At 63.1% G+C, this 226335-nt stretch carries 229 protein-coding genes, 1 tRNA gene, 1 pseudogene and 1 riboswitch (2 of these 232 only partly in view); of the genes and pseudogenes, 90 read left to right on the forward strand and 141 right to left on the reverse strand.

All coding sequences use genetic code 11. The annotated features are described in order from the left end of the window. The 3 genes in view from LB519_RS13580 to LB519_RS13590 are tightly spaced (at most 55 nt apart) and all read right to left on the reverse strand, a layout consistent with a single transcriptional unit that may run on beyond the window. Positions 1-287, reverse strand: the beginning of a protein-coding gene (locus LB519_RS13580; protein ID WP_013532239.1) for an ABC transporter ATP-binding protein. It extends 652 nt beyond the left edge of the window; the window shows 287 of its 939 coding nt (coding positions 1-287); the start codon lies at positions 285-287; its stop codon lies beyond the left edge, outside the window. Next, positions 284-1447, reverse strand: a complete 1164-nt coding sequence (locus LB519_RS13585; protein ID WP_224620243.1) for an ABC transporter permease — start codon at positions 1445-1447, stop codon at positions 284-286. The genes LB519_RS13580 and LB519_RS13585 overlap by 4 nt, the downstream gene beginning before the upstream one ends. 55 nt (positions 1448-1502) lie before the next feature. Next, positions 1503-2414, reverse strand: a complete 912-nt coding sequence (locus tag LB519_RS13590; protein WP_013532241.1) for an ABC transporter substrate-binding protein — start codon at positions 2412-2414, stop codon at positions 1503-1505. Positions 2415-2619: 205 nt separating this feature from the next. Between LB519_RS13590 and LB519_RS13595 the strand changes: the two genes are divergently transcribed. Then, positions 2620-3192 carry an NADPH-dependent FMN reductase gene (locus LB519_RS13595; RefSeq protein WP_224620244.1) on the forward strand — a complete coding sequence of 191 codons (573 nt, stop codon included), beginning with the start codon at positions 2620-2622 and terminating at the stop codon, positions 3190-3192. 8 nt (positions 3193-3200) lie between these two features. Here LB519_RS13595 and LB519_RS13600 read toward each other — a convergent pair whose 3' ends face one another. The 15 genes from LB519_RS13600 to LB519_RS13670 all read right to left on the reverse strand — a co-directional run bounded on the left by LB519_RS13600 (position 3201) and on the right by LB519_RS13670 (position 16374). Continuing rightward, the gene (locus tag LB519_RS13600) at positions 3201-4412 is read right to left on the reverse strand and encodes an MFS transporter (RefSeq protein WP_064995445.1); all 1212 of its coding nucleotides are present in this window, start codon (positions 4410-4412) and stop codon (positions 3201-3203) included. Next, positions 4409-4909, reverse strand: a complete 501-nt coding sequence (gene nusB / locus LB519_RS13605; protein ID WP_013532244.1) for a transcription antitermination factor NusB — start codon at positions 4907-4909, stop codon at positions 4409-4411. The genes LB519_RS13600 and nusB overlap by 4 nt, the downstream gene beginning before the upstream one ends. After that, positions 4906-5400 carry a 6,7-dimethyl-8-ribityllumazine synthase gene (gene ribH, locus LB519_RS13610; RefSeq protein ID WP_013532245.1) on the reverse strand — a complete coding sequence of 165 codons (495 nt, stop codon included), beginning with the start codon at positions 5398-5400 and terminating at the stop codon, positions 4906-4908. Before ribH ends, nusB begins: the two co-directional genes overlap by 4 nt. An 81-nt stretch (positions 5401-5481) precedes the next feature. Continuing rightward, on the reverse strand, positions 5482-5757 hold the full coding sequence (locus LB519_RS13615; protein WP_013532246.1) for a type II toxin-antitoxin system RelE/ParE family toxin: 276 nt from the start codon (positions 5755-5757) through the stop codon (positions 5482-5484). Further along, entirely contained in the window at positions 5757-6017 is a 261-nt protein-coding gene (locus tag LB519_RS13620; RefSeq protein ID WP_013532247.1) for a CopG family ribbon-helix-helix protein, read from the reverse strand. The genes LB519_RS13615 and LB519_RS13620 overlap by 1 nt, the downstream gene beginning before the upstream one ends. A 63-nt stretch (positions 6018-6080) precedes the next feature. Continuing rightward, positions 6081-6698, reverse strand: a complete 618-nt coding sequence (locus LB519_RS13625; RefSeq protein WP_224620245.1) for a riboflavin synthase — start codon at positions 6696-6698, stop codon at positions 6081-6083. A 12-nt stretch (positions 6699-6710) separates the two neighbouring features. Next, on the reverse strand, positions 6711-7826 hold the full coding sequence (gene ribD / locus LB519_RS13630) for a bifunctional diaminohydroxyphosphoribosylaminopyrimidine deaminase/5-amino-6-(5-phosphoribosylamino)uracil reductase RibD (protein WP_224620246.1): 1116 nt from the start codon (positions 7824-7826) through the stop codon (positions 6711-6713). Positions 7827-7828: 2 nt separating this feature from the next. Next, a complete protein-coding gene (nrdR, locus tag LB519_RS13635; RefSeq protein ID WP_013532250.1) occupies positions 7829-8308 on the reverse strand; it encodes a transcriptional regulator NrdR in 480 nt (159 codons plus the stop codon). A 157-nt stretch (positions 8309-8465) separates the two neighbouring features. Then, positions 8466-9131 carry a hypothetical protein gene (locus LB519_RS13640; RefSeq protein WP_224620247.1) on the reverse strand — a complete coding sequence of 222 codons (666 nt, stop codon included), beginning with the start codon at positions 9129-9131 and terminating at the stop codon, positions 8466-8468. 76 nt (positions 9132-9207) lie between these two features. Continuing rightward, positions 9208-10521, reverse strand: coding sequence for a serine hydroxymethyltransferase (gene glyA, locus LB519_RS13645; protein ID WP_013532252.1), 1314 nt, complete (start codon positions 10519-10521; stop codon positions 9208-9210). 173 nt (positions 10522-10694) lie between these two features. Continuing rightward, positions 10695-12341 (reverse strand): Na+/H+ antiporter, encoded by a 1647-nt coding sequence (locus LB519_RS13650; RefSeq protein ID WP_013532253.1) that lies wholly within the window; start codon positions 12339-12341, stop codon positions 10695-10697. Positions 12342-12481: 140 nt separating this feature from the next. Next, complete coding sequence (locus LB519_RS13655; protein ID WP_127366821.1) at positions 12482-13735, reverse strand: murein L,D-transpeptidase; 1254 nt, start codon at positions 13733-13735, stop codon at positions 12482-12484. 422 nt (positions 13736-14157) lie between these two features. Beyond that, entirely contained in the window at positions 14158-14673 is a 516-nt protein-coding gene (gene ldtR / locus LB519_RS13660) for a transcriptional regulator LdtR (RefSeq protein ID WP_008875359.1), read from the reverse strand. 238 nt (positions 14674-14911) lie between these two features. After that, complete coding sequence (locus tag LB519_RS13665; RefSeq protein ID WP_013532255.1) at positions 14912-15334, reverse strand: DUF6163 family protein; 423 nt, start codon at positions 15332-15334, stop codon at positions 14912-14914. Further along, a complete protein-coding gene (locus LB519_RS13670; RefSeq protein WP_013532256.1) occupies positions 15331-16374 on the reverse strand; it encodes an enoyl-CoA hydratase/isomerase family protein in 1044 nt (347 codons plus the stop codon). Before LB519_RS13670 ends, LB519_RS13665 begins: the two co-directional genes overlap by 4 nt. A 194-nt stretch (positions 16375-16568) precedes the next feature. On the opposite strand from LB519_RS13670, the gene LB519_RS13675 reads away from it, so the two are divergent. The 3 genes from LB519_RS13675 (at position 16569) to LB519_RS13685 (ending at position 19382) form a co-directional block, all read left to right on the forward strand. Beyond that, positions 16569-17396, forward strand: a complete 828-nt coding sequence (locus LB519_RS13675) for a DUF2066 domain-containing protein (RefSeq protein ID WP_224620248.1) — start codon at positions 16569-16571, stop codon at positions 17394-17396. A gap of 88 nt (positions 17397-17484) precedes the next feature. Further along, positions 17485-18516 (forward strand): porphobilinogen synthase, encoded by a 1032-nt coding sequence (gene hemB / locus LB519_RS13680; protein ID WP_013532258.1) that lies wholly within the window; start codon positions 17485-17487, stop codon positions 18514-18516. A gap of 218 nt (positions 18517-18734) precedes the next feature. Further along, positions 18735-19382, forward strand: a complete 648-nt coding sequence (locus LB519_RS13685) for a dihydrofolate reductase family protein (protein ID WP_224620249.1) — start codon at positions 18735-18737, stop codon at positions 19380-19382. Between the two features lie 51 nt (positions 19383-19433). Here the strand turns inward: LB519_RS13685 and ppk2 are convergent, their stop codons facing one another. Beyond that, positions 19434-20354 carry a polyphosphate kinase 2 gene (gene ppk2 / locus LB519_RS13690; protein ID WP_013532260.1) on the reverse strand — a complete coding sequence of 307 codons (921 nt, stop codon included), beginning with the start codon at positions 20352-20354 and terminating at the stop codon, positions 19434-19436. A gap of 278 nt (positions 20355-20632) precedes the next feature. On the opposite strand from ppk2, the gene LB519_RS13695 reads away from it, so the two are divergent. Then, on the forward strand, positions 20633-21676 hold the full coding sequence (locus LB519_RS13695) for an aldo/keto reductase (RefSeq protein ID WP_127368483.1): 1044 nt from the start codon (positions 20633-20635) through the stop codon (positions 21674-21676). A 176-nt stretch (positions 21677-21852) separates the two neighbouring features. Continuing rightward, a complete protein-coding gene (locus tag LB519_RS13700; protein WP_013532262.1) occupies positions 21853-22005 on the forward strand; it encodes a hypothetical protein in 153 nt (50 codons plus the stop codon). Between the two features lie 66 nt (positions 22006-22071). On the opposite strand, the gene LB519_RS13705 is transcribed toward LB519_RS13700, so the two are convergent. Together LB519_RS13705 and LB519_RS13710 are read right to left on the reverse strand one after the other, a co-directional pair. Continuing rightward, a complete protein-coding gene (locus LB519_RS13705; protein WP_244506945.1) occupies positions 22072-22305 on the reverse strand; it encodes a DUF982 domain-containing protein in 234 nt (77 codons plus the stop codon). Positions 22306-22418: 113 nt separating this feature from the next. After that, entirely contained in the window at positions 22419-23084 is a 666-nt protein-coding gene (locus LB519_RS13710; RefSeq protein WP_024504688.1) for a GntR family transcriptional regulator, read from the reverse strand. A 165-nt stretch (positions 23085-23249) separates the two neighbouring features. Between LB519_RS13710 and LB519_RS13715 the strand changes: the two genes are divergently transcribed. Both LB519_RS13715 and LB519_RS13720 read left to right on the forward strand, forming a co-directional pair. Further along, positions 23250-24509: a multidrug efflux MFS transporter gene (locus tag LB519_RS13715; RefSeq protein WP_013532265.1), complete on the forward strand. Its 1260-nt coding sequence runs from the start codon at positions 23250-23252 to the stop codon at positions 24507-24509. A gap of 28 nt (positions 24510-24537) precedes the next feature. Continuing rightward, positions 24538-24912 (forward strand): DUF423 domain-containing protein, encoded by a 375-nt coding sequence (locus LB519_RS13720; protein ID WP_224620250.1) that lies wholly within the window; start codon positions 24538-24540, stop codon positions 24910-24912. A gap of 53 nt (positions 24913-24965) precedes the next feature. On the opposite strand, the gene LB519_RS13725 is transcribed toward LB519_RS13720, so the two are convergent. Beyond that, positions 24966-25394: a hypothetical protein gene (locus LB519_RS13725; RefSeq protein ID WP_224620382.1), complete on the reverse strand. Its 429-nt coding sequence runs from the start codon at positions 25392-25394 to the stop codon at positions 24966-24968. An 82-nt stretch (positions 25395-25476) separates the two neighbouring features. Here LB519_RS13725 and LB519_RS13730 point away from each other — a divergent pair, with 82 nt between their 5' ends. Beyond that, positions 25477-26556, forward strand: a complete 1080-nt coding sequence (locus LB519_RS13730; protein ID WP_224620251.1) for a substrate-binding domain-containing protein — start codon at positions 25477-25479, stop codon at positions 26554-26556. Positions 26557-26558: 2 nt separating this feature from the next. On the opposite strand, the gene LB519_RS13735 is transcribed toward LB519_RS13730, so the two are convergent. Further along, positions 26559-27794 (reverse strand): OpgC family protein, encoded by a 1236-nt coding sequence (locus tag LB519_RS13735; protein ID WP_224620252.1) that lies wholly within the window; start codon positions 27792-27794, stop codon positions 26559-26561. 200 nt (positions 27795-27994) lie between these two features. Here LB519_RS13735 and LB519_RS13740 point away from each other — a divergent pair, with 200 nt between their 5' ends. After that, positions 27995-28663, forward strand: coding sequence for an alpha/beta hydrolase (locus LB519_RS13740; protein WP_224620253.1), 669 nt, complete (start codon positions 27995-27997; stop codon positions 28661-28663). A 26-nt stretch (positions 28664-28689) separates the two neighbouring features. On the opposite strand, the gene sthA is transcribed toward LB519_RS13740, so the two are convergent. Beyond that, positions 28690-30078: a Si-specific NAD(P)(+) transhydrogenase gene (sthA, locus tag LB519_RS13745; RefSeq protein ID WP_027162436.1), complete on the reverse strand. Its 1389-nt coding sequence runs from the start codon at positions 30076-30078 to the stop codon at positions 28690-28692. A gap of 202 nt (positions 30079-30280) precedes the next feature. On the opposite strand from sthA, the gene LB519_RS13750 reads away from it, so the two are divergent. The 3 genes from LB519_RS13750 (at position 30281) to LB519_RS13760 (ending at position 32681) form a co-directional block, all read left to right on the forward strand. Further along, positions 30281-30751, forward strand: coding sequence for an RDD family protein (locus tag LB519_RS13750; protein ID WP_224620254.1), 471 nt, complete (start codon positions 30281-30283; stop codon positions 30749-30751). 140 nt (positions 30752-30891) lie between these two features. After that, positions 30892-31656, forward strand: coding sequence for an arginyltransferase (locus LB519_RS13755; protein WP_024504696.1), 765 nt, complete (start codon positions 30892-30894; stop codon positions 31654-31656). A gap of 128 nt (positions 31657-31784) precedes the next feature. Further along, a complete protein-coding gene (locus LB519_RS13760; protein ID WP_063167756.1) occupies positions 31785-32681 on the forward strand; it encodes a DMT family transporter in 897 nt (298 codons plus the stop codon). Positions 32682-32716: 35 nt separating this feature from the next. Here LB519_RS13760 and LB519_RS13765 read toward each other — a convergent pair whose 3' ends face one another. Beyond that, a complete protein-coding gene (locus LB519_RS13765; RefSeq protein ID WP_224620255.1) occupies positions 32717-33931 on the reverse strand; it encodes an AI-2E family transporter in 1215 nt (404 codons plus the stop codon). A gap of 274 nt (positions 33932-34205) precedes the next feature. Next, a complete protein-coding gene (gene parC, locus LB519_RS13770) occupies positions 34206-36458 on the reverse strand; it encodes a DNA topoisomerase IV subunit A (protein ID WP_024504699.1) in 2253 nt (750 codons plus the stop codon). Between parC and LB519_RS13775 the strand changes: the two genes are divergently transcribed. After that, positions 36414-36683, forward strand: a complete 270-nt coding sequence (locus tag LB519_RS13775) for a hypothetical protein (RefSeq protein WP_127423385.1) — start codon at positions 36414-36416, stop codon at positions 36681-36683. The two genes, parC and LB519_RS13775, sit on opposite strands and share 45 nt — an antisense overlap. A 103-nt stretch (positions 36684-36786) precedes the next feature. Beyond that, positions 36787-37977 (forward strand): hypothetical protein, encoded by a 1191-nt coding sequence (locus LB519_RS13780; protein ID WP_224620256.1) that lies wholly within the window; start codon positions 36787-36789, stop codon positions 37975-37977. A 112-nt stretch (positions 37978-38089) separates the two neighbouring features. Here LB519_RS13780 and aspS read toward each other — a convergent pair whose 3' ends face one another. Continuing rightward, positions 38090-39880 carry an aspartate--tRNA ligase gene (gene aspS, locus LB519_RS13785; protein ID WP_064995496.1) on the reverse strand — a complete coding sequence of 597 codons (1791 nt, stop codon included), beginning with the start codon at positions 39878-39880 and terminating at the stop codon, positions 38090-38092. 194 nt (positions 39881-40074) lie between these two features. Here aspS and LB519_RS13790 point away from each other — a divergent pair, with 194 nt between their 5' ends. The 3 genes from LB519_RS13790 to rnd all read left to right on the forward strand — a co-directional run bounded on the left by LB519_RS13790 (position 40075) and on the right by rnd (position 42990). After that, positions 40075-40443, forward strand: coding sequence for a hypothetical protein (locus LB519_RS13790; RefSeq protein WP_024504702.1), 369 nt, complete (start codon positions 40075-40077; stop codon positions 40441-40443). Between the two features lie 75 nt (positions 40444-40518). Continuing rightward, positions 40519-41763 carry an MFS transporter gene (locus LB519_RS13795; protein WP_127366198.1) on the forward strand — a complete coding sequence of 415 codons (1245 nt, stop codon included), beginning with the start codon at positions 40519-40521 and terminating at the stop codon, positions 41761-41763. 75 nt (positions 41764-41838) lie between these two features. Further along, entirely contained in the window at positions 41839-42990 is a 1152-nt protein-coding gene (gene rnd, locus LB519_RS13800; RefSeq protein WP_127366197.1) for a ribonuclease D, read from the forward strand. A 53-nt stretch (positions 42991-43043) separates the two neighbouring features. Here the strand turns inward: rnd and LB519_RS13805 are convergent, their stop codons facing one another. The 3 genes from LB519_RS13805 to guaB are packed head-to-tail and all read right to left on the reverse strand — an operon-like array spanning position 43044 to position 45577. Further along, complete coding sequence (locus LB519_RS13805; protein WP_064995461.1) at positions 43044-43463, reverse strand: MAPEG family protein; 420 nt, start codon at positions 43461-43463, stop codon at positions 43044-43046. A 37-nt stretch (positions 43464-43500) separates the two neighbouring features. Next, the gene (locus LB519_RS13810) at positions 43501-44124 is read right to left on the reverse strand and encodes a hypothetical protein (protein ID WP_084016252.1); all 624 of its coding nucleotides are present in this window, start codon (positions 44122-44124) and stop codon (positions 43501-43503) included. Next, a complete protein-coding gene (guaB, locus tag LB519_RS13815) occupies positions 44075-45577 on the reverse strand; it encodes an IMP dehydrogenase (protein WP_013532286.1) in 1503 nt (500 codons plus the stop codon). The genes LB519_RS13810 and guaB overlap by 50 nt, the downstream gene beginning before the upstream one ends. A 308-nt stretch (positions 45578-45885) precedes the next feature. On the opposite strand from guaB, the gene LB519_RS13820 reads away from it, so the two are divergent. Further along, positions 45886-47304 (forward strand): MFS transporter, encoded by a 1419-nt coding sequence (locus LB519_RS13820; RefSeq protein ID WP_224620257.1) that lies wholly within the window; start codon positions 45886-45888, stop codon positions 47302-47304. 104 nt (positions 47305-47408) lie between these two features. Here LB519_RS13820 and LB519_RS13825 read toward each other — a convergent pair whose 3' ends face one another. Together LB519_RS13825 and LB519_RS13830 are read right to left on the reverse strand one after the other, a co-directional pair. Further along, positions 47409-48152 carry an RlmE family RNA methyltransferase gene (locus LB519_RS13825; protein ID WP_013532288.1) on the reverse strand — a complete coding sequence of 248 codons (744 nt, stop codon included), beginning with the start codon at positions 48150-48152 and terminating at the stop codon, positions 47409-47411. A gap of 228 nt (positions 48153-48380) precedes the next feature. Then, positions 48381-49739, reverse strand: a complete 1359-nt coding sequence (locus tag LB519_RS13830) for a Ppx/GppA phosphatase family protein (RefSeq protein ID WP_027162445.1) — start codon at positions 49737-49739, stop codon at positions 48381-48383. A gap of 375 nt (positions 49740-50114) precedes the next feature. Between LB519_RS13830 and LB519_RS13835 the strand changes: the two genes are divergently transcribed. The 5 genes from LB519_RS13835 (at position 50115) to LB519_RS13855 (ending at position 54526) form a co-directional block, all read left to right on the forward strand. After that, positions 50115-51047: a lysylphosphatidylglycerol synthase domain-containing protein gene (locus LB519_RS13835; RefSeq protein WP_127366986.1), complete on the forward strand. Its 933-nt coding sequence runs from the start codon at positions 50115-50117 to the stop codon at positions 51045-51047. 187 nt (positions 51048-51234) lie between these two features. Continuing rightward, positions 51235-51308, forward strand: a tRNA-Gln gene (locus LB519_RS13840). 151 nt (positions 51309-51459) lie between these two features. Next, on the forward strand, positions 51460-51816 hold the full coding sequence (locus LB519_RS13845; RefSeq protein ID WP_027162447.1) for a hypothetical protein: 357 nt from the start codon (positions 51460-51462) through the stop codon (positions 51814-51816). Between the two features lie 264 nt (positions 51817-52080). Beyond that, entirely contained in the window at positions 52081-52713 is a 633-nt protein-coding gene (locus LB519_RS13850; RefSeq protein ID WP_027162448.1) for a hypothetical protein, read from the forward strand. Positions 52714-52846: 133 nt separating this feature from the next. Then, positions 52847-54526 (forward strand): hypothetical protein, encoded by a 1680-nt coding sequence (locus LB519_RS13855; protein ID WP_224620258.1) that lies wholly within the window; start codon positions 52847-52849, stop codon positions 54524-54526. A 202-nt stretch (positions 54527-54728) separates the two neighbouring features. Here the strand turns inward: LB519_RS13855 and LB519_RS13860 are convergent, their stop codons facing one another. After that, positions 54729-54947 (reverse strand): hypothetical protein, encoded by a 219-nt coding sequence (locus LB519_RS13860; RefSeq protein WP_013532292.1) that lies wholly within the window; start codon positions 54945-54947, stop codon positions 54729-54731. Between the two features lie 290 nt (positions 54948-55237). On the opposite strand from LB519_RS13860, the gene LB519_RS13865 reads away from it, so the two are divergent. Next, positions 55238-56242 (forward strand): L,D-transpeptidase, encoded by a 1005-nt coding sequence (locus tag LB519_RS13865; RefSeq protein ID WP_224620376.1) that lies wholly within the window; start codon positions 55238-55240, stop codon positions 56240-56242. 85 nt (positions 56243-56327) lie between these two features. On the opposite strand, the gene LB519_RS13870 is transcribed toward LB519_RS13865, so the two are convergent. After that, positions 56328-57014 (reverse strand): D-lyxose/D-mannose family sugar isomerase, encoded by a 687-nt coding sequence (locus LB519_RS13870; RefSeq protein WP_224620259.1) that lies wholly within the window; start codon positions 57012-57014, stop codon positions 56328-56330. A 190-nt stretch (positions 57015-57204) separates the two neighbouring features. On the opposite strand from LB519_RS13870, the gene LB519_RS13875 reads away from it, so the two are divergent. Beyond that, a complete protein-coding gene (locus tag LB519_RS13875; protein WP_224620377.1) occupies positions 57205-58263 on the forward strand; it encodes a D-TA family PLP-dependent enzyme in 1059 nt (352 codons plus the stop codon). 21 nt (positions 58264-58284) lie between these two features. Here the strand turns inward: LB519_RS13875 and LB519_RS13880 are convergent, their stop codons facing one another. The 8 genes from LB519_RS13880 to hutI form a co-directional block, all read right to left on the reverse strand. After that, complete coding sequence (locus LB519_RS13880; protein WP_027162453.1) at positions 58285-59061, reverse strand: heme ABC transporter permease; 777 nt, start codon at positions 59059-59061, stop codon at positions 58285-58287. Positions 59062-59168: 107 nt separating this feature from the next. After that, positions 59169-60950 carry a glucan ABC transporter ATP-binding protein/ permease gene (locus LB519_RS13885; protein ID WP_013532297.1) on the reverse strand — a complete coding sequence of 594 codons (1782 nt, stop codon included), beginning with the start codon at positions 60948-60950 and terminating at the stop codon, positions 59169-59171. Between the two features lie 510 nt (positions 60951-61460). Next, positions 61461-70043 (reverse strand): GH36-type glycosyl hydrolase domain-containing protein, encoded by an 8583-nt coding sequence (locus LB519_RS13890; protein WP_224620260.1) that lies wholly within the window; start codon positions 70041-70043, stop codon positions 61461-61463. Between the two features lie 266 nt (positions 70044-70309). Next, complete coding sequence (locus tag LB519_RS13895; protein WP_224620261.1) at positions 70310-70897, reverse strand: HutD family protein; 588 nt, start codon at positions 70895-70897, stop codon at positions 70310-70312. A gap of 85 nt (positions 70898-70982) precedes the next feature. Then, entirely contained in the window at positions 70983-72653 is a 1671-nt protein-coding gene (gene hutU, locus LB519_RS13900) for a urocanate hydratase (protein WP_013532300.1), read from the reverse strand. 26 nt (positions 72654-72679) lie between these two features. Next, the gene (hutG, locus tag LB519_RS13905) at positions 72680-73498 is read right to left on the reverse strand and encodes an N-formylglutamate deformylase (protein ID WP_224620262.1); all 819 of its coding nucleotides are present in this window, start codon (positions 73496-73498) and stop codon (positions 72680-72682) included. Beyond that, positions 73498-75039: a histidine ammonia-lyase gene (gene hutH / locus LB519_RS13910; RefSeq protein ID WP_063171878.1), complete on the reverse strand. Its 1542-nt coding sequence runs from the start codon at positions 75037-75039 to the stop codon at positions 73498-73500. The genes hutG and hutH overlap by 1 nt, the downstream gene beginning before the upstream one ends. Further along, positions 75036-76271, reverse strand: coding sequence for an imidazolonepropionase (gene hutI, locus LB519_RS13915; protein ID WP_224620263.1), 1236 nt, complete (start codon positions 76269-76271; stop codon positions 75036-75038). The genes hutH and hutI overlap by 4 nt, the downstream gene beginning before the upstream one ends. Before the next feature lie 98 nt (positions 76272-76369). Here hutI and LB519_RS13920 point away from each other — a divergent pair, with 98 nt between their 5' ends. Both LB519_RS13920 and hutC read left to right on the forward strand, forming a co-directional pair. Beyond that, positions 76370-77722, forward strand: coding sequence for a formimidoylglutamate deiminase (locus LB519_RS13920; RefSeq protein ID WP_224620264.1), 1353 nt, complete (start codon positions 76370-76372; stop codon positions 77720-77722). Then, positions 77719-78456, forward strand: coding sequence for a histidine utilization repressor (gene hutC, locus LB519_RS13925; RefSeq protein WP_224620265.1), 738 nt, complete (start codon positions 77719-77721; stop codon positions 78454-78456). Before LB519_RS13920 ends, hutC begins: the two co-directional genes overlap by 4 nt. Positions 78457-78501: 45 nt before the next feature. On the opposite strand, the gene LB519_RS13930 is transcribed toward hutC, so the two are convergent. Beyond that, the gene (locus tag LB519_RS13930) at positions 78502-78846 is read right to left on the reverse strand and encodes a RidA family protein (RefSeq protein WP_013532306.1); all 345 of its coding nucleotides are present in this window, start codon (positions 78844-78846) and stop codon (positions 78502-78504) included. A gap of 226 nt (positions 78847-79072) precedes the next feature. On the opposite strand from LB519_RS13930, the gene aztA reads away from it, so the two are divergent. The 4 genes from aztA to LB519_RS13950 all read left to right on the forward strand — a co-directional run bounded on the left by aztA (position 79073) and on the right by LB519_RS13950 (position 82220). After that, positions 79073-79888, forward strand: a complete 816-nt coding sequence (aztA, locus tag LB519_RS13935) for a zinc ABC transporter ATP-binding protein AztA (RefSeq protein ID WP_224620266.1) — start codon at positions 79073-79075, stop codon at positions 79886-79888. Then, complete coding sequence (aztB, locus tag LB519_RS13940) at positions 79888-80763, forward strand: zinc ABC transporter permease AztB (protein WP_224620267.1); 876 nt, start codon at positions 79888-79890, stop codon at positions 80761-80763. Before aztA ends, aztB begins: the two co-directional genes overlap by 1 nt. Before the next feature lie 27 nt (positions 80764-80790). Next, complete coding sequence (aztC, locus tag LB519_RS13945) at positions 80791-81732, forward strand: zinc ABC transporter substrate-binding protein AztC (protein WP_013532309.1); 942 nt, start codon at positions 80791-80793, stop codon at positions 81730-81732. A 149-nt stretch (positions 81733-81881) separates the two neighbouring features. Next, on the forward strand, positions 81882-82220 hold the full coding sequence (locus tag LB519_RS13950) for a TIGR01244 family sulfur transferase (protein ID WP_224620268.1): 339 nt from the start codon (positions 81882-81884) through the stop codon (positions 82218-82220). Positions 82221-82297: 77 nt separating this feature from the next. Here LB519_RS13950 and LB519_RS13955 read toward each other — a convergent pair whose 3' ends face one another. Then, positions 82298-82765, reverse strand: a complete 468-nt coding sequence (locus LB519_RS13955; RefSeq protein WP_013532311.1) for an Lrp/AsnC family transcriptional regulator — start codon at positions 82763-82765, stop codon at positions 82298-82300. A gap of 138 nt (positions 82766-82903) precedes the next feature. Between LB519_RS13955 and hppD the strand changes: the two genes are divergently transcribed. The 3 genes from hppD to LB519_RS13970 all read left to right on the forward strand — a co-directional run bounded on the left by hppD (position 82904) and on the right by LB519_RS13970 (position 84677). Beyond that, positions 82904-84016, forward strand: a complete 1113-nt coding sequence (hppD, locus tag LB519_RS13960) for a 4-hydroxyphenylpyruvate dioxygenase (protein WP_224620269.1) — start codon at positions 82904-82906, stop codon at positions 84014-84016. 74 nt (positions 84017-84090) lie between these two features. After that, complete coding sequence (locus LB519_RS13965) at positions 84091-84306, forward strand: type II toxin-antitoxin system Phd/YefM family antitoxin (RefSeq protein ID WP_395316750.1); 216 nt, start codon at positions 84091-84093, stop codon at positions 84304-84306. Beyond that, positions 84303-84677 carry a type II toxin-antitoxin system VapC family toxin gene (locus LB519_RS13970; protein WP_013532314.1) on the forward strand — a complete coding sequence of 125 codons (375 nt, stop codon included), beginning with the start codon at positions 84303-84305 and terminating at the stop codon, positions 84675-84677. Before LB519_RS13965 ends, LB519_RS13970 begins: the two co-directional genes overlap by 4 nt. Before the next feature lie 27 nt (positions 84678-84704). Here LB519_RS13970 and LB519_RS13975 read toward each other — a convergent pair. The 5 genes and pseudogenes from LB519_RS13975 to hmgA form a co-directional block, all read right to left on the reverse strand. After that, positions 84705-84800, reverse strand: a pseudogene (locus LB519_RS13975) (damage-inducible protein DinB); the annotation flags it as partial. A gap of 4 nt (positions 84801-84804) precedes the next feature. Next, positions 84805-85092 (reverse strand): hypothetical protein, encoded by a 288-nt coding sequence (locus tag LB519_RS13980; RefSeq protein ID WP_224620270.1) that lies wholly within the window; start codon positions 85090-85092, stop codon positions 84805-84807. A 4-nt stretch (positions 85093-85096) separates the two neighbouring features. Next, positions 85097-86110 carry a fumarylacetoacetate hydrolase family protein gene (locus LB519_RS13985; protein ID WP_013532316.1) on the reverse strand — a complete coding sequence of 338 codons (1014 nt, stop codon included), beginning with the start codon at positions 86108-86110 and terminating at the stop codon, positions 85097-85099. Next, positions 86107-86994, reverse strand: a complete 888-nt coding sequence (locus LB519_RS13990) for an MBL fold metallo-hydrolase (RefSeq protein WP_224620378.1) — start codon at positions 86992-86994, stop codon at positions 86107-86109. The genes LB519_RS13985 and LB519_RS13990 overlap by 4 nt, the downstream gene beginning before the upstream one ends. Positions 86995-87005: 11 nt before the next feature. After that, the gene (gene hmgA / locus LB519_RS13995; protein ID WP_224620271.1) at positions 87006-88319 is read right to left on the reverse strand and encodes a homogentisate 1,2-dioxygenase; all 1314 of its coding nucleotides are present in this window, start codon (positions 88317-88319) and stop codon (positions 87006-87008) included. Between the two features lie 87 nt (positions 88320-88406). On the opposite strand from hmgA, the gene LB519_RS14000 reads away from it, so the two are divergent. Next, on the forward strand, positions 88407-88880 hold the full coding sequence (locus tag LB519_RS14000; RefSeq protein ID WP_013532319.1) for a MarR family winged helix-turn-helix transcriptional regulator: 474 nt from the start codon (positions 88407-88409) through the stop codon (positions 88878-88880). 144 nt (positions 88881-89024) lie between these two features. Beyond that, positions 89025-89531, forward strand: coding sequence for a DUF2380 domain-containing protein (locus LB519_RS14005; RefSeq protein WP_013532320.1), 507 nt, complete (start codon positions 89025-89027; stop codon positions 89529-89531). 8 nt (positions 89532-89539) lie between these two features. Here the strand turns inward: LB519_RS14005 and tdh are convergent, their stop codons facing one another. Together tdh and LB519_RS14015 are read right to left on the reverse strand one after the other, a co-directional pair. Next, positions 89540-90574, reverse strand: a complete 1035-nt coding sequence (gene tdh, locus LB519_RS14010) for an L-threonine 3-dehydrogenase (RefSeq protein ID WP_013532321.1) — start codon at positions 90572-90574, stop codon at positions 89540-89542. Positions 90575-90626: 52 nt separating this feature from the next. After that, positions 90627-91814, reverse strand: coding sequence for a glycine C-acetyltransferase (locus tag LB519_RS14015; protein ID WP_063167735.1), 1188 nt, complete (start codon positions 91812-91814; stop codon positions 90627-90629). 331 nt (positions 91815-92145) lie between these two features. Between LB519_RS14015 and LB519_RS14020 the strand changes: the two genes are divergently transcribed. After that, positions 92146-94212 (forward strand): putative bifunctional diguanylate cyclase/phosphodiesterase, encoded by a 2067-nt coding sequence (locus LB519_RS14020; RefSeq protein WP_063167734.1) that lies wholly within the window; start codon positions 92146-92148, stop codon positions 94210-94212. A gap of 76 nt (positions 94213-94288) precedes the next feature. After that, the gene (locus LB519_RS14025; RefSeq protein ID WP_081714379.1) at positions 94289-95029 is read left to right on the forward strand and encodes a polysaccharide deacetylase family protein; all 741 of its coding nucleotides are present in this window, start codon (positions 94289-94291) and stop codon (positions 95027-95029) included. A gap of 71 nt (positions 95030-95100) precedes the next feature. On the opposite strand, the gene LB519_RS14030 is transcribed toward LB519_RS14025, so the two are convergent. Next, positions 95101-95913: a DUF6817 domain-containing protein gene (locus tag LB519_RS14030; RefSeq protein ID WP_224620272.1), complete on the reverse strand. Its 813-nt coding sequence runs from the start codon at positions 95911-95913 to the stop codon at positions 95101-95103. 115 nt (positions 95914-96028) lie between these two features. Beyond that, a complete protein-coding gene (locus LB519_RS14035; RefSeq protein WP_013532326.1) occupies positions 96029-96457 on the reverse strand; it encodes a MarR family winged helix-turn-helix transcriptional regulator in 429 nt (142 codons plus the stop codon). A gap of 115 nt (positions 96458-96572) precedes the next feature. Here LB519_RS14035 and LB519_RS14040 point away from each other — a divergent pair, with 115 nt between their 5' ends. Next, on the forward strand, positions 96573-96980 hold the full coding sequence (locus tag LB519_RS14040) for a hypothetical protein (protein ID WP_063167732.1): 408 nt from the start codon (positions 96573-96575) through the stop codon (positions 96978-96980). 143 nt (positions 96981-97123) lie between these two features. Here the strand turns inward: LB519_RS14040 and LB519_RS14045 are convergent, their stop codons facing one another. Continuing rightward, positions 97124-99169, reverse strand: a complete 2046-nt coding sequence (locus tag LB519_RS14045) for an NADH:flavin oxidoreductase (protein ID WP_063167731.1) — start codon at positions 99167-99169, stop codon at positions 97124-97126. 101 nt (positions 99170-99270) lie between these two features. Here LB519_RS14045 and queF point away from each other — a divergent pair, with 101 nt between their 5' ends. After that, positions 99271-99732 carry a preQ(1) synthase gene (gene queF, locus LB519_RS14050; RefSeq protein WP_010915503.1) on the forward strand — a complete coding sequence of 154 codons (462 nt, stop codon included), beginning with the start codon at positions 99271-99273 and terminating at the stop codon, positions 99730-99732. Positions 99733-99741: 9 nt separating this feature from the next. Here the strand turns inward: queF and LB519_RS14055 are convergent, their stop codons facing one another. The 4 genes from LB519_RS14055 to LB519_RS14070 all read right to left on the reverse strand — a co-directional run bounded on the left by LB519_RS14055 (position 99742) and on the right by LB519_RS14070 (position 104176). Further along, positions 99742-100353 (reverse strand): hypothetical protein, encoded by a 612-nt coding sequence (locus LB519_RS14055; RefSeq protein ID WP_013532329.1) that lies wholly within the window; start codon positions 100351-100353, stop codon positions 99742-99744. A gap of 4 nt (positions 100354-100357) precedes the next feature. Next, the gene (locus LB519_RS14060; RefSeq protein ID WP_027163240.1) at positions 100358-100837 is read right to left on the reverse strand and encodes a DUF3828 domain-containing protein; all 480 of its coding nucleotides are present in this window, start codon (positions 100835-100837) and stop codon (positions 100358-100360) included. A 96-nt stretch (positions 100838-100933) separates the two neighbouring features. After that, a complete protein-coding gene (locus LB519_RS14065) occupies positions 100934-102583 on the reverse strand; it encodes an ABC transporter substrate-binding protein (RefSeq protein WP_027163239.1) in 1650 nt (549 codons plus the stop codon). Between the two features lie 42 nt (positions 102584-102625). Continuing rightward, positions 102626-104176 (reverse strand): trimethylamine methyltransferase family protein, encoded by a 1551-nt coding sequence (locus LB519_RS14070; RefSeq protein ID WP_224620273.1) that lies wholly within the window; start codon positions 104174-104176, stop codon positions 102626-102628. 90 nt (positions 104177-104266) lie between these two features. Between LB519_RS14070 and LB519_RS14075 the strand changes: the two genes are divergently transcribed. Together LB519_RS14075 and mutL are read left to right on the forward strand one after the other, a co-directional pair. Beyond that, positions 104267-105169: a LysR substrate-binding domain-containing protein gene (locus LB519_RS14075; RefSeq protein WP_013532333.1), complete on the forward strand. Its 903-nt coding sequence runs from the start codon at positions 104267-104269 to the stop codon at positions 105167-105169. Positions 105170-105243: 74 nt separating this feature from the next. Next, a complete protein-coding gene (mutL, locus tag LB519_RS14080; protein ID WP_127370726.1) occupies positions 105244-107118 on the forward strand; it encodes a DNA mismatch repair endonuclease MutL in 1875 nt (624 codons plus the stop codon). A gap of 72 nt (positions 107119-107190) precedes the next feature. Here mutL and LB519_RS14085 read toward each other — a convergent pair whose 3' ends face one another. The 4 genes from LB519_RS14085 to LB519_RS14100 all read right to left on the reverse strand — a co-directional run bounded on the left by LB519_RS14085 (position 107191) and on the right by LB519_RS14100 (position 109690). Further along, on the reverse strand, positions 107191-107442 hold the full coding sequence (locus LB519_RS14085; protein ID WP_224620274.1) for a hypothetical protein: 252 nt from the start codon (positions 107440-107442) through the stop codon (positions 107191-107193). 10 nt (positions 107443-107452) lie between these two features. Beyond that, a complete protein-coding gene (locus tag LB519_RS14090) occupies positions 107453-107779 on the reverse strand; it encodes an antibiotic biosynthesis monooxygenase family protein (RefSeq protein WP_027163236.1) in 327 nt (108 codons plus the stop codon). A gap of 57 nt (positions 107780-107836) precedes the next feature. After that, complete coding sequence (locus tag LB519_RS14095; protein WP_224620275.1) at positions 107837-108712, reverse strand: alpha/beta fold hydrolase; 876 nt, start codon at positions 108710-108712, stop codon at positions 107837-107839. 84 nt (positions 108713-108796) lie between these two features. Next, positions 108797-109690 carry a DMT family transporter gene (locus tag LB519_RS14100; protein WP_024504827.1) on the reverse strand — a complete coding sequence of 298 codons (894 nt, stop codon included), beginning with the start codon at positions 109688-109690 and terminating at the stop codon, positions 108797-108799. A gap of 92 nt (positions 109691-109782) precedes the next feature. Here LB519_RS14100 and LB519_RS14105 point away from each other — a divergent pair, with 92 nt between their 5' ends. After that, entirely contained in the window at positions 109783-110709 is a 927-nt protein-coding gene (locus LB519_RS14105) for a LysR family transcriptional regulator (RefSeq protein ID WP_013532339.1), read from the forward strand. Positions 110710-110748: 39 nt separating this feature from the next. On the opposite strand, the gene LB519_RS14110 is transcribed toward LB519_RS14105, so the two are convergent. Next, on the reverse strand, positions 110749-111384 hold the full coding sequence (locus LB519_RS14110) for a hypothetical protein (protein WP_224620276.1): 636 nt from the start codon (positions 111382-111384) through the stop codon (positions 110749-110751). Positions 111385-111461: 77 nt separating this feature from the next. Here LB519_RS14110 and LB519_RS14115 point away from each other — a divergent pair, with 77 nt between their 5' ends. Next, positions 111462-111695: a DUF2093 domain-containing protein gene (locus LB519_RS14115; RefSeq protein ID WP_013532341.1), complete on the forward strand. Its 234-nt coding sequence runs from the start codon at positions 111462-111464 to the stop codon at positions 111693-111695. Here the strand turns inward: LB519_RS14115 and lpxK are convergent. The 6 genes from lpxK to LB519_RS14145 form a co-directional block, all read right to left on the reverse strand. Beyond that, the gene (gene lpxK, locus LB519_RS14120; RefSeq protein ID WP_024504830.1) at positions 111692-112717 is read right to left on the reverse strand and encodes a tetraacyldisaccharide 4'-kinase; all 1026 of its coding nucleotides are present in this window, start codon (positions 112715-112717) and stop codon (positions 111692-111694) included. The two genes, LB519_RS14115 and lpxK, sit on opposite strands and share 4 nt — an antisense overlap. A gap of 1 nt (position 112718) precedes the next feature. Continuing rightward, positions 112719-114035, reverse strand: coding sequence for a lipid IV(A) 3-deoxy-D-manno-octulosonic acid transferase (gene waaA / locus LB519_RS14125; protein WP_064994149.1), 1317 nt, complete (start codon positions 114033-114035; stop codon positions 112719-112721). After that, on the reverse strand, positions 114032-114823 hold the full coding sequence (locus tag LB519_RS14130) for a lysophospholipid acyltransferase family protein (RefSeq protein WP_013532344.1): 792 nt from the start codon (positions 114821-114823) through the stop codon (positions 114032-114034). Before LB519_RS14130 ends, waaA begins: the two co-directional genes overlap by 4 nt. Positions 114824-114828: 5 nt before the next feature. Next, positions 114829-115074: a DUF4170 domain-containing protein gene (locus LB519_RS14135; protein WP_013532345.1), complete on the reverse strand. Its 246-nt coding sequence runs from the start codon at positions 115072-115074 to the stop codon at positions 114829-114831. Positions 115075-115177: 103 nt separating this feature from the next. Beyond that, positions 115178-115981, reverse strand: a complete 804-nt coding sequence (locus LB519_RS14140; protein WP_224620277.1) for a 3'(2'),5'-bisphosphate nucleotidase CysQ — start codon at positions 115979-115981, stop codon at positions 115178-115180. After that, positions 115968-117311 (reverse strand): TldD/PmbA family protein, encoded by a 1344-nt coding sequence (locus tag LB519_RS14145; protein WP_013532347.1) that lies wholly within the window; start codon positions 117309-117311, stop codon positions 115968-115970. The genes LB519_RS14140 and LB519_RS14145 overlap by 14 nt, the downstream gene beginning before the upstream one ends. A 166-nt stretch (positions 117312-117477) precedes the next feature. Between LB519_RS14145 and LB519_RS14150 the strand changes: the two genes are divergently transcribed. Continuing rightward, positions 117478-117894: a VOC family protein gene (locus LB519_RS14150; RefSeq protein ID WP_224620278.1), complete on the forward strand. Its 417-nt coding sequence runs from the start codon at positions 117478-117480 to the stop codon at positions 117892-117894. 23 nt (positions 117895-117917) lie between these two features. Here LB519_RS14150 and LB519_RS14155 read toward each other — a convergent pair whose 3' ends face one another. Next, the gene (locus LB519_RS14155; protein WP_224620279.1) at positions 117918-119168 is read right to left on the reverse strand and encodes an NAD(P)/FAD-dependent oxidoreductase; all 1251 of its coding nucleotides are present in this window, start codon (positions 119166-119168) and stop codon (positions 117918-117920) included. A gap of 112 nt (positions 119169-119280) precedes the next feature. Further along, on the reverse strand, positions 119281-120321 hold the full coding sequence (gene epmA / locus LB519_RS14160; RefSeq protein WP_224620280.1) for an EF-P lysine aminoacylase EpmA: 1041 nt from the start codon (positions 120319-120321) through the stop codon (positions 119281-119283). Positions 120322-120438: 117 nt separating this feature from the next. Here epmA and efp point away from each other — a divergent pair, with 117 nt between their 5' ends. Continuing rightward, positions 120439-121008: an elongation factor P gene (gene efp, locus LB519_RS14165; RefSeq protein WP_013532351.1), complete on the forward strand. Its 570-nt coding sequence runs from the start codon at positions 120439-120441 to the stop codon at positions 121006-121008. Positions 121009-121081: 73 nt separating this feature from the next. Here efp and LB519_RS14170 read toward each other — a convergent pair whose 3' ends face one another. Next, a complete protein-coding gene (locus LB519_RS14170; protein WP_224620281.1) occupies positions 121082-121981 on the reverse strand; it encodes an HNH endonuclease in 900 nt (299 codons plus the stop codon). Positions 121982-122203: 222 nt separating this feature from the next. Here LB519_RS14170 and LB519_RS14175 point away from each other — a divergent pair, with 222 nt between their 5' ends. Then, complete coding sequence (locus LB519_RS14175) at positions 122204-122746, forward strand: dihydrofolate reductase family protein (protein WP_224620282.1); 543 nt, start codon at positions 122204-122206, stop codon at positions 122744-122746. Between the two features lie 40 nt (positions 122747-122786). On the opposite strand, the gene LB519_RS14180 is transcribed toward LB519_RS14175, so the two are convergent. From LB519_RS14180 to LB519_RS14200, 5 genes are all read right to left on the reverse strand, one after another. Next, complete coding sequence (locus LB519_RS14180; protein WP_013532353.1) at positions 122787-123656, reverse strand: patatin-like phospholipase family protein; 870 nt, start codon at positions 123654-123656, stop codon at positions 122787-122789. After that, positions 123653-125023 carry a M16 family metallopeptidase gene (locus tag LB519_RS14185; RefSeq protein WP_411909246.1) on the reverse strand — a complete coding sequence of 457 codons (1371 nt, stop codon included), beginning with the start codon at positions 125021-125023 and terminating at the stop codon, positions 123653-123655. Before LB519_RS14185 ends, LB519_RS14180 begins: the two co-directional genes overlap by 4 nt. 146 nt (positions 125024-125169) lie before the next feature. Continuing rightward, positions 125170-126558: a M16 family metallopeptidase gene (locus LB519_RS14190; RefSeq protein WP_224620284.1), complete on the reverse strand. Its 1389-nt coding sequence runs from the start codon at positions 126556-126558 to the stop codon at positions 125170-125172. 135 nt (positions 126559-126693) lie between these two features. After that, positions 126694-127248, reverse strand: coding sequence for a 16S rRNA (guanine(966)-N(2))-methyltransferase RsmD (gene rsmD / locus LB519_RS14195; protein ID WP_013532356.1), 555 nt, complete (start codon positions 127246-127248; stop codon positions 126694-126696). Then, entirely contained in the window at positions 127245-129362 is a 2118-nt protein-coding gene (locus LB519_RS14200) for a pseudouridine synthase (RefSeq protein WP_224620285.1), read from the reverse strand. Before LB519_RS14200 ends, rsmD begins: the two co-directional genes overlap by 4 nt. Before the next feature lie 182 nt (positions 129363-129544). Between LB519_RS14200 and LB519_RS14205 the strand changes: the two genes are divergently transcribed. Beyond that, positions 129545-129994: a nucleoside deaminase gene (locus LB519_RS14205; protein WP_013532358.1), complete on the forward strand. Its 450-nt coding sequence runs from the start codon at positions 129545-129547 to the stop codon at positions 129992-129994. A 36-nt stretch (positions 129995-130030) separates the two neighbouring features. Here the strand turns inward: LB519_RS14205 and LB519_RS14210 are convergent, their stop codons facing one another. The 3 genes from LB519_RS14210 to LB519_RS14220 form a co-directional block, all read right to left on the reverse strand. After that, entirely contained in the window at positions 130031-130702 is a 672-nt protein-coding gene (locus LB519_RS14210; RefSeq protein ID WP_224620286.1) for a hypothetical protein, read from the reverse strand. Between the two features lie 207 nt (positions 130703-130909). Next, positions 130910-133873, reverse strand: coding sequence for an isoleucine--tRNA ligase (gene ileS / locus LB519_RS14215; protein ID WP_224620287.1), 2964 nt, complete (start codon positions 133871-133873; stop codon positions 130910-130912). 234 nt (positions 133874-134107) lie between these two features. Beyond that, positions 134108-134914, reverse strand: coding sequence for a MipA/OmpV family protein (locus LB519_RS14220; RefSeq protein WP_224620288.1), 807 nt, complete (start codon positions 134912-134914; stop codon positions 134108-134110). A gap of 194 nt (positions 134915-135108) precedes the next feature. On the opposite strand from LB519_RS14220, the gene LB519_RS14225 reads away from it, so the two are divergent. Further along, on the forward strand, positions 135109-135663 hold the full coding sequence (locus LB519_RS14225) for an HdeD family acid-resistance protein (RefSeq protein WP_013532362.1): 555 nt from the start codon (positions 135109-135111) through the stop codon (positions 135661-135663). 1 nt (position 135664) lies between these two features. Here LB519_RS14225 and LB519_RS14230 read toward each other — a convergent pair whose 3' ends face one another. Then, complete coding sequence (locus LB519_RS14230; protein ID WP_063170200.1) at positions 135665-136645, reverse strand: bifunctional riboflavin kinase/FAD synthetase; 981 nt, start codon at positions 136643-136645, stop codon at positions 135665-135667. Between the two features lie 6 nt (positions 136646-136651). Continuing rightward, a complete protein-coding gene (locus LB519_RS14235; protein ID WP_224620289.1) occupies positions 136652-137512 on the reverse strand; it encodes a TIGR01459 family HAD-type hydrolase in 861 nt (286 codons plus the stop codon). A gap of 230 nt (positions 137513-137742) precedes the next feature. On the opposite strand from LB519_RS14235, the gene LB519_RS14240 reads away from it, so the two are divergent. After that, positions 137743-139728: a TadE/TadG family type IV pilus assembly protein gene (locus tag LB519_RS14240; RefSeq protein ID WP_027163218.1), complete on the forward strand. Its 1986-nt coding sequence runs from the start codon at positions 137743-137745 to the stop codon at positions 139726-139728. A 131-nt stretch (positions 139729-139859) separates the two neighbouring features. Beyond that, positions 139860-140492, forward strand: a complete 633-nt coding sequence (locus LB519_RS14245; RefSeq protein ID WP_024504845.1) for a LysE family translocator — start codon at positions 139860-139862, stop codon at positions 140490-140492. Between the two features lie 25 nt (positions 140493-140517). Here LB519_RS14245 and LB519_RS14250 read toward each other — a convergent pair whose 3' ends face one another. Both LB519_RS14250 and LB519_RS14255 read right to left on the reverse strand, forming a co-directional pair. After that, positions 140518-141369, reverse strand: a complete 852-nt coding sequence (locus tag LB519_RS14250) for a dienelactone hydrolase family protein (RefSeq protein ID WP_224620290.1) — start codon at positions 141367-141369, stop codon at positions 140518-140520. 14 nt (positions 141370-141383) lie between these two features. Next, on the reverse strand, positions 141384-142208 hold the full coding sequence (locus LB519_RS14255) for a DUF2189 domain-containing protein (protein ID WP_063173641.1): 825 nt from the start codon (positions 142206-142208) through the stop codon (positions 141384-141386). Positions 142209-142508: 300 nt separating this feature from the next. Here LB519_RS14255 and LB519_RS14260 point away from each other — a divergent pair, with 300 nt between their 5' ends. Both LB519_RS14260 and LB519_RS14265 read left to right on the forward strand, forming a co-directional pair. Then, positions 142509-143732 carry a TadE/TadG family type IV pilus assembly protein gene (locus tag LB519_RS14260; protein ID WP_027163217.1) on the forward strand — a complete coding sequence of 408 codons (1224 nt, stop codon included), beginning with the start codon at positions 142509-142511 and terminating at the stop codon, positions 143730-143732. 251 nt (positions 143733-143983) lie between these two features. Further along, positions 143984-144493, forward strand: a complete 510-nt coding sequence (locus LB519_RS14265) for a CAP domain-containing protein (protein WP_224620291.1) — start codon at positions 143984-143986, stop codon at positions 144491-144493. Between the two features lie 49 nt (positions 144494-144542). Here the strand turns inward: LB519_RS14265 and LB519_RS14270 are convergent, their stop codons facing one another. The 3 genes from LB519_RS14270 to LB519_RS14280 all read right to left on the reverse strand — a co-directional run bounded on the left by LB519_RS14270 (position 144543) and on the right by LB519_RS14280 (position 148038). Continuing rightward, positions 144543-146075: a DHA2 family efflux MFS transporter permease subunit gene (locus LB519_RS14270; protein WP_013532370.1), complete on the reverse strand. Its 1533-nt coding sequence runs from the start codon at positions 146073-146075 to the stop codon at positions 144543-144545. A gap of 305 nt (positions 146076-146380) precedes the next feature. After that, positions 146381-147562, reverse strand: a complete 1182-nt coding sequence (locus LB519_RS14275) for an HlyD family secretion protein (RefSeq protein WP_013532371.1) — start codon at positions 147560-147562, stop codon at positions 146381-146383. Then, positions 147559-148038, reverse strand: a complete 480-nt coding sequence (locus LB519_RS14280) for a MarR family winged helix-turn-helix transcriptional regulator (protein ID WP_013532372.1) — start codon at positions 148036-148038, stop codon at positions 147559-147561. The genes LB519_RS14275 and LB519_RS14280 overlap by 4 nt, the downstream gene beginning before the upstream one ends. Before the next feature lie 195 nt (positions 148039-148233). Here LB519_RS14280 and LB519_RS14285 point away from each other — a divergent pair, with 195 nt between their 5' ends. From LB519_RS14285 to LB519_RS14310, 6 genes are read left to right on the forward strand one after another with little or no spacing between them, the layout of a single operon-like run. After that, the gene (locus tag LB519_RS14285) at positions 148234-148842 is read left to right on the forward strand and encodes a CDP-alcohol phosphatidyltransferase family protein (protein WP_063167716.1); all 609 of its coding nucleotides are present in this window, start codon (positions 148234-148236) and stop codon (positions 148840-148842) included. 51 nt (positions 148843-148893) lie between these two features. Continuing rightward, positions 148894-150678, forward strand: coding sequence for a bifunctional alpha/beta hydrolase/class I SAM-dependent methyltransferase (locus tag LB519_RS14290; RefSeq protein ID WP_411909249.1), 1785 nt, complete (start codon positions 148894-148896; stop codon positions 150676-150678). 5 nt (positions 150679-150683) lie between these two features. Then, positions 150684-152009 (forward strand): phosphatase PAP2/dual specificity phosphatase family protein, encoded by a 1326-nt coding sequence (locus LB519_RS14295; protein WP_224620293.1) that lies wholly within the window; start codon positions 150684-150686, stop codon positions 152007-152009. Then, the gene (locus tag LB519_RS14300; protein ID WP_013532376.1) at positions 152006-152449 is read left to right on the forward strand and encodes a hypothetical protein; all 444 of its coding nucleotides are present in this window, start codon (positions 152006-152008) and stop codon (positions 152447-152449) included. The genes LB519_RS14295 and LB519_RS14300 overlap by 4 nt, the downstream gene beginning before the upstream one ends. After that, positions 152446-153108, forward strand: a complete 663-nt coding sequence (locus LB519_RS14305; protein ID WP_013532377.1) for a lysophospholipid acyltransferase family protein — start codon at positions 152446-152448, stop codon at positions 153106-153108. The genes LB519_RS14300 and LB519_RS14305 overlap by 4 nt, the downstream gene beginning before the upstream one ends. After that, entirely contained in the window at positions 153108-154043 is a 936-nt protein-coding gene (locus LB519_RS14310; protein ID WP_027163212.1) for a phosphatidate cytidylyltransferase, read from the forward strand. Before LB519_RS14305 ends, LB519_RS14310 begins: the two co-directional genes overlap by 1 nt. A 25-nt stretch (positions 154044-154068) precedes the next feature. Here the strand turns inward: LB519_RS14310 and LB519_RS14315 are convergent, their stop codons facing one another. From LB519_RS14315 to LB519_RS14325, 3 genes are read right to left on the reverse strand one after another with little or no spacing between them, the layout of a single operon-like run. Continuing rightward, positions 154069-155055 (reverse strand): FecCD family ABC transporter permease, encoded by a 987-nt coding sequence (locus LB519_RS14315; RefSeq protein WP_081714386.1) that lies wholly within the window; start codon positions 155053-155055, stop codon positions 154069-154071. A 29-nt stretch (positions 155056-155084) separates the two neighbouring features. Next, entirely contained in the window at positions 155085-156032 is a 948-nt protein-coding gene (locus tag LB519_RS14320; RefSeq protein ID WP_224620294.1) for an ABC transporter substrate-binding protein, read from the reverse strand. Positions 156033-156081: 49 nt separating this feature from the next. Next, on the reverse strand, positions 156082-156870 hold the full coding sequence (locus LB519_RS14325) for an ABC transporter ATP-binding protein (protein ID WP_013532381.1): 789 nt from the start codon (positions 156868-156870) through the stop codon (positions 156082-156084). A 164-nt stretch (positions 156871-157034) separates the two neighbouring features. Continuing rightward, positions 157035-157242, reverse strand: a riboswitch (cobalamin riboswitch). A 235-nt stretch (positions 157243-157477) separates the two neighbouring features. On the opposite strand from LB519_RS14325, the gene LB519_RS14330 reads away from it, so the two are divergent. After that, positions 157478-158311 carry an AraC family transcriptional regulator gene (locus LB519_RS14330; protein WP_224620295.1) on the forward strand — a complete coding sequence of 278 codons (834 nt, stop codon included), beginning with the start codon at positions 157478-157480 and terminating at the stop codon, positions 158309-158311. Between the two features lie 5 nt (positions 158312-158316). Here LB519_RS14330 and LB519_RS14335 read toward each other — a convergent pair whose 3' ends face one another. The 3 genes from LB519_RS14335 to LB519_RS14345 are packed head-to-tail and all read right to left on the reverse strand — an operon-like array spanning position 158317 to position 161934. Beyond that, positions 158317-159456: an alanine racemase gene (locus LB519_RS14335; protein WP_224620296.1), complete on the reverse strand. Its 1140-nt coding sequence runs from the start codon at positions 159454-159456 to the stop codon at positions 158317-158319. Further along, a complete protein-coding gene (locus tag LB519_RS14340; RefSeq protein WP_224620297.1) occupies positions 159456-160733 on the reverse strand; it encodes a D-arabinono-1,4-lactone oxidase in 1278 nt (425 codons plus the stop codon). Before LB519_RS14340 ends, LB519_RS14335 begins: the two co-directional genes overlap by 1 nt. A gap of 13 nt (positions 160734-160746) precedes the next feature. Further along, entirely contained in the window at positions 160747-161934 is a 1188-nt protein-coding gene (locus LB519_RS14345) for an MFS transporter (RefSeq protein WP_063170196.1), read from the reverse strand. A gap of 123 nt (positions 161935-162057) precedes the next feature. On the opposite strand from LB519_RS14345, the gene LB519_RS14350 reads away from it, so the two are divergent. Beyond that, a complete protein-coding gene (locus LB519_RS14350; protein WP_224620298.1) occupies positions 162058-162684 on the forward strand; it encodes a TetR/AcrR family transcriptional regulator in 627 nt (208 codons plus the stop codon). A gap of 8 nt (positions 162685-162692) precedes the next feature. On the opposite strand, the gene LB519_RS14355 is transcribed toward LB519_RS14350, so the two are convergent. Continuing rightward, on the reverse strand, positions 162693-163661 hold the full coding sequence (locus LB519_RS14355; RefSeq protein WP_224620299.1) for a hypothetical protein: 969 nt from the start codon (positions 163659-163661) through the stop codon (positions 162693-162695). On the opposite strand from LB519_RS14355, the gene LB519_RS14360 reads away from it, so the two are divergent. The 3 genes from LB519_RS14360 (at position 163660) to groL (ending at position 166636) form a co-directional block, all read left to right on the forward strand. After that, a complete protein-coding gene (locus LB519_RS14360) occupies positions 163660-164457 on the forward strand; it encodes a class I SAM-dependent methyltransferase (protein WP_224620300.1) in 798 nt (265 codons plus the stop codon). The two genes, LB519_RS14355 and LB519_RS14360, sit on opposite strands and share 2 nt — an antisense overlap. Before the next feature lie 164 nt (positions 164458-164621). Next, a complete protein-coding gene (gene groES, locus LB519_RS14365) occupies positions 164622-164918 on the forward strand; it encodes a co-chaperone GroES (RefSeq protein ID WP_006203049.1) in 297 nt (98 codons plus the stop codon). Between the two features lie 62 nt (positions 164919-164980). Further along, positions 164981-166636, forward strand: coding sequence for a chaperonin GroEL (gene groL, locus LB519_RS14370; RefSeq protein ID WP_224620301.1), 1656 nt, complete (start codon positions 164981-164983; stop codon positions 166634-166636). 93 nt (positions 166637-166729) lie between these two features. Here the strand turns inward: groL and LB519_RS14375 are convergent, their stop codons facing one another. Further along, positions 166730-167338 carry a TetR/AcrR family transcriptional regulator gene (locus tag LB519_RS14375; RefSeq protein ID WP_127366269.1) on the reverse strand — a complete coding sequence of 203 codons (609 nt, stop codon included), beginning with the start codon at positions 167336-167338 and terminating at the stop codon, positions 166730-166732. A 97-nt stretch (positions 167339-167435) separates the two neighbouring features. Between LB519_RS14375 and LB519_RS14380 the strand changes: the two genes are divergently transcribed. The 3 genes from LB519_RS14380 to LB519_RS14390 are packed head-to-tail and all read left to right on the forward strand — an operon-like array spanning position 167436 to position 169330. Then, positions 167436-168446: a zinc-dependent alcohol dehydrogenase family protein gene (locus LB519_RS14380; protein WP_224620302.1), complete on the forward strand. Its 1011-nt coding sequence runs from the start codon at positions 167436-167438 to the stop codon at positions 168444-168446. A gap of 34 nt (positions 168447-168480) precedes the next feature. Continuing rightward, positions 168481-168927, forward strand: coding sequence for an OsmC family protein (locus LB519_RS14385; protein WP_224620303.1), 447 nt, complete (start codon positions 168481-168483; stop codon positions 168925-168927). Between the two features lie 16 nt (positions 168928-168943). Next, a complete protein-coding gene (locus LB519_RS14390; protein ID WP_224620304.1) occupies positions 168944-169330 on the forward strand; it encodes a nuclear transport factor 2 family protein in 387 nt (128 codons plus the stop codon). 95 nt (positions 169331-169425) lie between these two features. Here LB519_RS14390 and LB519_RS14395 read toward each other — a convergent pair whose 3' ends face one another. The 7 genes from LB519_RS14395 to LB519_RS14425 form a co-directional block, all read right to left on the reverse strand. Further along, a complete protein-coding gene (locus LB519_RS14395) occupies positions 169426-170037 on the reverse strand; it encodes a LysE family translocator (protein WP_013532395.1) in 612 nt (203 codons plus the stop codon). Between the two features lie 81 nt (positions 170038-170118). Then, positions 170119-170439 carry a YkgJ family cysteine cluster protein gene (locus tag LB519_RS14400; protein WP_032809400.1) on the reverse strand — a complete coding sequence of 107 codons (321 nt, stop codon included), beginning with the start codon at positions 170437-170439 and terminating at the stop codon, positions 170119-170121. Positions 170440-170494: 55 nt separating this feature from the next. After that, complete coding sequence (locus LB519_RS14405; protein WP_013532397.1) at positions 170495-170662, reverse strand: hypothetical protein; 168 nt, start codon at positions 170660-170662, stop codon at positions 170495-170497. Between the two features lies 1 nt (position 170663). Further along, entirely contained in the window at positions 170664-171071 is a 408-nt protein-coding gene (locus LB519_RS14410; RefSeq protein ID WP_013532398.1) for a hypothetical protein, read from the reverse strand. Beyond that, the gene (locus LB519_RS14415) at positions 171071-171298 is read right to left on the reverse strand and encodes a hypothetical protein (RefSeq protein WP_224620305.1); all 228 of its coding nucleotides are present in this window, start codon (positions 171296-171298) and stop codon (positions 171071-171073) included. The genes LB519_RS14410 and LB519_RS14415 overlap by 1 nt, the downstream gene beginning before the upstream one ends. A 359-nt stretch (positions 171299-171657) precedes the next feature. Beyond that, positions 171658-171867 (reverse strand): cold-shock protein, encoded by a 210-nt coding sequence (locus tag LB519_RS14420; RefSeq protein WP_010915421.1) that lies wholly within the window; start codon positions 171865-171867, stop codon positions 171658-171660. A 426-nt stretch (positions 171868-172293) separates the two neighbouring features. Beyond that, complete coding sequence (locus LB519_RS14425) at positions 172294-172947, reverse strand: glutathione S-transferase family protein (protein ID WP_064994375.1); 654 nt, start codon at positions 172945-172947, stop codon at positions 172294-172296. A 199-nt stretch (positions 172948-173146) separates the two neighbouring features. On the opposite strand from LB519_RS14425, the gene LB519_RS14430 reads away from it, so the two are divergent. Beyond that, positions 173147-173326: a CsbD family protein gene (locus LB519_RS14430; protein ID WP_224620306.1), complete on the forward strand. Its 180-nt coding sequence runs from the start codon at positions 173147-173149 to the stop codon at positions 173324-173326. Between the two features lie 57 nt (positions 173327-173383). Here the strand turns inward: LB519_RS14430 and LB519_RS14435 are convergent, their stop codons facing one another. Beyond that, positions 173384-174514 (reverse strand): metallophosphoesterase, encoded by a 1131-nt coding sequence (locus tag LB519_RS14435; protein WP_224620379.1) that lies wholly within the window; start codon positions 174512-174514, stop codon positions 173384-173386. 110 nt (positions 174515-174624) lie between these two features. Between LB519_RS14435 and LB519_RS14440 the strand changes: the two genes are divergently transcribed. Next, positions 174625-175218 (forward strand): hypothetical protein, encoded by a 594-nt coding sequence (locus LB519_RS14440; protein ID WP_024505719.1) that lies wholly within the window; start codon positions 174625-174627, stop codon positions 175216-175218. Between the two features lie 20 nt (positions 175219-175238). On the opposite strand, the gene LB519_RS14445 is transcribed toward LB519_RS14440, so the two are convergent. After that, positions 175239-175925: a TetR/AcrR family transcriptional regulator gene (locus LB519_RS14445; RefSeq protein WP_224620307.1), complete on the reverse strand. Its 687-nt coding sequence runs from the start codon at positions 175923-175925 to the stop codon at positions 175239-175241. Positions 175926-176020: 95 nt separating this feature from the next. Here LB519_RS14445 and LB519_RS14450 point away from each other — a divergent pair, with 95 nt between their 5' ends. Then, positions 176021-176806 carry an NIPSNAP family protein gene (locus LB519_RS14450; protein WP_224620308.1) on the forward strand — a complete coding sequence of 262 codons (786 nt, stop codon included), beginning with the start codon at positions 176021-176023 and terminating at the stop codon, positions 176804-176806. 83 nt (positions 176807-176889) lie between these two features. Here the strand turns inward: LB519_RS14450 and LB519_RS14455 are convergent, their stop codons facing one another. Then, the gene (locus LB519_RS14455) at positions 176890-177702 is read right to left on the reverse strand and encodes an alpha/beta fold hydrolase (RefSeq protein ID WP_063173635.1); all 813 of its coding nucleotides are present in this window, start codon (positions 177700-177702) and stop codon (positions 176890-176892) included. Between the two features lie 8 nt (positions 177703-177710). Beyond that, positions 177711-178649, reverse strand: a complete 939-nt coding sequence (choX, locus tag LB519_RS14460) for a choline ABC transporter substrate-binding protein (RefSeq protein ID WP_224620309.1) — start codon at positions 178647-178649, stop codon at positions 177711-177713. A gap of 81 nt (positions 178650-178730) precedes the next feature. Between choX and betI the strand changes: the two genes are divergently transcribed. Next, on the forward strand, positions 178731-179369 hold the full coding sequence (gene betI / locus LB519_RS14465) for a choline-responsive transcriptional repressor BetI (RefSeq protein ID WP_024505714.1): 639 nt from the start codon (positions 178731-178733) through the stop codon (positions 179367-179369). A gap of 123 nt (positions 179370-179492) precedes the next feature. Then, entirely contained in the window at positions 179493-180251 is a 759-nt protein-coding gene (locus LB519_RS14470) for an SDR family NAD(P)-dependent oxidoreductase (RefSeq protein ID WP_127366606.1), read from the forward strand. Here the strand turns inward: LB519_RS14470 and LB519_RS14475 are convergent. After that, positions 180236-181252 (reverse strand): LysR family transcriptional regulator, encoded by a 1017-nt coding sequence (locus tag LB519_RS14475; protein WP_224620310.1) that lies wholly within the window; start codon positions 181250-181252, stop codon positions 180236-180238. The two genes, LB519_RS14470 and LB519_RS14475, sit on opposite strands and share 16 nt — an antisense overlap. 88 nt (positions 181253-181340) lie before the next feature. Here LB519_RS14475 and LB519_RS14480 point away from each other — a divergent pair, with 88 nt between their 5' ends. The 4 genes from LB519_RS14480 (at position 181341) to LB519_RS14495 (ending at position 184594) form a co-directional block, all read left to right on the forward strand. Next, positions 181341-181820, forward strand: a complete 480-nt coding sequence (locus tag LB519_RS14480) for a cupin domain-containing protein (protein ID WP_127366607.1) — start codon at positions 181341-181343, stop codon at positions 181818-181820. 158 nt (positions 181821-181978) lie between these two features. Beyond that, positions 181979-183376: a class II fumarate hydratase gene (gene fumC, locus LB519_RS14485; RefSeq protein WP_127368335.1), complete on the forward strand. Its 1398-nt coding sequence runs from the start codon at positions 181979-181981 to the stop codon at positions 183374-183376. Between the two features lie 235 nt (positions 183377-183611). Continuing rightward, positions 183612-184031: a DoxX family protein gene (locus tag LB519_RS14490; RefSeq protein ID WP_013532413.1), complete on the forward strand. Its 420-nt coding sequence runs from the start codon at positions 183612-183614 to the stop codon at positions 184029-184031. Between the two features lie 158 nt (positions 184032-184189). Beyond that, positions 184190-184594 (forward strand): DoxX family protein, encoded by a 405-nt coding sequence (locus tag LB519_RS14495; RefSeq protein ID WP_224620311.1) that lies wholly within the window; start codon positions 184190-184192, stop codon positions 184592-184594. Between the two features lie 585 nt (positions 184595-185179). On the opposite strand, the gene ppx is transcribed toward LB519_RS14495, so the two are convergent. Beyond that, a complete protein-coding gene (gene ppx / locus LB519_RS14500; RefSeq protein WP_024505005.1) occupies positions 185180-186715 on the reverse strand; it encodes an exopolyphosphatase in 1536 nt (511 codons plus the stop codon). Then, the gene (locus LB519_RS14505) at positions 186715-188916 is read right to left on the reverse strand and encodes an RNA degradosome polyphosphate kinase (RefSeq protein ID WP_013532416.1); all 2202 of its coding nucleotides are present in this window, start codon (positions 188914-188916) and stop codon (positions 186715-186717) included. Before LB519_RS14505 ends, ppx begins: the two co-directional genes overlap by 1 nt. Positions 188917-189127: 211 nt before the next feature. Here LB519_RS14505 and LB519_RS14510 point away from each other — a divergent pair, with 211 nt between their 5' ends. Further along, positions 189128-189373, forward strand: coding sequence for a zinc-finger domain-containing protein (locus LB519_RS14510; protein WP_013532417.1), 246 nt, complete (start codon positions 189128-189130; stop codon positions 189371-189373). A 19-nt stretch (positions 189374-189392) separates the two neighbouring features. Beyond that, positions 189393-190634 (forward strand): FAD-dependent monooxygenase, encoded by a 1242-nt coding sequence (locus LB519_RS14515; RefSeq protein ID WP_127370762.1) that lies wholly within the window; start codon positions 189393-189395, stop codon positions 190632-190634. Positions 190635-190708: 74 nt separating this feature from the next. Here the strand turns inward: LB519_RS14515 and LB519_RS14520 are convergent, their stop codons facing one another. From LB519_RS14520 to LB519_RS14550, 7 genes are all read right to left on the reverse strand, one after another. Then, positions 190709-191377, reverse strand: coding sequence for a TIGR02117 family protein (locus LB519_RS14520; protein ID WP_224620312.1), 669 nt, complete (start codon positions 191375-191377; stop codon positions 190709-190711). A 112-nt stretch (positions 191378-191489) separates the two neighbouring features. Further along, positions 191490-192239 (reverse strand): amino acid ABC transporter ATP-binding protein, encoded by a 750-nt coding sequence (locus tag LB519_RS14525; protein ID WP_031213892.1) that lies wholly within the window; start codon positions 192237-192239, stop codon positions 191490-191492. A 139-nt stretch (positions 192240-192378) separates the two neighbouring features. Then, entirely contained in the window at positions 192379-193536 is a 1158-nt protein-coding gene (locus LB519_RS14530) for an amino acid ABC transporter permease (RefSeq protein ID WP_013532421.1), read from the reverse strand. A 9-nt stretch (positions 193537-193545) separates the two neighbouring features. Then, the gene (locus tag LB519_RS14535; protein WP_224620313.1) at positions 193546-194733 is read right to left on the reverse strand and encodes an amino acid ABC transporter permease; all 1188 of its coding nucleotides are present in this window, start codon (positions 194731-194733) and stop codon (positions 193546-193548) included. A 63-nt stretch (positions 194734-194796) separates the two neighbouring features. Next, positions 194797-195825, reverse strand: coding sequence for an amino acid ABC transporter substrate-binding protein (locus tag LB519_RS14540; protein WP_024505009.1), 1029 nt, complete (start codon positions 195823-195825; stop codon positions 194797-194799). A 443-nt stretch (positions 195826-196268) separates the two neighbouring features. Further along, positions 196269-197144, reverse strand: coding sequence for a DUF2182 domain-containing protein (locus tag LB519_RS14545; RefSeq protein ID WP_024505010.1), 876 nt, complete (start codon positions 197142-197144; stop codon positions 196269-196271). Positions 197145-197153: 9 nt separating this feature from the next. After that, on the reverse strand, positions 197154-197789 hold the full coding sequence (locus LB519_RS14550) for a DUF1326 domain-containing protein (RefSeq protein ID WP_013532425.1): 636 nt from the start codon (positions 197787-197789) through the stop codon (positions 197154-197156). A gap of 454 nt (positions 197790-198243) precedes the next feature. Here LB519_RS14550 and LB519_RS14555 point away from each other — a divergent pair, with 454 nt between their 5' ends. From LB519_RS14555 to LB519_RS14575, 5 genes are all read left to right on the forward strand, one after another. Next, complete coding sequence (locus LB519_RS14555) at positions 198244-199425, forward strand: cystathionine beta-lyase (RefSeq protein WP_064994363.1); 1182 nt, start codon at positions 198244-198246, stop codon at positions 199423-199425. 130 nt (positions 199426-199555) lie between these two features. Next, entirely contained in the window at positions 199556-200617 is a 1062-nt protein-coding gene (locus LB519_RS14560; protein ID WP_127366701.1) for an HPP family protein, read from the forward strand. A gap of 115 nt (positions 200618-200732) precedes the next feature. Beyond that, on the forward strand, positions 200733-201407 hold the full coding sequence (locus LB519_RS14565; protein WP_013532428.1) for an RNA polymerase sigma factor: 675 nt from the start codon (positions 200733-200735) through the stop codon (positions 201405-201407). 117 nt (positions 201408-201524) lie between these two features. Beyond that, positions 201525-202049 (forward strand): DUF4142 domain-containing protein, encoded by a 525-nt coding sequence (locus tag LB519_RS14570; RefSeq protein ID WP_224620314.1) that lies wholly within the window; start codon positions 201525-201527, stop codon positions 202047-202049. Positions 202050-202060: 11 nt separating this feature from the next. Continuing rightward, positions 202061-202369: a cupredoxin family copper-binding protein gene (locus LB519_RS14575; RefSeq protein WP_224620315.1), complete on the forward strand. Its 309-nt coding sequence runs from the start codon at positions 202061-202063 to the stop codon at positions 202367-202369. 111 nt (positions 202370-202480) lie between these two features. On the opposite strand, the gene LB519_RS14580 is transcribed toward LB519_RS14575, so the two are convergent. After that, entirely contained in the window at positions 202481-203314 is an 834-nt protein-coding gene (locus tag LB519_RS14580; protein WP_224620316.1) for a crotonase/enoyl-CoA hydratase family protein, read from the reverse strand. Between the two features lie 88 nt (positions 203315-203402). Between LB519_RS14580 and LB519_RS14585 the strand changes: the two genes are divergently transcribed. After that, positions 203403-203990: a TetR/AcrR family transcriptional regulator gene (locus LB519_RS14585; RefSeq protein ID WP_224620317.1), complete on the forward strand. Its 588-nt coding sequence runs from the start codon at positions 203403-203405 to the stop codon at positions 203988-203990. 75 nt (positions 203991-204065) lie between these two features. Here the strand turns inward: LB519_RS14585 and LB519_RS14590 are convergent, their stop codons facing one another. From LB519_RS14590 to LB519_RS14605, 4 genes are all read right to left on the reverse strand, one after another. Then, positions 204066-205292, reverse strand: a complete 1227-nt coding sequence (locus LB519_RS14590) for an anion transporter (RefSeq protein ID WP_027163335.1) — start codon at positions 205290-205292, stop codon at positions 204066-204068. Positions 205293-205444: 152 nt separating this feature from the next. Further along, positions 205445-206407 (reverse strand): glycosyltransferase family 4 protein, encoded by a 963-nt coding sequence (locus tag LB519_RS14595; protein WP_127366827.1) that lies wholly within the window; start codon positions 206405-206407, stop codon positions 205445-205447. A gap of 287 nt (positions 206408-206694) precedes the next feature. Continuing rightward, entirely contained in the window at positions 206695-207483 is a 789-nt protein-coding gene (locus tag LB519_RS14600) for a GGDEF domain-containing protein (RefSeq protein WP_027163337.1), read from the reverse strand. 257 nt (positions 207484-207740) lie between these two features. Continuing rightward, positions 207741-207962: a hypothetical protein gene (locus LB519_RS14605; RefSeq protein ID WP_013532436.1), complete on the reverse strand. Its 222-nt coding sequence runs from the start codon at positions 207960-207962 to the stop codon at positions 207741-207743. A gap of 245 nt (positions 207963-208207) precedes the next feature. Here LB519_RS14605 and LB519_RS14610 point away from each other — a divergent pair, with 245 nt between their 5' ends. Genes LB519_RS14610 through LB519_RS14620 form a run of 3 tightly spaced genes read left to right on the forward strand, consistent with a single transcriptional unit; the run spans position 208208 to position 209055 of the window. Next, the gene (locus LB519_RS14610; protein WP_127366828.1) at positions 208208-208456 is read left to right on the forward strand and encodes a hypothetical protein; all 249 of its coding nucleotides are present in this window, start codon (positions 208208-208210) and stop codon (positions 208454-208456) included. Further along, positions 208453-208734, forward strand: coding sequence for a multiprotein-bridging factor 1 family protein (locus tag LB519_RS14615; RefSeq protein WP_081714406.1), 282 nt, complete (start codon positions 208453-208455; stop codon positions 208732-208734). The genes LB519_RS14610 and LB519_RS14615 overlap by 4 nt, the downstream gene beginning before the upstream one ends. Positions 208735-208773: 39 nt before the next feature. Further along, positions 208774-209055, forward strand: coding sequence for a hypothetical protein (locus LB519_RS14620; RefSeq protein WP_127366829.1), 282 nt, complete (start codon positions 208774-208776; stop codon positions 209053-209055). A gap of 216 nt (positions 209056-209271) precedes the next feature. Here the strand turns inward: LB519_RS14620 and LB519_RS14625 are convergent, their stop codons facing one another. Together LB519_RS14625 and LB519_RS14630 are read right to left on the reverse strand one after the other, a co-directional pair. Beyond that, on the reverse strand, positions 209272-209562 hold the full coding sequence (locus LB519_RS14625; protein WP_224620318.1) for a hypothetical protein: 291 nt from the start codon (positions 209560-209562) through the stop codon (positions 209272-209274). A 7-nt stretch (positions 209563-209569) separates the two neighbouring features. Continuing rightward, entirely contained in the window at positions 209570-210430 is an 861-nt protein-coding gene (locus LB519_RS14630; protein WP_224620319.1) for an ATP-dependent DNA ligase, read from the reverse strand. Positions 210431-210514: 84 nt separating this feature from the next. On the opposite strand from LB519_RS14630, the gene LB519_RS14635 reads away from it, so the two are divergent. Next, positions 210515-210739, forward strand: a complete 225-nt coding sequence (locus LB519_RS14635) for a hypothetical protein (protein WP_224620320.1) — start codon at positions 210515-210517, stop codon at positions 210737-210739. Positions 210740-210806: 67 nt separating this feature from the next. Here LB519_RS14635 and LB519_RS14640 read toward each other — a convergent pair whose 3' ends face one another. Genes LB519_RS14640 through LB519_RS14665 form a run of 6 tightly spaced genes read right to left on the reverse strand, consistent with a single transcriptional unit; the run spans position 210807 to position 213351 of the window. Beyond that, entirely contained in the window at positions 210807-211016 is a 210-nt protein-coding gene (locus LB519_RS14640) for a hypothetical protein (RefSeq protein ID WP_224620321.1), read from the reverse strand. 42 nt (positions 211017-211058) lie between these two features. After that, complete coding sequence (locus tag LB519_RS14645) at positions 211059-211409, reverse strand: hypothetical protein (protein ID WP_224620322.1); 351 nt, start codon at positions 211407-211409, stop codon at positions 211059-211061. After that, the gene (locus tag LB519_RS14650; protein WP_224620323.1) at positions 211409-211861 is read right to left on the reverse strand and encodes a hypothetical protein; all 453 of its coding nucleotides are present in this window, start codon (positions 211859-211861) and stop codon (positions 211409-211411) included. Before LB519_RS14650 ends, LB519_RS14645 begins: the two co-directional genes overlap by 1 nt. Next, the gene (locus LB519_RS14655) at positions 211858-212004 is read right to left on the reverse strand and encodes a hypothetical protein (RefSeq protein ID WP_224620324.1); all 147 of its coding nucleotides are present in this window, start codon (positions 212002-212004) and stop codon (positions 211858-211860) included. The genes LB519_RS14650 and LB519_RS14655 overlap by 4 nt, the downstream gene beginning before the upstream one ends. Positions 212005-212011: 7 nt before the next feature. Continuing rightward, positions 212012-212305, reverse strand: a complete 294-nt coding sequence (locus LB519_RS14660; protein ID WP_224620325.1) for a hypothetical protein — start codon at positions 212303-212305, stop codon at positions 212012-212014. Further along, positions 212305-213351, reverse strand: coding sequence for a glycoside hydrolase family 19 protein (locus LB519_RS14665; protein WP_224620326.1), 1047 nt, complete (start codon positions 213349-213351; stop codon positions 212305-212307). Before LB519_RS14665 ends, LB519_RS14660 begins: the two co-directional genes overlap by 1 nt. Before the next feature lie 81 nt (positions 213352-213432). Here LB519_RS14665 and LB519_RS14670 point away from each other — a divergent pair, with 81 nt between their 5' ends. After that, positions 213433-213633 carry a hypothetical protein gene (locus LB519_RS14670; protein WP_224620327.1) on the forward strand — a complete coding sequence of 67 codons (201 nt, stop codon included), beginning with the start codon at positions 213433-213435 and terminating at the stop codon, positions 213631-213633. 192 nt (positions 213634-213825) lie between these two features. On the opposite strand, the gene LB519_RS14675 is transcribed toward LB519_RS14670, so the two are convergent. From LB519_RS14675 to LB519_RS14730, 12 genes are all read right to left on the reverse strand, one after another. After that, positions 213826-216096, reverse strand: a complete 2271-nt coding sequence (locus LB519_RS14675) for a sialate O-acetylesterase (RefSeq protein ID WP_224620328.1) — start codon at positions 216094-216096, stop codon at positions 213826-213828. Positions 216097-216163: 67 nt separating this feature from the next. Beyond that, positions 216164-218443 (reverse strand): hypothetical protein, encoded by a 2280-nt coding sequence (locus LB519_RS14680; RefSeq protein ID WP_224620329.1) that lies wholly within the window; start codon positions 218441-218443, stop codon positions 216164-216166. Beyond that, positions 218428-218835: a DUF6950 family protein gene (locus LB519_RS14685; RefSeq protein WP_224620330.1), complete on the reverse strand. Its 408-nt coding sequence runs from the start codon at positions 218833-218835 to the stop codon at positions 218428-218430. The genes LB519_RS14680 and LB519_RS14685 overlap by 16 nt, the downstream gene beginning before the upstream one ends. 7 nt (positions 218836-218842) lie before the next feature. Further along, positions 218843-219454 (reverse strand): hypothetical protein, encoded by a 612-nt coding sequence (locus tag LB519_RS14690; RefSeq protein ID WP_224620331.1) that lies wholly within the window; start codon positions 219452-219454, stop codon positions 218843-218845. Beyond that, positions 219454-220212: a hypothetical protein gene (locus tag LB519_RS14695; protein ID WP_224620332.1), complete on the reverse strand. Its 759-nt coding sequence runs from the start codon at positions 220210-220212 to the stop codon at positions 219454-219456. Before LB519_RS14695 ends, LB519_RS14690 begins: the two co-directional genes overlap by 1 nt. Before the next feature lie 4 nt (positions 220213-220216). Then, positions 220217-223255 carry a phage tail tip lysozyme gene (locus LB519_RS14700; RefSeq protein WP_224620333.1) on the reverse strand — a complete coding sequence of 1013 codons (3039 nt, stop codon included), beginning with the start codon at positions 223253-223255 and terminating at the stop codon, positions 220217-220219. Positions 223256-223268: 13 nt separating this feature from the next. Further along, positions 223269-223427 carry a hypothetical protein gene (locus LB519_RS14705; RefSeq protein ID WP_224620334.1) on the reverse strand — a complete coding sequence of 53 codons (159 nt, stop codon included), beginning with the start codon at positions 223425-223427 and terminating at the stop codon, positions 223269-223271. Between the two features lie 197 nt (positions 223428-223624). Further along, the gene (locus LB519_RS14710) at positions 223625-224059 is read right to left on the reverse strand and encodes a hypothetical protein (protein ID WP_224620335.1); all 435 of its coding nucleotides are present in this window, start codon (positions 224057-224059) and stop codon (positions 223625-223627) included. A 65-nt stretch (positions 224060-224124) separates the two neighbouring features. Then, positions 224125-224394, reverse strand: coding sequence for a hypothetical protein (locus LB519_RS14715; RefSeq protein WP_224620336.1), 270 nt, complete (start codon positions 224392-224394; stop codon positions 224125-224127). Beyond that, complete coding sequence (locus LB519_RS14720; protein ID WP_224620337.1) at positions 224394-225335, reverse strand: phage tail tube protein; 942 nt, start codon at positions 225333-225335, stop codon at positions 224394-224396. The genes LB519_RS14715 and LB519_RS14720 overlap by 1 nt, the downstream gene beginning before the upstream one ends. A gap of 42 nt (positions 225336-225377) precedes the next feature. Then, complete coding sequence (locus LB519_RS14725) at positions 225378-225818, reverse strand: phage tail terminator-like protein (protein ID WP_224620338.1); 441 nt, start codon at positions 225816-225818, stop codon at positions 225378-225380. Continuing rightward, positions 225818-226335: the 3' portion of a hypothetical protein gene (locus LB519_RS14730; RefSeq protein ID WP_224620339.1), read on the reverse strand. Its footprint extends 124 nt past the window's final position; 518 of the gene's 642 nt are visible here — the last part of the coding sequence; its start codon lies off the right edge, out of view; the stop codon is at positions 225818-225820. Before LB519_RS14730 ends, LB519_RS14725 begins: the two co-directional genes overlap by 1 nt.

Consider the following 226335-nt stretch of genomic DNA (forward strand, 5'->3'; position numbering starts at 1 on the left):
ATGTTCTGCGCCACCGTGCGATGCGGGAACAGGCCGTGGCCCTGGATGGCGTAGCCGATGCTGCGGCGCAGCTCATAGCCGGGCAGCGAACGATTGTCGGCGCCGTCGAGCTTGATGATGCCCGAGGTCGGTTCGACCAGCCGGTTGATCATGCGCAGCAACGTCGTCTTGCCGGAACCGGACGTGCCGACAATGACGGCTATGGTGCGCGGCTCGATGACCATCGACACGTCATCGACCACGGTCGTCGCGTCATAGCGCTTGGTAATGCCTTCGATCTCGATCATGCCGTTTCAACCCTGCGCCTGGTGGCGGTCATTTCGATCACCGCATCGAGGATGATGGCGGCGGCAAAGGCGAGCGCGACCGTTGGCACCGCGCCGAGCAGCACAAGGTCCATCGCCGTCTGGCCCACACCCTGGAAGACGAATACGCCGAAACCGCCGCCGCCGATCAGCGCGGCAATGGTGGCGAGGCCGATGTTCTGCACCAAGACGATGCGGATGCCGGTCAGGATCACTGGAAAGGCCAGTGGAAACTCGACGCCGAACAGGCGCTGGCGTTCGGTCATGCCCATGCCGCGTGCCGCGTCGTTGGCGGCGCCCCCCACGCCAGCGAGACCGACCACGGTGTTGGCCACCACCGGCAGCAGGGAATAAAGGAACAGCGCGACGAAGGCGGGGGCTGTGCCGATGCCGCGAATGCCGAGCGCGGCAGCCCCCGGCACATGCGTGGCCACCCAGCCGAGCGGCGCGATCAGCAGGCCGAACAGCGCGATCGAGGGAATGGTCTGGATGATGTTGAGCACGTTGAGAACCCCGGCGCGCAGACTTTCGACACGATGGCAGAGAATACCGAGCGGCAGGCCGACGACCACTGCCGCAAGCAGCGACCCTAGCGCCAGCGTTACATGCTTGGAGCCCTCCGCCCAGAAACTGTCGGCGCGGTTGAAATATTCCTTCAGGATCGACAGATTGTCCCAGCTTCCCGAAATCAACAGCAGCCCGATCGCCAAAGCCGAGACCGCAAGCACGCCAACCCGTGCCAATGGCGACAGGTTCAGCCGTGTCAGCACATCGGCGAGCAAAAGCGTGAAGGCAAAGATCAGAATCCAGAAACCGGAGGCTGGCGAAACTCTCGCAAAGGTGTTGCCCTCCGGCGTGAGAAATGTTCCGGCGACGCCGATCAGCAGCGCGAGCGCGGCAAGCGCCACCACGCTGGCGGCAAGGCGCAGCGCAAGCGGTGTCTTGAACAGCGCGATGAGTGCTGCGGCGACGATCATGACGAGCAGCAGCGTCCCGGTGGTTGCCGGCAGCGCCTCGAGAATTGAGCGCGCCTGGCCGGGGACGATGCGGTTGGCACGGAACGTGGCAAAGGGCGCGGCAAAAGCCGCGTAGGCTGATATAGCGGCGATGACCACGCCGAGCTTGTCGAAGCGGATGTTCACGCCCTCCCCCGTCAGTCGATCCGGCGCGCCACGAAAGCGGCGCGCCGGAATCGTCCTACTTCAGGAAGCCGTTCTTCTTCAAAAAGTCCTCGGCGACGCCCTTGACCGGCTCGCCGCCGACCTGCACGCGACCATTCAGCTCCTGCAGCGTGACGAGGTCGAGCTTGGCGAAGACCGGCTTCAGCAGCGTCTCGATCTCGGGATGTTGCTTCAGCACCGCTTCGCGGATGATCGGCGCCGGCTGGTAGACCGGCTGCACGCCCTTGTCGTCGTCGAGCACGACGAGCCCGGACGGTGCGATGCCGCCATCGGTGCCGTAGACCATGGCCGCATTGGCGCCGTTGGTCTGGTTGGCGGCCGCGGCGATGGTTGCCGCGGTGTCGCCGCCTGAGAGAGTGATCAGTTGGTCCGGCTTCAGCGTGAAGCCATAGGTGGTCTGGAAGGCCGGCAGTGCAGCCGCCGAATTGACGAACTCGGCGGAAGCCGCCAGCACCACCTGACCGCCGCCCGCGACATATTTGCCGAAGTCGGTGAGCGTGGCGAGCTTGTTGGTCTCGGCGACTTCCTTGCGCAGCGCGATCGCCCAGGTGTTGTTTGCGGGCGACGGCGACAGCCAGACGATCTTGTTGGCGTCGTAGTCGAGCTTCTTGGCCGTTTCATAGGCCTTGGCGGCATCCTTCCAGACCGGGTCGTCGGCCTTCTCGAAGAAGAAGGCGGCGTTGCCGGTGTATTCGGGATAGATGTCGATCTCGCCGGCGGTGATCGCCTTGCGCACCACCGGCGTGCCGCCGAGCTGGATGCGGTCCGATGTCTTGATGTTGTTGGCGTTGAGGACGAGCTGGATGATGTTGCCGAGCACGCCGCCCTCGGTGTCGATTTTCGAAGAGACAACCACCTGGGCATTGGCGGAAGCCACCGTGATGCCGAGCGCCAATGCCGCGCCGGCCAGAAACTTGACTGAAAACATTGTGAAAACCCCTAGCTATGAACCGAAACGCGATGACCGCATATGAGCATGGCTTCAACGGCCAGTCGGGGCACACGGTTTCATAACAAGGGAGATCAGCGCAATATTTTTGTTCGGAAGGCCGATTTTGAGGCGACGCTGGCGATCTGCTGCCATCTGGCGGATAATGCCATAGAGTGCGGGTGGCAAACACGGAGAGCGTGTCATGGCCATACACAAAGTCGGCTACCTCATCGGAAGTCTTGCCCGGGAATCCATCAACCGCAAGCTCGCGAAGGCGCTCGTTCAACTGGCTCCTCCGGAACTTGAAATGACGGAAATCGCCTTCAGGGATCTGCCTCTTTACAGCTACGATTATGATGCGAATTTCCCGCCGGTCGCCCGGGATTTCAAAAAGGCGATCGCGTCCGTTCAGGCCGTCCTGTTCGTTACCCCGGAGTACAACCGCTCGATCCCTGGCGGATTAAAGAACGCGATCGACTGGGCGAGCCGCCCCTATGGAAAGAATTCATTCGCGCGCAAACCGTCCGCCGTCATCGGAACATCGCCGGGCGCCATCGCAACCGCTGTCGCCCAACAAAGCCTGCGCAGCGTTCTGAGCTTCTGCAACTCACCCCAGATGAATGCGCCGGAAGCCTATATCCAGTTCACGCCGGGACTGATAACGGACGACGGCGAAGTGACGGTCGAATCCACCGAGGACTTCCTGCGCAACTACATGGCTGAGTTCCATATGTTCATAGCGCGGGTGCTTCAGGTGTTGCCGCCGGACGCATAGGTTTGGCGTCAAGCCGGGCGCGCGCTCGTCAGCTTCAGCGCGCCCAGCGCCACGAAGCACAGGACGGTGACCGGAAAGACTATCCAGTTCAGCATCTCCCAGCCCCAGGCGTTGTAGACCATGCCCGACATCAGTGAGGCGCAGGCGACGGAGCCGAACAGGACGAAGTCGTGGAAGCCTTGCACCTTGCCCTTTTCCGACGGCCGGTAGGTGGAGGCCACCATTGCGGTCGCGCCAATGAAGCCGAAGTTCCAACCAAGGCCCAGCAGGATCAGCGACGTCCAGAACTGCCACAGCGCCAGGCCCGACAGAGCGACAATGGCGCAGCCGATGAGCAGGATCAGGCCGGTGGTCACAATGCGTTCGGCGCCGAAGCGATGGATCAGCGAGCCGGTGAAGAAGCTTGGCGCAAACATCGCCATGACGTGCCAGGAGATGCCCAGCGTCGCGTCGGTCTCCGACAGTCCGCAGCCGACCATGGCCAGCGGTGCGCCCGTCATGACGAAGCTCATCAGCGCGTAGCTGCCGACCGCACAGAAAAGCGCGGCGACGAAACGCGGCTGCGTGACGATTTCAGCCAGTGGTCTGGCGTCGCTGTCGGCGATCTCCACCTTGCCGGATGCTTTCGCCGGCAGCCGCAGGAAGGACAGGATGATGGCGCCGACGGCGGCCAGCGGCAGGATGGACACGAACGAACCGGCAAACATGACCGGCGCCAGCGATTCGCGGGTGAAGATGACAATCTGCGGCCCGAGGATAGCGGTGACGATGCCGCCGGCCAGCACGAAGGAGATGGCGCGCGCCTTGAATTCCGGCGGTGCGTTGTCAGCGGCGGCGAAGCGGAACTGCTGGACGAAGGCGCCGCCGACACCGATCGTGAGCAAGCCAAAGGCAAACAGCCAGAAGCTCCCTTGAAAAAGCGCAAGCGTGGCGATCAGGCCGCCAAGCGCCGTGACGATCGTTCCGGTCATGAAGCCGCCGCGCTGGCCCATTCTGCGGATGATGGCCGCTGCGGGCAGCGCGCCGAGCGCCACGCCGATGTTGAAGCCGGTGATCGGCGCTGTCGCCAATGATTTGTCGGGGCCAAGCAGATATTGCCCGGCCAGCGCGCCCACGGAGATGGCGATGGGGGCCGCCGAGCCGATGATCGCCTGCGATGCGGCCAGGATCAGCGCCGTGCGGCGCGCCTCGCTGCCTGCCTCGACGGCGATTGCCGTCATGATGCGTCCTTGCCGCGCCCCTCGCCACGCACCCGGCGTGACACACGGTCGAGCACGGCATTGACCAGCTTCGGCTCGTCTTCCTCGTAGAAGGCCTTGGCGATGTCGACATATTCGGAGACTATGACGGCGACCGGGACATCCTCGCGCTTCATCAGTTCGTAGACGCCGGCGCGCAGGATGGCGCGCAGCGTCGAATCGAGCCGCGACAGCGGCCAGTCCTCGGTCAGCGCCTGGCGGATGATCGGATCGATGGTCTTCTGGTTCTCGACGACACCCGCCAGGATAGCGCGAAACCATTGCGCATCGGCCTCGCGATAGAGCGCGCCGTCGACTTCCTTGCCAAGGCGAAACGCCTCGTACTCGGCGGTGATCTCGAAGACACCGCTGCCGGCGACATCCATCTGATAGAGCGCCTGCACGGCGGCCAGACGGGCAGCGCCGCGCTTGTTGGCGTGGCGCATCGCGGGCTGCCCGGGCGAAGCGGGTTCGCTCACGATCGCGCTCCCAATTGTTCCTTGAGGGCAATCATGGTCAGCGCCGCACGCGCGGCAAAGCCGCCCTTGTCGCCTTCCGAGCGCTTGGCGCGAGTCCAGGCCTGGGCGTCATTCTCGGTGGTGAGGATGCCGTTGCCGATGCAGACCGAGTCCTGCACGCTCAAATCCATGAGCGCGCGGCTGGATTCATTGGCGACAATGTCGAAATGGTAGGTGTCGCCGCGGACGACGGTGCCGAGCGCGACAAAGCCATCATAATGTGTGCCGCCTTCCGTCGCGCCGTCCAGTGCAAAGGTGATCACCGCGGGGATCTCCAGCGAACCTGGAACGGTGACGACGTCATAAGTCGCGCCCGCCTCATCGAGCGCGCTTGTCGCGCCATCGAGCAGCGCGTCGGCAAGGTCGTCGTGAAAGCGCGCTTCGACAATGAGCAGATGCGCCTTCGCCTTCGGACGAATGAAGGCTTTGCCGTGTTGGGATGTACCAGCCATAAAAGTCTCCGGGGAGTTGCCGGTGACTTAGGCCGAAGCCGGGTTCATCGCAAGCGGAAGATTGCTGGATGGACTCCTGTCCTATCGATCCTCTCGCGTATGCCACAGGCGCAACACAGAAATTGTCGTGTTCTGTATCTCGTAACGAATTTCGTAGCTGCCCACCAAAATGCGACGCACTTCTCGTGGTTCGAACTCTTCCAGTCTCTCACCGATGCGCGGATATTCGACCAACCGTGCCGGCGCGGCAGTAAGCGACTGCACGGCACGTGCGGCCGCCGGGCCATTTGCTAGCACGAGAAAATCATGTAGCCGGACCAAGTCGGACAAAGCCTTGTTGGTCCATTTCAACTCCATCAACGAGGCACCGGCAGTGGCTTGTCGGTACCAAGACTCTCAGCCCACGCCTGCACGGCCTGGTGATCGATGACCCGTCCTGCGTCGACATCGGCCATTGCTTCAAGCGTGAGCCGTCGGCGCTCCTCCTCCAAATCCACCCACGCGGAAAGAGCTTGTTTGACGATCCAGCCGCGTGGGCGCTCAAGGCGGGCAGCCAGTTGATCTACCTTTTCAGCCAGCGGCAGCGGAACGTGAGCGGTGATTACTTTTGTATCCATCAGAGCCTCACAATCAGATTTAATCATAGCGATTAAAACTGATTAAGTCGAGGCCAGCAGCACTTAAAGCCCCTCTTTCGTCGCCTCGACCAGCCGCGCCGCATAACGCGCCATGGTGTCGATCTCGAGATTGACGCGGTCGCCGACCTTGCGCTCGCCCCAGGTGGTCACGGTCAGCGAGTGGTGGATCAAAAGCACGTCGAAGCGCGCGCCTTCGACCTTGTTGACGGTGAGCGAGGTGCCGTCGAGCGCGACCGATCCCTTGGGCGCAATGAACTTCGCCAGGTCGCGCGGCGCCTCCAGCGTGAAGCGCACCGCGTCGCCCTCGTCCTTGCGCTCGACGATTTCGGCCATGCCGTCGACATGGCCCGAAACGATGTGGCCGCCGAGTTCGTCACCGATCTTCAGCGCCCGCTCCAGATTGACTTTGGTGCCGGATTTCCAGCCCGAGGCCGTGGTCAGCCGCAAGGCTTCCTCCCATGCTTCAACCTCGAACCAGCGCGCATTCGAAACGCTGTCGGGCAAGGCCGTGACTGTCAAGCAGACGCCGCCGCAGGAGATCGAGGCGCCGATGGCGATGGTCTGCGGGTCATAGGCTGTGTCGATGCGCAGCCCCACCCCTTCCCTGAGCGGCTTGACGGACGCGACAGTGCCGACATCGGTGACAATTCCGGTAAACATCGGTGTTGATCCCTAAAGGTCTCTTATCCACTCGGCGTAGCTGTCTTCGCCAAAGCGCATCTCGCGCAATTTGCGAAATCCTGCCGGGATATGGTCGGCGTCGATCGGCGATGCAATGCCGTCGTCGCCGATTGCATCCGGTCCCTGGAACAGCACGATGCGGTCGACCAGCCCGTCGGCCAAGAAAGCGCTCGCCACCCTGGCGCCGCCCTCGACCAGCACGCTGGCCATGCCGAGCGCGGCCAGATCCTCAAGTAATTCCGGCAAGGCTACGCCGCCCTCGTGCGTCTCGGTGCCGATAAAGCGCACGCCGGCGCGTTCGAGTGCTGCGCGCCGCAGCGGATCGGCCTCCAGGCAAGCGGCGATATAGAGCGGCACGCGGTCGACGCCTGAAACCAGCTTCGAGGCCTCCGGCAACCTGATCTGGCGGTCGAGCACGATGCGGGCAGGCGAACGGTTCTCAAGCCCCGGCAAACGCACCGTCAGGGCCGGATCATCCTCAAGGGCGGTGCCGATACCAACCAGTATGGCGTCCGCCTCAGCCCGCATCAGATACACTTCTCGGCGCGCGATATCGCCGGTGATCGACACCTGCCCGTCACCTTCCCTGCCGATCTTGCCGTCGCTGGAAAGCGCAAGCTTGAGAATCACTTCCGGGCGTTTTCTCAACGATCGAATCAAATAGCCGGCCATCTGCTCGGCAGCTTCCGCCGCCAGCACCTTCTCGACCACCTCGACACCGGCCGCGCGCAGGATCGCATAACCCTTGCCGGACACGCGCGAATCGGGATCGCTGGCGGCACCGACGACCCGCGCAACGCCCGCATTGACCAGCGCATTGGCGCAAGGCGGCGTGCGGCCGTGGTGGGCGCAAGGCTCCAGCGTGACGTAGGCGGTGGCGCCGCGCGCGAGGTCGCCGGCCTCGGCCAGGGCCTCGGTCTCGGCATGCGGACGGCCGCCGACAGCGGTGACGCCGGTGCCGACGATCATCGGACCATTGCCGTCATCGCGCACGATCAGCGTCCCGACGGACGGGTTGGTCGCGGTGCGCCCGGCATTTTTTCGCGACAGTCTGAGTGCCGCTGCCATGAAGCGGCGATCAAGGGCGGCCTGTTCGCTTGCAGTCATGCTCAGCTGGCTTCCTCTTCACCCTTGACTTCGTCGCCCTTGAGCTCGCCCAGCAATTCGTGGAAATCCTTGGCCTCGCGAAAATTGCGGTAGACCGAGGCGAAACGGACATAGGCGACATCGTCGAGCGACTTCAGCGCTTCCATGACCAGGCGGCCGACTTCTCCCGAAGCAACTTCTGTCTCGCCGGAACTTTCGAGCTGGCGCACGATGCCTGTCACCGCGCGGTCGATGCGTTCGGGATCGACATTGCGCTTGCGCACAGCGATCTCCACCGAGCGCAACAGCTTGTCGCGGTCGAAGGGCACTTTGCGGCCCGATTTCTTGACCACGACGAGGTCGCGCAACTGCACGCGCTCGAAGGTGGTGAAACGGCCGCCGCAATCGGGGCAGACGCGCCGCCTGCGGATCGCCGCGCCATCCTCGGCGGGGCGCGAATCCTTCACCTGCGTATCTTCCGACTGGCAATAGGGACAGCGCATGGAGAAGCCTTTGGTTGGCGAATCTGGTGAAGCGAAAGGCTTAGAGGTTTTTGCAGCGATGGCAAAGTGTCGCCAACAGCTCCCTCGCCCTTCAGAGATAGCGAGGCGCAAGCAGGATTGCCAGCCTCGCCAGCAGCCGCACAGCGTACCGATGTCTTCAGGGAGCAACGTCGGCGGTCGGAAACCCGCACGATGCGCCGAGACTACGATAGGCCTTGGTGAAGCCGTCCATGGATATGCTTCCAACCGGCGCATCGCCGAACGAGACGTCAAGCACCGATGCCCGGCGCATGGCGCGCAGGAGCGCCAGGCTGGTCTTGGACTGGTTGTCGACGGTCCAGCTGAGCCGGCCGTTGACGGCGCCATCGGAATGGAGCTTGGCAGTGACGCGGCCCTTGTCGTCGCCGAAAGTGGCGGCAACCGACTTGCCGGCCGGCAAGGCCTTGTTGTCGACGGCGATCGTTACGGACGGGTAGGCATCCGGCGGCAGTGCATCGCCGTTCGTGATGATGAGCGTCAGAACGCCGCTCTCGCCGCCAGCGCCGATAAAGGCGGTCGAGGCCGCGCAGGTCTTGCGTAGATCCTCACCGGTGTCGACCTCGTCGATCAGGGTCGACCATCTGCCAAAGGTTTCGAGCTTGGGTGCCGTCTGGGCGGGCGCCGCGGGCTCGGACTGAGATGCGGGTTGCGCAGGAGCGGGTTGCGCGGGCGCGGCTTGAGCAGGGGCGGTTTGCGCCAAGGCGTTGCCGGGGAAAGGCACGGCGATCAAAGCAGCCAGAGCGCCAACGGCGCCAAGGTCGGCGAAACGAAATGGTCGCATCATCAAGGCTCCTGCCGGTCGCCCCGGCCTGCTGAAACGACGCTCGTCGTTGCAGCAGGCGGCAAAACTTCCTATCGCGTCAGCCGAGATAGGGATAGAGCGGGAAGCGATCGGTCAGCGCCACGACCTTGGCCTTGACCGCTGCTTCGACGGCGGCATTGCCCTCGTCGGAATTGGCGACCTTGAGACCATCCAGCACTTCGGCGATCAGCTTGCCGATCTCCCGGAATTCGGCCTGGCCGAAGCCGCGCGTGGTGCCGGCCGGGGTGCCGAGACGCACGCCCGAGGTGACAAAAGGCTTTTCCGGGTCGAACGGAATACCGTTCTTGTTGCACGTGATGTTGGCGCGGCCCAGCGCCGCCTCGGCGCGCTTGCCGGTGGCGTTCTTCGGACGCAAATCGACCAGCATCAGATGGTTGTCTGTGCCGCCGGAGACGATGTCGAGACCGGTTTCCTTGAGGCTGGAGGCGAGCGCCTTGGCGTTGGCGGCAACGCTCTCGGCATAGACCTTGAAGCTTGGCTTCAGCGCTTCGCCGAAGGCAACCGCCTTGGCGGCGATGACATGCATAAGCGGGCCGCCCTGTAGGCCGGGGAACACCGCCGAATTCATCTTCTTGGCGATGTCCTCGTCATTGCACAGGATCATGCCGCCGCGCGGGCCGCGCAGCGACTTGTGCGTCGTGGTCGTCACGACATGGGCATGCGGCAGCGGCGACGGATGCACGCCGCCGGCGACCAGCCCGGCGATGTGCGCCATGTCGACCATCAGATAAGCGCCGACCGCGTCGGCGATCTCGCGAAAACGCTTCCAGTCCCAGACGCGGGAATAGGCGGTGCCGCCGGCCAGGATCAGCTTCGGCTTGGTTTCATGCGCAGTCTTCTCGATGGCATCCATGTCGAGCAGATGGTCGTCCTGGCGCACGCCATAGGAGACGACCTTGAACCATTTACCGCTCATGTTGACCGGCGAACCGTGGGTCAGATGGCCGCCGGAATTGAGGTCGAGGCCCATGAACGTGTCGCCCGGCTGCAAGAGCGCCAGGAAGACGGCCTGGTTCATCTGGCTGCCGGAATTCGGCTGGACATTGGCGAAGTTGCAGCCGAACAGCTTCTTGGCGCGCTCGATGGCCAGTTCCTCGGCCACGTCGACAAACTGGCAGCCGCCGTAGTAGCGCTTGCCCGGATAGCCCTCGGCATATTTGTTGGTCATGATCGAGCCCTGCGCCTCAAGCACCGCGCGGGAAACAATGTTTTCCGAGGCGATCAGCTCGATCTCGTGGCGCTGGCGGCCGAGTTCGTTGCGGATGGCGCCGAAAATCTCCGGATCGGCGTCGGCCAGCGTGGTTTCGAAGAAGGATTCGAATTTGTTCGACACTGCCGCTGCTGTTGCCATGGCCTGAAATCCTCGGGGTTCGGGGGCAATTTTGTTTATGCATGTCGTTGCTCAAACCGCTGTACACTTTTGGGCAACCTGCACGCGGCGCCATTAACACAGTTGTTTTCGCCCCGCCACGTTTGCCACGCGAAATTTGCTGGCCGGATTGCGCCAGCCAGGCCCGCGCGTCGTTATTTCCTCGCCTTCCGGCCCCTCAGCAATGCCTCGGTGAGCGTGATCTCGGTAAACAGCGCCTGCGACGTATGGTCGTTGATCTCGCCGCTGCGAAACATGGCGCGCACGGCTTCGCGCTCGGCTTCGATGCCCGCAAATCTCAATTCGAGCTCCAGCCTTCCGGCTTCACGCGCCTCGGCGCGGGCCTCATCGGCTTCGTCCGAGGCGGCGATGCGGCGCCGGTACCCGGCGACGATGCTGTCGGCGGCGGCAAGCCTGGCGCCGGGCACCTCGCCTCCCTCATCATCTGCGGCTCCGGCGATGCTCTCGATGCGCGCGATTGCCGCCTTGGCGGCGCCGACACGCGCCAGCCGCTCCTCGGCGGCGCCGGCATCCTCACCCGGCTCGACCAGCCCCCTGGCGATCGTCGGCAGAGCGAGACTGGCGAAGACCAGCGAACAGATAATGACGCCGGCGGCCAGGAAAATGACCAGATCGCGCGCCGGGAACGGCGAACCGTCCGGCATGGCGAGCGGCAGCGACAATATGCCGGCCAGCGTGATGGCGCCGCGCACGCCGGCCACCGAACCGGCGAGCCGCACGCGCAACCCGAACGGTTCCACCTTGCGCTTGCCCAGACGTGCGGCGATGCCGGCTGCGAGATCGCCGACCCATATCCACAGGAAGCGCAACGCGATCAGGCACAGCGTCAGTGCCACGACGGTCGCGATCGGCTGGATGATCGGGTGCAGGCTCATGAGTTCCGGCGGCACATGGCGGATGATGTCGGGAAGCTGCAGGCCGAGCACGATGAAGAGAGCACCGTTGAAAACGAAGGAAAGCGTCGTCCACAGCGACATCGTCTGCATGCGGGCCGAGACGCCGAGGAAGCGAAACACGCCGGAGCCGCCGGTGAGCAGGCCGGCGGTAACAGCCGCCAGAATACCGGACGCTCCGACATGCTCGGCGCCGAGATAGGCGATGAAGGGCAGCAGAACCATCACCAGCACCTGCGCTTCGGCCGGCACGCCGCCGATCCGGTTGAGCAATTGCAGCAGCTTGGCGGCAACGAACAGCGCCGCGACGCCGATCAGGATGCCGATCGCCACGGCATAGAGAAAACTGAACGAAGCCGCGGCAAGGGAAAAGCTGCCGGTCAGCACTGCTGCGACGGCGAAGCGGAACATGACGAGGCCTGAAGCGTCGTTGAGCAGCGACTCGCCTTCGAGAATGTGCATCAGCCGCGCCGGGACGACATTCCTGTCGACGATCGAGGACACGGCCACCGCGTCGGTCGGCGACAGCACCGCGGCAAGCGCAAAAGCGACCACCAGAGGGATGCTCGGCACCAGCCAATGCAAGGCGTAGCCGAAGCCGACGATGGTGAAGAAGACCAGCCCTATGGCCAGATCCAGGATCGGTCCGCGCAGCGCCATCAGTTCACGCTTCGGTGCGCCATAGGCATCGCCGAACAGCAGCGGCGGAATGAACACCAGCAGGAACAGTTCCGGATTGATCTCGACATGGATGCCGCGCACCGGCCAGGCGAGCGCGGCACCGATCGCAATCTGCAGCACCGGCAACGGCACCCGCACCAGACGAACCAGCGCGCCGGAAAGCGCCACGAAGACGAGCACGACCAGAATGAAGACAGCGACTTCCATGGTCCGGTTCCAGGCTTCCCGCCGACCATGCGCAAAGCCGGCCGATCCGTCCAGCCGCCCTCCCGTGAAAAACGACGCGGCACCCAATCAATGAAAAAGGCCGCCCTGAGAGGCGGCCTTTTTAGATAGAATTCAAACGCTTACAGCGCGGACGTGATCTGCAGCTCGTTGTTGCCATCAAGCGCGTAGACGTCGTCGCGGAACTGCACCACGCCCGGACCGGTCGACCAGGCCGAGAGATAGAGGAAGTGGACCGGCACCGGATTGGTGACCTGGATCGGCGTGTTTTCACCGGTCTTGATCGCCGCCTCGAAATGCTGGCGGTCCCAGCCGGGCGTGTCGCGCAGGATCCAGGTGACGAGGTCGCGCACATTCTGCACGCGCACGCAGCCCGAGGAATCGAAACGCAACATCTTGCCGAACAGGCTCTGCTGCGGCGTGTCGTGCATGTAGACGCCGTCAGGACTCGGGAAATTGATCTTCACCGAGGCCATGGCGTTTTCCGAGCCGGGATCCTGGCGGAACCGGTACTTGGCGGCGTCGTCGGTCGACCAGTCCACATTCATCGGATCGACTTCGCTGCCATCGGGCGCGAACAGGCGGATATGGCTGTTCTTGAGATAATCGGGATTTTTCCGCATCAGCGGAATGATGTCCTTGCGCACGATCGAGACCGGCGCGTTCCAGTATGGATTGACGATGATCTCAGTGATCTTGGAATTGACGATCGGCGTCTGGCGATCGATCTTGCCGACGATCGCGGTGTGGCGAAGCACGACGCGGTCGTTCTCGACCGCTTCGACCTGGGCTGCCGGAATGTCGACCAGCACGTAGCGGCTGCCCAGCGTGCCGGCCTTCTCGCGCAGCCGCTGCAGATTGGTCTGCAACTGGCCAAGCCGGATCTGCGCCGAAACGTTCATCGCCGCATAGGTGTATTTGCCCATCGAGCCATCAGCCGGCAGGCCGTGACGCAGTTGGAAGCGCTTGACTGCCGAGTCGACATAGGAATCGAAAGCCGTCGAAATGCCGGCGCTCTGCGACAGGTCGCCCGCGACCATCAGGCGCTTGCGCAATGGCACCACATCGGGATCATCGACGCCGAGCTGCAGTTTCTTGGTCGCGGGAACCTCGACCCAGCCACCCTGCCCGACAATGTTCTGGTATTGCCCGACCGCCTGTTCCGTGAAGGCGACGGTCTGCGGGCTGAAGATCGGCAGCGTCGAGGCCACCTTGCCACCCTCGCTGGCGCGGGCGTCGAACTGGTCGTCCCAATTGCCGCGCGCCGAGGATTTCAGGATATCACCGATCACATCCTGCGCATTGGCGCCGCCGGCGACCACCGCGGCAGCGAGCGCGGAGGCTCCGGACAGGAAAAAACGACGGCTGGTTTTCATGGACGTTCCAGACATTGGTAGCAGTTCGATCACTTGCTGCGTTGATCACCGGGCGATCTCGCCCGCACTGTAAAATTGGCAATCTTAACAATTAGCCAACCATGGTCCGTATCAGCTTGGTGTGACAATGCACAGGCGCGATACGGGCTGCGGGTGAACGCATGGTCTTCACCACAGCATCACCGCCACTCTCGGTTCCATTGGAATATGGCGGCAACGTGGCCTAGCGGCCAAATCCGACCGGCCAGCATTCCGAAAAGAACGGACCGTGCTTTTTGGGTATCGATCGGCGATCGACCACGCAGTGCAATGACCAGCCAAATCAAAGAAAAGGCCGATGCCTCTCGGCACCGGCCCTGACTGAAGGTCGATATTTCGGCCGCGCTTCTGTGACGCGGGCCGAATCCGATGCGGCGGATGTCTTACATCCGGTAAGCGATGGTGTCGTTCCAGAAGCGGTCGAGCCGCTGCAAAGCGCGGTTCATCTGCTTGAACTCGTCGGTGTTGATGCCGCCGACCTGTTCGATCGAGCCGACATGACGCTCATAGAGGCCGGCGACGACCTCGGCCACCTCATTGCCCTTGGGCGTCAGCGAGACACGGACCGAACGGCGGTCGATGCGCGAGCGCTGATGGTTGATGAAGCCGAGATCGACCAGCTTCTTCAGATTGTAGGAGACGTTCGAGCCGAGATAGTAGCCACGCGAGCGCAGCTCGCCCGCGGTCAGTTCGGAATTGCCGATGTTGAACAGCAGCAGTGCCTGGATGGCATTGATGTCGGAACGGCCGTTGCGGTCGAATTCGTCCTTGATCACATCAAGCAGGCGGCGGTGCAGCCGCTCAACAAGCTGCAGCGATTCCATGTACAGGGAACGGATAGCCTCACGGCGATCGTCGGATACGTTGGCGGTCTTCGCCGCCGGACGCGAATTGATCATTGTCTTTGCCTCTCGTTTGTCGCCCTGGTGATTTTTTGTTTTTCACCTTGATCGCGACACTATCGAATACTCATAAAATTCGACTTAAACGCTAGGGCTAACAAGAGCTTACCGGTAAGAGGTTTCGGAAGAGGCTTAACGAACGGTCACCCGAGCAAGGATAATTAACCTAAAGATTTCGGCAACGATTGCAGGGCTCATTCGAGGCGACAGCCGGGCCGCCAATGGGTTCAACGGCTTAGTGGCGGACCGGGCGCTTCTGCAGGTAGATGACGACGCGAAAGACGATATAGAGCACCGCCACCGCCGCATGCGAGACGACAATCAGCAAGCGGTGGCCGAACAACTCGGGAAAGCCGGCGTACATGACCGTCTCGGTCACCGCGCAAATGAACCATATCACCGGGCCCCAGGACGCCAGCATCCACAGGCCGGCAGCGGCAAAGGGAAAGAACACGGCGAGCACCACCGCCGCGACCTGCCAGTGCACGGGCATCAGGTCGAAACGCCACAGTGTGCCCGGATAAAAGCCGATCAGCTTGATCCAGTAGAGAATGCCGAACAGCAGGCAGTAGCCCGATATGACGCGCTGGAACCAGGCGAAGATCACCTCCACCCCGGAGGGCTGCAGAACGATGCGCCTTGAGGTCACCTCGCTCATATCAGGAGTTCCCGTTCGCCGAGCGGAGCGAAATAGGCGTCGACATCCGCTTCGCTGACCGCTGCGAGGCTTGCCGGCCGCCATTGCGGCTTCGAGCCCTTGTCGATGATGGCAGCGCGGATGCCTTCGTAGAAATCATGGCCGGCGAGCATCCGGTTGAGGATGCGGAACTCCATCTTCATGCAGGCTTCCATGGACAGCGTCAGTCCGGCGCTGATCTGCCGCCAGGCGACGCGCAGGCTGGTCGGCGAGCGGGTGCGGATCGTCGCCAGCGTCTTTGCCGCGAACTCATCGGCGGCGGCCGCACGCTCGAGGCTGTCGATGACGCGGTTCAGGGACGGTTGCGAAAAATGACGGACAATCGCCTCCAGCGTCGGCCTGTCGGTTTCTCGCCTTGCCTGCACGAAGAAGCCGCGCAGCACCGATTCCGGATCGCCGGTCAACGCCAGCCGGTCGAGGAAGCCAGCCTGGTCCTCGGCCTTGATGGTATGGGTGGCCAGCCCAGACCACAGCGCATCGCCATATCGAATGCGATTGCCGGTCAGCGCCAGATACATGCCGAAGGAGCCGCCGAGATCGGGCAGCAGGTGGCTGGCGCCAACATCCGGAAAGAAGCCGATGCCGACTTCCGGCATGGCAAACTGGGCATTCTCGGTCATCACCCGGTGCGAGCCGTGGAAGGAGATGCCGACGCCGCCACCCATGACGATACCGTCGATCAGGGCGACATAGGGCTTCTTGTAGCTGTTGATGCGGGCGTTGAGCCGGTATTCGTCGGCGAAGAACTCGACCGGCGGTTTTCCCGCCCGACCTGTCTCATAGACATGCAGGATATCGCCGCCGGCCGAAAAGGCCCTGCCCTCTGCCTTGACGACGATGACGTCGATGCCCTGGTCGGCCTCCCAGGCGGAAAGAGCGGCGTCGAGCGCCCCGATCATGCGGTGCGTCAGGGCATTGAGCGCCTGCGGCCGCGTCAAGGTGACGACGCCGGCCCGGCCCAGATGTTCGAAGCGGATCTCGTCGCCTCCGCCAAAATCCATCGTGAAAGAATCCCTCTCCCGGCCGCCGGGACTGAAGTGCTAAAGCGTGGCGCATGGGTGCGTCAATGGCGAGGACACCGGTGCAAGCTCTGGCCCGGACCAGGAGCCAGTGCTAAAAATAGAGCTGCAATACGGAAAACTGGGTAGAGTTCATTGCAGCGTACCTGCTGGGTCTTCGAACGGGACGATTGTTTATGACTCGATTTTCGCACCTTGCGCCGGTGGCAATCGGGCTGAGCCTCTGCTTGGCTGTTCACCCGGTCATGGCGGGGACTTTGGAAGACCTCTACAGCTCGCAGACCATCGTCAACGGCAAGTACGAGAAGAACCGCCAGTCCGGCTTCAAGCGCTGCCTCGACGCGGTTCTGGTGCGGGTTTCCGGCGATCAGCGCCTGCCGGCGAAACCTGAAATGACGGCATTGCGCGACAAAGCCGGCACCTTCGTCGCCAGTTTCCACTATCGCGACCGCATGGAAGGCATTCCCAACCATGACGACCAGGGCACGTACGATCGGCCTCATAATCTCTACTGCCAGTACAAGCCTGCTGACGTCGACCCGGTGCTGGCTTCGCTCGGCAGCAGGCCGTGGCTGACCGAGCGGCCACGGCTGGTGGTGTTTTTGGCGACCGAGCGCGGAACAACGCATTACGCGCTCGATGCCGAGGACGACCGTGGCATGCTGATGCGCGAATCGTTCGGCAATGCCGCCGTACCGCTGGCCATGCAGGTGACTTTTCCCACGGTGGCGCAGCTGTCGCAGGCCGGATTGGACGATCAGGCGCTTCGCAATGCCGAGATGACGAAGCTCGACACCCTTGCGGAGAAGGCCGGCGCCGACCAGGCGCTTTACGGCAGTCTCGTCTGGAGCGACAAGGAACTGGGCTGGATCGCCGACTGGCGGCTGGCCATGGCCGGCAAGACCTACGTCTGGCAGGTGCGCGGTGTCGGCTTCGACGAGGCTTTCCGTGTCGCCATCAGGGGCGCGGCACAGATTCTGTCAGGCAATGGGCAACCCGAATAGGCCTCGACCCGGTCGCTGGCACAATCGTGCCGCATTGGTCAGCGGCGGGAGCTCGTGGTAAAAGCCTGCCCGAACGAGAGTACTGGCGATGAACAAATTCACCCCCGCAAAGCCCGCCGGCGCGCGCGGCGTCGACGAAATCACCGGCAGCCGCCGTCTGCGCCGCATGCGCAAGGCCGACTGGTCGCGCCGTCTGGTGCAAGAGAACCGGCTCACGGTCGACGATTTGATCTGGCCGATCTTCGTCGTCGAGGGCAAGGGTATCCGCGAGCCTATCGCCGCCATGCCCGGCGTCTTCCGCCTGTCGATCGATCTCGCCGTCAAGGAGGCAGAGCGCGCGGCAAAACTCGGCATTCCGGCCCTCGCCACCTTCCCCAATGTGGACATCTCGCTGCGCGACCAGACCGGCTCGCACATCCTCGATCCCGACAATGTCATCAACCGCGCCACCCGTGCGATCAAGGATGCGGTACCGCAGATCGGCATCATCACCGACGCAGCGCTCGACCCATTCACCAGCCACGGCCATGACGGCATCCTGCGCGACGGCATCATCGTCAACGACGAGACAGTGGAACAGGTGACCGCCGCCGCAGTCATCCAGGCGGCCGCCGGCGCCGACATCATCGCACCGTCCGACATGATGGACGGCCGCATCGGCGCCATCCGCGACGCGCTCGATGCCAATGGTTTTCAGGACGTGGCGATCATGTCCTATGCGACCAAATTCGCCTCGGCCTTCTACGGACCCTATCGCGAGGCGGTGGGCACCGCCGGTCTGCTCAAGGGCGACAAGAAGACCTATTACATCGACCATGCCAATTCGGACGAGGCGGTGAGAGAGGCCGAACAGGACATCGCCGAGGGCGCCGACATGCTGATGGTCAAGCCCGGCCTGCCCTATCTCGACATCATCCGGCGGCTGAAGGACGAGTTCCAGATGCCGACCTTCGCCTACCAGGTGTCGGGCGAATATTCGATGATCAAGGCGGCAGGCGCCAATGGCTGGATCGACGGCGAGAAGGCAATGCTGGAATCGCTGCTCGCCTTCAAGCGCGCCGGCTGCGACGGCATCCTGACCTATTTCGCACCCGAAGTGGCGGAGATGCTGAAGGGGTAATTTCTCTTCGCGACGACGGCCGGTCGCGGCGAGCAATGTCGGCCAATCCGCTTCGACATCCATACCAATTTCCGGCTCTTGGCCGGGGAATCCATAGCGAGGGCCACTTGACCGTTGCGTGGGCTTCGTTTGAGCTTGAAAATACCGCTTGCAATTCACAATCGGTTTGTTACAAAAAAACTGCTTGCAAAACACAATCGGTTATCGAGGAGGCTCGCATGTCCAAACTTCGCGTCAACGCTTTCACCCTATCGCTCGACGGCTATGGCGCCGGTCCCGATCAGGATCTGCAAAATCCGCTCGGCGTCGGTGGGGAATCCTTGCACAAGTGGTTTGTCGACACCCGCACCTTCCGCGAGATGGTGCTCGGACAAGATGGCGGCACCACCGACGTCAACGAGGCGTTCGCGGCGCGCAGCTTCGAAAATGTCGGCGCCTGGATCCTCGGCCGCAACATGTTCGGACCGATCCGCGGCGAATGGCCTGACGACAGCTGGAAAGGCTGGTGGGGCGACAACCCGCCCTATCATGTGCCGGTTTTCGTGCTGACCCATCACAAGCGGGAACCGATCACGATGGAGGGCGGCACCACTTTCCACTTCGTCGTCGACGGCATCCATTCAGCTCTTGAACAGGCAAAGGCTGCCGCTGGCGGCAAGGATGTGCGGGTCGGCGGCGGCGTCGCCACCATACGGCAATATCTGCAGGAAAAACTGATCGACGAGATGCATCTGGCGATCGCGCCGCTGCTGCTGGGCACGGGCGAGAACCTTTTTGCCGGCCTGGACATGCTCAAGCTCGGCTATATCTGCAGCGAGCAGGTGGCGACCCCGCTCGCGACGCATGTGGTGATCAAGCGGGCGTAAGGTGGAGAGCCAATCTCCCCCCGCGTGGGGGAGATCGCAGCTTCGTCTGCCTCAATACTTCTCCGGTACGTAGAGCTCGCGCGGCAGCACCTGGCGTTCGTATTCGGGGTTGAAGACGCGCTCCGGCAAAGTGATCTCCTCGTGCGGCACTTCCTCGTAAGGCAGCTGCTTGAGCAGATGGTCGATGCAGTTCAGCCGCGCGCGTTTCTTGTCGTTGCCCTCGACGATGAACCAGGGCGCTTCCGGGATGTTGGTGCGGGCGAAGGTCTCTTCCTTGGCCTTGGTGTACTGCTCCCAGCGCACGCGCGACTGCAGGTCCATCGGCGACAGTTTCCACTGTTTCATCGGATCGTGGATGCGCATCAGGAAGCGCATCTGCTGTTCCTCGTCGGTGATCGAGAACCAGTATTTGACCACGGTGATGCCCGAGCGGACCAGCATGCGCTCGAATTCCGGCACGTCGTGGAAGAATTCTTCGACCTGATCGGGCTGGGCAAAGCCCATCACCCGCTCGACGCCCGAGCGGTTGTACCATGAGCGGTCGAACAGCACGATCTCGCCGCCGGCCGGCAGATGCGGGACATAGCGCTGGAAATACCATTGCGACTTTTCGCGCTCCGTCGGCGCCGGCAGTGCGACGACACGGCAGATGCGCGGGTTGAGGCGCTGGGTGATGCGTTTGATGACACCGCCCTTGCCGGCCGAATCGCGTCCCTCGAAGATTACCACCAGCTTCTTCTTGTGGTGGGCGACCCAGGACTGCAGCTTGATCAATTCGGACTGCAGGGTGATCAGGTCGCGAAAATACTGCATGCGATCGATCGAAGGCGGATGCGAGTTCTTGTAGATCTTGGCGATCTCCATCGACAGCGCCGGCTCCGACATTTCGAGCTCATAGTCTTCGTCAAGTGTGTCGGCGAGCTCGGCTTCAAGCCAATCCCTGGCCGGAGAATTCTGTTTTAGCTCGGTCATTATCGGCTGCTCCACTTGCAAGCTCTGTCGATCCACGTCCGGCGCCCCAAACTCCCGGCTTACAGCCCGGGAACGGCAACACCTGAGCCGACTTCCATATAGGCCTGCAATGACGGTTTTATTGCAGCGCGAGCATGGTCACCACCGCTGTCGATCCAGCCAGGCATGATCGATCCGCCGCGCTGGCATGGAGACACGTCGCCCAAATTGTCCTACAAATAGCGGCCTCATTCAGGCACCCTCCCCAGCCCTTTCCCAATGCAATCGCGAGGACCGACATGGAATACCGCACCCTCGGCCGTTCCGGCCTGAAAGTTTCGACACTGACCATGGGGACCATGACGTTCGGCGGCGCCGGAGCTTTTTCGGCGGTCGGCAAGACCGATCTCGACGAAGCGCGCCGGATGATCGATCTCTGTATCGACGCCGGCATCAATGTCATCGACACCGCCAATGTCTATTCGAACGGCATTTCCGAAGAAATCATCGGCGAAGCGCTCGGCGGCAAGCGCAAGGGCGACGTGCTGATCGCCTCCAAGGCACGGATGCGGATCGGCAAAGGTCCAAACGACGAAGGCCTGTCGCGCCATCACCTGATCCGGGAATGCGAGAAGAGCCTGAAGCGGCTCAAGACCGACGTCATCGACATCTATTTCCTGCACGAATGGGATGGCGTGACGCCGCTGGAGGAAACCATCGGCGCGCTCGACACGCTGGTTGCCCAGGGCAAGATCCGCTATGTCGGCTGCTCCAACTATTCCGGCTGGCAGGTGATGAAGGCGCTCGGCATCAGCGACAGCCGTCATCAGCCGCGCTTCATCACGCAGCAGATCCACTACACGCTGGAAGCGCGCGAAGCGGAGTACGAACTGCTGCCGATTTCCGTCGACCAGGGGCTGGGCGTTCTGGTCTGGAGCCCGCTTGCCGGCGGATTGCTGTCCGGCAAATACCGCCGTGACAGCCCCACCGCCCGCCAACTCGCGGGCTGGTCGGAACCACCGATCCGCGACGAGGACCGGCTGTGGCGGATCGTCGATGTGCTTGTGGAGATCGGCGCGCAGCGCGGCGTGTCGGCAGCGCAGGTGGCGCTGGCCTGGCTGCTTGGCCGGCCGTCCATCAGTTCCCTGGTGATCGGCGGCAGGACGGAAACGCAGTTCCTGGACAACATCGCGGCGGCAAGCCTGGTGCTTTCGGGCGAGGAGCGCGAGCGCCTCGACGCGGTCAGCCGGCCGCCCTTGCTCTATCCCTACTGGCACCAGCAGCTGACGGCAAAGGACCGCTTTGGTGCCGCCGATCTGGTGATTGACCGAAGCGGCATCTGATCGGCAAATCGACGGCGATAGGTATCGCCGCCGCAATGATGGGCGTGGCCCCATCATTGCGGCGCGCATCTTGCAAGCCTGGCCATCATCGACGCACTATCGCTTCAGCTGTTGTGTTTGACGGCTAATGCTCCTAGGCAGGACCAGAGCCGCGAGGCAGTGAAAAAGGAGCCGATATGGCGCGACCACCAAACTACGATCAGGAACGCAAGGAACGCGACCGCCAGAAGGCGGCCAAGAAGGCCGAGAAGCTGGCAGCCAAGGTTGCAGCGAGGGAACGTTCGAAGCCCGAAGACGAGACTGAAGCCGAAACCGAAACGGCAAAGTGACGGCAAAAGGCCCGCAGATGCGGGCCGTGCCTCAATCCGGATTGCCGCCTCGGATGTCGCCTTGTGTCAGGCCGGCGCCTTGTCGCTGACAAAGACGTCCACTTCGCGCGCCGCCGCAATGAAGGCGCGCCTGGCGTTCATCGCCGGCTTGTCGCCGGCGAGTGCGTCATGGCAGGCCTGCAGGGCCGCGCGATGCTTGGGGCTGCGCTTGCCGGGCCAGCTGTTGAGGAGGTAGTCGGAAGCCTCACGCGCCGTGCGCAAGAGCTGAGTGCTTCCCGCCGCGACTGACTTCACAGTCACAGGTGTTTCAAATCGGTTGTTTTCCATCGCCGCTCCTTACGCCATCGGCGTCTGCGAAGCGAGGGCGAAAGTGCGCACACGTCCAGACGCCGCTTTGCGCCCCTTCATCCGCCTTAAGCAGCAACGACGGCAAAGCCTCTGGCGCGAAGACCGCGCCGATCGTTGGCGAGCGACGTCACCAGCCGGTCGCGGCTGCCGACGATGTGGACCGAGAGCAGGCGCGCGGCTTCATCGGCGTCGCCACGGCGTGCCGCCGCCAGTATGGCGCGATGTTCGGCCCAGGCGCGGCTGAGGGCCGCTTCGTCGCGAACCTCCAGCCAGCGCGCCCGTGACAGGCGTGTCATGGCATCACGGACCGCCCGGAACAGGAATTCATTGCCCGACAGACGCGCCAGTTCGATGTGAAAATCCATGCCGACGCGATGCCATTCCTCGCGCGGCGTGTCGTTGTCGCAGGATTCGAGCATCGCCTGGATGACATCGATGGCGCTCCGGTCCGCCAGGCTGCATGTCAGGCGAACTGCCGCAACCTCGACCGCCTCCCTGTAGACGGCGATCTGCTCGAGTTCAGCCAGATTGATCGGCGACACCGTCCAGCCGCGCCCGTCCCTGCCGACCAGCCCCTCGGTCTCGAGCCGCAGAAGTGCTGCCCTGACCGGGGTTCGCGATGCACCGAAACGGCTCTCGATCCAGCGCTCGGTCAGCTTTTCGCCGGGACCGATCTCGAGGCCCAGGATCATCTGCCGAAGCTGTTTTTCGACGCTGTGCATCTGCGACATTGTCGTTTCCATCTTTTGGCCGTTTGCGATCGTCTTGCCGATCACGTTCGACAGGCTGCATTGACAGCGGCCAAGCTTGCGTCCATGACGTGTACCATCTTGGTATCCCAAATTGGTATCCGCAGCAAGCATCGATAAAAGAGTTGCTGGGACAGGACATACGACATGCAGCAGAGCACGCCCCCGGCGACCGACAGCACCTACAACATCCACTGGCGGCGCAATCTGTTCGTGTGCTTCGCCGGTTCGTTTTCGACGCTTGTCGCCATGACGCTGCTTCTGCCGTTCCTGCCGCTCTATATCGAGCAGCTGGGTGCCGAGGGTCACGCGGCGATCGTGCAATGGTCGGGGATTGCCTATGGCGCGACGTTCTTCGCGGCGGCGCTGGTGGCGCCGCTCTGGGGACGTCTCGGCGACCGCTATGGCCGCAAGGTGATGCTGGTTCGCGCCAGCTTCGGCATGGCCATATGCATGTCGCTGACCGGCATGGTGCAGACGGTCTGGCAGCTGGTGCTGCTGCGGCTGCTCATCGGCTTTGCCGGCGGCTACTCCTCGGGATCGACCATCCTCGTCGCCATGCAGACACCCAAGGAGCGTTCCGGCTGGGCGTTGGGCCTGCTGTCGGCCGGCATCACGGGCGGGGCTCTGGTCGGCCCTCTGGTTGGCGGCGCCCTGCCGCCGCTGATCGGCATCCGCGCCACCTTTCTCCTCTCCGGCGGTGTCATCTTCCTGGCATTCCTGGCGACCACGTTTCTGATCAAGGAGAATCCCCGGCCGAAAACAGCAGACGCCGCAGCGACGCAGAAGCGGAAAGGCGGCTGGTCACAAATCCCCGACAAACGGCCTGTTGTCGCCATGCTGGCGACCGGCATGCTGTTGAGCTTCGCCACCATGTCGATCGAGCCGATCATCACCGTCTATGTGCAGCAGCTCATCGAGGACCAGAGCCGCGTCACGCTGATATCAGGCGTCGTCATGTCGGCGGCGGCCCTTGGCGCCATCCTGTCGGCCTCGCGCCTGGGCAAGCTCGCCGACCGCGTCGGCCACTGGAACGTCATCATCGGCGCGCTTGCCGTCTCGGCGCTGCTGCTGATCCCGCAGGCCTTCGTCACGCAGAGCTGGCAACTCATCGGCCTGCGCTTCCTGATGGGTCTGGCGCTGGGCGGGCTGTTGCCCTGCATCACCAGCGTGATCCGCCACAATGTTCCCGATGGGGTCGGCGGCAATGTGCTCGGGCTGTCGATCTCCGCCCAATATGTCGGGCAAGTCGCCGGCCCCTTGCTGGGCGGCTTTGCCGGTGGTCATTTCGGCATGCGTTCGGTGTTTCTGGGCACATCCGTCTTGATGGCCGGCGGCGCGGTGTATAACTGGCTGGCACAGTCACGCCGCGAGCAGGACATGCTTGCCCACCCCGGCAAGCCCTGACGGGGTTGGGCGTCACGGAGCCCCAAACATGAGCACAGCCGAACGACCTTCCGACGACAGCAGCCGTATCCTCGTCCTGGCCGGAGGCCTCTGCGGTGCTGCCGGCGTGGCGCTGTCGGCCGCGGCGGCGCATCTCGGCGGCGCCTTCGTTGGCACCGCCGCATCGTTCCTGCTGATGCATGCGCCGGTCTTCCTTGCCGCCGGATTGCTTGGCGCGAACCGGATCCTGCGCATCGGCAGCCTGATCCTGCTGGTTGGGCTTCTGCTGTTCTGCGGCGATCTGCTGGCCCGCGATTTTCTGGGCTCGCGGCTATTCCCGCTGTCGGCGCCGATCGGCGGCACGCTGCTCATTGCCGGCTGGCTGGCGATCGCTGCCTCGGCGCTGGTGCGCGCACGCTCCTGAACGCCTCTGGGCGCCTTGCCCGATAAACAGACCCCCGCCCATTTGCCGGGCCGTTAGTCCTGCCTGGACTCGGGCTGGATGAGCAATTCGCGATTGCGCCGCCGCAGCCTTGCCAACCGACGCCGCTCCGGCCGTTCGGAAGCCGGCGCGATGCCCCAATAGTTGCGATAGATGTCTTCAAATAGATAGCTCACGGGATGCATGATGTGCGCTCCTTTCAGCGCTTGAATCGATCCAATCGAGAGGTACGAAAAACCGACCCCGATCAGCTCCGCTTGCACTCCACAAGGAACCGCAACTCGCGGACCCATGGACTGGTTTTGCCGCGGCGCTTCTGCGTCGCGGTGTTCGACGAGATGCTCCAGTCGTTGCGGTAAATGTCTTCGAACAGAAAATTGACGGGATGCATGACACAACTCCCTACTTGATGTTGAATCGATCCAATTCTGCCAGCAGGCGTTTCCTTGGATCGATTCAAACATAGGCCCTATCGAAGCCTCGATCAAGCCAAAATTTGAACCGATCCAACGAAAGTGTTAAATGGGAAGAATTCAGGAGACGAAGATGGCGCCACTTATCTCTGCAAAGACAAGACCGGTCCGGCTGGCGGACATTGCCAAGGCAGCCGGCGTGTCGCACGGCACCGCGTCCAACGTCTTCGCCCGTCCGGAGATCGTGCGCGAGGAGGTCCGTGAACGGGTCAAGGCGGCAGCTGAGGCCATGGGATATGGCGGACCGGATCCCAAGGGCCGGCTGCTGCGCGCCGGCAAGGTCAATGCCATCGGTGTCGCGACCGCGGAACCCCTCTCCTATTTCTTCGACGATCCCTTTGCCCGGGTGATGATGGCCAGCATCTCGCAGGCTTGTGACGCGACCGGTGCGGGGATTTCGCTGGTCTCCGCCGTCAATGGCGAGCAGCTGGCGTGGAACATCCAGAGTGCGCTGGTCGATGGCTTCATCGTTTTCTGTGTCGATGGCGGCTCAAAGCTGGTCCAACTGGCACGTGAACGCAAGCTTCCCTTTGTGGCGCTGGACCTCGATTCGGACGACGATGAGGCCGTCGCGGCGATCGGCGTCGACAACATCGCCGGTGCCGGTCTGGCGGCCCGCCACCTGACCGAGCTCGGACACCGCCGCTTTGCCGTGCTTACCCTGCCCTGTGCCGACGCAGGCTTCGGCCCTACCACAAGGGAGCAGGTGGAAATGGCCCTCTATTCCGCTACGCGGGACCGCTTGCGTGGCTATTTCGCGGAACTCTCCCGCGTCGACATCGACGTCGAGCGTGTGCCGATCTACGAGACCGTCAATGACGAGAAGAGCGTGTGGGCCGGCCTCGAACATATTTTCGCCGGTGCCGAGGCGCCGACAGCCATCCTGGCGATGTCGGACAGGATGGCGCTCCATGCGCTGGACTGGCTGCGGCAGCACGACATTGCGGTACCGGGCGATGTTTCTGTCGTCGGCTTCGACGGTGTTCCGGAAGGGGCGGTTTCCAAGCCGCCGCTGACCACGATCGTCCAGCCGATCGCCGAGATGGGCCGCCTTGCCGTCAAGGCGATCCTTGAAAATGATGGTTCGTTCAGCCGGCAATCGCTGCCGGTCGAACTCGTGGTGCGGGCCTCATCCGGCCCCTCGCCCGCCTGAGCTCAACGGCCCATTCTTGTCGCCATGCCCGGCATCGCGAAGGATGCAGCATGGACGGGCGGTGCGGCGCTGTGAGCCGGCCTGCTTTTGGCGGACCAGCCAAGGCCCGATAGCCATTCGAGATAATAGGCGAGCGCGAACTGCATCACGATGCCGGCCGATATCAACAGGCTGTCATAGGCAAATCCGCCCGGATTGATCAGCTTCAGTACCTGCGCCGCCATTGCAAGCACCGTGCCGGCAATGAAAACCGGCAGCGATCGTTTGCCCAATATGGCAAGCGGATGATCGCGCCCGGTGCGAAACAGATTCGAGATCGCCGGGAATGCCACGATCAGGTAGCTCACTGCGAGTATATGCAGGAGCCTCGGCAGCGACAGGAACGTCTTGTCGAAACCGGTCAGCACCGGAGGCAGGCCAAACCAGGAGATATGCCCCCAAAGCGGGCTGTGCACCCAGACCAGGGCCACAACGGTGTAGGCCAAGGCCGCCCCAACCAGCCAGCGATTGACCGGGATGGTGCCGCCGCGACGCACATGCAGCGTGCCCGCCAGGCCGATGTTGAAAAGGAACTGCCACGACAGCGGGTTGAGAAACCAGAAGCCGGGCTCGGGGTAGTTGGGCGGAGCAATCTGATAAATCCCCGCGACCAGCCACAGGGCGCCGGATGCCACCAGTGCCAGGACCGGCCGATAGCTGACAATGAGCAGGAACAGCGGCGCCAGCAAGAGCAGCACCGCATAGACGGGCAGGATGTTGTTGTAGCCGAGTTGGTGGCCGAGCGTCACGATGCCGATCAGCACCTGCGGCGTATTCTTGATCAACGGCTCGATGTTGATCATCGTCAAAAGCTCCGGCCGCCTGGCAAACACCGCCGCAGCGCAGAAAATGGCCATCACCACCATGGTGGTGACGATGTGGGTGGCATAAAGCACACCGGCGCGGCGCAACATCTTCAAAGTTGCCAGCAGCCGGTTTCCAGGCTGGAATTTCTTGCCGTAGGCGAGCGCGACCGAGATTCCCGAGATCAGCACGAAGACCTCCGCCGCATCCGAAAAGCCGAAATTCTTGTATGTCAGATACTCGAAGGCGGTACCCGGCACATGGTCGACATAGATGGTCAACAAGGCGAGAGCACGGATCACATCGATGCGCGTGTCGCGCTCAGTGCGGTCCGGGACACGCGCCTCGCGGTCTGGGACACGCGCATCGCGGTCCGGGGAAATCTGGGTGGTCATCGACAAAAAGGCCTCAAAGCTGGTTGTTCATACCGGCAATGCGACCCCCGGCGCACCGCTTCGATTCCTCCCGAAGGATGTTATCGGCGGAGAAACGGACTGTAATGCGCCCGGTTCAATCAACTTTCGCGGAGCTTGAAAATATTGCGTTTTGAAGCCGGCAAATTGAGCGAAACGTCATATAATCAAGAGGATGGTCGATGATCGACGAGACCTCACAAGATGGTGCGTTGCGGCGTGATCTCGCCTTCCACTACCGGCTTTACGGCGCGGCGGATTCAACGGGCGACTGCTTCTTCCTGCTGCATGGGTCGGGTGTCGACGAGACGACATTGGTGCCGCTGGCGCGAGAGATCGCACCGCGTGCCACGCTCATCGCGGTGCGTGGCCGCGTTGTCCAGGAGGATGGTTTCCGCTGGTTCGCGCGGATCACGCCGACGCGCTTCGAACAGGCGAGCATCCGCACCGAAACCGAGGCCTTTGCGGGCTTCGTCGCTGACGCGGCCACACGCCATCATCTCGACCTCTCGCGCACAATTTTCCTCGGCTATTCGAACGGCGCCAATCTGGTTTCGAGCCTGATGCTGCTGCATCCGGGCCTTGTCGAACGCGCCGCGCTGCTGCGACCGATGCCGGTGCTCGATGATGTGCCGGCGACGGATCTGTCAAAGGTGCGGGTGCTGATGATCGCCGGCGCCGCCGACCTCACCTATGCGCCTTTCGCCCCTGCTCTGGTGACATTGCTCAGTCGGCATGGCGCCGAGATCGACGCCAGGATTGTCTCATCAGGTCATGAATTCGGCAGCGCCGACGCGGCTGTCGTCAGGCAATGGCTGGCGGGACCGGCGGCGGTGGCGCAGGCAGGCTGACAGGCTCGCCGCCACGACCAGCCGGCCTACCCTCTTCCCATCCGGTTCCAGGCATCCAGCCCGGCGATCTTGTAGGCTTCGGCGAGCGTTGGATAGTTGAAGGTGTTGTTGACGAAGAAGTCGACGGTGCCGCCGAGATTGATCACCGCCTGGCCGATGTGGATGAGCTCGGTGGCGCCCTCGCCGATGATGTGCGCGCCGAGCAGACGGCGCGTTTCGATCGAAAACAGCAGCTTCAGGAAGCCGGTGTTGACACCCATGATGTGGCCGCGCGAGGTCTCGCGAAAACGCGCCACGCCGACCTCGTAGGCCGCACCGCTCTCACGCACCTGTTCTTCGGACTGGCCGACCGTCGAGATTTCCGGCACCGCATAGATGCCATAGGGGAAGGTTTCCGGCGGCGGCGGCAAAGGCACTCCAAAGGCATGGCAGGCGGCCACCCTGCCCTGCTCCATCGAAGTCGAGGCCAGGCTCGGAAAGCCGATGACGTCGCCGGCGGCATAGATGTTGGGCACGCTGGTCTGGAAGGATTGCGGATCGACCTTGATGCGCCCTCTGGAGTCGGCGTCGATGCCGACGACATCCAGGCCCAGGCTGCCGACATTGCCGGTGCGGCCGGCGGCGTAGAGCACAACCTCGGAACGGATGGTGCGGCCATCGGCCAGTTCCACTTCGGCGGCGTCCGGCTTGGAGCGGATCTCCTTCACCGCGCTGCCCAGCCGGATGGTCATGCCGCGATCGCGCATCTGGTGGATGAAATCGTCGACGATCTCGCGGTCGACGAAATCGAGGATGGAGTTGCGCGGCTCGACCAAGGTTACCGGCACGTCGAGCGCGGAAAAGATCGTCGCATATTCGACGCCGATGACGCCGGCGCCGATCACGGTCAGCGTGCGCGGCAAGCGATCAAGCTCCAGCATCTCGTCGCTGTCGAAGACGCGGGTTTTGTCGAAAGGCACGTCGCGCGGGCGGTGCGGCCTGGTGCCGACCGCTATCAGCGCATTGGCAAAACCGACCTCGCTGTAATCGCCGGTGTCTGATGTCAGGCTGACCTTGTTGGGGCCAAGGAATTTCACCGCGGCGCGAGCGCTCTTGACCGTGTTGCGCATGAACTGGTGCTGCAGCACCTCGACCTCATGGTCGAGCGTCTTGTGCAGGCGCTCGACCAGATCGCCGACCGAAATATCCTGCTTGACGCGGTAGCCGCGCCCGTAGAAGCCGCGCTCGCGCCAGCCCGAGAGATTGAGCACCGTTTCGCGCAGCGTTTTCGATGGGATGGTCCCGGTATGCACCGAGACACCGCCCAGACGCCGGCCGCGGTCGACCACCAGCACGGACTTGCCGAGCTTGGCCGACTGCACCGCGGCACGGCGGCCGGAAGGGCCGCTGCCGATGACCAGCATGTCGTAGTCCATATTGCCCCGTCCCCTGTGCGCTCTGCTGCGCCGCAACAAGCTAATGCTATCCGCGCCGCAAATTCAACCAGTTCGCATCGGGCCCGACGCCATCGAAGCTGGAGCACCGCTGGAAGCGCGATCTTGATTCCGCCACAGGCCTTCACCATTTCATGGCTGAACAGTCCGCACCCTATGTCGGACCTTGTTACGAGGAAATGACATGAACGCGCGCGTTCTCGACGGCGAAATCATCACCAGCAGGCTCGACGATGTCGGGGCCTATGACGGCGTACGCAAGAGGCGCATCCTGGCTTTTGTGATCGACTATATCATCGTCGCGCTGCTCACCATTCCGTTTGCCATTCTGGTGTTCTTTCTCGGGCTTTTGACCCTCGGCCTTGGCTGGATGCTGTTCGGCGTCCTGGTGCCGGCCGTCGCCATCCTCTACATCTGGAACACGTTGGGCAGCGCTGACCAGGCCACCACGGGCATGAAGATGATGGGCATCCGTCTCGACCGGCTCGACGGCCGGCCGATCGACGGCCTCACCGCGGTCGTCCATTCGGTGCTATTTTGGGCCGGCAATGTCATCCTGTCGCCGCTTGTGCTGCTGGTGACGCTGTTTTCCGACCGCAAACGCACCTTGCACGATCTTTTGCTTGGCACGGTCGTCAGCCGCACCGACCGCTGAAACGGCCCTCTGAAGAGCAGTCGCAACCGATTGAGCACAAATGTGAAGGCGTCGAGTCGACCGCGCCCACATAATCCTGTTGAATTTTTCGCCATCCGCGCCAAAGGTAGAGCGATTCGAAGGAGTGTTTCCAAGGCTCGATGACGCAGCATCCGACCCAGTCGCCGCAGTTCTTCCTGACCGCGCCGTCGCCGTGCCCCTACCTCGACGGCCAGTTCGAGCGCAAGGTGTTCACGCATCTGGTCGGCGACAAGGCGGCGGAGATGAACGACCTCTTGACGCAAGGCGGCTTCCGGCGCTCGCAGAACATCGCCTACAGGCCGGCCTGCGAGACCTGCCGCGCCTGCGTTTCGGTACGCATCCTCGCCCAGGAATTCGTCGCCAGCCGCAACATGAAGCGCGTGCTGCAGCACAATTCCGATCTCGTCGGCTACATGCACAATGCCGAGCCCTCGACCGAACAATATTCCCTGTTCCGCAGCTACCTCGATGCCCGCCACCGCCGTGGCGGCATGTCCGACATGACGGTGCTCGACTATGCGATGATGGTCGAGGACACCCATGTCGACACCAAGGTGATCGAATATCGGCGGCGTGGACCCGACACCTTCATCACCGGCAAGGGACAGGGCGAGCTGATCGCGGTGGCGCTCACCGACAAGATGGCTGACGGCCTGTCGATGGTCTACTCCTACTTCAATCCCGATTTCGAGGAGCGGTCGCTCGGCACGTTCATGATCCTCGACCACATCGCCCGCGCCAGGGCGATGGGTCTGCCCCATGTCTATCTCGGCTACTGGGTCAACGGCTCGCGCAAGATGAATTATAAGATGCGCTTCATGCCGCAGGAGCATCTCGGCCCCAAGGGCTGGGAACGCTACATCAACGAAGCGGTTTCACGCTGAGCTTTTCCAAGGTCCGCCTTTAAACTGTTTCAAGGCAGGGGATGCTGGTCTTTCAGCCGGTTGGCTGGAGAGAGTGCGCCATTGCACCGGCCGGCCGCCAGCCTGCATTTCATTGCGAAAGTTCCTGCATGTCCTCTCATCACGATCACCAGAAAGGTCTTTTGATAACCGCCATCGGCGGGCTCACGCTGACTGTCGACATACCGTTGATCCGCCTCGCCGACGGTGGCGCATGGACGATCATGCTGCTGCGCACCGGCACAACTTTCGTCGCGGCCATGGTCATCTGGTCGGTCTGGCGGGCACTCAGCCGAAACGCCCCGCCGCTGATCCCCGGCTGGTCCGGCCTGATCGTGGCGATATGCTACGGGCTGACCGGGATCACCTTCGTCACCGCCGTCTACCACACCTCGACCGCCGACCTGGTGTTCATCCTGGCCTTCAACACCGTCTTTGCGGGGTTGCTGTCCTGGATATTCCTGCGCGAGAGGCCGCGGCTGGTGACCATCGCGGCGATGGCGATCATGATCCTCGGCGTGCTGGTCATCGTCGGCGGCTCGGTCGGCACCGGCAAGCTGTTCGGCGATTTCATGGCGCTGTGCTCGGCCTTCTTCATCGCGGTGGCCATCACCATCTCGCGCGCCAGCGGCAAGGACATGGGATTCACCTCGCTCGTCGGCGTCCTTCTGCCGCTCGCGCTGGCGGTCTTCATGGTGTCAGGCGAAGGCTTTCATGTGAACGCGCCATGGTGGATCGTCTTCAACGGCGCCATCATCATGCCGATCTCGTTCTTCTGCCTTGCCGCCGGGCCGAAATACATTTCAGGACCGGAAGTGGCGATGTTCTACCTGCTCGAAACGGTGCTGGCGCCGGTCTGGGTGTGGATGATCTTTGCCGAGGCACCGACCCGCAACAGCCTGATCGGCGGCGGGATCCTGATCGTCACGCTCGTCGCACACTCGCTCTGGCAGCTGCATGAAGGGCGCAAGCGCCGGGTCGACTTCGCGGTGCATCACCCGGTCTAGCGACAATTCGGCTTACGGCGCAAAGCCGGTCGTTATCAGGCGCTGGCTTTCTTCGCCGCATGGGATTCCGGCAGGACCTCGATCTGCGGACCGGACTCGATTTCGGCCGCCGAATCGGCGGCCGTCTCGTCGGCCAGCTCCACTTCGCGCAGCCATTCGCGCCAGATGGCCACGAGCAGCGCCATAAGCACCGGGCCGATGAACAGGCCGAGGAAACCCATAGTCTTGACGCCGCCGATCAGGCCGAAAAAGGTCGGCAGGAAGGGCAGTTTTATCGGCCCGCCGACGAGCTTCGGACGCAGCGTCTTGTCGACGATGAACAGCTCGACCGCACCCCAGAGGAACAGTGCCAGCCCGGCCATCGGCGAGCCGCTGGCGGCGAGGTAGATCGAGACCAGCGTGAAGGACAGCGGTGCGCCGCCGGGGATCAGCGCCATGACGCCGGTCAGGGCGCCAAGCGTGACCGGCGACGGCACGCCGGCCAGCCAGTAGGCGATGCCCAGCACCAGCCCTTCGCCGATGGCGATAACGGTCATGCCGGTCACGGTCGAGGAGATCGTCGCCGGCACGACGCGCGAAATCCGCTCCCATCTGGTCGGCAGGATGCGCTCGCCGAGACGGTCGACCTGGCCGGCAAAATGCTCGCCGTCGCGATAGGCGAAGAACAGCGCGATCATCATGAACAGCAGCGTCAACAGCAGGCCGAAAGCGCTGCCGCCTGCGGCCAGCAAGCCGCGATAGATGCTGCCGATGTTGGCGCCGCTGACCAGCTGGATCAGCTCACCAATGCCGCCGGGATGGCCGAAATTGGTGGTCCACTGTTCGTTCAGCCACTCGCCCACGACAGGCATGGTGGCGATCCAGTGTGGCGTCACCGCGCCGTGGCGGTTGGTCTCGATCGCCCAGGCGACCCATTCGCGGACCTCGTTGATCGCATAGGTGCCGGCGAGCGCGATCGGGATCACCAGGAAGGCGAGGATGAACAGGATGGCGAAGGTCGCGGCGATGGTGCGGTTGCCGCCGACCGCGACAAGCAGGCGGCGGTAGAGCGGCCAGCTGGCGAAAGCGATGACGAGCGCCGCCAGCACCGGAAACAGGAAGCCGTGGAAGAAATAGACGCCGGCGGCAACGATCAGCACCAGCAGCCAGCGTGCCGCCGACAGCGGCGGGATGACGGCTGCCCTGAGCGGCGTCGACAGGCCGAAGAGGCGCTGCTGCCGTTCCGGTTTCTGGATTCTTGCTTCCTTCAAACGCCTGGCTCTCCCAAACACCCCTCCTGTCTATGCACTGATATAGTGCAGCAATCGTGACGATAGTCCAAATGAGATGGTGAAGCTGCCAATCTCCCCCCTCGTGGGGGAGATGCCCTGCAGGACAGAGGGGGCGTGAAGGATCGCGGCCTTGGATTTGGACCGTGAGCCGCAAACCAATCGAGTATCTGTGAACTCGACCGTCGGCGGGACAGCGCCCCCCTCTCCCTGCCGGGCATCTCCCCACGAGGGGGGAGATCGGCAGCTTCACTCGCTACCCAAATTTCCCCGTCCTCGGGAATCCCTTCGGCACCATGCGTCCGGCCGAGGCACGGGCGCCGATCCATTCAGCCAGTTCCTCGCGCGACCTTGTGAAGGTGCGGTCGGCTGAATCCTGCCAGGAGAGGCCGCTCTCAAGCGTGAACGGCTTGAGGTCGAGAAGGCCGCCATCCTTGTATTTCTGCAGGCGCACGCCCTTGCCGCGGCCCATCTCCGGAATCTCTGCGAGCGCGAACACCAGCATTTTGCGATTCTCGCCGACGATGGCGAGATGGTCGCCGGTGACCGGGATGCAGCGCTTGGCTTCGTCCGGCGCCTTGACGTTCATCACCTGCTTGCCCTTGCGGGTGTTGGCAACGACTTCCTCCTCCGGCACGATAAAACCGTTGGCGTCATGCGAGGCCAGCAGCAGCTTGCGCTTCGGATCGTGAACGAAGGCGGTGACGATGTCCTGGTCATTGTCCATGTCGACGATGATGCGGATCGGCTCGCCATGGCCGCGCCCGCCAGGCAGCCGATCGGCGCCGATGGTGTAGAATTTGCCGCCGGTGGTGAAGACCAGCACCTTGTCGGTGGTCTGCGCATGGAAGGCGAGCTTGAGGCTGTCGCCCTCCTTGAAGGTCAGCGTCGAGAGATCGGCCAGATGCCCCTTCATCGCCCGCAGCCAGCCCTTTTCCGAGACGACGACGGTGACAGGCTCGCGCTCGATCATGGCGTGTGCGATGTCGGTCAGATCATGCTCGGGCGCGTCGGCGAACTGGGTGCGGCGCTTGCCGAGCTCGGTCTCCGGACCGAACTTGTCGCGGATGTTGGTGACTTCCCACTTGATCGTCGCCCACTGCTTCTCGTTTGAAGCAAGCAGTGCCTCGATCTGCTTTTTCTCCGCGCTCAGGCCGTCGAATTCCTTGCGGATTTCGAATTCTTCAAGCTTGCGCAGAGCGCGCAGCCGCATGTTGAGGATGGCTTCGGCCTGGGTGTCGGTGAGCGACCAGCGGGCCATCATGACCTGCTTTGGCTCATCCTCCTCGCGGATGATCCTGATCACCTCGTCGATGTTGAGGTAGGCGATCAGGTAGCCGGCAAGTATCTCCAACCGTCTTTCGATTTCGCCGAGGCGATGTTTCGAGCGGCGGACCAAAACCTCGCGGCGGTGCTCGAGCCACTCCTGCAGCACGCCCTTCAGCGACAGCACGTTGGGCACCTTGCCGCGCGACAGCACATTCATGTTGAGCGGGAAGCGGCTTTCGAGCTCGGTCAGCTTGAACAGCGATTCCATCAGGATGCCGGGGTCGACCGAACGGCTCTTCGGCACCAGCACGACGCGGACGTCCTCGGCGCTTTCGTCCCTGATGTCCTCGAGCAGCGGCAGCTTGCGCGCCATCAGCAGCTCGGCGATCTTCTCGATCAGCCGCGCCTTCTGCACGCCGTACGGGATTTCGGTGACAACGATGCTCCAGGTGCCCCTGCCCTGGTCCTCCTGGAACCACTTCGAGCGCACGCGAAAGCCACCGCGACCGGTTTCGTAGGCTTCGAGGATCGAGGCGCGGCTGTCGACGATGATGCCGCCGGTCGGGAAATCCGGCCCCTGGACAAAGTCCATCAGCTTCGCCACCGGCGCGTCCCGGTTTTCGATCAGGTGAAGTGCGGCATCGCAAAGCTCGGCGGCGTTGTGGGGCGGGATCGATGTCGCCATGCCCACCGCGATGCCGGACGAGCCGTTGGCCAAAAGGTTGGGAAAGGCGCCGGGCAAAACCACCGGCTCCTCGTCTTCTTCATTGTAGGTCGGCCGATAGTCGACGGCATCCTCGGTGATGCCGGACAGCAATTCGGTCGCCACGTCGGTCATGCGCGCTTCGGTGTAGCGCATGGCGGCGGCGTTATCACCGTCGATGTTGCCGAAATTGCCCTGCCCGTCGACCAGGGGATAACGCATCGAGAAATCCTGCGCCAACCGCACCAGCGCGTCATAGATCGACTGGTCGCCATGCGGGTGGAACTTGCCCATCACCTCGCCGACGATGCGGGCGCATTTGGCAAAGCCCTGATCGGGGTTGAGCCGCAGCAGGCGCATGGCGTGCATGATGCGGCGATGGACCGGCTTCAGTCCGTCGCGCACATCGGGCAGCGCCCGGTGCATGATGGTCGACAGCGCATAGGCCAGATAGCGCTCTTCCAGCGCCTTCTTCAGATCGACCGGCTCGATGTGATCGCCACCGCCATTTTCAGGCGGCAAAAGCCTTTTTCCCATGGGCTCGGACTAGCCGAGCGGGTGATTCGCGGCAAGAGCCCGACGGAGATACCGGCCTTTCTGCAACATGAAACCATACCCCAGCGGATGTCGGCCAACATCAGCCTGTTACATGCGGGCTCTATCGCCAAGCGCGACGATATCCGGCTATCGGCTCTTCATGACAAATTCACCGGTTTGCGCAAAGACGGTGGGATCGGGTTTGCCTTTCACCGCGATTTTTGACCAATGTGCCGGGACACGCCTTTTTCCGGTCCAGTTCGTCACGGAATGGTGATGGCGCAAATAATTGAAAAAACAATTTCAGGACACTCTCAGGGACCTTGCGATGACAATCAAACGCTCAATTCTCAAGAAACTGGCTTTTTCGACCTTCTTGCTCACGCTGCCGCTGAATGCGGCCCTCGCACAGGATACGGCAGTGGCCGACCGGCTGAAGGCAGCGCTTGTCGCACAAGGTGTCGACATCACCTGGACCGGGGTGACCGGCGACAACACCAGCATGGTGCTGCAGGGCGTTGCCATCAAACCGGCGGCGGAGAAGGAAGCGCTTCCCATCGGCGACGTCAAACTCGAAGGCGTGACCGAGGCAAATGGCGGCTATGACATCGCCACCGTATCAACGGCTGCCTTCACACACAGCAAGGACGGCGTCACCCTCGACCTCAGCCCCTTCGTCATCCACGACATGACAGTTCCGGCCGACGGCGCCACCGGCCCGCTGGGCTCGTTGATGATGTACAAGTCCGCCGAACTCTCGAACATGACCGTCAAGGTCGCCGACAAGACCGCCTTCTCGATGGACGGACTTGCCATCGAGATCACGCCGCCGGCGGACGGCAAGGCGATGGAATTCACCGCAACCACCGAAAAATTCAATGCCGACCTAACGCTGGTGGACGATCCCAAGTCCAAGGAAGTCATCAACGCGCTCGGCTACCAGAACATCGCGGGCAATCTCGAAATGGCCGGCACCTGGCAGCCCACGGACGGCAAGATGGAACTGTCGAAATACGACATCTCGGTCGAGAATGCCGGCACGCTCGGCATGACCTTCAATCTCGGCGGCTACACGCTGGACTTCATCAAGTCGCTGCAGGAAATGCAGAAGAAGATGGCGGCACAGCCGGAAGGCGCCGACAATTCGGCGCAAGGCATGGCCATGCTCGGCCTGTTGCAGCAGCTTTCGTTCAACAGCGCCTCGATCCGCTTCGACGACGATTCGCTGACCAACAAGGTTCTGGATTATGTCGGCAAGCAGCAAGGCATGTCCGGCAAGGACATCGCCAACCAGGCCAAGGCGATCGTGCCGTTCGGCATGGCGCAGCTCAACAATCCGCAACTGACTGCGCAGGTTACGGCCGCGGTCAGCAAATTCCTCGACGATCCGAAGAGCCTCGAAATCTCGGCCGAGCCGCCGGCATCCGTGCCGTTCGCACTGATCATGGCGGGCGCCATGTCCAACCCGCTCGATCTGCCCAAGACGCTCGGCGTCACCGTCAAGGCCAACGAAGACTGATCGAAGCGATCTCAGTATGCGAAAAGCCCGGCAGCGATGCCGGGCTTTTTTGTGAGATTAGCGAATCGAAAGAATGGTTCGGGCGGTCTTTAAAGCATCGCCCGAAGCGCGATCAGGCGTCCTTCTTGGGCACGGCAACGCGCAGCGCCAGGTCGCGAAGCTGCTGCGGGCTCGCTTCCGACGGTGCGTTCATCAACAGATCATAGGCCTGCTGGTTCATCGGGAACATGGTGATCTCACGCAGGTTCTTGGCGCCGAGCAGCAGCATGACGACGCGGTCGACACCGGCGGCCATGCCGCCATGCGGCGGTGCGCCATACTGGAAGGCACGATAGAGGCCGCCGAAGCGCTCCTCGACCGTGGCGCGGTCCAACCCGACCGTCTCGAACGCCTTGACCATGGTTTCGGGCAGATGGTTGCGGATACCGCCTGAGGCGATCTCGAACCCGTTGCAGACCATGTCGTACTGGAACGCCTTGATGCCGAGCAGGTCCTCGCCATTCAGCGCATCGATGCCACCTTGCGGCATCGAGAACGGGTTGTGGGCGAAGTCGATCTTCTTCTCTTCCTCGTTCCACTCGAAGAACGGGAAGTCGACGATCCAGCACAGCTCGAAACGCTCGCGGTCGACAAGGTTCAGCTCCTCGCCGGCACGGGTGCGCGCAGCCCCCGCGAAGGAGACGAACTTCTTCGGGTCGCCGGCAACGAAGAAGGCGGCGTCGCCATCGGCAAGGCCGAGCTGAAGGCGGATCGCCTCGGTGCGCTCCTCGCCGATGTTCTTGGCGAGCGGACCGGCGCCTTCGAGCTTGTCGCCCTCCTTGCGCCAGAAGATATAGCCCAGCCCCGGCTGGCCCTCGCCCTGCGCCCAGGAATTCATACGGTCGCAAAAGGCGCGGCTGCCGCCGGTCTTGGCGGGAATGCCCCACACTTCGGCCTTCGGGTCGTTGGCCAGGATGTTGGCGAACACCTTGAAGCCGGAATCGCGAAAATGATCGGAGACGGCCTGCATCTCGATCGGGTTGCGCAGGTCCGGCTTGTCGGAGCCGTATTTGCGCATGGCCACATCATAGGGAATGCGCTGGAAGTTCTGCGTCACCGGTTTGCCGTTGGCGAAGGTCTCGAAGACCCCGCGCATGACAGGTTCCATGGTCGACAGCACGTCGTCCTGCTCGACGAAGCTCATTTCAAGGTCGAGCTGGTAGAATTCGCCGGGCAGGCGATCGGCACGCGGGTCCTCGTCGCGGAAGCAGGGCGCGATCTGGAAATAGCGGTCGAAGCCCGACACCATGATCAGCTGCTTGTACTGCTGCGGCGCCTGCGGCAGCGCATAGAAGGTGCCGGGATGGATGCGCGACGGCACCAGGAAGTCGCGCGCGCCTTCCGGCGAAGACGCGGTGAGGATCGGCGTCGAGAATTCGGTGAAGCCGACCTCGCCCATGCGCTTGCGCATTTCGGCGATGATTTTTGTCCGCGCAATGATGTTCTTGTGCAGCGTCTCGCGGCGCAGATCGAGGAAGCGGTACTTCAGCCTTATATCCTCGGGATAGTCGGGCTCGCCGAACACCGGCAGCGGCAGTTCCTTGGCCGCCGACAGCACCTCGATCTCGCGGGCGAAAATCTCGATCTCGCCGGTCGGCAAATTGGCGTTGGTGGTCTCGGGCAAGCGCGCCTTGACCTCGCCGTCGACGCGGATGACCCACTCGCCGCGCACGGTCTCGGCGACCTTGAAGGCAGGCGAATCCGGATCGGCAACGATCTGGGTCAGGCCATAATTGTCGCGCAGGTCGATGAAGAGCAGGCCGCCATGATCGCGCACGCGATGCACCCAGCCGGACAGACGAACGGTCGAGCCAACGTCGCTCTTCCTCAACTGGGCACAGGTATGGCTGCGGTAACGGTGCATTGTCATTGATAAAGTCCGGGGTGCTGGGTTGCGGGCCGAGCATCAAGCCCGGCCTCAAAATTTGCGCGAAAAGCGCATGGGAGGCCGGATTTGTCAAGGCAAGCGGCTTCGACAGGACATCCGTTGTAAACTTGGGCGGCACAATGGATAGCGATATCCTCTACCGCTACGTTTACGGCAAATGAGATCAGGATATGCAAAACCAGAAGCTCTTTCTGACACCTCAAGAGCGCAGCCGCATCGTCAACCTGCTTGACGCGGCTCGCATAGACGATTGGGCGCGGTTCAAAGCCCTCTCCGACGGTGACTTTCCGAACGACGAATCGATGCGGGAGCAGTTCGACGGATCGCGGCTCATAATCGACTACGATCGTATCGACCCGGAACAGCAATTCGCTGTTGGCGTAGATCCCGACGGTTTCCGGCTCATCACCGGTCAGTTGCCTCCGCGCGACGATCAACGGCAACAGGTGATCATGACGATCTATAGCAAGAACCTAAACGACGGCCCGTTCATAAGCGTTTGGACCTTCCACGAAGAGTTGGACATATCCTCGCTGTAGTTTGCCGGGAATTGCCGCTGGCATTGACCAAGGCGATGGTCCAAGAAGGGATCACCGACACGTGATCGCCTCTTCATGTCCTCCATCCGCCCGATGATCCCGCTTCTTCTCGCCGCAGGCATCCTGCTCGGCGGCAATGGGCTGCAGAGCACGCTGATCGCGCTGCGCGGCGCGCAGGAAGGGTTTTCGGCTTCCGACATCGGCCTGATGGGCACCTTCTACTTCGCCGGCTTCCTGCTCGGCTGCCTGGCCATCACCCGCATCATGAAGGCGGTCGGCCATATCAGGGCATTTTCGGCGCTGGCGGCAATCGCCTCAGTCGGCACCTTGCTCCTGGTGCTGGTCATCGATCCGGTGATGTGGTGCGCGGTGCGTCTTGCCGGCGGCTTCTGCTTCGCCGGGCTGTTCACCATCGTCGAAAGCTGGCTGAATTCCGGCGTCAGCAATCACGATCGGGCACGCGTGCTGGCGATCTACCGGATGGTCGACATCGGTTCGGTGACATCAGCCCAGTTCCTGATCCCGATCTTCGGCGCTGGCGGTTTCGCAATTTTCGCTATCATGTCGATGATGATCACGCTGTCGCTGGTGCCGGTTTCGCTCGGCGACCGCTCCAACCCGACGCCGCCGGAGGAGGTCAAGCTCGACTTGGCGCGCGTCTGGCGGATTTCGCCGCTGGGCTGCTTCGGCTGCATCGCCGTCGGCGTCACCAACAGCGCCTTTCGCACCTTGTCGCCTGTCTATGCCGAGCAGATCGGCATGTCGGTCGCCGATGTCGTCACCTTCGTCAGCGTCGGCATTTTCGGCGGCGCCATCATCCAGTATCCGCTGGGTTACCTTTCCGACCGCTGGGACCGGCGCCGGGTGCTGCTGATGACGACGTGCTGCGCGATGTTTTCGGCGCTGGCGCTGGTGTTCATCGCCGGCAGCAATCCGGCGCTCAACTTCATCTTCATCTTCATCTTCGGCTGTTTCGCCATGCCGCTCTATTCGCTGTCGGCGGCGCATTCCAACGACCGCGCCGACACGGGCGAGTTCGTGCTGATCAACGCGGCGCTGATGCTGTTCTATTCCTTCGGCGCCATTGGTGGCCCGTTCGCCGCCTCGACGGCGATGCAATATTTCGGACCGGGCGCCCTGTTTGTATTCAGCGCGGTGGTCTATGCGATCTTCATCGCCGTCATCCTCTACCGCATGCAGGCCCGGTCCGGGGTGCCGGCGGGCAGGCGCGGCCGCTTCATTGCGCTCCTGCGCACTTCGACGGTTTTCGCGCGGCTGGCCAGGAGAAACGGCGATTCCGACGGTCCGGGAACCTCATGATGGCGGTGCCAAAGCTTGACGAAAGCCCCGGCGGCTGAAATCTAGGAAGACCTTACTCCTGCCAAAAGCGATTTGATGCACGTCATCACCACCCAGAAAGAACTCGAGACCGTTCTCGCCGCTTTCGAAAAGTCGGATTTCGTCACTGTCGACACCGAATTCATTCGAGAAACGACGTTTTGGCCGATCCTGTGCCTGATCCAGATGGCCGCTCCCGGCGTGACGGCACTGATCGATCCGCTGGCTCCCGATATCGACCTGAAGCCGTTCTTCAGGCTGATGGCCAACGAGGCGGTGGTCAAAGTCTTCCACGCCGCGCGGCAGGACATCGAAATCATCGTCCATCTCGGCGATCTGGTTCCGCATCCAGTGTTCGACACGCAAGTGGCGGCGATGGTCTGCGGCTTCGGCGACAGCGTTTCCTACGATCAGCTCGTGCAGCGCATCACCGGCGCGCGGCTCGACAAGTCGTCGCGCTTCACCGACTGGCGCCACCGGCCGCTTTCCGACAAGCAGCTCGACTATGCGCTGGCCGACGTCACCCATCTGATCGAGGTCTATCAGCACCTCAGCGCCGAACTGGCGCGCGAAAACCGCGCCCATTGGCTCAACGAGGAAATGGAGGTGCTGACCTCGCGCGAAACCTATGATCCGCACCCCGAGGACGCCTGGAAACGGCTGAAGATGCGGCTGCGCAAGCCGCAGGAACTGGCGATCGTGCAGGGCGTTGCGGCGTGGCGCGAGCGCGAGGCGCGCGAACGCGACGTGCCGCGCGGCCGCGTGCTCAAGGACGACGCGATCTACGAGGTGGCGCAGCAGGCGCCGCGCGACGCGGCAGCCCTGGGCAAGCTGCGCACGACGCCGAAGGGCTGGGAACGCTCCTCGACGGCGACGGCGCTGCTCGGCGCGGTCAACACCGCCCTTGCCTTGCCCAAGGAGCAGATGCCGAAACTGCCGAAGAGTTTCCAGCCGCCCGAGGGCTCGAGCGCCGCGGCGGAACTGTTGAAGGTGCTGCTGCGGATCGTCGCCGAAAAGGAAGGCGTCGCCTCCAAGGTGCTGGCCTCCAGCGACGACATCGACCGTATCGCCGCCGAGGGCGAGGAAGCCGACGTACCGGCCCTGCAGGGCTGGCGGCGCGCGGTGTTCGGCGAGGCCGCGCTCAAGCTGGTACGCGGCGAGATCGGCATCAAGTTCGACAAGCGCAAGATTGCGGTGTTCGACCTGTAGAGGAGCGTTCTTTCCTTCTCCCGCAAGCAAATGGAGAAGGCAGAACTGTCTGCTCAAATCACGCCGAGCAGGTGCAGCGCGAACCAGATCCATCCCAGCAGGAGAATCACCGCACTGACGAAGAATGACCGGCTGCGCAGCAGCAGATTGTTGCTGGTCAGGTGAACCCAGGCGTGGAAATAGCGCGATGCGACGAAAATCCACATCAGCGCCAGGGTCAGATAGTTGACGCCGTTGGTCAGGTGCAGCGCCAGGCACAGCACATAGAACAGCACCGGCAGCTCGAACTGGTTGGTGAGATTGGCGGCAACGGTAACGCTGGAGGCCGGCTCGGTCGAACGCACCTTGAAATGACCGGGCTTCGCCTCGCCTGACCTGATTGCGCCGTATCTGCGGCGACCCAGGATGCAGTAGACGATGTAGATCAGCAGCACATGCGCCAGAACAGGCCAGAAGATCGTGGTCTGGTTCACGAAGTTTCCCCTACCCGGCTGAGCTTTGCGCGCGGCATCAGGCCAGGCGTTTCTGGCCTGCCAGCCAGAAGGCGGCAATGACGATCACCGGGACGGCGAAAAGCGCGAATTTGGTGACGGTGAGCGCCGAAGCCAAAGACAGCGAGTCCGGATTCGCCGACAGGAAATCGGACAGAAGCCGCGCTACCGCGATGTTCTGGGCGTAGTCGGCAAGCGTGTAGGGCAGCACCAGGACCAGCGCGAAGATCGACTGCAGCTGCACCGGCTGCACGCGGAAAGCCTTCAATCGCCGGCCGGTGGCCAGGATCAGGCTGACCAGCGTCACAGACAGCAGCGCCGGGAACAACAGATCGAAGGTCAGATAGTGCCAGACGAGAATGATCTCGCCGCCGCGCCGGCCGAGTGCCGTCAGCCAGGCCATGCCTTCGTCCGGAGTGAAACCGAAAATACGCATGTCGAGTGATGGCAAGCCGCCGCTCAACTGGCGGAAGTAGAGGAATTCCATACCCGTCATGGCGATGAAAACCACCGCCGACAGGAAACAGAGTGCGCCTGCGTGGCGCGGCAGCCGCAGGATCGTTGCCGTCAGGCTCCGCCCGAGCCCGTACTGGTCAGGCTCCGCCGGGATAGTTCGGGCTTTCGCGGGTAATCGTGACGTCATGGGCGTGGCTTTCACGAAGTCCGGCATTGGATATGCGCACAAAGGTGGCGCGCTCGCGGAAATCGGCAAGATCGCGGCCACCAACATAACCCATAGCGGCTTTCAAGCCGCCCGCAAGCTGGTGCAGCACGCCAGACACAGGTCCTTTGTAGGGAACCTGCCCTTCGATGCCTTCCGGGACCAGTTTCAGCGTGTCGCGCACCTCGGCCTGGAAGTAGCGATCGGCGGAGCCGCGGGCCATGGCGCCGACCGAGCCCATGCCGCGATAGGCCTTGAAGGAGCGGCCCTGGTGCAGATAGACCTCGCCCGGGCTTTCGTCGGTTCCGGCCAGCAGCGAGCCGATCATGGCCGCACTGGCGCCTGCGGCGAGCGCCTTGGCCAGATCGCCGGAATATTTGATGCCGCCATCGGCGATCACCGAGACGCCGGATTTGTGCGCCGTCTCGACCGCCGACATGATGGCTGAGAGCTGCGGCACGCCGACGCCGGCAACGATGCGGGTGGTGCAGATGGAACCCGGGCCGATGCCGACCTTGACGGCGTCGGCGCCGGCGTCGATCAGCGCCTGCGTGCCCGCGGCGGTGGCGACATTGCCAGCCAGGATGCGGACGGAGTTGGATAGTTTTTTCGCCCGCGTGACGGCGTCGAGCACGCGCTGCGAGTGGCCATGCGCGGTGTCGATCACCAGAAGGTCGACGCCGGCATCGATGAGGCGTTCGGCGCGCTCGAAACCGTCATCGCCGACGCTGGTGGCGGCGGCGGCGCGCAGGCGGCCCTGCGCGTCCTTGGTGGCGTGCGGGTTGAGCTGCGACTTCTCGATGTCCTTGACGGTGATCAGTCCGACGCAATTGCCCTGCCTGTCGACGACCACCAGCTTTTCGATCCTGTGCTGGTGAAGGAGGCGCTTGGCCTCGTCCTGGTCGACGTTCTCCTTGACCGTGATCAGGTTGTCACGGGTCATCAGTTCATGGACCTTCTGCGCCGGATCGGACGCAAAGCGCACGTCGCGATTGGTCAGGATGCCGATCAGCCGGCCGATCTTGTGGCCGCCGCTGCCGCCGTTCTCGACCACCGGAATGCCCGAGATCGAATAGCTGCGCATCAGGCCCAGCGCGTCGGCGAGCGTCGCGTCGGGGCCGATGGTGACGGGATTGACCACCATGCCGGATTCGAATTTCTTGACCTGCCGCACCTGCTCGGCCTGTTCGGCCGGCGAGAAATTGCGGTGGATGACGCCAATGCCGCCGGCCTGGGCCATGGCGATGGCAAGCCGCGCCTCGGTGACGGTGTCCATCGCCGCCGACAGGATCGGCACATTCAGGTCGATATCGCCGGCGATGCGGGTGCGGACATCGGTTTCGCCGGGCATGACCTCGGAATGACCCGGCTGCAGCAGCACGTCGTCAAAGGTCAGCGCCAATGCGCCGGTGGACGTTTCGATGATTTTTGCCATGGCCAGTCCCTTGAACATAAAAAGCGGTGGGGGAATACAAAAAAGCGCTGGACCGGAATGGACAGCGCCGACTCGTTTCTTCCCTTTCAGGATTGGCGCTGGCTGGTACCACGTCCAAGCACCGATGAAAAGCGGATGATTTCACGCTCCCGGAAAGGTGACTTTCCGGCGAAGGGATGCCACCTGTGGTTGCCGGTCGCACAAAAGTGACAGCAAATTAATGCGACATCCCGGCGAAGGCATGGTAACCGCCCGCCTCAGGGCCGACATGCAACCGGCAACGCAACATTCAAGTCTGGACGCGTTCCTTGAACCGCACCATCCCGCTTATATTGGCGGTCGCCCTTTTCATGGAAAACATGGATTCGACTGTTATCGCGACATCGCTGCCGGCGATCGCCGTCGACATCCACACCAGCCCGATCGCGCTCAAGCTGGCCCTGACCGCCTATCTCGTCTCGCTGGCGATCTTCATTCCGATCAGCGGCTGGATGGCCGACCGTTTCGGCGCCAAGAATATCTTTCGCGCCGCGATCGCCGTCTTCATCGTCGGCTCGATCGCCTGCGCGCTCTCCGGTTCGCTGCCGGCTTTTGTGGTCTCGCGCTTCCTGCAAGGCATTGGCGGCGCCATGATGACACCGGTCGGGCGGCTGGTGCTGGTGCGCGCGACACCAAAAAGCGAACTCGTCGCGGCGATGTCCTGGCTGACCGTTCCGGCGTTGGTCGGACCGTTGGTCGGGCCGCCGGTCGGCGGCTTCATCACCACCTACTTCACCTGGCACTGGATCTTCCTGATCAATGTGCCGATCGGCCTGATCGGCATCTGGCTGGCGACGCGTTTCCTGCCGGAGACCGAATCGATGGAGACGCCGCCGCTCGACTTCCTCGGCTTCGTGCTAAGCGGGCTGGCGGCATCCGGCGTGGTTTTCGGCCTGTCGGTGGTGAGCCTGCCCTATTTGCCGCCGGCCACCGGCCTTATCACCGTAGCGGTCGGCCTGCTGTCGGGCGCGCTCTATCTGCTGCACGCGCGGCGCGCCAAAAATCCCTTGCTGGCGCTCGAATTGTTCCGCAACCAGGTGTTCCGCTCCTCGGTGCTTGGCGGCGGACTGTTCCGCATCGGCATTGGTGCCGTGCCGTTCCTGCTGCCGCTGATGTTCCAGATCGGTTTTGGGCTGACGCCGTTCCAGTCCGGCATGATCACCTTCGTCTCGGCGATCGGCGCCATCGGGATGAAGTTTGTCACCGCGCTGATCTTCCGGGTCGCCGGCTTCCGCCGCGTCCTGGTTGTCGGTTCTCTGGTCGCCGCCGCCTCGATCGCCATCAACGGCCTGTTCACACCCGACACACCCTATCTCTTGATGCTGGCCATGCTGCTCGTCGGCGGCTTCATCCGCTCGATGTTCTTCACCGGCGTCAATGCGCTCGCCTATGCCGAGGTTTCGGCTGAAGACACCAGCAAGGCGACACCGATCACGGCGGTGTTCCAGCAGTTGTCGGTCGCGCTCGGCGTGGCGCTGGCCGGCGGAATCCTGGAAGTGTCCACGAGCCTGAACGACAGGTCACTGACGCTGGCGGATTTCCACACCGCGTTTTTCGTCGTCGCGGCGATTTCGGCCGCCGCGTCGCTGTCGTTCATGCGGCTGGCGCCCGATGCCGGCAACGCCATCTCCGGCCACGGCCGCCTGACCACACCCAAGACGCTGGAAACGAGCACGGCGGGGAAGTAGTTTCCTCTTGCCTTCTCCCCTGTGGGAGAAGGTGGATCGGCGCGAAAGCGCCGAGACGGATGAGGGGTGTTCCAGCGGAGTGAAACGTTGGCGCTCCCTGGAGCTCATCCGTCGCCTTCGGCGACACCTTCTCCCAGGGGAGAAGGAAGATCTCGCCCTTTGAAATCCTTGGCCAAGAGATAAAGCTCGACCGATTCATCCCGCGACGCCGGCGGCTTGACGTGATGGACTGAGCGGAAGTTCTTCTTGAGCATGGAGAGCAGTTCGTTTTCGGCGCCGCCCTGGAAGGTCTTGGCGAGGAAATGCCCGCCCGGTTTCAGGACGGAGAGCGCGAAATCGGCCGCCACTTCGCACAGATGCATGGTGCGGATATGGTCGGTCCGCTTGTGGCCGGTGGTCGGTGCCGCCATGTCGGACAGCACGATATCGGGATCCCCACCCAGCGCCTCGGCCAGCTTTTGCGGCGCCTGCGGATCGAGGAAATCCATCAGCAGCACCGGTGCGCCGGGCACGGCGTCCATTTCGAGATAATCGATGCCGATGACATGCGGCTTGTCGGCCGTCGATTTCGTCCGCGCGGCGGCGACCTGGCACCAGCCGCCGGGGGCGGCACCGAGGTCGATCACCTTCATGCCGGGTTTCAACAGATGATGCTTGTCGTCGATCTCGATCAGCTTATAGGCCGCGCGTGAGCGATAGCCGTCGGCCTTGGAGCGCTGGACATAGGGATCGTTGATGTGGCGCTGCAGCCAACGGCGCGACGATTCCTTCAGCCCGCTCTTCTTCTTGATCCGCGTCTTCAGCACGCGAATGCTGGCGGATCCTGGTTTTTCCGGTTTCTTGGTCATTGCCTGATTTCTGGTCCGGGTTTTCTCGCTCGTCGAGTTGTGTTCATTTTTCGACGTCTGCGCGTTTCGTGAACGGCTTCCCCCACTCCGTCTCGGCTTCGCCGAGCCACCTCTCCCCCCTCCGGAGGGAGAGGAAGGGAGCCAGCCTGCATAAGTTCACGCCTTTCCTCTCCCCGTCGATCGGGGGAGAGGTGTCGAGCGTAGCTCGACGGAGTGGGGGTCGACTGTTCACGCTCTGCCACGCCCATCGTTGCGCCAGACGCCATCATCGGCCATCAGTTCGCTCAAAATACCTTCGCGCAGGCCACGATCGGCGACGCGCAGCCGCTCGGACGGCCATACGGCGCGGATCGCTTCGAGGATAGCACAGCCGGCAAGCACCAGATCGGCGCGATCGGCACCGATGCAAGGGTTGGCGCAGCGCTGCTGGAAATCCCAGCCAACCAGTCTTTCGACCATGCGATCGACGCTGTCGCGGTCCATCCACAGCCCGTCGACACGGCGGCGATCGTAGCGCTCGAGTTCAAGGTGGACACCGGCCAGCGTCGTCACCGTTCCGGACGTGCCCAGCAGATGGAAATTCGGGCTGGCCTTGAGATGGCTCAGCCGATCGCGACCGTCGAAGCTGGCCAGCCGGCCGGCAACGTCATCGACCATGGCGGCGAAGATCTCGCGCGTCACCGTGCGGCCGCCAAAGCGCTCGGCCAGCGAGACGACGCCGACCGGCAGCGACGTCCACGACACGATATGATTGGCCAACCTCGGCGAACGGCGGCCGGCGAGATCGATGAGCGCGATTTCCGACGAGCCACCGCCAATATCGAACAGCACGACGCCTTGGGTGTCGCGCTCGACCAGCGAGCCGCAGCCGGACACCGCCAGCCGCGCCTCGGTCTGGCGGTCGATGATCTCGAGCTTCAAGCCGGCCTCGCGTTCGACGCGGTCGATGAACTCGACGCCGTTTTCGGCCGTGCGGCAGGCCTCGGTGGCGATCAGCCGGGCTTTTCTGATCTTGCGGTTGCGCAATTTGTCGCCGCAGATTTTCAGCGCCTCGACCGCGCGGTCCATCGCCGGCTGGCCGAGCCGGCCATTGGCGGTGAGCCCCTCGCCCAGCCGGACGATGCGCGAAAAGGCGTCGATGACGCGGAATTGGCCATGCCGCGTCGGCACGGCGACCAACAGCCGGCAATTGTTGGTGCCGAGGTCAAGCGCCGCAAACACCGGAAGCTCATGGACCGGCGGCCGACGGGCGCCTTGTTCCGGCCGCGGCACAACAGCGGCGGGCGAGATCACCGCTTCCGCCGGTCTGTGGGCCTCCGCCGCCGGGGCACCGGTTTTGCCTGGCGCCGGCGATCGATTCTCCGCGGGGCGCGCTTCCTCGCGCGCAAAAACCTTGCGCCCGCGCCTTCGCTTGCGCCGCTTCTTGGGCTTGCCTTTGTGGGGTGCGTCGCCCGCCTGCCCGTCTGCGGAGCGGAGCTCCGTCGGGCGGCGTTGCTGCCAGCTTGCGTTCCCCGGGTCAGCCGACCGCTGGGAAGCGCTGGACACGCCCACCTCCGGCGCGCCGGCGCCGGTATCGTGGTCTTCCACTGTCGTTCCTTCCGGCGCCGCGCGAACCTATGATGGACGCAGCAGGCGCTTCAGTGTTTTAAGTTGTCGCCAGACTAACAGCGCCGTGCCCGATCACCAAGAGCCGCATGCCGAATTTTACCGGCAGGCCGCTGACCGCCGTTCCGGCGCGGCCGCGTGATGAATCCGCACGCCGCAGTTGCCGGCGCAACGCCTGCCGGCATCTCTTTCGGGCGCCCCACGGACAAATCTTGCCGGCCGCCGCTGCGACAAGGGTTCGCGGTTGAATAGCCGGCTTCGATGAGGCATTTCTGAAATGAGCGGAAGAATCCGGCAAAGCCGGCCTCCCACCAGCCACGAAAGGAAGCGGACCCCGCAACGCATGGCAGTCAGGCAATGAACTGGAGACGCTATTTCTGGCCGGTCGTCGGCATCGCGGCGGTGATCTTCTCGCTGCTGCTGCTCTGGCACGAACTGCGCGGCATTTCGCTCGACGATGTCTGGGACGGCATCGCTGCCATTCCGACCCGCGGCTGGGTTCTTGCCGCGCTGAGTTCGATCATCGCCTATGCTTCGCTCGCCGGCTACGACCACATCGCGCTTCTGCATATCGGCAAGCGCGTGTCGTGGCTGTTCGTCACGCTGTGCTCCTTCACCACCTATGCGCTGTCGCACAACATTGGCGGTTCGGTGTTCTCGGGCGCCGTCATCCGCTACCGCGCCTACGGTACCAGGGGCCTGACCGGACAGGATGTCGGCGTGCTGGTGGCGGTCTGCTGGATCACCTTCGTGCTGTCGACGATTTTGGCCTCGGGCCTCGTTCTGGTGTTCGAGCCTGAGATACTCGACCGATTTTCCGGCATCGCCCATCATGGGCTGTCCGAAGCGGCCGGTATCGCGATGCTGCTGCTCGTCGCCGCCTATGTCTTCGGCAGCTGGCTGCATCTGCGCCCGCTGAAGATCGCCAGCTTTCAGCTGCATTATCCGGCGCTGCCGATCGTCGCCCGGCAGTTGCTGATCGGCCCGATCGAACTGCTGGCCGCCGCCGCGATCATCTTCTTCGCCCTGCCCGCAGCCCACAATCCCGGCTACTTCGTCATACTGGGCGTCTTCCTCGTCTCCTTCTCGATCGCGCAGATCTCGCATGCGCCGGGCGGACTCGGCGTGTTCGAGGTGGTGTTCCTCGCCGGCCTGTCGGACATGGATCCGGTCGGCGTGCTGGCGGCGCTGCTGGTGTTCCGGCTGTTCTACCTGATCGTCCCGCTGATTCTGGGCCTGGGCGTGGTGTTGTTCTTCGAACGCTCGCAGTTCAGCCGGACGGAGCCTTGAAGGCTGGAATTGGACTAGGCGCGGCGCGCCGGCATCTGAAGTGTGGCGTCCTGTCGAAACGTGCCATTGAAGCACAGAGCAGGCTTGACTATTTTCCGCTGGCGGCTACAAGGCAGCGCTCACAGCGGCTTGCCCGCTCGGCCCGCACGGTTTTCACGTTTATCGTGATATTCAAGATCGTGCCTGCTGGGGAATAGGTTAACGGTAGACCCACGGACTCTGACTCCGTTAGTCCTGGTTCGAATCCAGGTTCCCCAGCCACTCCTCTTCTCTCGATCAAAACAATCACCAACGCTCATCATCGTGAAATGCTCCCTGGCGACCACCTGACGGGATCCCAGCTATGGTGGGTTGCGGCGGGGTGACATTTATAGGATCGTCAAAGGATCGAAATTATCGAAGGAAGAACGGAATGCGCGCGTTGGTCTTCATCGGATTTCTGATGTTCGTTACTTTCTTGGTTGGCTGCACGACAGACAAGGGGAATGCCAGTCAAACCCAGACTGCGGAAGACAAGGCGCAGTGTACCGGCTTTGGTTTTAAACAAGGCACGGATGCTTTTGCCAATTGCATGATGAAGCTTTCGTCGCAGCGACAAGGCCAACAGCCCCAAGATCACGATGCACTCCTTCGCCGGTATAAGTCCTTAAGTATGGCTCGGCGCGGTGATGATCGGTATCCTGTATGCAGCGCCTCCGACATGGACAATGAACTCGATACTTCGGCAAATAAATGGATTGGCCCCAATTGCCAGCTGGCACCAGATTAAGCGAGTGGAGCGCTGTACCAGCGACCCCGTCGAACGCGCTAAGCGTGAAATTCAAGACACCGCCAGCAACACCAGTCGATCCGACGAGCCGGCATATTTATTCCGGCGTTCGCCGCATCGCGCGCCGTGTCGTCACTTACCCTGCCTTCCTGTAGGCCGCCTCGGCTGCGTGATTTCCTTCGATGAAGCCGAGGCCGATTCCGGTCGCGCTCCACTCCCGGCACCCGGCCTCTGCTACATCGAGGAGCATGGGGCAAACGCGTAATGGTCAGTGACAGCCGATTCATTCTCGAACGCATCAGCCAAGGCTGCGTGACGCTCTCCTACGACGAATTCGTCATCGACAGGCTGGTCAAGTATTTCGGCAATGGCAGGATCCGCTGGCACGTCGAATTCCGCGGGCATCGCATCGAGCTGACGACAGGCCAGCTCAAGAAGCAGCCGACCTTCCGCAGGAAGATACTCGAACAGGCTGGGGTGCTGCCGCCCCAGCGTGCCGGGACCGACTACAGGCGATGGGCACTCGATCTCAGGAAGAATGCGGTCGAGCTTCCTTGGCGGGATAGGCCGGTGGATATCGGCTTCGCCATCGACAGGCTCGCCAGCCACGGCGACGGGCGCTGGACGGTCGAATACCAGGGCAAGGCCATCAAATTCACGACGACGAAACTCCGCAGGCAGGTGAGTTTCCGCAAACGCATGCTGGCCAAGGCCAAGGTGCTGCCGCCCGAGTTGACCCCGGCTGCCTATCGGAAGTGGATGGACTGGCTCATTCAAAACGCCACCGAGGCTGCTCCGCAGGCCGGCGATGCCTTGATGACCGAGAAAAGCTGGCTTGACGACCTGCCTGAGCTAGCCGGCTGGCAAAATGAAACGGTGCCCGAAGAGACCGGCTAAGGGCGGTAGTATCCAAATGCAAGCAGCGATGGCACTCGTTGCGTTTGCCATGTCTGCCAGTTTCGGCACACATTGATGGCGAAGGAGTCTGACCAGAGCTGGCTCGCTGGCAATCAGAATTGAATGAGACCACATGGACCGCTTCGACCTCGGCACCTACCGCCGCCCCATCTCCACTCGCTCGACAGAAACCCAGCGTTGGTTCGATATTGGCCTTAACTGGTGCTACGGCTTCAACCATGAGGAAGGCATCAAGTGTTTTGAGAAGGCGCTGGAGACGGATCCTCACTGCGCGATGGTTCACTGGGGCATCGCCTATGCCGCTGGACCTTTCTACAATCTGACCTGGAAGGAACATGGCGAGGCCGAGGCCGACAGCGCGACCAAGCGCTGCTTCGAGCATGTCCAACTGGCCAGGGCCAATGCGGCTGCCGCCAGTGAGATCGAGAAGCGGCTGATCGAGGCGCTGGCCGCCCGCTTCCAGAAGCCACACCGGGTGAGCCTGGAGGAATTCGAACGTTGGGATGACGCCTATGCCGCCGCGATGCGGCTTGTGTATCGGGACTTTCCCGACGACCATGATGTGATGGCACTGCTGGTCGAAGCGCTGATGATGCGCACGGTGCGGCGGCTGTGGAACCTCAAGACCGGCGCGCCGGCGCCGAATTCCGATGTCGTCGAGGCGCTCGACGTCTGCGAGCGGTCGATCCGGCTTGCCGATGAGGCCGGCGCAGCACAACATCCGGCGATCGTCCACCTGCACATCCATCTCCTGGAAATGTCCACCATGCCGGAGCGCGGCACGCGGTCAGCGGATCTGCTCGGCGAGATGTGCCCCGATGCCGGGCATATGAACCACATGCCGGGGCACATCTATGTGCTGTGCGGCGAGTATGAGAAAGCAAAACGCGCCAGCGAAAAGGCGGTGCGCGCCAATGACCTCTATCTCGCCTATGCCGATGAGCCGACCTACTATTTGCTCGGCTGCTGCCACGATCTGCATCTGATGATGTTCACCTGCATGTTGTCGGGCCAGCACCAGCCTGCACTGTGGGCCGCCGACAGGGTGCGCAGCCTGGTCGCGCGCGACGTGGTCGCCATCCAGGGCCGGCCAAAGCTCACGCAGACGGTGGAAGGCTACCATGCGATGAAATCGCATGTGCAGGTGCGCTTCGGCCGCTGGCAGGAGATCATCGACGAACCGGTCACCGAGGAGCCGGGCCTCTATGTGCTGACGGCGGCCATGCAGCGCTACGCCAAAGGTGTGGCGCATGCGACGCTCAAGCATTTCGCTGAGGCTGAACGTGAGCGCGAAGAGTTCCATCGGCATCTGAAAGGCATTGCGCCCGAGCGGCGCTTCCTCAGCAACCCGGCGCAAGCTTCGCTGGCTGTCGGTGCCGCCCTGCTCGACGGCGAGCTCGCGTACCACCAGGGCCGGCATGAGGAGGCGTATGGCCATTTGCGGCAGGCGGTCGAGCTTGACGACAATCTGTCCTACACCGAGCCGTGGGCCTGGATGCACCCGCCGCGCCATGCGCTGGCGGCGCTGCTTCTCGACCAGGGTCACGCGCAGGAAGCAGAACAGGTCTATCGCGACGATCTGGGCCTGAGCGGCACGGTGCAGCGCTGTGCCCAGCATCCGAACAATGTCTGGGCATTGCACGGGCTTGTGGAATGCCTGAAACGGCGCGGCGAGACCGATGAATTGCCGACATTGCAGACAAGCCTTGCAGCGGCGCTGGCCAAGGCGGACATACCGATCACCTCGTCCTGCCTGTGCAGGACGAGCGCGCAGCAAGGCTGCTGTCACTGACGCGAAGTCTGCCTGTCGCCACTGTTGCGGCCGATCGGCTAGAGCAATTCCAGGAAAAGTGTGAAACGGTTTTCCGTCCGGAATTGCGTCAAAACAAGGAGTTAGAGCGGGTCGCCGTTTCCGTGAAACGGTGAACTGCTTTAGCCAAACAAATTGTCGACCAGATCGTCGTTGGCGGTGGAAACCTCGCCGCCCGGATATGTCACCTGCCGATCAGCCAAGGCTCCATGCTGCGTCGTCCCACGCCTTCGATCAGCACGGAGCAGTCTATCTCATCGTGAAGTTGCGCGTTTGGGTCAGACGAAAGCCAGGAAGCATAGGAGCGAAGCTGCTTGAGCCTGGCTGTTTTCTCAAGCCGTGCCTGGCGCTCATCCTCGGCTGGTTGAGCCGGTCCTTTGTTCTTCTGGGCAGGAAATTGCATCCTGGCTCTCCTCGGTCACCGAGCCTGTGGAGACGGACTCAATCGGGCGTTGGCCCGTTGTCGCTCCGGTCTCTGCGGTTCTGAAGCCAACACATGCGCTGACGGGAGTCGCCATTCATCTTGATGATGGCGGACCCTTATCAACAATGCACCCGCGCCACCGCCGGGTGCTCCTGGTCCGGGTTCACTGCGCGCACGGCACTCGGCAGTCGGACGCAACTGCAGGAAATGGAACCAGATCGGCCGTGCGACGTCATAGAAGCAGGTGCCCATACGGGAGTGTGACCTCCATGATCAGGCTCGTTCTTGTCGCGGTCGCCATGCTCGTCATCGCATGCGATGCAACGGCGGCGGCAAAACTGGACGCGGCCGCCGTCAACAACGCCCAATTTGACGGCAGCGAAGCGAAAGGCGTCAGTGCGACCGTGCTGAAGGCGCAAATCCTCCTGGATCGTGCACGCTTCTCGCCAGGCCTGATCGATGGCCGCCAGGCGGAGAACTTCACCCGGGCAGTCAGTGCGTTCCAAGCGGCCAACGGATTGCCTGCCGACGGCAAGCTCACCCGCGAGACATGGGACAAGCTGGTCGCGACCTCCTCGCGCCCCGCGATTGAGACCTACGATTTGACACGCAAGGATGTGCATGGGCCGTTCACCAGGCGAATTCCGGCACGCATGGAGAGGATGGCCCGCCTGCCCAGGCTGGCCTACCACAATGCCTTGGAAAAGATGGCGGAGCGCTTCCACATCAGCGAGCAACTGCTTGAACGGCTCAATCCCGGCATCGGCTTCAGGAGGGCGGGGCAAAAGCTGCTCGTGCCAGCTGTCACCCGAGGTGATCCGCCGCAAGACATCGCGAGCGTCGAGGTCGACAAGAGCGCTCGCCAGGTTCGGGTGCTTGACCCTTCCGGCAAAGTGCTTGCGACGTACCCCGCCTCGATCGGAAGTCAGGAGAAGCCCGCGCCGAGTGGCCAGGCGGAGGTCAAACGCGTGGTGCACCACCCAACCTATCATTACGATCCCGAGTTTGCCTTCAAGGGGGTGAAGACCAAGCGCCCCTTCACGATCGCTGCCGGGCCAAACAATCCGGTGGGATCGGTCTGGATCGACTTGTCCATCGATAGCTACGGCATTCACGGGACTCCGGACCCAGGCAAGATCGGAAAGACCTTCTCGCATGGTTGCATCAGGCTGACCAACTGGGATGCCGAAGACCTCGCCTCTGAAGTGCAAAAAGGCACAAAGGTCGTCTTCAAGGACGAAGCGGCAGGATCGGTCGAACAGGGATCGCAGTAGGTAGGCGCTACGGCCTACCCACTTTCGACCGTGTGACTAGTCACACGGTCGTGTGACTGGCGTCGCCGAGGGCGTGGAGCGGCCCTTACCCCAGCCACTTCTCGTAGTCGGACACCAGCAGATGGATCGGGGCAACGTCTTCGTCGATGTTGGAAAAACGCCCGATCGGTTCGCGAAACACATTGTCGGTGAGATCGTCATTGACGGTGGAGACCTCACCGATCAGCACGTCCTTGCTCTCGGCCCAGAAGGCATGCCAGACGCCGGGCAGCAGCGTGACGCTCTGGCCCGGGTCGAGCTTCAGGAGCCCGCCCGCAGGCAGCCTATGGATGGTTCCGTCGACCGGCACCGAAACCTCAGCCTTGGGATCGATGCCGCCGTCGCGGTCGTGCATGAACAGTTCCAGCACCAGCTTGCCGCCGCCACGGTTGATGATGTCCTCGGCCTTGATGTTGTGGCGATGCATCGGCGATAGCTGATCCTTGCGCGAGATCATGATCTTCTCGGCATAGAGCATGCCCATGCCCTTCTTCATGTCCTCGTAGCGGCCATTGCGAACGGTGAACAGGAACAGGCCGAGTTCCCTGAATTTCTCTTGCCCGTAATCGGTGATGTCCCAGCCGAGCCGCGAGGTGAACACCGCCGACGAGTCGACCTGGCGCGCCTTCGCCTCCTGCGGCGACCAATAGGCGAAGGGCGGCATGATGTAGCCGAACGAGCGGATGAAAGCGTCGGCTTCGCGGATGATGTCGTTGATGGCGGAGCGCTTCATGATCATGATCCCTTCGTATCGATTTGTCTGGCAAATCGCATAGCCGAACGTCGATGCGGTGTCGATCCATCTCGCCGCCTGCCCGGCCTTGCGCTTAGGCGCATGGACCACAGATCCGCTTCGCTGGCCGCGTGACATCGCGGATTTTCAGGGCCATAAAACCCGCGGATTCCTCATGGGGTGAAAGATGATGCCGACCGTCCACGACCTCGATACGCCGTCGATTCTCATCGACGCCGCGCGCGCCGAAGCCAATATTGCCCGCGCCCAGGCGCATGCCGACAGGAACGGGCTGAAGCTCAGGCCGCATATCAAGACGCACAAATTGCCCTATTGGGCGAAGAAGCAGGTGGCGGCCGGCGCCGTCGGCATCACCTGCCAGAAGATCGGCGAGGCCGAGGTGATGGCCGATGCCGGGCTGGCCGATATTTTTCTCCCCTACAACATCCTTGGGCGCGCCAAGCTGGAGCGGCTTCTGGCGCTGCACGGGCGCGTCACCCTGTCGGTGACAGCGGACAGCATGGAGACGCTCGAAGGGCTGGCAACCACCTTCACCGATGCCGGTCATCGTCTACCGGTGCTGGTCGAATGCGACACCGGCATGGGACGCTGCGGCGTGCAGTCGGCCGATGAAGCGGTTGCGCTGGCAAGACAGATCGACAGAGCCGGTGGCCTCGCCTTCGGAGGACTGATGACCTACCCGGCCGCCGGGAGGGCAGCGGAGGCCGAAGCCTGGCTCGCCGACGCCAAGCAGGCGCTGGCCGCATCGGGCCTCGCCTGCGAACGCATCTCCAGCGGCGGCACGCCGGATATGTGGCGCTCCAGCGATACATCTGTTGTCACGGAGTATCGTCCAGGCACCTACATCTATCTCGACCGCTATCAGGTCGCCAAAGGCGTCGGCACGCTCGACGATTGCGCGCTGACGGTGCTGTCGACGGTGGTCAGCCATCCCACCGCGACGCGCGCTATCCTCGATGCTGGCAGCAAGGCGCTGTCCAGCGACACGCTGGGTCTCGCCGATTTCGGCGAGTTGCCCGGCGTGCCGGGAGCGCGGGTGACGGGCCTGAGCGAGGAGCACGGCACCGTCACGCTTTCGGGTGACGGCAAATTGCGCATCGGCGAGCGCGTGCGTGTCGTGCCCGACCATTGCTGCGTCGTCACAAACTTGTTCAACGAGGTCAACCTGGTCGACGGCGACAAAGTGCTGGAAACGCTGCCTGTGGCGGCGCGCGGAAGGATGGGGTGAACTAAGAAGCGTCTTGCCTTCTCACACAAGGGGAGAAGGGGGAGAGCGCTCCGCCTGCCGTGCCGCGACCCTGCGCATGGCAATCACCCGGCGACGGCGGATTTCGGTGCGCATCGCCATCAGGTGCAGCGCGAAGAACAGCACGGTGAAGCCGAGCGCCATGACCAGCAGCGGCCACAGCAGGCTGGGGTCGATGGTGGAGCCGCCCATGCGGAACACCGAGGCCGGCTGATGCAGCGTGTTCCACCAGTCGACCGAGAACTTGATGATCGGGATGTTGATGAAGCCGACCAGCGTGATGATGGCGGCGGCCCAGGCGGCGCGGCTGGCATCGTCGAGCGCACGGGTCAGCGCGATGATGCCGAGATACATCAGGAACAGCACGAAGACCGAGGTCAGCCGCGCATCCCAGACCCACCAGGTGCCCCACATCGGCTTACCCCAGATCGAACCGGTGATCAGCGCCAGCGCGGTGAAGACCGCACCGATGGGGGCGGCTGATTTCAGCGCGACATCGGCCAGCGGATGCCGCCAGACGAGCGTGCCGAGTGCGGAAACCGCCATCAGCGTGTAGCACATCATGGCCAGCCAGGCGAAAGGCACGTGGATGTACATGATGCGAACGGTGATGCCTTGCTGGAAATCCTCAGGCGCGGCGAAGCTCATATAGAGCCCGACGGCGAGGATCAGTGCGGCGATCGTGGCCAGCCACGGCACGACCTTGTCCGCCAACCCGACGAAGCGCGTCGGGTTGGCGAGATCCATCCAGCTTGTCAGGCGTGAAGTCGTGTCGCTCATGCGGTTCTACATAAACCGCCGCGGCGTTCGGGGCAATCGAGCGGTGGTGTCGCAGGGCTGCAGCGCTTTGCCTTCTCCCCTGTGGGAGAAGGCAAAGACGTGCCTGATCAGGCGGCCGCTTCCTGCTGTTGCAGCACGGTGCGGCTGAGGCGGCGGACCTCCTCGTCGTTGAGCAGGCCGCCAGCGCGCAGCAGGCTGGCAAAGCGGCCATTGCGCAGCGACAGCTCGGTGAAGCCGCCCATCTCGACCACCCTGCCCTTGTCCATGAACACGACCAGATCGGCGTCGCGAACGGTGGTCAGGCGGTGGGCGATGATGAAGGTGGTGCGGTCGCGGCGCAGTTCGTCGATCGCTTCCTTGACGCGGTCCTCGGTCTCGACGTCGAGCGCGCTGGTCGCCTCGTCGAGCACCAGGATCGGTGCGTCCTTCAGCACGGCACGGGCAATGGCGATGCGCTGACGTTCGCCGCCCGACAGCTGGCCGCCACGTTCGCCAACCACCGTGTCGTAGCCATTGCTCTTGGACAGGATAAAGTCCTGTGCGGCAGCCGCATTGGCGGCGGCATGGATCTCGTCATTGCTTGCATCGGCGCGGCCAACACGGATGTTGTCCTCGATCGAGCGGTTGAGCAGGCCGGCATCCTGGAACACCGTGGCGATCGAATGGCGCACCGACTTGCGGGTCACGGTGCGGGTGTCGATGCCGTCGATCAGGATACGGCCATGGGACGGCGAGAAGACACGCTGCAGCAGGTTGATGAGCGTGGTCTTGCCGGCACCCGTCGGGCCCACGATGGCGACGGTCTGGCCCGCCTGCACCTCGAAGGACACGTCGTCGATGCCTTGGCCGGAATTGGCGAATTCAAAGCCGACATTCTCGAAGCGGACATGGCCGGTGACGTTGGAAAGATCGCGCAAGCCGTCCGGCTCGGCGGAATCAGCCGCGGAGTCCTCGAGATGGTAGAAATCCTCGAGCTTGGCACGGGCCTCGGAAATCTGGTTGGCGAAAGCCGACATCTGGTCGAGGCGAGCGATCAGCATCGTGGCAAAACCGGTGAAGGCAATGACGTCGCCGACACCCAACTGACCATGAGTCACGAGATAGGAGCCGATCGACAACACGATCAGCATCGAGATTGCCGATGACAGACGGTGCAAGGCATTGGCCAGCGCCCACCAGTCGAGCACAGGGTTCTGCGCGTCGAGCAGGTTCTTGACGTAGCGGCGCAGCGTATCGGCCTCGTGGCCGAGCCGATTGTAGCTCTGCAGCACCGCAACGTTGCTGACCGAGTCGGTCACATGCGCGAACACCTTGTGGTAGTGGCGCTCGACCGCAGCCTGGCCCGCCTTGGTGCGGCGCATGACCATCCGGCCGATGCCGACATAGAGCAGCCCGAGGCCAAGCAGCACCAGCGACATGCGCAGGTCCATGCTGATCGCGGTCGGAACCAGCAGCACGAGGGCGACAGCCGTGGACAGATGCTGGCGCATGAATTCGAGCCAAAGGCTGAACAGGGTTTCGACGGCACGCAGCATCGTGTGCAGCGCATTGGAGGTGCCGTGCTGATGGTGCCAAGCGAGCGGCATGGTGATCACGCGCTCGAACGACTCGCAAAGCACTTCGCTGCGCCGCGCGTGGGCAAAGCGGTCAGCGCCGCGCGCCACCATGACGAAGGCAACGATGTTGAAGGCGCCGAGACCGGCCCACATGACCAGCGTGGTGAAGACAGAGCCACGCTCGGAGATGGCGCCGATGACGCGACCGAACATAATCGGCTCGAGAAGCGCTACGATGGCGAGAGCCACGTTGGCCGAACAGATCAACGCAACGCGTTTCCTGTCCGCGGCCAGATAACCGAGAGCTCGCCAGTAGATTTGCAGAAGGGTCACCCCAGTTACTCCGCCACGCTGTTTATTGTGCACTGCATCATTTTATTCGTACCGGTTGATACGTCGCAAAACAATGGCCGTGTACCCCTTCAGTTCCCTTAGAGCGAACAAAAGATGGCGACGTTCCGAAATCTGCCGTGATCACCTAACGGTTTGAGAAGACAGGTAAAATGTCAGGCATGCGGCGAAATCATGGCAGTTGGCACGTGCTGCCATAATTTTAATCAGCAACAATGTCGGGCGGATGACTGAGGCCGAAATCGCCTTTCGCGAAGTATAAAGCAAAACAAAGCTGCAGGATGCCCTTCCAGGCGAAGGGTGGCCAAACCCTCACCGCTCGCGGCTACTCCTATGGGACGCCTCAAGCCTTTGATTTCATAGACTTCTCGGCGAGATGCCCGTCAACGGCAGACGGCAACGCCAGGCGGGATGGGGCCTCTCATCCGCCGTGGTGACAAAAGTCGCGGCCCGGACCCCCGCTCCGAGCGCATGCTTTTTGGGCAACAGGCCTCAGGCCGGGATCCTGATGACCACCTCGGCAACTTCGCCGTCCTTCAGCTCGACTGCCGAAGCCTTGGTCTTTGCCCCATTCACCTCCAGCGACACGGCCTTGGCCTTATTGTCGCGGATGACGCGAACCTTGAGTTCCGCCCCCAGCATTTTGAGATTTGCCGAGTACCCATCCCAGTGGCTTGGCAGCTTCGGCTTGAACTGGACACGCTTGCCGCGCCGTTCGATGCCCAGAATGCCTTCGACCGCAGCCCTGTAGAGCCAGCCGGCAGAGCCGGTGTACCAGGTCCAGCCGCCACGGCCGCCCTTGCCGTTGCCGGCATTGTCGTCCCCGGCATAGATGTCGGCCGCCACGACATAGGGCTCCACTCGATAGTGCTCGGCCGTGGCCTCGTCGGTCGCGTGGTTGACGGGATTCAGCATCGAGAAACAACGATAGGCCTCGTCGACCTGCCCCATCTCGGCAAGCGCAATGACGAACCATGTGGCGGCGTGGGTGTACTGGCCGCCATTCTCGCGCACGCCAGGCGGATAGCTCTTGATGTAACCGGGGTCCTTTTCCGTCTTCGAGAATGGCGGCGTGAACAGCTTGACGATCTTCAGCTTGTCGTCGACGAGCAGCTTCGTTGCTTGCTCCATCGCGGTCGTCGAGCGTGCCGGATCGCCCTCTCCCGAAAGCACGCTCCAAGACTGGGCGATCGAGTCGATCTTGCACTCCTGCGAGTTGCGAGACCCCAAAGGCGTGCCGTCGTCGAAACTGCCGCGCCGGTACCATTCGCCGTCCCATGCGGTGCTCTCCAGCGCCCGCTTCAGAACATCGCCATGCTTTGCCCAGGCCTGTGCTCGCTTGGCATCACCCTCGGTCTTGGCGACGGGGGCGAAATCGCCCAGCGTCTTCAACAGGAACCAGCCGAGCCAGACGCTCTCGCCCTTGCCGTGCTCGCCGACGCGGTTCATGCCGTCGTTCCAGTCGCCGCCGAGGATCAGCGGCAGGCCCGCGGGGCTGCTGCGCTTGATGGCGAGATCGAGCGCACGCGCGCAGTGGTCGTAGAGCGTCGCTGTCTTCTTCGAAATTTCCGGGGTGAAGAAGGCATCGTGCTCGCCCTCGCCCAGCGGCTGTCCATCGATGAAGGCCAATTGCTCCTTGAGGATGGAGGCATCGCCAGTGACCAGCAAATAGCGCGCCGTAGCGTGGGCAAGCCAGACTACGTCGTCGGAGATCAACGTGCGTACGCCAGCACCCGTGCGCGGCAGCCACCAATGCTGCACGTCGCCTTCGGGGAACTGCCGCCGCGCCGCGTTGAGGATCTGGTCGCGCGCCAGCTGCGGGTCATGCGCCAGCAGCGCCAGCGTATCCTGCAACTGGTCGCGGAAGCCGAAGGCACCGCTGGCCTGATAGAAGGCCGAGCGGGCGCGGATGCGGCAGGCCAGGCTTTGATAGGGAAGCCAGTGGTTGACCATGGCGTCGAGCGCCTTGTCGGGCGTCTCGACCTGGATGGTGTCGAGAAAGCCGCGCCATTCGCGCTCATTGTCGGCCAATCGCTGGTCGAAGTCCTTGGCCCGATGCTCCTGCACCAGCGCGCTCGCCTCCTCGACCGACTCGGCGTCGCCGAGCAGCCAGAGCAGCGTCACGTCGCCGCCTGCCGGAATCTCGACGTCGCGGGCAAGCGCCGCGCACGGATCGTCGCCGGCCTCGACACGGCCAGACAGCGCCGCACCGCTCAGCACCGCCTGCGGTAGCTCGCTGGAACCATGCCGGCCCAGGAACTCCGATCGGTCTGTGGTCACCGAATGGACGCCGCCGTCGGCCGCCAGGAAGGCCACACGCTCGCCGAAATCCAGCCCATAGGGGTTTTGTGCCAGCAGCGCACCGGTTGCCGCGTCCCGCGACGGGACGATGGTTGCCGCAGTGCGCGACCGATGCCCGCCGAGCACCCATTCGGCATAGGCATAGACACGCAGCCGCGCCGGCACCGAGCCGGAATTCTGGATGCGCAGCCGCGAGATCTTCAGGGAATCGACCGGATCGACGACATGGGTAAGGTCCATCGACAACGGTCCGCGCTTCGAGCGGAAGGTCGAGAAACCCTGGCCGTGCCAGGCCTCGTAGGTCATCGAGGGATCGCGCACCATGGCGGCGAGCGGCGAGAATGCCTTGCCGCTGGCCTGATCGTAGATATAGAGGCCCTCGCCCGGGCGGTTCGAGACCGGATCATTCGACCATGGCGTCAACTGGTAGTCGCGGCTGTTTCGGCTCCAGGTGAAGGCTGCGCCCTCGGCGGAGGTGTGGAACCCGAACGAGGCGTTGGAGACGACGTTGATCCACGGCTGCGGCGTCGTGCGCCGCCCGGCCAGGCGCACGACATAGTGCCGTCCGTCGCCGTCGAAACCGCCAAAGCCGTTCCATTGGCTGAGTCCGCTGCCATCGGCGCTGACATTGGCCACCGCCTGCGAGGCAGGAGTATGCGTCGTGGGTGTCGGCGACGGCAATTCACGCGGAATCGGCAACGTTGCCAGAGCATCCCGCGCCTGCAGGGCCGCCGCCTCGGCGCGCTCGATCTGGTCGAAGATGGTGCCGTTGCGCGTGTGCAGGACGACGCGGGCGACGGCGAGCAGCGTCTTGTAGGTGGTCTCGTCCATAAGATCGCGGCGCACCGCGAAAATGTGCTGGCGCGGCCCGAGCTCCTTGCCGCGCAGACGGCTGTTTTCGCACAGCGTCTCGACCGCCCGCTGCAGGTCCTGGACATAGGAGGACGCCTGCTCGTTGACGACGACGAAGTCGATCATCATGCCGCGGGTGCGCATATATTCCTGGAACCGCAGCGCCTGGGCGACGATTTCGAGATCGGCGACATCGCCGATCCTGACCAGGAAGATCGGGAAATCGCCGGAAATGCTTGTCGGCCACAGGCTCGACTGCTTGCCCAGCCCCGAGGCGATGGATTCGGCGGGAAGACGCAGGAACGGATCCGGATAGATCAGATAGCGCGCCAGCTTCTGCACATTGGCGGCATCGGTCAGGCTGAGGCCCATGTGGCGGGTCTGCACCTGGCTCCGCGTCCAGGCAAGCATGGCCTGGCGGGCAAAGCTCTCCGGATGGTCGAGGCGGGCGATGGCTTCGTCCAGTTCGGCACGGCCGGCGCCGGCAACCGTCCAGAAGGTCAGCGATATCTTCTTGTTGGCCGGCACGCGCACCTGGCGGCGCAGCGAGGCGACGGGATCGAGCGTAAAGCCTGAGTGGCCGCCCAGCCTGGCGCCCGGGTCGAAAGCGGCTGCGTCGACGATGGTGCGGCCACGGCCGATGAAGGCGCGCCTGTCGGTCTCGGCCTCGGCGTCGCGCGCCGATCCGGACGGATCGGTGACGAAATGCACCATGGCGATATCGGGCTCGCTGGTCTCGCGCTTGCGCCGCGTGGCGAAGATCGCCGCGTTGTTCGCAGAGATTTCGGTTTCCACGAACATCTTCGAGAAGGCCGGATGCGCGTTGTCGGACGCCTCCAGGCCGAGCACCAGCTCGGCAAAGGAGGTCACTTCGATGTGACGGTCGGACGGACCGTCATTGTAGAGCGTGACCCGACGGCCCTCGCCATTGCCTTCCGAGATGACGATGCATTCGACCTCGGAGCGCAACGTGCCCACCGATTTGACGAAGCTCGCCTTGTCGTCGGAGAACAAGGTCTGCGCCTTTTCCTCGGCGGCTCGCTTCGGTTCGGCTGTAGCCGACCACCAGTCGCCGGTGCCGGCGTCACGCAGGAAGATGTAGGAGCCGAGCCGGTCCTCGGTCGGATCCGGCTGCCAGCGGGTGACGGAGAGATCGCCCCAGCGGCTGTAGCCCGAGCCGGTCGCGCTGACCATCACCGAATAGCGGCCGTTCGACATGACGTTGGTCGACCGCAGCGACTGCAGCGGATTGAGCACGATGCGGGTGTCGGGGCTGTCGACTTCGGTCTCGTCCTTGGAGCGTTCGTCGGCCTCGGTCCTGACGGTCGCGGTCGGGATGTCGCGCGGCGCCCTCTCCTGCAGCAAGAGTTCGGCCGATTCGATGACCGGATCGCTGTGGAAGCGGTCGCGCATGCGACCTTCGAAGATGGCGTCGGCAACCGCCGCGATCGACATGCCCGAATGGTGGGCCATATAATTCTGGACGACGACATGGTCCGTGCCTTCCGGCACGCGCTGCGGCGTGAAGTCGACGGCATCGTAGTAGCCGTGGCGGCCGAGCGCCCCGATCTCCCGCAATCGGGCGAGATTCAGCACGGCTTCACGCGGATTGAACTGGGCCGCCAGTATGGTGGCGTAAGGCGCGATCACCGTGTTCTGGCCAAGACCGCGCTTCAGCCCGAGGCCTGGAACGCCGAAATTGGTATATTGGTAGGTCAGTTCGCGGTCGCGGGCATTGTAGGCGGCCTCCGAAATGCCCCACGGCACGTTCTTCTGGCGGCCATACTGGATCTGGCGTTTGATGATCAGCTTGCTGGTCTGGTTGAGGATCGAGCCCTGCGGCTCCTTCATGACCAGCGGCGGCATCAGATATTCGAACATCGAGCCGGACCAGGACATCAGCGCGCCCTGGAAACCGATTTCGACGATCGGCCGGCCAAGCCTGAACCAGTGCTCGGTCGGCAGATCGCCCTTGGCGATGGCGAACAGGCTGGTCAGCCGCGCTTCGGAAGCCAGAAGGTCGTAGCAGCTTTCGTCGAGCTGGTGTTCCTCGACCCGGTAGCCGATCGACAGCAGCTTGCGCTCCGGCCGCATCAGGAAGGAGAAATCCATCTCGAAGGCATAGCGGCGGGTGCGCTCGCGTAAGGTGAGCAGCTTGGCACGCAGCGCCTCGACGGCATTGTCGTCGCTGTGCGCGTCATGGACGTGCGCTTCGCAGGTGGCTTCCAGCCTTGCCGCCCAGTCGACGATGACGTCGCTTTGGGGCGACACCGCCTCGGTATGGATGGCGGTGGCCAATTTTCGGATCTCGCCGGCCAGCACGGCCAGGTTGATGGTGCGGATCGACGCCATTTCGGGCTGCGCCTTGATGGTGTCGACAGCGCGCCGCATGCCGTCGAGACGGTCGGCGAGGCGCTGGCGCAGCGGGCGCAACTGACGGCGGTCGTCGGGCAGATCATCGAGGCTTTCGCTGAGGATGGTGACCGTGTCGAGAATGCCTTCGAAATCGCCCTGGAGGTGCACGGAGGGCGCCTCGGCCCATTCGGCGCAGGCCGCCGCCACCGCCACCAGATGGCCGGCGAGATTGCCGCTGTCGACAGCCGAGATGTAGAGCGGATAGAGCGGCTTCAGCGTCGTGGTGTCGTACCAGTTGAAGAGGTGACCGCGCTCACGCGGCATGCCCTCGATCGTGGCCATGGTGGCGTCGATGCGGGTGATGGCGTCGGACAGGCTGATCCATCCGAAGTCGCGGGCGGAAACGACGGACAGCAGGTAGACGCCGATATTGGTCGGCGAAGTACGAGGCGCCACCACCGGCGCCGGGCTTTCCTGGAAATTGTCGGGCGGCAGATGGTGATGCTCTGCCGTCACGAAGCTTTCGAAATAATGCCATGTGCGCCGCGCCACCGTGCGCAACGTATGGATATCGGCCTGCGATATGCGCAAGCGATCCTCGGTTTCAGCCGAACGGCTGATCCAGCTGGCGATGGCGGGCGAGCCAATCCAGAACAGCGCGAAGAAGAAGGCAACGAAGGCGCCGGTCGAATCGGCCAGCACCGGAATGGCAAGGCCGACGAAACCGATGATCACGGCGCCATACATCATGCCGTAATAGGAACCGACATCGTTGTCGCCCGCCTTGTGCGCCTGCGAGGCGGTGCGCCATTCCAAAAGGTTCTGGCGGCTGACGAACAACCGATAGAGCGTGCGCACGATGGCATCGCCCATCATCCAGGCGTTGTGCGCCATCAGGACGATCTTCAGCGCCACCATGGCGGTGCCGAAGGCGACGTCGCGTGCCAGGGCCGAGAAATGGCCGCGTGGCGTCTGGTCGCCGCTCTTGGGCAGGATGGCGTTGACGATGTCGAATGTCGGCGCCATGAACAGGCTGAGGATCAGCAGGGCCTGCCATTGCGCGGCCTGTGTGAAGGGCAGCAGCGTCCAGCCGGCAATCGCCGCCATCACCCAGAAGATCGGCGTCAGCGAGCGGCGCAGATTGTCGATCATCTTCCAGCGCGACAGCGCAGGCACGCCGGAGCGCGGATCGAGCATGAAGCCGAGCAACTGCCAGTCGCCGCGCGCCCAGCGATGGTGGCGCGAGGCGTCGACCGAGTAGCGGGTCGGATAGTCCTCGACCAGTTCGACATCGGTGACCAGCGCCGATCTCGCCAGCGCGCCCTCCAGCAGATCATGGCTGAGGATGGTGTTTTCCTCGATGCGGCCCTGCAGGGCGGCCTCGAAGGCGTCGACGTGATAGAGGCCCTTGCCGGTGAAGGACCCGTCGCCGAAGACGTCCTGATAGAGATCGGACACGGCAAAGACATAAGGGTCGAGGCCGCGATTGGCCGAAAACACCCGCTGGAAGAACGACGCATCGTCGCCTGATGTCAGCGACGCGGTGATGCGCGGCTGCAGGATCGCGTAGCCGGCGGTGACGACGCGCTTGCTGGCATCGAAATGCGGCCGGTTGAGCGGGTGGCAGAGCTTGCCTACGAGGGTGGCGACCGCGTCACGGGTGGTGCGCGTGTCGGCATCGAGCGTCATCACGTGGACGACGTTCTCCGGCAGCGGCACGTCGAGCGGCAGGAACGTGGTGTCGCTGTCGCCGCGCAGCAGAAGGTCGAGTTCATGCAGCTTGCCGCGCTTGCGCTCCCAGCCCATCCACGACCCTTGCGCCGCATTGAAGAGCCGGCGCCGGTGCAGGATATAGAAGCGCGGCGCGCCTTCGGAGGGATAGCGTGCGTTGAGGCGAGCGATCTCGGCACGCGCGAATTCGAGGATTTCGGTGTCGGCAGCATCGATCTCGGTCTTCGAGTCCGGCCAGTCCGACAGCAGCGCGAAATGGATTTCATCGGCCGTGTTGGCGAGATGATGCACCTCGATATTGCGGATGTTTTCCTCGACATCGTCGCGCGAGCCGATCAGCGACGGCACCACCACCAGCGTGCGCGCCTCGGGCGGCACGCCGTGCCGGTAATCGTAGCCGACGAGGCGCGTCGGTTTCAGGAACAGCGAAACGACCGTGTTGAAGAAGGCGAGCGCGCCCTCGCTGGCCGGCACGGCAAAAAGCGCCAGCATGAGGACGATCGAGGGCACCGACAGGCCGAGATTGGCGAGTGCGTTGCCGGAGAGGACGAGAAGCAGCGCCGTCAGCGCAAACACGGGTACGACGATGCCGAGCCAGCCGGTCTTGCGGAAGGCGCGCTTGACTGTCTGGCTGACGGTGGGTCGATAGCCGATCGCCTTCTCCAGCTCGAGCCGGCGTGGGCCGACGAGAAAGAAGCCGACATCGGTGTGGGCCGACCCGGTTAAAACGACGTCGCCGTCGCCATCGCTGGCGGCGTGGCCGGCCAGCTCGATGGCCTTCTCGGCGACGCGATATTCCGAAAGGTTCGAGCGGCGCGCCAATTCCTCGATCGCGGTCCGGTACTGGTCGCGCGAGAAGAAGTCGAGCGCGGCGAAATCGGTGCGCTCGCGCAGCACGGTGTCGATGCGGCTGACGCCTTCGAACCACACGGTCCAATCGACGTCGTTGATAAGGCGCAGGCCACGAATGATGTTGCCCGTCGTCACATTGCCGCTGGACAACGTGTGATGTTCGGAAATGATGATTTCCTCGGCATCGGAGCCGGTCTTTTCGAGCTCGCCTTCCAGCCATTCCAGAGCCTTGCCGGCATTCTGCGAGCCATCGCGCAGGCGATAGAGCAGCTGGGTGGCGAAGGTGGTGTCCTGTGCGTGGGCGCTGAAATTGGACAGGATCGACTGCCGGTCGGCGCTGTCGTCGGTGGCCAGGACCTTGTCGGCCACATCGTTGGCGATCTGACGCATCTGACGGGTTCGATTGACCCTGACCGCCAGCCGGCGCAGATTTTCGATCAGCACGAAGCGCAACAGCGAAGGCAGCGCCCAGAGTTCGCCGATCTTCAGCGGCTCGACCGACTGAAAACCCTGGACGATGGACTTGAACATCGTCGCCGAAACGGAACTGTCCGAATGTGCGACATAGGTCCAGGCCAGCGCCAGCGCGCGCGGCACGCTGCCGCCGTCAGGCAGTTTCAAGGTCGGCAGCTGGCGATAGAAGCGGCGCGGCAGGTCGCGCTTGACCTGGAAAATGGTCTCTTCGACCAGGTAATTGTTGTCGAGCAGCCATTGTGCCGCCGGCGTGATCGTCTCGCCCCTCGCCTGCGCCGCATTGGTCGACCGGTAGACTTCCAAAATCTTCTTGGCGCTGTCGCGGATACGGGCCTGAAAATCGAAGGGCGTCAGCCCGAACAGATCGGTGAGGTCGCCTTTCGCCAGGCTTTCACCGAGCAGCCGAAGGCGCTCTTCGGGCAGGTAATTGGAGCGGATCGGCTCTTCGGTGATGGCCGGGAAGCTCGCGCTTGTCTTCTCGATTTGGGCAGGATTCGTCTGAATATTCATTGAAAATTCCGTAAGCGGGCACTGAGCGGCGTCACCGCCACGGCAATGGCCCTAAAACCGGTTCAAATGCAATTGGTTGCATAAACCCCACTTGCCGAAAGTTTGTTTCCGCACCACGACAGGGCGTCGTCTCTCAGCAAAACTCAAAGACAAGCACCCCACTTCCCGCCAGCCAGATCGGCGGAGAGGATTCAGGCTTTTTCGTGATGCCGCCAGCAGCTTACGCTATATTTCGCCGGTACCGCGATCATGTTTGGAAACAAGCGTTAATCGTTGCCGGCGATGGCGCGGATCCGGATCACGTACAGCGTTGCCTCATGGGCGGGTTGGACAAGCAGGCCGGTGCTGACCGGCCCGGACAGCAGAGTGTCAAGCGGCCCGAGGCGAACCGGTTCAGCGGCGGGCACACTGATGTCGCCGTCCAAGCACAGGATGAGCGTTGTGCCGGCTTCAGTCCGGATTTCCACGGGGGCCGAAATCACCAGGCGTTCGACCGAATGCGTCATCCGGCTTCGGCGGGTCATGACATTGAGATCGGTGATCGGTCCGCCGATCAGCGCGGCCGAGGTCTGCGCGTCGGCCGGGAAAGAAAACAGGGCGGTCGTCCTGTTTATAGATCTCGGCGGGTAGCCCGCAATCTCGAGGACGATGCCCTCGCCTTCGAGCACGGCAAGGGTGCGATCGATGCCGGCAAATTGCGAGAACGGACCGCTCGATTCGACACGCGCCATCGACACGCGCCAGTCGAAATCGTTTAGCCCGGCACCGGGCGGCGAGACGGCGATTTCCGTCGTCACGCCGCCGCCGTTCTTCCACGGCATCGACCGGTATTCGGCTGCCCGCAGGATGCGCATGCCTAGCCCTCCGCTATGGTTACGGGCGTTCGAAACTCGAAAAGCCGATTCCGCGGCTTTTCGCCTGCCTGCGGCCGGACGTTTCTCACCCGAGAATGCCGGGCAGGTTGAGCTGGTGCTCCTTGGCGCATTCGACGGCGATTTCGTAGCCGGCATCGGCGTGGCGCATGACACCGGTCGCCGGGTCATTCCACAACACCCGCTCCAGGCGCCTGGCGGCTTCGCGCGTGCCGTCGGCGACGATGACCATGCCGGCGTGCTGCGAGAAACCCATGCCGACGCCGCCGCCATGGTGCAGCGACACCCAGGTGGCGCCCGACGCCGTGTTGAGCAGCGCGTTGAGCAGCGGCCAGTCGGATACCGCGTCCGATCCGTCCTTCATCGATTCCGTTTCGCGGTTCGGCGAGGCGACCGAGCCGGAATCGAGGTGATCGCGACCGATGACGACAGGCGCCTTCAGCTCACCCTTGGCCACCATCTCGTTGAAGGCGAGGCCGAGCCTGTGGCGGTCGCCAAGGCCGACCCAGCAGATGCGCGCCGGCAGGCCCTGGAAGGCGATGCGCTCGCGCGCCATGTCCAACCAGTTGTGCAGGTGGGTGTTGCCGGGCGTCAGTTCGCGCACCTTGGCGTCGGTCTTGTAGATATCTTCCGGATCGCCCGACAGAGCTGCCCAGCGGAAGGGACCTATGCCGCGGCAGAACAGCGGACGGATATAGGCCGGCACGAAGCCGGGGAAGGCAAAGGCGTTCTCGAACCCCTCCTCCTTGGCCACCTGGCGGATGTTGTTGCCATAGTCGAGCGTCGGCACGCCGGCGTTCCAGAACGCCACCATCGCCTCGACATGTTCGCGCATGGAAGCGCGCGCCGCCTTCTCGACCGCCTTGGGGTCGCTGACGCGCTTCTCGCGCCACTCGGCCATCGTCCAGCCCTTCGGCAGATAGCCGTTGATGGGATCATGCGCCGAGGTCTGGTCGGTGACCATATCGGGGCGAATGCCACGCCTGAACATCTCCGGGACGATCTCAGCCGTATTGCCAAGCAGGCCGACCGACTTCGCCTCGCCGGCCTTGGTCCAGCGTTCGATCTTTTCCAGCGCCTCGTCGAGCGTCTCGGCGCGCTCGTCGACGTAGCGGGTGCGCAGGCGAAAATCGATCGAGTCCGGGTTACATTCGATGGCGAGACAGCAGGCGCCGGCCATGACGGCGGCGAGCGGCTGGGCGCCACCCATGCCGCCGAGACCGCCGGTCAGGATCCATTTTCCCTTGAGATTGCCGCCGTAGTGCTGGCGGCCGGCCTCGACGAAGGTCTCGTAGGTGCCTTGCACGATGCCTTGCGTGCCGATGTAGATCCACGAGCCGGCCGTCATCTGGCCGTACATCATCAGGCCCTTCTTATCGAGCTCGTTGAACTTTTCCCAATTCGCCCAGTGCGGCACCAAATTGGAGTTGGCGATCAGCACACGCGGGGCGTCCGGATGGGTGCGGAAGACGCCGACCGGCTTGCCCGACTGGACCAGCAAAGTCTCGTCATCGGCCAGCGTCCTCAAGGAGGCGACGATGCGGTCGAAATCGTTCCAGGTGCGCGCCGCCCGGCCGATGCCGCCATAGACGACCAGTTCGTTGGGATTTTCAGCAACATCCGGGTCGAGATTGTTCATCAGCATGCGCAGCGGCGCTTCCGTCAGCCAGGAGCGCGCGCTGATTTCGGTGCCGCGCGGGCTGCGGACTTCGCGGATGTTGTGGCGAGGATTGTTCATGGCGTCACTCCATAAAGGATCTGATGTCAGACGCGCGCCCAGGATGTCGCGGTCTCGAGGATTTTCCGCAGGGTGGCGCGGATCGGTGCTGCGAACTCGGCGTCATAGGGCACCGGCCAATTGTCCGGCGTGCCCTTGCCATCGGGCTCGCGCATATAGATGCGGTTGGAGAGTTCCATCTGCAGTGCGTGCACGCCTTGTTGCGGCTGGCCGAAATGGCGTGTGATCCAGCCGCCCTTGAAGCGGCCGTTGATGACAAAGGTTTCACCGGTTTCGGCCATGATCTGGCCGACCATCGCCTGCAGCGTCGGATCGGCGCTCCTGCCGTCATTGGTGCCGAGATTGAAAACCGGCAGCGTGCCTTCAAACAGACGCGGCAGCACTGAACGGATCGAGTGGCAGTCATAGAGCACGATCTTTTCGTGCAAGCCACGCAAGCGGTCGATCTCGGCGTGCAAGGCGGCATGGTACGGCACGAAGAATTCCTCGCGACGCTCGTCGATCTCCGACGGCCCCGGTTCTTCGCCCTCGCGATAGAGCGGATCGCCATCGAAGGTCTCGGTCGGGCAAAGGCCCGTCGTCGCCTGGCCGGGGTAAAGCGAGGCGCCGGAGGGATCGCGGTTGACGTCGATGACGGTGCGGGAGATCGCGGTGTGCACCACCGTCGCCCCGAGGCCGGCGGCAAAATCATAGAGATTATCGATCCACCAATCGCAGTCGCGGCGGCCGAGCCAGGGCGAGACCAGCCGATTCTCAAGGCCGGCGAGGTCGACTCCGGTATGTGGTATCGACACCAGCAACGGGGCTGTGCCGGGCGTGACCGTCAGCCAGGGCGCGCTTGCCATCACACCGCTCCGGAAATCGACGGCAGAGCCACACCGCCGGCGGCCTCGATGGTCGCACCGCTGCGCACCATGGCGATGGCTTTTTCCATATCGGGGTGGAAATGGCGGTCATTGTCGAGATGCGGCACTTCGGCCCGCACCAGCCTGCGCACCGCCTCCAGGGCGTCGCTCGACGCCAGCGGCGCGTGGAAATCGCAGCCTTGGGCCGCGGCCAGCAGTTCGATGCCGATCACCGCGGTGGCGTTCTCGACCATGCCGATCAGCCGGCGCGCGCCGTGCGCGGCCATCGAAACATGGTCCTCCTGATTGGCCGAGGTGGGGATCGAATCGACTGATGCCGGATAGGCTTTCTGCTTGTTTTCGGAAACGAGCGCCGCCGCCGTCACCTGCGGGATCATGAAGCCGGAGTTCAGGCCGGGCTTGGGCGTCAGGAAGGCCGGCATGCCGGAAAGTGCCGGATCGACAAGCATGGCGATGCGGCGCTCCGACAGCGAGCCGATCTCGCAGACGGCGAGCGCGATCATGTCGGCGGCGAAGGCCACCGGCTCGGCGTGGAAATTGCCGCCGGAAAGCGCGGTGTCATCCTCGGCGAAGATCAGCGGATTGTCGGTGACGCCGTTGGCTTCGGTGCCCAGCGTGTCGGCCGCCTGGCGCAGCACGGTGAGTGCAGCGCCCATCACCTGCGGCTGGCAGCGCAGGCAATAGGGATCCTGCACGCGTTCGTCGCCAACCCGGTGCGATTCACGGATGGCGCTGCCGGCCATCAGATTGCGCAGGGCGTCGGCCGTCTCGATCTGGCCGGGATGCTTTCTCAGCACATGGATGCGCGGATCGAAGGGGGCGTCGGAGCCTTTTGCCGCGTCGGTCGACAGGGCACCGGCGACCAGCGCCGATTGGTAGAGCACTTCGGCCTCGAACAAGGCGGCCAGCGCATAGGCGGTCGAAAACTGGGTGCCGTTGAGCAGCGCCAAGCCCTCCTTTGCGCCCAGTGCCACCGGCTCCAGTCCATGCGAGACGAAGGCGACCTTGGCCGGGAAACGGCCATGTGGGGTAAAACATTCGCCGACGCCGATCATCACCGCCGTCATGTGCGATAGCGGGGCAAGGTCGCCGGAGGCGCCGACCGAACCTTGCGCCGGCACCACCGGGATGACGTCGTTGGCCAGCATCGCTTCCAGCAACTCGATGGTTTGCGGCCGCACACCCGACGCGCCCTGCGCCAGGCTGGCGAGCTTCAGCGCCATCATCAGCCGGCAAACGGCAACCGGCATCGGCTCGCCGACGCCGGCGGCGTGCGACAGGACGATGTTGCGCTGCAAGGTCTCGAGATCCTCGGCCGGGATGCGGACGCTGGCCAGTTTGCCGAAGCCGGTGTTGATGCCATAGACCGGCTCGCCCTTGGCGACTATCCTAGCGACGGCCTCGGCGCTCGCCTTGATTTTCGGCCGGCAGGCATCGTCCAGCTTGGGCACGGCGCCACGATAGATGGCGCGCCAGTCGGCCAGCGTCGCATTGCCGGGCTTCAGGGTCAGTTCGGTCATTGTCCTCTCCAGATGCGGGCATGCAGCGGGTTGAAGCCCATGCGATAGACGAGTTCGGCGGGGCGCTCGATGTTCCAGATCGCCAGGTCGGCGGATTTTCCGGCTTCCAGCGTGCCGGTTTCTCCCAGCAAACCAAGCGCGCGGGCCGCCTCCCGGGTGACGCCGGCAATGCATTCATCGACGGTCAGGCCGAACAGGGTCGCGGCCATGTTCATGGTCAGAAGCAGTGAGGTCAGCGGCGAAGTGCCGGGATTGTTGTCGGTGGCGACAGCCATCTTGACGCCGTGCTGGCGAAACAAGCCGATCGGCGGCTTCTTGGTTTCGCGAATGAAATAGTAGGCGCCGGGCAGGATCGTCGCCACGGTTCCGGCCTTGGCCATCGCCGCTGCACCTGCCTCATCGGTGTATTCGAGATGGTCGGCCGACAGCGCACCGTAACGGGCGGCGAGTTCGGCGCCATGCAAATTGGACAGTTGGTCGGCATGAAGCTTGACCGGCAGGCCGGCCGCCTTTGCAGCATCGAAGACGCGCGCCATCTGTTCCGGCGAAAAGGCGATGCCCTCGCAGAAACCGTCGACGGCATCGGCCAGCCCCTCGGCGGCAACCGCCGGGAGAATTTCCTTGGCGACCAGATCGATAAAGGCGTCCTTGTCACCCTTGGCTTCCGGCGGCAGCGCGTGGGCGCCGAGGAAGGTCGTGCGGATCGTCACCGGCCGCTGGTTGCCCAGCTGTCGTGCGGCACGCAGCGACTTCTTCTCGTTTTCGAGGTCCAGGCCGTAGCCTGATTTTACCTCCACGGTCGTTACGCCCTCGGCGATCAGCGCATCGAGGCGTGGCAGTGATTGGGTGACCAGTTCGCTCTCGCTGGCGGCGCGCAGCGACTTGACCGAGGAGACTATGCCGCCGCCGGCCCGGGCGACCTCTTCATAGGTGGCGCCGGCCAGCCGCATCTCGAATTCGTTGGCGCGGTTGCCGGCATGGACCAGATGGGTGTGGCAATCGATCAGGCCAGGCGTGATCCAGCGGCCCTCGCAATCGACCGTTTCGGCGGCCAGGGCAAGTGTCGGGGGCAGCTCCGACTCGGGGCCGGCATAGACAATGCGGCCGTCACGCGCAGCGACCACGCCATGTTCGACGACGCCAAGTCCGGCGGACCCGTCGGCCATTGTCGCCAGCCGCGCATTGCGCCACAGACGAAGATCCCCTGCCCGGCTTTTGCTCTTTGCAGCCATCATCTTTTCCGTTTCAATCGATGACGATTATGTATATACATATTGAAACGCACTGCAAGTGCCTTCATCGCATGAGACACAGAGAACCGGAGAGAAAAGTGGCAGCAATCTTTGCGGAACAGGCGCTCCTTCCCGATGGCTGGCGCGAAAATGTGCGGCTTACCCTGGCCGAGGGACGCATCACAGCCGTTCAGCCTGGCGCTGCTGCGGCAGCCGGCGACGAACGTCACGCGATCCTGTTACCCGGCATGCCCAATTTGCACAGCCACGCCTTCCAGCGCGGCATGGCCGGCCTTGCCGAGCTTCGCGGCCCCTCCGCCGACAGTTTCTGGAGCTGGCGCGAGGTGATGTACCGTTTCGCCCTGTCGATGACGCCCGATCAGGTCGAGGCGGTTGCCGCACAACTCTATGTCGAGATGCTGGAGGCCGGTTTTTCCCGCGCCGGCGAATTTCACTATCTGCATCACGACCGCGATGGAAAACCCTACGCCAACCCAGCCGAGATGGCCGAGCGCATTGCGGCCGCGGCCGGCGAGGCAGGCATCGGCCTGACGCTTTTGCCGGTGTTTTATGCGCACTCGTCTTTCGGCGGTGCCGCACCAAACGAGGGCCAGCGGCGATTCATCAACGATGTGAATCGATTCTCGCGGCTTGTTGAGAAATGCCGCGAATCGGTTCGCGCGTTGGATCAGGCTGTTGTCGGCGTCGCTCCGCACAGCCTTCGCGCCGCGACACCGGAAGAACTGATTGACGTGACTGCCCTGGCGCCGGACGGGCCTATCCACATCCACATTGCCGAGCAGGTGAAAGAAGTCGAGGATTGCCTTGCCTGGTCGGGCGCGCGGCCGGTCGAATTTCTGCTGGCCAATGCCAAAGTCGACAAGCGCTGGTGCCTGATCCACGCCACCCACATGACCGATGCTGAAACCGTTGCCATGGCCAAAAGCGGTGCCATCGCCGGCCTATGCCCGATCACCGAGGCCAATCTCGGTGACGGCACTTTTGCCGCGCCGCTGTTCAGGGAACATGGCGGCCGCTATGGCGTCGGCTCCGATTCCAATGTGCTCATCGGCCTGCCCGACGAGTTGCGCCAGCTCGAATATTCGCAGCGTCTCGCCCACCGCGCCCGCAATGTGCTGGCGGTCGCCGGCGGCTCGACCGGCCGCGCACTGTTCGACGCCGCACTCGACGGTGGCAGCGTCGCGCTTGGCGCCGGCGCTTCCGCGATCGCCGCCGGCGCATCCGCCGATCTCGTCTCGCTCGATCCCAAAAATCTCTCGCTGGCAGGCAAGACCGGCGACGCGATCCTCGACGCCTGGATCTTCGCCAATGGCAGCAAGGTCGACTGCGTCTGGGTGCATGGCCGCAAACAGGTTAGCGGCGGCAGGCATGTGAAGCGAGAGGCCATCGCTGAGCGTTTTCGCAACGTGATGACGGCGCTTTCGGCATGAGCATGGCCGGCACTGTGGACGCGGAAGGCGGCGGCTCGCTGCACCAGCGCATCCTCTCCGACATCAGCGAGAAAATCCTGTCCGGCGCCTGGGCGCCCGGTCATCGCATCCCGTTCGAGCATGAGTTGAGCGTGCAATACAATTGCTCGCGCATGACGGTGAACAAGGCGCTGTCGCAGCTTGCCAAGGCCGGACTGATCGAGCGCCGCCGCCGCTCAGGCAGCTTTGTGCGCCGGCCGCAGTCGCAGGCCGCGGTGCTGGAAATCCACGATATCCGCATCGAGGTCGAAGCGCTCGGCCTGCCCTATCGCTACGAGCGCGTCGCCCGACACAAAAGGCGCAGCAGCGCCGGGGATCGCGCGCTGCTGGAACTCGGCGTGGCCGGACCGGTGCTGGCGCTGGAGTGCGGTCATTTCGCCGGCGAGCGGCCGTTCGCGCATGAACAGCGGCTGATCAATCTCACCGCCGTGCCCGAGGCAGCGGACGAGGAATTCGTGGCCACCGCACCAGGACCATGGCTGATTGGCCGCGTGCCGTGGAGCGAAGCCGAGCACCGGATTCGCGCTGTCGCCGCCGACAGGCATATCGCGGCTGCACTCGATATAGAAACCGGTGCGCCCTGCCTGGTGGTCGAGCGACGGACGTGGAGTGCCGAGCACCCGGTCACCCATGTGCGCTTCACCTACGCGGCCGAGAGCCACACGCTGGTGGCGAGGTTCAGGCCGCAGGGGTGAGGCTGACCTCCCCCCACGTGGGGGGAGATTGGCAGCTCCAACGCCTCAAATCGCAGCGGTAATAATAATCTCGACCAGATATTCCGGGGCGGCGAGCTTTGCTTCGCCGGTGGCGCGGGCTGGCGTGTTGCCCTGCGGCACCCACTTGTCCCACTCAGCGTTCATCTCGGCAAAGGTGCTCATGTCGGCCAGCCAGATGATCGCCTGCAGGATCTTGGTCTTGTCGGAGCCAGCCTTGGCCAGCAATTCGTCGACAGCCGCCAGGATGTCCCTGGTCTGCGAAGCGACATTGCCGGTTGGCTGGCCGACCTGACCAGCCAGATAGACGGTATTGCCATGGATGACGATCTGGCTCATGCGCGGGCCGACATCGATGCGACGAATGCTCATTGGATGGTTCCTTCCTGTGGCGGTTGCGCTTCTTTAGAGTCGCGACCGGCTTGGGGCAAGGTCGCCAGGTCGAATCCCCTTGGGCCAACGGCATATGATACGCACACACGGCAAGTTGACCCTGCGGCCGCAATTCCGCCGGATTGACTTGTTGACTAATGTAATAACATCACATATCCAATCGGCCGCTGCCAGCAGCCGGATTTCGCCGCCTACGGATCGCAGAATGACAAATACCTGCCTGACATTCCGCGACCTGACGCTTGGCTACGGCAGCCATCCGGCGATCCATCATCTCGACGGCACCATCCGCAAGGGCTCGCTGACCGCTGTGGTCGGCGCCAACGGCTCCGGCAAATCGACGCTGATGAAAGGTATTGTCGGCGTCCTGAAGCCGATGGCCGGCGAGGTTGTCCGCGCACCCGGTGTTCGCGCGGCCTATCTGCCGCAGCAATCGGAGCTCGACCGCTCCTTTCCGGCGCGGGTGGTGGATCTGGTTTCGCTCGGCCTGTGGCCACGGCGCGGCCTGCTTGGCCGCTACACCAAGGAAGATCGCGATGACGTCAGCAAGGCGCTGATGGCGGTCGGCCTCGGCGGCTTCGAGAAGCGGCCGATCGACACGCTGTCGGGCGGCCAGTTGCAGCGCACGCTGTTTGCGCGGGTCCTGCTGCAGGACGCCGACCTCATCCTGCTCGACGAACCCTTCAACGCCGTCGACGCCAAGACGGTCGGCGACCTGATCGCGCTGATCAAGCACTGGCATGGCGAGGAACGCACCATCATGGTCGTTGTCCACGATCTCGACCTGGTGCGGCAGAATTTCCCCGAAACGCTGCTTCTGGCTCGCCAGCCGATCGCCTGGGGCGAAACCAGGGAAACGCTGAAGCCGGAAAATCTGCTGCGCGCCCGCCGCTTCCACGAAGCCTGGGAAGAGAACGCGCCCTGGTGCGAACCAGACGAGCACGCCCATGGTCATGATCACCATGGCGATGATCACGACCACCATGACCATCAACATGGCATCGGACCGAGGGCTGCCTGATGGACACATTTTACGGTCTTGTCATCGCGCCCTTCGCCGATTTCGCCTTCATGCAGCGGGCGTTGATCGGCTCGCTGATGCTGTCGCTCGGCGCCTGCCCGATCGGCGTCTTCCTTATGCTGCGGCGCATGAGCCTGTCGGGCGACGCCATGGCGCACGCAATCCTGCCCGGTGCAGCCGCCGGCTTCCTGTTCTATGGGCTGGAAATCCTGCCGATGACCATCGGCGGCCTGATCGCCGGCGTCATCGTCGCGCTCGGCGCCGGCGCCGTCTCGCGCTTCACCATCCAGCGCGAAGACGCCTCGATGGCGGCTTTCTACCTGATTTCGCTCGCCATCGGCGTGCTGATGGTGTCGATCCGCGGTTCCAGCGTCGATCTCATGCATGTGCTGTTCGGCACCGTGCTGGCGCTCAATGACGAGGCCCTGACGCTGATCGGCGGCATCGTCACGGTGACGCTGGTCAGCCTCGCCATCTTCTGGCGGGCGCTGGTCGCCGAATGCCTCGACCCGCTGTTCCTGCGCTCGGTCAGCCGGCTCGGCAGCCCGGTGCATTTCATCTTCCTCGGCCTTGTCGTACTCAACCTCGTCGGCGGCTTCCAGGCGCTCGGCACGCTTCTGTCGGTTGGGCTGATGATGCTGCCGGCCGCGGCCGCCCGCTTCTGGACGGTTCGCGTCGAGCCGATGTGCGTGCTGGCCGTACTGATCGGCTTCGCATCCTGCGTCGCCGGGCTGCTTTTGTCCTATCACGCCTCGCTGCCATCCGGCCCGGCCATCATCCTGTCGGCCGGCGTCGTCTATTTCGCCTCGATCCTATTCGGCACGCGCGGCATCCTGCGCGCGCGCATCATCCATCACCGTCACAGAACGGCCTGATCCCCGCCCCTAGAAGGAGACCCCTCTATGCTGAAATCCATCCATGCTGCCCTGGCGATGAGCGTTATAACATTAACCGCCTTTGGCGCATCGTCGGCCTTCGCGGCACCGCTGAAAGTGGTCGCCAGCTTCACCGTCATTGCCGATTTCGCCAAAAATGTCGGCGGCGACCGCATCGATGTCACCACCATCGTCGGGCCGGATGGCGATGCCCATGTCTACGAGCCGAGCCCGGCCGATGCGGTGGCCATGGCCAAGGCCGACATCGTGCTGGTCAACGGCCTGCATTTCGAAGGTTTTCTGCAGCGGCTGGTCGATGCCAGTGCCACCAAAGCCTCGATCATCACCTTGACCAAGGGCGTGACGCCGATCGATTTCAAGCCTGAATTCGCCGATGCCGACGCGGCCGAAGGTGCCGGCACTGGCGGCGGCAAGACGGTCACCGATCCCCACGCATTCCAGTCGATTGCCAACGCCAGGATCTATGTGAAGAACATCGCCGAGGCTTTCTGCGCGGCCGATTCGGAAGGCTGCGTCAGCTATCAGACCAATGCCGCCGCCTACACCAAGAAGCTTGATGCGGTCGAAGGTGAAGTGAAAGCGGCAATTGCCTCGATCCCGGAGAGCAAGCGCGTCGTCATCACCTCGCACGACGCCTTCGGCTATTTCGAACATGCATACGGCCTGACCTTCCTCGCCCCGCAAGGGGTGTCGACCGACTCCGAACCATCCGCCGCAGACGTTGCCAAGCTGGTCAATCAGGTGAAGCAGGACAAGGCGGCTGCGATCTTCGTCGAGAACATCACCAACCCGCGCCTGATCGAGCAGATCGCCAGCGAAACTGGCATCAAAGTCGGCGGCACGCTCTATTCGGACGCGCTGTCGCAGCCCGACGGCCCGGCCGCGACCTATATCGACATGATGCACAACAACATCCGTCAGATCAAAGGCGCTATTCTCGGCAGCTGAGTTTGAAGGATTGCCCAGCCGGGCCGCATCGGCCCGGTTGGATTTCTGGCACGCAATGTCTATTTGGCAGAGAAATCCTTCGGCACGGATTGCCGCCCATGTCGGGGAGTGGCAAGACTGCCACCTGACCAGTTTGCGAGGATGCTGCCATGGAATACCGCGAAATCAGCGAGGACTATTCGGTCTCGGGCCAGATCCAGCCCGAAGACGTCGCCGCCATCAAGAAAGCCGGCTTCAAGAGCGTCATCTGCAACCGGCCCGATGACGAACAGCCGGGCCAGCCTTCTGCCGACACCGTCGGGGCAGCGGTCGAAGCCGCAGGCCTCGGCTTCCGCTACATTCCGGTGATCAGCGGCCAGATCACGGCCGAGAATGTCGAGGATCAGGCCGAAGCGCTCGAGGAACTCGACGGCCCGGTCTTCGCCTATTGCCGTTCCGGCGCCCGCTGCACCAATCTCTATGGACTGATCCAGCAGTCGAAGGGTTGAACGGCCCTTCCGTCATTAGGCTGGCGATCCTTCACACCCCCTCTGGCCTGCCGACGTATCAATGATATCCGCTCAGATTAAATCGGCAGCGCGCCGGTTTCCTTCAGCGTCTCCAGCACGATCGCCGTCTTCACGTGCTGCACGGATTCGTGCGGCAGTAGCACGCCGTTGACGAATTCCGACAATGATTTGAGATCCGGCGTCACCACTTTCAGGATGTAGTCCATCTCGCCGGTCAGCGCGTGCGCTTCCTGCACTTCGGGCAGCCGCGCCACCAGTTCGCCGAAGCGCCTTGCATTGTCGCGATTGTGGGTGGCGAGCGTGACCGAAATGACGTTGACCAGGGAAAAACCGAGCTTGTCGCGGTCGAGAACGGCGCGATAGCCCCTGATGAAGCCGTCCTCCTCCAGCCGCTGCCGGCGGCGCGAGCATTGCGACGCCGACAGGTTCACCCGCTCCGAAAGATCGTTGTTGGTCAGCCGCGCATCACCCTGCAACAGTGCCATTATCTTGCGGTCGAACTGGTCAATGCGCGCCTCATCCATGGCTTTCCCTCACATCATGCATGCTTCACGCATGACATCATCATTTCAAGCGTTTGAATGCAAGCACCGTGCGCCTCCTCCGGGTTATGATCGTGTCAAATCGCCTTTTCAGGCCAAGTCAGCTTTTGGAGGAATGCCATGGGTCCCTTTCCGCACGATGCCCCGCCCGCCAGGATCAGCAAGGACAACCCGGCCGGCACCGATGGGTTCGAGTTCGTCGAATTCGCGCATCCGGAGCCGCAAAAGCTGGCTGAACTGTTCACCCGCATGGGCTATGTCGCGGTGGCCAAGCACCGCACGAAGGACATCACCGTCTGGCGCCAGGGCGACATCAACTATGTCGTCAATGCCGAACCCGGCTCGCATGCGATGAAGTTCGTCGACAGGCACGGCCCTTGCGCCGCCTCGATGGCCTGGCGGGTGGTCGATGCCAAGCATGCTTTCGACCACGCGGTTGCCAAGGGTGCCACACCTTACGAAGGCGCCGACAAGGCGCTGGACGTGCCAGCGATCGTGGGCATTGGCGGCTCGCTGCTCTATTTCATCGAGACCTACGGCAAGAAGGGTTCGGCCTATGATGCCGAGTTCGAGTGGCTGGGTGCGCGCGACCCGCGGCCGGAAGGCGTCGGCTTCTACTATCTCGATCACCTAACCCACAATGTCTATCGCGGCCAGATGGACAAATGGTGGGATTTCTACCGCAACCTGTTCGGCTTCAAGCAGATCCATTTCTTCGACATCGATGGCAAGATCACCGGCCTGGTCAGCCGCGCCATCACCTCGCCCTGCGGCAAGATCCGCATTCCGCTCAACGAGTCCAAGGACGAGACCAGCCAGATCGCCGAGTACCTGAAGAAGTACAATGGCGAAGGCATCCAGCACATCGCCGTCGGCACCGACGAAATCTACGAGGCCACCGACAAGCTCGCCGCCAACGGGCTGAAGTTCATGCCCGGCCCGCCGGAAACCTACTACGACATGTCGTATGACCGCGTGAATGGCCATGACGAGCCGATCGAGCGGATGAAGAAGCACGGCATCCTGATCGACGGCGAAGGCGTAGTCGACGGCGGCATGACCAAGATCCTGCTGCAGATTTTTTCGAAAACCGTGATCGGCCCAATCTTCTTCGAGTTCATCCAGCGCAAGGGCGACGAAGGTTTTGGCGAAGGCAATTTCCGCGCGCTGTTCGAATCGATCGAGCAGGATCAGATCAAGCGTGGCGTGATCAAGGTTCAGGCGGCGGAATAGCCATCGAACTCACTTGCGGCCCGGCCAGTTATGACCTAAATTCTGGTCATAAGAGGTCATCTATGAATATCCCCATGGCAAAAGCGAAGGCTCAGCTTTCCGAATTGGTGAAACGTGCCCAGGCTGGCGAAGAGATCCATCTGACCCGACATGGAGAGGTTGTCGCAACCTTGAGCGCTCCCGTTCGGGCTGGTGGGAGCAAAGGCTTGCTTGGCGCCCTGAAAGGCCAGATTTGGATATCGGATGATTTTGATGAACTCGGTCCCGAATGGGACGAGTATATTAAATGAGCCGCAGATATCTGGTCGATACCCATATTCTGCTTTGGGTACTCAACGCCGATTCACGTCTTTCGGATCATCATCGCGATATCTTTCTCACAGGCAAGGATGTGATCGTCAGCGCCGTCTCGGTGGCCGAGATCGCCATCAAGAAATCGCTCGGCAAAGTGACGCTCACAGGCGACATCGTGGACATCCTGCGATCGAACGGGATTCCGATTCTCGGCGTAAACGAACTACACGCGGCGAGACTTGAACATCTGCCGCTTCACCACCGCGATCCCTTCGACCGCCTGCTTATTGCGCAGACCCAAATTGAAGGCCTGACGTTGGTCTCCGCGGATCGGCAATTTTCAGCCTATGACGTCGTATTGGCCTGATCGCCCAAGCCCAGCCGCTTGACCTCTTTCGCCGGGCTGAAGGGACAATACCGCGCGGTAGAGTCGGTCGTTCGACCAGAGATTGTTGCCGGCCATGCTGCGCGGGTAGTCGGGCAGGCTCATCACGTCATCCGGTTGACCGCGACAGATACAAGCCCGCCCACATAACGACAAATCCAGCAAGAACGATCAGCAGCAACCAGTTCATACGCCGACGCATGCTCTGCGTTTCCGCGTCCCGCGCGACGTCCATGTTGGTGACGGTGTGGAACATCATCGCCTTGCGCGGAAAGCCGCTGCGGTTGGTCAGGTCGGGCGATCGCGCCTCGATGCGATAGCTCAGCCGGATCGCCTGGACAAAGACCGCCAGTATGGCGAGTGCCCAGACTCCAGCCAGCAGATAGACCCCCGTCATGCCCTCACCTCTCGTATTTTTCGACCTTCTGCTCGATGGCGCCGAAGATCGAATGCCCGGTTTTGTCCTTCATCTCGATGCGCACCGTGTCGCCGAAGCGCAGGAACGGCGTTTTGGGTTCGCCCGACACAATGGTTTCGATCATGCGCAGTTCGGCGATGCAGGAATAGCCGGCGCCACCGGCCGAGACAGGCTTGCCCGGCCCGCCGTCTAGCTTGTTGGAGACGGTGCCGGAACCGATGATCGTGCCGGCGGCCAATGGCCGTGTCCTTGCTGCATGAACGATCAGCGCAGGAAAGTCGAAGGTCATGTCGATACCGGCATTGGCGCGGCCGAACGGCTTGCCGTTGAGATCGGCAAGCAGCGGCAGGCTGACCTTGCCGCCGTCCCAGGCATCACCCAGTTCGTCCGGCGTCACAGCGACCGGCGAAAACGCCGAGGACGGCTTTGATTGGAAAAAACCGAAACCTTTCTCCAGTTCCGGTCCGGTGAGCGCGCGCAACGTAACGTCGTTGACCAGCATGACCAGTCGGATCGCTGCCTTTGCTTCTTCGAGGCTTGCACCCATCGGCACATCGTCGACGATGACAGCGACCTCGCCCTCCATGTCGATGCCGAAGGCTTCGTCAGCCGTGCGGATCGGATCACGTGGCGGAATGAAAGAATCCGAGCCGCCCTGGTAGATCAGCGGGTCGGTCCAGAAGCTCGCCGGCATCTCGGCGCCGCGCGCTTTGCGCACCAGCTCGACATGGTTCACGTAAGCCGAGCCATCGGCCCATTGATAGGCACGCGGCAGCGGCGAATGGGCGTCATGTTCGTGGAAGCGCTCCGCCGGCATCGCATTGTTCTCAAGCGATTCCGCTATTGTCGCGAGATGCGGGGCGATGCGCCGCCAGTCGTCGAGCGCCGCCTGCAGCGTGCGAACCAGGAACGAGGCGTCGGTGAAGCGTGTCAGGTCGCGCGAGACGACGACGAGTTTCCCGTCGCGCGTCCCGTCCTTCAATGTGGCAAGCTTCATGCGGTTTCCTCTCCTGCTGCAGCTTTGGCGCTGCTTAAGCCCACAACAAGACCGTCGCGGGCGATCGTCAAGTCGCCGTTCCAAGTTTTCCTGACAGCGGCAGTCCAGTCGGCCTCGCCTATCAAAGAATCGTCGGCCGGAATGAGGTGGTTGAGCACCAATCTCTTCACGCCGGCATCGCTTGCGATGCTGCCGGCCTCTTCGGCAAAGCTGTGGCTGGCGAGCAGATGCTCTCTGAGCCGCGCACCATTGCCGGTCCTGGCCACCAGTCGCTCGATGCCTTCTTCCAGCATTGCCTCGTGGACGAGGATGTCGGCGCCTCGGGCAAAATCGGCGAGCGGCGGATAAAAGGCCGTATCGGCGGAGAACACGACGCTTTTGGCGCCATGCTCGAAGCGAAGAGCAAAACAGTCGGTCACCGGCGGATGCTCGACGCGCAGCGCCGAAACCGTCAAGCCGCCCTGCGCGACCACCTGGCCTTCGCCGAATTCGCCGATCGACACCAGATCGCGAATATCCGGCCGGCCTTCGTCAACGATGCGGATCTCGATGTCGAACTCCATCGCCTGGCAAAAGCGCCGCCAGTAATGACCGGTGCCGGGCGGACCGAACACGCCGACGGGCGTCGCGAGGCCCGCCGTCCAGGCGGTGTGGATCAGCGGCCCCAGTTCCAGCACATGGTCGGAGTGCAGATGCGTGATGAAGATCAGGTCGAGCGACTTCAGGCTGGTGCCGGCATCGACCAGACCACGCGTCACGCCAAGGCCGCAGTCGACGGCGATGCTGCGGCCGCCGATCTGCAGCAGCGACGAACTCGGCCATGGACCACCCGGCCGCAATGCCGGGCCACCCTTCGAGCCCAAAAGCACCAGCCGATCCGGCATTGGCTCGGTGATCAAGACCAGTCGCCCTCGGGCGTGCCGTTGAAACGCTTCTTCAGGTCGGCCCAGCAGTCGATGTAGTTGTCCTGCCGGGTTTCGAGCTCGGCGCCGTAGCGGGTCAGCATCTGCGGAAATCGGGTCTCGAACATGAAGGCCATGGTGTTGTCGAGCTTGACCGGTTTCAGCTCCGCGCGCGAGGCCTTTTCGAAGCCAGGCGCATCCGGCCCATGGGCCAGCATCAGATTGTGCAGGCTGATGCCGCCGGGCACGAAACCTTCTTCCTTGGCGTCGTACTGGCCGTGGATCAGGCCCATGAACTCGCTCATGATGTTGCGGTGGTACCAGGGCGGCCGGAAGGTATCTTCGGCCACCAGCCAGCGCGGCGGAAAGATGACGAAGTCGATGTTGGCCGTGCCCTCCTCGCCGCTCGGCGCGGTCAGCACCGTGAAGATCGACGGGTCGGGATGGTCGAACAAAAGCGCTCCGACCGGTGAAAAGGTCGCCAGATCATATTTGTAGGGCGCGTAGTTGCCGTGCCAGGCAACGACATCGAGCGGCGAATGGGCGATCTCGGTGACATGGAAATTGCCGCACCATTTCACGATCAGCCGGCACGGCGTTTCCTTCTCCTCGAACCAGGCGCAAGGCGTCTTGAAATCGCGTGGGTTGGCCAGGCAATTGGCGCCGATCGGGCCGCGATCGGGCAGCGTCAACTTGGCGCCGTAATTCTCGCAGACGTAGCCGCGCACTTCGGCGTCGACCAGCTCGACCTTGAAGACCAGACCGCGTGGCAGCACGGCGATCTCGCCGGGCCGCAGCTCAATGACGCCCATCTCGGTGACGAAGCGCAATGCGCCGACCTGCGGCACGACCAGCAACTCGCCGTCGGCATTGAAAAAATGATCGTCCGCCATCGAGGTGTTGGCGACATAGACATGCGCCGCCATGCCGGTCTGCCCGAGCACGTCGCCAGCGGTTGTGATGCTGCGCATACCGGCGATGAAATCGGTCGGCTCCTTCGGCATCGGCACCGGGTTCCAGCGATACTGGCCGAGCGCCAGTTCATGATCGCCGACATTGGGCGCACTCTTCCACAAGGGATAGCTCGCCGCCTTGAAGCGGCCGGTGTGCTTGACGCTCGGCCGGATGCGGTAGAGCCAGGACCGCTCATTGGTGCCGCGCGGCGCGGTGAAGGGCGAGCCTGAAAGCTGCTCGGCATAGAGGCCGTAGGCCGGCCGCTGCGGCGAATTCCGGCCCTGCGGCAACGAGCCGGGCAGCGTCTCGGTCTCAAAATCGTTGCCGAAGCCCGGCATGTAGGAAAAGGCCATTGCTTCCTCCCGGAATGGATCTCAATTGACCAAACTGGTTTCATTTGTAACCATCGAAAATGTAACCATCAATGGCGGCTTTGAAAAATGGCGATCAGGAGCGAAGCGTCCGACGCGGCTGAAATTCTCAATCTGGAAAACTTCCTGCCCTACCGGCTCTACCGGCTTGCCGACGCCGTCAGCCGCGAATTTTCGAGGATATACAAGGACAGCCATGGCCTGACGCGGCCGGAATGGCGCACCCTTTCGGGGCTGGGGCAGCATGGAACGATGACTGCGACCGAACTCGGCGAGCAATCGGCTATGCACAAGACCAAGGTTTCACGCGCCGTGGCTGAACTCGAACGGCGGCGTTGGCTTGTGCGTACGCCAGATGAGAATGATCGCCGGGTCGAGCATCTGTCGCTGACGAAGGCGGGGCTGGCCGCCTACCGCGAGATGGTGCCGCTGGCGAAGGCGTTCGAACGGGATTTGCTGGCAAGGCTCAGCGCTGAAGAGCGCACGGCGATCACCAGCGGACTGGCTGCATTGGAGACCAGTCTGGTCCCGAGCAAGAGTTAGTCCAAGATCAAGCCAATCACTCTGAACGACGGAGTTGGAGCGAGACTGCGTGGAAACTCCCGAAGCATAGCATTGCTTTCGATTTAATCGTGATTTGCGTTGTCAGGCCGCGTATAATGCCCATCATACCGACAGGAGGATACGATGAGCATTCGCACATTAAGTGTCCTGGTGACGCTGCTTGTAGGCACCTGCACATTTGCGCAGGCGCAGCAGACAAAGCCGATGTCGATCGAAGTGTTCCCTTTCGAATTGGAGGACAAGAGCGCCGGGGCGGGAATAATTCCCCCGGATGAATATGACAGGCGCTATCTGTCGGAATCAGCACAAGTTGCTAAGGACATGCTCTCCCAGTCTGGGCGTTTTACAGTAATTGATGTGCCGGCGAGGGATACACAGGCTGCGGCGCCGCACGGATTGCGCAACTGCGCTGGTTGTGAAGGCCCGATTGCCAAGGAGCACGGCGCGTCGCTTGCCTTGCTTGGCGTCGTAACGCGCGTCAACCGAACAGAACATACTATGTTCATTCGCATCCTTGACGCCGAAACCGGGAAACATGTTTCGGAGGGGTTTACCGATCTTCGCATGGGTGCGAACTACGCGTGGCCCCGCTCCGTGAAATGGCTGATGAAAAACAGAATTCTGCGTTAGGGCGGCATCTACCAATCCATCACCACCTTGCCGGAACTGCCGCTGCGCATTGCATCGAAGCCGGCTTGGAAATCGTCGATGCCGATGCGGTGCGTGATAAGCCCGGAAACATCCAGCGGCCCCTGCACCAGCGCGATCATCTTGTACCAGGTCTCGAACATCTCGCGGCCATAGATGCCCTTGAGATGCAGCATCTTGAAGATGACCTTGTTCCAGTCGATCTCGAATCCGGTCGGGGCGATGCCCAGAATGGCGATCTTGCCGCCGTTGTTCATGGTGTCGATCATGTCGCGGAAGGCGGGGGCTGCGCCCGACATTTCGAGGCCGACATCAAAACCCTCGGTCATGCCGAGTGCCGGCATGACATCGCGCAGCTTTTCCTTGGACGCGTCGACGACATGCTGGACGCCGAGCTTTTTCGCCAGCGCCAGCCGCACCGGATTGATGTCGGTGATGACCACTTTTCGCGCGCCGACGCATTGGGCGACGAGCGCGCCCATGATGCCGATCGGCCCGGCGCCGGTGACCAGCACGTCCTCGCCGACCAGATCGAAGGAGAGTGCCGTGTGCACGGCATTGCCCAACGGATCGAAGATGGCGGCGATCTCGTCCGGCACATCATCGGGGATCGGCACGACGTTGTGCTGCGGGATAGCCAGATACTCACCGAAGGCGCCCGGACGATTGACGCCGACGCCGAGCGTGTTGCGGCACAGATGCCCTCGCCCGGCGCGACAGTTGCGGCAATGACCGCAGACGATGTGGCCCTCGCCCGACACGCGCTGGCCGACCTTGTATTCGGTGACCGCTGCGCCGAAATCGGCAACGGTGCCGACGAATTCATGGCCCGTCACCATCGGCACCGGCACCGTCTTCTGCGCCCACTGGTCCCAATTGTAGATGTGCACGTCGGTGCCGCAGATCGCCGTCTTCTTGATCTTGATCAGCACGTCGTTAGGGCCGATTTCCGGCACCGGCACCTCTTCCATCCAGATGCCTGGTTCGGCCTTGGCCTTCACCAGCGCTTTCATCATGTTCGACATGCTTTTGTCCCTTGAAGCTCTTGTTCCGGAATCGCTTTTCGATTCCGGCTTGTCAGGAAATCACCCCGAGTTCGCGCCCGACGGCGGCGAACGCTTCCACCGCGCGGTCGATATCGGCGCTGGAATGCGCCGCCGACATCTGCGTGCGGATGCGCGCCTGCCCCTTTGGCACCACCGGGAAGGAGAAGCCGATGACATAGATGCCGCGCTTCAGCATGCGCGCGGCCATCTCCTGCGCCAGGCTGGCATCGCCCAGCATCACCGGGATGATCGGATGATCCGCTCCGGCCAGCGTGAAGCCGAGCTTGCCCATTTGCGACCGGAACCGCGCAGCGTTGTCGTAGAGTTTGTCGCGCAGCCCATCGCCGTCCTTGATCAGCTCGAACACCTTGATCGAAGCGCCGGCGATCGCCGGCATCAGCGTGTTGGAAAAGAGATACGGCCGTGAGCGCTGGCGCAACCAGTCGACCACCTGGCTTTTGCCCGAGGTGTAACCACCGGAGGCCCCACCAAGTGCCTTGCCGAGCGTCCCGGTGATGATGTCGACCCTGCCCTCGACGCCGCAATGCTCGGCCGAGCCGCGGCCGTTCTGACCGACGAAGCCGACGGCATGGCTGTCGTCGACCATCACCATGGCGTCATACTTCTCGGCGAGGTCGCAGACACCCCTGAGATTGGCGATGATGCCATCCATCGAAAACACGCCGTCGGTGGCGATCAACCGGAAGCGGCAGTCCCGGGCTTCCTTCAGGCGCGCCTCGAGATCGGCCATGTCGTTGTTGGCGTAGCGGAAACGTTTGGCCTTCGACAGCCGCACACCATCGATGATCGAGGCATGATTCAAGGCATCCGAAATAATGGCGTCTTCCTCGCCCAGCAGCGTCTCGAACAGGCCGCCATTGGCATCGAAGCAGGAGCCGTAAAGGATGGTGTCTTCCATGCCGAGGAAGGAGGAAATCGTGGCTTCGAGTTGCTTGTGCTCTTCCTGCGTGCCGCAGATGAAGCGCACCGATGCCATGCCGTAGCCATAGCGGTCGAGCGCCTGCTTGGCAGCATTGCGCAAATCGGCGCTATCGGCGAGGCCGAGATAGTTGTTGGCACAGAAATTCAACACCTTGTCGCCGCCGACCTCGATCTCGGCCGACTGCGTCGAAGTGATCACCCGCTCCGACTTGTAGAGGCCTGCCGATTTGAGCCCCGCGAGCTCGCTGTCGATGTGGGAGAGGAATGCTGCGGTCATGACCTAGCCTCGTTTGATGTGGGCCGACTGTCGTCTCGTCCGCGCGAAAAATCCATCGCAAAAACGACCGGATCGGTGGCAAGCAGCACGATGCGGCCCCGATGTCGATCATCACGCGGCCGAGGAACGACGCCACGACAAAGGTTCTGGCCGATGACCGCTCAAATGCCGGTACGGTGCTAAACGAGCCGATAACCATTCCGCGATCTTTCCACGGCCGCCCCTTGCCGGACAGCCGTCGATTTCCGGTCCTGTTAACGTTTGCAGTTCAATGGTGCTCATACAAGAATCCCTAGGCAAGAATCCTTAGGCGAGAGGGCCGCCCCCGAAAATGTCGCAGCAGCCGGTGCAAACCGTTTCAGGCAAGCTCATACTGCTGATCAAGGCTGGCTATTGGCTGGCCCTGCTGATCATTGCGGCCATGGTGATCGCCTCCTTCATCCTGCTGCAGCAGATGATGGCCACCCAACAGCACAATCACACCTTGCTCGACATCGTCAGCACACAAAAGACGCTGTCGCAGCGCATCGTCTTCCTTGCCAGTGCAACGGGTGCCGGTTCACGCGACAAGCAACCGGCGCTGGTCAGCGCGCTCAAGCAGGCAACGGCGGAGTTCGAGACCAACTACGACCTGCTGCTCGATCAGACAGGAGCCGATCCGCAATCGCCGGCCAAGCTCGACCCGAAGTCGATCGAAAGCGTCCTCTTCGCCAAGCCCTTCCACCTCGACTATTTCTCCGTCGGGCTGATCGCCAATGGCGACCGCCTGATCTCGGCCTATGAATCGCAATTCAACGGCAATGGCGGCTACAAGGGCGGCGGCGAACGCGTCAATCTCGACGCCTCAGTCGCCAATGCGACCTTGTCGGGTTATGCCGCGCTCGGCCAGCGCATCACTGCCGACGCCGACGACCGCTCCGAGAAGCTGCTCGCTCTCCATCGCACGCTGTTCTACGCCACAATCGGCGTCATCATACTGGTGGCGCTCTTCATCTTCAGGCCGATGTCGAACGCCATCCTGCGCAAGACGCATGAACTGATCGACGCGCGCAATTCCATGGCCTTCATCGCGGTTCATGACGGCCTCACCGGCCTGCACAACCGCACGTTCCTGACCGATCATTTCGACACGCTGATCAAGGGCACGCACCGGCGTCGCGAACGCCTTGCCGTCGTCCAGCTCGATCTCGATCGGTTCAAGCAGATCAACGATACGCTCGGCCACGCCGCCGGCGACTATGTGCTGGTCGTCACGGCACAGCGCATGCGCGATTCCTGCCGGGCGTCGGATCTGTGCGTGCGCCTGGGCGGCGACGAGTTCGTCATGATCCTCGGCGGCGCCGGCGGCACCGAAGACATCAACATGCTGGCGCGGCGCATCTTGGCGCACATCAACGAGCCGATCGTCTTCCAGGGCACGACCATTCTCCCAGGCGCCAGCGCCGGCATCGCGGTCTATCCGATCGACGCCGACAATGCTGGGGATTTGCTGGTCCATGCCGACCTGGCGCTTTATTCCGCCAAGAAGCTTGGCGGTGGCAACTTCTCCTTCTTCTCCGAGGAACTGCGCCGCGAACTCGATTATCGCAAGCAGCTCGAGCACGACATCAAGGTCGCCATCGCGGAGCGGGCGTTCCAGGTCTATTTCCAGCCGCAGGTCTCGCTGACCAACGGCACGATCAGCGGCATAGAGGCGCTGGTGCGCTGGAACCATGCGGAGCGCGGCATGATCCCGCCCGGCGAATTCATCCCGGTCGCCGAGAAATGCGGCTTCATGCCCGAGATCGGCCGCATCGTCATCACCAAGGCGATCAACGAGGCGGCCGAATGGAATCGCGCCGGCATTGCCTTCGGACGGCTTGCCGTCAATGTTTCCGGCACCGAGCTGCGCGAGCACGATTTCGATGCGTTCTTGTTCGAGACGCTGGAAAAGGCTGGGCTGCCGCCGCAAAAACTGTCGCTGGAAATCGTCGAATCCGTCATCCTCGACGACGAAAAGACAGGCATCGCCGCCAAGCTGCGCCACATCAGGGCAGCCGGCGTCCATCTCGAACTCGATGATTTCGGCACCGGCTATGCTTCGCTCAGCCATGTCAACCCGAACGAGATCGACCGGCTGAAGATCGATCGCCGCTTCGTTCAGAACATCCATGAGAATGGCGACAACTCGAAGATCGTGCGCGCCATCACCGAGCTGGCGCGTGGCCTCGGCATCTCGATCGTCGCGGAGGGTGCCGAAACCGAGGCCGAGCTCGATTCGCTGATGGCGATCGGCTGTGACCAGGTGCAGGGCTACTCCATCGCCTTCCCGATGCCGCACGACAAGGCGCTGGAATGGCTGACCGCTCGCATGCCGAAGAAGGCCAAGCTGACGGTGCTGCAAGGAAGCCTGGCATAGGTACGGCCGGGCTGCCTTGACAACCGCGTGTGAAGATGGCCGCCTTGTCGTGATCGCAACAGGGATATCGGGGCTGATGACACCGTTTCGGTTTGCCCTTGCGGCACTGCTGATCTTTGCGGCCCCCGCCCAGGGCGCCGATCGCACCATCTATCTTACCTTCGACGATGGGCCGCTGAACGGCACAAGCAACATCCTCGACGTGCTGGAGGCCGAGCAGGTTCCTGCAACCCTATTCATGGTCGGCATGCACGCACAGGCGAGCGCTGCCAACAGAGCGCTCGTCCAGCGCGCCAAGCAGCTTCCTCTGGTGACGCTCGGCAACCACAGCTACAGCCATGCCTACAATCACTACCGGCATTTCTACGGCGACACCGAGGGTGTCGTCGCCGACATGGTACGGGCAAACGCGGTGCTCGGCTTGAAGCCCGTGGTGCATGCAAGGCTGCCGGGGCGCGACGTGTTCAGGCTGCCCTCCATGTCGAAGAACGACACTTCGCTTGGCCTCGCCCAGGAGGGGCATGAAGAGCCCGACTACGAATTTGTCGCGGCCTCAGGCTTCTATCTCTACGGCTGGGACCATGAATGGGTGCACAAGGACAACGGCGAGCCGGTGCAGAGCGTCGACCATCTGGTCAGCGAGATCGATCATCTGTTCGGCTATGGCCGCTTCGTCAAGCCCGGCAAGCTGATCCTGCTGATGCATGACGAGATGTTTCAGGACGGCTTCGACGGCAAGACGAAGCTGACCAATTTGATCGCCGCGCTGAAGCTGCGCCGTTACGCCTTTGGGGCAATCCAGGGCTACGACGACTGAACCGGTGAGGACGGCGAGTTCTTCAGCGGATGTGCATCGGTACCCGATGCTGTCGCATGGCCGGCAAGGCGTCAAAGCACCTCGATCGACTCCCCGCGCAGCTTGTGCCGACGCAATTTGATGTATGTGCGCAAATTAGGCGTCATCTGAAAGCCCACCAGCTTCGTCTCCTGGAGGGGAGCAGCCCACGCCATCGTCTCGTAGCGGGCGCCGTAACCTTCGATGGTGGCGGCAAGATTTTCGCGGCCCAGATTCCTGGCCAGAGTGGCGCAGGCAGCAACCCTCGAACGAATCGACTGGCCGTATTTGGGCGCAAACGCCAGTCCGCCGTCCGCCAGGTCATCGACCTCATGGGCAAGCGCCAGGAACAGAATGTCCTCGTCGCCGGTCGGCACACCTTTGTCCACAATGCGCTCGGGATCTCCCGTGTCGAATTTCAGTCCGACCACGCGAGCGACAAGACCCTCGACGCGAGGACCAATTTTTTGCTCCAGCCACTTGCGATGAGCATCGGTTCGCCTGCTGGATTTGCCGTCCGGATACTGGCCTCCGTCATAGGCGGCGTGAAACATAGCGGCGAGGACAAGATCGACGCTTTGGTCGAAATGCGCGACCGACGACGCAGCTCCCACCGCATGGCAGATGAAAGGCCGTCCCGTCTTGCGATAACGGCCGTTGAACATCGCGCAACACACACGATACGCCTTCTGCACCCTGGCGATATCGGCAAGCGGATATCCAGCCTCGTATAGCTGGATGTAAAGCGCCGTGTTGGTCTGGCGCGGAACGAACAGATCTTCTTTGGTCAACTTGTCCCCCCGAACGTTGTTAGGTTTTCCGGCGACTTCTCGCTCCCGAAGCCAGCGGCTTCGGTATTCTTGCACAGATTTTACAGAAGAGTTGAGCCTGACCTCTTCCCACCAGGATCAGCCGGACAATGGAACGTTACAAATGTGATGAGGGAAGTCCAGTCCAAGGAAATTCTTGGTCCGCAGGGTTCTATCCCCCGACATTGCCCCGCAACACAGCCAGCACCTGCGCGAACTCCGCCAGACGCTCGTCGGTCAATCCCACTCGCAGCCGCTTGTCGAAGACGAGCGCGGCCTTGCGCAGTGTCTCGAACATCGCTTCTCCGGCCTCGGTCAATTCGACCAGATGAACCCGGCGGTTGACGGGGTCGCGGCGGCGCATCAGCAGGCCCTGCGCCTCCATGGCGTTGAGATGATGGGTCAGCGTCGCGCCCTGGATACCGATCATGCCGGCAAGCTCGCGCTGGTTGGCAAGGTTGCTCGACTTGACCGATAGCAGCGTGAGCCAGATCGGCAATGTACCTCCAGCCTCGACCAGGGCAGCATCGAAGGCCTGGGCAACCAGCTTGGCGGTTCGTCCGAGATTCATGCCGACTGGCGGGCGGTCAAAGGGTGTCATTGCAGGACCCTAGACGGTGTCATGCACGGATGGAACTGGCACGACTTATATATTGACATCTAACCATTCGATATCTAATTATCTAGAGATGGCGGGCTAAAGAGGAAATCCGGTCATGCAATATGTCTACATCGTCGTTATCGGTCTTCATGTCATGGCAGGCGTATTCTGGGCGGGCACGACCATCGCGGTCGGCCGTGACCCGGACATCCGGGCGGAACGGTTCTTCCGGCCGCAAATGGGCGCTGCCGGCCTGGTTTTCCTGACCGGCATACTGCTCTGGTATTTCTTTCACGAGGGTGTTTTCGGCTCGATGGAGAAGGTGCTGGCGCTGGGCATCGTGACGGCCCTGATCGCCGCCGGCGTGCAAGGCGCGCTGGTAGGCTCAACCAGCAGGCAGCTTGCCGGTGCCGATGCGGCAACGGAAAGGCAGTTGCGCGCGAAGATGACAAGAGGCGAGCGCATTGCCGGGGGGCTGTTGGTGCTGACAGTGCTGTGCATGGCCACCGCCAGAATGTTTTGAACGCCGCCACGCGGCACACCCTCACAGAATCGTGCGTTGTCTGGCGACGAGCCAATGACGCGCGAGCGCGCGGCCAGACCGAAGTACATGGGCTCTCGTACGCAGGTCCGGCCGCGCGCCACCGATCCTGGCAACGCCCAATTTCAGATCCGCAAGCCGAACCTGATGCCGTCGTAGATGGCGGCATGGATGTTGCGCGAAGCGACCGCGTCGCCGATGCGGAACAGTACAAAGCCGCCTTCTGGATTGCGCTTGGGGAAGATGTCGCCACCGCTCACCAGCCGTTCGTAGTCGACCGCACCGCCGTTCTTCGACAGAGGCTTCAGCGAGAGATAGAGATCATCGAGCGGCAACGTACCGTGCTCGACCACCACCTGGTCGACCCTGCGCTCGCCGCGCCAGCCATCGGCGAAATCCGATGCCAGTTCGGCGACCAGTTGGTTGCCCTCGCGGCGCACCGAACGCAGCCGCGTGTTGATGGTGATGCTGACGCCCTTTTCCTGAAAGGCGCGCATGTACGGCACATGGTTCATGCCGCCCATTTCCGGGGCAAAGAAACGTTCGGGCGAGACAAGTTCGAGTTTCGAGCCGGCATTGGCGATCAGTTCGGCGGCGCCCATGCCCTGATGGCCGCCATTGTCGTCATAGAGCAGTACATTTTCGGCCGGCTTGACGCTGCCGGCCATGATGTCCCAGCTTGAGGTGACAAGATTGTCGCCGGCCGTCAGCGGCGGGTTCTGCGGCAGGCCGCCGGTGGCGACCACCACCACGTCGGGTGACAGCGCCAGAACATCGTCCTTCTCCGCCCAGGTGTCGTAGCGGATCTCGACGCCGAGCCGGGCGAGTTCAGCCAGCCGCCAGTCGATGATACCGATCAGCTCCTTGCGGCGCGGATTCTGCGTCGCCAGTCGAATTTGGCCGCCGGCCTGGCTCGATGCTTCAAGCACCGTCACCTTGTGGCCGCGCTCGGCTGCGACCCGCGCAACCTCCAGCCCGCCGGCGCCGGCTCCGATGACCACGATTTTCTGCTTCGGTCCTTCGGTCTTGACGATGATATGCGGGATTTCGGCCTCGCGGCCAGTCGCGGCATTGTGGACGCAAAGCGCTTCGCCGCCCTCATAAATGCGGTCGAGACAATAGGTGGCGCCCACGCACGGGCGGATCTCATGCTCGCGGCCCTCCATCACCTTTTTGATGATGTGCGGATCGGCGATATGGGCGCGGGTCATGCCGACCATGTCGAGCTTGCCGGTGGCAATGGCGTGGCGTGCGGTGGCCACGTCGGATATGCGCGCCGCGTGGAAGGTCGGGAATTTCGTCGCCGCCCTCACCTCTCCGGCGAAATCGAGATGCGGCGACGAGCGCATGCCGGCCACCGGTATGACCTTGGTCAGCGCCGCATCGCTTTCGATCGAGCCGCGGATGATGTTGAGGAAATCGACCTTGCCGGAATTGGCCAGCCGCCTGGCGATCTCGATGCCCTCCTGTTTGGACAGGCCTTTTTCGAAATCTTCGTCAGCGACCATGCGGATGCCGACGACGAATTTCTCGCCGACCGACGCACGCACGGCATCAAGCACCATGTTGGTGAAGCGCAGGCGGTTGTCGAGCGAGCCGCCGAATTCGTCGTCGCGATGGTTGGTGGCCGGCGACCAGAAGCCGTCCATCAGATGGCCGTAGGATTCGAACTCGATGCCGTCCAGGCCGGCGGCCTGACAGCGCTGGGCGGCCGAAGCATAGTCGGCGACGATGCGCTCGATGTCCCAGTCCTCGATGGTTTTCGGGAATGCGCGATGCGCCGGCTCACGCACCGGCGAGGCCGAGAGCACCGGCAGCCAGTCGGCCTTGTTCCAGCCGGTACGGCGGCCGAGATGGGTGATCTGGATCATCACCTTGCAGTCGTGCTCGTGGCAGGCATCGGCGAGCTCGGCCAGCCACGGCACGATCCTGTCGTCATAGACATGCAGATTGCCGAAAGCGGCCGGGCTGTCGCGCGAGACGATCGCCGAGCCGGCGGTCATGGTCAGCGCCATACCGCCCTTGGCCTTCTCGGCATGGTAGAGCCGGTATCGCTGTTTCGGCATGCCGTCCTCGGAATAGGCCGGCTCATGGCTGGTCGACATGACCCGGTTCTTCAGCGTCAGATGTTTGAGCTGGTAGGGCTGGAGAAGCGGATCGTTGGAGGTCATCGTCTTCCTGCGGTTTCAAATTGTGCTAATGAGCGGCAAAATTCGTTTTCAAGCATGTCGTCCCGCACGCACTCCGGGCGCATGCGACAAGGATTGGGCCCATGATCGATACCAAAACTCTCACCCAGCTCGGTGCGCACGTCGAGACGCCACAAAGCCCCGAAGCAGCGGTTCTGGAGACCGTACCGTTTTCGCGCGGCGACGGGCCGCCGGCGATCGTGCGCTTCACCTGCCCGGAATTCACCTCGCTGTGCCCGGTCACCGGCCAACCGGACTTCGCCCATATCGTCATCGACTACGCACCCGATGCGGCTCTGGTGGAATCGAAGTCGCTCAAGCTGTTCATGACCTCGTTTCGCAACCATGGCGCCTTCCATGAAGACTGCACCGTCATGATCGGCCGCCGCATCGTGGCGGCAACCAAGCCGCTGTGGTTGCGCATAGGCGGCTATTGGTATCCACGCGGCGGCATTCCGATCGATGTGTTCTGGCAAACCGGCGCTCCGCCGGAAGGCGCCTGGCTCCCCGACACCGGGGTGGCGCCCTATCGCGGGCGGGGTTGAGCTCGCCCATCATTCGCACTGATATTGGCTGAGTGCCCATTCGCCGGTCACCGACAACAGGTCCGTGATCTTCCAGTCGCCATCGACCTTCTTGAATTTCCATTCCAGCCGGTGCGGGTTGCCCGATATGACGAAGGCGACGATGACCTTGGCCTGGTCACCGTTGATCGCCTCGAGCGTCTTCAGGCTCTTGTCTATCTCGGCCTTGTCGTAATCGGCATTGTCGAGCGCCATGTTGGGGTCGAGGCACTCGCCCTGCCCGGATTTGCGCAAGGCGTCGCTCTTGTCGAGCACGGTTTTGGCTGGATCGATGAAATGGCTTCGCTCGGCCGGATCGATCTCCAGCCCGACCTGATCGTAAAACGGCCGCACAACGGCGGTCGGCGAGCCCGGCTGGATCGGTGCGGCGGGCGCGGCTTCGGCCGGCGACCATCCAACCGGCGGCGTGGCCGGTTCTGCCGCTCCGCCCGGCGCATTTGCGGGCGGTGCAGCGCTGTCGCTCGGCTGGGTGTCGGCCGGGGCGTTTGCCGGCGGCGCACCCAACAAGCCTTGCGCGGCGGCGCCGCTCAGAGCCGCCAGCAGGCACACACCCGACAGTGCCACGAACCGGCGGTGGGCCATCGCTTCACTCCGGCGTCTGGCCGGCCATGCATTCCAGCGCGCTGAGCGTCCAGTCGCTGGTTTTGGAAGCGATGTCCGATATCTTCCACTTGCCGTCGATCTTCTTGAGCGACCAGAGCATTTCACGTTTGGAATCATCGCCTTCCGGAAACAGGCTGAAGGATGCCGTGACCTGTGCGTTGTCGCCATCCTGCTTCTCAGACAGTTTCAGCGTTTTCGAGACGGTTTTCTGATCGAAATCCTGAGCGTCGAGACCAGGATCGAAATCGATGCAGGCGACCTGGTCCGGGTTCTTTTTCGTTGCCTGGTCGTTCAGGTCGAACAGTTTCGTCACCGGTTCGGTGAACCGGTCCCGATATTGTTCGTCGGCCTCGAACTTGACCGCCGGGGCATAGAAGAACTTCACCGCGTCGGACGCCGGTCCGGCGACGGCTCCGGCCGGCAGGGCTATCGAAAGGGCGGCAACGATCACTGTCAGTCGCATGCAGAATCTCCGGCTTTTGACGGCTTGAGCCTATCAACACCACGTATCCTGCATATCGGCTTTTTTGCGGCTCATGAAGTCCTGCAGCACCTTGTTTTAGCCGTCCAGCCAGACGTTCTGAAGGTCCATCTCGAATGTCTGGTGGACACCATAGTTCTTCACCTTCTTGCTCATGTGGCTGTAGAGCTTCTGCCAGAAGGGCTGAATAATGACGCCCGAATCCTGCAGGATCTGCTCGACATCCTTCATGACCTCGCGTCGTTTCTCCACGTCGATGAGCGAAAGCGCCTGCTTGAGCTTGGCATCAAAATCGGGGTTGGAATATGCCGATTCATTCCAGGCCTCGCCGGTGCGATAGCCGAGCGCCAGCACCTGCACGCCAAGCGGGCGCATGTACCAGATCGTCATCGAATAGGGATATTTCGTCCAGTCGTTCCAGAAGGTCGAACCCGGCAGCACCGTGCGCTTCACCTTGATCCCGGCATCGCGCAACTGGCCGGCAATGGCGTCGCCGGTATTCTTCTGCCAATCGTCCTCGATGGTGATCAGCTCATGCTCGAAGTCGGCCTGTCCGGCTTCCGCCATCAGCTTCTTGGCGCCGGCGGCGTCGCGTGTCTTCTTGGGCAGCGCATAGTATTCCGGATGGATCGGGGCGACGTGGTGGTTTTCACCAGGGGTGCCTCGCCCGGCATAACCGAGTTCGAGGACCGCATTGTTGTCGACGGCCATTTGCAGGGCGTTGCGCACCCGCTTGTCGTCGTAGGGCTTGTGGGTGATGTTGGTGCGGGCAACCAGCGTCGTCGCCGTCGCCACCTCCGATTTCACCAGATCCATCTTGTCGAGAATGTCGATGAAGTCGGCGGGCGACTCGAAATTGAGGTCGATCTCACCGGATTCGAACGCGTTCACGGTGGCGTTGAAATCGGTGCCGTAGTCGACGAACTCGACGCTGTCGAGCGGCGCCTCACCACCCCACCATTTGCCATTCTCACGACGCTTGACGACCGCCTTCTGGCCGACATCGTAGGAGACCAGTTCGAACGGTCCCGTGCCGATCGGCTTCTTGATCGGATCGGCACCGTCGGCATCGAAGCTGCGATGGACGACGAGCGCCGGATAGTCGGTGAAATTCGGGATCAGCGAAATGTCTGGTTCGCTTAACTTCAGCTTGACCGTATTGTCGTCGACCTTGGTGATCGCGCCATCCCTGGCCTTGCCGGTCTTTGCGTCGATCAGCGCGCCGACCCGGGCGGCCATGGAATTGCCGGCGACATTCTTCTCGCACCAGCGGGTCAGATTGTGAGCGACGTCATCGGCGTTGAAGGCATCGCCATTGTTCCACGTGATGCCCTTGCGCACATGCAGCACGTATTCGGTGGCGTCGTCGTTGATATCCCAGCTTTCGAGCAGGACCGGCTCGAAGGTGAATTGCCTGGTATAGCGGACAAGCGGCTCCAGCCAGCAGCGCGAAATGTTCGCCAGTTCCACCCAGTCGTAAGTGCGCGGATCCTTCTGTCCCTTCACCGACATCGAGACGCGCAGCGTTCCGCCTTTCTTCGGCTCTTCGGCCAAGGCCCGATCCGGCACGGCAAGGCCGATCATGCCATAGGCAAGAGCCGTCGATGCGCCGAAGGCGCTTGCCAGCGCCAGGAACTCGCGCCGGTCGACACGACCCGCGCGTGCTTCGACCGCCATTGCCTCGATAGCGCTCGGCACGCGATCGCCACTGCTTCTGAAGAATGCCATTTTTTCCTCCCGTCTGGTTCCCTTTGATCTTGGTTCTTCGCCTCAACTGACGCTGTCCGGCAGCCTCTCCTCGCGCCGCGCGATGAAATCCATCAGGCCATCGGCGATGCCTTCGTCGAGCTTCGGCTCCTCGTAATCCGCCAGCATGTTGCGCGCCTTCTCGCGGCCGCGCGTGTCGTGGTCCTTCGCCCCTTCTGCCTTCCACTGTTCGAACGAATTGAAGTCCATGATCGAGGGCATGAAGAAGGCGGATTCGAAATGTTCCAGCGTGTGCTGGGTACCGAGGAAATGGCCCTGCGGTCCCACCTCGCGGATTGCCGCCATGGCTTCCTTGAAATCGTCGAACGGCAGGCCGCCGGCATATTTGTACCAGCCGATGAGCTGTTCACAGTCGGTGGCGAATTTCGAATAGCCGCAGGTCAGGCCGGCCTCGAGCCATCCGGCGGAGTGCCAGATGTAGTTGGCGCCGGCGAGGATGGCGGCATGCATCAGCATGTTCGCCTCGTAACCAGCCTGGGCGTCGTTGAGCTTCGACCCGACATGGAAGCCGGAGGTGCGCCACGGCAGCCGGTATTTCCGCGCCAGCGCTCCCATCAGATACATCATCTGCGCCGCCTCGGGCGTGCCGCCCATCGGAGCACCGGTCTTCATGTCCACCGTGACCATGAACTGTCCGTAGATCTGCGGCGAGCCTGGGCGCAGCAGTTGCGTGAAGGCGACGCCCGCCAGCGCTTCCGCATTGACCTGTGCCACAGCGCCCACGGCGGACGCCGAAGTCGAGGCGCCGCACAGTGCAAAGGGTGCGAGGATCAGCGGCTGGTTGCTTCGCGCATAGACCTTCATCGCGTCCAGCATGGTGGCGTCCCACACCAGCGGCGAATTGCAGTTGGTGATCGACACCAGGACCGGATTGTCGCGGACGTAATCCTCTCCGAACACGATGCCTGCCATCGCCATCGTGTCTTCCGCCCGCTCCTTGGACGTGACGATGCCCATGAACGGCTTGTCGGAATGCTTAAGCGCGGAATGGATGATGTGGAGGTGACGCTTCGGTACCGCGATTTCCATCGGCTCGCAAATGACCGAACTCGATGAATGCAGCGCCGGCGCCATGTAGGCGAGCTTGTGGAAATTGTTGAGGTCGGCGAGCGTGCCGTAACGCCTGTTGTTGTCGAGATCGCGAACATAGGGCGCGCCATACATCGGCACGAAGATGGTATTGTTGCCGCCCACCCGCACCGTGCGCTGCGGATTCCTCGCATTGAGCGTGAACTCCGACGGGACCTTCGACACCAGTTCCATCAGCAGGGCCCGGTCGATCCGCACACGGGTTTCCGAGACATCCGCGCCCGCCGCCTTCCACAGTGCGATGGCCTCGCCGTCGCGGAACTCGCATCCCACCTCTTCGAGGATCAAGAGCGACTCCTCGTGGATCAGCTCGACCGCCTCATCCGGGACCATCTGGTAGACGGGGATCTGGCGGACCAGCGTCGGGAACGACGTTACGGGAGCTCCGCGCAGGGCCTTGCGCCCCAGGCGGCCGCCACTGCGGCGGTTGGCATGTTCGGTCACTTCGGGGGCCGGTGCGTTCATGGCAACTCCATTCCACTCATGAAGGAGCCTAGCGCGACAAAATGGTGATGTGACGCTGGAAAATCCTGATCTCTTGTATAAGCTCAGCTTATGCGAAGCTTGCGCCACCTTCTGCCTTCGGCCGGCAGCCTGATCGTCTTCGAGGCGGCCGGGCGGCTGTCGAGCTTCACCGCCGCCGGGCGCGAGCTGGGCATGACGCAGGCCGCCGTCTCCTATGCCGTGCGCGGACTGGAAGAACAGCTCGGCGCCAAGCTGTTCCAGCGCCGCCACCGCCAGGTGCTCCTGACCGAGGCCGGCGAGCGCTTCCATGCCGACGTCTCGCTCGGCCTTTCGCACATCCGCAAATCGGCGGAGGATCTGCGCCTGCAGGCGACCGGCGGTCATGTCACGCTGGCCGCCTCGACCGCGTTCGGTTCGTTCTGGATGATGCCGCGCCTGCAGCAGTTCCGTGACGAGCTGCCAGGCATCGACCTGCGTATCCAGACCGCCGACCGCGACCTCGACATCATCGCGGAAGGCATCCCGCTCGGCGTGCGCGGCGGCGCGCCGCGGGACTGGCCGGACTATCATTCGTTGCCGCTGGCTGACGAGGAGATATTTCCCGTCGCCGGCACCAGCTATGCGGCAAAGTTCGGCCTGCCCAGATCCGCTGCCGAACTGGCCACGCACCGCCTCATCCATCTGGAGGAGCCGTATCGCGAGGCGGCCAGTTGGGACGAATGGTTCCAGTCTGCGGGCGCCAATCTCAGCGATACCGCGCGCGGCCTGCGCATCAACGACTACGGCCTGGTGATTCAGGGTGTCATGGAAGGCCAAGGCATCGCGCTCGGCTGGCGGCACCTCGCCGAGCGGCTGCTGGCGTCGGGCCTGCTGGTGCCGGTGACGGATCATGTGCTGAAGACCGGCAAGGCCTTCTATGTCGTCTGGCCGAAGAACCGGGAGCTCAGCGACAACGCCCGCAAGGTGCGCGACTGGCTGGCGGCGCAGGCATAAGTCGTTTTCCACTGATCCACCGCTGGCGCAATTCTGCCCCTCCCGCGCGACGCGAATCCGCCTATAGTGCCGCCATGCCCATCCGCCAGCTTTCCGAAACGATGATCAACCAGATCGCCGCCGGCGAAGTCATCGAGCGTCCGGCGAGCGTGGTCAAGGAACTGGTCGAGAATGCGCTCGATGCCGGTGCTTCGCGCGTCGAGATCGTCACATCGGGCGGCGGGCTGAACCTGATCCGCGTCACCGATGACGGCTCCGGCATTCCCGAACGGGAGCTGGCGCTGGCGATCGCACGTCACTGCACCTCCAAGCTCACCGAGGATATCAACGACATTCGCTCGCTGGGCTTCCGCGGCGAAGCGCTGCCGTCGATCGGCTCGGTGTCGCGACTTTCGATCCGCTCGCGCACGGCAGCAAGCGACAGCGCCGCCGAGATCGGCATCGAGGGTGGCCGCGTCCTGCCTGTCAGGCCGGCGGCGGCCAATCGCGGCACCACGGTCGAGGTGCGGGACCTGTTCTTCGCAACGCCGGCCCGATTGAAGTTCATGAAGGGCGAACGCGCCGAAAGCTCGGCCACCAGCGATGTGGTCAAGCGCATCGCCATCGCCTTCCCCGCCGTGCGCTTCACGCTGGCCGGCTCGGACCGCTCGACACTGGAATTGCCGGCGGCGGATGACAGCGCGGAAGGCAGCCTGCGTCGTGTCGCCCAGGTGATGGGCGCCGACTTTCCCGACAATTCGATTGCCCTCGACGCGATGCGCGATGGCGTGCATCTGACCGGCCACGTGTCGATCCCGTCCTTCACCCGCGCCAACGCGCTGCAGCAATATGCCTATGTGAACGGCCGCCCAGTGCGCGACAAGCTGATCGCCGGCGCCATACGCGGCGCTTATGCCGACGTCCTGCCGCGCGACCGCCACGCGGTGACGGTGCTGTTCCTGACGCTCGATCCGGCCATCGTCGACGTCAATGTCCATCCAGCCAAGGCCGATGTGCGCTTCCGCGATCCCGGCCTTGTGCGCGGGCTGATCGTCGGCGCAATCAGGCAAGCACTGGCCGATGCCGGCGTCCGCGCCGCCACCACGGGTGCCGCCGGCATGATGGCGGCGTTCCGGCCAGGGGCCGCATCCTACGGCCACGGCGGACCGGCAAACGGCCACCGCAGCTACGACGCGGCCTACCGCGCGTCGGGTCCGTCCGGCTTCGATCCTGCCCGATCGCCGCAGCGGCCGCTCGATATGGGTTTCGATGGTGCGGGCTTCGAGCAGCGCGGCTTGCGAGAAAGCGAGCAAGCGGCTTTCGATGCCGGTCCGCTTGCCAGCGCCGATGCACGCGCAGGGCAGGATGAAGCGGCCGAGACGTTGCTCGGCGCGGTGCTGGGCGCGGCGCGCGCCCAGGTGCATGAGAACTACATCGTCGCCCAGACCAGGGATTCGCTCATCATCGTCGACCAGCATGCGGCGCATGAACGGCTGGTCTACGAGGCGCTGAAGAATGCGCTGCATTCGCGCCCGGTGCCCTCGCAGATGCTGCTTCTGCCCGAAATCATCGACCTGCCGGAGGAGGATGCGGAGCGGCTTGCGCTGCATTCGGAAACGCTGGCCCGCTTCGGTCTCGGCATCGAGCGCTTTGGCCCCGGCGCTGTCGCGGTGCGCGAGACGCCGTCGATGCTGGGCGAGGCCAATGTCCAGCAATTGGTGCGCGACCTCGCCGACGAGATCGCCGACAACGACACGGTCGACACGCTGAAGGAGCGGCTGGACAAGATAGCCGCGACCATGGCGTGCCACGGCTCTGTGCGCTCCGGCCGCCTGCTCAAGGCCGAGGAGATGAACGCGCTGCTGCGGCAGATGGAGGCGACGCCCGGCTCCGGCACCTGCAACCACGGCCGCCCCACTTATATCGAACTCAAGCTGGCGGATATCGAACGGCTTTTCGGACGGCGATAGCTGCGGACGGATTGCGGGCCTATCGCTTCGCCGCTCGAGGTCGGCAGGTCAGGAGGCCGGCCGACAATGTGGTCACCCGCGATTTTCGCCCAGCGGCCTGAGTAGCGCGATCGCAGCCGCCGCCAGCAGGAGGATCGCACCGGTGATTTCAGCCCAGCCGACCGCCTCGCCGAAGAGCCAGGCTCCTGCCGCCAAAGCGGTCAGCAAATAGCGTGCAGCCGCCAGCAGGCGCGGAGGCGCGTCATTGAGACCGAGCTTGATCGCGGCCCAGGTCAGCCCCCAGATCAGCGATATCACCGCGAAGAAGAAGAGGTTGCGAACCACCGATCGGCGCTCAGCGCAGTCCCCGACGATCGACAAGTATCCGATGGATTTCGATCCGCTCCGGCAGCTCGATCAGGAACTCGGCATCTCGGTCCAGATGATGGACTTTGGTCGGTTCGCCTTTGGTAAAGGCGGTCATCGCTTGCATGTCGGCCCAATACGAGATGGTTGTGAACCACGTCTCGGCATCACGGTCCTCGCGCAGCAATTGGACGCCAAGCGCCGTCTTCTCGAGGGGTGGAATACCCTCGGCACGCAGGTATGGCTCATAGGCGTCGGCGATGTCGCGGCGGGTGCGACCGCGCCAGATGCGCGCGATGGTCGGTTTGGTCGGCATGAGGTTCTCCTTCAGTCAGGCGGACAGCAAACTGGGCATAGCGGACGCCGGTTGTGATCAGCCGTGAACACCAGCCAGGAAATCGCGGACCAGCGGCAGCGCGTCGTCGAAATGTGTCTCGAGCAGCCAATGACCCGCCCCTTCGATCAGATGCAGTTCCGCATCGGGCAGATCGCGATGATAGGCCCTTGCCGACGCCGCGGGCATATAGCCATCCTCTGGCCCCCAAAGGATCAGCGTGGGTGGATGGTGTTCACGCAAATAAGCCTGGTAGCGCGGAAACCAGGTGAGATTGGCTTCCAGCTTCTCCATCAGACCGACGGCGATCTGCCGACGAACCGGCGTGTTCATCAGTGGCCAGTGAAGATTCCAGAGATCGGGCGGCACGCGCATGGCGACGTCGTCAGCCACTTCCCCGATGAACTCGGCCCGGAACCCGTCCTCACTTACCGCAGCCTCGAGCGGACGGTGCTTGCCGGGCGTCTTGTCGGTCCACCAGGCCTTGATCGTGGCGTATTTGGGTCCAAGCACGTCCTCGTAGATGTCGCCGTTCTGGATGATGAGGGCGCTGATCCGCTCCGGGTGCGAGATCGCATGCCGGAGTCCTATCTGCGAGCCATAATCGTGCAGCCACAAGGCGTAGCGTTGGAGACCGAATTTATCGGCAAGCTTGGAAAGCACGTCGCAATAGGCGTCGAAATCATAGCCGAAGGTGGCCGGATCGGGTGTGCCGCTGTATCCGAAGCCAGGCCAGTCGAATGCAATCGTCCGCCAGCGGTCGGCGAGCGCCGGCATCAGTCGGCGGAATTGGAACGAAGAGCAGGGATAGCCGTGCGGCAAGAGCAAGACAGGTGCTTCTAACGGCCCTGCCTCGCGATAAAAAATGGATAGATCATCCAGTTGCATGCGTCGGTGCGTCGTTGCACCCGGCATTCGGACCTCCGTCGAACAAACCTCGGCTAAACGCGTTTGATCGAGGGATCGTTCCGAATGGGGGAAGCGGACGGTCGGCAATATTCATCTCTTCAAATTCACCACGATGACACCGCCCAGCGCCAGCGCGCCGCCGATTATGCCGAGCAGAGTGGGAACTTCGCCCAGCCAGAAGAAGCCGATCAGCGCGGACATCGGCGAGACCAGATAGAGGAAGTTGGAGGCACGTGCCGCCGGCAGACGCGACAGCGCGGTCGCCCAGGCGGCATAGGCGATGAGGCTGGGCACGATGCCGAGAAAGATGACGGCGCCGAGGCCTGCTGTGTCGGCGACCGCCGCCTGCGAAAAGGCCGACGGCAGGAAGGGGGCCAGGCATAGTGCGCCGAGCACCATGTTCGAAGCCGAAATGGTCAATGGATGATGGCGGGCAAACAGCGGCTTCTGGACGATGGTGTTGACGGCCGAGCACAAGGCCGAACCAAGCACCAACAGAGCACCGGTGTTGAATGACAGGCCATGCCCATCGGCCATGGCGATGATGCCTATGCCGGCGAAGGAAATCACCGTACCGATCCAGGCCACGCCTGAGAAGCGCTCGCCCAGCAATGCCATCGCCATGATGGCGGTGAAGATCGGGCTGACATTGATGATGAAGCCGGCGGCACCGGCCGAGACGGTCAGTTCGCCGAAATTGAGCATGACGGTGTAGAGCGCGACGAAGATGGCGCCGCCAAAGACCAGGCGCCACACTTCGTCGAGCCTTGGCAGCGCCGGGCGCTTGACGGCCAGGAAGATCGCCGCCGGCACAGCGGCGATGGCAAATCGCAACGCACCCAGTTCCAGTGGGCCGAAGGCGGCGAGACCGGCTCGGATAGCGGGAAAGGCGGAGGCCCAACCAACCACCGTCAGCGCCACCGCGATGGCTGCCGTGGTGTCCATTCGCTGTGTCGAATTCAACGTGCCCGTTATCTCGCTCATCTCACCGCCCTCGTATTTCTTCGGTCCTGAAAGGCAGAAAACGCCTTTTCACCCCGGTTGACAAACGACGAAATCGAGGATCACCTGTGACTATGGATCACAGCTCGGACACAATGGTGCCGCTCGAAACGCTGCGCGCCTTCGATGCGGCGGCGCGGACAGGCAGCTTTTCAGCGGCCGCCGAAAAGCTCAATATCACCCATGGCGCCGTCAGCCGGCAGATCGCCAAGCTCGAGGACTGGCTGGGATTGAAAGTCTTCGACCGTGGTGCGCGCGGCGTCTCGCTGACGATCGAAGGCAACAGGCTGCATCTGCGCACGGCGGAAGCCTTTGCGCTGATATCGACCCATTCCGACCGCTGGGTCGAGCCCCGTGGCACGGCGGTGGTGCGGCTGACCTCGATCCCCTCCGTCAGCGGACTGTGGCTGATGCCGCGCATGGCGGCTCTGGAAAACAATCCCTCGAAGCTGCGCATCGTGCTTGATGTCGACATCCGCCAGGCCGACCTTGCCGATGAAGGCATCGACCTCTCGATCCGTTGTGGACGCGGCGGCATTCCGGGCCGCATCTCGGTGCAACTTTTCGAGGAACATGTCTTCCCTGTCGCGTCACCCGAGCTTGCCCGCGAGATCGGCCGGGGCGACCCTGCCCGGCTGCTCAAATATCCGCTGATCAACGATTCCGACGCGTCGGCCTGGCGCGCCTGGTTTGCCGCGCAAGGCATGGATTACCGCCCGCGCCCGCAGGACCGCCGCTTCGAGGACTACAATCTGGTGCTCGACGCCGCCGCCTATGGGCTCGGCATCGCGCTGGCCCGCCCGCCGCTGACCGGACATCAATTACAATCGGGCCGCATCACTCCCGTCGATGAGCGCACAGCTCTCAACCCGGTATCCTACTGGCTCGACCGGCCGATGGGGCGGCCGCGTGCCGCCGCCGCCGACCTCGCCCGCCGCATCGCGGCAGAGGCCGGGCTGGCCCAGGACAAGATCGAGGCGTTTATCGAAGCCGAGCGATAGACCTTCCGGATCTATATGGAAAACCGGCCGATTCGAAGCTCAGCGAAGCAACAACAAAACGAACCCAAGGATCACCGCTCCCAGCAAACCGGCCATTATCGAAACAAAGCCAATTTTCACCAGCAACTGCTCAGGGTTCGGCACCGCACCATGGGATTGATTGGCCGGCCTGTGCCTGCCCGCCGGCGTACCCAGGGCGGCAGCGTTGCGCGGGATTGGGGCCTGCGGCAGGATAAGCGACAGCAATGACAGCCCCGCAACCCTGGCGGAGGCATTGTCATTGGCCGTTGTCGAAGGCGGCAAGAAGGCTCGCAGCGTTTCGGCTTCGGGTTTTGCCTTTCTCGCCACGACTGTTGCCAATGCCGCCTCTTCGCCCGTCTCAAGCTGGGCAAGATAGGCATCGACGATGCCAGCGGATGCGATCTGCTGCGATTTGACGGCCATCGGCGCCGCCGGCAAAATCAACAGCGCCGGCGCTGTCTGCTGCGCGAGCAGAGACGGCGCCGGCGGTTGGACCAGCGCCTTGACCAGTGCCGTCATCACTGGATCAGCCTGCCCCGAGGGCACGGCTTGCGGCGTCATCACTTCCCTAAGCAGGGCGGGAAGACGAGTGGAGGAAACGTCCATTGCGGCCCACCAACTACATTTTTCCGCTTCACAATAAGCGTTCAGCATTGTCTCAGGCTTGTCTCATGCTTGACCTCGCCGGGAATTTATGGCGATGAAATCCTCATGAACCCTGGCGTCCCCGCATGATGAACCGTTTCGAAGGCCCCGGCGGCAAGGAAGCCCGCATCCGCTACCTGGATGGCGACTTCCAGGTTACCAGCCCCGGCGCGTTCGTGCGCTGCGCGGTGACAGGCGAAAGCATTCCGCTCGACGAGTTGAAATACTGGAGCGTCGCAAGGCAAGAGCCCTATATCAGCGCCACCGCCTCGCTGCGCCGTGAAATCGAGATGCATCCGGAGCTGCGTAAGCGCAGTTAACCCTTCAGCTTGCGCTGGCGCCAGGCATCGAGCGTCTCGTCGATGATGCGCTCGGGAACGTGATCGAGTTCGAAGACCGTGTCGATCTCCAGCACCTCGAGCCGGTCGAGAAAGTCCTGTGAGGCGCCGTGGCGCAGCCGGGCGGCGTCCTTGGCGGTGGTGATGAGCACCAGCCCCTCAGTGCGTGCGGTCGCCGCCAACTCGGCAAGTTCGTCCTCCGCATAGAAATGATGGTCCGGAAACGGCCGCGTCAATGCCAGTTCGCCGCCGGCCTCGCGCACCGTGTCGAAGAATTTCTCGGGATGGCCGATACCGGCGAAGGCGAGGAACCGCTTGCCGGCAAGCCCTGCCTTGCCGCGTGGCTCTGTATGGGCCTCGAAGATCGCCCGGCCGGCGCGTGCCGCCTGGCGGACCACGCTGTCGGCGGCAGTGCCCTCGCCCATTTTCAACAACCCGCTGGTGAAAACCAGCTGGTCGACGATTTTGGCCCTGAGCGGCCCCCCCGGAATGACGCGGCCGTTGCCGATCCCGTAGCGCGCATCGACCACGACCAGCGCATAGTCGATGTGGATGCGGGCGCTCTGGAAGCCATCGTCCATGATCAGGAAATCGCAGCCATTCCGTTCCAGCAGCAGCCGGGCGCCGGCGGCGCGGTTCGGCGTCACCGCCACCGGCGCGTGTTCGGCGAGCAGCAGCGGTTCGTCGCCGACATGCCGGGCGCTGTCGTGGTCGATATCGACCACGTGCGGCTCGGCGAAGGAGCCGCCATGGCCGCGCGACAGGAAGCCTGGTTTCAGATGCATGCGCTTGGCCTGCTTGGCGAGCGCGATGGCCACCGGTGTCTTGCCGGTGCCGCCAACCGTGAAATTGCCGATGCACAGAACAGGTGCTTCGATCTTCTCACGCTTGGCCCGCCGCATGCCGCGGCCGGCGGCAGCCGCATAGATGGCCGACAGCGGCGACAGTGCCAGGACCCGCCAGTCCGGCTCCTCCCACCAGAATGGTGGTGCTTCCGAGGCCACGCTAGCGCCCGTTCGCGCCCTTCAGGCGCGACTTGACGACCAGCGGCTGGATGTAGGGCTCAAGCGATTTCAGCGTACGCGCCAGCGCACCGCGCATCTCGTCGACGGTCGCAATGCCTGCCGCCATCATCTCGTGGCGCGCCACTTCGTTGGTCAGGAGGAAATTGACGGCGCCGGCCAGCATGTCGCGATCGCGCACCAGCTTGGCGCCGCCGCTGTCGAGGAGACGCTGGTAGGCCTCGCGAAAATTCTGCACATTGCGCCCGGCGAGAACCGCCGTGTCGAGCATGGCCGGCTCCAGCGGGTTCTGGCCACCCTCGGAGGTCAGCGAGCGGCCGACGAAGGCGATTTCCGTCAGCCGGAGATAGAGTCCCATCTCGCCGATCGTGTCGCCAAGCAATATGTCGGTGTCGGCCGTGATCCTGTCGCCCTTGCTGCGCCGCGCGACCTTCAGGCCCATGCCGGAAATCTGCGCCGCAAGCGCCTCGGCTCGATCGGGATGACGCGGAACGACGATCGTCAGAAGACCATGGTGGCGCTTGTGCAGCGTCGCGTGGACTTCAGCCGCGACCACTTCCTCGCCGTCGTGGGTCGAGATCGCCGCCCAGGTCGGGCGCGTGCCTATCTGCCGCCGCAGTGTCGCCAGCGCCCGTTCGTCGACCGGCGGCGGCGACGTGTCCACCTTGAGGTTGCCCGACACCGTCACCGGCCGCGCGCCGAGCGCGAGAAACCGCTCGCCATCGACATCCGACTGCGCCACGACGTGAGCCAGGTTCTCGAACAGCGCCTCGGCGATGTTGGCCCGTTTCTTCCACGATTTGAACGAGCGGTCGGACAGCCTGCCATTGACCAGCACCTGCGGCACGCGTCGCGCGCCAAGCTCGAGGATGGTCATCGGCCAGATCTCGGATTCGGCGATGATTGCCAGATCCGGCTGCCAGTGATCGAGGAACCGGCTGACCGCCGGCTTGAGGTCGAGCGGTACATATTGATGGATGATGCGGTCACCGAGCCGCTCTTCGGCGACCTGCGCCGAGGTGACCGTGCCGGTCGTCAGCACGATGTTGACGCCATAGTCGAGGATGCTTTCGACCAGCGGCACGACGGCTATGGTCTCGCCGACGCTCGCGGCATGGATCCAGATCACCGGCCCGTCGGGGCGCGCGCGGCCGGCGACGCCATAGCGCTCGCGGCGGCGGTAGCGGTCTTCCTTGCCGCGCGAGGTGCGCCAGGCAACGTAGGGCCCGACCAGCGGATAGGCTGCCGCACCCGCGAATCGGTAAGCCGACAGCATGGCCCGTGCCCAGCGGCCGCTCATCGCGGAGCATCCACGAGACGGTAAGCCTCGGCGGTCGCGGCATTGAGCGCTGTCGTCACTTCCTGGCGCTTGCGCTCCATTTCGGCGTCATCGGCGCCGGCCGCCACGAAGATCGGCTGGCCAATGACGATCGACGAACGGCCGAACGGCAGGTTAATGGTGGTCTTGTCCCAGCTCTTCTCCAGCACCTTGCGGCGGCTGGTGGTGATGGCGACGGGCACAAGCGGCCGGCCCGAGAGGCGAGCCAGGAGAACGATGCCAAGTCCTGCGTCTCGCGGCGTGCCGTGCGGAATATCTGCGATCATGGCGACGTTCTTGCCGACGGCGAGCGACTTTTTCAGGGCGATAAGCGCTTTTGCCCCACCCTTGTCGAGGTGCCTGGCATTTTCCCGCCCGCCCGAGCCGCGCACCGCCTCGATGCCGAATTTTTCCAGCATCAAGGCGTTGAGCTCGGCATCGGCGCTGCGCGAAACCATGGCGACCAGCGGCTTGCGCTTGGGATAATAGGCAGGCGTCAGCAGATGCTGGCCGTGCCACAAGGCGATGATGCCAGGCTCGAACTCGGTATAGGCACCGCCCGAAAACCGTGCCGATCCCTCGACGACGCGATTGGTGAGGCGCACGAAGCGGACGAACTGGGCGAACAGGCTGGCGATGGCGTTCTTGACGAATCGCGACTGCGCAAGCGGTTGGCGAATCTTGCGCCAGAAGGCCTTGGTCGTGCGGCTGCGTCCCCTGCCCGTGGGCGCGGCATCGCTTGCTGGCCCTTTCGCCAGGTCATGCTCCATCGAAGTCAACCGGCAGCCTTGTTGTCGGGGTCCAGCAGCCGGTGCAGATGAACGACGAAGTAACGCATGTGAGCGTTGTCCACGCTGGCTTGCGCCTTGGCTTTCCACGCCGTGTGCGCGGATTGATAGTCGGGATAGATGCCGACGATGTCGAGCCCGTCGAGATCGCGGAATTCGGTGCCGCCAAGCTTCTTCAGTTCGCCACCGAACACCAGATGCAAAAGCTGTTTCTTTCCGTCTTCCGCGGCCATGTCGGTCCTTCACATATCGTGAGTTTGTCACAGGTCTAGACCAAAGCCGCCGACTTTGGAACCTTTAGGGCGAGATGAATTCATCTCGCCGGGGAAAACGCTTTCACGTGTCCAGACCGGCGATGACGCCGGCGAGCACGGCCAGCAATTCACCGCTGCCGGCAGCAAGGGCGCCGTGACGAGTCACCTCGCCGGCATAAAGTGGAGCGCGGCCATGCTGGTCGAGCAGCTGGCCGCCGGCCTCGCGCAGGATGAGGTCGGCCGCTGCAATGTCCCAGTCATGCGCGTTCGGCTTGACGAAAGTGGCGTCCAGCGCGCCATTGGCGATCATGGCCAGCCGATAGGCGAGCGAAGGGCTGTAAGGCGCCCGCTTCAGCCGCGCCTGCCATTCGGCAGGCATCAGGTCGGTCAACTGCTTCAGCCCGGAAATCTCGGCCGTTTCCGCCAGCTTGCGAACCGCAATGCGCTTGCCGTTGCGGAAAGCACCCTGGCCGGGCAGCGCCCAATAGGTCTCCTCCATCGCCGGGCATTCCAGCACGCCGGCCTGCGTGCGGCCATGCTCGACGACGGCGACGCTGACGCACCAGGTGCGCTGGCCTTCCAGGAAACCGCGCGTGCCGTCGATCGGGTCGACGACGAAGGTGCGGCGTGCCGAAAGCCGGACCGGATCGTCAACTGTCTCTTCCGACAGCCAGCCATAATCCGGCCGCGCCGCCAGCAATGTTTCGCGCAGATAGGCGTCGGCCGCGTGGTCGGCCTCGCTGACCGGTGATGTGCCGCCCTTCATCCAGACTTGCGGGCTGTTGCCGAAGTAGCGCATGGCGATCACCCCCGCCTCGCGGGCGGCATCGCGCAGCAGCGGCAAGTCTTCGGTGGCTCCGGCAGTGGTCAGGTCATGCTCCGGCAAGGGTCATGCCTTCGATCAGGAGCGTCGGCGCCGCGGTGCCGAAATTGCGGTCGAGGTCATCGGCCGGCACCATGTTGAGGAACATCGTCTTCAGGTTCGAGGCGATGGTGACCTCGGCGACGGGATAGGCCAGTTCGCCATTCTCGATCCAGAAACCGGAAGCGCCGCGGCTGTATTCGCCGGTGACCATGTCGACGCCCTGGCCGAACACCTCGGTGACGTAGAAGCCGGTCTTGAGCGATTTGATCAGCTCTTCCGGCGACCGCTCGCCGGGTTCGATGGCGAGATTGGTGGAGGATGGCGTAACGGAGGAGCCGCTGCGTGCGCCGCGGCCGTTGGTGACGAGGCCCAGCTCCCTTGCAGCCGAGGTCGACAGGAACCAGTGGTTGAGCACGCCCTTCTCGACCATCAACAGCTTTTCGCCCTCGACGCCTTCGCCGTCGAACGGACGCGAGGCCTGGCCACGCCGCCGGAGCGGCTCGTCGGTGACGGTGATGGCGGAGGCGGCCACCTGCTTGCCCATCATGTCGCGCAGGAACGAGGTCTTGCGCGCGACCGAGGCGCCGTTGATGGCGCCGGCGAGATGGCCGGCGATGCCGCGCGCGACGCGTGGGTCGAACACCACGTCGACCGGCCCGGTCGCCGCCTTGCGCGCGCCGATGCGGCGCACGGCGCGCTCGCCGGCCTTGCGGCCGATGTCCTCGGGCGCATCGAGATCTGCAAAATGCTGGCGCGAGGAGAATTCATAGTCGCGCTCCATGCCGGTGCCCTCGCCGGCGATAACGCTGGCCGAGCGCGAAAAACGCGAGCCGACATAGTGGCCGAGGAAGCCGTGCGAGGTGGCCAGCACCAGGCCGCCCAGCCCGGCACCGGCGCTGGCGCCGGCCGAATTGGTCACGCCCTTGACGGCAAGCGCTGCCGCTTCCGCCGCCAATGCGGCTTCCTTCAACTGGTCTGCCGACACTTCGGTGGCGTCGAACAGGTCGAGATCGCGCGTCTGTTTGGCGAGCAATGCCGGATCGGCCAGCCCTTGATAGGGATCCTGCGGCGACACTTTCGCCATCGCCACGGCGCGCTCGGCCAGCGTTTTCGGGTCGGACGCCGCTGTCGCCGAGACACTCGCCACGCGGCCGCCGACGAAAACGCGCAGCGCCACATCCTCGCTTTCGGAAGCTTCGGTAGCCTCGACCTTGCCGAGACGCACCGACACACCGGTCGAGCGGCCGCGCACGGCCACCGCGTCGGCGGCATCGGCGCCGGCCTTTTTGGCAGCCTCGACCAGGGCCGCGACGCGGTCGGTCAATTTTGCTGCGTCTGATATGTCGGTCATGCCTGAAATCCTGCTGGTGCGGCCGGTGTGCGGCCGTTGCCCACCCATCTATTGTTCCGGTCCGGCTTGTGCAATGGCATAGGCTTCAATCAAAATGCAGGGCGGACGGTTCAAACCGCGAACCCTGTGACGCAAAATCGGTTCGCAGCCTGCACGGAGCATTTCGATGACGCCTTTCCATCTCGCCTTCCCGGTCCGTGATCTCGATGAAACCCGCGTTTTCTATGGCGAGGTGCTGGGCTGCGCGATCGGCCGCTCGTCAGCGACCTGGGTCGATTTCGACCTCTACGGTCACCAGATGTCGGCGCATCTGCGGCCGCAGGCCGCACAGGCCTCCAGCGACGGCAAGGTCGACGGCATTGTCGTGCCGATCCCGCATTTCGGCGCGGTGCTCTTGATGGACGACTGGCAGCGCCTGGCGACACGGCTGGAGGCGCGCGACGACATCGACTGGCTGGAACGGCCGATGGTCCGCTTCAAGGGCGAGCCCGGCGAACAGGCAACGCTGTTCATCCGCGACCCCTCAGGCAATGCCTTGGAATTCAAGGGCTTTCGCTCGCTGGAGCAGGTTTTCGCGCACTAGCTCAGATCGAGGGCATCCATCGATCAACGGCCGAAACGGCCCGCCGCGAAAGGTGCGAGCCGAGCCGGATCGCCGCGTCCGCCGATCAAGTCGGCGACCAGCCGCGCGGTGATCGGAGCCAGCGTCAGGCCGAGATGGCCGTGCCCGAAAGCATGAATTACGCGGGAGCTGCCGCGCGAAGCGCCGATGACCGGCCTGGAATCCGGCAGGGACGGCCGGAAGCCGAGCCATTGCGAGGCAGGCGAGCCGAGCCTGGGAAAAATTTGCCTGGCGCCACGGTCAAGCAGCGCCAGCCGGCGCGGATTTGGCGGCGCGACCAGGCCGCCGAGTTCGACGGTGCCGGCGACCCGCAAGCGGCCAGCCATCGGCGTCAGGTAGAAACCAAGATCGACGGGACAGACAGGTCGGTTGAGCAGCGGCGCGTCGGTCTGGAATTCCAGATGATAGCCGCGCTCGGTCTCGAGCGGAATCCTGTCGCCGGCCTGCGCGGCCAGTGCGCGCGACCGTGCACCGGCGGCGATCACCACCGTGCCAGCCTTGATGCGAACGCCGGGTCCGCTGAGCTGGACACCGTCAGCCTCGACCTGCAGCCCGGTGATCTCTGCCTGCTTCACCGATGCACCACGGGCACTCACCGCGCCCAGCAACCGCCGCATCACCATTGCCGGATCGGTGACATTGATCGAGTCGGGAAAATACACGCCATGCGCTGCTGTCGCCGGCAGGCCCGGCTCAAGCGCCGCCACCTCTTCGGGAGTCAGCACCTCTTGGTGGATGCCAAACCCAGCGCGCATTGCCCGGCCGCCGGCGCCAGCGGCAAAATCGCTCAAGCGGCGATAGAGGTAAAGACAGCCATTGCGGCGCAGCTGGTCCTCCAGCCCGGCCTCCCCGGCCATGTCTTCCCAGGCCGGGAGGGCGTCGGCCAGCAGTCCGGCGAGCGCCAGCGCATTGGCCCGGGTGGCCGCCGGCAGCGATTGCCGCATGAACCGGACGAGCCATGGCGCCAGCTGCAGCAGCGCCGGCCAGCGCAGCGAAAACGGGCTGTCGGGATCAAGCAGCAGCTTTGGCAATGCCCGCAGCACCGCAGGAGTGCCGACCGGCATGCAGGCATATTCGGCGATCGTTCCGGCATTGCCGAACGACGCGCCGGAGCCCGGCTCGTTCGGATCGATGAGCAGGACTTCGCGGCCGTCCGCGACAAGGCGAAGTGCCGTCGCCAGCCCGACAACTCCGGCGCCGACAATGGCGATTTCGACCGTTTCAGAAGCAGCCACTGTAGATCTTCCCGATTGACCTTGATATCCAGTACCGATCATGTGGTCTCTTGGTTCGGGGTCACGGTCCAGTCTTGATCCCTGGAATCGAATAGGCCAGATCTTTCCGCCCTCAGGCCACAGGCGTCCAGATCACGTCCTCGATTTTTTGCGCGCCGGTCGCCAGCATCGCCAGCCGGTCGAAGCCGAGTGCGATGCCGCTGGCCGGCGGCATGATGGCAAGGGCTGAGAGAAAATCCTCGTCCAGCGGATAGCGCTCGCCATAGATGCGCTGCTTCTCGTCCATCTCGATAACAAAGCGCCGGCGCTGCTCGTCGGCGTCGGTCAGTTCGCCAAAGCCGTTGGCGAGTTCGACGCCGCAGCAATAGAGCTCGAAACGCTCGGCGACGCGCGGGTCGCGCTGGCTCGGCCGCGCCAGTGCCGCCTCGGCGACGGGATATTCGCACAGGATGGTCGCGCGGCCCTGCCCGAGAAATGGCTCGACCTTTTCCACCATCACCCGGCTGAACAGATCGGCCCAGCTGTCGTCGGGCGCGGTGCGCAGGCCGGCATGGGTCAAGGCGGCGTGCAGCGCGTCGCGGTCGGTGCTGCCGTCGGCGGCGACCGTGGCCAGCAGGTCGATGCCGGCATGGTGGGCGAAAGCGTCCGCCACCGTCAGTCGTTCCGGCTCGGCAAACGGATCGCAGTCGCGGCCCCGGAAAGAGAAAATAGTCGCCCCTGTCCTTGTCGCGGCCAGCGCCAGAAAGGCCGCACAATCCAGCATCAGGCTCTCATAGGCCTCGCCCACCCTGTACCATTCGAGCATGGTGAATTCGGGATGATGCAAGGGGCCGCGCTCGCGGTTGCGATAGACCGGACCGAAGCTGAAAATCCTGGTTTCACCGGCGGCGATCAACTTCTTGCAGGCGAATTCCGGCGAGGTGTGGAGATAGAGTGGCGCCCTTGCACCGTCCGGCCCGACCGCTTCCGTGGCGAAAGCCGCCAGATGCGCCTCATTGCCGGGCGAGACCTGCAGCGCCGCCGTTTGCACCTCGACGAAATCATGGGCGGCGAACCAGTCGCGCAGGCCGGCGGCGATGCCATTGCGCAGCATCAGCCGCGGGCGGCGGTCGGCGTGAACGTCAGGCGTCCACCAGGGCGAAGCTTCGGTCATGCGGCTCGGAACATGGTGGAAGGGGGCTGGCGGCGGCGGCCAAGATGCGGTAGGCCCCCATCCAGCGCCGCACTAGCCGGCAAACGCCAGTCAACTCTTCTTGCAGGATTTAAAACCGTGGTGAAAGTCATCGCCAGTTCGCTCCGCAAAGGCAATGTCGTCGACAAGGACGGCAAGCTTTATGTGATCCTCTTTGCCGAAAACATCCACCCAGGCAAGGGCACGCCGGTAACGCAGCTCGACATGCGCCGCATCGGCGACGGGGTGAAGGTTTCGGAACGCTACCGCACCACCGAGCAGGTCGAGCGCGCCTATGTCGAAGAGCGCGAGCACACCTTCCTCTACCGCGACGGCGAAGGCTTTCACTTCATGAACCCGGAAACCTACGACCAGGTGGCGGTGTCGGAAGCGGTGGTCGGCGACATGGCACCTTACCTGCTGGAAGGCATGGCCGTGCAGGTGTCGCAGTTCAACGGCATTGCCATTTCCCTGGTGCTGCCGCAGCGCGCCACCTTCGAAGTGGTGGAAACCGAGCCGACGACCAAGGGACAGACGGCCTCGTCGTCCTACAAGCCGGCCGTGCTGTCCAACGGCGTGCGCACCCTGGTGCCCCCCCACATCGCGCCGGGCACCCGCGTGGTGGTGATGACGGCTGATGGGGCTTATGTGGAGCGGGCGAAGGACTGAGGGGGGTCTTCCCGCCCAAACGACCAAACGCCTCCAAGCAAAGCCTTCCCATGGACGGGGCAGCTTTGACCGCTTATTGCTTGAAGCAGTGCTCGCGGTGCCATCGCAAGAAATGAGGATGCGGGCGTTCGAGCTGTCGGCGAGGCGGAAGCGCGCGGCGCGTCTTGTTTATAAAGCCCTGCACACTGTCTAAGTCATTGACCTGTCTGGAGATCAGGATTTCCAAATCGTCCGACAGGCTGATCAATCCACGGTCGAACATCCAATGCGCAGTGCCGGACAGTGCGATCCCATTGTTGACGACATCAGGCCCGTTCGCCTCGACCGGTCGAATATGTGCAGCAGAAACTTCTGCCCGGCCGCCGCCATTTATCAGCTTGAGACCCGTGATTGCGCAGCGCTCGTCATAAGCGCGTAAGACGACGCGACGGAAAATGCGGTCCCGCACGATTCGCGATCCGATGTAGCTTACGCGATCACGACTCTGCTCGAATTCGAATGGCGCCTGCTCATCCTGAAAGCCGGCAGATATGCCGACCTCATCAACGCGCGGCAGCAACAACTCATTCGTATCCAGGCCCAGATCGATGATGCGGTTGAAGTCATTTGCGCTAAGTGCACGGACTGCAGATTGGGCACGGCCCGAAATCCGTCCTTCATCGTTGAGCAGGCCTCGCTCGACGAGACCATCAGATCCATTAAATGGAACAGGATTGACGAAATCGAGGTAGGTTCCGGGCTCAATCAGCGCGAGGTACATGTCTGATATCACAGGATCAGGGATGATCTGCTGGACTTTCGCTACAGCGTAATAGCCCCGTGTATCGTTTACCTTGCTGGGCTCGTAGTAGATGATCCACTTGCCGACACACGCCTCAACGCGGCGCAGATACGGACGAGGAAACTGGTATTGCTCTGCGGGGCGATCATTGTACCGCGAATCCGAGCGATGAATGAAAACCCCGAATTCCATGATCTTCCTGCAATGCGCTCTTGGGAATAATAACTACTTCAGATGTGCATCAAAATCCGAACTTTGCGGTTTAGTCCAGGCCGGTCGCACTTCCCCGTGGTATCGGTCTTTCGCAGGCTCGCGCTGAAAGCGCCACCCTGTAACGAAGCGCAGCGATATATTTTATGAAGCGTGTCGCAATGACCCTGCGCGGTCCGTCCTTTGACGCAAAAGGAGAACGCCATGCGAAAACTTATCGTCACCGAATTCATCAGCGTCGATGGCATTGCCGAGGTCGAGAAGCTGCCAAGCGTGACCTGGAACGACGAGATGAACAGGTTCAAGGAGGACGAGCTTGCCGATAGCGGCGCCATGCTTTTGGGGCGCACGACCTATGAGATCTTTGCCGGCTCCTGGCCGACGGAAACCGGAGATTTTGCCGAACGGTTCAACGCGCTGCCGAAATATGTCGCGTCGAACAGCCTGAAGGCGCTCGACTGGAAGCCGGCCGAATTGCTGAAGGGGCCGCTGCCGGAAGCGGTCAGGATCCTGAAGCAAGGCAGCGGCGGCAACATCTATGTGCATGGCAGCCTCAGCGTCGCGCAGGAATTGCTGCGCCATGGCCTGGTCGACCGCGTCAGGCTGCTCAGTTATCCAGGCACCGTCGGCCGGGGCAAGCCGCTGTTCCCAGGCGGCGAACCGGTGTCGCTGGAATTGATTTCTGCGATGCCGTTCAGCAACGGCGTTGTGGCGCTGGAGTATGCGCCGGTGGCGGCGAAGTCGTAATCGATTGGAGCCTTTCAGATCGAATGGGGAAGGTGCATTCTCACCCGACCTGCTTGCCCCGCCTCCCCTTGATGGCGGCGCTGTTCCGCGCCTCCACCGCCTTCTCCACCTGCCGCTTCAGTTCGTCCTTGATATCCACCGTCTCGTTCATCAGCGCGTCGATCTTCAGGAAATCGAGGACGCGGTATCTCGACACTGCCGGGCGGACCAGGATGTCGGGGCGGCATTGCTTCAGCTTGTTGGCGATGATCGATTGCATCATCAATTGCGTGGCGCCGAACATCAGGTCGACGGAGGTCGGCTGTTTGCGGTCGGCCTCTTCCGGTGCGCCGACGACGTCGACGCCGATGATGATGTCGGCGTCGTTCTCGATCAGGTCGAACGGCACGGGGTTGTAGATGCCGCCGTCGATCAGCAGCCTGCCGTCTCGCATCACCGGACGGAACACGGCGGGAATGGCCGCTGACGCCGCCAGCGCGGAGTGCAGGTCGCCGTCTTCGAAGACGGCCAGCTTGTGACCGAAATAGTCGGTCGCCGTCACCTTCAGCGGGATTTTCAGCTCGGCAAAGGTTTCGGGGATGGCCTCGGGCAGAAAGGCTTTCAGGATGCGCTCGACATTGAACTGGCTGACGCGGATGCCGTTCTGCATGGCTTCGGCTATCGTGCCCGGCCGCGCCCGCCACATGCGGCTGGCCACCTCGGCGCGGCGGCCGAGGATCGAGCGGGCATAGTCGTGGATGTCCTTGCCGGCCATGCCTGATGCCATGCCGGCGCCCATGATGGCGCCGATCGACGAGCCGGCAATCGCCACCGGCTTGATGCCGAGCTCGTCCAGCGCCTCGATGACATGGATATGCGCCAGCCCGCGCGCGCCGCCGCCGCCGAAGGCGATGCCGAAGGTGGGGCTCATCCCTTGCCGGCTCCGGCCAGTTTCGGGCCGATGATCATGATGGTCGGCTCGGTGGTCAGCAGCTTTTTCGCCGCCGCCTTGACCTGTTCGAGCGTCACCGCGTTGATGTAGCCGGCGCGGCGCTGCATGTAGTCGATGCCGAGATCGTCGAGCTGCAACTCGACCAATGTCGAGGCGATGGCGCTGGACGAGTCCAGATTGTTGATGGCGTAGGCGCCGATCATGTATTTCTTGGTCGCCGCCAGTTCCGCTTCGGTCGGGCCTTGTTCGGCCAATTGCTTGACCACATCGCGGACGATGCCAAGCGTCTCGGCCGCACGGTCGGACCGGGTGCCGGTGCTGACGATCAGCGCGTTAGCGTGGTCCTGGTTGATGAGCGAGGAGTTGACACTGTAGGCCAGTCCGCGCTTTTCGCGCACTTCCTGGAACAGGCGCGAGGTGAAGGTGCCGCCGCCGAGGATCTCGTTCATCAGCACGGCGGGGAAGAAATCCGCCGCCTTCCGCTTCACGCCGGGAAAGGCGAGCTGCAGGGAGGTCTGCGGCAGGTTGTAGTCGACCTCGATATGCTGCGCCAGCTTCGGGTCGATATCGGCCACAGGCCTCAGCGCCTGGTTCTGCGGCAGGTCGCCGAACACCATGTCGAGCTTCTTCTTCAGCGTCTCCGCGTCGATGGCGCCGACCACGGCGACATGCAGGCCGCCGCGCGCGAACACCGCTTTGTGCAGGGCTTTCAGATCATCGGACGTGATGGCGGCGATGCTTTCCTTGGTGCCCTGATCGGAGCGGGAATAGGGATGGTCGCCATAGAGGGCGCGCGCCCATTTGTTCTGCGCCACCGTGTCCGGGTCGTTTTCGCCGGCGATGATGCCGGACAGGATCTGGGAACGGATGCGGTCGATCGGCAACTGGTCGAAGCGCGGCTCGTTGACCGCCAGCCGCAGCAGGTCGAAGGCCTGGTCGCGCTGCTCGGCCAGCATGCGCATCGAGCCGTAGATGCCGTCGCGGCTCTCGTCGAAGCTCATCTCGGCGCCGGCATCGTCGAGCTTGATCTGGAAGTCTTCACTATCGAGCGGGCCGGCGCCTTCGTCGAACAGGCCGGTCATTAGATTGGCCAGTCCTTCCTTGCCGACAGGATCCTGCGTCGAGCCGCCGCCAAAGACGAAGCGGATGGCGACGACCGGCACGGAATAATCCTCGACCAGCCAGGCGGTGATGCCCTTTGGGGAGGTGACGGACTGGATCTCCATGGCCCGCGCGGTGAGCGCCGGCAGGATGAGGAAGAGGATGGAGAGAAAGAGGGTGGTGAGTGCACGCCATGCGGCAATCGTCGGCAGCGACCAATCGCGGAAGCCGGCGCTCCCCCTCACCCAGCCTCCGCTTTGCTCGGCTGACCTCTCCCCGACGGGGAGAGGAGCTTGCCAGCGCTGGCGCCAGCCTCTTCTCCCCAGTGGGGAGGTGGCCGCGAAGCGGCCGGATGAGGGGGCTGCCTCGCTCATGGGGATCGAATTCATCATCAATTCCCCGCCTGTTGCTGCGGCAAGAGATAGCCGGTGGTCGACCGGGCGAGCACCAGATAGCGCGCGGCGACCGCCTTGACCTCGTCTGCGGTGACCTTGCGGATGCGGTCCGTCCATTGCTGGACGTCCTGCACATTGCCGCCGGTGGCCAGCGTCGAACCGTAGATGTTGGCCATGGAATCCTGCTTGTCGCGGGCAAAGATCATCGACCTGACATAGCGGTCCTTGGCCTTTTCCAGTTCCGATGGCGTCACGCCATCCCGGACGATGCGCACCACCTCCGCATCGACCGCCGTTTCGACGTCGGAAATCCTGGCATCGCCGCGCGGCGCGCCGTAGACGGTGAAGTTGGTGTCGTCGAGCATGGTGCCCTGGAAAAAGGCGCCGGCGCTGGATGCGATACCTTGCTGGACGACGAGCGCCTGGTAGAGCCGGCTGCGATTGCCGCCGCCGAGGATCTCCGCCAAGAGGTCGAGCGCTTCCGCCTCGCCCGGCTTTCCCGAATGATAGGACGGCACCACCCATTGCGTGGAAAAGCTCGGCACGCTGACGCGGGCATCGGAGAGCGTGACCGTGCGCTTGGTGTTCTGCTCCGGCTCGACCGGGCGGATGCGGGGCGGCAGATCGGGGCCGCGCGCCACCTTGCCATAGGTCTTTTCGGCCAGCGCCCGCACCGTGTCCGGTTCGACATCGCCGGCGACGATCAGCACGGCGTTATTGGGCCGGTAGTATTTGTCGTAGAAGGCGGTGGCGTCGACGCGGTTCAGCTGCTGCATCTCCTGCATCCAGCCGATGACCGGAATGCGATAGGGCTGGTTCTGCCACAGCGTCGCATCGACCTCCTCGTCCAGCACAGCCTCGGGGCTGTTGTCGATACGCGAGCGGCGCTCCTCGAGGATGACGTCGCGCTCGGTCTTGATGACATCGTCGGTGAGGATGAGGTTGCGCATGCGGTCAGCCTCGAAGCTCATCATCAGCTCGAGCGCCGACGGCGCCACCGTCTCGTGGAAAGCGGTGTAGTCATAGGAGGTGAAGGCGTTGTTGGAGCCGCCGATATCGGAGACGGCGCGGTCGAACTCGCCGGCCGCATGGTTGGTCGTTGCCTTGAACATCAGATGTTCGAAGAAATGCGCGATGCCGGATTTGCCGGGCGGCTCGTCGGCGCTGCCGATCTTGTACCAGACCATGTGGGTGACGATCGGCGCACGGTGGTCGGGAATGACGACCACCTCCATGCCGTTGTCGAGCAGGAAATCCGTGACCTTGAACTCGGCCGGAACCGTGTTGGGCAAGACGGGGCTCTCGGCCAGCACTGGGCTGGTCACGACAAAAGCCAAGGAGGTCGCCAACAGCGTTCCCCGCAGCCATTCAATCCTGGATGTCATCAACGGCTCCGGTTCTGTCGACAGACGATAGGCAAGGTGCTGGCGACAAGCAAAGTGATTTGTTGATCATGTTGCCGGCAAAGGCGGCGGCAAAGAGGCCGGCCCATGGATGCCCGGCCAAGGATACGAGGCGTATCAGGACGCCTCGATGAAGCGGATGACGGTCTCGCCATAGTTGCGTTCGTCCAGCACCGAAAAGCCGGGGCCTGGCTCGAAGGACGCCACCGCGGCCTCTTCGACCACGCACAGCGCGCCGGGGCGAAGCCAGCCGCCGGCTTTGGCCGACTGCAAGGCGCGCTCGCCAAGGCCCTTGCCATAGGGCGGGTCGGCGAAGACAAGGCCGAACGGCGCCAGCGTGCCGGCCTCGCCGAGGCCGGTGGCATCGCGGCGGAAGATCTTGGTGCGGCCGGTCAGCCCGAAGGCCTCGACATTGTCGCGGATCAGGCCACGGCCTTCCGCCGATTCCTCGATGAAGACACCGTAGGAGGCACCGCGCGACAGCGCTTCGAGTCCCAGCGCGCCGGTGCCGGCGAACAGGTCGAGCACGCGTGCCCCGTCCAATTGCTCGGCAAAGCGATGCGCCAGCACGTTGAAGACCGCCTCGCGGGTACGATCGGTCGTCGGACGGATGGCGCTCGAGCGCGGCGTCGCCAACGGACGCCCGCGAAACTCACCACCGACGATTCTCATCTCGCTTTGGGGCCTCGGGGACCGTTGCGCGGACGCTCACCGCCGCCAGCCCCGCCCGGACGTTCGCCGCGCGGCTTGCCGAACGGCTTTGCACCGGCCGGTTTGCCATAGGTCGGTTTGAACGAGGCCTTGCGCGCCTTGGCGTCAGCCGCCTTGGCGGCGTCAGCTTCGGCCCTGCCCTTGCCGATCGGTCGCGCGCCTGGCGCCATCCAGACATTGGCCTTGCGCTGGCCGGGCGGCTCGATCGGCCGCTGCTCGCGCTCGGACTTTTTGCCACCGCCCGGCTTGCCACCAAAAGCACCACGCGGCTTGTCGCCGAAGCCACCGCGCGGTTTGTCGCCGAAATTGCCGCGCGGCTTGTCGCCAAAGCTGCGTTCGGGACGCGGGGCGCGTTCGCCAAAACTCTTCTCAGCGTTTCTGTCGGGGCTTGTCGACAATTTGCCCAGAGCCTCATCGCGGCTGCCTTCGCGGCGCTTGCGATTCTTGATCAACCCGCCCTCGCCGATCGGGCGGCGCTCGCCATCGCGGGTGAATTTCGGCCGTTCCGGCTCCGGCTCGCGAACTTCGGTGCGCCGCACCGGCTTGTTGGAAAACGGCTTGGTGACATCGGCGTCGAAATTGGCGCCGGATTCCTCGACCAGGCGCTCGCCAAGCTGGTCGCGCAACACCCTGCCCTTGATTTCCAGCACATGGCCCTCGGCGAGGTCATCGAGTTGGAACGGCCCGTAGGAGATACGGATCAGCCGCGTCACGTCGAGGCCGAGTGAACCCAGGATGTTCCTGACTTCGCGGTTCTTGCCCTCGCGCAGGCCGATCGTCAGCCAGGCATTGGTGCCTTGCTCGCGATCGAGCGTCGCTTCGATGGCGCCGTAAAAGACGCCGTCGACGGCGATGCCTTCGCGCAGGCCGGCAAGCGCGCTTTCCTCGACCTTACCGTGGACGCGCACGCGGTAGCGGCGCAGCCAGCCGGTGGCCGGCAGTTCGAGCACGCGCGACAGGCCGCCATCATTGGTGAGCAGCAGCAGGCCTTCGGTGTTGATGTCGAGCCGGCCGATGGTCATCAGCCGCGGCAATTCAGCCGGCAGCACGTCGAAGACAGTCTTGCGGCCCTCGGGATCGCGGTTGGTGGTGACGACGCCGGCCGGCTTGTGGAACAGGAACAGCCTTGTGCGCTCGATCGGCGGGATTTCCATACCGTCGAGATGGATGATGTCATCAGGCATCACGTTGAAGGCCGGTGAAGTCAGGGCGCGGCCATTGACCTTGACGCGGCCGGCGGCGATCAGCTCCTCGGCATCGCGGCGCGAGGCGAGGCCGGCGCGGGCCAGCCGCTTGGCGATGCGCTCGCCTGCCTCTTCCGCAGCCTCGGCGGGACGCGGGCGTGGCTTGAAGCTGCCGCCTGACGCGCCTTGCGGCCGATCGTTGAAATCCCGCTTCGGGCGATCGCCGAAGTCACGCTTGGGGCGGTCGGCGAAGTCACGCTTTGGGCGATCGCCGGCGTCACGGGGGGCGCGGTCACCGAAATCGCGCTTGGGACGGTCGAAGCGCTTTTCGCCGCCCGCTGCCGCCCCAACCGGCCGGTCGCCCCGCGGTGCATAGGGTTTGCGTGGCCCTTCGCGCTTCTCGTAGGGCTTGCGCTCGCCTTCAGCGGCCACCGGGCGGTCGCCGCGCGGTGCGTAGGGCTTGCGCGGTCCTTCGCGCTTTTCATAGGGCTTGCGCTCGCCTTCGGCGGCCATTGGGCGATCGCCGCGCGGCGCATAGGGCTTGCGTGGCCCCTCGCGCTTTTCATACGGTTTGCGCTCGCCTTCGGCGGCCATTGGACGATCGCCGCGCGGTGCATAAGACTTGCGCGGCCCCTCGCGTTTCTCAAAAGGCTTGCCTTCGGGACGCGGGCCTTTGCTGAAAGGCTTGTCGCCGCCCTTGAAATCGCGCTTCGGCCGCTCGCCATCGGCAGCCATCGGCCGGTCGCCACGCGGTGCGTAAGGTTTCTTGGCGCCAAAGGACGGTTTGCCGCCCTTGCCCGCGGCGCCATCGCGGCTGCGCGGTCCCGCGGCTTTCGGCCCACTCTTGGCCGGACCCTTCCTGGGTCGGAATTTCTTGTCGTTGTCGTCCATGTGGCCTTTATCCGTTTGCGCTGCTACAGCGTGGCGCATCCTTTCGGGCGCGCAACGAACGCTGTAGCACTTTTGATGTGGCGCATGATCATTTTCGAAAACCGAGTCCCGATTTTCGAGGTCATGCGCTCCATAACAGGATCACCGTCAGGTGGCGAGGAGATAATCGGAGTGGAAATCGCGTGAAGCGGCCCGATTTCATGGCGCTGGCGCTGAAGGAGGCCGAAGCTGCCGCCTTGCGAGGCGAAGTGCCGGTCGGCGCCGTCATCGCCAACGGCGCTGGTGTTGTCGCCAGCGCCGGCAACCGCACACGCGAACTTGCCGACCCGACCGCGCATGCCGAGATGCTGGTCATCCGCGAAGCCTGCCGCAAACTGTCGGCCGAGCGGCTGACCGGGCACGATCTCTATGTGACGCTGGAGCCTTGCGCCATGTGCGCCGGCGCCATTTCCTTCGCCCGGCTGCGCCGGCTTTATTTCGGCGCCGCCGACGACAAGGGCGGCGCTGTGGTCAATGGCGTGCGCTTCTTCGCCTCGCCGACCTGCCACCACGCGCCCGACATCTATCCGGGCATGGGCGAGACCGAAGCAGGCCTGCTGCTCAAAGGATTTTTTCGGGAGCGGCGCGGCTGAAGCGGGCGCTACGCCCGGCGACACAATTCGGTGTTCTTACAGCCAATCGAACCAGCCGCTGCCCTTCTTGCCTTCCGCCTCTTTCTTGAGACGGCGTTCCTTCTTGTACTCGTCCTCGCCAAGCTCGTTCTGCGGCGCGGTGCCCGCCGCGACACGATACTGCACTGGAGGCTCGCTCAGATATTTGCGGGTGTTCGGATCGCCCTGCTTGCTGTCGGCGAGGCGACGCTGGATCTCGGCGGCACGGCCCTTGTCGGAATCGGCCGGTGTCCATGCCGGCGGGTGGCTCGAGCCTGACTCCGCCATCGCCCTTTTCACCGAGGCCGGATCGGTTTGCACGTCGTCGACGATCTCCGACTGATAGGCCGGGTCGTTCTGATGGGCGGTGGCATCGGCCCGCAAGCGGGCGCGGCGCTGCTCGGGCGATTCGGGCCATTCGGCGTTCGCCGTCTCGATGCTGTCCTGCGGGGCCGGCAGCGCTTCCTTCTGGCCGGGCGCCGGCTTTACAAGCGTCGGACGCGGCTTGTAGTCGATCTGTTCCTTGCGCTTCGGCGCAAATGAAAAGGCGCCTGAAATATCGCCGGCCAGCTGTTCGCCGGCGGTCTTGTCGGTGCCGTAGGTCGGAGAGCCCATGCAGCCGGACAAAGCGAGGCCCGACGCGACAAGCGGCGCCAGCAGCGCCAGGCGCGCATTATATCTCTCGGTCATGCCAAAAAGTCCCACTCTAGACAGCCTCTCGATTGCCACCAGCCTCGTGGCCGGTCCCCATCGTCCAAGCACTTGCGACGGAAATCCGGCGACAATTTGTCTTCCGGAGTTTCGCGTGTTTACCTCAACCACTCGTTAAGGGCAACGCGCGGGCGGTTTTCACCCGCCCGGCGTGGCATTTGTGCACCGATCAAGCTGGCCGGCCTGTCAAAGCCGGCCAAGCGCCTTCAATTCATGCAGCACCGCCGCATCCCTGGCCGAAACATCCGGGAATTCCGGATCCTGGCCGACATCGGCGGTGTAGCGCCATGAGCGTGCGCATTTTAACAGGCCGCGATCCTCGGCCTTCTCAACCACCACGGCGACACCCCTGACGTCGTCGATCGCGAAGGCACCAGCCGGTGCCTCGCCATGCGCGATGACCAGATCGCTGGTGATCGCCATCTCGGCCATGTCGACATCTGAAATCGCCGCTTCGAGCGCTGCATCGTTGATGGTGACGACCGGCACCGCTTCCAGCGACGATCCGATCACCTTCTGGGCCCGCGCGATCTCCAGCGCGCCGGTGACGACGCGCCGCACCTGCCGCACCTGGCGCCACTTTTCCGCCAACGCCTCGTTCTGCCAGTCCGCCGGGATTTGCGGGAACTGGTCGAGATGCACCGAGACCGCGTCGGGATGACGATCGAGCCAGGCCTCCTCCATGGTGAAGGGCAGCATCGGCGCCAGCCATTTCACCAGGCAATCGAAGAGATGGCGCACCACCTGCACCGAAGCCTTGCGCTTCAGGCTCGACGGCGCGTCGCAGTAGAGCGCGTCCTTGCGGATGTCGAAATAGAACGCCGACAGCTCGACCACCATGAAATCGAGCAGCATGCGGGTGATGCGCTTGAACTCGAAAGCGTCGTAGCCCGAGCGCACGACCTCATCGAGCTCGGCCAGCCGGTGCAGCATCAGCCGCTCCAGCTCCGGCATCTTCTCCAGCGGCACCTCTTCGCCATCGTCATGGGCGAGCGTGCCGAGCATCCAGCGGATGGTGTTGCGCAGCTTGCGGTAGGCATCGATGTTGGTCTGCAGCACGTTCTTGCCGAGCCGCTGGTCCTCCCAGTAGTCGGTCGTCACCACCCACAGACGCAGGATATCGGCGCCCGACTGCTTGATGACGTCCTGCGGCACCACGGTGTTGCCGAGCGACTTCGACATCTTGCGGCCATCCTCATCCATGGTGAAACCATGGGTGACGACGGTGTCGTAAGGCGCCCTGCCCCTGGTGCCGCAGCTTTCCAGCAGCGAGGAATGGAACCAGCCGCGATGCTGGTCGGAGCCTTCGAGATAGACGTCGGCCGGCCATTTCAGGTCAGGGCGATCCTCCAGCGTGAAGACATGCGTCGAGCCCGAATCGAACCAGACGTCGAGGATGTCCATCACCTGCTTCCATTTGGAGGCATCGTGATTGCCAAGGAAACGCTCCTTGGCGCCAGCGGCGAACCAGGCGTCGGCGCCCTCCTTCTCGAAGGCGTCCATGATGCGCTGGTTGACCGCTTCGTCCTTCAGCACATTGCCGTCGACATCGGCGAAGACGGCGATCGGCACGCCCCAGGCGCGCTGGCGCGACAGCACCCAGTCCGGGCGCTCCTCGATCATGGCGCGGATGCGGTTCTGGCCGGCGGCGGGCACGAAACGGGTGTCGTCGATGGCCTTGAGCGCCCGGCTGCGCAGCGTCGAGCCGTCGCCGAGGTCCTTGTCCATATAGACGAACCATTGCGGCGTGTTGCGGAAGATGATCGGTTTTTTGGACCGCCATGAATGCGGATAGCTGTGCTTCAGCCGGCCACGCGCGAACAGCGCGTTGCGTTTGATCAGCTCGTCGATGACGGCCTGGTTGGCGTTGCCCTTCTTGCCATTGTCGTCGATGACGCGCGCCGGCCCACCCTCGCGGTCCGGTCCGAAACCCGGCGCGTCCTTGGTGAAGAAGCCGCCATCGTCGACGGTGAACGGGATGGCGGGATCGATGCCGCGTGCACGCAGATCCACCGCCGCGTCCATCCAGGCGTCAAAGTCCTCGCGGCCGTGTCCGGGCGCGGTGTGGACGAAGCCGGTGCCGGCATCGTCGGTGACATGGTCGCCGGCGAGCATCGGAACGGCAAATTCGTAGCCGCCGCCCAAGCCCTTGAGCGGATGTGAAAGCGTAAGGCTTCCAAGCTCTTGCGCCGAGACGCTGCGGAGACGATTCAAGGTGACCTTCGCCTTGGCCGAGGAGTCTTCGGCCAGTGCGTCGGCAAAGATCAGCTTTTCGCCCGGCTGCGGGCCGAATGCGTTCTCGGCCGCCGTAACCTCGTAGAGGCCGTAGTTTATGCGCGGCGAATAGTTGACGGCGCGGTTGCCTGGGATCGTCCACGGCGTCGTCGTCCAGATGACGACGTGGGCCTGCAGCAGATCGAGGGCGCCCTCCGTCAGCTTGGTCTCGCCATCGTCGATGGGGCGGACAAGGCTGGCGACCGGAAACTTCACCCAGATCGTGTCGCTCTCATAGTCGTGGTATTCGATCTCAGCCTCGGCCAGCGCCGTGCGCTCGACCACGCTCCACATCACCGGCTTGGAGCCGCGATAGAGCTGGCCCGACATGGCGAACTTCAACAGCTCGCCGGCGATGCGCGACTCGGCATGGAAAGCCATCGTCGTATAGGGGTTCTTGAAGTCGCCGATGACGCCGAGGCGCTGGAACTCGGCCCCCTGCACCGTGATCCAACCCGCGGCGAATTCGCGGCATTCCTTGCGGAATTCGTTGACCGGCACCTCGTCCTTGTTCTTGCCCTTGGCGCGGTACTGCTCCTCGATCTTCCATTCGATCGGCAGGCCGTGACAGTCCCAGCCGGGCACATAGTTCGAGTCGTAACCGCGCATCTGGAACGAGCGGGTGATGACGTCCTTGAGGATCTTGTTCAGTGCATGGCCGATATGGATGTTGCCATTGGCGTAGGGCGGGCCGTCATGCAGCACGTATTTCGTGCGGCCGGCAGCGCTCTCGCGCAGCTTGCGGTAGAGATCCATGTCCTGCCAGCGCTTGACCAGCAGCGGCTCCTTCTCCGGCAGGCCGGCGCGCATCGGGAAGTCCGTCTGCGGCAAATAAAGCGTCTTGGAATAGTCGATCGTTTCAGTTGTATCGGTCATTGGTCTGCCATGTGCATTGCCCGGCGGGCGTACAAGCTCGGGCGTGAACTATCATGTTATGAAAAAAGCGCGAGGGGCGCGCAGAAACTCCCGGCGGCTCCGGCGGCGCTCAGGCCACCCGGAACACCGGGCCTGTAATTCGTATCGCGATCGCGAAAAGGCGCGAAAAGCTGGTCATGGCTGGGCTTTTAGCCGAAGCCACGGCAGGAATAAAGCGTCTCTCGTTCGATTCACCTACATCGTGAAATCGAAGCGGTAGGTGGTCGACACGCCGACCGTGAACTGGTTGCGGTCGCCACGCTCCTTGACCAGGCTGGAATCGGCCGCCGGTCCCATCAGGCGCGAATATTCGCCAAACAGGCTGGCGGTCATCGGCTCGGTCACCTTCCAGGTTATGGCGCCGCCAAGGCCGGTCGATTTCAGCCCGCCACCGGGATGGTATTCGCTCAGGCCGGAGGCCACCGCTTCCTGCGCGTCGACGCCATAATAGGCGTCGAAATAGTTGCCCGAGGCGAAGGAAACACGCGGTCCTCCCGAAATCCTGACGGTCGGCGTCACGTCGTAAAAGGCATCGGCGGCGATGTCGGCGACAAAGCCGTTGTGGGCGCGAATGCCGTGGCGCAGCTCGGCGCGGGCGCGCAGCCAGTCCGTCGGATAGAATTCGAAGAAGCCGCCGACTTCGCCGCCCCAGCGCACCGGATCGAGGCCCTTCAGTTCATCGGCGTTGTCGTCGTCGCGGGAAAACAGGAACTTGCCGGTCAGGCCGGCGCGGACACCGCCATCGTCGACCAGCGCCAGCGAGATGTTGTCGTTGCGCGAGACAAAGCGTGCCGCCGGTCCGGCCTTGCCCAATGAGATGATGGGTTGGGCGCTCAGCATGTATTTCCTGCCGCCCTCGAAATTGGGCGCGACCAGGCCGGTGGCGCCAACGGTCAGATACCAGTCGCCGGACAGCCAGCTGCCCTCGCCCGCATTGGCAGCGCCCACTCCACCCAGCACCGCAGCGGCCAACACAAGAGAGATTCTTCCGACCGGACTCATGGCCACTCCACTAACACGACACACACGATTACCGATGACAGCTTTGACGGCCGTTTGGTAAAATTTGATTTAAACCCGAGACATACGCTCGCGCTTTGCCGCGATCCCCCTGCCGGTCATCGACTGGACGTTGGCCCGCGCCCGGATTACCTTCCATCCGCAGTATTCCGCAGCCCTCGATGGAGACCGCGACAATGACCCTGCATGGCGACGCCCTGAAAATCGCGATCGAACAGACACGAACAAAATGGGGATGGTTTGTCGCGCTCGGTGTGCTGCTGCTCATCTTCGGCGGCATTGCCTTCGCCAACCTGTTCGTCGCCACGGTGGCTTCCGTCTACGTCGTGGGATGGCTGATGCTGATGGCGGGCATCATCGAGATCGTGCACGCGTTCGGCGTCAAGACCTGGAGCCGCTTCTTCTACTGGCTGCTCAGCGGACTGCTGTACGCCGTTGCCGGCTTCTTCGCTTTCGGCAATCCGCTGCTTGCCTCGGCGGTGCTGACATTCCTGCTGGCGATTGCGCTCGTCGCGTCAGGGGTGCTCAGGGCCTGGGTCGGCTACAGCCATCGGCCGGAACGCGGCTGGGGCTGGATCGTCGCCGCCGGTGTCATCACCGCGCTTGCAGGCCTGATCATCGCCATGGGCTGGCCGGTCAACAGCCTGTGGGTGCTCGGTCTGTTCCTGGCGATCGATCTGATCTTCCAGGGCTGGACCTTCATCGCCGTTGGCCTGGCACTGAAGAAGTAGCTTAAAATGCCATCGCAGCGTCGAGGTCGGAGAGCGGCCTGACGCCGGCAAGCAGCGCGCGTGCCTCGGCTTCATCGCGCTTCATCTGCGCGACCAGCGCGTCGAGCCCCTCGAACTTCACCTCCGGACGCAGGAAACCGAAGAAGGAAACCTGACAAACCTCGCCATAGAGGTCGCCGGAGAAATCGAAGACAAAGGTTTCCAGCAGCGGCGCGCCGTTGTCGTCGACTGTCGGGCGTCGGCCAAAGCTGGCGACGCCGTCGTGAAGCGTGCCGTCGGCGCGGCGGAAGCGGACGGCATAGATGCCCTCCCTGAGTGCGGCTTCAGCCGACAGCCTCATGTTGGCAGTCGGAAAGCCAAGGGTGCGGCCGAGCTGCTGTCCGCCGACCACCTCGCTTTCGACGGTGAACCGGTAGCCGAGCAGACCGGCGGCTTCAGCCACTTCACCCTCGCCCAGCAATCCGCGGATACGGCTGGACGACACCACCTCGGCGCCCTCGTCCCGGAAGGCGTCGACGAGCGTGACGCCGAAGCCGTGACGCTCGCCGGCCGCCATCAGGTAGGCCGGGCCGCCCTGACGATCCTTGCCGAAATGGAAGTCGAACCCGGTTACGGCGTGAGTAATGCCGAGGTTCGTTTCCAGCACATCCGTCACGAACGCTTCCGCCGACAGCGAGGCGAAGTCGCGCGTGAACGGCTGCTCGACGAGCGCGGCAAAGCCCAGCAGCGACAGCAGCCGCGCCTTCATCGGCGGCGGCGTCAGCACGAACAACGGGATATCAGGCCTGAAGATCTTGCGCGGATGCGGTTCGAATGTCAGCACCAGGGCCGGCACGCCGCGCCGTCCTGCCTCGGCCGAGGCTCGCTCGAGCACCGCCTGATGGCCGCGATGGACGCCATCGAAATTGCCGATCGCCACGACGCCGCCGCGCAGGTCGGCGGGAAGCGGCGCGGTTGCCAGGATGCGCTGGAAGGCAGCCATCGTCACCTACCGAAGTCTGGGAATGACGGCCACCGGACCATAGCCATGCTTTTCCAGGAAGGCCGCCAATCTTGCCGGATCCGGTTGCAGGGCATCGCCATAGTCGCGGGCATGGATACCGCCGGAGACATAGAGAACATCGAAGCCATTGTCGGCGGCGCCCTTCACATCGGTCATCATGCCGTCGCCGATGGCCAGCACCTGGCCGCGCTCGACCGGCTGGCCAAGAATCTCGGCAACCTCCTTCATCGCGAGATTGTAGATCGGCGCGTAAGGTTTTCCAGCGATCAATGTGCGGCCGCCGAGCTGGGCATAGTCACGCGCCAGCGCGCCGGCACACCAGATGATGCGTTCGCCACGTTCGACCACGATGTCGGGATTTGCGCAGATGAAAGGCAGGTTCCTGGCGCGCAGCCGCCGCAGGAGCTCCGTGTAATCCTCGGGCTTCTCGATCTCGTCGTCGAACAGGCCGGTACAGACGACGCCGGACGCCTCGAACTCCTCGACAAGCTCGACGTCGAGACCTTCATAGAGGGTGAAGTCGCGGTCGGCGCCGATATGGAAAATCTTGCGCGGCCCTTCGGCGATCAGATCCCGGGTCACGTCGCCTGAGGTAACCACCCGGTCGTAGGCTGACGGTGGAACACCGATCGCGTTCATCTGCGCTACGACATCGGCACTTCTGCGCGGCGAATTGGTGATCAGGACGACGGGGATTTTCGCCTCTCGAGCCCTTGCCAATGCGGAGGCTGCCACAGGGAAATGCGTTTCGCCATTATGGACCACGCCCCAGACGTCGCACAGGATTGCCGAATAGGCCTTCGACACGTCTTCGAGCGAGCCGATGATTTCAGGCGAATCCGCCATGCCGTTTCCTTCAGTCATGATCGTTGCGACCGCCACGACAGACGGTTCGCCGCAGCCGGTTCGGATTAGCCGAACCATTCCGGCCTGTCATCAGCTTTCGCCAGGCACGATTGGTTAGCGGTTGGTGAAGCGCTGCCCCGGCAATAGAGCGATTTGCCAAACCCGGCCTTCAGCGTTTTGTGGAAAGCTGGCGTCGATCGAGAATCCGCCGGCGGGGGCCCCTCCAAGACATGCATGGACTTTGGCGTCAGTTCTGCCGCGACCAACGCGGCAACTATGCTCTTATGACGGTCGTCGCGATGGTTCCGCTGATGGGCGCCCTGGCAATGGCCGTCGACTTCACCGAGATGAGCCGCGAAAAACAGGCGGTTTCGAACGCGCTCGATGCCGCAAACTTCGCCACGGCGCGCCGGCTGACGGAGGGTGCCACCGACGACCAGTTGCGGGCCTATGCGCTCGACTTCTTCAATGCCAACCTCAACAAGATCAATCCCGCCAATACGACGCTCACCGTTACCTTGCCAAGCAACACCACCGGCGGCGGCTTGCTCAAGATGACCGCGCGGCTGGACTACAAGCCCTATTTCTATCCGGTCTTCGGCCAGCTCGTCGGCAAATCCGAAACCGACGCCAACCAGAGGATCAGCTTCAACATCACCTCGGAAGTGCGGCTGAAGAACACTCTTGAAGTCGCCCTGGTACTCGACAATTCCGGGTCGATGACCAAGACCGGAACGGGCTCGGGGCAAACGCGCATCGACCTTCTCAAGACCGCGGCAAAACAGCTGGTCGACACGCTGGCCCAGCAGGCGGCGATGATCAAGCAGGTCGACAGGCCGGTGCAGTTCGGCCTCGTGCCGTTTGCCGCCTCGGTCAATGTCGGGCCCGGCAACGGCAATGCGCCCTGGATGGATACCGAAGGATTGTCGCCGGTATCGAACGAGAATTTCGACTGGTCGACGCTGAACGCAGCCGACAAATACGCCCAGCAGACCAACGGCATCTGGTACAAGCGCGGCACCGGATGGGGAACCGACGAAGGCCAGATGCTGACCCGGTTTTCCCTCTATCGCGACATGAAGGTCGTCACCAACCATGAGCGTGTCGTCAACAGCAAGCGCGTGGTGTGCGACGAATACAACCCGAACAACACCTGCAAACGCGACCACGACGAATACGACTACATCGACACCTATGGCCCGTTCGCCAGTTGGCAGGGCTGCGTCGAGGCCAGGCCTTATCCCTACAATGTCAACGACGCGGCGCCTTCCGGCGGCTCGGCGAACACCGGCATAGGGGTCGGCGATCCGGCGACGATGTTTGTGCCGATGTTCGCCCCGGACGAACCCGGCAACCATTGGAGGCTCACCCAGGATCCCGACGAGGCCGCGCCGACGACCTATGGCGCCATCAACAGCTGGTGGAATGACGACCCGACGAGCAGCACCGGCCAATCCCGGCTGCGCAACATGTCCAAATATTTCCAACCGAGGCCGATCAATGCGCCGGCGCTGGCCGCCGGCAACGGGCCGAACTACAGCTGCTCCACCAACCCGATCACGCCGCTGACCGATGTCAGCGTTACCACTGGGCTTACCGCGATCAAGGCCGCGATCGACCTGATGAAGCCCGATGGCGGCACCAATGTTCCCGAAGGCATGGCCTGGGGTTGGCGGGTGGTTTCGAGCGGCGAGCCGTTCACGCAAGGCCGCCCGGAAACCGAGAGAGGCAACGACAAGGTCGTCATCGTGCTGACCGACGGCGCCAATACCTACTACACGCCGTCCTCGCTCAGCCATTCCGACCCCGCCGATTCGAAATCGACCTATGCGTCCTTCGGCTATCTCAACCCAGGCTACAACGGCACTTCGGTGGGCCGCCTGTTCATGGGCACATCGAGCGCCATTGGCCAGTTCGACTATTCGAACGGCAACTACACCAACGCGCTCAACGAGCAGATGGCGACGCTTTGCAACAACGCCAAGGCAGCCAATATCATGGTGATGACGGTGGCGCTCGACCTGTCGACGACCAAAACCGCCGATCAGCAGGCGATCGAGGCGCTGAAATCCTGCTCGTCGAACTCGCGCTTCCGCAAGGATCCAACGGACGCGAGCAAGCCGGCAAAACTGTTCTGGAATGCCACCGGCGCCAGCTTGTCGAACGATTTCAAGGAAATCGGCAACGAATTGTCGAACCTGCGCATCGTCGGCTGATCCTCAGGCTTCGGGGGCTGGCTGGAACAACGGCTGGCGCCGCCATGCACTTGCGCGCGCCTCCCGGGACAGGCACATCTTGGCCGCCTGCCGGATCGCGCGTCCATTCGCGGCGCGCTGGGGAAGAACAGATGCCCGAAACAGCCAATCATCTCGCCTTCGCGCTGGTCTGCCTCGGCATGGTGCTGACGCCTGGCCCCAACATGATCTATTTGATCTCGCGTTCCCTGTCGCAGGGGCCGAAGGCGGGGCTCATCTCGCTTGGCGGCGTGGCGCTCGGCTTTGTCTTCTATGTACTGGCGGCGGCATTCGGCATCACCGCGCTGCTGCTCGCAGTGCCCTACGCCTATGATGCGCTGCGCTTTGCCGGCGTGCTCTATCTCCTGTGGCTGGCCTGGCAGGCGGTGAAGCCGGGCGGACGCTCGCCATTCGAAGTGCGCGAATTGCCGAGGGACCGGCCGCGCAAGCTTTTCGCCATGGGCCTGATGACCAATCTGCTCAATCCGAAGGTGGCCGTGCTCTATCTGTCGCTGTTGCCGCAGTTCATCAGCCCCGGCAAGGGTCACGTCCTGTCGCAGCTCCTGGTGCTCGGCGCGACACAGATCTCGATCAGCCTCAGCGTCAATGCCGTCATCGCGGTAACGGCCGGTTCAATCGCCACCTTTCTCGCCGGACGGCCCTTGTGGCTGGTCATCCAGCGCTGGATGATGGGAACCGTGCTGGCGGCTCTTGCGCTGAAGATGGCGACAGACGCGCAGCGCTGAGAGTGCAAACCGGCGGTCGCCGCTGTCAGCCGCCGAAGACTTCTTTCAGGAATGCATGAGAGGCAAGGATGGATTGCTCGGCAGCATTGTACTGACCATAGGCCTCGATGCCGGTCTTCAATCCTGCGGAGTCAAATCCGTGACGAGCACCCGGGTAGACGTCAAGCTGCACAGAGCTTCCCTTGCCGCTGCGCTGCGTCATCATCTCCTGGCAATTTTTGGCGGGGGTCCGATCGTCCAGCTCGCCGATCAGGATCAAGGTCGGGACCGCCATGTCGCCATTCGTTGCCGAACAATCCGGATAGTAGGCGATCGCAGCCTTGAATTTGCGCTCCATAAGCCGCTCGTCTCCACCAGACTGCAAGGCCTCGAGCGTTGCGTTCCCGCCAGCGGAGAACCCCATCAACGCAATGCGCCGCGGGTCGACAAAACTGTATTTTGATAGGTATTCCAGAGCGCCGTAGGCGTCATATACGCGATCAACAGGGTGGAGGCCATCACAGGTCTCCTTAATGCCGCGGGTGCTGAAGCTGTCGACGACGAGGACGACGTAACCCCAGGAAGACAGTCGCTCGGACCAGGTTTTCCTTACACTTCGGGGCAAACCTGAACATCCGTGCAGAACCACGACAGCCGGGAACGGCCCCTCACCCGGCGGACGCGTTAAATACCCCTGCAGCGGCGTGCCGGGAACGGCCCTCGGGACGTTGCCGCCCGCTTGCGCAATGCGCTTCTGAAATGGCGTTGGCTCCGAAGCCGCGCTTTCAAACTGCACCGGCTGGTCAGCGCGCGCTGGCGCGGCATGCAGAGAGCTACCGATACAAAGGCAGGTCAGACAGACGACCTTGTTGGGCAGTCTCGGCAGGGTGAAGGCCATGGGTGCCTGCTTCGTTACATCGGCCGTCTTATCTGCTGTGCCCGCTCCGGCTCGACCACCTTGCGGTAGAGATGCCAGGTGGCATGGCCGAGCACCGGCATGACGACGGCGAGCCCGGCAAATAGCGGGATCGAACCGATCACCAGAAGCACGGCGACCAGCAAGCCCCACAGCGCCATTTGCAGCGGGTTGGCCATCACCGCCCGGGCCGAGGTCTCGATGGCTGAGACGGCGCCGACGTCGCGGTCGAGCAGCAGCGGGAAGGCAACCACAGTGGTGGCCAGCACGATTACGGCAAAGACAAAGCCCGCGGCATTACCGGCAAGGATCAGCGTCCAGCCCTTACTGGTGGTCAGCACGTCGCGGATGAAGCCGCCGATCGAGGCCGGCGGCTGGTCTCCGAACAGGCCAGTGTAGATCGATTGCGCGGTGTAGAGCCACAACAGGAACAGCGCCACCAGCATGACGCCGATGACGGCGATCGACGGGATCGCGGACGAGCGCCGGACATCAAACGCGTGCCGCCAGGAGGTGTTCATGCCGAGCTCGCGCCGGCGGCTGATCTCGTAAAGGCCGAGCGCCGCAAACGGCCCGACCAGCGCGAAACCCGACATCAGGGGATAGATGAGCTGGATGGCATTGGCGCCGGACGTCCACTGCGTCAGGATCAGGCCGACGATGGGATAGATCAGGCATAGGAACACGTAGTGCGATGGTTTTGCCCAGAAATCCTCGAACCCGAGACGCAACGCATCCCAAAGGTCCGACGTGGCGATGCGGCGCACCGCCGGCTGCACATGCATTCCACGTGCGTCCGCCATGACATGAAAGCCGGCCATAACCTTCCTCCCGTGTGTCGGGGCGGTCACCGCCTGGATGGCCGCCAGAGCTGCCACTTCAAGATCGAGAAGCATGATAGCAGAGTTGGCGGCGATTGTCGCCGGGTCAATGGCCTGGGGAGCAACTCCTCGTTGTGTTCAACTCTCCGTATGGCCTCTCATATGGCGTACCTTGGCAGACCTTCGTTTTGGCCAATCATTGTGCTGCATTTTAGCATTTACGCATTTTAGCATTTACTTAAATTACTCGTAGGGATCCCTGGCGTATCACCTGAGCTTTACGAGTTTCGGCGAGGGACTATGTTCGCATTGAAAGCCTTCTGGTCTTCGGAGCGCGGCAACTTTGCCATAACGACCGCCTTCGCTATGCTGCCAATAATGATTGGTTTGGCCGGCGCCGTCGATCTGATCGGCACGAGCCATGACGCCTCGCAACTCCAGAACTCGCTGGACGCGGCTGGGCTCGCCATCGGCACGAAGTTCTCTCCCGATATGGCGGCTGGCGATGTCCAGCAGCTTGGGCTGCAGTTCTTCGCCGCCAATATGAGCGCGGCCGACCAGCAGGAATATTTGGGCAGCGTCTCCGCTTTCGCGGCAACGGCAAGCGGCAGTCCAAGCGCCTACTTTATCTCGCTGTCGTCCAGCATAAGCCGCCCAAGCTTCATCAGCGCCTCGGCCCCCTGGCAGGCCTACCGCTCGGCCTCGGTCAAGATAAAACCTGGCGCGCAGGCCTGCGTGCTGGCGCTCGATCCGCATGCGTCCGCCGCCGTGAACCTGCAGGGCTCGACCAACGTCTCGATGGACAATTGCGTGATCGCGGCGAACTCGGATGCGTCCGATTCCGTCAACAGGGGCGGTTCCGCACTGGTTTCGGCCGGCTGTGTCTCAACCGTCGGCGGCACCAGCGGGCTGTTGCCACCCAGCGCCAGTCTCGCCTGCGGAACGCCGCACGAACATAGGTACGCGTCCTTTGATCCATTGGCCGACGTCGTTCCTCCCCCTTACACATTGTGTTTGCCTGTCCCGAACGGCAAAACCTACACGCTGTCGCCCGGCACCTATTGCGACAAGACATTATCGGGGAACATCACGCTTAATCCGGGCGTCTACATCATGCGCGGCACCACCATAAAGCCAGGGGGAAACGGCAGCCTGACTGGCCAGGGCGTGACCATTTTCCTCATGGAAAGCGCTCAGATCTACATAAATGCCAATGAGAAGGTGAACCTTTCCCCGCCCACCAGCGGCCCTTATGCTGGCATCACCATTTTCCAGGATCACGGCAACACGTCTGCCCTGACATTGAATGGTGGCGCAAATTCCGTGCTCAGCGGTTTCATCTACGCGCCGGACGCGCCCATTTCCTACGCCGGCAATTCTGATATGAGCGCCCAGGGCGACTGTCTCAGGCTTGTCGGCAATACGATACAGATGACCGGGAACTCGTCCGTCAAGTCCGACTGCGCGGCGGCGCTTGGAAATCGCACAATGTATGCCGATCGGATGATCACTCTGGTGAAATGAGAGACAACCTGACGTGCGGCGGCGTCAGCGGTAGCGTTGAGAAAAATGGCGGTAACGCACGGCCGGATCGGTTTCGATGCGAGGCGCAATCCGGCCAGCCTGGGATAGGCAGCGCCGTCGATCGCCTGGTGAAATTCCGCCCAGCATGCCACGCCGATCAGCGTTGTACCGGCCAGCGTCAGTCTGTCGCCCCCTCTCCGATTTTCGCCGCCCTGCCCGGCAAAAGCCATGATCGCCATTATCTCAGAGGCATGACCATCGCGAAAATCGAAACCCACCCGATCCCGAAGCTGAACAGGCGCATGGTGCTGACCGGCCTCGCAGCCCTGGCGGGGCTCGCCGCCTGCAGCACCGTTTCACTGCCAACCGGCGAAGGCGCCGGGGTCTCCTCCTCCGCCACCAGCACGCTGGCCAGCATCCGCGCCTCGGCCGGGCTCGCGCCGCTGGTCCCCGACCGGCAGCTCGAACAGGCCGCCCTGCAGCAGGCAGGCTATATGGCGCAGCGCCGCCGCATGAGCCACACCACCGGCTGGGGCAAGGATTTCGCCTCGCGCGTCAGGGAAAATCGAATTTCCGGTGCCGCGGCGGAGAACATCGCCGAGGGTCGTTTCGACCTCGAGAAGCTGTTCGACATCTGGGTGCATTCACCAGGCCATCGCCGCAACATGCTCGACCCGCGCTTCACACGCTTCGGCCTTGCCTATGTGCGCGACGGCAGCGACAGCAAGCTCCGTTACTGGAGCCTCGTGCTCGGAAAATAGGAAAACGTGCCGGTTCGGTGCGCCACCCCCAAGACGATTTGATGGAAAGCTAGTCCATATGCGCCGCCGGCGCGCCGCCGGCTGGCGCCTGCTTCGGCTTGCGCAGCAGGAAAACAAACGGGATGGCAAGCAGCGTCATCACCATGAGTATTTTGAAGTCGTTGACGTAGGAGATCATCATGGCCTGGAGATTGACCATGCGATCGACCTGCGAGAGCGCCGTTGGGTCGCCGCCTGCGGCAGCCGGCGAGACAGCCCACAGATTGGGGTTGAACGGATTGATGAAGGCCGAAAGCTCGGCATGGTTGATCTGCGTGTTGCGCACCATCAACACCGTCACGACCGACACGCCGATCGACGAGCCAAGATTGCGCACCAGGCTGAACAGAGCCGTGGCATCGGTGCGGAAGCGCACGTCGAGCGTGGCGAAGGCGACGGTCGACAACGGCACGAACACCATCCCCATGCCCAGGCCCTGGATGACGCCGGAGCTGATGATCAGCCAATTGTCCATCTGCGGGGTGAAGCTGGACATGGTGTAGAGCGACTGCGCGGTCAGCAGGAAGCCGATGACGACGAGAATCCTGGCGTCAATCCTGCTCATGAGCCGCCCGACGACGAGCATCGAAATCATGGTGCCGACGCCGCGTGGCCCCATGACGATGCCGATGGTGACGGTCGGATAGCCGAAGATGGTCGACAGCATCGGCGGCAGCAGCGACATGCTCGCCAGGATGAGCACACCCATGACGAAGATGAATGCGAGCCCGGTCACGAAATTGCGGTCGAGGAAGATCTTGGGATCGATGAAGGGGTGCTCGGCCGTCATGGTGTGAATGATGAACACCCAGAAGCCGGTGAGCGAAAGACCAAGTTCGATCCAGATCTCGACCGAGGAAAACCAGTCGACCTCGCCGCCGCGGTCGAGCAGCAGCTGAAGCGCGCCGACGCCGAGCGATATCATGGCGAAGCCGAAGAAATCGAAGCCGCGCACGCGCCGCGCGATAGCCGGCAAATAAGCGGCCATACCGAGAAAGGCGACGATGCCGACCGGCAGATTGATGAAGAACACCCAACGCCAGTTGAAATTCTCGGTCAGCCAGCCACCGAGTGTCGGGCCCAGAATCGGACCCAGCATGATGCCGGCGCCCCAGATGGCCATCGCCTGGCCATGGCGTTCCCTGGGATTGATGTCGAGCAGGAAGGTCTGCGACAGAGGCACGATCGCGGCGCCGAACACGCCTTGCATCAGCCGGAAGAACACCATGGTCTCCAGGCTCCAGGCGATGCCGCACAGCATCGAAAACACGGTGAAGCCGACCACCGCCGTCAGGAACAGTTCCTTGCGGCCGAAGCGATCGGCCAGCCAGCCGGTGACCGGCGTCATGATGGCGGCGGCAACAATGTAGGAGGTCAGCACCCAGTTGATGTTGTCAGGCGAGGCGCCGAGATCGCCGGTCATGGTCGGCAGCGCGACGTTGGCGATCGTCGTGTCGAGCGCCTGCATGATCGTCGCCAACATGAGCGCGACCGTGATCAGGCCGCGATGCGGCACTTCTTTGAAGGGTTCGGGCGTGCTCATGGCGTGGAACTTCCAGCAGGTAACAAAAACGTGTACAAGGGGTTTCCGGGCGGCAACGCCTTCCGTTGAGAGACCCTCGTCGCGGTGGGACGCGATTGTCGATGTGGGGGTTACATCGACTGAAAGTCTCTGATCAGCGGATGCCTGCCGCCCGGAAACATGAGGACCGACGGGTCCGCGTCGGAGATTTCAGATTTCGGCCAGGCCGCACCGCGGCAGCACCCAAACGCTGATCCTCCAGCTCCTCCCATCAGACCAATCCTGCTATTCACCTCCGCCGCTGGTCCTGCGGCATTCTGTTGACGTTACTGCGCGGCCTCGCCGGCCGTGGCGTGACCGAAGATCGAAGGCAGGCCACGCGCCACGCCGGTGTCGACGGTAACGGTGGCGCTCATGCCGGTGCGCAACGCCATCTTGGCGTCCGCATCGGTCAGTTCGAGACGAACCGGGATGCGCTGTGTGACCTTGACCCAGTTGCCGGTGGCATTCTGGGCCGGCAGCAGCGAGAACTCGGCTCCCGTGCCGGCGCCGATCGCCTTGACCGTCGCCTCGAAGGTGCGCCCCGGATAGGTGTCGACCACGATCTCGGCCTTCTGGCCGGGCTTCATATGGGTGAGCTGCGTTTCCTTGAAATTGGCATCGATCCAGGTGTCGCCGGTCTCGACCAGCGAAAACAGCGGCGTGCCGGAACCGACATACTGGCCGACCTTGAACGACGAGGCCTGGCTGACGATGCCGTCAGCCGGCGCCTTGACCGTGGTCTGCGCCAGATCGTAGGCGGCCTTGTCGCGCGCGGCGAGCGCGGCCATCACGGTCGGATGCTTGTCGGTTTCGATGTCGGGATTGCCGCCAAGGGCTGCCTTGGCGCTGATGATGCCTTGCTCGGCAACGGCGAGCTGCTGCTTGGCCTTGTCGAGATCGTTCTTGGCTTCGTCCAGCGACGATTTGGCGTTGATGCCCTTCTGGGCAAGATCGGCGGCGCGGTCGAACTGCGACTGGGCGAAGGCGACCTGGCTGGCATCGGACTTCTGCTGAGCCATCGACTGGCCATAGGCGGCGCGCAACTGCTCGACATTGAGACGCGCGCCCGCCACCGCCGCGTCGGCCTGCGCCAACGCGATCCGGTAGGGCTCGGGGTCGATGGCAAACAGCTCGTCACCCTGCTTGACCAGCTGGTTATCGAAGATGTCGACCTTGACGATGCGGCCGGCCGTGTCGGAAGCGATCGACACCTTGGCCTGCTGCAGATTGGCGTTCTCGGTCTCCTGATAACGGCCGCCGGTAACCCAGACATAGCCGCCGCCAACAGCCAATGCCGCAGGCAGCGCGACCATCAGCAGGAAGCGGCCCAGCCGGCGCTTTTTCTTCACCGGCGCCGGAGCCGGCTGCACCGGGGGAGCAACGGTTGCCGGGGCCGCGGCCGGCTGCGCCGGCGCTTCCATTTCCAGTTCGGTCACTTTCTCGTCTATCTTGGCTACCGCGTTCATGCTGCTGCGCCCTCTGTGTTCTTCACTTTTTCAATGGACGGCGTCTCGTCGTCGGTCAGGTTGCGGACCATCGCCTCAAGTCCCTCGACGAGGACGCGACGGGCTTCCGGTTTCACGCCGACCAGCGATTCCTCATAGACTTCCCCGGCAATGCTCTTGATCACGGCGTAGGCATCGCTTGCCTTGGGCGTCAGGAAGATCATGCGGACGCGGCGATCGGCAGCGTCGGAACGACGCTCGATCCAGCCTCCCTCCTCCATGCGGTCGACCAGGCGCGAAACGCTGATCGGCTCGATTTCGAGAAGTTCGGCCAGCCGCGCCTGCGCGACACCGTCTTCCTTGGCAACGCGGACCAGAAGCCGCCATTGCGCCGAAGAAAGCCCCAAGCCACTGGCCCTCGCCTCGAAGCGCTTGCGCATCAGGCGCTGCACGTCGTGGATCAAGAAGCCCAATCTGTCGATGCCATCGGAAACCATGAGCGGGATATATAATAAGCGTGCTCACTATTCAAGGTGCCGCAGTGCACACAAAGCCGACAAATGTGCATGACAGCTTTGCCGGGCCAATCATGGTTATCGATTTGCGAACGCATGATGGCCGCGCCGCCTCTCCGCTGGTCGCGTCTGGCATATTGATGTACAGCCGCTGAACAGGATCGGGGGATCAACGCAATGCCGACGCTTTACGCTCTCAAGCCGGCCTTCCAGGGTCGACTGCGGCCGCTGGTCAATCGGCTGGCGGCCATCGGGGTCACCGCAAACAGCATAACCATCCTGGCGGCCGCGATGTCGATAGCCGCCGGCGCGGCCATTGCGATCCGGCATGAATGGCGCTGGCTGCTGTTGCTTATCCCCGTGGTGATGTTCGTGCGCATGGCGCTGAATGCCGTGGACGGCATGCTGGCGCGCGAGCATGGCCAAGCCTCGACGCTCGGCATGTATCTGAACGAGTTGTGCGACGTCGTTTCGGACCTCGCGCTGATTCTGCCTTTTGCCGTCTTTCCGGAATTTGGCGCATGGGGCGTCGTCGCCTTCGCAATATCGGCGGTGCTGACCGAGTTTGCCGGCGTGCTCGGCATCGCCGCCAAGATCGGCCGCAACTATGCCGGGCCGTTCGGCAAGAGCGACAGGGCGCTGGCGCTTGGCGTCGTCGCCGTGCTGTGCGCCCCAGGGCTGTGGCCGGCATCGATCGCGCCATTTGTGTTTCCGGCCATGGCAACGCTTTCGCTGCTGACCGCCATAAACCGGATACGCGCCGGGCTTATTGGCAGCGCCAGCTGAGCATCGAGGCTCGCCATGCCGCCAGTGGGGCCGCCAGAGGGAAAGACCATGATGCACGACCCGATCGCCGCCGCGGCCACGGAAAGCCTTGCGCGGCAAGCGCAGGAGCGGGTCTTCCGCAGCCATGACGGGACGGAGATCTTCTACCGATTCTGGCCGGCGGCTTCGGCCGATGCCAAAGGCGCGGTGGTGCTCTTCCATCGCGGCCACGAGCATGGCGGCCGCATGGCCCATCTCGTCGATGAATTGCGGATGCCGGACCACGCCTTCTATGCCTGGGATGCCCGCGGCAATGGCCGTTCGTCCGGCGAGCGCGGCTATGCCCCGTCCTTCTCGGCGCTGGTGCGCGACATCGACTGCTTCATGCGCGAGATCGCTGAAAGGGATGGCTTCGCCACGCGCGATATCGCGCTGATCGCGCAGTCCTTCGGCGCCGTTCTGGCCGCCGCCTGGGTGCATGACTATGCGCCGAAGCTGCGCGCCATGGTGCTGGCCTCACCGGCCTTCTCGGTAAAACTCTACGTGCCCTTCGCCAAGGAGGGCATAGCGCTCTGGCAGAAGATCAAGGGCCGCTTCTTCGTCAATTCCTACGTCAAGGCGAAATTCCTGACCCATGATCCCGTGCGCATCGCCTCTTTCGAGAGCGATCCACTGATCACGCGGCCGATCGCTTCCAACATCCTGGTCGAACTCTACCAGCACGCAGCCCGCATCGTCACTGACGCCCGCGCCATCACCGCGCCGACGCAGCTTCTGCTTTCGGGCAGCGATTGGGTCGTGCGCCACGGCCCGCAGCACGAGTTCTTCGTCAATCTCGGCAGCCGCATCAAGGAACGTCATGTGCTGCCGGGCTTCTTCCACGACACGCTGGGCGAACGCGACCGGGCAAAGGCCCTCGACCTGATCCGGCCGTTCCTGGCCAGGCAGTTCGCGGCACCGGATGCGCCGGTCGACCTGAAGCAGGCGGACATTGCCGGCTACACACGCGACGAGGCCGACCGGCTTGCTTCACCGCTCGCTTTGATGTCGCCCAAGGGCCTCTATTGGGCATTCAGCCGCGCCTCCATCCGCATGGGCGCCTGGGTTTCCCAAGGCATGAAGACCGGCATTGCCACCGGCTTCGATTCCGGCTCGACGCTGGATTATGTCTACGAAAACGACGCGCGCGGCCTTACGCCCCTTGGCCGCGTCGTCGACCGTGTCTTCCTGGAAGCCATCGGCTGGCGCGGCATCCGCCAGCGCAAGCTGCATCTCGAAGAACTGATCGGCTCTTGCCTGGCAACGCTCAAGACCACTGGCCGGCCAGTGCATATTCTCGACATCGCCGCCGGCCACGGCCGCTATGTTCTCGATGCCATCGTGAAGAGCCCCGACCAGCCGGCGAGCGTGCGTCTGCAGGATTATTCCGACCTCAACGTGCAGCTTGGCCGCAAGCTGATCACGGAGCGGCAATTGCCGGCTGACGTCACGTTCCAGCGCGCCGACGCTTTCGATGCCGACATGCTCGCCAACGCCGATCCGGCGCCGGACCTCGCCATCGTTTCCGGCCTCTACGAGCTATTCTCGGACAATGCGATGATCGCCCGCTCGCTCGGTGGATTGGCCAGCGCCATGCAGCCGGGCAGCCTGTTGCTCTACACCAACCAGCCTTGGCACCCGCAGCTCGAGATGATCGCCCGCAGCCTGACCTCGCATCGCGGCGGCGAGGCCTGGGTGATGCGCCGGCGCACGCAAGGCGAAATGGACCAGCTCGTCGAAGCCGCCGGTTTCGAAAAGCTCGACCAGCGCATCGACCAATGGGGCATCTTCACCGTCTCGCTCGCGCGGCGCCGCTGAGCAGCATGGTGTCATCGCCTGCATCCGTGGCGCGTGCCGAACCCTATAGCCGGGTGGTCGTCAGGGCAGCCCTGTGGCTGGCCTTCCTGGCGCCGTTCTTCTATCTCAGCTACGGCTTCGCCAACTGGCTGGCGTCGCGGCGCGACGATGTCGGCAGTATCGTGTTCTCGTGGGAGCACGGCATCCCGTTCCTCGCCTGGACCATCGTGCCCTATTGGTCGATCAACCTGTTCTACGGCCTGTCGCTGCTGCTCAACAACGACAGGCAAGGGGTCGACCGTCTGGCCGGACGCTATCTCACCGCGCAAATCGTCGCCGTTATCTGCTTCATCCTGTTCCCGCTGACCGCTACATTCGTGCGACCGGCGACGACCGGCCTGCCGGGCTTCCTGTTTGCCGTGCTCGGCGGTTTCGACAAGCCGTTCAACCAGGCGCCCTCGCTGCACATCGCCCTTTTGGCGATCATCTGGGATCATTGGCGCCACCGGCTCGGCGGCTTGCTCCTGCCGCTCTGGCATGGCTGGAGCTTCCTCATCGGCGCCTCGGTGCTGACGACCTGGCAGCATCACTTCATCGACATCCCGACCGGCGCGCTGCTCGGGTTCTTTGCGCTGTGGCTGTTTCCGCGTAGCGGCGCATTGCCGTTTGCAGGCTTCCGGCTGACCAACGATGCGAAAGCGCGGCGGCTGGCGCGGTTCTACGCGCTGGGCGCCGTCCTCGCGCTGGCCGGTGCCGCGCTCGGTGCCTTCCTTTGCGCTGTCGCGCTCTTCCTGCTTTGGCCGGCGCTGGCGCTGGCCATCGTCGCCTTCGCCTATGCTGGCGCAGGCGAAAAGGTGTTCCAGAAATCCGCCGATGGCAGCATCACGCTTGCAAGCCGTGTCCTGCTCTTGCCTTATCGCCTCGGCGCCAGGGCAAACATATGGGCCTGGACGCGCAATCTTGCCCCCCAGGTGGCGATTGCCGAAGGTGTCTTTCTCGGGCGCTTTCCCACGGCAAGCGAGGCCAACAGCTTCGGCACGGTCATCGACCTCGCCGCCGAACTCGAAAAGCCGGCGACAACCGATTGCCGCTGGATCAGCTTTCCGATGATCGACCTGTTGCCGCCGCCACTGGCGATACGGCAACAGGCAGCCGGCGCGCTGGAGAATGCACGCCGCGACGGCACCGTCCTGGTGTGCTGCGCGCTCGGCTTCCAGCGCAGCGCCGGCGTCGTCGCCGAATGGCTGGTGGCGACCGGCAGGGCCGGGACGCCGACGCTCGCCCGCGAGATGCTCGCGGCCGCCGGCCGGCCGGTCCACCTTGCAGAGGCTACGGGGCGGGCGGCGTCATGACAGGCAATACCTATCAGGACCGCACCGACCGCTTCGCCGGCATGCTGATGCGACAGGCCGCGTGGCCGGCCGCAATCGTGCTGGCCGCAAATGTCCTTGCGCCTCTAGCCGCGTCGGCGCGCGGTGCCTTCGAGACCTTGCCCGCGGCCATCGCTTTGTCGATCGCCGCCGCGAGCGCGGTTGCGGTGCTGGCGCTGTCGGCATTGCTGGCATTCGACGCGCTGCTGTTCCGACTGATGGCGAGCCATGACGACGAAGCTTCCGGCGGTGCCGCGGTAGATGACATGTTGGCGCGCATGCGCCTGAAACCGGCTCCGTTCGCGACACGCTTGCTCGATGACCGCATGGCCGGCACAAGCCGCTTGCTGTTCAAGCAGCGCGCTGCCCTGGCTCTGTTTGCCGCAGCGCTTCTGGCGGCAGGGTTTTGGGCGCCGCGATGAACAAGCTTTCGCTCAAGACCTTCACCTTGCTGCAGACGGTAACCTCCGTCGGCCTGTCGGCTCTGGCCCGGATGGTGACCGGGGTGCGGCCGATCTGGAACGGCAGCCTGCCCTCCGAGCGGCAGCGCATCTATTTCGCCAATCACACCAGCCATGGCGACTTCATCCTTTTGTCGGCCTGTCTCAGCGAAAGGGAGCGCGCGATCACCCATGCTGTTGCCGCAGGCGAATATTGGGGGAAGTCGCGGCTGCGCCGCTTCATCGCGCAGGACATGTTGTCGTCCGTGCTCATCAACCGGCAATGGACGAGACCTGAGGAAAACCCCATCGAGATCATGCTGTCGGTTCTCGACCAAGGGCACTCGCTTATCCTGTTTCCCGAAGGCACACGCAACATGACAGACGAGCCGCTGCTGGCGTTCCGCTCCGGGCTCTACAATCTGTCGACGGCGCGGCCTGAGGTCGAGCTGATCCCGTGCTGGATCGAGAACATGTCGCGCGTGCTGCCCAAGGGCCAGTTCCTGCCGGTGCCGCTGCTGTGCCGCGTCGTTTTCGGCGCGCCTGTCGCGGTTGGCCCGGGCGAAGAACGCCGCGCCTTTCTCGAGCGCGCCCACGCCGCGCTTCTGGCGCTCAACCCGCGTCCCGAGCGAGACGATTGATGCGCCACGAAATCTCCATCCTGATCATCGGCCTGCTGGCGGTTTTGACCACCGCCAGCATCGTCGCCACCATCCTTTCGGCGCGAGCGCCGAAGCCGCTGAGCTCGACGCTTGTCAATCTCACGCAGCGCATCAACGCCTGGTGGGTGATGGTGGCGCTGATGACGGTCGCCTTCTTCTTCGGCCGTTACGGGATGACCATCCTGTTTGCGCTGATTTCCTTCGCCGCGCTGCGCGAATTCGTGACGCTGACGCATACGCGCCGCAGCGACCATTGGGTGCTGCTCGGCATGTTCGGCATCATCATCCCGTTTCAGTACTGGCTGGTGTGGACCGCCTGGTACGGGCTCTTCGTCATCTTCATTCCGGTCTACTGCTTCCTCTTGATGCCGGCCATCACGGCGCTGCATGGCGACACCGAACGCTTCCTCGAGCGGATCGCCGCGCAGCAATGGGCGGTGATGATCTCGGTCTATTGCGTCAGCCACGTCCCCGCCCTGCTGACACTCGACGTGCCAGGCTTCGAAGGCCGCACCCTGCTGCTGATCGCCTTCCTGATCATCGTCGTGCAAGGCAGCGACGTGCTGCAGTACATCTTCGGCAAGCTGTTTGGTAAACACCGGTTTTCGCCGAACGTCTCGCCGTCGAAAACCTGGGAAGGGCTGATCGGCGGATTGGTGTCGGCGAGCCTGCTCGGCGCGCTGTTGTCGTTCGTGACGCCCTTCTCGCCGCTGCAGGCGGCAGCCGTGGCCTTCGTCGCCTGCTCGATGGGATTCCTAGGCGGGCTGGTCGCCTCGGCCATCAAGCGCGACCAGGGCGTCAAGGACTGGGGCCATCTCATCGAAGGCCATGGCGGCATGATGGACCGCACCGACAGCCTGGTCTTCGCCGCCCCGGTGTTCTTCCACATCGTGCGCTATTTCTGGACCGTGTGATCCGGCGACCGGTTGCCAAACGCGCTCAAAGCCGGTTGCGGATCAGCATGGTGACGACGAAGAACGCACCGACCGAGCTGGTGATGATGCCGATCGGCAGTTCCTGCGGCGGCAGCAGCGTTCGGGCCAGAAGATCGCTGGCCAGCAAAAGCACCGCGCCGAAGACGGCGCAGCTGGCAACCAGGCGCAGATGCAAGGGGCCTGCCAGCGGCCGCGACAGATGCGGGATCATCAGCCCGACGAAGCCGATGACCCCGGCGACAGAGACCAGGATCGCCGTCGAGAAGGCGGCGACGAGAAACGTCATTCGGCGCATGCGCGCCACTGGCACGCCAAGGCTTTCGGCGGCGTTTTCGCCGGCCAGGAAGGCATCGAGCCGGCGGTGGTTCCACAGCGCGTAAGCCAGAATGGTGCCCGCACCCAGCGCGCCGAGCCAGATATTGTCCCAGCGCGCCAGGCCAAGGCCGCCCATCGTCCAGAACAACACGGAGTGGGCGGCGCGCTGGTCGCCGGCAAAGACCAGGTAGTTGGTCAAGGCGGTGAACATGAAGGACACGGCAAGGCCGGCGAGGATCAGCCGCTCCGGCCCTTGGCCCCTCACCCGCGCGACCAGCAGCAGGACGACGCCGGCGGCCAATATGCCGCCGGTGAAGGCCGCGACCGGCAACGTCCAGATGCCAAAGCTGTCGCCGAAGACGGTGATGACGGAAACAGCACCGGCGGCGGCGCCCGACGACAGGCCGAACAGGAACGGATCGGCGAGATCGTTGCGGGTCACTGTCTGCAGCAGCGCGCCGACGACGCCGAGGCCCGCGCCGACGCAGATGGCCAGGATCGTGCGCGGCAGCCGCAGATCGACGACGATCTTGCCGACCGGCCCGGACACGTCGTGCCCGCCTAAGCCGATTGCGCGGCCAAGCGCTGCTACAACGTCGGCCAGCGGGATCAGCGTCGAGCCATAGGCGATCGACAGCAGAGCGAGAGCGGCGATCGCCGCCGCTCCCGCCAGCATGGCCAACGCAAATGCCGGATGGCGCAAGCTCAAAATGCTTCCGGGTGCATGGCCTTGGCGATCTTGTCGATCGCTTCGATGTTGGCGGGTCCGGGCGTCAGCTCGGCGTAGCGGAGGGCGACGAAGCGCTCGTTCTTGACCGCGTCTGTCTCCTTCATGGCCGGATGCGCTTTCAGGAAATCGAGCAGCTTCCTGTAGCCGCCACCGTCCTGGTAATCGAGCAGGATGAGGAATTGCGGATTGCGCGACGCCACCGTTTCCCAATCCGTGTTGCCCCAGCTGGTGTCCATGTCAGCCATGATGTTGTCGCCGCCGGCGGCAGTGATCATGGCGCTGGGGATGGCGAACTTGCCTGCGGTGAACGGCTTGTCCTCGCCGGAATCGTAGAGGAACACCCGCGTGCCCTTGGCGCTGCCGACCTTGGCGGTGATGTCGGCGAGTTGCGCCTTCCAGCCAGAGACAAGCTTTTCAGCCTCGGCCTCCTTGCCGAAGATCTTGCCCAGCTTTTCGACGTCGCCATAGAGCAGGTCCATCGAGGCGGCGGGGCGGCTCTTGTCGAGATGGACGCAGCTTTCCGTCAGAACCAGCGTCTTGATGCCGTGCGGGGCAAGCGTGTCGGGCGTCACCTCGCCACCCGGCTTCATGCCGTAGTACCAGCCGGCGAAGAAGAAATCCGGCTCGACGGCCACGAGGTTTTCGAGCGTCGGATATTTCGGCGCCAGCTCCGGGATCGAACCCTGCTCTGCCTTGAATTCGGGACCGACCTTGTACCATCCGGTGATGCCGGTCAGGCCGACGATTGACGGCTGCAATTTCAGCGCGAAAGCCATCTCAGCCATGTTCAGATCATGGATGACAGCGCGCTTCGGCGGCGCGTCGAAGGTCAGCGGCTTGCCGCAGCTGTCGACGGTTACCGGGAAGGCGAAGGCGGTCGAGGTCAGCAGCGAGACGGCAAGCGAAAAAGCGAGGCGTTTCACGGGTATGCTCCTTGTGGGTGGGATCGGGTCGACTATGGAACGGCTTCAATCACGACGGCGGCGCGGCACGGTTCGGAACCTCGAACACCGTCAACTCTCGATCCTCGGTCGGATGGCGCAGGCGCAGCACATCGATGCCGAAAATCTCGCGGATCAGCTGTTGGGCCAGCGCTTCGCGCGGTGCGGCGAGCGCTTGCAGACGGGCATGGTTCATCACCGCCACCCTGGTGGCGAAGGGTGCTACCAGCGCCAGATCGTGCAGCACCGCGATCACCGTCATCTCAAAGCCTGCCACGAGGTCGAGCAGTTCGCCGCGGGCGCGCGGGTCCAGATGGTTGGTCGGTTCGTCGAGGAACAGGATTTTGGGCTGCTGGGCGATGGCGCGCGCCAGTTGGGCGCGCTGGCGCTCGCCGCCCGACAGCGAGCCGACGGTGCGGCCAAGCAGCGGCAGCAGGCCGGTCCGGCGCAGCGCCTCGACGGCGATATCGCGTTCCTCGCGCCTGCGCCGCAGCCCGGCGTGCGGGACCCGGCCAAGCTCGACATAATCGATCACCGCCAGCCGCGGATCGGGCTGGTCGGTCTGGCCGACAACGGCGATATGCAACGCCCGCTCGGCGGCCGAAATCCTGTCCAGCCCGCGTCCGCCAAGCTTCACCTCGCCGGAACTTGGCCGCAGCATGCCCGACAGCATGCGCAGCAGCGTCGTCTTGCCGGCGCCGTTGGGACCGATGATGGCAAGGCGATCGCCAGCGGCCACCGAGAAGCTGACCGCCTGGACCAGATTCCGCCCATTCGCCATGGCACAGAGGTCATGGGCTTCGAGAAGCGCTGCGCTCATCGGCTGCAGCCCGCCGGATTGCGGGGACGGCAAAGCGTGCGCATGGTGATGCGATGATCGATGGAGCCGTCCAACTTTCCGTCACTTTCCAAAACTGACGACGGAAGGAAGCTGGCGAACCGGCCGACAAGGCCGGGATTCGCGTTTCCTCCCGGCACACCCCGTCCGGTCAACTCAGTGATGGCAGGTCTCCTGGCTCGCGGGTCGTTGCGCCATCCTGCCTTCCCAGCCTTGCCGGCCAGTGGCATTCACGGATTTTGCTCGCCGCTTACAGTTGCGGGGGCAGCCACGGCCTCGACCTGAACAGGCCTCACCGTGTTCCCTTTTCACCCCTCGCCTTTCGGCTCGGGGACCATCACCACTTCAGCGTAGATTTCCACCAAACGCTTCGCAATGGATTTCTCGGACGAAGTGGTGGGCCAGCTAAGGGAAACAGGCATTGCACGCTCACTTTATGTAATAACATAACATTCTTAGGAGATGACGCGGCCCGCTGTCAAGCGAAAGCCCATGGGATCGGCGCAGATTGCACGGAATGCGCAATTTCGATCAAACTGGCCGCGCCAGGAAACGCCAAGATGATCCGGCCAATGCGAAAAGGAGCCCCATGAACCCGACCGAGAAAGCGCTGTGGTTCGTCGAGAGCCATCTGCCGGAGGCGATCTCGCTTGACGATGTCGCGCAAAGCAGCGGCGTGTCGCGTTTTCATGTGACGCGCGCCTTCGGCGCCGCAACCGGCCGCTCGGTGATGGGTTACATGCGCTCACGCCGGCTGACCGAGGCGGCGCGCAAGCTGGCCGGCGGAGCGCCCGACATCCTCGTCGTCGCGCTCGACGCCGGCTACAACTCGCATGAGGCGTTCACCCGTGCCTTCCGCGATCAGTTCGGCACCACGCCGGAACTGGTGCGCGCGCAAGGCTCGACCAACAACCTCGACCTCGTGGAGCCGATCCTGATGGACCAGTCCTTCCTCACCAATCTCGAACCACCGCGCTTCGAGACCAGCCGGCCGTTCCTGATCGCCGGCCTCGGCGAACGCTACAGCTGTGAAACCAGCGCCGGGATTCCGATGCAGTGGCAGCGTTTTGCACCCTTTATCGGCAACATCCCCGGCGAGATCTCAGGCGTTTTCTACGGCGTGTGCCTTAATGGCGACGACGCGGGCAATTTCGACTATGTCGTCGGCGTCGAAGTGTCCGGCTTTGCGGATCTGCCGAAGGACTTCTATCGGGTGCGGGTGCCGGCGCAGAAATATGCGGTGTTCTCGCACCGCGAGCACATCTCATCCATCCGCCGGACGATCAACACGATCTGGAACAGCTGGCTGCCCGCCTCCGGTCACGAAATCGCGGATGCACCGGAATTCGAGCGCTATGGACCGGAGTTCGATGCCCACAGCGGCAATGGCGGGCTGGAGATCTGGGTACCGGTGAAGGCGTAGCTCGATCACGCCATCGGCAGCGCCGGCCAGCGATCGATGACCTTTCCGCCGGAAAACACGGCGATCGACCCGAATTGCTGCAGCACGGCCTCGCTCTGCGTCGGCCTTAGAAACGCGTAGTCGCCTGGCCTTGCGGTCGCATCGGCGGGCAAGCCCATGAATTGCTGGTTGGAGGACAGGCCGAGCAGGCCGTTCGTCTTCATGCCTTGGGGGAAGACCGGCTCGGCCATCCACTTGCCGCCATAGAGATAGCAGCCCTTGCGCGGGAAGCGGCCGAGCGCCTGCAGCAGGCGAGTAACGGCCGGCGGACCAGGCAGCATCGGCTCGACCACTTTCAGGATCGGCGTAGCGATGAAAGCCGCCGGCTGGAAGCCGTCGAGGCCTGGCGTATCGAAGTCGCTGGGCAGCACGAAGGCCGAGCCCATCGACACTTCATTGGCCGCGCCGCCACGATGAAGCAGCGCGGTCTTGCTGCCGCCGATGTTGAGGATGCGGCGCTGGTCGGCACCGAGACAGGCGACGAACGCCGCAGCCTGCGCCGACGCCTCCGCCAATGCCTTTGCCGGTCCGCCGAAAAGGCCGGGAATGAGCGGCGCATGCGCCTCGTAGGCCATGACGCCTTCGCAATGCAGCCGGACCGGCAACGCGCTCAGCGCCTTCGACAAGGCCGCGGGATCAGCAAAGCCGCCGCGATGCAGCCCGACATCGATCTCGAAAGCGATGCGCAGGCCGATGCCGAGTTCGTCAGCGAGAGCACCGTATTCCGCCAGTCTCTCCTCGCTGTCGATCAGCCAGCAGACACGCGACCAGTCGGCATCACCCTTCACCAGCGCAGTCCTTGCCGTACCAATCGGCATCGGCTTGCCGTAGAGCAGATCGGCATCCGGAAACGCCTTCAGCACCGCCTCGCTGATCGGCGGGTGGAAGGTCATGAAGCTGCTGGTGCCGAGCGCCTTGCCTATATGCGCAAGCAGCGGCAGGCAGGCGAGCGATTTGTCGACCAGCCGCACGGCCAGGCCGGGATCCAGCCTCCTTTTTACCAGGGCAATGTTTCCGTCCAGCCGATCGCGGTCGAGCAGCAGGCAGGGCTGGAAGATGCCGGCTTCCTTCAGCGCATCCGAGAGGGTGGAAAAATAGGTGCTCATCATTCGATGCCGAACAGGCCGGCCATGTAGGGCGACACGAAGCGGTTTTCCGGATCGATGTCGCGGCGCGCCGCCATGGCATCGTCCCAGCGCGGGTAGAGCTTTTTCAGCTCCGCCGCCTTGAGGCTATGCATCTTGCCCCAATGCGGCCGGCCGCCATATCTGCGGAAGATCGGCTCTGCCGCCCGCATGAACGGCAAAGGATCGTTCGCGGCGTCATGGTGGATGGCGATGGAGCAGGTCAGCCTGTTGTAGAATGGCGAAAGCCAGAACTGGTCCGGCGCGACCGAGCGCACCTCCATCGGGAAATAGACCTCGGGAAAGCGCTTCTCGGTCAGCTCGATGATCTCGGCCAGCGCCTTCGGCCCTTCCTCGAACGGCAAATGATATTCCATCTCGTTGAACTTGGTCTGCCGGTCGCTGGCATAGACGTTGAGCCAGTCCTGCACGTAGTCCTCGGCGGGAAATTTGGCGGCCGCCGATCGGATCAGGCGGCCACGCAGCGATGGCAGCCAGGCAAGTGAAGTGCGCAGCCTGCGCAGTGTCCTCAAGCCCGCCTCGTCCTCTTCCGGCGGCCGCGTGGTGGGTGCGGCATCGCTGAAATCACTGGCGATGAACTGCGCATAGCCGGAAAACGGAATGTAGTAGAATTCGGCCGAGCGATGCGCGGCCATCATCGCCTCGAAATCGCGCAGCATCTCGGTGATCGGCAGCACATATTTGCGGCGGCGCAACCGGTAGGTCGCGATGTTGTTCAGCGTCACTTCGGTGAGCACGCCGAAAGCGCCGAGCGCGACACCGATGGCGTGGATCATGTCCCGATCCCCTGCCCGCTTGAAGTCGCGGACCTTGCCAAGCCCGTCGACGATCTGCACCGTCTCCAGCTGCGTGTGATAGGCGCCGAGCGTCGGTCCCGAGCCGTGCGTGGCTGTGCCCAGCGCGCCGCCGATCGCCTGGCGGTCGATGTCGCCCATGTTGGGCAGGCCCTGGCCAATGCCTTGCAGGATGTGCATGAGCGCGCCGAGCCGGGTCCCTGCCCGCACCCGCGCCTGATGTTTTTGCGCGTCGTGCGAGACCAGCCCTTCCAGTCTCTCCAGGGACAGGATCGTGCCCTGCGATTTCACCAGCGGTGTGAAGGAATGACCGGCGCCGGCAACGCGCACCGGGCCAGGCGCGGTCCGGACGAGATCACCGAGTTCACCGGCATCGCCGGGGCTGGCGATCAGCTTGGGCTCGGCGCTTACAAAGCCCGACCAGTTGCTCCAAACGTTTGACATGCCACCTCCCCGCTCAGGCAACCGCACGACGGCGACGCGACACAAGGACGAAGAGACCGAGCAGCGCCACGCTTGCCACCGCGCTGGCGGCGGCGAATTCCGGCACCGGCCGGAAATCCTTGCCATCGATGAGCAGCGACGCCGCAATCGGCCCGATCGCCAGGCCGAACAGTTGGGCTGCCGGCACCAGCAGCACGGCGGTGCGCGTCTCGTCGGCGGTGATCGCCAGACGGATCTGGTAGGGCACGATGAACAGCAGGATAAAGCCCATGGCCAGGGCAGCGACCCAGAACGTCGTCAGGCCGGGGCTGCTGGCAAGAACCAGGGAACTGACAAGCGCCACGACGCCGATCGCCGCGATGGCAAGGCGATAATCGATGCGCGCCTCGAACGCGGTCGCCGTCATCGCCCCCAACACCTGCACCGCGAGGCTGGCCGAGACGATCAGGCCGACGGTGCGGCCATCGATGCCGTATTGCGCGCCTAGCGGCTCCAGAAAAGCCCAGACCGCGCCGAAGAACATGAAGTAGCAGAAGACCGACAGCAGCGCGGTCATCGAGGGAACCGTCAGCACATTGGCCAGATTCTCTTCCTTGGGCAGGTCGGCATAGTCACCTGGGACAGTGAAAGCGACCGCCAGCGACACGACGCAGACGACGGCAAGAACGATGAAGCCACCCGCCGACCCTGCGGCCGGAATGACATAGAGCGCCAGCAACAGGGCGAGCGCGCATTGCGCCAGCGTCTGCATGGTGACGAAATAGCCGCCGATGCGCTCGGCGCGCCGCGAGCGGGCGATCAGTTCGGTGGCGATGGCGACCAGACCGCCCTCGGCGAGCCCGGCAAGGGCGCGGGCCGCAATCAGCATGTTGGCGCTCGCGGCATAGGCCGTCCACACATTGGCCAGCGCCAGCAGCAGCAGAAGGACGGCACTTTTCCAGCGCATATTGTGGGCCGAAAGCAGCATCGCCACGACGGCCGAACCGATGGCAATGGCGATCATCTCGGCGGTGGCGACCAGCGCCAGTTCGTCGCCGCTGACATGGCCTTCGGTGTAGAGAGCTCCGAGCAGCACCGGCTGCAGGCCGAGGATGAGCAGGCCGACCGAACCGATCCACAGGGCCGAGGCGAGCTGCCAGCCGGTCGGATTGCCGACCAGCCAGTCGCCACTGCCTGCGTGGCCGATATCTGTCGAAGCCAAAGGCGCCTCCCAACGTCCTTGCCGCGCGGCAAAAAAGCTGACAACCTGTCAGTATTTCCGAAACTGATACTTGATCATATTTCTTGTCAACCGGAATCTAAAAACCGTGCGAAAGATCGGTGCATGACGGAATTGAAGAGAATGGCGACCGAGCCGAGGCGCAGGCCCAAGCAGGAACGCAGCCGCGAGCGCATCGACGCGATCCTGTCGACGACCATGCGGCTGATCGGGGAAAAGGGTATCGACGCCGTCACCATGAAGGAAGTCGGCATGCTGGCGGGCGGACCGATCGCCACCGTCTACCATTATTTTCCCAACAAATCGGCGATCCTGGCGATGCTCTATGAGCGGTTTTCAGAGGTCAGCCGGGCACGGCTGACGACGATCATCGCCGAAATTCACGAGGCGAAAGATGTCATCGTGGCCGCTGACCGGCTGCTCGATGATTATCTCAGCCGTGTCGCCGGCGATCCGGCCATCCAGGATCTGCAGAACGCCATCCAGGCCGACAAGGCGCTCAAGAACCTCGACCTCGCCGAAACGCGGCACCAAGCCAAAATGTTCTGCGACCACGTCATCGCCTTGCTCGAGCCCGAGAGGCGCGAGCAGTTCGAACGTATGGTTCTGCTGATCTTCCAGCTCGCCGGCGGCGTGGTGCGCCTGGCGCTTGCCGAGGGCGAAGCGGAAAGCCGCCGGACCATCGAGGATTACCGGTCCATCATTCACACGCAGCTGCGGCTGTTCCTCTAGAGCCGCGCCTATTTCGCCCGATGGACGAGGCCTTCGAAGCCGTGTGTCAGATCCGAAGCGCCGGCCGCGAACATCTTGACGAGATTTTGCGGACGGCCGGGAGTCTTGTTCGCATCGAGGAGGATGGCCCTGCCCTCGTGCATGACGAAATCGAATTTTCCATAGTCGAAGCCGAGTTCACGCCGACGCTCACGCAATTCGTCGGGCACCGGGACGGGCTCGCGCCGGATCGTCTCCGATGCCTTGACCAGGCCGTTTGGCGAGACGTAGCGGGTGCAGCGCTCTCGCTCTCCGCAAAACACCCAGAAACGAACAGCAAAACCGTCGGGTTCTCTCTCCGGAATGAACTTTTCCACGACGAGATCGTCGCAATCAAAGACGCCGTCTGGAACGTCGCCGAGAGATCCGTGGATCTCATAGGGGTGCAAGATTGGCAAATGCGGAAACGGCGGCTGTTTGCCCGCGCGCTCGGATCGCCGGTTGAGGAGCGTCTCCGGAATTCCCCGATTGTTGAGATTGCTTTTGACAATCACCTGACCTTGCCAGCTGTCGGTTTTGTCGATCAATGCACCACTGATCCGCCGTTTGGATATGTCGGCGGCGCCGATGTTGAGGCAGAATGCAAAACTCCGGGCATAGTCGACATAGTCCGTGGGCGTCACCGTGGCATCGACATGCAATACCGCCATATCGGCGCTGACCGGCTTCGACAGGCCTTGCTGAACCCGAACCGAATGGCCGCGCCTTTTCAATTCCGCAAGAATGTCGAACAGCATGTATGGGCTGCTCCTGCGCAGCAGAATATCGCGCCTGCCCAGGAACCTGTCATGCTCATGCGTTATCACGGCGATACGCGCCACTATCCACCTCCTGGACTGTCTGTAGATGCCTTGAAATGTCTTGGCTTGTCCAACGACCTCTATTAAGCCCCGGTGATATCCAAAATCCAGGCGTGCAGGGGGCCAATGGAATTGCATGACAAATCATTGGGACGATTACCACCGCCATTGGAAACTTCTGGAAGCGCCGCTCCGGCCGACAGCGGAAACCGTCGCTATATTCGATCGCGAACTTGATCTCGGAAATGCCGATGTCCTTCTCTTGGGGGTTACCCCGGAATTGGCAGTTTTGGGCAAGTCGATGTTGGCGGTCGACCAGTCGGCGGCCATGATTTCCGGCGTATGGGCTGGCGACGACGGCTCGCGACGGGCAATTGCCGGCAACTGGCTTAACCTGCCCGTGGACCGCGCAAGCATCGACGCCGTCATCGGCGACGGATGCCTGTCGGCGGTCGCTTCCCAGGCGGCGCGCTGTTCGTTGTTTGGCGAGGTCGCCAGGGTGCTGAAGCCTGGCAGGCGCGCAGCGATCCGCGTCTTCGCACGACCGGAAACGGCGGACGATCTGTGCGGCATCGAAGCTCTGGTTCTGGCCGGCGGGATCGAGAATTTCCACGCGCTCAAATGGCGGATTGCGATGGCGTGTACGACCGACGACCGCGATTTTACCATCAAGGTGGCAACGATCCGCGATGCATTCGGCAGACTGTTTCCGGACCGCGAAGCTCTTGCCGCGCGAACAGGATGGAGTATGAGCTCGATCAACACGATCGACGTCTATGCAGGCTCGGACATAAGCTACAGCTTCGCGACGCTGGCCACGCTGACCAACGAGGCAGCCAACTGGTTCGGCGACGTGCGCGTCGTGCCGAGCGGAAGCTATCCGCTAGCGGAACGGTGCCCGCTTCTGGTGCTCGGTTCGGCCAGGCACCGGTAAGTTCATCATCATGCGCCAAGAGGCGCTCCGAGCGCCTTGACTCCGGCGCGCCGCCAGCCTATTTCAGCGCCACGTTAGCACTCGCCTTTGGTGAGTGCTAACCACATGTCCGGCGCCGCCGGATGGAGGAACTGTTTCTCACCGTTCTCATCGAGGAAGAAAAAATGGCAAAGTCGAAGTTCCGCCCGCTTCATGACCGCGTGGTCGTTCGCCGGGTCGAATCCGAATCCAAGACCGCTGGCGGGATCATCATCCCCGACACGGCAAAGGAAAAGCCGCAGGAAGGCGAGATCATCGCTGTCGGCTCCGGCGCTCGTGACGAAGCTGGCAAGCTGGTCCCGCTGGACGTCAAGGCCGGCGACCGCATCCTGTTCGGCAAGTGGTCGGGCACCGAAGTCAAGCTCAATGGCGAAGACCTTCTGATCATGAAGGAATCCGACATCATGGGCATCATCGGCTGATATCAGGCCTTTCCGTCAACTGAATTCCCGGGCTCGATCAAAGCCCCTGCCAGGAGCTAAAAATGGCTGCCAAAGACGTAAAATTCTCCCGTGATGCCCGCGAGCGCATGCTGCGCGGCGTCAACATCCTCGCCGACGCGGTGAAGGTCACGCTCGGCCCCAAGGGCCGCAACGTCGTCATCGACAAGTCGTTCGGCGCCCCGCGCATCACCAAGGACGGCGTCACCGTCGCCAAGGAAATCGAGCTTGAAGACAAGTTCGAGAACATGGGCGCGCAGATGGTCCGCGAAGTTGCTTCGAAGACCAACGACATCGCCGGCGACGGCACCACGACCGCGACCGTTCTGGCGCAGTCGATCGTTCAGGAAGGCCACAAGGCCGTTGCCGCCGGCATGAACCCGATGGACCTGAAGCGCGGCATCGATCTGGCCGTGACCGAAGTCGTCTCGGCGCTCGGGAAGGCTGCCAAGAAGATCAAGACCTCCGAGGAAGTTGCCCAGGTCGGCACGATCTCGGCCAATGGCGACGAGTCGGTCGGCAAGATGATCGCGGAAGCGATGCAGAAGGTCGGCAACGAAGGCGTCATCACGGTGGAAGAAGCCAAGACCGCCGAGACCGAACTCGAAGTCGTCGAAGGCATGCAGTTCGACCGCGGCTATCTCTCGCCCTACTTCGTCACCAACGCCGACAAGATGGTTGCCGAGCTCGAGGACGTCTACATCCTCCTGCACGAGAAGAAGCTGTCCAACCTCCAGGCCATGCTGCCGGTTCTCGAAGCCGTCGTGCAGACCTCGAAGCCGCTGCTCATCATCTCGGAAGACGTCGAAGGCGAGGCTCTGGCCACGCTGGTCGTCAACAAGCTGCGTGGCGGCCTGAAGATCGCTGCCGTCAAGGCGCCGGGCTTCGGTGATCGCCGCAAGGCCATGCTGGAAGACATCGCCATCCTCACCGGTGGCCAGGTCATCTCGGAAGACCTCGGCATCAAGCTCGAGAACGTCGGCCTCAACATGCTCGGCCGCGCCAAGAAGGTGTCGATCTCCAAGGAGAACACCACCATCGTCGACGGCGCCGGCAAGAAGGCCGAGATCCAGGGCCGCGTTGCCCAGATCAAGCAGCAGATCGAAGAGACCACTTCGGACTACGACAAGGAGAAGCTGCAGGAACGTCTGGCGAAGCTCGCCGGCGGCGTTGCGGTGATCCGCGTCGGCGGTGCGACGGAAGTCGAAGTCAAGGAAAAGAAGGACCGCGTCGATGACGCCCTCAACGCGACCCGCGCGGCCGTGGAAGAAGGCATCGTTGCTGGTGGTGGCGTCGCGCTGCTGCGCGCTTCGGCCAACATCAAGGCCACCGGCGTCAACGCCGATCAGGCCGCCGGCATCAACATCGTTCGTCGTGCGCTGCAGGCTCCGGCCCGCCAGATCGCGGCCAACGCCGGTGCGGAAGCATCGATCGTTGCCGGCAAGATCCTTGAGAACAAGGGCGCGACCTTCGGCTACAACGCCCAGACCGGCGACTATGGCGACATGATCGCCATGGGTATCGTCGATCCGGTCAAGGTCGTTCGCACCGCTCTCCAGGACGCGGCCTCGGTCGCCGGCCTGCTGGTCACCACCGAAGCCATGATCGCGGAGGCTCCGAAGAAGGAGTCGGCTGGCGGCGGCGGCATGCCTGGCGGCATGGGCGGCGGCATGGGCGGCATGGGCGGCATGGATTTCTAATCCAGCCCTATCAGCCTTCAGATACGGAAAGGGCGGCAGAGATGCCGCCCTTTTCGTTTACGCGGACCTCGATCGCCGCGCCTCCGTCGGTTCTCAGACGGCGGCATCCGCGCGTTGCTTTACCTCGCCAGCAAGCACCGCGGCTTCGATCAACGCCGCGACCTCATCAGCCACCGCCTGTAAGGGGGCGCGGTCTCGGGTGGCGCGGGCGATCACCATCAGCCCTTCCAGTGACGATTCGACCAGCAGTGCCAATGCATGCGCGCGGCGCGCGGGCACCCCTGCCCTGACGAAGGCGTCCCGCAGCAGGCCTATCCACTGTTCGAAGGCCGAGCGGCACAACTCCGCCAGTTCCGGCACGTCGGTGGGCGAGTCCAGCACGACAGGCGCGATCGGACAGCCGAGTGAAAACCGGTTGTCTTCCAGCATGCGCCCCACCGACTGGTAGATATGATGGACGGCCACCGCCGGATCCTTTTCGGCGGCCAGCGCTTCGCCCAGCCTCTCCGTCACGTCGGCAACGCTGGCGCGCGTCACCTCGATGACCAGTTGGTCCTTGCCGCCGGGAAAATGGAAATAGAGCGAGCCCCGCGGTGCGCCGCTGGCGCTCAATATGTCGTTGAGCGAGGTGCCGTGATAGCCGCGCTGCCTGAGCAGCAGCCCAGTCGTCTCGAGTATGCGGGTGCGGGTGTCGTTGGCCATGTCAACCTCTGTCAGGAGAGATCATTATAGGCCTTGCGCAAAATATGACAATCGGTCTACATAATATGTAGACCAGTCTATATATTTGAGGTTCGAAATGCGCAGCTATCGCCTTGAAGGGACCGGCGGAATCGAAAGCCTGGTGCTGCGGGACGAGGCGCGACCGGAGCCGGGAGCGCACGAGATCGTGGTGCGCATTCGCGCCACCTCGCTCAACCGGCGCGACACGATGATCCTCAACGGCGCCTATCCGCTGACGCCGCGCCAGGGCGTCGTGCCGCTGAGCGACGGGGCTGGTGAGATTGTAGCCGTCGGCGCTGCCGTCACCCGCTTTGCCGTCGGCGACCGTGTCACCGGCAGCTATTTCGCGCGCTGGATCGACGGCCGCATCCATGCCGGGCTCGTCGACCAGCTCGGCTGCACGCTGGACGGCATGCTGGCGGAATATGCGGTTCTCGACGAACAATGGGCGGTGCGGCTGCCCGATCATCTCGACTGGCAAGAGGCCGCAACGCTGACCTGCGCCGGCCTGACCGCCTGGAATGCGGTGACGGGCGCCGGAATTCCGAAGCCCGGCCAATGGGTTCTGGTCATCGGCTCGGGCGGCGTCTCCCTCTTTGCATTGCAGTTCGCCAAGCTGCTCGGCTGCCATGTCGCCGCCGTCACCTCGCGCGGCGAGAAAGCCGACAGGCTGCGGGCGCTGGGCGCCGACCTGGTGATTTCGACATCGGATATGCCGCAATGGGGCGCGGCCGTCCGCGACCAGACCGGCGGCATCGATCTCGTCGTCGAGACCGGCGGCCCGGCGACCTTCACGCAGTCGCTGATCGCCAGCACGCTTTACGGGCACATCGTGCTCTTGACGCTGCAGGATGCGAAAGGCGGATCGATTCAGCTGCCGGCGGCACTCTACCAGCGCAGCCTCGCCACCATCAGCCGCCTGTTCGTCGGCAGCCGGACCAATCTCGAAGCCATGCTGCGCGCCGTCTCGCAGCACCGCCTGCGGCCCGTCATCGACAAGGTCTTCGCCTTTACCGAGGCCGGCGATGCCTATCGCTATTTCCAGCAGGGCGACGTCTTCGGGAAGGTGATCATCGACGGCGCCTGACCCATCGAGTCCTCAAACCCAAGGGAGAACGACCATGACAATTCGTGAAGCCTCGGCCAAATGGCAAGGGACGTTGAAGGAAGGTTCGGGCCGGTTGCGGCTCGGCAGCGGCGTCTTCGAAGGCGCCTATTCCTTCCCGTCGCGTTTCGAGAACGGTCCGGGCACCAACCCGGAAGAACTGATCGCCGCGGCGCATGCAGGCTGCTTCTCGATGGCGCTGAGCGCCATACTGGGCAACGCCAATCATGTCCCGACAAGCATCAGCACCGTCGCCAAGGTGCATCTTGGCGCAACCGCTGCCGGTCCGACGATCACCCGCATCGAACTCGAAACCGAGGCAGAGGTCGCGGGACTTGCCGAAGATGAATTCGAGCGCCTTGCACAGTCCGCCAAGGCGGGCTGCCTCGTCTCGCGGGCCCTTGGCGGCGTGTCTCAGATCACCCTCAAGGCAACGCTCGTCGAAGCCACCAAAGGTCAATGAAGCCAGGAGAAAGAAGATGACACAGGAGCTTGTCATGGACGCAAACGCGTACGGTCTGTCCCAGCAGACGGCCGAGATCATGCGGCGCTACAACGACGTATTCCAGCGCCATGATCCTTCGGCACTCGCCGAGCTGGTGGCCGACGATTGCGTGATCGAGAACACCGTGCCGGCGCCGGACGGCGCCCGCCATGCCGGCAAGGAAGCGTGCGTCGCGCTTTGGACGGCGATCGCGACCCAGGCCGGCACGCGCTTCGATATCGAGGAAACCTTCGTTGCCGGTGACCGGGCAACGATCCGCTGGCGCTATTTCATGACCGACGGCAATTCGCTGCGCGGCGTCAACCTCATGCGTGTGGCCGATGGGCGGATCGTCGAAGCGATGGGTTATGTGAAGGGGTAGCGCGCCCCGAGCAATGCCCCGAAAGCGCATAACCGCTTTTCGCCCGGAATAGCGCAACAAAGGAGAGCGGATCAGCGAGACTGAACCGCTCCCCGCTACCGATCGGCCAGCGCCAGCTTTGCGCCGAGCATGACGAAAGCGCCGGCGAAGGTCCGGCGCATCCAGGTCAACACCATTGGCCGCGAGACGACATGGCTGCGGATCGAGGCTGCGAAGATGCCGTAGCCGACGAAAACCACGAAGGTCAAAAGCATGAAGACGGAACTCAGTTCCAGCATTTTCGACAGCGCATTGGGCTCGGTGGTGCTGACGAACTGCGGCAGGAAGGCGAAGAAGAAGATCGACAGTTTCGGATTGAGCACGTTGACGAGGATACCGGTGGCAATCACCTTGCCGGCCGAGCGCGGCGTCACATCCTGCTCGACGCTGAGGCCGCCCTTTTCCTTCAGCGTGTTCCAGGCCATGTAGAGCAGGTAGGCGACGCCGAGATATTTCAGCGTCTCGAAGGCGAGCGCACTGGTGTGCAGCAGCGCCGCCAGGCCAGTGATGGCGGCGGCCATGTGCGGGATGATGCCGAGCGTGCAGCCGAAGGCGGCGATGACGCTGGCCCGCGCACCGCGCGAGAGGCCGGCGCTCAGCGTGTAGAGAACGCCGGTGCCGGGCGAAGCCACGACAATCAGGGACGTCAACAGAAATTCGATGCTCACGATGGTTCCTCCGGCACCCTACCCGGCCAGGAAGGTACCGGGCTGCGGGTCGGCGCACAAGCGGAGGCGACGGGAGATTGGCTACACCGGTAATCCGAGCGCCTGGCGTGCCATCAGACACTCCTCGTCGCCGGGCATGCAGGCGCGACAGACGTCCGGCCGCACGTCGTAGATGCCGCAAGCGGTCGACTTGCCGATCTCGCCGGACAGCGCCGAGCAGCGCACGCCCTCGCAACGCATGCCTGACAGGTCGGATGCGACATATTTTTCCGGGATACGGTCGAGCTGTGCGTCATCTTCGGTGGAAAAGCGCGGCCACTCGGCCGAATAGGAACAGCAGGCACCGCAGCTTTGGCAATCGAAGGTGCCCTGTTGCGACGACAAAACGCTTGCGGCGGCCACCAGGGCGGACAGCCCTGGCGCGGCGGGGTTGTGATCTGCGTCTTGCGGCAAGGCGCTATTTCTTCTTGGCCGTCTTGCCCTTCGGCGAATCCGCCGGCGACTTGAACAGGTCGGTCGCCGCCTCGGTGGCATCGCCAGCTTTCGGCGCGGCAACCGGCTTGGCCGGTTTTGCCGCGGCACCCGAGGCTGCCGGCTGATCCTTGGAGGAGAATTTTATGGCCATGTCAGTCCTCGTCGGCGAAGCGCGATGATGGGGCGCGCGGATTGCGCAGGCGGCCGATCAGCGCCGAAACGGCCGTGATGTTCATTTCCTCGGGCGACCAGTTTTTCACCGCCTCGATGTGATGGGCTGCCAGCTCGCGATGCGTGCTGCCGCTGTAGGCGGCGTCCTGATACGTCACCCGCTCATGGGTCTTGGCGTCTTCGCGGACATACTCGATCAGGTAGTTCGGGCATTCGGCGCGGCCGCGCACGCCGACGCGAACCTGGGCATCACCGTGGGCACGCTTGCAGCGTTCGAGCTTTTCCAGCACACGCCGGACGAATTCGACCGGCTTGTCGAGGCCTTCGACCATATCGGCAATGGTTGCGTCGGCGGCGATCGGTGTTGGCGGTACGCGTTTGGTGGCCATCAGCGTCGTCCGGCCCGCTTCGGCAAAGCGGCTAGCGCGGCGGCGGCGGCCATCTCGTCGGCCTCCTTCTCCAGGCGCAATTCGCGCAGACGCGCGGTCTTGGCTTCGCGTGCCTCGCTGACGGCGTCGCGCTCGGAATTGATGCGGTTGAGCGACATCGACTGGGTTTGCGTTTTGCTGAACAGGGACGCGGCCTGATCGACGGTTGTCTTTGAACTGGTGGTCAAATCTTTCTCCTGTCAGGAGCCTGTGCCGATGGAGCGAGACCGGGTCTTCGGTCAGGATCACGCACAAAGCAATACGCGCGGCGAATTCAAATTGCTGGAGCGTCCCTTAGCACGTCCAGGCCGGCGCGCAGCGCACTTTCGGCGGCAAGGCGCGGAAAATGAAAAAGGCCAGGCACCGCCTGACCTTCCATGAGAGCGTCGCGCAACCAGATGACATCCAAAAGGATGCACCGCACGGGAACGCCCTGCTTATGCACATGATATGCCGTGGAAACTCAGGTCGCCGCGGCCATGCGCCCGAATTCGCCACTCACCGGTGCCAGTACATCCGTGGTCACCGGGAGAGCAAAATTCGTTTTTCAGGCCGCCTTCAACTGGTCGGCGGACATCTTGCCCGACTTGTTGTCGCGGACCATCTCGTAGCCGAGCTTCTGGCCCTCGACGATGTCACGCATGCCGGCGCGCTCTACGGCCGAGATGTGGACAAAAACGTCGGCCGAGCCGTCGTCAGGCTGAATAAAACCAAAACCTTTGGTGGCGTTGAACCATTTAACTGTGCCGGTGCTCATGACGAACCCTTTCCATGGCAAATATTCGTTCGACGCCATGCGGATGCACAACGTCGTTTGTCCCGATTTTTGATGTGGGAAGTTCGTCAAAGGCGCGCTCGAAAGCGCGGATAACAAAAGTCAGTCAAACAAATATCGACAATTGCTTGTAGGCTTCTTTTGGCGCGCTGTCAAATTTGCATAAAGCCACAGATGCGGATTTCTCCCAAAACACCAGGCCAAACCAGCTGGCATGACGGCAAACCGGGCGCCAAACAGCGCGCTTGCGCCAAGTTGAAAAAATTTTCTGGCATCCAGGAACCATCCGCGCAAAGGCGCATTTATGCCTTGTCGTCAGCAGTTCGTGAGAGCAATCGAAAGAACGGTTGATGGCAAAGACGCCCCCCGCACGATAAAAGGTGCGAGGGGCGTTTTCGTTGGATCCGGCTATTCGTCCGGGCCGGGTTCCGGCCACCTCTCCTTGGCCGCCTCGGCATACCAGTGCCGCATCGCCGGCGTTGCCAGCACGGCGTCGAGATAGGCGCGCGTATCCGGCGCCAGCGTGCCGCCATAGGTGTCGAAACGGGTGACGACAGGCGCATACATGGCGTCGGCCGCGGTGAAATGGCCAAACAGGAACGGGCCGCCCCTGCCGTATTTTTCCCGGCACTCGCGCCACAGCGCCTCGATGCGGGCGCGTTGCGCCTCGCCCTCGGCGTCGAGCGGCTTGTGGCCCTTCGGCCGGCGCAAATTCATCGGCCAGCCATAGCGGACCTCGCGAAAGCCGGAATGCATCTCGCTCGCGGCCGAACGCGCCAGCGCGCGGGCGTCGATATCGGCCGGCCAGAGCTTTTTCTCGGGAAACAGGTCGGCGAGATATTCAAGGATAGCAAGGGTTTCCCAGACGATCTTGCCATTGTGACTCAGCACCGGCACCTGACCGGTCGGCGACACTTTCGCCAGATTGGCAAAGGTTTCAGGCGTGCGCAGCCGCACGAAACCTTCCTCGAACGGGATCTCCAGATGCCTCATCGCCAGCCATGGCCGCAACGACCATGAGGAGAAACACTTGTTGCCGATATAGAGCGTGAATTCAGCCATTTTTCTCCCCGCATGCACGGCCATCCAAATTCCATGGTCGGCGCGTGTTCGCAGCCTAGCCCAACAGCCTTGCCCCAGGGCGGCGGCCGCGCGACCTGATCTGCCGTCCGGGCGACGCCTGGAACCTAACCGACACCGGCTCGTTAGCTACCCGCAAATGAATTCCTCCGAATTCAGAACTCCAGGAGATGCGCAAAAAATGGTGAACAAGGATCAGGTTGCGGGCGTGGCCAAGCAGGTCAAGGGCTCGGTCAAGGAAGCCGCGGGCAAGGCGACCGGCAACAGGCAGACCCAGGCCGAAGGCACGGGCGACCGGACCGCCGGTAAGGTGCAGAAGGCCTATGGCGACATCAAGGACAAGGTCAAGAAGGCGCTCTGATCCGACATCGGCAAACGCGCTTTATCGAGGGAAAGGCGGTCGCGAAGGCCGCCTTTTTCAGGTGCTCCAGCCCTTGCTGAAAGCATTGGTGAAGGCGACCTCGCCGTGATCGCCGGCCGCCTCGCCCAGCACCACGTCCATGCCGTCGCTGGTCACCCTGGCCAGCGCGAAACCGCCCATATAGGCAGCCTTCGGCTTGAACAGGTCGATCCCGTCCCTGCGATAGATCAGCGGCGTTTCGTGCTGGTGGCCATGGAAAATGCCGACGACATTGTAGCCCTTCAGCGCCGCCAGCAACGCCTGCCGGTCGGCCTCGCTCCACCAATGCGGCGCACCACTGCCGTCATCATCGAAGTGCCGCTTGGCGGCATCCCAACGTTCCACCGAGAAAGTGTCCCAGCCATAGTGCTGGAACAGGATGACCGGACGGCCGTCCGCCGCATAGGTCGCCAGATCCTGCTTCAGCCATGGCAGGCTGCTCTCGGCGCCGTGGCCGGTATCGCCGGCGAAACGATGCGTCTGGATCAGATGCAGGCCGCCCCAGTCCCAGGAGTAACAGTCGGTGTCGACATCATAGTCGGTGGCCGGCACCGGCGGCTTGAAGAACACGCCGGCGCGATGGTTGACCTCGACATAGTCGCGCAGTTCGCGCCGATACCAGTCGACATGGTGCGGCGGGCCGTTCTGGTCGAGATCATGGTTGCCGAGCCCGATATAAACCGGCATGTGCACGCGATCGGGACCGACGCCCTGGCTGTAGCGTTGGCTGAACTGGAGCAGTTGGGTGCCCTCGCTCGGCTGCGTGATCTGGCCGCCGCCATCGTCGGTGATGTCGCCGCCGACGACAAGGCCGAGCGGCGTGTCTATCCTGCCGGCCGAACGCAGGCCGGTGGCGACGCCATTGATCTCAGTTGGCCAGTCCATGTCGCCAAGCGCATTCAGCACCGCCACGTTGCGCAGCAGCGCGGCGTCGGTCTTGCCTTCCTGCAGGCAGTTGGGGCTCAAGCCGCTCGCCATGCGGCAGGCATGGACATCGGCGATGAAGAGGAAGGTGGCGTCGATCGACTGGACGCGTTGCCCGGTCTGGCTGAAGGCCGGGCGCGACAAGGCGCCGGCCGCGGCAAATCCTGCAGCCTGCGCCAGGAAGTTGCGTCGGGAAAGCGATGCAGTCGAACGGCGATTCATCATACGCTGATTCAGCATGGACAGCGGCCGGTCGTCCAGCGCCTCTGCGCCATCATCGACATGACGCCACGGGTCTGGCATGTCTCGCTTGCGCAAGCGGAGGAGGACGAAAAATGAAAGCCGCACCTATCTGCATGATCCTGGCCGCGATGTTGTGCGCGAGCACTGCGCATGCGGCCGGTTGCGTCGACGTCAAGTCCGCCAGAAAGGGTTTCGTTCTGGCGAGGCCCGGCATCCAGAGCGAATTTCGGCCCGTGGCTGGCGGGATGATGTCGGTTGTCAACACCTACGAATCGCAATCGCCCCAGACCCAATATCTGTTCGCCGGCCTGATCGAGGTGTTTCGCGACAGCGACACCGGTCGCCAGGCGATGATCCCGTTTTCCGATCTGCGAAAGCTGTTTCCGCTGAAGGCGGGGACAAAGGCCGCGATAGAGTTCGTCGAGTTGTCGCCGAACAAGCCGCCGAAGGGCACCAAGACGCTGAGCCTGGTCGTGAAGGGCAAGGAGACATTCAGCCTGGGCGAGTGCAAATACAATGTCCTGGCGGTCAAGGAGACCTTCAAGAACGGTGCCGGCGAGACGCTGGATTCATTTACCGCCCTCTATGCGCCAGATCTGCAAGCCGCGCTCGCGCGGCGCTACGATGAAGGCACCAGTTCGGAATCCGTCAACGGCTACGAGACGATCAAGCCGCTGGCCGAGTAGCTGAACCAGAGCACGGCGAGTCAAGGGGTTCCCGGCCGTGGCAGTATTCTGTTGCGTCGCCTGGCTGCCAATGCGCCCTGCGATGGCGATGGCGACGGCGCGCTGCGCTCCAGCCCCGCCAGGCAATCCCGCAGCACACCGGCATCCTGCGTGGCCTTGGCCATCGACATCGCTCCCGAATAGGCGGCGACCGTCAGCGCGGCGAAGCGCTCGGGGTCCGTGCCCTCGTCCTTGCCTACCTGCTGGTCGGCACGCAGCTTGTCGGCAATCGCACGCCGCCACCCGGCAAAAATCCCGGCAAGGGCAATGCGGAAATCCGGGTCGGCAAGCGACAATTCGTGCGCCAGATTGTTGAGCGGACAGCCGCGCACGAAACCCTGCTGCTCCAGTTGCGCCGCCACGGCCTCGAACACCGCGCGCACGCCCTCGCGGGCCGACGCCGCCGCCAGCACCGGCGCGATCCATGTCTCTTCGACCGCTGCCGCTACACGCTCGTCGATCACCGCCAGCGCCAGCGCCTTCTTGGTCGGAAAGTGGTGATGCAGCGCTCCGCCGCTGACATCCGCCGCCGCCATCAGGTCGCCGATGCTGGAGGCGTGATAGCCGCGCGCCTGGAACGCGTCCTCGGCGACATCGAGCACTTTCTTGCGCATGCCCTCAGGGTCGTTGATGCGTTTTCCCGGGCGCAGTTTTGGTTGAGCGATCATCTCTGCTGACATTGCCGGACATTAGCATATTGACAAAACAGGACAACCGGTCTGTTTTACAAACAGGACAATCACCCTGTTTTGGAGAATGCCGGATGAACCTGCCCCAGAACGTCGCGCCGAAACCCTCGGCGCTCGCCTCGCCTGTCGTCGAGTTGCGGCAATACACGCTGAAGCCAGGCCAACGCGACACGCTCATCGACATCTTCGACAGCAGGCTGATCGAGGGCCAGGAGGCCGCCGGCATGACCATCATCGGCCAGTTCCGGGATCTCGATCGGCCTGACATGTTCGTCTGGATGCGCGGCTTCGACAGCATGGATGCGCGGAAAAATGCTCTTGCCGCTTTCTATGGCGGGCCGGTCTGGGCGGCGCACCGCGATGCGGCCAACGCGACGATGATCGATTCCGACGATGTGCTGCTGCTCAAGCCGGCGTGGCCGGGCGCCGGCTTCGACCTCGCGGGGGCGCAGCGGCCAAGCCTGGCCGGCGACGAAAAGCCCATTCGAAACAGGCCGCTGGCCGGCATCGTGGTCATCGAGATTCATCATTTGCAGCCCGGCACGGAGGCAGATTTCACCACCCGCTTCGAGATTGAGACGGCGTGCCTGATGACGGCCGACGCACGCCTGCTCGCCGCGTTCGTGACCGAGCCTGCCGAAAACAATTTTCCGCGCCTGCCGGTACGGGCTGACGAAAACGTCTTCATCAGCGTCATGGGTTTTGCCAGCACAGAAGCGCATGCCCGCCACAAGGCCGCGCTTGCCGCCTCGCCGGCATGGCAGGATTTTTGGCGGGCCGCGCAACCCGGCCGGACCAAACCCACGGAAACCTTGCGGCTGTCGCCGACATCGCAATCGCTGGTCGGGATCTATTCCTAAAGCGCGTCGACGCGCTTTAGGAATAGATCCTTTTTTGTGCATGTCATTCTCCCAAAACCGGGGCCACTTTTGGGCGACATGCATCAGACTTCAAATGCCTCGATGATGGTCTTGGCGACGAGGGCCGGATCTTCCCAATGCGGGTTGTGGCCACAGCTCTCAGCCCGAACGAAGACGGCTCCGGCAAGAGCGGATTGCAACGCCTGCTGGTGCGCCTCGCCGAACAGCGGGTCGCACGCGCCGGCAATGATCAGCGTCCGGACTTGCACGGCCCGCGCCGCATCGGTCAGATCGGCGCGGCGGATTTCCTCGAGAATCGCGCGCCAGCGCAGCGTCGGCATCGCCGAGGCCTCTTGCGCCAGGCCAGCGAGAAAGGCTGGAGGCACGTCGGGACTGCAGGCATGCCACCAGGCGTAGAACGGATCGGCCGGCGATATCGGGTCGCGCAGCGCCTCGACGCCCGCGACCAGCGGATGATCCGGCGCGAAATCGGACTTCAGCGTGCCGGCCAGCACCACCAGCCCGCCAATCAGCTCCCTGTGTCGCCCAGCCAATGCGATGGCCACCATGGCGCCCAGCGAATGGCCGACGACGACCGGCCGGTCGAGCCGCAAACGCAGGACCAGCCCAGCAATATCGTCGGCGAAATCGGCGATGCCGCAGCCTTTGCCGGCCTGCGAGGCGCCGTGGCCGCGCAGATCCGGCATGATCAGACGGCGGCCGGCCAGATATGGCGCAAGAAGCGAAAAGCTGCGGCTGGTGTCGGTGAAGCCGTGCACCAACAGCAGTGCCGGCTCGGCGCCTGTTACCTCGACATAGGCGATGTCGAGATCGCCGACAGTGACGAACTGCTTGCGGCCGGCCCAGCCGTCCTGGTCCGCGCAGGCATTCAGCACCGCCGCCCTCACAGGCCGAGCTTTTCCTTGACCACGGCAAGCCCGGGTTGGCCGTCGAAGGTGGTGACGCCGGCGAGCCAGGCATCGAGACGGCTCTTGTTGGCCGTGATTGCTTTCAGCGCGCCGTCCTCCGGCTTCATGCCGTCATTGATCAGATAACCCATGCCGACATTCTCGAAATCGATGTCGAAGGCGAGGTTTTTCAAGAACTGTGCGACGTTCGGGCATTGCTGCAGATAGCCCTTGCGCACCTGCGTCGTCACCGTCGCGGCGCCGAAATTCGGGCCGAAGAATTTGTCGCCGCCGGTCAGATATTTGAAGTCGTACATCGTGTTCATCGGGTGCGGCGCCCAGCCCTGGAAGACGATGAACTGCTTCTCCTTGATCTCGTAGCCGACCTCGGAAAGCATGCCGGCTTCGCTCGATTCGACCACCTGCCAGCCGTCCAGGCCAAAGGCGGGATCGGCGATAGCGTCCATCATCAACTGGTTTGAACCGGGCTCGATGCCGTACATTTTCTTGCCGAATTTGTCGGCGAATTTGTGCAGGTCGGAAATGTCCTTGACGCCGGCTTCCCAGACATAGGTCGGCACGGCGAATGTGTATTTGGCGCCTACGAGATTGACGCGCACATTCTCGACCGAGCCGTCCTTCTTGTAGGGCTCGTAATAGGTGACCATGGCCGGGTCCCAGTAGCCCAGGAACAGGTCGAGGTCCCTGTTCTTCATGCCCTCGTAGATGACGTTGATGCCGAGCACCTGGCTTTGCGGCTGATAGCCAAGCGCCTCCAACAGGACATTTGCGACTCCTGTAGTGAAGGCAAGGTCGTTCCAGCCGGGTTCGGCCATGCGGACCGTCTTGCACTCTTCGGCCTCGGCCGCCTGGGCCGCATGAGTGGCCAACATGAGGCCGGCAAGGCAGACGCCATTTGCAAGGATGCGCAACATTTCGGTTCTCCTCGTCCACAAAATTGACCAATCGGTCTTTTTATTGTCCCATGGGTCAATTCTTGATCTGAACGGACGAAGATGTCAACGTGGATTCGACATGCATGGACCGATGCCGTGAAACTCAAGCGTCTCAGTGAGATCCGCCGCAAGGAATTGCGGCAGGCGGCCTTCGCGGTGCTGGAGCGCGAGGGCATTGCCGGCGCGACACTGGAAAAGGTGGCGGCGCAGGCCGGTGCCTCCAAGGGCATCGTGCTGCACTATTTCCGCAACAAGCAGGAATTGTTCGAGCACGCGATGCGTGAGGCAAACGCCGTCCTGTGCCAGGCGGTGATCGCGCGGCTTCGCCGGGCGCAGACACCGATGGAGCGCATGGATGCGGTGATCGAGGGCAATTTCGAGGAGCATCTGTTCCAGCCGCCTCTCTGCCATGCCTGGCTGTCGCTCTGCGCCGAGGTGCCGCGCGACGAGAAGATGGCTCGTATCCAGAGGGTGATCCATGCGCGCATGCGCTCGAACCTGTTGTCGGGCCTGCGCGGCCTCGCCTCGCCCGGAGATGCCGACGACATCGCGCTTGGCGTCACCGCGCTGATCGACGGGCTTTGGTTGCGGCTCGGCCTGCAGCCGGGCAGCGTGTCGCGCGAACAGGCTGTCCGCCAGGTCAAGAATTATGTCGCGGGACGGCTGGCTTTGGGGGAGCTTGCGACCGCCGGCGCTTAAACCAGCCTCGGCCGGCCTGCCGGGTGGCGGCGGTCGAAGTTCATACCGTGGGATAGGCTGACGGCTTGACCTTGGCCGCCACTATACGGTGCTCTCGACGACGCAGAAATCTCGGAGCATCCGATGAGACTTCACAACAAGCGCGCGCTGGTTACCGGCGGGTCGGACGGTATCGGCCTGGCGATCGCCGAGGCCTTTTCGCGCGAGGGCGCGGACGTCCTAATCGTCGGCCGCGACACCAAGAAGCTCGACGCCGCCCATAAGCACCTCGGCGGCACTATCGAGACGCTGTCGGCCGATCTTGCCACCTCGGCCGGCATCGCGGCCGTCGTCGAGAATGTGAAAAAATCGGGCAGGCCGCTCGATATCCTCGTCAACAATGCCGGGGTGGCTTTCCTGGTGCCGTTCGAGACCGTCAGCGAGGCGCAGTTCCAGCAATCCTTCGCGCTCAATGTGACGGCGGTGTTCTTCCTCACCCAGGGTCTGCTGCCGCATCTGGCGGCCGGCGCGTCGGTGATCAACATCTCGTCCTATTTCGCCAACAAGATGATCCCGAAGCGGCCGTCGAGCCTCTATTCCCTGTCAAAGGGCGCGTTGAACTCGCTGACCAAATCGCTGGCCTTCGAACTCGGCCCGCGCGGCATCCGCGTCAACGCCATCGCGCCCGGCACGGTCGACACCGCCATGCGACGCAAGACCGTCGACAATTTGCCGGCCGAGGCAAAGGCCGAGCTGAAAGCCTATGTCGAGCGCAGCTATCCGCTTGGCAGAATCGGCCGCCCCGACGATCTGGCGGGCATCGCAGTGTACCTCGCTAGCGACGAGGCGGCCTGGACCAGCGGCGGGGTCTTCTCCGTCGACGGTGGTTATACCGCGGGCTGATCCGTCCGGGCGCCACGCCAAGCGCCGACATTTTCAGCGACGCCACTTTCTACAAATCCAAGTACGCCTACCGCCTCCAGGATCTGATCGCGAACCCAGCGATGGGGTGGCTCGTCGTCGTGGCGCGCGTGCCAGTACATCCTGATTTCCGGAACAGCAATGGGAAGCGGCGGTTCAAAGATGACGAGCGGCAGGGTCTCGGCCGCCCAAACCGCGAACTGCCTGGGCACCGCCGACAGGTGGTTTCCATTTGCCACGGCTAATGCGACAGCCTGAAAGTGCGGCAGGGTCAGGCTTACACGGCGCGTTCGCCCGATCTTGCGGAGCGCCTCGTCGGTGGAGCCCGACATCGAGCCGTCGATAGAACGAAGAATATGGGGCAGTTCGCAGAAGAGGTCGATCGGCAGAGTCTTGCCTTCCATGATTCCCGCCTGCCTGATCGCAGCGTTGTCCTGCGCGGCGATGATGGCGAATGGTGAATGGAACAGAGGCGTGCTTGAGACCCAGTCGGAGACCTCCAGCGGACGCTCGAGCGCTACGTCGATTTGATCGTCCTGGAGCAGCCGCGAGACATCGCCGCGCGCGCTATCGAGAAACCTTAGCGACGCGCGCGGCGCGGCGCCAGCGATGCGTGCCGCCAGCGCTGGCATCAGCATCATGGAAAAGAAATCCGCCCCCATGAACGTGAAGGTTCGCTCCAGTTCCGCCGGATCGAACGCCTTGGCCGAATGGAAGACGCGTTCGATCTCGCGAAGCGCCACGCGCAACGGCTCGGCCATGCTCTCGGCGCGCGGTGTCGGCATCATGTCATTGCCCCGTCGCACGAACAGCTGGTCGTTGAGGAGATGTCGCAAGCGATTGAGCGCAGCGCTGACGGCAGGCTGGCTGAGGCCGATCTGCTCGCCGGCACGCGTAACGCTTCTCTCCCGCAGAAGGGCGTCGAACACCTTGATGAGATTGAGGTCGAGCGCGTTCAAATTCATCGCATCAATTCGCCCCATACGATCATTCGATTTCCGTTGTCGGCGTATCCCTGGCTAGATCGTCATCGGCCCAGCAGGCACAGGCAACAGAAGGATCAGACACGCCATGACAATGACCCCAGGCACGATCACAGGCAAGGAACTCTTCTGGTTCAACAACACGCTCGTCGCGATCCACGTCTCGTCGATGGCAGGAGAGGACGGCACCTGCGTCGTCGAGCATCACATGCCCTATGGCGACTCGCCGCCGCTGCATGTGCATCGCAGGGAAGACGAAGTGTTTCACATCCTGGAGGGGAGATTGCGCTTTCAGATCGACGGCCACGAACGCATTGCGGACGCCGGCGAAACCGTCATCGCACCGAAAGGCCTGCCGCACACCTACCGGGTCGAATCCCCGGAAGGTGCGCGCACCCTCACCATCACGCGCGGTTCGGATTTTGAGACGATGCTGCGTCAGGCGAGCCGTCCCGCCGAACAGCCCGAACTGCCGCCGCTGATGGAACCAACACCGGAAATCATCGCGGCACTGGTGCAGCTTTGCGCAAAAAACGGCATCGACATTGTCGGTCCGCCGCTGGGGTGAGAGGCCAAAACTGCGCAGCCCTTCCCTTCTTTCCTTTGTGGGAGAAGGAGAGAAGCGCCGCGCCTTCAACCGATTTGCATCCTCGCCGCCCGCATTCTCCGCTTGAAGCCGTTTGTGCAACGCGATACGCCGTTGCCGACTTCGACAAGGAGAGACCCGTGACCGCTGCAAAGACCAGAACCGAAACCGACACGTTCGGTCCCATCGAAGTCGCCGCCGACCGGTATTGGGGCGCGCAGGCGCAGCGTTCGCTCGGCAATTTCAAGATCGGTTGGGAAAAGCAGCCGGCGTCGATCGTGCGCGCATTGGGCATCGTCAAGCGGGCGGCGGCCGAAGCCAACATGGAGCTCAAGCGGCTCGATCCTGCGATCGGCAAGACGATTGTCGAGGCGGCGCAAGAGGTCATCGACGGCAAGCTCGATGAGCATTTCCCGCTGGTGGTCTGGCAGACCGGTTCGGGCACCCAGTCCAACATGAACGCCAATGAGGTGATCTCCAACCGGGCGATTGAGATGCTGGGCGGTGTCATGGGCTCCAAGAAGCCGGTGCATCCCAACGATCACGTCAATATGAGCCAATCGTCGAACGACACCTATCCGACAGCCATGCACATCGCCTGCGCCGAACGTATCGTGCACGATCTGTTGCCGGCACTGAAGCACCTGCACAAGGCGCTCGCCGCCAAGAGCAGAGAGTTCAATCACATCATCAAGATCGGCCGCACGCACACGCAGGATGCCACCCCCCTTACGCTTGGCCAAGAATTTTCGGGCTATGCCGCGCAGGTCGCTTCGTCGATCAAGCGCATCGAGCTGACGTTGCCCGGCTTGCAGGAACTGGCGCAGGGCGGCACCGCCGTCGGCACCGGCCTCAACGCGCCGGTCGGCTTCGCCGAAAGGGTCGCGGATCGCATCGCCTCCATCACCGGCATCGCCTTCGTCACCGCGCCGAACAAGTTCGAGGCGCTGGCGGCCCATGATTCCATGGTGTTTTCGCACGGCGCCATCAATGCGGCGGCCGCCGCGCTGTTCAAGATCGCCAACGACATCCGCTTCCTCGGCTCAGGCCCGCGCTCGGGCCTCGGCGAACTGTCGCTGCCGGAAAACGAACCGGGCTCGTCGATCATGCCGGGCAAGGTCAACCCGACCCAGTGCGAGGCGCTGACGCAGGTCTGCGTACAAGTGTTCGGCAACAATGCGGCGCTCACCTTCGCCGGCAGCCAGGGTCATTTCGAGCTCAATGTCTACAATCCGCTGATGGCCTACAACTTCCTGCAGTCGGTGCAGTTGCTCTCCGACGCCTCGGTCTCCTTCACCGACAATTGCGTCGTCGGCATCGAGGCCCGCGAAGACAACATCAAGGCGGCACTCGACCGATCGCTGATGCTGGTGACGGCGCTGGCGCCGACCATCGGCTACGACAATGCCGCCAAGATCGCCAAGACCGCGCACAAGAAGGGCACCACTTTGCGCGAGGAAGCGCTCGCCACCGGGCTGGTCAGCGAAGCCGATTACGACCGGCTGGTGCGGCCGGAGGATATGACGCATCCGGGGTAGGCAATTCCAGGAAAAGTGTCTGCGGTTTTCGGTCCGGAATTGCGTCAACCAAAAGCCCGGTATTTCGTGAGGGGAGAATTTACTCCCGTCACGACCTCACCCGAAGCGAATTTTGCGCAGGCCGCCCGATCACGGAAACGTAAGTACTGTGAACAATGTGTCGCCAGTCTGGTGGCTTTGGTGAACAGTCGGTTTGCTCTATCTCCCGGGCATCAACCCATCCCGGAGAGCCACCATGTCCACCAACATTTCAGTCGCCGGTTCCGGCGCATCCAATGCCTCGACCACCATCCTCCTCGGCCGCGTCCTGCTCGCGGTCATCTTCCTGCTTTCAGGTTTCGGCAAGCTCACCGCCATTAGCGGAACAGCGGGCTATTTCGGCAGCCTCGGCCTGCCCTTGCCGACCGTAACGGCCACCGTCGTCGGCCTGATCGAGCTTCTCGGCGGCCTCGCCATCCTCGTCGGCTTCAAGACCCGGATTGTCGCCTGGGTGCTGGCGGTCTTCACGGTCGCTACCGGTTTGGTCGCCCATACCGGTTGGGCCGACCAGATGCAGATGATCCAGTTTCTCAAGAACCTCGCCATTGCGGGCGGCTTCCTCGTGCTGGCTTCCTCGGGCGCCGGTGCCTATTCGATCGACGCCAAGCGCGGCTGAGCCAAGATCCGGCAATAGCCGAACAAGAAAGCGGCGCGGAATTTTCCGCGCCGCTTTTTCGTTGTTGGTGCATGCCCGCCGATCTGTCGGCCGGAGTTTTCTGATAGGATCGGGGCTATCGGGACGAGGCCGGCCGGCGGCCGATAACGGAGGTGAACATGCCCCGCAACGCGCTGCTCCTGCTCTCCCGGCTGCTGCTCGCCGCCCTGTTCGTGCCTTCCGGTTTCCATGCATTGAGCGACATCGCCGGCACCACAGGCTATTTCGCCGGCCTTGGCCTGCCGCTGCCGACACTTGCCGCCTGGGGCACGGGACTGTTCGAACTGATCGCCGGGCTGCTCATCCTGGTCGGTTTCCAGACCCGGATCATAGCGCTTCTGCTCGCTGCCTTCTGTATCGTCGCCGGCTTCATCGGCCATTATGGCCAGGGTGGCGGCGACGCGATGCTCGCCTTCCTGCACCAGCAGATGCTGATGAAAGACATTGCGATATCAGGTGGGTTTGTAGCGCTGGCGATGGCCGGCGCCGGCGCATGGTCGATCGACGGGCACGGCGCGGTTTGATATTTTTGCGTAGATGGGCCCGAGCTGATCGACCCCCACTCCGTCTCGGCTTCGCCGAGCCACCTCTCCCCCGATCGACGGGGTAGAGGAAGGGCGCGAGCCTGTTGCCGCCAACGCTCTTCCAACAAGGCTCCCTTCCTTTCCCTCCGGAGGGGGGAAAGGTGGCGCTGCGAAGCAGCGACGGATTGGGGGAAGCCGGTCATCAAACGCGAAGCCGCTGACAAGTGGCGGGATGAGTTGGTATCCGCGTAGGTCAGATAAATCAGGCTCTGGTAGGCCGTGCCCACTTCACCGAGACACTGGGGCCGCCCTCGACGCCAAGCCAGGTCGACCCCCACTCCGTCTCGGCTTCGCCGAGCCACCTCGCCCCCGATCGACGGGGTAGAGGAAGGGCGCGAGCCTGTTGCCGCCAACGCTCTTCCAACAAGGCTCCCTTCCTTTCCCTCCGGAGGGGGGAAAGGTGGCGCTGCAAAGCAGCGACGGATTGGGGGAAGCCGGTCATCAAACGCGAAGCCGCCGGCGAAGTACGACCGGCAGGTCTATGCTTAAGTCAGATAAGACACGGGTCTGCTAGCAGCTAGCGCCTTATTTCACCGACATGCTGGGGCCACCCTCGACGGCCAGCACCAGCCGGCGGTTGGTGATCCTGGCCAGCTGCGCCAGGCGCCCGGCCGGCCGCTCGCCATAGAGATCGGCCAGCGATGCCGGCAAGACCAGCGCCAGCACGCCGTTGGCGCGCTGTTCCCATTTCAGCCTGGGCATGATGCCGGGCATCGACGCCGTCAGCAGGTAGACGACGCGCATCATCGCGGCGAGCACGCGGGCGCGCTCCAGATAACGCGGTGATGCCAGAGCCTTGATCTCGGGGGCGATGGCTTCGTTGAAGATGCCGTCGTGACGATAGGCGTTGGCCATCGCCAGGAAAGCACGGCCAGGATGGTCGACGCCGAAGAAGGACGCGTGCGCAATGATGTTGAGCGATTGCTTGCCGCGGTATTCGGGATGCGCGCGCCAGCCGATGTCCGCCAGCAATGCGGCCGCGTGGCGGTAGCGCGCCTCGTCCTCGGTCTCGTCGATGCCGAAGGCGGCAAAGGTCTTGGCGGTCCAGTCGACAAGTTCATGCGCATGGGTGACGGAGCGCGAGCGCAGGCGGGCGAGTTCCTCCGAGGCCGAAATCAGCGGATCGGCCTTCTGCTCCGCCTCGTCGAGCAGCGAATAGAGAAAGCCTTCGCGCACGCCGAGCGCCGAGACGATGATCTTCGACGGCTGCATCGCCGCCATGATCTCCTGCAGCACGATGGCGCCATAGGGCAGCAGCGAACGGCGGTTCTTCGAAACGCCTTCGATGCCCTTGACCTTCTCGATCTCGGCCTTGGCCACCTGCTTGAGGAAGTTCGCCGCGCTTTCGGCCGATATCTCGTAATGGTGCATGACGCCAAGCGGATAGTTGGTCATTTCCATGTGCAGCCGGGCAAGATTTCGCCAGGTGCCGCCCACGGCGTAGAAGGGCCTGCCCTGCCCGCCTTTCAACAGCTTGGCCTTCGCCAGTTCGTCACGCGCGATCCTGGCCGCCTGGGCCAGCGAGTTCTTCGCCATGTCCTGCAGGCGCAGGCCGCCCAGCGGCAGCGTGATGCCGTCGCCGATCGCCTCGCCGCTGACATCGACCAGTTCGAGGCTGCCGCCGCCCAGATCGCCGGCGATGCCATCGGCCGGATGGAAGCCGGAAATGACGCCGAGCGCGGAATAGTACGCTTCCTGACGACCGCTGATCACTCGGATCTCGGTCTTCAGCACATCCTCGGCGCGGTGGATGAAATCGGGGCCGTTGACCGCCTCGCGGGCCGCCGCGGTCGCCAGCACATACATTTGCTCGGCGCCGGCCTGGTCGGAAAGCGCACGAAAGCGGCGGAACTCTTCCATCGAGCGCGTTACCGCCTCGGGGTCGAGCTTGCCGGTCGAAACGATGCCGCGGCCGAGACCGGCCAGCATCTTTTCGTTGAACAGCATGGTCGGCGAGCGCGCCAGCCCCTCATAGACGACGAGACGGATCGAGTTCGATCCGATGTCGATGATGGACAGCGGTCGGCGGTCCTGCAGCCGGCCCTGAGAATCAGACAGCATCAGCCGGACGCTGCGGCGTTCTTCTTGCGGCGCTTGAACTGCGCGATGCGCTTGGGCGCATGCGACTTCAGCGCGTCACCCCGTCCCGACAGGCTCGGATTGGTCATGAAATATTCCTGCGCGTTGAACGGTTCCTCGCCCTCCTCCAGCACGACGCGCCGGGAGGTTCCATCAGCCAATACGTCGAAACTTTGCTGATTGTCCATAATGTTGCCCAGCATGATCTGGCCAAGGATCTGTTCATGCACAGTTGGATTGGTGATCGGCACCATGGTTTCGACGCGGCGGTCGAGATTGCGCGGCATCAGGTCGGCCGAGGAGATGTAGACGATCGCCTCGTCCGACGGCAGGCCGAAACCATTGCCGAAACAATAGATGCGGCTGTGCTCGAGAAAACGGCCGACGATCGATTTTACGCGGATGTTTTCCGACAGGCCAGGAACCTGCGGCCGCAGGCAGCAGATGCCGCGCACGACAAGGTCGATCTCGACGCCGGCGCGGCTGGCATCGTAGAGCGCGTCGATGATGATCGGATCGACGAGGGCGTTCATCTTCATCCAGATGCGCGCCGGTTTGCCTTGCACCGCGTAGGCAATCTCGTCGGCAATGTGCTTCAGGATGCGGCTTCTCAGCGTGAACGGCGAGATCGCCAACCGCATTTCGTCCGTCGGCTCGGCATAGCCGGTGATGAAATTGAACAGCTGGGCGACATCGCGCGCAATCGTCGGATCTGTGGTGAAGAAGGACAGATCGGTGTAGATGCGCGCGGTGACCGGGTGGTAGTTGCCGGTGCCAAGATGCACGTAATTGCGCAGCTTGCCGTCCTCGCGCCGCACCACCAGCGACATTTTCGCATGCGTCTTCAGTTCGAGAAAGCCGAACACCACCTGCACGCCGGCCCGCTCCAGGTCGCGCGCCCAGCGGATGTTGGCTTCCTCGTCGAAACGCGCCTTGAGCTCGACCAGTGCGGTGACCGACTTGCCGGCCTCGGCCGCGTCGACCAGCGCGCGCACGATCGGACTGTCGTTGGAGGTGCGGTAAAGCGTCTGCTTGATCGCCACCACTTCCGGATCGGCCATTGCCTGGCGCAGGAACTGCACCACCACATCGAAGGATTCGTAGGGGTGATGGACGACGATGTCCTTCTCGCGGATGGCGGCGAAACAATCGCCGCCATGCTCGCGGATGCGCTCGGGAAAACGCGGATTGTAGGGCGTGAATTTCAGGTCGTCGCGGGGAACGGCGACGATCTCGGAAATCTGGCTGAGCGCCAATGGACCGGTCAAGACGCTGATGCGGCTCGACGACACGCCAAGCTCGCCGGCGACGAAATCGCGCAATTCGCCAGGCATCAGCCTGTCGAATTCGATGCGGATCACCGATCCGCGCCGACGCCGCTTCAGCGCCGTTTCGAACAGGCGCACGAGGTCCTCGGACTCCTCCTCGACCTCGATATCGCTGTCACGGATGATGCGGAACGTGCCGGAGCCCTTGACCTCGTAGCCGGGGAAGAGCTTGCCGATATACAGGCCGACAGCCTCTTCCAGCGGGATGAAGCGGACATGATGCTTGCGGTCCGGCAGACGGATGAAGCGCTTCAGCGCCACCGGCAGGCGCAGCAGCGCGCTCATCTCCTCGCCATTCTTGCGATGGCGCAATTGCAGCGCCATCGAGAAGCCGAGATTGGGGATGAACGGGAACGGATGCGCCGGGTCGATCGACAGCGGGGTCAGCACCGGGAAAACCTGTTCCTGGAAATGGTCTTCCAGCCAGATTTTCTCGTCCTTGGTCAGCGCATCGCGGGTGATGCTCTCGATGCCTTCCTTGTTGAGCAGCACGGTGAGCGCCGAAAGGCTCTTCTGCTGGTCTTCCTGCAGCCGCTCGACCTCACGCAGCAGCTGTTCGAGCTGCTGTTCGGGGGTGCGGCCGTCGGGGCTCTTCAGCGTGATGCCCTCGCGCACCTGGCCGGCAAGACCGGCGACACGGACCATGAAGAACTCGTCGAGATTGGCGGCCGAGATCGACAGGAAGCGGACGCGCTCCAGCAGCGGGTGATTAAGGTTCAGCGATTCCTCGAGAACGCGCCGGTTGAACTGCAGCCAGGAAAACTCGCGGTTGACAAACCGGTCAGGGTTGCCGCCTTCCGGGCGAGCCACCTCGACATCCACGAATTCGTTCTGCACCGGCTTCAGTTCGTTCATGATTCCCGCTCTTCCACACCCGCTCAAGCCGGCTAGCCAGTCACTCTAGCGACCCATGGTCCCTCCCGAAAACCGAAATCGGTTTTCGGGTCATGGGTTAACCGGCTTAACTTATCCTCTGACAGGCTTTTGCGACAGTTTGATTTCATCGAACTTGCAAAGAGGTCTGATATGATCCAGATGCAGACGAGACTGCGTTAAGGAGACGACGATGGCAGGCGGTTCCATTCCCCATTTTCAGAACGATGCGGGCTATCCGGCAATCGACATCGGGGTGAAGGAATTCATGTGCACGGGCGCCAATCCGCCTTTCGACCACCCGCATGTGTTTCTGGACATGGGCGACGACAATGAAAAAGTCTGTCCCTATTGCTCGACGCTCTACCGCTATTCGCCGAAGCTGAAGGCGACGGAAACGCTGCCGGCCGGATGCATCTACATCGAACAGGCCGCCTGAGACTTTCGCGACCAGCCCGATGAACGACACGCGTTCCCGGCAAATTGTCGTCGCCGGGGCCGGTGTCGCCGGATTGACCGCAGCCCTTGCATTCGCCTCGCGCGGCTACGCGGTTCGGGTGTTCGAACAGGCGCAGCGCCTGGAAGCTGCCGGCGCCGGCATCCAGCTCTCTCCAAACGCGACGCGCATCCTTCGCCAGCTTGGCGTGCTCGACCGGCTGCTGCCGGCAGCTGTGCGGCCGCAAGCCGTGGTGTTGAAGAAGGCCGCGACCTTGCGCGAACTGGCGCGCGTGCCGCTGGGGCAAGCCGCCGAAACCCGCTGGCAAGCACCCTATCTCGTCGCGCACAGGGCCGATCTGCAGAGCGCATTGACCGCGCGCGTTGCCGAGGTGCCGGATATCCATCTCACCACCGGCGCGCGCATCGGCGACGTTGCCTCCGGCCCGCATGGCATCACGGCGACGGCCGAGATCGACGGCAAGACCATCGAGGCGGAGGGCTTCCTGCTGGTCGGGGCCGATGGCGTCTGGTCGTCGGTGCGCGCACTTGTCGACTCGGCCAAGGGGTCGGCTTCGCCAAGAAACCATTTCTCCGGCGAACTGGCCTGGCGCGCGACCATCGCGGCTGATAGCGCCGCGGGGCAGAGCTTTGCCGCCATCGGCGCCAGGGACTGCGTCACCACCTTCCTGCATCCCGGCTTCCATATGGTGGCCTATCCCGTCAGCAAGGGTGCGGCCTTCAATCTCGCGGCCTTCACCAGGGGCGACCGCATTGCCGAAGGCTGGTCCGGCAACGCCGACGCCGGGATCCTGACCCGAGCTCTTGCCGGCACCGCGGCAGAACTTGCCCGTCTGGTCGAGCAGGCCGGCCCGTGGACCGCGTGGCCGATCCACACTGTCGACCCGCAACAGCCCTGGACAACACCGAACGGCATGGCGCTGATCGGCGACGCCGCGCATGCGATGACCCCATTCGCGGCGCAAGGTGCGGCCATGGCGATCGAGGATGCAGCGACGCTTGCCGACGCCGTCTACGCCTCCCCTACGGACCCGCTGGCCGCGCTTGCTGTTTGGGAGCAGTCGCGGCGGCCGCGTGTCGCGCAGGTCGCCCGACGCGGCGCTGTCAACCGGCTGGCCTGGCATGCCGCAGGGCCGGTGGCGATTGCGCGCAACGTGTTCCTGAAAATGCGCACGTCGGAAAAACTCGCGGCGGATTTGGACTGGCTCTATGGCTGGCGGGCACCGGAGGCTGACGAAAGCTGAAACCTGCGAAAGGTTGGCGGGACAGAGGGGGGTGTGAAGGAACACGACACTCGCCAATTCGCGGAATGCCCACGCTAATTATACAGCCGCATCGATAGCCCGAGCGATACAGGCAGCGGGTTCCACCAGCCGGTGCGCAAGCCTGCGGTGCGCAGGGCGGCCGCCGTCCAGGTGTTGCAGCCGACCAGTGCGTTGAAATGGCCGTTGGCTTCGTAGAAGCCGTCGAACCTGGAATAGGCCGCGTCCGGAACGAGGATCGGGCCTTCCGGTCCGCGCTGGAAACTCGCATCGATGAAATCGAGCAACGCCGCGAACCGGTCCTCTGTGATGTCGAACCCCGCGATGTCAGGACGCGGTTCGAGGACGTCACCGGCGACATCGACATGCATGACCGACGCGTCGAGGGTCAGTGCCTTCATCACCGATACCGCCTTCAGCTCGGACCATGTCGGCGTCTCCAGGTAGAAGGCGCGACCGCCCCAGCCGAAGACGATGTAGCGGACCTCCGGCCTGTCGGCCGGTATGCCGGCGTCGACCAGGAAGTGGAAACGCCGGCGCACGGCATCGTCGACCGGGATGGCGATATCGGTGTGGATCGGATTGTTCAGCACCAGGATGTGGCGCGTCGCTGCGGGCATGGCGGCGGCCGCCGGCCACAGCGGCCGCGGCACGAGGGTGCCCGTCGTCACGGCGAGAGCGACGACAATCAACAGAAGGCCTAGAAAACGTCCCAGTCTCTTCATGAAAAGCGGCTCTGCAAAAGCGCTCCAGCGCGACAGGAACGGTCGCCTGTTATCCCATACGCAAAAGAGCCCGGCAGTGTTTCAGCCGGGCTCCTCGCAAACATCGAAAGGCCTAGTGCAGGATCTGCGACAGGAACAGCTTCGTGCGCTCGTGGCGCGGGTGGTCGAAGAACTCGGCCGGCGTGTTCTGCTCGACGATCTGGCCCTGGTCCATGAAGATCACCCGGTTGGCGACCTTGCGGGCAAAACCCATCTCGTGGGTGACGCACAGCATGGTCATGCCTTCTTCGGCAAGGCCAACCATGGTCTCCAGCACTTCCTTGATCATCTCCGGATCGAGCGCCGAGGTCGGCTCGTCGAACAGCATGATGCGCGGGTTCATGCACAGCGAGCGGGCAATCGCCACACGCTGCTGCTGGCCGCCGGAAAGCTGGCCGGGATATTTGTTGGCCTGTTCCGGGATCTTGACGCGCTTGAGGAAATGCATGGCGATTTCCTCGGCCTGCTTCTTCGGCGTCTTGCGCACCCAGATCGGCGCCAGCGTGCAGTTCTCCAGGATGGTCAGATGCGGGAACAGGTTGAAGTGCTGGAACACCATGCCGACCTCGCGGCGCACCTCGTCGATCTTCTTGAGATCGTTGGTCAATTCCTTACCGTCGACGATGATCTTGCCCTTCTGGTGCTCCTCCAGGCGGTTGATGCAGCGGATCATGGTCGATTTGCCGGAGCCGGAGGGGCCGCAGATGACGATGCGCTCGCCGCGCATCACTTTCAGGTTGATGTCCTTCAGCACATGGAACTCGCCATACCATTTGTGCATGGCGATGATGTCGATGGCGACATCGGTCGTCGAAATCTGCATCTTGGCGGCGTTGACCTTGATCTCTTCTGCGCTGACGGCATTTTCGGTGGCCATGAGAGGGATCCCCTTGTTCTTTTGTTGTTGGTAATGATGCCTGTCGTTACCCCAAAACCGCTATACACTTTTGGGCGACATGCATTCAGCGTTTGTGGCCGGTGTCGAGCCGGCGTTCGGTGTACATTGAATAGCGCGACATGCCGAAGCAGAACAGCCAGAAGACGAAGGCCGCGAAGATCAGGCCAGACCTCGCCGTCTGCGCGGTTGCCCAGTTTGCATCGGAAAAATTCTGTTTGACGATGCCGAGCAGGTCGAACATCGAGATGATGATGACCAGGCTGGTATCCTTGAACATGCCGATGAAGGTGTTGACGATGCCCGGGATGACCAATTTGAGCGCCTGCGGCATGACGATGAAATACATCTTCTGCCAATAGCCGAGACCGAGCGAATCGGCACCTTCATACTGGCCCTTGGGGATCGCCTGCAGGCCGCCGCGCACCACTTCGGCCATATAGGCGGCGGCAAACAGCGACACGCCGATCAAAGCGCGCAGGAACTTGTCGAACGAAACGCCTTCCGGCAGGAACAGCGGCAGCATGACGCTGGCGAAGAACAGCACGGTGATCAGCGGGATGCCGCGCACCGTCTCGATGAAGACGACGCACAGCGTCTTGATGATCGGCATCTTGGAACGGCGGCCGAGCGCCAGCACGATGCCGAGCGGCAGCGACACGGCAATGCCGACGAAGGACAGGCTGAGCGTTACCAAGAGCCCGCCCCAAAGCGAGGTCTCGACATGCGGCAGGCCGAACATGCCGCCGACCAGCAGGACGAAGGCGACGATCGGCAGCACGAAGAACAGCAGAACCGCATTCAGCCCTTTGCGTGGCACCTTCGGCATCAGCATCGGCACCAGCAGCGCCACGAACAGGATGGCGACCAGGATCGGCCGCCAGCGCTCCTCGATGGGATAGCGGCCGAGCATGAACTGGCCGAACTTGGCATTGACGAAAGCCCAGCAGGCGCCGGTCCAGCCATCCGGCTGGATGCCGCCTTGCGCCACCGTGGCGCATACGGTCCGGTCCGGCCCCGTCCACACGGCGTTGATGAACGCCCAATTGATGATTTGCGGCAGGATCATCGCCACCAGGGCGATGCCGACGATTGTCAAAATGGTGTCGCCGGTAGACGCGATCAGGTTCTTGCGCACCCATGCGCCGAGGCCGGTGACGCTGGCGGGCGCCGGCTGCGCCAGCACCATTTCGGTGCGCACCCAGGACATATCATGTTCTTGCATGTCCTTACCTCACCTCTCCACCAGCGCCATCTTGGCGTTGAACCAGTTCATCACAAGCGAGGTCAGAAGGCTGATGGCGAGATAGATCACCATCATGATCACCACGCCCTCGACGGCCTGGCCGGTCTGGTTCAGCACTGTCCCGGCGGTCGCCGTCAGGTCGGGATAGCCGATGGCGATGGCCAGCGACGAGTTCTTGGTCAGGTTGAGATACTGGCTGGTCAGCGGCGGAATGACGATGCGCATGGCCTGCGGCACGACGACCAGCCGCAGGATCGATCCGGATCGCAATCCCAACGCACCGGCGGCTTCCGTCTGGCCTGCGCTGACACCCCTGATGCCGGCACGCACGATCTCGGCGATGAAGGCGGCGGTATAGCAGGACAGCGCCAGATAAAGCGACAGAAACTCCGGCCGGACCTGAAAGCCGCCGGTCAGGTTGAAAGTCGACTGCTTGGGGTAGTCGAAGCTCAGGGGAAAGCCGCTCAGCGCATAGGCGAGCAGCGGCAGCCCGACGATCAGCGCCGCGGATGTCCAAAACACCGGAAATTGCTGGCCGGTCGCCATCTGCCGTTGCCGCGCCTTGCGCGCGACGAACCACGCCATGGCGATGCCGACGAGCAGGGCGACGAAGATCAGCCATGAACCGTCGCCCCATACGGCGCGTGGAAAATAGAAACCGCGCTGGTTGAGAAAGGAGCCGAACGGCAAATTGATGCTGTCGCGTGGCGCCGGCAATACGGCCAGCACGCCGGAATACCAGAAGAAGATGACCAGCAGCGGCGGGATGTTGCGGAAGACCTCGACATAGACGGTGCAGATCTTCCTGATCAGCCAGTTCTTCGAGAGCCGGCCGATGCCGATGACGAAGCCGATGATTGTCGCGGTGATGATGCCGACGATAGCGACGATGACCGTGTTGAGGAAGCCGACCAGAATGGCGCGGCCATAGGTCGAATCCGACGAATAGGCGATCGCGCTCTCGCTGATATCGAAGCCGGCGCGGCCCTTGAGGAAGCCGAAGCCTGAAGCGATGCGCAACCGCGTCAGGTTGTCGATAACGTTGTGGGCAATCCACCAGACGCCCGCCACCAGCAGCACGACGACCAGCAGCTGGAAGAATATGCCCCGGATTTTCGGATCGTTGATGAAGGAACCGCGGCTGGGCTCCTCGCGAAGTACGTCCTGCGATGCCATTCGACCGTCCCCTGGAAAGAGAAACCGGGAGGCAGATGATCTGCCTCCCGGATCACATTTCGATCAGCGGATCGGCGGCGCGTATTGCAGGCCGCCCTTGGTCCACAGCGCGTTGATGCCGCGCGCGATCTTCAGCGGGCTGCCCGAGCCGACATTGCGCTCGAACATTTCGCCATAATTGCCGACGGCCTTGACGATGTTGACCACCCAGTCATTGGAGACGCCGAGATCGGTACCGATCTTGGTGTCGGCTTCCTGGCCGAGAACGCGCTTGATCTCGGGGCTGGCCGAGTTCTTCATCTCATCGACATTGGCCTTGGTGATGCCGAGCTCTTCAGCCTGCAGCAGCGCGAAATAGGTCCATTTGACGATGTGGTACCACTGGTCGTCGCCCTGGCGAACGGCTGGTCCGAGCGGCTCCTTGGAGATGATCTCGGGCAGCACGACATGGTCGGCCGGCGATCCCAGCGTCAGGCGGATGCCATAGAGGCCCGACTGATCGGTGGTGTAGACGTCGCAGCGGCCGGCATCATAGGCGGCATTGACCTCTTCCAGCTTTTCGAAGACGACGGGATTGTACTCCATCTTGTTGGCCTTGAAATAGTCGGCGAGGTTCAGCTCGGTGGTGGTGCCGCTCTGCACGCAGACGGCTGCGCCCGAAAGCTGCAATGCCGAATTGACGCCCGGCAGCTTCTTGGCGTTGATCATGAAACCCTGGCCGTCATAATAGGTGACGCCGATGAAATTCAGGCCGAGTGCCGTATCGCGGTTGATGGTCCATGTGGTGTTGCGAGACAGGATGTCGATCTCGCCCGACTGCAGCGCGGTAAACCGCTCCTTGGCGCTGAGCGGCGTGAACTTGACCTTGGAGCCGTCACCGAAGACGGCGGCCGCGACAGCGCGGCAGAAATCCGCATCGATGCCTTGCCAGTCACCCTTGTCGTCCGGCGCCGAAAAGCCGGCCAGGCCGGTGGAGACGCCGCACTGGATGAAGCCCTTCGCCTTGACGGTGTCGAGCGTGGCCGCCGACGCGGCGGACGCCATCAATCCAAGCGTGGCGGCGCCTAGAATGCCGATAGCAATGTGTTTCATGACCCACAGACCCTTTTCTCTGTTTTTCAGGAGTAAATCCTGATTTTTTTCTCCCGTGTGAACGCGGCTTCATCCCGGCCCATCCCGAAACCCCGCATCGTAACCGACGCGCCGCCTCCCATTCACAAATGTCATCGAAGGCGATAATTCCTGTGAGGTCAAGGGAAATGACCCAAACCCGAAGAGTTTGAAAACCGATTGCCGTAAATGCCTGATTTACAGACAAACACGCCCGCGAATTAGTCAGCAGGGGCCAATAAAGGCGGCAAAGCTGATGCAACGCCAACGCGGGGCCGATACCGGCCGCGGCAGCGAAATCCATCCAGGGCAAATACCTCGTGGTTGTTGACCTCCGCGTGGGGCGAACTACCATGTCCCAAGATTGTCTTCTGACGATTTACTGGCGGCTGGAGTCCAATACAGGTCGCAGACGAAGACTGTTCTCAAAAGGCTTGAAAGACGATCCAGGTCCCGATGCCAGCCATCAACGCGCCTGAAACGCGCGGAATCAGCTGCCCGGTCGGCACCGTCTTCTCCAGCAGGACCAGGATGGCGATGCCGGCGATCCACAGCACGTTCATGACGCCACCGACGAACAGCAGGGCCATCAGCGCCCAGCAGCACCCCAGACAGTAGGCGCCGTGATCGATGCCCAGCCGAAGCGCGCCGAGCGGAGCGGAGCGGAATCCGCCATGGCCGGCCAGGAACGCGATCGGGGCCTGACATTGGCGCAGGCAGACGCCCTTCATCGGCGTCCATTGATAGAGACCGGCGGCGATCAGGACGAGGCCGCCGAGGACCGCGCTGCCGGTCGCCATCGAGGGGTCGAGCAAGGCAAGACGGGTGAGCAGCCATTGCGCACCGGTCGCCACGAGGCTGAAGACGGCCCAGACGGCGAGGTAGCCGGCAAAAAACCATCCCGTCGAAGCGATGGGCCTGCCATCCGCCCGCGCCTTGCGGCCGACACCGGCATAGAGCAGCAACATCGGTGCGACCGAAGGCGTCATCATGCCGACCATCATCACCGCCCACATCGTGAAGGTGAAAGCGAAATCGGCCAATGCCCAGGCCCGGATGCCTGGCGCCACGGCGGCGCCCATATCCATGCCGCCCATACCCATGTTCGACCCGTCCATATTCGACATGTCCATTCCGGCCATGTCACCGCCTCCGCTGTCCGGCAAGGCGGAGCCGGGCATGACCATGTCGGTGGCGAGCCACAGCACATAGGCCCAGGCGAGCACGGCAATCACCACGAGCGCGGCCATCACGACCGCGCGATCGCGCCGCAGCACCGCCTCGAGGGCCGTGTCGCCCATTGGATCAGGTCAATGCACGATGCCGCTCTGCGTGAGATGCAGATTGGCGAAATGGCTGTGCGTATCGGCCAGCTCGAACTTGATCGGGCCCGTCGCCTTTGTCCAGCCGCGCCCGACCTCGGCGATCGCGTATTCGAAGCCGTGCGGCAGGTCGATGCGCGCCTGGTGGGCAGCGCCGGTGACCGGATTCCGGATCGGCTCGCCACGACCGTCGGTTATACCCTCGACATGCAGCTGACTGGTTCGCGCGTCGACGTCGATGTTGAATTCGATCGGCGCAAAGATCGGGTCGTGGAACTTCTCCAGCGTGGTCGAAAAGACCTGGAATATCGTTGCACCCGGTTCGGTGTCCAGACCGCCCAATATGCGAAGCAGCGCGCCACGTTGGGCTTCCGTCGCCCTCTCGTCGATGATCACCGCGGCTTCGCCCCCGCCCTGGTGTATGGCGCCGGGCCAGCTGAAAATCCCGACGAACCGCAATCCGTCGAGCTTGGTGTCGCCGTGATGGCCGCTTTCGATTTCCATGCCGGCGACCGCCTGGCAGAACCCGTATGTCGGCATGGCGTTGAACTGGCACGGGCAGCCATAGGCGCAGTTGCAGTTGATGAATTCGCGCGCCTTCATGGCCCATTTGACGTCCGGCATGGCATTCCTCCCTTGCCGCGCTCACGCTTGGTGAGCGCGATCCGGATCGTGGAGGACCAGAGGTCAACCGGCAGCAACCATCCGGCAGCGTCTGATCGAAGCAATCCGGCGATTAATATTAGCCGACAATCATATACCTTCCGCAGCCGCCCACAATAGCCGATCGGCGGAGATGAGGGCTCCGAACGCGGGTCAATCAAAGACCGCCTTTTCGCGATAGGAATTTTTTCTTGACACCCTGCCCTCAGCTATGATACATTTTCGTCCATGGTGCTGATTTGCGCCGATGACCCGCCGCACAGGCGGGTTTTTCGTTTGATATCCTGTCCCCGCATCGCTGTTTTTGCCGCGACGAATTGGCATATTCGAAGTCCATCTCCTGGCGGACGGTGGCTGTTGCACGGTCCATGCCGCCGCACTATGGCTAGCGGCTTGTCAAACAAGGCGACGCAGAATGGCGAAAGACGGCGAGCACTTTAGCGGCGGGATGGGCATCAACACGCGGCTTGCCCATTCGGGCAACAATCCGCACGACTATTTCGGCTTCGTCAATCCGCCGGTGGTGCATGCCTCGACCGTGCTTTTTCGCGACGCGGCGTCAATGGCGGCTCGCACCCAGAAATACACTTACGGCACGCGCGGCACGCCGACGACCGATGCGCTCGCCCACGCCATAGACGCGCTGGAAGGTTCGGCAGGCACGATCCTGGTGCCGTCGGGCCTTGCGGCGGTGACGGTACCGCTGCTCGCCTTCGTGTCGGCCGGCGACCATCTGCTGATCGTCGATACCGTCTATCATCCGACCCGCAACTTCGCCGACACGATGCTGAAGCGGCTGGGCGTCGAGGTCGAGTACTACGCCCCCCATGTCGGCGCCGGCATCGCGGCGTTGATCAAGCCCAACACCAAGGTGGTGTTCACAGAATCACCGGCCTCCAACACCTTCGAGGTGCAGGACATCCCGGCCATCGCCAAGGCGGCGCACGCCGCGGGTGCCATCGTCATGATGGACAATACCTGGGCGACGCCACTGTATTTCCGCCCCCTCGACCACGGTGTCGACATCTCGATCCATGCGGCGACCAAATACCCGGCCGGCCATTCCGACGTGCTGCTTGGCACGGTGTCGGCCAATGAGAGCTGCTGGACGCATCTTTATGAAAGCTTCTGCACGCTTGGCTGCTGCGCCGGGCCCGACGACGTCTACCAGGTGCTGCGCGGCCTGCGCAGCATGGGCGTGCGCCTCGAACACCATCAGCGCAGCACGCTCGCCATCGCCTCCTGGCTCGAAGGCCAGAAGGGCGTGGCGCGCGTGCTCCACCCGGCCCTGCCCAGCCATCCGGATCACGCTCTATGGAAGCGGGATTTCTCCGGCTCCAGCGGCATCTTTTCCATCGTGCTTGCCGGTGGCGGCCAGAAGCAGCAGCACGCCTTTCTCGACGCGCTGCAAATCTTCGGCCTCGGCTATTCCTGGGGCGGCTATGAGAGCCTTGCGGTACCGGTCTGGCTCGGCGACCGCGTTGTCGCGAAGGCCCCCTATGAGGGTCCATTGATCCGCCTGCAGATCGGCCTCGAGGACGTCGACGACCTGAAGGCCGACATTTCGCGCGGTCTGGCCGCGGCGGCGGCTGCGTAGCGGAATTCTATTCCCTCAAATTGTAGTTTCCCGGATCAGTTTGGCTTTCAAATTCAGCGATGCCGCGTCATTGCGGTGCGATCAGCACATTTTCGACTTCCCCTGGAATATCGGCAGAGTTTTCGACCTCATGGCTTTCCGCCTTTTTGTTCCCATTCTTGCCGGCGCGACGCTGCGCGAGCGTCTCGTCGCCTGTATCGGCGCGACGATCGGCATTGCACTCACCGGTGTGATCGCCAGCCTTGTGCTCGGCAACGGCCCGCACGTGCCGCTGCTGGTGGCGCCGATGGGGGCGTCGGCGGTGCTGCTGTTCGCCGTGCCCGCCAGTCCGCTGGCACAGCCATGGTCGATCATCGGCGGCAACACGATATCGGCACTGGTCGGCGTGATCGTGGCGCATTTCATCCACGAAACCGCCCTTGCCAGCGGCATCGCGGTGGCACTGGCCATCGCCGCCATGTCGTTCACGCGCTGCCTGCATCCGCCGGGCGGAGCGGCCGCGCTGACCGCGGTGCTGGGAGGGCCTGCCGTGATCAGCGCCGGCTTCCTGTTTCCATTCGTGCCGGTGGCGCTGAACTCGATCCTGCTGGTGGCGCTCGGCTACGGCTTCCACAGGCTGGCCCGGCGCAATTATCCGCATGTGCCGGTTGCGGCGCCGGCAAACAGCCACGGCACCGGCGATCTGCCGGCGCAGCTGCGCGTGGGCTTTCGGTCGGAAGACATCGATGCCGCGCTTGGCGCACTCGACGAGACGTTCGATATCGATCGCAACGATCTCGACCGGCTGCTGCGGCAGGTCGAATTGCAGGCGATGGTGCGCGCGCACAAGACCCTTCTGTGCGAGGACATCATGTCGCGCGATGTGATCTCGGTCGATGCTCACACCTCCACCGAGGCGGCGCGCCAATTGCTGCTTGACCACAACATCCGCACCTTGCCGGTCGTCAATGCGGAAGCCAGGCTGGCAGGCACGGTGGGGTTGCGCGAACTCACCCAGGCCTCGGGGACGGTTGGATCCGTCTTATCGCCCGCGGCAACAGCCGCCGCCGGCGTCGCCGCCATGGGGCTGCTGCCCGTGCTCACCGATGGCCGCAGCCATGCGGTCATCATCGTCGACGACGACAAGCGGATTCTCGGGCTGATCACCCAGACCGATCTGTTGGCGGCCACGGCGCGCTTGCAGGCTGCCTGACAAGCCTTCGCTCGCACTGTAGTGTAGCGGCCGCCGGACCCGGCAGAAAATCTTCGGGAACCTTTTGCCGGCGACAGCGTCCAATCTCCCGGAGATTGGGTTGAGGAAACTTGCCATGCCTGCTGTGTTGACGGCCGTGCCTTCCGCTGTGCCAGGCGAGATGCAGCTTGTGCACCGCGCGCTGGCGCGCGACGGCGACGCCTTCCGCACCATCATCAAGACACACAATCAGCGGCTTTACCGGATCGCGCGCGGCGTCGTGCGCAATGACAGCGAGGCCGAGGACATCGTGCAGGAGGCCTACGTCAAGGCTTTCGCCCATCTGGATGCGTTTCGCGGCGACTCCTCGCTCGCCACATGGCTATCGCGCATCGTCATCAACGAGGCGCTCGGCCGGCTGCGCAAAAGACGCAAAACGGTGGCGCTGCCGGAAAATCCGCAAGCCGAGATCATCCGGTTTCCCCTCAATCCCAGCGACGATCCGGAACGGACAATGGCGCAACGGCAGATCCTCCAACTGGTCGAACAGGCCACCGACAGCCTTCCCGACGTCTACCGGACGGTGTTCGTGGCGCGGGTGATCGAGGGGCTGAGCATCGAAGAGACCGCCGACCTCCTCGGCGTGCGGCCGCAAACCGTCAAGACAAGGCTGCACCGCGCCCGCGCCCTTGTCCGCAAGGCGCTGGACGACCAGATCGGGCCGGTGCTGCTCGATGCCTTCCCCTTCGCCGGCCGGCGTTGCGAACGACTGACCAGCGCCGTGATGCGACGGCTCGGGCTGGAAAGCTGAGCCTCAGCGGATTTCAGTTCATTTCAGCGGGAACGTTTGCCGCTGACCAGCATCCAATGACCGTCAACCGAAAAACACTGTCCGGGACGATTTCAGCGTCCCGGCGAAGGAGATGCCATGTCTATCCGACACACTGCTGCGCTCGCCGCCCTGCTGCTGCTCGGCACCGCGCCGTTCGCACAAGCCGCCGACAAGCCGACCGATCCGCAGATCGCCCATATCGCCTACACGGCCGGGGTCATCGACATCGAAGCGGCCAAGCTGGCGATCGAGAAATCGAAGAACAAGGAGGTTGTCGATTTCGCCAAGGATATGGTCCGCGATCACGAGGCTGTAAATGTTCAGGCGCTCGACCTGGTCAAGAAGCTCAAGGTCACCCCGGAAGACAACCCCACCAGCAAGGCGCTGACCAAAGCTGCGACGGAGGAGCGGGCCAAGCTCGCCAAACTCCACGGCGCTGCCTTCGACAAGGCCTATGTCGACAATGAGGTCGCCTATCACAAGCAGGTCAACGGCGCGCTCGAAACCCTTTTGATCCCGTCGGCGCAGAATGCCGAGCTGAAAAGCCTGCTGGAAACCGGCCTGAAGATATTCCAGGGCCATGAGCAGCACGCCGAACACGTCGCCGGCATGCTCAAGTAAGGACCGGGAGCATGCAGAACCGCCATCTGTGGATTGCGTTGACGCTCGCCGTCGGGATCGTGCCGGCGCAAGCCGAAACCATCCAGGTCACCATCGACAGGCTGGTGTTCTCTCCGGCCACCGTCGAGGCAAAGGTCGGCGACACGATCGAGTGGGTGAACAAGGATGTGTTCGCCCACACGGCCACCGTGAAAGGCGGCTGGGAAGTGATGATCCCGCCGAAGAAATCCGCAAGCCTGACTTTGAAGACGGGGGGACCGGTCGACTACTTCTGCCGCTTTCACCCCAACATGAAGGGCCGTTTGGTGGTGGCGCCCTGATCCAGCTCCGACGAGTGCATGTCGCCCAAAAGTAACCTCGGTTTTGGGAGAACGACACGCATAAAAACAAAGACCTGAAGCGGGTCGCCTGAGGAATTCAAGCGACCCGCTTCAGGCTCGCCTGGCCTCGTCGGGACGCGCGACATGTGTTGTCCACGAGCCGCCATAGCCCGGCTCGCGGCGTGCAATCCAGGCATTCAGCCCTTCGCGCAGATCAGCGGTCGGGGCCATGCGGGCAAACTGCTCGGCCTCGACCAGCAAACCTTCGGCGATGCTCTGGTTGAGGCCGCGCGCCACTGCCGTGAGGATGCCGGCAATCGCCAGATCGGAGTGCCGCAGGATACGCCTGGCCAGATCAAATGCCGCCGGCATCAACTCGGCATGCGGCACAACCTCGTTGACGAGACCCAGTTCAAGCGCCCGCGGCGGCGCAAACCAGTCGCCGGTCAACAGCAGTTCGAGCGCCCGCTTGCGCCCCGCGAGCCTCGGCAAGCGCTGGGTTCCACCAAAGGTCGGCGGCATTGCGAGGTTGATTTCCGGCTTGGCGAACAAAGCGCGGTCACTGGCGATAGCGAGCGGTACGGCCTCGGTGATTTCGCAGCCGCCACCAAAGGCAATGCCGTTGACGGCGGCGATGATGGGCTTGCGGTAGGATTCCAGCCTCGCCGTCAGCCGCTGCCCGCGCATGACGAAATCCCGCATCGCGACACCGACGCCAAGCGCCACGCTGGCCGAGAACTCGTGAATGTCGCCCCCCGCCGAAAACGCCCGCTCCCCCGCTCCGGTCAGAATGACCGCACGAACGCTGTCATCGACTTCCATGTCGTCAAGGACCGCAAGCAGGCGATCGATCAGGGCATAGTTCAGCGCGTTGAGTTTCTCCGGCCGGTTGAGGGTGAGGATGGCAATCCCATCCCGGGTTTCGCTAAGGACAAGATCTGTCATTTGGCTCTTCCTTCTCCATCATGCTGATGGAAGGAAGACTATGCCCTTTGTCGCTTGTGTATATTCACTAGTCGGTATACATAGGCTTATGCCCGACACGCAGAGCCCTACCCGCAAACGCATTGTCGATGCCGCGACCAGGCTCTTCTATGCAGAAGGAATCGGTCGTGTCAGCGTCGATGCCGTTGCCGAGGAAGCGGGTCTCACCAAGCGCACGCTCTATTACCATTTCAAGAGCAAGGACGACCTGATCGCCGCCTATCTCGACGGCCGCGACCAACCCAATCTGAAGCGGATGGCCGGCTGGTTCGAGGCTGCCGAAGGCGGCGCGGATCGCAAGGTCGAGGCGATCTTCACCAATCTGGCGAGGTCCGCTCGCCATCCGAAATGGAAGGGATGCGGCTTCCTGCGCACGGCCGCCGAACTCGCCTCGATGCCCGGACATCCGGCGGTCAAGGTGGGCGCGCGGCACAAGCTGAATTTCGAAACATGGCTGGCCGGCGCCCTGTCGGACAATAGCGTCGTGGAGCCGCAAACCCTGGCACGCGAGATCGTGCTTTTGATCGACGGCTGCTTTTCGATCATGCTGATCCACCGCAACCCCGATTACATCGAAGCGGCCGGACGCGCCGCGGCGACGCTGGTGCGGGCGCGGATTTCAGGCAGTCAGGTCTAAAGCGCGACGCGCTTTAAGCCTTTGGTTTTATGCATGTCGTTGCCCCAAAACGGGGCCACTTTTGGGCGACATGCATTAGAAACCGAAAGCCAGCCATGCGGTGCCGGCGGCCAGCGTTATCAGCGTCAAAGGCAAGCCGACCTTGAAAAAAGCGCCGAACGACAGCGTCGTGCCGGCGGCCCGCGCCTGTTCGGCGACGATCAGGTTGGCGACCGAACCCAGCAGCGTGAAATTGCCGGCCAGCGTCGAGCTCATGGCGACGACCAGCCAGGCGCGCTCGGGGCTTTCGAGGCCGGGTATGAAGGGCCGCAGCGCCAGCACGGCCGGAACATTGCTCATGATGTTGGAAAGCACCGCGGTGAAGCCGGACAGGCGCCAGACGTCGTCCAGCCCGAGATTCCTGGCCGAAGCGATCATGTCGGGCGAAAGAAGCGTCTTTTCGGCACCGGCGACGACAACGAACAGACCGGCGAACATGAACAGCAGCGGACCGTCTATCTCGCGGTAGATGCGCTCCGGCTTGATGGCCCGGGTAAGCAAGAGGATGGCGCCGCCGATGAGTGCGGCCTTGGCGACGGGCACGCCGGCGAAGAAGGCAATTGCCAGCCCGATGCAGACCACCACCGCCTTCAGCACCTGCCCCTTGTGCATGCGGCCCCGCGAGACCTCGGGCGTCAATTGGACGGTGCGGGCGAATTCGGCCCGGAAGACAATGCGGATGATGACAACGACCGCGACGAGGCCGAACAGGGCGACCGGAGCCAGCGCTGCCGAAAAGGCCGGATAGGAAATGCCCGACAGCGCGCCGATGACCATGTTTTGGGGATTGCCGGTGATGGTTGCGACGCTGCCGCAATTCGACGCGGTGGCGGTGGCGATCAGATAGGGGATCGGGTTGCGCTTGATCACACGGGTGACGTGGACGACGATCGGCGCCATGACGAGACAGATGGCGTCGTTGACCAGGAAGGCGGACAACACGCCGGTCAGCAGCGTCACCATCACCAAGAGCATGAAGGGCGCATGCGCGTGCTCGATGGCGACGGCGCCAAGGCCACGAAAGGCGCCCGACACTTTTAAATGCGCCACCACAATCATCATGCCGAGCAGAAGCGTGATGGTGTCGAAATTGATCGCCCGGTACGCATCCTCCATGCTGAGCGCGCCGATGGCGATCATCGCGGCCCCGCCGAGAAGCGCGATCCCTGCCCGGTCGAGGCGCAGGCCGGGGATGCGGCCAATGGCGACACCGGCGTAAGTCAGGATCAGGATCAGCAGTGCCGCCGCGCCCATCAATGTCATCGATAAGAAGTCCTGCCCAGTCTGTGGCACGCCGCTGGCTGTCGGCCCCATTCGTCCGCTTTGCGTGCCTGCTTTAGCGCGATGTCGAGATCGATGACAGCGGGCATGTTGTTGCGCCAAGGATGTCCCATGGCCCAAGGGATGACGTGCAGCTAGCGCAGGTAGAAATCCAGCCTCTGTCGCACAGCTTGGGAAGAATAGATCTGCTCGACGGTCTGCCGTGCCTTGAGGCCCACTGCCGCCCGCAGCGCCGGGTCGGCTTTGAGATCGGCCAGGATGCGCGCCGCCTGCTGCGTCGTTTCGAACAAGAAACCGTTTTCGCCATGCCTGATATGGTCGGAATAACCGCCATATGAATGGCAGACCACGGGCAACCCGCAGGCCATCGCCTCGAACACCACGCGACCGAAGGTTTCCATATGCCAACCGGTGCGATAATAAAACACGTCGAGCGTCTGCAGAAACTCTTCGGCGGAAAATTGGCCGGGTGGGAACAGTTCGAGTTGCGGATGCGGCATGAGGCTGTCCTTGAGCCCTATCCCTCCCTGTATCCGCAAGGCTGTACCTTCGGCCAGCAATGTCTCGTAGAGGGGTATGTCATCGGGATGATGTTTGCCCGGCCCATCGCGGCTCAAGCGTCCGACGGTGAAGGGACGATCCGAACCCAGACGCCGTGGTGAAAAACGTTCGATATCGATCGGAGACGGATGCACGGTGCCATCGACTTGGAGCATCCGTCTCTGAAAATCGGAAATCAGCACCAGTTCGGCGTCGGGCCAGTTCAGCATGCCGGGCATGCGTCTCGTCAGCGAGATGATTTTCGGGTGAAAGGTATTGAAGACATAGATCAGCCGGCGCGGCCGCGGGATCAGGTAAGGCCATATCTTGTTGCGCCAATGAGAGCCGAGAAAGACGTAGGTACCGCCATTCGGTACATCCCACTTCGACAGCGAGACGCGGCGAATCGGGAAATTCCGCATCAACTCGCCGGACACGCTGGAGGAGGTTGCCCACAGATGCACCTCGGAATCGACACTCAACAGCCGGTACAGTTCCAGAGCTTCAAGGTCACTGCCACCGAAGGGGTCCTGAAAGCCGTTGAACAAATGGATCATAATAGCTGTGTTTACCTGACCGTTTCCGCATATGTTCGCCAGCATCAAAAATCATGATCGCTGTCGGCCGGAACGCTTGGAAACTCAGAGTCAAAACCGTTTCTGCCGACAACGAAACATCGCTAACGCGGGGGAGTATACCGGCAAGCGGTTGCAGTCCATGCCCCATCGAGCCGGCATGCTATCCGTAAGGATCTGATTCCTTGCGGATGGTCGTAAGTGTTTGAACGCATAGAGGGAGCGTCTGTTTCGAGAGCTTCCCGATCAGCCTTCTGCAAGTTCTGTCATCAATGCACGGTGGCGACGCCGGGCGCAGGCGCCGGAGACGTTCCGGCCGGATCGAAGCTGACTTGATCGCGTCCGTTCGACTTGGCCGTGTAAAGCCTTCTGTCGGCAGCGGAGAAGATTTCCTCATAGGTGATCGGGCCGGTAAAGCTTGTGCCGCCGATGCTGACGGAAAGCGGACAAGGCCTGCCGCCGGGTGAGAATTCCATCTCCCTGATACGCCGGCGGATGCTTTCGGCAACCACCCAGGATTGCGAGGGATCCACGCCGGGCAGAAACACGCCGAATTCTTCGCCGCCGATGCGGCCGACGATATCGCTGCCACGCAGTTGCCCCTTGATCGCCTGCGCTATCAGTTTGAGGGCCTGATCGCCGCAATCGTGGCCCAGGCGGTCATTGATCGACTTGAAGTGGTCCGCGTCGATGATCAGCAGCGCCCCCGAACGGGTCTGCTCCTGCTTGCGGGTCTGCTCGAGATAGGCTTCGACCAGCATCGAGAAGGCGCCACGGTTCAGCACCGCCGTCAGACTGTCGGTCGCGGCGAGGACGCTGAGATCGCGCTGCGCGATGGCCAGCTGGCGAATCTTCCACATCAGGAAAAACAGAAACGAGCCGCCCAGCACCAAAGGCAGCATCAGGTCGGTCATCTGCGCCCGCCACACGGCCTCGGGCGAAAGATAGGGAAAATTGAAGGAATCGACGAAGAACGCCACGGCAATGAAGAATGCCGTACCGACTGCCGTGACAGCGATCACCCTGCCCCAGCTCGTCGGCGACAGATCGAGCTTCATCGCGTCCACTCCGTTAGCCGTCGCTACTATGACGCACCAACCCAAACAAATTGATAAGACTTTCCCTCCAATTCGATGTCGGCGGCGGAATCAAATCCACCGGCCAACCAGCCCCTGCCTATGACTTGCGACAGACGCTTGCGCAGACGCCACAGGACGGCCGCTGGAAAGCAGCCATCCTGTTTCAAAGTGTGAAGGCGTGGGCCCATTGCCGGCCGGGCAAGGGCAAAACGGCGCGCGAAGCCAGATCGCCCGTGTCAGTTGAGCGTCGGTTCACCCAGCGCATCGACGACAAAGGATGCCGCGATCAGGTCGTCGGCATCGAGACGCAGGGAGCCTCCGTCGCCTCCCATGGCAGAAGCCACTTTTTGAAAGGTCTTCATTTCGTATTCCGTGATCCGGGCGTCCTGCATCCTGGCCCTGAGATCGGCAATGCGCCGATCGAGGGCCGAAGATATCCCTATTTCTCGCTTCGACATGGCAACACTCCTCCCCACCCTTGTTTGCCTCCCGCCTGTCCACTTTTATATGAGGGTCCGCGAATACAGCGGGCCGAACGCGCCGTGCGCGGGAAGGTTCCGAAAAGGCCGAGTAACGAAATAATACGCTGGCGCGGAGCCACGCCCGCGGACTTTTCTATATGAGACCCAGCTAATCCTTGACGCCGGCGGATGCCGCCCCAGAATCAGAGCATGGCAATAAAGTCGGCGACGAGGTGGCGGTCATGGCGACGGTGCTGAAGCGCGTCACGAAGGACCGCGTCAGCGTGTCGATCCCCGGTCTTCCGCATTCGGTCATTGATCCGGCAACCAGGCTGACCAGGGGCCAGCAGATGGAATTGCCCGGGGACGTTTCGCGGATCGACGGCGACAAGGTCACGGTGTCGCTCGGGCCAATGGTCACGGTGGATCTGGACAAGGTGCGCGTGGTGCAAAGCCGTGTCCCGCCGAAGCGAAGGACCGTCAGGATGTGAACAAGCGAAGCGCCACCGTCTCAGGGATACAACCCCTTACACCCCAGCAGTGCAGAGCTGCACGAGCGATCCTGAAGTGGTCGCAGGTGCGACTCGCCGCGAAGTGCGGCCTCAGCGAAGGAACGATTGGCAGTTTTGAGAGCGGGCGAAGGATTCCCAGTCCCGCCAAGCTGGCTGCCATCCGTCGAGGCTTGGAGGCAGCGGGCGTGGTTTTCATCGATCAGAAGACCGCGGTGACAAAGAGCGGTCCGCCTCGCGAAACTATTAGTGGAACATAATTTAGATATCGCTGTTAGGCCGTAAATGGGAGGCGCGCGATGTCACAACATGAAATCGGCATTGTTTCGGACTGGTCGAAATTGGTGGCGGACGATCCTCTGATCGCCGCCGATATAACCCAGCGCCTTTCTGTGCGCGCTTGCAATGACAACGCTGCCACCGCCGCCGACGTCCCGTCGCCCGGCACCGAAACATTTCGGGGTCCCGACATAACCAGCCTCGCAACACCCACCGAATATCCTCGGCCGATCGTGCTCCTAGCGACGATCTATGCGTCGACGGTCCTCGGGGTAACGCTGCTTCTGGCGGCAGCGGTCTGAGCGCACGAGGCCTGATACCGCTCTCTGAAAGCCCATGTCTCCGGTATAAACCGTAACCTATGTGTCCGGAACGGACCGAAAGGCTTTGGCGATCCCGACAGGATTCGAACCTGTGACCATCGGCTTAGAAGGCCGAAAGAACGTGAACCTTTCCCGGCAATGTTCCAACTTTCGGCGTGCATCAGAGTGCGGAACAGAAGGCGAAACTTGGAACGGCTATTCGCCCTTGGCCTTCGCATACAGGCTCTTGCCCGGGATCGCCTTCCCCATGCCCGGGACCTTATTGGAGTCAGGCGCATAGATCAGCCCTACATCTTTCGAGCCGCACACTTCGCATTTCAGCTTGGGCCTCAAATCCCATTCCATCGCTGGGGTATCCGGGCCCAAGCGGTCGCGTAGCTCTTCAAGCGGCAGAACTTTGCTGTGGTTGCAACTCGCCTTGCGGCAGGACGCCGTGACGGTCATCTTGCCGTCGATCAGCGATTGCAAGGTCCAGCCCTTTCCCATGGCGATCTCACTCTTCCTCTCGAAAGTCCTGCAGCGAAGCGTGCCGCAAATCTTCCTCGCCGCGCAAGTGCTTTACACGCCCGATGATGCCCGGCTTGACCCATTGCGTTGCCGGTCGCTTCATCCCCTTGGGCGCCGGACCGGCATGTTCCTGGACACGTTTCCAGAGTCGCTCTCGAATCGCCCGGCTGGAGTTGATGAAGGCCGAACCGACATACTGCCCGGTCTTCCGATCGGCCATCAGGGCGAAAGCTGGCTTGCCAGGCTCCCGTTCAACGCCAAGCAGTTCGTATTCCTCGACCGTATAGCATTTCGCCTTCAGCCAGTTCGTTGACGGCCCGGAGCGATACTTGCTGTCCTTTCGCTTCGAGACCATGCCTTCCATGCCGGCCTGGTCGATCAGGTGGAAGATCGCGCTGGCCTTGCCCGGCAGCGCCTGGCTGAACTGGATGTGCTGACCCTCGGGGATCATCTCGGCAAGGATCTCGCGCCGGTCTTCCAGCGGCATGTCGCGCAGATCGTGGCCGTTGACGTGCAGGAGGTCGAAGGCGACGAAATAGAGGTCATGCTGCCGGCTGGTGATGGCCTTGCGCAGAGCCCCGAAGTCGGACAAGCCCGCGTCGTTCAGCACGATGATCTCGCCGTCGATGATGGCGCTTTCCACCTCGAGGTCGCCGGCCGCCTTGGCGAGGTCCCGGTATTTGTCCGTCCAGTCGAGCCCGCGCCGCGTGAAGATGCGCACTCGGCCCTCGTCCTTGATGATCTGCGAGCGGTAGCCGTCGAACTTCACCTCGTGAATCCAGCCATCGCCCTCGGGAGGCTTCTCAACCAAGGTCGGCATCAACGGCTCGATGAACTTCAAACGCATGCACAGGACTCGCAAACCGCGATTCAATAAGCTTGAGCTAAAATGGTTCCGGAACTTTTACCGTGGCGCTGGGTTGGATGCCTCATGAAGAACGATTCTGACGGCAGAGCCGCCTTGCAGATGATCCGGGAAACGATCGAGGATCATTGCCCGCCAGGCGTGCTGCTCAGTGAAGAAGCGGTGAACGGCATCTATGGCCCAACCCTCCAGGGCGAAGCGGCGGCGATATCCGCCGCTATTGTCGCCACGGTCGAGAGATTGCAATTGCGGACCACGGTGAAGCCGCCGACACCGAACATCAAGGCATAGCCCCAAAAATGCAAAAAGCCCCGCCAGCCGAAGCCAGCGGGGCTTGATGTGTGAAAGGGAGCGATGCTTATGCGGTGGCCGCTTTGGAAGCCTCGATTTCCTCCGCCGTGGCCTGGCGCTCGTACACCTCGAACACCGAAGGCCCACCATCATTGTGCGGAAGACCGAACGACTTTTCGACCATAGTGCCAGGTCCGACCGATCCTGCCTCTACGCCATTGATCTTGATGGTCGAGACGTAGTTGCCGTTTGTATTCACCTTGATGGTTGTCGTCATGTTGAGGTCCTTTTCGGTATGCCCGGAACCGCCGGGCGCGGATCATTTTCCCCTCGCCACCTCCTTGGCCAGGTCGCCGATTTCGTGGCGCAGTTCGGCGATCTCGTCGACGGCGCGATTGGCGACCTCGATGACGCGGTAGCTGACCTGCCGCTGCTTCTCGGCGTCGGTGCGATGGGCGATGGCTTCCAGCGTGTAGCCCTCGATCGCGGCGGCGAGCGCCTTGACGGCGGAATTGTCGACCAGCGCGCCGGCGACCTCGACCTGGCGCTCCGCCGGCGTCGCGGTCTTTCCTCCATATTTCAGTCCGAAGATGGCAAGGAGGCCAAGGAAACCGAGGCCGATGAAGTTTGCGACGGGCACGAGCTGCTCCGCCGGTATGCCGAAGATCATCAAAGCCTCCGATGGCCAGCACCGACATCAGCCCATGCTCGAAAGAGGTTCCACATCTCGATCGCCATGAAGGTGGAATAGGCGATCACGCCGGTGCCGCCGCCGCCAAGGGTCAGCCAGGCAATCAGGACGCCGAGGGCGATCTGCCCCCAGAACACACAGGACGCGATCGAGGCGCCCGCCCGCAAATGGGGCGAGTACCGGAATTGCCGGAAGGTGCCGTTCACCGTCAGGGCGCCCAGCCGCAGCAGGCCGGCGAACAGGCATATGTTTGCCCATGTCGCCTCGTTGCCGTAGCTGGCGATGACGGCGAATGCTCGCGCCGTGGAGAAGGTGGAGGGATCGCCGGCCAGCACGGCCGACCAGCCGAACAGCGCGCCGGTCATGATCCACTCCGTCACGCGCATTCCGAAATGCTGGCGAATGCCGCCGGCTATTCGCAGGATGATCATGTCTTCAGCTCAGCCCTACGCTCAGCACTGGCCTTGGTGTGCAGATCGCATTCCGCGCGGGTGTAGAACTTCACCGCGCAACCGGGCGCCATGGTCCGATCGATCTTGTTCTGGTCGGCGATCGTCTTGCCCTGTGCACCCACAAGGCTGTTACCGAGGGCCGAGCGTAGCGGCGTTACACCGCTGACGCCCGAAGTCGTACACGCCGCCAGCGTCGATGCACTCGTCGAGAGACATGCGAGCATCAATACCCTTGTGGATCGCATCGGTATTCTCCTTTTCGATCTTGGCGCGGACCTCGTCGGCGCCCTGGTGCTTGATGAGTTCGTAGACGCCGAGGGCAGCGCCTGAGAGTGCAACGGCGATGGCAGCCCACGCGATGATGCTGGCCAACGGGCGCGAGACGCCGGCAATGCCGGCGACAAGCGTGATAATGGCGCCCATCAGATCGCGCTCCGGATTTCAGCCGCCTGGGTGTTCACCGCGGCGATGCTCGACTGCAGCTTGGCCTGCTTGGCGCGGCGGATGAGACCGTAGGCGACGATGCCGACGATCAGGACAGCGGCGACAATGGCCACGACCTTCCAGTCGGCCCCGCCGAGCGCCGTGAGAGTCGGGGCGGCCCCACCAAGCGCCGCATCCTTCTGGAACTGCGGATCCTGGTAGAACGGCTTGTCCAGGGCTTCTCCGCCGACTGCAACTGGCACAGGCGTCTCGACTGGCACCTCGACCGTGGTCTCGACCTTTTTGGTTTCGACCACAGGAGCCGATTGCGTGACGGGCTGGATATCAGGGTCGGTCATGTGCACCAGCGCCAGGTGCAGCGCGGCGCGCGTCTTCGGGCCAGGTGCGCCGTCGACCTTGGCGTCGGTGTACCAGCCCTTGCGCTTCGCCGCCGTCTGGAAGGCCTTGTAGGCACCGAGCGGATAGCCCAGCACGACCAGGGCGGCGCGGTCGTAATAGTCGAGGCGATCGTCGTAGCCATTGAGGCCACCGTTCACCTTGCGGGTGATCATCTCGATGTTGTTCTGATCGGCGTAGACGTTCAGCGATTTCCCGGTCGGGTTGCCGGCATCCCAATACCAGATCGGCACCAGGCCCTCGTAGGGATCGGTGTTGACCAGGTCGGGCTTGGCTTCGAAGTCGGGAGCGTCGGGGACGAACTTGCGCACCCAGACGGTGAACCGGCGATAGTTGGCCCGGCCGGTGATCTGGATGCCGGTGCGACCCTTGAAGCGCTTGCCGTCGCCCTTCTGGGTGTTGCCGAGATCCTTGCGGCCCTCGTAGGCAGCGCCGCTGGCGATCTCGCGGTCATAGTGGAAGCCGCCGGACTCGTGCGCCTCCTGGGCAATGAGATGAACCGCGCGATGCGGCAGGTCGAGGCCGAACCGCTGGCCGTACTGATTCATGGCAATCACGATCGACTGCACATTGTCATTGTCGGGCGTGCCCTTGGCGATGCGCTTCAGCTGCGCGGTGGAGATCAGCATGGCAAAGTCCTTTCCGCCCGGATCACGGGCAGCTTGTCCGATTGAGGATTTTGGCTATGGTCGGCGGCGGGGAGCGGGCCGATGGTTTTCACAGTCGAGACGATGCGCGACGGCAAAGCCTTGAAGCGCGCCGAGGTTCAGGCGGAGACGTTTGATGAGGCCGCGGCAACCGTGGGGCCATTTACGGCCGGGTCTGGGCGGGAGCCGGCATCAGGCGAATGGATACGCGTGACGCAGTTTGTCAGCGGGCGAACGAACTGGTTTCGGGTTGAGCAATCGTGATGGACGTGCTTATGTGCCTGCTATGAACGACATAGCTTTGCCTCCAATTGACACGTCCACCGCGCCCTGGACCATTGCGGACTTGGGCTATTCAGCCGGTCTCGTATTGCTTACCATTGTGATGTTCATCGCGGTCATAAAATTCCGCAACGAGTACTTTCAACGCCATGGCCGCGACTGGCGCGATGAACTTTAGCCGTCAGCCTGCGCCACCGTATAGCTGAACATCACCGCGTGCGTGGTGGCGGTCGTAAGCACAGCTTGACCTTGCACCTTCGCCCGGTTGGCTCCCGCTACAGCGAGGACTATCCCGTTTTCACCCTGCCCAATACCACAATCAACGCCGGCTACGAAGGTCGGATTTGCGGCAGCATTGACGGGGAGCGTGATTTCGTAGGAGTAGGCGCCGGCAGCGGTGGCGTCCTGGGTCGTTTGACCAACCACCGTAATGATGTCGTCCGTTCTGGTCCAGCGCCAGTTGAAGCCCGCAGCGCTGTCGAGATTGGTGAGCGATGAGTACGTAGGACTGTAGCTGCCAGAACTAGGCTTCAAACGAATGAGCTTAGTGCGGTTAACGCCGCCGCTGCGACCAACCAGGTTTAGCGTCTCGGCATCCACGAACACAGGCGCGATGCCACCATTGGGCAAAGATGCGGGGGCGGCAGTGCCCGGCGTCATATAAAGACCGTCACCTCGGATGCTCAGTCGTGTCGTAAAGCCACCCGCAGCGAAGTCGAGAGTACCTAAAGCGTTGGTAGCCGCAATAAGCGCGTTGTTGGTGCCGCCCCAAAATATCGAACCGAAATTGTTGGTTACGCTGTCATTTGACGTTACGGACCAAGAACCAGCAGAGGCACCCACCGAGAATACAGCGACAGCACCGGCGACAGCGCCACCATTGTTCGAAACGCCAAAGCGTACAGCCGATGCGACACCCTTACTGAATAACCAATCCGTAGTACTTCCAACACCGGACATAGGTACGCCACCATTTAAGCCGAAACTCATGGTGCCGTTACCGGGGTTATATACTAGGTCTCTAGCAACTGGTTCGTACATTCCATAGAGGGCCGCGCGCGCGCCCTTCTCGCCCATCTCCCGATAACCATCCGCCGTCATGTGGATATAAGGGAGCGACCCCGTAGGGTCCCAGAACGAGATAGGGAAGCCTTCCGTAGAGATGAACCGCCGTGTGGATGGGTCCTTAGCCACGCATGCCTTGATGTTCCCCCCGTAGGTCAGGAAGTATTTGTCGCCGGGGACGCTTTCACAATAAGGCGGGAGGCCAAACATGAACGTAGGCGTGTCGAGATCAAACCACGTTTTGGTTTTGAGCCAGTCCATGACGTAGGTTTCGAAGTTGGACTGGTAGGCGGTATTGGCGTTTGATGCGTCACTCTCTCCTTGCCACCAAAAGAACATGTCGATCTTGTCGAGGCCCAGAGCGGCAAGAGCAGCCGCAACGTTGTTCGTGATTGCCTGCCGAAAATTGTAGGTTGGCGGGGCCGGACCCCAATCGGCGATTGCCTTCCCGCCAACCGAAACGTCGATGAGGTAAACACGGCGGCCGGTATCACTGGCGATCTTGTCGCATAGCCCGAAAGCAACACCCATTCGAGTAGCGTCGGGCTGGGCAAAAGCCGTGCCAACGACAGTGTCGGCGCTGATTTGCGCCCAGAAGTTCCACGCTTGGAAGTTGTTCGATGGGGTCCAAGCCAGCGGTATCCGGTTGGCCATATTCGACTGGCCGGATGTCAAAATCACGATCGGGCCTTTCGGTCCGACAGAGGCAGCGGAGGCAGCAGCCTCCAAAGCGGACTCCGCAGCGTCCGCTGCTGAAGCAGCGGACGCTGTAGCCGAAGCTTCCGCTGCTGCCTGGATGGCAGCGCTCGCCTGGTCCGATAGAAGCCGGAATGTTGTGCCCGACTTGTACCCCGCAACGACCATGCCGGCCGTCAACCCGCCCGCAACAACGTTGTTGCCCGAACTGGTCTTGATGGTCAGGGTAGCGCCACCGTTGAAGGCCACGGTCACCGGAGAGCCTGTATTGGCCTCGAAGACGCTGAAAGCGATCAGCGCGCCGGCGTCGGCCGTGGGTAGTGGAATGCTCGACGTGGCAATGATCGCGTTCGGTGTTCCCGCGCCGGCGTCCGTCGCCTTGATGTAGCTGTAGGGCAGATCGGCGACGCGCGTCCAGGAGCCGGCACCGGAAGCTCCGATCTTCCGATAGATGCCGTTGTTGGCGACCGTCGCGTCGCCGATCACCCAGGCCATCGAATTGGCGGCGTGGGCGAGATCGGCGTCCAGGCTAGCCTTCGAGGCGTAGATCAAGCCGCCGTTCGACAGAAAGGCGGTGATAATCCCTTCTACCCACGTGCCCCACGCCCGCAGTTGCGCCTTGACTGGCTGTTGCGGATTAGAGGACGGGCCATCAGCCATGATCGTGTTCATCAGTTCGGGCATGCGAAAGCTCCAGAGCTGGAGACCCCACCGGGATGGCAGGGCGATTTGAATTGAAACTTGCCTCGGCTTAGGTGACGACGACGGGGCCCGTGGCGACGCCGGTGGTGCTCTCGACGGCAGACCCGTTCATCGAGCGCAGCCAGTAGTAATAGGTTCCTGGAGCGCGCCCGGTGTCGGTCCATGCATCAGCCGACGACGGCGCGCCATATTCGGTCCTGACGACGGTCGCCGTGCCCTCATTGTTGACCGTGTTGCGGCGCACATTGGTGGCGAGATAATTGCCGGAATTCGGCGTGGTCCATGTCAAGGCGACCTGACCGGCGCCACCGATGGCGCCAACGCCAGTAACGGCGGCAGGCGGGGTGGTGTCGACGGTCGAAACCAGGCTCTCGGTATCCGACCAATCACCATAGCTGTTGTCGGTCCCGATATAGGCGGCCTCGACCTCGATCGATGTGTTGGTCGGCACCGGATTGGTGTTCAGCACGATGAGGCCGGAATCGGGAACAGCAGAAGGAAACTTCTGCTCGACCCAAGCCCCGGGCACGCCACCGCCGACATCGGCGATCCGGTAATGCACAGCCGGCGTGACGTCGCCCCGATTGGGGTCGATCAAAACGACGCGGATGTAGACCGACCCCCCACCGGCTATTGGCGCCGCGGTATCGATCACAGGCTTCGGGATACCATCCGAAACCGGCTTCGGCGGCACCGGAGGGGCTGCACCTTCGTCGGTTGCCGGATCCCATGCATCGATGTCGGCCGGCATCTGGATGAAGGTCATCTGGAAGCCGCCGCGCGCTACCGAGAGCACGGAACGCCGGTTCGAAAACAATTGCCCGTCGAGAGAGGGCAGCCGGTTCGGGGTCGCCAGCCTGAACCATGGCGCATAAATCGCATTGATGCCAGTAAAGCGGATGTCGAGCGTGCCGCGCTTCTTGGCGCGGATGCGGGCGAATTCCCGCTTGCCGAGCCGGCGCGCCTGGCGCCATTGCTGAACCCAGATGTAATTGCCGTCCTGTGGCAGCACCCGGCCGGCGCTGAGCTGCGCCGATGTATCCTCGAAATAGTCGGTGTCCGTCGTGGTGTAGTCGGTTGCCGGATAGGTGAATTTCGGAATGAACCGGTTAACCTCCTCTTCGAACAGGACGTCATGCTGGACGGTGTGGCCGACGATATCGGCATCGGTCAGGGTGGCGACGTACTTTTCGCGAAACTTGCCGGCGACGACCAGCAGGGCGCCATCACCTCGGTCGCACATCCAGCCATCGCATGAGGCCAGGATTGAGTTGGTGCCGCCTTTGGGATCATGCTCTGTGGTCTCGAAGCCGCCGCACTCGTAGCGCTTTTCGGTCCCGCCGGTGGCGCGCGGGACATCCTCGTCGCAGACGTCTGCTTCTTCCTGCCACATATCGAGCACCGGCAGCAGTGCCTTGCGGTAGTCGCGCTTCGTTCCGAAGGGATTAAAGCACTCGTGCCAGGCAAGCTGAACGATCGGATTGCGGGTAAACAACCACGTCGACGGATCATCCGGATCCTGATCCTCGTCGCGGAAATCCCAGCACAGCGCGAGCTCGGCGACTACCGACAAAGCTGGCTTGCCATAGGGATACCGTTTCTGAAAGTTTTCGGCACCAGGTGCGAAGCAAGTCATGCCGACCGATGCTTGGCCGTCGCCGCGATGGCTTGATGTCCAGACACCTTCGCCGCCCAGAGCGGCGACGATCTCGGCAATCGCGGTTTCCGGCGTCAACCCAAGCCGGCGGTAGATCCGCACTGGATCGGCGCTATTGTATCGTTTGCCGTCCGGGCTAATGACGGTATTGACATCAAGTTCGACCTTGTCGTCATTCAGGTAATAGCCGGTGTAGGCATTTATGCGATGCGCCACGATCGCCTGCACGGAATACATCCGGTTGTCGACGGCTTCCCAGAGCATCAATGCGCCCGCGAGCCTTGCCGTACCGACGCCCCAGAACCGATAGGGGATCGGCTGCGTCAACGGCGCGCGACCATCCTCCGGCTTGGGCGGTTTCGGGGTCAGCAGGTATTGAACACCTGCGACGATGGCCGTTGTCGCAATCGCCGAAGCGATGGCCGCGTAGGAGATCGTCGTGCCGAAGAGCGTGAAACCGCCGGTGCCGAGGACGGCGGTGAAGATCGGCGTGAAGATCGGATCCTTGTGAACCGGCCAGCGATATTCGCCGTGCCAGCCCTCGGTGATGATCTCCTGCGTCGTCGCCGTTTCGAAGGCGCCGATGCCGAGATTGTAGCTGCGCCGGCGCGATGCCGTCGTCGTCAGTGCCTGGCGCAGCGCATCGTCAAACGGGTTCACGCTATGCGCCATGCCACGCCGGTCCATTCCAGGGATTTGACCATCGGCCCGCGCGCCGACATGACAGCCCAGAGCGGGCCGAATTTGATGGCGGGGATATGCTTGAACTCGGACCCTTCGCCGTCGATGGCGGTCAAGGCACGAACGATACCGATATCGCCATCATCGGGCTCCTGGACGCGCTGGAAGCCGAGCAGACCAAGCTTGGCCCCGACAAGCCGTTCGACGCCGCCGGCTGCATGCAGAACCGCCCTGGCGCCAATTGCATCGAAATAGGTTCCGCGAAGTTCAGCGCCCGGATCCTTGCAGGTCGTGGCGACAACCCAGTCGGCCGCGAACAGCGTGCAATCGCAAAGGCCCCACTGCCACCGGTGAGGCAGCCGGATGTATTGTTCCAGCGTCATTGATGCCTCAGTAGTTCGGCCAGGCCGGCGCCACGCCGCGCGCCAGGCGTGCCGTGCCGTCACAAAATCTGTCCGTCGGATAGAGTGCCTTTTGGTGCGGCGCCGACCACAGAACCTGCGAGGCGCGCGAGCGCGTGTTCGTTCCGGAAACCACAGCCAGGCTGATCGTCGTGGTCGGACTTTCGCCGCCAGCCACGGCCGGACTGGATTCCGTCGGGTGCGACGCCGTCCCCGTCCACAGCGGGATGATTGGACCCATCGGCTGGTAATATTTGTCGAGCGTGGTGAAGCCGATCTTGATATCCTTGCCACGCACGTCGGGCAGATTGTCGAGCACCTTCTGCGCCGTCGACGGATCAATACCCGATATCCCAAACTCGACACTGCCCGATTGCCCGTTGACCAACACCTCGAGGGTGGGGACATTGAGCAGCCGGCCGCCGCCGAGATAGACCGTGCCGTCCTCGTCAAGGCTGTCGATGCCGGCCGGGATGTCGTTGACGCCCATCCAGATGTGCAGTGCCGGGTCGCTGTCCATGCGAAAGAAGATGCCGAGCATGTGGCTGGTCGCCATCGCGTCGAGGATCGCCTGCGGCACGTATTCCAGCGTGTAAGCCATCAGAACGCTTCCACGAACTGAAACGTCGGCGACGAGCGCATGAAGCCCTGCGCATCCCAAGGCAGCGTGAAGCCGACCGGGAACTTGCAGACGCAGCGCGGCCGGGCGAATTCCACCCTGTCGCCTGACGTCACGGCCTCGCGCAGCGGCCGTTCCAACGAAAGCACGTATTGTGAACCACTGACCGACACGCCTTCGACAACCACCGTGACGTCGACGGGATCGGATGCTTCCCAATAGCGGTAGATCCGCCACCCCTTGGTCGGATGCAGGATCGAGAACCAGTCCGACCAGCGCAAATTGCGTGTCGCGCCGAAGATGTTGAGCGTGATCTGCCCGGCATTAAGCGGAGCATCGGCGCCGATCGTGCCGAACACCGTCGCCTGGCTGTAGCCGGAGTCATCGGAAAACAGCGCTCCGTCCGAATGTGGGATGCCCGATATGATCGGCTGCGGCGTGACGCGATCAAGGAAGGGAAACGGCCCCATCCAGTCGGACACGACAGGGACATTCATGAAGCGAAAGGAGCCGTTCATCCGAGCCGCGACCCAGTTCAGATATTCGTGCTCTTCGGGCGCCTGGGCGTAGCAGTTTTCGAATGTGGCAACGAAGACGCCGCCGCCCGTCGTCTCGATCGTGACGGATTCTCCCAAACCATTGCGCCCGCCCTCCAGGCCTGCGCCCTTGGAATCGAATGACATCCGCCCCGGCTTGATGAAATCGAAGTTGAGCGTCGGCAGGCTGGTGTAGCGCCCCATGCTCCTAGCCCTTCTGAGACGTGAAGCGACGCTGCGTATCCCCGAACCCGCCGTTCACCTGACCTTGGTGATACTCGCCGATGGCCTCCTGGGCGCCCTGCCTCGCCAGCATGCGGACGTGTTCGTCGCCACTGCCGCCGTTGACGTGGACATGGAGTTCCATCTTCGGCGCCGGGGCCGCCGAGGGCCGGTTCGCATTGGCAGCCATGCGCATCGACACATCATGCGGGATGACGCGGGAGCCGCGCGGCAGATCGACGATTTCGCCGCCCTGCTCGTTGATGCGAGCGAGGCCACCGGGTGCAAAGTCCGTGCCGCCGGCAAAGCCGAACAGTTTTGGGATGAAGCCGAGCAGGGAGCCGAGAAAGCCGCCTCCGGACGAGCCGCCAGCTGCAGAACCGCCGCCGGAATAGCCGAGGATGTCGGACAGCGTGGTGTTGGCCTGGAAGTTCTGCGGCTTCAGCCCATCGAGGATCGAAGCAAGCCCGCCTTTCCCATCTATGCCGCCCGCCAGACTTTGCACGGTGTTGGTGACGGAACTGTCGAGGCCACCAAGACTGTCGGTCACCTTGACGGCCGTTCCGCCGAACTTATCAAGCGCTTGTTCGGCACCTGAAAGCCGGCCGGAGAAGTTGTCGGCGCCTTCGGGATTATCAAGGGAAAAGCCGCGAGGGCGCTCGAAGCCGGCGAATGCAGCAGTGGCCGAGCGAACGTCAGGCGCTGCCTTGAGACGGGCGAGCGCCCCGCTCTCTGATGAGTTGAGTTCTTTCCAAGCGAAATCGAGTTGTCCCTGCACGTCGCCAAGATTGCCCTTCCCGCCTATGGCATTCAAAAGGGCTGGCGCACGGTCGTTGTGCTGGAAAAGCCCGAACGCATTACCTCCGTCACCAATCGCCGTGGGCTTGAATGCCGATTCTGCGCTAATGTTGCCCAGGACGCCCGCCACCTGGTGGTCGGCCAAGCCTTTCGATTTGAAGAAGTTCCAAGCTTGAGCAGCAACGCCGCCAGAACCGACCGCCGCCAACGGAGCACGCGTCACCGCACCGGGCGCAAAGTTGTCGTTTGCGCCGATGCCCAGCATATCCGCGAAGCCGCCGGCCGTCCCGAACGCTGTCGCACCAGCTAGACCAGGCCGCTGGCCCGTTATTGCGGAGGCAAGCCAAGTCGCGATCGTGTCGAATATCTTGCCGAGCTGATCGTCCATGGACTTGGTCAAGGCGTTGAGGATCGACGTCCCCAGCGCCTTGCCGACGTCGCCGCCGTTGCGCATCAGCTCCGACTTGAAGTCGGTCAGGAAGCCGGTCGCCAGATCCTTGGCATCGGTGAATTTCGCCATATCGCGCATCTGCTGCGCTACCGGCGAATTGAGGTCGACCACGAGGCCGGCCCCCTGCTGACGAGACGCGATCTGCTGATCCTGCGACGAGCGGAACATCTGGTCGCGATCGAAGGCGAGATCCTTGGCAAGGCGGCCGCGCGCTAGAGCCTCGGCGGCAGCACCATAGGCCTTGGCTTGCTTTTCGATGATCGCAACCTGGTCGGGGCCGAGTTCGAGGTTCTGCGCCAGAGCAGCATTCAACGCCTGCTGCTTGAAGGTGAACTCTTCCAGGGCCGCGCCGGTCAGGCCGAGCGCCGTCGCCTGGTTCTGCAGGTCGTTAATCTGGCGAGACGACGACTTGCCGAAATCGTCAATGAAGACCTGGTCGCTCGGAATATCGTCGACCCCACGGAATTGCGGAATAGGAATGTTGCCGCCGGCAAAGGTTGGTCCGCCGACGCCGCCGGCATCCGTAAACACCTTCTTGACGGCTTCGCGCAGCCGCTCGGCGCCCAGCTCGGTGAGTTGCAGATTGGCTTGCAGTTCCTTGATCTTGTCGAACAGGGGATTGTTGGTCAGCACATCCTGCGTCTTCTGCAGGCCGGTGACATCGTCCGGCAGGCGCACGAATGGGATGCCGCCATTGATGCGCGGATCGGCATAACCCTGCCGCTCGAGGTCGCTGCGCGTGAACACCTGCTGGCCGACGCTCTTGCGCAATTCGAGACTGGCGATAGCCATCTCGGACTGCTGCAGCTTGATCGAGGCTTCCTGCCGCTTGAGTTCGAGTTCGAGCAACTGCCGCTTGGCGTTGAACTCGCGCTCCGTGCTGGCGACGATCGAGGCCGATGCAGCATCCTGCGCCGTCGCGGTCGAGGTGATGGCCTTCTGATACTCGGTCTGGATCGAGACGAGATCCTTGATCTTGCCGTCGATGGCATCGACCGGCGCCGCCTGTGCCGCAAGCGCACGCGTCGCCGCATCGATACCGAGCGAGGCTTCGGCGGAAAACGAGGCGATCAGCCGGTACGCGCCATAGATGGCGGCAAGCGCAGCGATCCATGGGCCGGCCGCGCGGGCCACGCCGCCGAGAATGCCGACGGTATCCTTCAGAAGCGCATTGAGCCCGCCTTGGCTGGCGTACATCTGCGCAATCTGCGGCCCCTGTTGCGCCGCAATGATTGCCAGCGGGGTGCCGGCCGCGAGCCCCTGGCCGATGTCAAAGGCCTGGTAGCCGAGATTGGTGCGGCGAAACGTATCGCTTCCGCTGCCGGCGACGCTGGCGTTGTTATTCGCCGGCGCGATCTGCTTCTGCGCCGTCAACTGCGCGTTCATCCGCGCCACCGCAGCGGCGGCCTCGGTCTGGCCACGCGCCATGAACAGGGAGGCGTCGCCGGCAAGCTGGTATTTCCGGTAGATGCCGTCGAGGATAGGTCCGACCTGCTCCATCTTGATCTTGCCGTTGTCGAGGCCGCGCGAAAGCGAGTTCAGCGCGGAATTCATGCGCTGGGCCGATGCGTAGCCGTCGACAAATTGACGTGACAACCGGGCGAGAACGTCCCCCGATTGCACGATCTTGGCATCGGTCTGCGCCGCGGTGGCCGCGACCTCACGGTTTGACGCTGCCATGGCCTTGTCGGCGGCAACCTTTTGCTGGGCGCCAGCGGTGTACTTGCTGGCGTCAAGCTCGGGCGCGACCCGCAAGGATGAAAGTTGCTGGACCATGGATTTCCCGAACTTATGAGGAAGAAGGATCGGCTTCCGCCGGGGCCGCTGCCTTGTCGCGTTTCGCGACATGCTGAAGCCATTCGTTGTCGAGGATCCCGAGAAAGGCACGGAACATCTTGAAGTCGTCGCCGGCGATACCGTGATCGTCGGCATAGGCCCGGATCACCATGTAAGAGATCGGTCCCTGTCCACCCATCGCACCATAGAACCGGTCGAAGCGAAGGGCTTCCCATGCGCGCCAGTAGAGGCCGTGCCAAGGTTCCGTTTCGAACTCTACCCGGCCGTCCGGATAGGCTGCCTTGATGACCCAGTCTTCGGCTCCCTCTTCGGAAGCCAGAGCTTCAAGCCAATCCTGCCGTTCTGGGTCTAGGCCTTCTCGCCGGATCCTGTCGCGGAAGGCCTCGAGGAGTTTTTTCCCGCATCCTCGACGAACTCGACATCGGTGAGCGAAACCATGGCAGCACAATTCTGCACGCCGGCGATGAAATTGCGGCCTTCCGGTTCGCACATCATTTCGCGCGCGATGTCGGGGCTGTAGGGCTGATCGAAGCCACGCCAGTCATGCAGGATGTGCTTGTGGAGCAGCTTGCCGACTTCAACCGTGCGGATGTGCGGCGGCACCGGCGTTCCCTTGTAGGCGCGCGCAAGCCGCTGCTCCATGAGAGAAAGGGCGGTTTGGTAGACGGGAAGATGAAGCGACGAGACGTTGAACTCGGCACCGGGGAAGTCCGGCGATGGAATCCAGTCGCCTTTTTCCTCGCGGGCGAGATCGGCTTTCACCGATGAGAGCTTGATGGCCATAGCGATATCCTTTCGGGAGGATTGTGGCCGGAGCGCCCGAACGCCCCGGCCTTTCTGCGCAGAATTCAGTCTTGCGAGGACTGATCGGCCTGCTTTTCGGGAGCAGGTTTCTTGGCCATCGGCGGTTTCGGATGGTCGGACACCGGAGCGGCCTTACCCTCGTCACGCGCTTTATGGGCGAATTCGGCGGGCACAGGCGATGACATGATGCCAGCGCGAAAGGCGACGGCATTGTCATCCCCTGTCTTCCACGGGTCAGCGCGGAAGTCGGTCAGGGGAAGGATGGATTCGGGTCCAGCACCGGTCGGCTGGGCGACTTTCTTTGGCTTGCGCATTAGGGTGCATCCGTTTTCGTGATGGTGATGGTCGCGGTCGAGCTGGGGTCATAGAAGCCCTGGAAAGGGACTTCGATGACGACCGGTTGGCCGTTCCCGGGAGCGGCCGGGCCGCCGTCGAGGAACTTCGTTTTCGGTAACGAGAATTCCAGCGTGTTGCCGGCGGCATCCTCGAGGGTGAAGCCGATCTCGACATCCTCGTGGTTGAGGATGGCGCTGTAGGCGGCCAGGCTCTCGAACAGCACCGTCATGGTGCCGCTGACCTCGAACCGGCCAAGGCCATGGCCATACGGCGCATAGGAGCCGACGACATCGACCTGGTAGATGTTGTTGGTGATGCGCAGGCTCATCGCCTGCACCTTCGGTGACGACAGCAGCGTGGCCGACGTGATGGTCAGGTCGGCGACATTGAGGCCGGCGTTGAAATCCTCTGTCGTCGTCGCCGCCGCATAGGTGGCGCCGGCGATGATTGCGGTGGTCGGGGTCGGGCTGTCGATGCCCATGATACCCCACGACGCCTGTACCGGTGCACGCGAGCGCAGGTTGAGGTCGAGCGTGTTCCAGCGGCAGCCCGAATACCGGATGTAGCTGTCGGTAGCGCCCTGCTCATAGGTAAATTCGAGCGTACCGGCTTTGGGCGTGATGCCGTTTTTCAGCACACCGGTCGAGAAAGCCGAGCACAGCAGCCGCTCCAGCCAGGTGTTGAAGGTGTTGTAGGAAAACCGGGTTTCGATCGTGCCCGTCACCGCACGGCCGACATCGGTGATACCGGGCACGTTGCGGTCGGGGCGGACCTCGTCGGAAATGTCGGTCTGCTTGTTGATGCGGATGCTTGCGGTGCGATACCGCATGACCTGGAAAGCCGGCGTTGCCGGGATGGAGCCGATCGTCGCTTCCGACACATCGGCCAAACGGACTTGACTGCCGTCAGCGAACGACATGGTGCTTCTCCTTTGGTTTCAGAAAGACCGGTCGAGCCGGGATCAGGGCGTTGGTGTCGACGTGATGTCGCGGCGGGTCCAGAAGATGGTGCCCGCGGTGGAATAGTAGTTCGGAAAATCTTGCCCGGGGTCGCCGGCGCCGATCGACATTTCCGGCATGAACAGGTTGCCGATCGGGCGTTCGCGAAACAAGTAAAGCAACCGATTGGCGTAGACGCGCCCGGCTCGGCTGCCGGTGCCGCTCGGCGTCATGACATGCAGATAGGTCACGCCGCGTTCTTCCCACGCGTTGGCGCCCGGCGCACCCATCGTGTCCTGATTGTAGGAATCGCCGTAGACCTCGACGTAGAGCCAAGCCGGCGTGTTGGCGTCAAGAAGGTCCTGAAAGAACTCGTTTTCGTAGCGGATGGGCAGCGCTCCATCGCCCTCCGCATAGGTATCGAGCACGCCCTTGAAGGCATCGAAGGCTTCGGGGCTGGACATCAGTTCACCGGATTGATGATGATCGAGGGATAGCTCAACACGCCGGATTTGCGGCTGATGCGGTCATTGCTGCCATGGCCTTTCAGCCGATAGGGCATGCCGGAATGTATGCCGGCCGGGACGTCCAGGAATTTCGAGGTGAAGGTGAACGCGCCGCGAAAGCGATTGGCCATCGCCCTGGCGGTGCCGGCAAACAGGACACGTTCCGCGACGCCGAGCATGCCGACTTCCGCCTTGCGGACATAAGGCTGGAAATTGGTGATGATGATCTCGGCATCGGGCCGTATCTTGGTGAAATCCATGACGACGACACGCCCGCCAGCGATGACGATGAAGGACGATGCGAACCGTCCTGATTTGCGCGGCGACCGCTTCTGCAGTTCCGCCAGCGCGGCGTTGATGACCAGGTCCCAGTTCGTGAACTCGTAGACGATCGCGCCAGGCGCCCGGTAAGTCTCCTCGACCGCGCCGACGACGCCGTTGACGGTGCGCGTATAGTTTAGCGTGGCGAGGCCTT

The organism is Mesorhizobium sp. AD1-1, assembly GCF_020164655.1.
GTDB lineage: Bacteria > Pseudomonadota > Alphaproteobacteria > Rhizobiales > Rhizobiaceae > Mesorhizobium > Mesorhizobium ciceri.

Coding starts and splice junctions, on each gene's coding strand:
- LB519_RS13590 (WP_013532241.1), bottom strand. CDS start 2,414: ATGTTTTCAGTCAAGTTTCTGGCCGGCGCGGCATTGGCGCTCGGCATC.
- LB519_RS13595 (WP_224620244.1), top strand. CDS start 2,620: ATGGCCATACACAAAGTCGGCTACCTCATCGGAAGTCTTGCCCGGGAA.
- LB519_RS13600 (WP_064995445.1), bottom strand. CDS start 4,412: ATGACGGCAATCGCCGTCGAGGCAGGCAGCGAGGCGCGCCGCACGGCG.
- ribH (WP_013532245.1), bottom strand. CDS start 5,400: ATGGCTGGTACATCCCAACACGGCAAAGCCTTCATTCGTCCGAAGGCG.
- LB519_RS13615 (WP_013532246.1), bottom strand. CDS start 5,757: ATGGAGTTGAAATGGACCAACAAGGCTTTGTCCGACTTGGTCCGGCTA.
- LB519_RS13620 (WP_013532247.1), bottom strand. CDS start 6,017: ATGGATACAAAAGTAATCACCGCTCACGTTCCGCTGCCGCTGGCTGAA.
- LB519_RS13625 (WP_224620245.1), bottom strand. CDS start 6,698: ATGTTTACCGGAATTGTCACCGATGTCGGCACTGTCGCGTCCGTCAAG.
- ribD (WP_224620246.1), bottom strand. CDS start 7,826: ATGACTGCAAGCGAACAGGCCGCCCTTGATCGCCGCTTCATGGCAGCG.
- nrdR (WP_013532250.1), bottom strand. CDS start 8,308: ATGCGCTGTCCCTATTGCCAGTCGGAAGATACGCAGGTGAAGGATTCG.
- LB519_RS13640 (WP_224620247.1), bottom strand. CDS start 9,131: ATGATGCGACCATTTCGTTTCGCCGACCTTGGCGCCGTTGGCGCTCTG.
- glyA (WP_013532252.1), bottom strand. CDS start 10,521: ATGGCAACAGCAGCGGCAGTGTCGAACAAATTCGAATCCTTCTTCGAA.
- LB519_RS13650 (WP_013532253.1), bottom strand. CDS start 12,341: ATGGAAGTCGCTGTCTTCATTCTGGTCGTGCTCGTCTTCGTGGCGCTT.
- LB519_RS13655 (WP_127366821.1), bottom strand. CDS start 13,735: ATGAAAACCAGCCGTCGTTTTTTCCTGTCCGGAGCCTCCGCGCTCGCT.
- ldtR (WP_008875359.1), bottom strand. CDS start 14,673: ATGATCAATTCGCGTCCGGCGGCGAAGACCGCCAACGTATCCGACGAT.
- LB519_RS13665 (WP_013532255.1), bottom strand. CDS start 15,334: ATGAGCGAGGTGACCTCAAGGCGCATCGTTCTGCAGCCCTCCGGGGTG.
- LB519_RS13670 (WP_013532256.1), bottom strand. CDS start 16,374: ATGGATTTTGGCGGAGGCGACGAGATCCGCTTCGAACATCTGGGCCGG.
- LB519_RS13675 (WP_224620248.1), top strand. CDS start 16,569: ATGACTCGATTTTCGCACCTTGCGCCGGTGGCAATCGGGCTGAGCCTC.
- hemB (WP_013532258.1), top strand. CDS start 17,485: ATGAACAAATTCACCCCCGCAAAGCCCGCCGGCGCGCGCGGCGTCGAC.
- LB519_RS13685 (WP_224620249.1), top strand. CDS start 18,735: ATGTCCAAACTTCGCGTCAACGCTTTCACCCTATCGCTCGACGGCTAT.
- ppk2 (WP_013532260.1), bottom strand. CDS start 20,354: ATGACCGAGCTAAAACAGAATTCTCCGGCCAGGGATTGGCTTGAAGCC.
- LB519_RS13695 (WP_127368483.1), top strand. CDS start 20,633: ATGGAATACCGCACCCTCGGCCGTTCCGGCCTGAAAGTTTCGACACTG.
- LB519_RS13700 (WP_013532262.1), top strand. CDS start 21,853: ATGGCGCGACCACCAAACTACGATCAGGAACGCAAGGAACGCGACCGC.
- LB519_RS13710 (WP_024504688.1), bottom strand. CDS start 23,084: ATGTCGCAGATGCACAGCGTCGAAAAACAGCTTCGGCAGATGATCCTG.
- LB519_RS13715 (WP_013532265.1), top strand. CDS start 23,250: ATGCAGCAGAGCACGCCCCCGGCGACCGACAGCACCTACAACATCCAC.
- LB519_RS13720 (WP_224620250.1), top strand. CDS start 24,538: ATGAGCACAGCCGAACGACCTTCCGACGACAGCAGCCGTATCCTCGTC.
- LB519_RS13725 (WP_224620382.1), bottom strand. CDS start 25,394: ATGTTTGAATCGATCCAAGGAAACGCCTGCTGGCAGAATTGGATCGAT.
- LB519_RS13730 (WP_224620251.1), top strand. CDS start 25,477: ATGGCGCCACTTATCTCTGCAAAGACAAGACCGGTCCGGCTGGCGGAC.
- LB519_RS13735 (WP_224620252.1), bottom strand. CDS start 27,794: ATGACCACCCAGATTTCCCCGGACCGCGATGCGCGTGTCCCAGACCGC.
- LB519_RS13740 (WP_224620253.1), top strand. CDS start 27,995: ATGATCGACGAGACCTCACAAGATGGTGCGTTGCGGCGTGATCTCGCC.
- sthA (WP_027162436.1), bottom strand. CDS start 30,078: ATGGACTACGACATGCTGGTCATCGGCAGCGGCCCTTCCGGCCGCCGT.
- LB519_RS13750 (WP_224620254.1), top strand. CDS start 30,281: ATGAACGCGCGCGTTCTCGACGGCGAAATCATCACCAGCAGGCTCGAC.
- LB519_RS13755 (WP_024504696.1), top strand. CDS start 30,892: ATGACGCAGCATCCGACCCAGTCGCCGCAGTTCTTCCTGACCGCGCCG.
- LB519_RS13760 (WP_063167756.1), top strand. CDS start 31,785: ATGTCCTCTCATCACGATCACCAGAAAGGTCTTTTGATAACCGCCATC.
- parC (WP_024504699.1), bottom strand. CDS start 36,458: ATGGGAAAAAGGCTTTTGCCGCCTGAAAATGGCGGTGGCGATCACATC.
- LB519_RS13780 (WP_224620256.1), top strand. CDS start 36,787: ATGACAATCAAACGCTCAATTCTCAAGAAACTGGCTTTTTCGACCTTC.
- aspS (WP_064995496.1), bottom strand. CDS start 39,880: ATGCACCGTTACCGCAGCCATACCTGTGCCCAGTTGAGGAAGAGCGAC.
- LB519_RS13790 (WP_024504702.1), top strand. CDS start 40,075: ATGCAAAACCAGAAGCTCTTTCTGACACCTCAAGAGCGCAGCCGCATC.
- LB519_RS13795 (WP_127366198.1), top strand. CDS start 40,519: ATGTCCTCCATCCGCCCGATGATCCCGCTTCTTCTCGCCGCAGGCATC.
- rnd (WP_127366197.1), top strand. CDS start 41,839: ATGCACGTCATCACCACCCAGAAAGAACTCGAGACCGTTCTCGCCGCT.
- LB519_RS13810 (WP_084016252.1), bottom strand. CDS start 44,124: ATGACGTCACGATTACCCGCGAAAGCCCGAACTATCCCGGCGGAGCCT.
- guaB (WP_013532286.1), bottom strand. CDS start 45,577: ATGGCAAAAATCATCGAAACGTCCACCGGCGCATTGGCGCTGACCTTT.
- LB519_RS13825 (WP_013532288.1), bottom strand. CDS start 48,152: ATGACCAAGAAACCGGAAAAACCAGGATCCGCCAGCATTCGCGTGCTG.
- LB519_RS13835 (WP_127366986.1), top strand. CDS start 50,115: ATGAACTGGAGACGCTATTTCTGGCCGGTCGTCGGCATCGCGGCGGTG.
- LB519_RS13845 (WP_027162447.1), top strand. CDS start 51,460: ATGCGCGCGTTGGTCTTCATCGGATTTCTGATGTTCGTTACTTTCTTG.
- LB519_RS13850 (WP_027162448.1), top strand. CDS start 52,081: ATGGTCAGTGACAGCCGATTCATTCTCGAACGCATCAGCCAAGGCTGC.
- LB519_RS13855 (WP_224620258.1), top strand. CDS start 52,847: ATGGACCGCTTCGACCTCGGCACCTACCGCCGCCCCATCTCCACTCGC.
- LB519_RS13860 (WP_013532292.1), bottom strand. CDS start 54,947: ATGCAATTTCCTGCCCAGAAGAACAAAGGACCGGCTCAACCAGCCGAG.
- LB519_RS13865 (WP_224620376.1), top strand. CDS start 55,238: ATGATCAGGCTCGTTCTTGTCGCGGTCGCCATGCTCGTCATCGCATGC.
- LB519_RS13870 (WP_224620259.1), bottom strand. CDS start 57,014: ATGAAGCGCTCCGCCATCAACGACATCATCCGCGAAGCCGACGCTTTC.
- LB519_RS13875 (WP_224620377.1), top strand. CDS start 57,205: ATGCCGACCGTCCACGACCTCGATACGCCGTCGATTCTCATCGACGCC.
- LB519_RS13880 (WP_027162453.1), bottom strand. CDS start 59,061: ATGAGCGACACGACTTCACGCCTGACAAGCTGGATGGATCTCGCCAAC.
- LB519_RS13890 (WP_224620260.1), bottom strand. CDS start 70,043: ATGAATATTCAGACGAATCCTGCCCAAATCGAGAAGACAAGCGCGAGC.
- LB519_RS13895 (WP_224620261.1), bottom strand. CDS start 70,897: ATGCGCATCCTGCGGGCAGCCGAATACCGGTCGATGCCGTGGAAGAAC.
- hutU (WP_013532300.1), bottom strand. CDS start 72,653: ATGAACAATCCTCGCCACAACATCCGCGAAGTCCGCAGCCCGCGCGGC.
- hutG (WP_224620262.1), bottom strand. CDS start 73,498: ATGGCAAGCGCGCCCTGGCTGACGGTCACGCCCGGCACAGCCCCGTTG.
- hutH (WP_063171878.1), bottom strand. CDS start 75,039: ATGACCGAACTGACCCTGAAGCCCGGCAATGCGACGCTGGCCGACTGG.
- hutI (WP_224620263.1), bottom strand. CDS start 76,271: ATGGCTGCAAAGAGCAAAAGCCGGGCAGGGGATCTTCGTCTGTGGCGC.
- hutC (WP_224620265.1), top strand. CDS start 77,719: ATGAGCATGGCCGGCACTGTGGACGCGGAAGGCGGCGGCTCGCTGCAC.
- LB519_RS13930 (WP_013532306.1), bottom strand. CDS start 78,846: ATGAGCATTCGTCGCATCGATGTCGGCCCGCGCATGAGCCAGATCGTC.
- aztA (WP_224620266.1), top strand. CDS start 79,073: ATGACAAATACCTGCCTGACATTCCGCGACCTGACGCTTGGCTACGGC.
- aztB (WP_224620267.1), top strand. CDS start 79,888: ATGGACACATTTTACGGTCTTGTCATCGCGCCCTTCGCCGATTTCGCC.
- aztC (WP_013532309.1), top strand. CDS start 80,791: ATGCTGAAATCCATCCATGCTGCCCTGGCGATGAGCGTTATAACATTA.
- LB519_RS13950 (WP_224620268.1), top strand. CDS start 81,882: ATGGAATACCGCGAAATCAGCGAGGACTATTCGGTCTCGGGCCAGATC.
- LB519_RS13955 (WP_013532311.1), bottom strand. CDS start 82,765: ATGGATGAGGCGCGCATTGACCAGTTCGACCGCAAGATAATGGCACTG.
- hppD (WP_224620269.1), top strand. CDS start 82,904: ATGGGTCCCTTTCCGCACGATGCCCCGCCCGCCAGGATCAGCAAGGAC.
- LB519_RS13965 (WP_395316750.1), top strand. CDS start 84,091: ATGGCAAAAGCGAAGGCTCAGCTTTCCGAATTGGTGAAACGTGCCCAG.
- LB519_RS13970 (WP_013532314.1), top strand. CDS start 84,303: ATGAGCCGCAGATATCTGGTCGATACCCATATTCTGCTTTGGGTACTC.
- LB519_RS13980 (WP_224620270.1), bottom strand. CDS start 85,092: ATGACGGGGGTCTATCTGCTGGCTGGAGTCTGGGCACTCGCCATACTG.
- LB519_RS13985 (WP_013532316.1), bottom strand. CDS start 86,110: ATGAAGCTTGCCACATTGAAGGACGGGACGCGCGACGGGAAACTCGTC.
- LB519_RS13990 (WP_224620378.1), bottom strand. CDS start 86,994: ATGCCGGATCGGCTGGTGCTTTTGGGCTCGAAGGGTGGCCCGGCATTG.
- hmgA (WP_224620271.1), bottom strand. CDS start 88,319: ATGGCCTTTTCCTACATGCCGGGCTTCGGCAACGATTTTGAGACCGAG.
- LB519_RS14000 (WP_013532319.1), top strand. CDS start 88,407: ATGGCGATCAGGAGCGAAGCGTCCGACGCGGCTGAAATTCTCAATCTG.
- LB519_RS14005 (WP_013532320.1), top strand. CDS start 89,025: ATGAGCATTCGCACATTAAGTGTCCTGGTGACGCTGCTTGTAGGCACC.
- tdh (WP_013532321.1), bottom strand. CDS start 90,574: ATGTCGAACATGATGAAAGCGCTGGTGAAGGCCAAGGCCGAACCAGGC.
- LB519_RS14015 (WP_063167735.1), bottom strand. CDS start 91,814: ATGACCGCAGCATTCCTCTCCCACATCGACAGCGAGCTCGCGGGGCTC.
- LB519_RS14020 (WP_063167734.1), top strand. CDS start 92,146: ATGTCGCAGCAGCCGGTGCAAACCGTTTCAGGCAAGCTCATACTGCTG.
- LB519_RS14025 (WP_081714379.1), top strand. CDS start 94,289: ATGACACCGTTTCGGTTTGCCCTTGCGGCACTGCTGATCTTTGCGGCC.
- LB519_RS14035 (WP_013532326.1), bottom strand. CDS start 96,457: ATGACACCCTTTGACCGCCCGCCAGTCGGCATGAATCTCGGACGAACC.
- LB519_RS14040 (WP_063167732.1), top strand. CDS start 96,573: ATGCAATATGTCTACATCGTCGTTATCGGTCTTCATGTCATGGCAGGC.
- LB519_RS14045 (WP_063167731.1), bottom strand. CDS start 99,169: ATGACCTCCAACGATCCGCTTCTCCAGCCCTACCAGCTCAAACATCTG.
- queF (WP_010915503.1), top strand. CDS start 99,271: ATGATCGATACCAAAACTCTCACCCAGCTCGGTGCGCACGTCGAGACG.
- LB519_RS14055 (WP_013532329.1), bottom strand. CDS start 100,353: ATGGCCCACCGCCGGTTCGTGGCACTGTCGGGTGTGTGCCTGCTGGCG.
- LB519_RS14060 (WP_027163240.1), bottom strand. CDS start 100,837: ATGCGACTGACAGTGATCGTTGCCGCCCTTTCGATAGCCCTGCCGGCC.
- LB519_RS14065 (WP_027163239.1), bottom strand. CDS start 102,583: ATGGCATTCTTCAGAAGCAGTGGCGATCGCGTGCCGAGCGCTATCGAG.
- LB519_RS14070 (WP_224620273.1), bottom strand. CDS start 104,176: ATGAACGCACCGGCCCCCGAAGTGACCGAACATGCCAACCGCCGCAGT.
- LB519_RS14075 (WP_013532333.1), top strand. CDS start 104,267: ATGCGAAGCTTGCGCCACCTTCTGCCTTCGGCCGGCAGCCTGATCGTC.
- mutL (WP_127370726.1), top strand. CDS start 105,244: ATGCCCATCCGCCAGCTTTCCGAAACGATGATCAACCAGATCGCCGCC.
- LB519_RS14090 (WP_027163236.1), bottom strand. CDS start 107,779: ATGCCGACCAAACCGACCATCGCGCGCATCTGGCGCGGTCGCACCCGC.
- LB519_RS14095 (WP_224620275.1), bottom strand. CDS start 108,712: ATGCCGGGTGCAACGACGCACCGACGCATGCAACTGGATGATCTATCC.
- LB519_RS14100 (WP_024504827.1), bottom strand. CDS start 109,690: ATGAGCGAGATAACGGGCACGTTGAATTCGACACAGCGAATGGACACC.
- LB519_RS14105 (WP_013532339.1), top strand. CDS start 109,783: ATGGATCACAGCTCGGACACAATGGTGCCGCTCGAAACGCTGCGCGCC.
- LB519_RS14110 (WP_224620276.1), bottom strand. CDS start 111,384: ATGCTGAACGCTTATTGTGAAGCGGAAAAATGTAGTTGGTGGGCCGCA.
- LB519_RS14115 (WP_013532341.1), top strand. CDS start 111,462: ATGATGAACCGTTTCGAAGGCCCCGGCGGCAAGGAAGCCCGCATCCGC.
- waaA (WP_064994149.1), bottom strand. CDS start 114,035: ATGAGCGGCCGCTGGGCACGGGCCATGCTGTCGGCTTACCGATTCGCG.
- LB519_RS14130 (WP_013532344.1), bottom strand. CDS start 114,823: ATGGAGCATGACCTGGCGAAAGGGCCAGCAAGCGATGCCGCGCCCACG.
- LB519_RS14135 (WP_013532345.1), bottom strand. CDS start 115,074: ATGGCCGCGGAAGACGGAAAGAAACAGCTTTTGCATCTGGTGTTCGGT.
- LB519_RS14145 (WP_013532347.1), bottom strand. CDS start 117,311: ATGACCGACATATCAGACGCAGCAAAATTGACCGACCGCGTCGCGGCC.
- LB519_RS14150 (WP_224620278.1), top strand. CDS start 117,478: ATGACGCCTTTCCATCTCGCCTTCCCGGTCCGTGATCTCGATGAAACC.
- epmA (WP_224620280.1), bottom strand. CDS start 120,321: ATGACCGAAGCTTCGCCCTGGTGGACGCCTGACGTTCACGCCGACCGC.
- LB519_RS14170 (WP_224620281.1), bottom strand. CDS start 121,981: ATGGAATTCGGGGTTTTCATTCATCGCTCGGATTCGCGGTACAATGAT.
- LB519_RS14175 (WP_224620282.1), top strand. CDS start 122,204: ATGCGAAAACTTATCGTCACCGAATTCATCAGCGTCGATGGCATTGCC.
- LB519_RS14180 (WP_013532353.1), bottom strand. CDS start 123,656: ATGAGCCCCACCTTCGGCATCGCCTTCGGCGGCGGCGGCGCGCGCGGG.
- LB519_RS14190 (WP_224620284.1), bottom strand. CDS start 126,558: ATGACATCCAGGATTGAATGGCTGCGGGGAACGCTGTTGGCGACCTCC.
- rsmD (WP_013532356.1), bottom strand. CDS start 127,248: ATGAGAATCGTCGGTGGTGAGTTTCGCGGGCGTCCGTTGGCGACGCCG.
- LB519_RS14200 (WP_224620285.1), bottom strand. CDS start 129,362: ATGGACGACAACGACAAGAAATTCCGACCCAGGAAGGGTCCGGCCAAG.
- LB519_RS14210 (WP_224620286.1), bottom strand. CDS start 130,702: ATGACCGAGAGATATAATGCGCGCCTGGCGCTGCTGGCGCCGCTTGTC.
- ileS (WP_224620287.1), bottom strand. CDS start 133,873: ATGACCGATACAACTGAAACGATCGACTATTCCAAGACGCTTTATTTG.
- LB519_RS14220 (WP_224620288.1), bottom strand. CDS start 134,914: ATGAGTCCGGTCGGAAGAATCTCTCTTGTGTTGGCCGCTGCGGTGCTG.
- LB519_RS14225 (WP_013532362.1), top strand. CDS start 135,109: ATGACCCTGCATGGCGACGCCCTGAAAATCGCGATCGAACAGACACGA.
- LB519_RS14230 (WP_063170200.1), bottom strand. CDS start 136,645: ATGGCTGCCTTCCAGCGCATCCTGGCAACCGCGCCGCTTCCCGCCGAC.
- LB519_RS14235 (WP_224620289.1), bottom strand. CDS start 137,512: ATGGCGGATTCGCCTGAAATCATCGGCTCGCTCGAAGACGTGTCGAAG.
- LB519_RS14240 (WP_027163218.1), top strand. CDS start 137,743: ATGCATGGACTTTGGCGTCAGTTCTGCCGCGACCAACGCGGCAACTAT.
- LB519_RS14245 (WP_024504845.1), top strand. CDS start 139,860: ATGCCCGAAACAGCCAATCATCTCGCCTTCGCGCTGGTCTGCCTCGGC.
- LB519_RS14250 (WP_224620290.1), bottom strand. CDS start 141,369: ATGGCCTTCACCCTGCCGAGACTGCCCAACAAGGTCGTCTGTCTGACC.
- LB519_RS14255 (WP_063173641.1), bottom strand. CDS start 142,208: ATGGCCGGCTTTCATGTCATGGCGGACGCACGTGGAATGCATGTGCAG.
- LB519_RS14260 (WP_027163217.1), top strand. CDS start 142,509: ATGTTCGCATTGAAAGCCTTCTGGTCTTCGGAGCGCGGCAACTTTGCC.
- LB519_RS14265 (WP_224620291.1), top strand. CDS start 143,984: ATGACCATCGCGAAAATCGAAACCCACCCGATCCCGAAGCTGAACAGG.
- LB519_RS14270 (WP_013532370.1), bottom strand. CDS start 146,075: ATGAGCACGCCCGAACCCTTCAAAGAAGTGCCGCATCGCGGCCTGATC.
- LB519_RS14275 (WP_013532371.1), bottom strand. CDS start 147,562: ATGAACGCGGTAGCCAAGATAGACGAGAAAGTGACCGAACTGGAAATG.
- LB519_RS14280 (WP_013532372.1), bottom strand. CDS start 148,038: ATGGTTTCCGATGGCATCGACAGATTGGGCTTCTTGATCCACGACGTG.
- LB519_RS14285 (WP_063167716.1), top strand. CDS start 148,234: ATGCCGACGCTTTACGCTCTCAAGCCGGCCTTCCAGGGTCGACTGCGG.
- LB519_RS14290 (WP_411909249.1), top strand. CDS start 148,894: ATGCACGACCCGATCGCCGCCGCGGCCACGGAAAGCCTTGCGCGGCAA.
- LB519_RS14295 (WP_224620293.1), top strand. CDS start 150,684: ATGGTGTCATCGCCTGCATCCGTGGCGCGTGCCGAACCCTATAGCCGG.
- LB519_RS14300 (WP_013532376.1), top strand. CDS start 152,006: ATGACAGGCAATACCTATCAGGACCGCACCGACCGCTTCGCCGGCATG.
- LB519_RS14305 (WP_013532377.1), top strand. CDS start 152,446: ATGAACAAGCTTTCGCTCAAGACCTTCACCTTGCTGCAGACGGTAACC.
- LB519_RS14310 (WP_027163212.1), top strand. CDS start 153,108: ATGCGCCACGAAATCTCCATCCTGATCATCGGCCTGCTGGCGGTTTTG.
- LB519_RS14315 (WP_081714386.1), bottom strand. CDS start 155,055: ATGCTGGCGGGAGCGGCGGCGATCGCCGCTCTCGCTCTGCTGTCGATC.
- LB519_RS14325 (WP_013532381.1), bottom strand. CDS start 156,870: ATGAGCGCAGCGCTTCTCGAAGCCCATGACCTCTGTGCCATGGCGAAT.
- LB519_RS14330 (WP_224620295.1), top strand. CDS start 157,478: ATGAACCCGACCGAGAAAGCGCTGTGGTTCGTCGAGAGCCATCTGCCG.
- LB519_RS14335 (WP_224620296.1), bottom strand. CDS start 159,456: ATGAGCACCTATTTTTCCACCCTCTCGGATGCGCTGAAGGAAGCCGGC.
- LB519_RS14340 (WP_224620297.1), bottom strand. CDS start 160,733: ATGTCAAACGTTTGGAGCAACTGGTCGGGCTTTGTAAGCGCCGAGCCC.
- LB519_RS14350 (WP_224620298.1), top strand. CDS start 162,058: ATGACGGAATTGAAGAGAATGGCGACCGAGCCGAGGCGCAGGCCCAAG.
- LB519_RS14360 (WP_224620300.1), top strand. CDS start 163,660: ATGACAAATCATTGGGACGATTACCACCGCCATTGGAAACTTCTGGAA.
- LB519_RS14355 (WP_224620299.1), bottom strand. CDS start 163,661: ATGCAATTCCATTGGCCCCCTGCACGCCTGGATTTTGGATATCACCGG.
- groES (WP_006203049.1), top strand. CDS start 164,622: ATGGCAAAGTCGAAGTTCCGCCCGCTTCATGACCGCGTGGTCGTTCGC.
- groL (WP_224620301.1), top strand. CDS start 164,981: ATGGCTGCCAAAGACGTAAAATTCTCCCGTGATGCCCGCGAGCGCATG.
- LB519_RS14375 (WP_127366269.1), bottom strand. CDS start 167,338: ATGGCCAACGACACCCGCACCCGCATACTCGAGACGACTGGGCTGCTG.
- LB519_RS14380 (WP_224620302.1), top strand. CDS start 167,436: ATGCGCAGCTATCGCCTTGAAGGGACCGGCGGAATCGAAAGCCTGGTG.
- LB519_RS14385 (WP_224620303.1), top strand. CDS start 168,481: ATGACAATTCGTGAAGCCTCGGCCAAATGGCAAGGGACGTTGAAGGAA.
- LB519_RS14390 (WP_224620304.1), top strand. CDS start 168,944: ATGACACAGGAGCTTGTCATGGACGCAAACGCGTACGGTCTGTCCCAG.
- LB519_RS14405 (WP_013532397.1), bottom strand. CDS start 170,662: ATGGCCATAAAATTCTCCTCCAAGGATCAGCCGGCAGCCTCGGGTGCC.
- LB519_RS14410 (WP_013532398.1), bottom strand. CDS start 171,071: ATGGCCACCAAACGCGTACCGCCAACACCGATCGCCGCCGACGCAACC.
- LB519_RS14420 (WP_010915421.1), bottom strand. CDS start 171,867: ATGAGCACCGGCACAGTTAAATGGTTCAACGCCACCAAAGGTTTTGGT.
- LB519_RS14425 (WP_064994375.1), bottom strand. CDS start 172,947: ATGGCTGAATTCACGCTCTATATCGGCAACAAGTGTTTCTCCTCATGG.
- LB519_RS14430 (WP_224620306.1), top strand. CDS start 173,147: ATGGTGAACAAGGATCAGGTTGCGGGCGTGGCCAAGCAGGTCAAGGGC.
- LB519_RS14435 (WP_224620379.1), bottom strand. CDS start 174,514: ATGATGAATCGCCGTTCGACTGCATCGCTTTCCCGACGCAACTTCCTG.
- LB519_RS14440 (WP_024505719.1), top strand. CDS start 174,625: ATGAAAGCCGCACCTATCTGCATGATCCTGGCCGCGATGTTGTGCGCG.
- LB519_RS14445 (WP_224620307.1), bottom strand. CDS start 175,925: ATGATCGCTCAACCAAAACTGCGCCCGGGAAAACGCATCAACGACCCT.
- LB519_RS14450 (WP_224620308.1), top strand. CDS start 176,021: ATGAACCTGCCCCAGAACGTCGCGCCGAAACCCTCGGCGCTCGCCTCG.
- choX (WP_224620309.1), bottom strand. CDS start 178,649: ATGTTGCGCATCCTTGCAAATGGCGTCTGCCTTGCCGGCCTCATGTTG.
- betI (WP_024505714.1), top strand. CDS start 178,731: ATGTCAACGTGGATTCGACATGCATGGACCGATGCCGTGAAACTCAAG.
- LB519_RS14470 (WP_127366606.1), top strand. CDS start 179,493: ATGAGACTTCACAACAAGCGCGCGCTGGTTACCGGCGGGTCGGACGGT.
- LB519_RS14475 (WP_224620310.1), bottom strand. CDS start 181,252: ATGGGGCGAATTGATGCGATGAATTTGAACGCGCTCGACCTCAATCTC.
- LB519_RS14480 (WP_127366607.1), top strand. CDS start 181,341: ATGACAATGACCCCAGGCACGATCACAGGCAAGGAACTCTTCTGGTTC.
- LB519_RS14490 (WP_013532413.1), top strand. CDS start 183,612: ATGTCCACCAACATTTCAGTCGCCGGTTCCGGCGCATCCAATGCCTCG.
- LB519_RS14495 (WP_224620311.1), top strand. CDS start 184,190: ATGCCCCGCAACGCGCTGCTCCTGCTCTCCCGGCTGCTGCTCGCCGCC.
- ppx (WP_024505005.1), bottom strand. CDS start 186,715: ATGCTGTCTGATTCTCAGGGCCGGCTGCAGGACCGCCGACCGCTGTCC.
- LB519_RS14505 (WP_013532416.1), bottom strand. CDS start 188,916: ATGAACGAACTGAAGCCGGTGCAGAACGAATTCGTGGATGTCGAGGTG.
- LB519_RS14510 (WP_013532417.1), top strand. CDS start 189,128: ATGGCAGGCGGTTCCATTCCCCATTTTCAGAACGATGCGGGCTATCCG.
- LB519_RS14515 (WP_127370762.1), top strand. CDS start 189,393: ATGAACGACACGCGTTCCCGGCAAATTGTCGTCGCCGGGGCCGGTGTC.
- LB519_RS14520 (WP_224620312.1), bottom strand. CDS start 191,377: ATGAAGAGACTGGGACGTTTTCTAGGCCTTCTGTTGATTGTCGTCGCT.
- LB519_RS14525 (WP_031213892.1), bottom strand. CDS start 192,239: ATGCAGATTTCGACGACCGATGTCGCCATCGACATCATCGCCATGCAC.
- LB519_RS14530 (WP_013532421.1), bottom strand. CDS start 193,536: ATGCAAGAACATGATATGTCCTGGGTGCGCACCGAAATGGTGCTGGCG.
- LB519_RS14535 (WP_224620313.1), bottom strand. CDS start 194,733: ATGGCATCGCAGGACGTACTTCGCGAGGAGCCCAGCCGCGGTTCCTTC.
- LB519_RS14540 (WP_024505009.1), bottom strand. CDS start 195,825: ATGAAACACATTGCTATCGGCATTCTAGGCGCCGCCACGCTTGGATTG.
- LB519_RS14545 (WP_024505010.1), bottom strand. CDS start 197,144: ATGGGCGACACGGCCCTCGAGGCGGTGCTGCGGCGCGATCGCGCGGTC.
- LB519_RS14550 (WP_013532425.1), bottom strand. CDS start 197,789: ATGCCGGACGTCAAATGGGCCATGAAGGCGCGCGAATTCATCAACTGC.
- LB519_RS14555 (WP_064994363.1), top strand. CDS start 198,244: ATGGCGAAAGACGGCGAGCACTTTAGCGGCGGGATGGGCATCAACACG.
- LB519_RS14560 (WP_127366701.1), top strand. CDS start 199,556: ATGGCTTTCCGCCTTTTTGTTCCCATTCTTGCCGGCGCGACGCTGCGC.
- LB519_RS14565 (WP_013532428.1), top strand. CDS start 200,733: ATGCCTGCTGTGTTGACGGCCGTGCCTTCCGCTGTGCCAGGCGAGATG.
- LB519_RS14570 (WP_224620314.1), top strand. CDS start 201,525: ATGTCTATCCGACACACTGCTGCGCTCGCCGCCCTGCTGCTGCTCGGC.
- LB519_RS14575 (WP_224620315.1), top strand. CDS start 202,061: ATGCAGAACCGCCATCTGTGGATTGCGTTGACGCTCGCCGTCGGGATC.
- LB519_RS14580 (WP_224620316.1), bottom strand. CDS start 203,314: ATGACAGATCTTGTCCTTAGCGAAACCCGGGATGGGATTGCCATCCTC.
- LB519_RS14585 (WP_224620317.1), top strand. CDS start 203,403: ATGCCCGACACGCAGAGCCCTACCCGCAAACGCATTGTCGATGCCGCG.
- LB519_RS14590 (WP_027163335.1), bottom strand. CDS start 205,292: ATGACATTGATGGGCGCGGCGGCACTGCTGATCCTGATCCTGACTTAC.
- LB519_RS14595 (WP_127366827.1), bottom strand. CDS start 206,407: ATGATCCATTTGTTCAACGGCTTTCAGGACCCCTTCGGTGGCAGTGAC.
- LB519_RS14600 (WP_027163337.1), bottom strand. CDS start 207,483: ATGAAGCTCGATCTGTCGCCGACGAGCTGGGGCAGGGTGATCGCTGTC.
- LB519_RS14605 (WP_013532436.1), bottom strand. CDS start 207,962: ATGTCGAAGCGAGAAATAGGGATATCTTCGGCCCTCGATCGGCGCATT.
- LB519_RS14610 (WP_127366828.1), top strand. CDS start 208,208: ATGGCGACGGTGCTGAAGCGCGTCACGAAGGACCGCGTCAGCGTGTCG.
- LB519_RS14620 (WP_127366829.1), top strand. CDS start 208,774: ATGTCACAACATGAAATCGGCATTGTTTCGGACTGGTCGAAATTGGTG.
- LB519_RS14625 (WP_224620318.1), bottom strand. CDS start 209,562: ATGGGAAAGGGCTGGACCTTGCAATCGCTGATCGACGGCAAGATGACC.
- LB519_RS14630 (WP_224620319.1), bottom strand. CDS start 210,430: ATGCGTTTGAAGTTCATCGAGCCGTTGATGCCGACCTTGGTTGAGAAG.
- LB519_RS14635 (WP_224620320.1), top strand. CDS start 210,515: ATGAAGAACGATTCTGACGGCAGAGCCGCCTTGCAGATGATCCGGGAA.
- LB519_RS14640 (WP_224620321.1), bottom strand. CDS start 211,016: ATGACGACAACCATCAAGGTGAATACAAACGGCAACTACGTCTCGACC.
- LB519_RS14645 (WP_224620322.1), bottom strand. CDS start 211,409: ATGATCTTCGGCATACCGGCGGAGCAGCTCGTGCCCGTCGCAAACTTC.
- LB519_RS14650 (WP_224620323.1), bottom strand. CDS start 211,861: ATGATCATCCTGCGAATAGCCGGCGGCATTCGCCAGCATTTCGGAATG.
- LB519_RS14660 (WP_224620325.1), bottom strand. CDS start 212,305: ATGGGCGCCATTATCACGCTTGTCGCCGGCATTGCCGGCGTCTCGCGC.
- LB519_RS14665 (WP_224620326.1), bottom strand. CDS start 213,351: ATGCTGATCTCCACCGCGCAGCTGAAGCGCATCGCCAAGGGCACGCCC.
- LB519_RS14670 (WP_224620327.1), top strand. CDS start 213,433: ATGGTTTTCACAGTCGAGACGATGCGCGACGGCAAAGCCTTGAAGCGC.
- LB519_RS14675 (WP_224620328.1), bottom strand. CDS start 216,096: ATGCCCGAACTGATGAACACGATCATGGCTGATGGCCCGTCCTCTAAT.
- LB519_RS14680 (WP_224620329.1), bottom strand. CDS start 218,443: ATGGCGCATAGCGTGAACCCGTTTGACGATGCGCTGCGCCAGGCACTG.
- LB519_RS14685 (WP_224620330.1), bottom strand. CDS start 218,835: ATGACGCTGGAACAATACATCCGGCTGCCTCACCGGTGGCAGTGGGGC.
- LB519_RS14690 (WP_224620331.1), bottom strand. CDS start 219,454: ATGGCTTACACGCTGGAATACGTGCCGCAGGCGATCCTCGACGCGATG.
- LB519_RS14695 (WP_224620332.1), bottom strand. CDS start 220,212: ATGGGGCGCTACACCAGCCTGCCGACGCTCAACTTCGATTTCATCAAG.
- LB519_RS14700 (WP_224620333.1), bottom strand. CDS start 223,255: ATGGTCCAGCAACTTTCATCCTTGCGGGTCGCGCCCGAGCTTGACGCC.
- LB519_RS14705 (WP_224620334.1), bottom strand. CDS start 223,427: ATGGTGATCCGGGCCTATGCCGACGATCACGGTATCGCCGGCGACGAC.
- LB519_RS14710 (WP_224620335.1), bottom strand. CDS start 224,059: ATGGCCATCAAGCTCTCATCGGTGAAAGCCGATCTCGCCCGCGAGGAA.
- LB519_RS14715 (WP_224620336.1), bottom strand. CDS start 224,394: ATGCGCAAGCCAAAGAAAGTCGCCCAGCCGACCGGTGCTGGACCCGAA.
- LB519_RS14720 (WP_224620337.1), bottom strand. CDS start 225,335: ATGTCGTTCGCTGACGGCAGTCAAGTCCGTTTGGCCGATGTGTCGGAA.
- LB519_RS14725 (WP_224620338.1), bottom strand. CDS start 225,818: ATGTCCAGCCCCGAAGCCTTCGATGCCTTCAAGGGCGTGCTCGATACC.